Below are 230,686 nucleotides of genomic sequence, written 5' to 3'. Positions count from 1 at the left end.
ACAAACAAGCCATGAGGAAACTTATTGCCAAGCACTACATTGCATCATTGTTGATGCTAAATGCATTTATAGCTGTTAGCACTACAGCCAGCGCACAAGAGAAAAAAACATCGGGCAACCCTATTGCCGAAGGATGGTATGCCGACCCTGAAGCTGTCATTTTTGGTAAAACTTACTGGGTGTACCCTACCTATTCGGCACCTTACAACCAACAAGTGCACTTTGATGCCTTTTCATCAACCGATTTGGTGAACTGGACCAAACACAGCAACATTGTTGACACCGCCGCCCTAAAATGGGTTAAGCGTGCGCTTTGGGCACCGGCCATTACCGAAAAAGACGGCAAATACTACCTTTTCTTCGGGGCTAACGATATACAAAACGATAACGAAAAAGGCGGTATAGGTGTAGCTGTGGCTGATAACCCTGCCGGTCCGTTTAAGGATTATTTGGGCAAACCGCTTATCGATAAGATCATCAACAAAGCGCAGCCTATTGATCAGTTCATCTATAAAGATAAAGGCCAGTACTACATTATATACGGCGGCTGGGGCCATTGCAACATAGCCAAGCTGAATAAAGACTTTACCGGTTTTATTCCGTTTGAAAATGGCGAGATATTTAAATCGATCACTCCGAAGGACTATGTGGAAGGCCCGGTAATGTTTAAACGTAAAGGCAAATACTACTTCATGTGGTCGGAAGGCGGCTGGACAGGCCCTGATTACCGCGTAGCCTATGCCATTGGCGATTCTCCGGTTGGTCCGTTCAAACGCATCAGCACCATACTGAAACAAGATGCTACTATAGCCACCGGGGCAGGCCACCACTCGGTGATACAAGTACCGGGAACTGATGAATGGTATATTATTTACCACCGTCGCCCGCTTACCGAAACAGATGGCAACCACCGTGTTACCTGTATAGATAAACTATACTTCGATAAAGACGGCCTGATTAAAGAAGTTAAAATAACCAACGAAGGCGTTGCGCCACGTGTTATTAAATAATTAACAGAAGTGTTACTAACAGCAAAAAGCATCGTTTTTTAAGCGGTGCTTTTCTGTTAGTAGCAAAACCAATGGCATGATACGCTTAACATTACTCATCATACTTTTCCTTGCTTCGCTGCTTAACCTGTTTGATGCACCGGCCTATTACTTTTGGCTGCTGGCTATTATGGTGAGTGAGTTCCCTGTGATATTTGCCGGGGTTACGGTTGCGATAACCGCATCAGGATATTGGCCGCAAAAGTACCGGACAGCGGGTACGATATTGGGGATAGTTACCTTTCTGTTGTTCATCTCGCCTATCATCCGGTCATTCATTATATCGCGTTCTATCAAAATCGAAATGCAAGCGGCCTTTGGTTCGCGAACGATATTAGCTACCGAAAGTTCAGCCTTTAAACTGGGGAAACTGTTTAAATTTAGCGATAGCGTAATTGCCTATCAAAGTCTCGTGTATAAAACCTATCCCGGCATTAGTTTAACGCTGGATTATTATCCATCGCAACAGCCCGGTACAAGGCCTTGCGTAATCGTTATCCACGGCGGTTCGTGGAGTAGCGGCAATAGTAAACAATTACCCGAACTGAACAGCTACCTGGCAAAACGAGGATATAACGTAGCGTCTGTTAATTACCGCCTTGCCCCTGATTATCAAAATCCGGCACCGGTTGAAGATGTAAAGGCAGCCTTGAATTATCTGCGCCAAAATGCCGGTAATTTCCATATTGATACCAATAAATTTGTATTGCTTGGCCGCTCGGCAGGGGCGCAAATCGTGTTGCTTGCCGCTTACACGTTACACCATAGCAGCCTGAAAGGCGTAATAGATTTTTATGGACCTGCGGATATGGTTTGGGGCTATTCACTACCGGCAAATCCTTGGGTGATGGATTCGCGCGCGGTGATGCACAGGTACCTTGGCGGGCCATACAACAAAGTGCCGCAAAACTATGTAGCCAGCTCACCTATTGAATTTGTGGATAAGCAGTCGCCGCCAACCCTTATTATTCACGGAGCAAATGATGTATTAGTGGCCTATGAACATAGCCGGCGACTAAACGACAAGCTACAGCAAAACGGTATTAAACATTATTGGCTTAAACTGCCGTGGGCTACTCATGGCTTTGATTATAACCTGAACGGGCCAGGCGGCCAGTTATCTACCTACGCTGTGGAAACCTTTTTAAACACGGTTACACAATAGCTCACTAATAACTTAAGCTGTTGGTTTCTGCTCCTTAAACTGACTGAAAAATATCAGTGCCAGTATGCACAAAGCGAAACCGCAAATACCGTTCATACGCAGACCATGATCGTTGCCGGGATCTTTACCATATACGGTAAGGAAAGCGAAGAGCGCTATACCCAACGTTTGCCCTAATTTTACAAACAGGTACTTCACCGCAAAGAACATTCCCTCCCTGTTTTCGCCGGTATCAATGGCATCCTGCTGGGCAATTTCGGCGAGTATGGCATTGGGCAATATCCCCAGAGAAGCCAGCGGGAAAGCGGCCGATAACACCAGCATGTAAATTTGTATAGTTGAGGAAAAAGGAAACTTCCCCAAAAAATATATCGCCACAAAAATTAAGCTCAACAACCCGAACGAGAACAGGATGATCGGTTTCTTCCCTATTTTTTTCGACAGGTAATTAATAAGCGGATAAAACAGCAGTGAGCCCACCACCATAGCCCCCATCAGCACACCACCTATGGATTCGGGCAGTTTTAGCAGTACCGTTACAAAGAACAGTAAGCCACTTGATATGATGCTGAGCGCCATGTAAAAAGAAAAATCAGAAATAAGATAATATTTAAAATTACGGTTGCTGAAGGTTTTGCTAATGGCAGGCAACAACGGCAAGTGCGATGGTTTACTGTTGGAGTATTTGCGCTCATCGATAGCCAGTACGGGTATCAGCATGATCAAACCGGCAACTACTGCTATTCCCCAAATGGTATACTGCACGGCTTGGTTACGGTCGGCAATATCAAAATTGTGTTGTACCAGGTCGGCAAAGTTATTTACGAATGCGGCAATGATGATCCCTACCACAAAGCCCACCTGCTGAAATGATGACAGCTTTACCTTTTCGGCAGCCGTTTCGGTTAGTTCAGGCATCAGCGCGTTGTAGGGGATGATATAGGCTGTGGCTCCCATAAAGAAGAACACCAGTGTAGTAGTCAGCCACGATGCGTTGAGCATACTTTCGCCCTTAACCAATGGATAAAAGGTAAGGCAGCACGAAATTACGGCGGGCAATATGGCCCATTTCATAAATGGGATCCGGCGACCTTTAGGATTGGTACTTTTATCGCTGAGCGAAGCGATATAGGGGTCGAACAAGGCATCCACAAAACGCCCCGAAGCTGCTATCAGCGACATGATATTGAACAAGCCGAACACCAGTAACTGCGGCACCAAAGGGATCAGCCCGGCATTTGATGGCGGTAAATAATAATACGGAAGCATCACAATGATGATATTTGTCATCATGCTCCAACCCGTCATTCCGCAGGCGTATGCAAGCTGTTTGGTGAAAGGTAGTTTAGCGATTGGCATCACTGCAATATGCAAATTAAGTTACTAAAATTTACCGCGGGCTCTTATTTATATACGATCTTAAGCTAAACTCAAATTCAGCGGCATTTGTTCATTATGTTCATTTACAGCATTATTAAACATAATCGCTTCGCGTTCGTAGCTTTATAAAGACGAATATTCAATTCATCTGCCATGAATAATCTGGATGCCCTTTTTTATCAAAACCAGCAACCAATGTGGGTGTACGCCATCAACTCCCTGCTGATACTGGAAGTTAACGAGGCCGCGATAAAGCGCTATGGCTATTCGCGCGAAGAGTTCATTGGAAAAAGCACCCGCGACCTGCGGCCTGTTGAAGACATTCACTTACTTGAAGAAATTTTGAACAGCAAAGAGCCGAAAGATATTTATGAATCGGAGTTCAGGCATGTTACTAAAAGCGGCGCTATTTTCCATGTAGAAATACAGGCTTATGATATTGCTTACAATGATATACCCGCAAAGCTGATTCAGGCGCAGTGCATTGAGGCCAAAAAAGATATACAAGGCAAACTTCAGCTTACCGAATCAAAACTGAACCGTTTGCTGGATAGCACCACCATTGGTTTTTACCAGCTGGACCCTAACGGCAATATTACTTACTGGAATAACGCCGCAGAAAAATTGCTTGGCTACAACCGCGAGTATGTGCTGGGCAAAAATATATGGGATGTTTTCCCCGAAGCAGTGCATTCTGATTTTTACACCTACATTGAAAAAGCCTGCACGCACAAGATCAACGTAGAATTTACCGAATATTTTTGGCCCATACAACGATGGTTCTTTACTAATGCCTACCCCGGCGAAGATGGTATATTGGTACACTTCAGAGATGTAACCCATATTAAACTGGCACAGGAGGTATTACTCGAAAAAATAGAACAACTGAAGGAGATCTCCTTCCTTAACTCACATTATATCCGCAAACCGGTGGCAAGCCTGTTGGGCCTCACCAATTTAATAAAAGATAACGTAATACGCCCCGAGGAGTTTAAGGAGATTGCCGAGCAGGTACAGGCATGCAGTTACGAACTGGATGATGTGATTAAAACGATCAACAAAAAAGTAAACGACGGCGACGGATTAAAAGAACTCGCTTTTGAAATGGCAGAGTTTTGCATTAACGACCTGTTGAAAGATGTGATATGCGATTATAAAAACACCCACCCCACGCACCGTGTTGTTTTTAAAGCATCGGCCAATATCATGTACTACGGTAGCAAGCATGGTATACGTGTAGCGGTGGAGAACCTGCTGGATAATGCCATTAAGTTTTCGCCCTATGCCGATCATGTTGTGTTAACCTTAAGCAAGGTAAATCAAAACGCTGTGGTTTCTGTACAGGATTTTGGCGAAGGCATTGATTCGCGTGTACTTAACAAGATATTTTTAGGCTTTATAAAGAGGGATGTGTCGCGGGAGTTAGGTGAGGGCCTGGCCAAGGTTTCAACTGTAACCAGGCGCCATCACGGCAATGTTTGGGTGGAGAGCAGGCCGGGCAAGGGCACTGTATTCAGTGTGAGGCTGCCGCTATCTACCATGTCGGCCATTAAGGCGGGTATTAAAACAGATTGCAACAGCTACCGCGATCCGGGACTGGAGATCACTTACGACGAGGAAAACAAATATCTCCGGATGGACTGGCGTGGCTTTTTGAGCCTGCATACCATAAAAGCCGGTTGCCTTAAATTATGCGATCTTTTGAAAAAGCACGATTGCAAAATGGTGCTCAACAATAACGCCAACGTAATGGGTAGTTGGGAAGATGCCGCCGAGTGGGTAGGTAAAGAATGTTTCCCGATGCTGGAAGAAGCCGGACTGCAGTTTTTGGCATGGGCATACTCACCAAGTACGTTTAGCCGCCTCTCGGCAGATATGGCTATACGTGCGCTAAAGGGCAATGTTGTGATTAAAACCTTTAATGATAAGGACGAAGCCCGCCAATGGCTGGAGGAAGTAGGCAAAGCCGTATATATCGATCAGGACTAATTATAAACCCGAATAATAATCGTAGCCCCGTTCGGCCCAGTAATCGGGCGGGCGGGTATTGCTGAAGCTGATGGAGCCTATCCGTTTCAAATTCTTAATACCATACTTCACCGGGATGATCAATCGTAAGGGCTGGCCATTGTCCATCGGCAATGGTTTATCGTTTACCTCATAAGCCAGTAATGTTTGCGGGTGCAGGGCGCTGGGCATATCTACCCCCACATAGTACTTTTTATCGGGCGTAGCCAAACCTACATAACTAAGTTTAGCCTGTTCGTGCAGGTTATAATGTTCTACCAGATCTGTAAACTTTACACCTGCCCAATGCGAGATCTGGTCCCAGCCTTCCACGCATTTAAAATCGAAGATGATCTCTGTTTTGGGCAAGGCTTTCAAATCATCCAGCGAAAGCTGCAATATCTCTCCCCTGCCTTTATTGATCTGGAGTTTCCAGTCGGCAGGTTCAAAATCTTCATCCGCTAAGCCTATAAAACTATTTACCCGTACTTGTTTTGCCGCACGTGCTTTAGGGTAGGTTTTTACAAGGTTATTATTGCTGTACAGCCTGCGAAAAAACAGTTCGGTTTGGTTAAGCGCCCTCCGTAAAGGCTCGTGAGCATGCCCGGTTATCGAAGGTTTTTCTAAGGGCGACTTATATAACCATCGCCAGCCACCATAAGCCGCACCCGATAATACAACAAAGCTCCCCATCGAAATAAAGTTTCGCCTGCTTATCTTTTGCTCAATGGTGAGTTCTTTTTTTACCTTTTTCATGGGTTTACTTGTCATCGTCTGCTTTGGGTTTAATTTCAGGCTCGGGCTCAATAACAGGCGCAGGAGGTGCAGTTACCGGCTCATCAACCACTTCAAAACCTGTTATAACCGATCGAAAGTTACTCCACCCGGCCAATATCACCTGCACAATATGCACCACAAAAAACAGCACATAACCAATAGTTAACACAAAATGCCATATCCGCGCCAAGTGGTAACCTCCGCACAGCCAAACCAGCCAGTTGAACTGTACCGGTTTATAAATTGCCAGTCCGGTAATGATAGAGCCGAACCCCATCACGATAATGGCTGAGTAAGCAATGCGCTGGGCCGCGTTATATTTTTTTTGAGGCGGAGCCATCTTTCTAATATGCAGATCGTGCAGCAGCACCAGCCAGGCCTCTTTAAACGAGTGTTTATTAGGCAGCAACTCCCGCCATTCGCCCGAAAGCCAGGTGTATAACACATAAGCGATACCGTTCAGCAAAAAAGCCCACATAAACAAAAAGTGGAAGGCCATTCCTTCGGACAGGCGGCGTGTGATATGGAATGTTTTATAGAACCACTCCGGGAAAAACTTCACAAACGTATGCCCGAACAGCGTGATACTGTAAGCATCGTTAGCCCAATAGATCAGCATACCGCTCCATATCATAATGCTCAGCACCGGGAAATTTATCCAGTGTGCCCAACGTATGGCTAAAGGGTGTTTTTCTTTAATAACCTTCATGGTTGCTGTTCTTGTTCGGTATTTATCTTCAACGTTTTATAACGGCCATTGTTCCGTTGGTTGCGAAGGCCACTTTTGAGGCTGCCTCAATACCGCCGTTCGCGCTGTTCTGCACCAAGCCAATTACTTCGTAACCTCCAGTATTAAACCCTGTTGGCAATGGCAGGGTAATCGAACCTGATGCTTTATCGGCAGTAACCTGTTGTAGCTCACGTACTATTTGCACATGAGGTAATGTACGGCCTTCATTCTCGCCGCTTTTCACCACAGTACGGGCATTTTTCTGTACTAAAGCGAACAATAACACATCTTTAATACCGGCATTTTCAGCTTCATAATTAACGGTTACCCCACTTTTATCAACCTTTAGTCCGTTTAATAATAAGCGTGTGTTGTGTTGCTCCTTTAATGATGCGGTAATTGCATTCCGTAATGTTCCTTCCTGCGAACCTACAAATTCTGTTTTGCCGTTTACCACAACCTGCGGCGTATATACCGATGCACCCTTTATCCAACCGGTGTATTTGTATTGCCTTTCAGAATATGCATGTTTACTAAATGCATCTTTCCAGCCTAAACGGTTCCAGTAATCAACATGGTAGGCTAATATATATACCTGCTGATCTTTCTTTTCCTGTTGTATTTTTGCCAATACCGCATCTGCCGCAGGACAGCTTGAACATCCCTCTGATGTGAAAAGCTCTATAACAGCAAAACCTGTTTGCTTCTTATTCTCTTTGTATTCAGCGTGACCGCCGTTTTTGAAAGCGCTTGCTGTAAGCAATATGGTTACCAGGCATAGCAAGCTGTATAACTTTATATTTTTCATGTTGCTGCTTCTGTTTAATTTACTATGATGATTTACGTAATTAGTCGACGGTAAGGGTAAATCCTTACAATAAATTTTATCTTTTTATTATCTACCTCAAAATAAAGAAGTTAAATTTCAATTTTATTGTAAGGATACATAGCCGAATACGACTAATCATCTGACAAAACACTATAGTAATAATATATGGATGTAAATACGCCCGTACCCGACCCGGGTAAGTGGGTTAATAACTATGCCGATTTCCTGTTTGGATATGCTATTTCACGCTTAAACAATGAAGAACAGGCGAAAGACCTGGTACAGGAAACTTTTTTGGCCGCGTTAGAACGATTAGGAACTTTTGAAAACCGCAGTACAGAACGCACTTGGTTGGTAAGTATTCTTAAAAATAAAATAGTTGATGCCTACCGCAAAAAAGCGGGGAGTCCGGCTTTCAGCGAGATCAAGGCGATTGAAGAACAGCAGGACTTTTTTGATGAAGATACCGGGCACTGGAAATCCGAACACCAACCACTATCGTGGGGTGCCGATGGCAACGCGTTATTAACCAATAAGGAATTTAACAGCATACTGCAAAAGTGTATGCAAAAGCTGCCGCCTATGTGGATGTCGGTTTTCAGCATGAAACACCTGGACGATACGCCTACCGAAACCATTTGCACCGAACTCAAGTTAAGCGCGGCTAACTTTTGGGTTATTATACACAGGGCCAAGCTCAATTTGAGGGCATGCCTTCAAAAACACTGGCTATAAATTAAAGTAACATGAGCAGATTAAAAAACATACAAAACAACTGTAAGCACGCTACTTTTTTAATAGAGAAGAAGCATACCGATGGCCTTACATTCAGGGAAACGGTGGAATTGCGCATCCATCTCACCGGTTGTTCTATGTGCCGGTTGTTTAACAAGCAAAGCAGGCAGATCAACGAAATGGTAAAGCAATTGTTCAGGCGCTCGGCCGAAACCAGGCTGGATGATGCCTACAAACAGCGCCTGCAAAACCTGATTGATGATGAACTGAATAAAAATTAAAAAATGCCGTAAGGTTTGTAAGCAAACTGCGACTAAGCAGGAAACAAACAAATAAAAATGAAAACGAATCAATCAGTAAAAATCAGCAAATCAATTTTATTAACAGTAGTTGCCGCATTTGTAATTACCATCGGCAGCGTGCTTAATGTACAGGCATCAACCATCGTCCCAATTAAAGGCGGACATATTACCGCTGCCAGCGATACCGGCAAAACAAAAAAGAAGGCCGACAAAGTGAAAGCCAAGAAAAAAGGCAAAATGGACAAAATGGGATCGGATAAAATGGGCGACGATAAGATGGGTAAGGATACCGGCAAAATGTAATTCCTTTTTTAGTTGGAAGTTGTGATAAAAGAGAGGGCTTCGGTCCTCTTTTTGTTTTAACTCAACTAATCTACGTTGCGTGATGCATTATTGGTTAACATGTGAAGGCGGCGGGACGCCGCGTAATAGTCGTCACTCGGCCGGAGCCTTATCGACTGCGGTACTCCCCTTTTCTGTTTTCACCCTCTTTTTGCTTGCAAAAAGGGTCGCCCAGCGAAGCGAAGGCAGGGTGAGTCACTCGCCGCTAATGTACAATTCCGTTCCCTCAAAAGCCTCCAATTCCTGCTGGTTGTGGCTAACTATCAACACCGTACAATTCAATTCGGCGAACAGCTTTTTTAAATCACTTATCAGCGAAGCTTTAACTTCCTTATCCAGTGCCGAAAATGGCTCGTCCATCAGCAGTACTTTGGGTTTTATGGCGATGGCCCGCAGTATGGCCAGCCGTTGCTGTTGCCCGCCGGACAGGTAAGCAGGTTTATGCGTGGCGAAAGCCTCCAATCGGCCTATTGTTAATAAGCGTTTAATCCAGTCTGCATCTGTAGTAGCATATTCCAGGTGTTGCTGCACCGTCATGTTGGGGAATAAGGCATAATCCTGAAATACAAAGCCTACCCGCCGTTTTTGCGGAGAAAGGTTAAGCTGTTTAGTTGTATCCAGCCAGGTTTCGCCATTTACAGTAATTGTTCCCGCTTCGGGATTTATCAAACCGGCTATTACTTTCAACAAGGTACTTTTACCCGCACCCGATGGCCCGTAAATTTTGGTAACGCTACCTGCCGCGAATTGGTGATTCAGCTTTAGTGCCTGCTGCCCGTTGTAAGCCTTAAGCTTTTTTTCAAAATCTACTATTATCATTCCAGCGGGCTTTTGGCTTGGTACCGGTTATAAATAAATACGCTGCTCACCATTACAAAGGTAATGCACAGCAATATCAGCGAATAATTGCCTGCCGAAGCATAATCCATCTGCTCAACAGCATCATACACCGCTATGGATGCCACGCGTGTTGTGTTCGGGATGTTGCCACCTATCATCAGCACCACGCCGAACTCGCCCAGCGTATGCGCGAAGGTGAGTACTGTGGCAGTTAATAATGATGGCTTTATGTTGGGCAGCAACACTTTTACAAAAGTTTGCCACTTGCTTTTACCCAGTGTGTAAGATGCCTGCGACAATGAAACAGGCAACTGCTGCAAGGCCGACTTTACAGGGCCTATCATAAACGGCATACTGTAAATAACCGATGCCAATACCAGGCCTTCAAACGAAAATACCAGTTGCACATCAAATGTATTCTGCAGCCACTTACCAAAGCCATTTTGCGGACTAAAAGCCAGCAGCAAATAAAAACCCAGCACCGATGGCGGCAATACCAGCGGCATGGTAATAACAGCCTCAATAATAATTTTAAAGAATGATCGTCCTTTTGATAACCACCAAGCCGCAGGTAAACCTACCAGCAGTAAAATAAACGTGGTTATCCCTGCCAGCTTTAGCGTAAGCCATATAGGCGAAAGATCTATCAAAAAAATATGGGCTATGTTCACAGCGTTTTATAACCGTATTGTTTAAATATACGTTTTGCAACGGGGCTTAATATATACTGATAAAATTTTTGAGCCTGTATATTGTCCTTAGCATGGGTTAGCAGCACTATACCCTGCTGTATGGGCGCGTACATTTTTGTATCGATGGCTTTCCAATATAAAGGCTGCGTTTCTTTCACTAACGATTGCGTAGTGAAACCCACCTCAACCACACCTGTGGTGATATAAGTGTTCACCTGTGATATGCTTTCGCCATAAACAGCTTTGGATTTTATTTTATGGAGGATACCGGCCTTTGTCAGCGCTTCTTCGGCTGCTTTGCCGTAAGGTGCTATTGCCGGGTTGGCTATGGCTATTTTTTTTACCGATTTGCTTTGCAGCAGTTGTTGCCAGTTATTAAAGGCCAGTTGCTTGTTGCTGCAAATAATCAGGCTGCCCAAAGCATATACCTCCGGCTTATCGGTAGCCGAACCGTCTTTATACAGTTTCTCCGGGAAATCCATATCGGCCGACAGGAATACATCGTAAGGCGCACCGTTGCTTATTTGTGCCACCAATTTGCCCGACGAACCCGAAACAGGTTCTATATCGATGCCCGTGCGCATTTTAAAATCTTTTTGCAGGGCTATAATTACCGTTTGCAAGTTGGCCGCCGCCGCTACCTTTACAGTTTGAGCCGATGCGTGCAGCATTGCAAACAGGCAAATAACTGTAATACACAGCTTTATTTTTATTGGGGATATAATATTGATCATATACGCTATTTATACCTACTCAATTATAAACAAAAAAAGCCGTGCCTGGTGAGGCACAGCTTGGTAAATAAATATAAAGGTCAGTTAATATTTATCAAATTCTTATATACTTACAATTCTTCGTCGTGTTGCGAGATGTCCAAACCAACCAGTTCCTCTTCCGGAGTAACACGCAGTTTGCTGATCATGTCAGTTACTTTCAGCAGGATGAAAGAACCAACGAAAGCGAATACCGATACGCCGGCCAATGCAGCCAGGTGGATCAGGAACAGGTGCGTATCACCGTAGAACAAACCATTACCGGTGGTATTGGCACCATTCACATTCTGATGAGCGAAAACACCCGTTAACAGCATACCTACCATACCGCCTACACCATGGCAAGGGAATACATCCAAAGTATCATCGATAGAAGTTTTGCTTCTCCAGATCACTACCAGGTTACTTACCACTGCGGCAACTATACCAATGATGAGTGAGTGAGGAATAGTCACAAAACCCGCAGCCGGGGTAATAGCCACCAAACCAACCACCGCACCTATACAGGCACCAACCACTGAAGGTTTTTTACCGCGCAGCATATCAAAGAAGATCCAGGCGATGGCAGCAGCGGCAGAAGCCGTAGTAGTAGTACCCAAAGCAGTAGCAGCAAGCGCGTTGGCACCTAAGGCAGAACCCGCGTTGAACCCGAACCAGCCGAACCACAGTAAACCTGTACCTAACAGTACATAGCTGATACGTGCAGGTGAATGCGCTTTATCGGTACGTTGTTTCAAATAAATAGCAGAAGCCAAAGCAGCCCAGCCTGCAGACATGTGTACCACGGTACCACCTGCAAAATCAAGCACGCCTAATTTAAAGAAGAAACCATCCGGGTGCCAGGTAGCGTGCGCCAAAGGCGCGTAGATGAATATCATGAATAAGCAAAGGAAGATCACATAAGAGTTAAAGCGGATACGCTCGGCAAATGCACCGGTGATCAAAGCCGGGGTAATTACCGCGAACTTTAACTGGAACATGGCGAACAATACCAATGGGATAGTAGGGGCTAAAGACCAGGTAGCATTACCCAGCATGCCTTTCATCATGAAGAAAGTGCCGGGGTTACCGATAAAGCCACCGCCGATATCATCACCGAAGGCAAGGCTGAAACCGAAGATCACCCAAAGGATGGTGATCACGCCCATACACACAAAGCTTTGCATCATGGTAGAGAGTACGTTCTTTTTGCTCACCATACCACCGTAGAAGAAGGCCAGGCCCGGGGTCATGATGAGTACAAGGGCGGTACTTACCAGTAGCCATGCGGTGTCGCCGCTGTCGATCTGGCTGTCTTTTACAGTAGTTACATCTACCGATGGGTAAACCAGCGCCAGGATCACTACTACGACAAGTAATAAGAAGGGTAGGATTTTTTTCATGTTTTATAGTTTTTAGTTAGGGTTATTTATATTGTTTAATACAAAGCGGTTAAATTCAAAGCTTTCATCTTTATTTAATCGCTCCATTTTTAAAAATTACCATTTTTTAAAGCTATTTGTTAAACATTATTTGGCCGCATCCAAAAAACAATATATAATCTGTTTATCAACCCCTCGTCAAATCTTTAAAATAATTCAATTTAATGATTTATCTCATTGTTTGATTGCCAATTTTCTCAATAGTTCTGCAATATTGATAAAATTTATAATATTTTAAAGAGTTTTTTAAAAAAATTTGAATAAATATCCTTTACTAACTTAAATATTAAAAAACAAAACATCTTTATCATAGTTACAAAGCATATCTTCCTCTCCAATTTGGAATATTTTTATAAAAACTTAATAAATTATAAAAACACAGACATATAACTACTCCATAAACCAAAAAAGCCCGACTGAAAGCAGCCGGGCCGGATATTTTAGTTGAAATTATTAGTTCTGTGTTATAGGTTCGTGGTATTTATGGCAGGCCTGCGCGCAATTATTGCATGCTTCGGCGCATTTTTGGCAATGTACGTGCTCATGTTTGCTGCATTCGGTGGCACATTGGCGACAAATTTCTTCGCAAAGCAATAAATACTGTAATGAAATATCAGCTCCGCGTTGCAGCAACCTCGCGGCCAGGGCGCATATATCGGCACAATCACGATCGAGGCTTACACAGCCTGCCATCATTTTAACATCATCCTCCTGCAAACATGCCGAAGCACAATTTTCGCAAGCCAAAACACAATCCAACAGTGTTCTGATCAGGTCCTGGTATTCACTATTGTTTTTCATGGTGGTTAGTTTATTAATAAGTACCACCACAAACAGTGTATAGTTTTTATAAAAACAAAAAAGGCGGCAAACCTAAGTTCACCGCCTCGTTATTATTAATCACTAAAAATTTATTGTCCGCTATCGGCAGGTACGGGTGCAGCGGGTGCGGTATTTTCATCCTCGTCAGATGGTACGCCTACTACTTTATATACCTTATTATCGTTAGCATCATGGTCTTCTTTGTAATAAACCCCATCCGGAGATACAAACAGTTTTTCACCATTTACTTTAACCTTGCGGGTGTCCTGAGGCAAATCGGTAACGATATCGCCTACCAGTGGCAATTGCTCATCGTAACCGGCCTCATCAGTATTCAGCTGACCATCTTTACCGGCTACCTGGTAAGTGGTAGTGCCATCATCTTTAGTTACCTGCTGATAGTAAACACCATTCATCTCGTAATATTGTTGCCCGTTGATCACTATTGAAGATGCTTTTGAAGGCAGTTCTTTAATTTCGGCACCTACCGGCGGCTCCACTACGGTGTACTGATCGTTCAGTTGCTGATAGTATAAACCATCGCTGTAATAGTATTGTAGGTTATTCCAGTAAAAAGGATAGTAACCATAAGGCAAAACGCCGATACTAAAACCTATATGAGGCATATAATATGAGTTATAATAGCCGCGATAGTAATTATAAAAACCACGGTTGCCATAACCATAATAACCGCCTCCGTAATAACGGCCGCCACGATAATAACCGCGGTTGTTGCCATAATATGGGTTACGGTAAACCCTTTGGTTATATGCGCCACGGTTGTAATAACCGCCACGGCTTATACGTGTATTGTATGAATTATTGTACCTGTTGTTGCCGCTAACGCCATAAGAAGGACGCGTACCCGGCGCAATACCTACACGATTATTATATGAACCACCGTAAGATGGACGAACCGTAGCAGCACTACCCGAAGGGCGCGAAAAGCTACCGCTTGATGGGCGGGAGAAACTGCCGCTCGACGAAGGACGCGAAAAACTGCCGCCACCGCCACCAAATGATGGACGCGAAATACCCACACTACCGCCGCCGCCGCCGCGAGAACCACCGCCACCACGAGAACCACCGCCTCCGCGTTGCGCATCAGCCGAGAGTATAGTAAACGAACATAAAAGTCCGCTCAGGGCGATGTAAAGCAAATTTTTATATGACCTTTTCATTTTGAATATGTTAAGCACTCAGTATTGGTTTGTACTGATATGTAATAGACTATTGTATGTTTAAACGGTTTAACGTGCTTTAAATTATTTTGTTAAGAAAATTGACTGTCATTTAATTAACACATTGCCGGGAGATTAGTTCTCCATCTTGTCATTTCGAACGCAGAGAGAAATCTTCTTCGCCTTTTATGTTTGCTACCTGTAAATAACAGAAGATCTCTCCTCGTTCCTCGTCGAGATGACAAGGGGAATCAGGTAAAATCCGCGACAAAAAAATATTTTTTGAAACCAAATAATAACTTAATAGCTTAGTATATAATTATATACCTAAAATTATGAAAATAACCAACAGTCATTTAAATGAGTGCGACAACCATTTAAATGAAACCGGCGCGCGCTCCCATGCCGCTAATCAGCAACGTTATCTTACATTAGCGCATGATCCTAACGAGCATGACGATGATGACGACAGCTACGGGCTGTGATCAGATCTCTTCGGCGATAAAAATGAACGGTTGATCAAATTGCAGGCTGAAAAAGCCATCGTGCAGGGTTTGTAACCTGTCTTTCGCCAAAACGGACAACCCGCTGTGCTGAACATTATGGGGCTGTAGCAGCAGCTCGATAATTTCACCGGCGGGTTTCCATTTACTAAAGCCTGTGGTTACCGGGTAAATCTTTTTATGATCGTGGTAGATAACGAGGTTGATCTTATCGGCAAAAAACTCAAAACTATGCAGATCGAGCTCATCGGTAACGATATTCACCGAAGGGTATCCCTGCGCTACCAGGCATTTCATAGCCGCCAGCGCAAAGCTGTCATCACCGGCAGGCATCAGTTTTACATCTGATTGCAGGTCGGCATCCGCCTGATTGGCTATCAGCCAGTCGTATTTAATGCCTTGCGCGTTGAGTATTTCGGCCGTATCGGGGGTAACGATCAAGGTAGGGCTCCACTCCAGTAACTGGCCCAACAATTCATCCTCAAAATTATCTAAACCGAGCACCAGTAAAGCAGGTTCCTGTTTTTCGCGCACTACATGATGGGATGACATTGGGTGTTAGTTTTATGTTAATGTGGCAAAAATAGCAATTGTTTATAAAGACGCTATCGTGTGACTGACCGCGATGGTAATTGAACCGTTTTCACACCCGAGCCTTTTTCCAAAATAATTTTAGCGAACAAGATTTGATCAGGATCTGCCTCGTAGTTCGTCAATTTTAATGATTGATAGCCCGCTTTTCTTATCACAACATCAAAGGTGCCTTTTGTAAAACCTATGGAAAAAAAGCCCTCGCTACTTGTAAACGCTCCCTTATGCGATTGTTCCACATTTAATTCAACATTAACTACGGGAACAGTATCTGTTATGTCATCATGATGAGTTATTTCATAAACGTTGCCTTCTATAAGTGCAACAGTAGTATCTCCGTAACCCTTATATTCAAACTTTACTACTCTGCTTCCCTGTTTTTGCTGCCTTGCCGTGCATGCACAAATAAAAAGCATTACTATACAACTGAAGAATAATTTACCGCGCATAACATACCGCTTTAGTAAATAAAGATAAATATTGCCAACAAAACAACCTCCATTATAGTTTATATGTACATCATGAAACGTTACACAACTATTTTATTACTGCTATTAGCCGGTACTACACTTACAGCCAGCGCGCAATCAACCAAAAAAGCAGCTTCAAAATCATTATACAGCAAGATAATCGCTTTAGATAAAGAAGTTTTTGATGCCTATAACAAATGTGACCTTGATAAATTTGAAGATTATTACGACAGCGATGTGGAGTTTTTTAACGACCGCACGGGCTACACCGAATCGCGCCACGATTTGATGAAATCTATGAAATCGGTATGCGAAAATGGTGGAATGATGCGCCAACTGGTAAGTGCCAAGGTATATCAACTCGATTTTTATGGCGCTATGGAAATGGGCGAACACCGCTTTTACAAAATGGTAAACGGTAAAAAGGAACCACAAGGTTCGGCCAGTTTTATCACTATATGGAAACAAAAGGATGATAAATGGAAGATCACGAGGGTGATCAGCTACAATCATAAAGACTAACAACAATATTAACACCTGATTATCGAGAACCGGGCGGGACGTTCATTCCCGCCTTTTTTGTGCTTTTTCTAATTTTCGGATCTTATCCAAAGGTGTTAGGAAGAACACAAAAAAGATGGATCTTTTGAAATATCTGACTGTAATTTAGAATACGAGATTTGACAACTTTTAAAAAGTTGTCAAATCTTAACAAAGCGCAGAGGACACGACGAGATTGCTTCGCACCTCGCAATATATAGAACTATATCCACATTAACCGCTCCGCGATCTCAGCGAAAAACTCCCCTCCTCAGCGGTTAAAAACTAAAATCTCAAAAAATGGGCATGGCGAAAAGAAGATGCTTCACTCCGTTCAGCATGACAGTAAAAGAAAGAGAACTAAATGGTAAAAATTCCTTTACCCAAATAACAATCCAAATACCTCTTCAATGTTACCTACCACTTTTACATCAATGGTGTACCTCGATAGGTCGATGCTTTTTTTATTGCCCGCTTTGGGGAGGTTGTATTTGGAGATGAATATTTGCTCGAAGCCCAGTTTTTGTGCTTCGGCGATGCGTTGTTCTACACGGTTAACGGCACGGATCTCCCCCGATAGCCCGATCTCACCTGCGAAGCATGTTTTTGAGGGAATAGGCATGTCCTCGTGCGATGAGATGATGGCCGCCGCCAGGCCAAGGTCGATAGCAGGGTCTTCTACACGGATTCCGCCGGTGATATTCAGGAACACATCTTTAGTGCCAAGCCTGAAGCCACAGCGTTTTTCGAGTACGGCCAGCAGCATGCTCATACGACGCGTATCGAAGCCTGTAGCGGTACGCTGAGGCGTGCCGTAAGCCGAAGTGCTCACCAGTGCCTGCGTTTCTATCAGCATGGGGCGCATGCCCTCTAAAGTGGCTGATATGGTGATGCCGCTCAAAGGCTCATCACGTTGTGATAACAATATTTCGGACGGATTGGATACCTCGCGCAAACCCTCGCCAAGCATTTCGTAAATACCCAATTCAGATGCCGAACCAAAGCGGTTCTTCACCGCGCGTAATATGCGGTAAACATGGTGCCTGTCGCCCTCAAACTGCAAAACAGTATCAACCATGTGCTCCAATATCTTTGGCCCGGCAATGGTGCCGTCCTTAGTGATATGCCCTATCAGGAAAACCGGTGTAGAAGTTTCCTTGGCAAAACGCAGTAACTCGGCAGTACACTCCCGTACCTGCGATACACTGCCCGGGGTAGATTCGATATGTGATGAGTGCAGCGTTTGGATAGAATCTATCACCACCAGATCAGGTTCCAGTTGCTCTATCTGCTTAAATATATTTTGAGTAGAGGTTTCGGTTAATATGTAACAGGCTCCGTTTGCGATTTCGGATTTCGGATGTTCAATTTCGGATTTACCATATTCCTGTTTCCCGCTTCCCGTTTCTTGGTTATCAAAAGCTCCCCCTTCAGGGGGCTGGGGGGTTAACCTTTCCGCACGCATCTTGATCTGCCTTTCACTTTCCTCGCCCGATACATAGAGCACCTTCATCGTCGGCATATTTAGTGCCAGTTGCAGCATCAGGGTCGACTTTCCTATACCCGGTTCACCACCAATCAGCACCAGCGAGCCGGCTACAATGCCGCCCCCCAATACACGGTTAAACTCTTTATCGGGGGTGAGTATGCGGTCTTCTTCACGAAAAGTAATATCGGCTACCGGTACCGGTTTATTGGAACGCTGTAAACTTGTGGATGGCGCTTTCCAGTCGGGTACGGATGTATTCGCTTTTTCCAGAATTTCTTCGGCAAAAGTATTCCATTGTGAGCATGAGGGGCATTTACCCAGCCACTTAGCCGACTCGTAGCCACAGCTCTGGCAAAAGTATGCGATCTTAGTTTTAGCCACGTTGTTTGATGTACAGATTATTGATGTGCAAATGTGCAGAATAAAATCTAAAAACTAAAATATTTAGCATTTTATACTGCCTCCTCCAAAACAAAAAACGGGCAGATACTTTTAGCATCTGCCCGTTTAATCTCTGCTTTTGTTGCAGAATATTATAATTTGATTTCTTCGTCTTTTGAGGAGAAGAACCTGAACTCGGTGATTTGGTAAGCGGGATTGCTTTTCACCTTTATCCATTGCCCATACTTAAAGTACCACTTCATCTGGCGGTTATAGATGCCTTTTTTAATGTAGGCCTCAATGTATGGGTGCACGCAAAGCGTAATTTTTTTCTCGTTTTGCTCTACCAGTATATAATTGAAATTGTTTTCAATATCATCAAGCAGCAAAACGGTTGGGCGTATAGCTCCTGTACCATGGCATGTAGGACATACCTCATTGGTAACAATGTTCATTTCGGGGCGCACACGTTGCCGCGTTATTTGCACCAGGCCGAATTTACTTGGCGGTAAAATAGTGTGCTTAGCACGGTCGTGCGCCATTTCGGCACGCAGGTAATCAAAAAGCTCCTTACGGTTGGTTGGCTTGTGCATATCGATAAAATCGATCACCACAATACCGCCCATATCGCGCAGGCGTAACTGACGGGCAATTTCGCGCGCAGCCTCTTTGTTTACCTGAAAAGCGTTCTCTTCCTGGTTCTCTTTATTAGCTGTACGGTTACCGCTGTTTACGTCAATAACGTGCAGGGCTTCGGTATGCTCAATAACCAGGTAGGCGCCACCGGCAAGGTTAACTGTTTTGCCAAAGGCAGATTTTATCTGCTTTTCAACACCATAATGTTCAAATATAGGGTCGCGGTGCTTATGCAGGCGCACTATACTTTCCAGGTCGGGTGATATTTCATGTACATAAGAGCGTACTTCCTCATACATTCCGTTATCATTCACATAAATGCTTTGAAAATCAGAATTGAGGATGTCTCTCAAAATGGTAGAAGTGCGATCAATTTCGCCTAATATCTTCTTAGCCGGCTCAACAGACGGTAACTTGGTGATCAGGGTTTCCCACTTGGTAATTAAATCAAGCAGGTCCTTTTGCATTTCGGTTACGCCTTTACCTTCAGACACCGTGCGGATAATTACACCAAAATGCTTCGGCTTAATGCTTTCTACTATTTTACGCAGGCGAACACGCTCTGTATTGCTTTTAATTTTCTTTGAGATAGATATTACCTCAGAGAAAGGAACAAGCACCACATAGCGGCCTGCAATAGATAGATCGGCACTTAAGCGCGGGCCCTTTGTTGAAATAGGTTCCTTCGCTATCTGTACAGGAATAAGCTGGTTCTTCGATAAAACTTCGGATATCTTACCACCCTTGTTTATATCAGCTTCAAGCTTCAGGTTATCTAAAAGCTTTGACTGATATCCCCCACTACGCACTTGCTTGGTTAATTTAAGCAGGCTTTGCACCTGCGGACCAAGATCAAGATAATGCAAAAACGCATCCTTCTCATAACCAACATCAACAAAGGCAGCATTTAAGCTGGGCATTATTTTTTTAATACGGCCCAAATAAATATCACCAACGGTATAAGCGTTAGTAACTGTCTCTTTATGAAGCTCTACGAGTTGTTTATCCTGTAAAAGTGCAATGGTAGCCCCGTTGGGGGATGAATCGATAATTAATTCTTTTATCAACTGCTACTCCATTTCTTAAAGCAGCTACCGTAGCAGCCGCAAATAAATAAGAACGTAAAAACAAGAACACAAAAAATATGCCTGCTAAAAAGCAGGCAATAAGCTGTTAATTAAAACAGCTTATTTCTTTTTATGTCTATTTTTTCTTAAACGTTTTTTACGTTTGTGGGTAGCCATTTTATGTCTCTTACGTTTTTTACCGCTTGGCATAGTACTAATTTTTTAAATATTGTTAAACTTATTTTAATTCCTTTATGTATTCATCAATGCGCTGGCCGAATGCCGGGTCAGGCATCATTTCCTTACATTTGTTGTAAGCCTCAATAGCTTCTTTTTTCTGCCCCAGCTGTTTATAGCTTTCGGCCAGGTAAAAATACGGCTCCACTTCGGCCTTTTGGGCTATAACGGTTTTAAACCGGCCTATAGCCTTGTCATACTGTCCCGATTTCATGGCAAACATACCTAAATTAAGGTTAGCATTGCGATTGTTCGGGTCCTGCTTCACTACTTCAAGCAGCAGGCTAATTCCTTGCATTGGGCTTGGTGCGCCGCCATTTACATAGGCCACACCTAAGCCTGTTTTAACATCCAAATTATCAGGCGCAAGTTTACGTGCTGTTTCAAATGCCTCAACCGCGTTGGCAAGGTACGTTGGCTGTGCCGTGGTATCCTGCGTAAGCTTATAAGCATCATTAAAACGGTTACCTGCTTTTACCCAGCTATCGGCCGTGCCTTCTTTAGATGCAACATCTTTATAATAGAAAGCGGCAGGCCCCGGCTGGTTAACATCATCCCACTGTGTTGCAAGTTCTTTTTGAATAGCCAGCTTACCGGCGTCATCAGCAGTAACTTTTAACTTCGCTTCAAGATCGTTGATCTTTGCGGCAAGTGCCTCACCAATGGCTGCTTTTGATGTTTCAGATACCTGTTCAACACTTACTGTTGCCGCCGGATGATCATGATCGTCCGTTGAAGCAACACCACCAGCCGACCGTGTTTCTTTAGGTTTTATTAAACCCTTAACCGGCTGATAATACAAAACAGCAGAGATAATGGCTATAACCGCTACTACCGCTATTTGTATCTGTGTTTTTTTCATGATAATTGTTTGTAAAATTATTTGGTTGCTTTACCTGGTTTGTTACCTGTTTTTACTTTTTCAACAAAAGTTTTTGCAGGTTTAAAGCTTGGTACAAAATGCTCGGGGATAATGATGGCAGTATTCTTTGAAATATTACGCGCTGTTTTTTTAGCTCTTTTTTTAACAACAAAACTTCCGAAACCTCTCACGTAAACATTTTCGCCGGCAACCATCGAGCCTTTTACTACTTTAAAAAACGCCTCAACAGTCTCCTGTACATCAACTTTCTCAATACCTGTTTTCGATGAGATTTCAGTTATAATTTCTGCCTTAGTCATATCTGATTTTTCTATTTAATTTTATATAATTACTTAACTGTTTTGGGGTTGCAAAAGTATTGCTTTATTCCGAAAGATTGAAATTTTGCGATGTTTTTTTTATTCACCTTACAATCGTGTGTTTAATTCATGTATAAAAAGAACTTTGTAGCCCTTATGCTTGTTACTTTTGCCTGATGGATTTTGCTGCAGAATTATTGAAATGGTACCAACAAAACAAGCGCGATTTACCATGGCGCAACACTACCGATGCTTATATTATATGGCTTTCTGAAGTAATTTTGCAACAAACAAGGGTTGAACAGGGCATGCCCTATTTTTACCGCTTCTTAGAACGGTATCCTGATGTAAATAGTTTCGCAAATGCTGCCGAAGATGATATTTTAAAACTTTGGCAAGGCCTTGGTTATTACTCACGGGGCCGTAATATGCTCAAAACAGCCCGCCTTGTGCAACAGGATTGTGACGGAATTTTCCCGACAGCCTACGATGAGCTGCTTAAATTGAAGGGAATTGGCGAGTACACCGCGGCAGCTATCTCCTCTTTTTCGGCAGGCGAAGTAAGGGCTGTGGTTGACGGAAACGTATACCGCGTACTGGCCCGCTATTTTGGTATTGATGAGCCTATCAATTCAACAGGTGCAAAAAAAACCTTCCAAACCATCGCCACCGATTTAATTAATAAGAAAATGCCGGGATTGCATAACCAGGCCATGATGGAGTTTGGCGCAATGCTTTGTAAACCTAAAAATCCGGGTTGCGGTATTTGTCCTGTACGTATTGGCTGCTATGCCTTTAAGCATAATGCCACCACTTATTTACCGGTAAAACTTAAAAAATTAAAAGTGCGCGAGCGCTTTTTGAACTATTTTTTAATTACCGACGGCGATAAAATATTAATGAATAAAAGGGGCGAAAATGATATATGGGCAAATATGTATGATTTACCGCTTATAGAAACGCAAACATTATTACCTGCAAATGAGTTATTTAACCTGCCTGAAACAAAAGAATATTTTGGCAGTATAATAAATAATACAGAAATATTACCTGTACAAAAACACATTCTTACACATCAAAGGTTATATGTAAGGCTGATAAAGTTAAATACTCAGCCTGTTAAATTAGAACAAAAATGGTTTTACACAGAGGTACAAAACTTAGAAAAACTGGCCCTGCCAAAAATCATTTTTATATTTCTAAAAAATATTTTTAATTTGTAGAATAATTTTGCGTTAATTTACCTCCATGTCTGGAATTAATAAAGTAATACTTATAGGCCACTTAGGCAAAGATCCCGAAGTACGTTATTTAGATGGCGGCGTATCAGTAGCGAGTTTCCCGCTGGCTACGTCTGAAACCTTTAACAAAGATGGCCGCAAGGTTGAACAAACAGAATGGCATAACATAGTAATGTGGCGTAGTTTGGCCGATGTGGCAGCCAAGCACCTGCAAAAAGGCAAGCTTGTTTATATTGAAGGCAAGCTGCGCACGCGCTCGTTTGAAGATAAAGAAGGAATAAAAAAATATACTACCGAAGTGGTAGCCGAAAATTTTACAATGCTCGGTCGCAAAAGCGACTTCGAGAACGACAATCGTCCGGTTACGAAAACCGATGGGGCCAGCGAATATAACAGCGCTGCCGAAACCGACGATTTGCCTTTCTAACCACTCTTTTACATAAACCCAAAAGATAAGAAATAAGCCTTGCCATCCCCGGTAAGGCTTTATTTTTGTTTTATTTTAGAAGATTTTTGTCAATTGCAAAAATTTTAAACCTTTTGAACTTTGAAGGTAAAATGACGATGGTTCACAACCACTCTCCACTGTCATGCTGAGGAACGAAGCATCTATCGCAGATAAGTATAGCGAAGAAGATTCTTCATTACGAATGACAGTTTTTTAATACCTCATGGCCAGGAACGAAGCAATCTCTACTTAGGTTGAGGCTTGTGCTATAATTAACGTTAGTCTGCTCTTGGGCGCAGGGCCCCATTACTTTTGAGGGCAAAAGTAACAAAACCCTTGTCCAGCAAAAGGCTTCTTTGCCGCACAGCCCCCACCCTGCAAAACGTGCAGAACTTAGGGCTGGAACTTTTGCCCCGCCCCGTTATTCCATCCTGCATGCAACAAGCTCCTATGCCCGCCATTGCGCTCATGGCCACAACAATTCTGCCCGTTTTCGCCCGAAGCTGTTTGCTGACGGAGAAGGAAGCCTCACCTAAATCCTCTCCAAAGGAGAGGACTTTAAAAGTAGCCCCACGCTGTCGCGAGTTTAGCAGAGTGTAACTCGTGACTTGTGCATGGCGTAAGCTTTCAGCTTACCGTCCCGAAAAATTTCTTTACAGCACCAAAAAAAAGTCCCTGTTCAAATTGAACAGGGACTTTTTTAAACTCATTATCGGCCTCCCGGAGGGCAATGTTCTTTTAAATATTGGGTGTACAGCGTGCGCAGGTGCAGTGATGTACCTGGTCCTTCTGATATGGAGTGCGTACGGTTAGGGTACGACATCAGCTGGAACTGCTTGTTGTATTTAACCAACTCGTTTATCAGTTGCTCGGCATTGTTGTAGTGCACATTATCGTCGCCGGTACCGTGTATGTACAGCAGGTTGCCTTTTAGGTTTTTAGCGTTGCTAATAGGTGAACCTCTTATAAAGTATGAACGGCCTTCGTCGTCGGTTGGTACGCCCATGTAGCGTTCCTGGTAAATGTTGTCGTAAGTTAACTGGTTGCCTACGGCAGCTATGGCTATACCTGTTTTGTAAATTTCGGGGAATTGGAATAGCAGGTTAAGCGTTGATGAACCGCCACCGCTCCAGCCCCACACGGCTACACGACTGCTATCGATATAAGGCCATTTCAAGATCTCTTTTGCGGCCATTGCCTGGTCGCGAATGTTGATAACGCCAATGTTGCGGTAAATAGCCTTGCGCCATTCACGGCCCCGGGCTAAAGGCGCGCCACGGTTATCCACAGAGATATAAACATAACCGTCATCGGCCATATTGCCGGTGTACATGCGGTTCATGCCTGCGCCATAAGTATCGGCAGCAGTTTGCGAAGCCGGCTCGCCGTATACGTAAAATACAACAGGGTATTTTTTCGATGGGTCGAAATTGTTAGGTTTTTTAACCCAGCCGGTAATATCAATACCGTCAACCGTTTTCACCGTAAAAAACTCGACAGGGTTCTTTACATCTTTAGCTACCGCGATGGTTTGGCCGGTAAGGTGCTTATGATCGGGCAGGCTGATGGTTTCGCTTTGGTAAGCGGTATTGGCATTTGAAAAATTATGAATAGCCATTTTACCGTTCGGCGAAAGCGTATAATCGTGCGAACCCGGCTGATCTGCCGGAGTTATACGCTCGGGTTTACCACCGCTTATTTTAACACGGTACAGGTACTCCTGCGTAGCATTATCCGGCGAAGCCGTGAAATAGATAAAACCTCCCGGCTCATCAATAAGCGATACGCTGATTACATCATAGTTCGCTTTAGTGATCAGGGTTTGCTTGCCTTCGCGGCTGATGCGGTAAAGGTGTCTCCAGCCGTCTTTCTCGCTCGACCAGATGAACTCCTTGCCTTTATTAACCCAATCCCAGCCAATGGCCTCGCCTTTGGCATCAATCCAGGCTTTATCGGTTTCGGTATAAATACCGCGGGTGGTACCGTTTGATACATTGCCGATGAAAATTTTGCACTCATTTTGCGCGCGGTTAAGCTGCTGCAAAATAATCTCGTTAGGGTTGGTAGTAAACTCCATACGAGGGATGTAGTGCTGTATGTTATCGCCGGGTACATTAATCCATTGGGTTGCGCCGCCATCAACACTTACCACGCCAATTTTGCATGAACTTGGATCCTGACCGGCAGTAGGGTATTCAACCGGAACGTTGAACGAATAAGCGCCGCTATCGGTGGTATTCAGCATCAGGTAGTTCTTAATTTTGCGGGCATCAATTTGCCAGTAGGCTATTTTCTTGCTATCCGGCGACCAGCGGAAACCGTCGCGGCAATCAAATTCTTCCTCGTAAGCCCAGTCGAACGTGCCGTTGATCAGTCTTGATGAACCATCAGTAGTCAGCGCTTTTGTTGCGCCGGTTGCCAGATCTTCCACATAAACATTGTGCTCGCTCACGTAGGCCACTTTGGTACCATCCGGAGAGAATTTGGCAAACATTAATGATGATGCCGGTTTATCCTTACCAATTTGCTTAAGCGTTTTGGCAGTTACATCATATACCCAGTAATCGCCCCGGGTATCATAGCGCCACACCTTTTTGGTGTTGGTATTGATCAGCATTTTGGTTGCATCATCAGTAATAGTAAACCTACGGATACTGATAGCGCTTTTACCTTGTGGGGTTAATGCTTCCTTACTTACAATTACGGTTTTCTTATCGGCATCGCGCACATCAAACTCTGCAATGCCTCCCTCAAATGAACGGTAGTAGCGGTAACCGTCTTTTAACCAATTAGTTCCCCTGCCAAATTGCGCCTGCACATTTTGCGATAACAACGAAAGCAAAAACAACAGTGCCACAACCGGCAAACGATAAATTTTAATGTTCATGTACACGTATTTAATATTGAATTGAAATATTTTATAAAGAAGTAATGCCTCTTTAATTTTTGCGTTAAATTAGCATTTTATACCCTGTTTAATAAATCTGTAATGAAAAAAATACTCATCCTGTTCGCCTGTTCTTTTATGCTTTTTGCCACTACACAAGCACAAAACCCGGGTCGCAACAAGTTTATTACAGATAGTTTGCAAACTTATATTACCCGCGCGCTCACCAACTGGCGCATACCCGGTGCCTCTGTTTTTATTGTGAAGGATAACCGCATAGTGCTGATGCGCGGCTACGGCATCAAGGAGATGGGGCTGAATAACAAGGTAGACGAAAATACCCTGTTTATGATTGGCAGCAACACCAAAGCCTTTACCGCTACAGCGGTGGCCATGGCTTTTTTAGATAAAAAGCTATCGCTGGATGATAAAGTGACCCGTTTTTTGCCCGATTTTAAACTGGAAAACAAAGCCGCTACCGAACTGCTTACCGTGCGCGACCTGCTTTGCCACCGCCTCGGTTTTCAAACCTTTCAGGGCGATTTTGCCTTTTACAACAGCAACCTTACCCGCAGCGAAATTATGACCCGCCTGGGGCAGATGAAAGCTGTTTACCCCTTCCGTACCAAATGGGGCTATACCAATTCGGCATTTTTAACGGCCGGGGAGATCATACCCAAAGTGGCCGACCAAAACTGGGATATCTACCTGAAAGAAAAGATATTCGCGCCGCTGGGCATGGGCAATACGCTTGGCCTGAGTGTGGCTATGCCCAAATCAATTAACCGTACCGTACCACATACCATTGCCGATGGCAGGCTGATTGCCATACCCTACGCTAATATCGATAACATGGCACCTGCGGGATCCATCAGTTCAACCGCGAGCGATATGGGCAAGTGGGTAATGGCGTTATTAAATAATGGCAAGGTGGGCGCTAAACAGGTGTTGCCTAACGCGGCTATACAAGCTACCCGCCAACCACAGGATATTGTTGGCGAAAACGAGAACGGCGAATTCCTGCTGTACGGCCTCGGCTGGATAGTACAAAACTACCATGGCCATAAGGTAATTTGGCATACCGGTGGGGTGAGCGGTTTCGTATCGTCGGTAACGCTGGTACCCGATCAAAACCTGGGTATAGTTATTTTAACCAATACCGACCAAAACAACCTGATTGAAACCCTTAACTGGAACGTGATAGATGCTTACCTGAACCTCCCCTACCGTGATTACAGCGGCATATCGCTCAACGAGTTTAAAACTTACAAGGCCGCCGAGCTGGCAGCCGATAAAAAACTCCGCGACAGCGTATTGCTCAACCCGCGCCCGGCATTATCAACCAATAACTACGAAGGCAAATACAACAACCCATTATACGGCAACCTTACTGTAGAAAAAGGCGAGAATAATGACCTCAATATCCGCTTTGAGCATCACCCAAAAATGTTTGCCCGTTTGCAACCACTGGGCGGTAACCGTTTCTACGTCACCTTTAGCGACCCGGTTTTCGGCAAAGCCATATTTCCATTCAACGTGCAAAACGGCAAAGTAACAGGCGTGCGGGTTAAAGTAGCCGACTTTGTGGAAGAAGGCGCTTACGAGTTTAAAAAGATATAGCTTGGGAGAAGCGAGAGTTAAGATTCAGGAGACAAGATAAGCTTCAGAGAACTAAATTACTGAAACGCTAAAATTTACTTGAAAATCAGTGCCTGTACTCTGTTGGTTCTGGCAGATCTGCTATGCACTCATACGCCTGCAGGCATTACACGCATGGCCGGTATACGTTACTATCAGGTTTAATTGGCAAGGGCAGGGATGTGCTTCACAAGCAGCAGACATGCATGGCGAAGAAGATCTTTCATTACGTTCAAGATGACAACGTGAAATAGAAAAATTACCGAGGCAAAAACTGCGAACAATCATATATTGATTTAACAAGCCTCTCCAAACTCTGCGCAACCTCTGCTAACTCCGCGGTAAAATTAAACGCAACGTCTTCCATCCACTGAAACCTCAAACCTGAAAAAACTCACTTACTCGCCATATAATCCAGCGTTAAATTACACAGGGCTTTTACCCCGAGGCCGAAGCCGCTTTCGTCGAGGTAAAAATCGGGGGTATGGTGCGATGGGGCTATTGCCGGGTTCGTGCCTTTGGGCATTCCGCCTAAAAAGAAGAATAAACCGGGTACTTTCTCCTGGAAAAAGCTAAAATCTTCGGCACCGGTTACGGGCGGCCTTAGCATTACGTTCTCTTTTCCGGCGGAGGCTTGCAGGGTAGGCAGCATTTTGGCGGTAAGCGCAATATCGTTAAACGTTACGGGGTAATGGTTGCTGAAAGGGATTTTCACTTCGGCTGTAGCACCCTGCGCTTCGGCGGTTTTGATTGCTATGCGCCTCACGTTTTCGGTCACCAGTTTTTCGTCGCCTGCGGTAAAATAGCGCAGCGTGCCCAGCATTTCTACATTTTCGGGAATGATATTGAAGCGTGTTCCGCCCTTGATTACGCCCACGGTTACCACGGCAGGGTTTTCGGTAACATCTACATTACGGCTTACAACGGTTTGCAGGTTATTGATAATTTGAGCCGATACCACTATCGGATCGATACTTTGCCACGGATATGCCCCATGCGATGATTTACCTTTAACAATGATCCGCATATCGCTCACACCTGCCATTGTACCGCCGGGGCGATAGGTGATCTTACCCACCTCAATAGCCGAGTTAATGTGCAAGCCGAATATCACATCAACCTTGGGGTTCTCTAAAACGCCTTGTTTTACCATCTCTTCCGCTCCGCCTTTCTCTCCTCGCGGCGTGCCTTCTTCGGCCGGTTGAAATATAAATTTTACGGTGCCGTGCAGGTCTTTTTTCATGGCAGATAGTATTTCGGCCACGCCCATCAGTATGGCCATGTGCGAATCGTGCCCGCAGGCATGCATTACGCCAACATCTTGTCCGTTATATTGCGTAGTAACTTTTGAGGCGAAGGGAATATTAACCCGTTCGGTAACCGGCAAGCCATCCATATCGGCACGTAAGGCCACCACTGGCCCCGGTTTTCCGCCCTTTAAAATACCAACCACACCGGTTGTAGCCACGCCAGTTTTTACCTCTATACCCAAACTTTCGAGGTGTTTGGCAATAATGGCGGAAGTACGAGTTTCGCGGTTACCTAATTCGGGATGTTCGTGGAAGTCGCGCCGCCAGGCTACCAGTTTAGGTTGCAGGGCATCTGCTTTTTTAGCTATGGAAGTTCGTATAGCATCGCTTTGCGCTAATGCCGAAAGGGAGAAGAATGAAAAGAGAAGGAAAGGCAGCTTTTTCATGCGGTATGTTTTGCCTAAATATAATTAGTTTAGGCAAAACATATCGCACAAATGCGGGCATATTAATTAATGCTCAGCAGATCGACAGTAAATATCAATACAGAATTGGCAGGAATACCACTCTGGGCTTTTTGCGCATAGCCTAAAGCCGAAGGAACAAACAATTGGATACGGCCACCGGTTTTCACCAACGGAATACCAATTTGCCAGCCCTGAATAACATTAGTCAAAGGGAAAGTGATACCATTGTTTTTATCGAACTGGCTACCGCTTGGCAATATACCCACGTAATTTACGGTAACGGTTGAGCTTGATGTAGCATTTGCACCGGTACCTTCAGTAATAATTTTATAATACAAACCTGACGAATGCCTGGTCGCTGTGATGCCATTATCAGTAAGGTATTTTTTAATGATGTTCTCATCAGTTTCAGCTTGTTTGGCAGCATCGAATTTGTCTTTCTTACAGGCCGATAATGATGTTAAAGCAACAAGAAGTACTAAAAGGTATTTTTTCATTTTTATATGTCAGTTAATTAATTGCAAAAGTATTAATAATAAGTATAACGTTGATGCGGGGTAAAGTGCTACAGCCGGGCATAAAAAAAGGAAGCTTCGCGGCTTCCTTTATATGTATAATGTTAAGTATTAAACAGTAGTGTTAATGCTTAATTCTTTCAATTGCGCGTCAGAAATGGTTGACGGCGAATCGATCATTACATCTCTGCCCGAATTGTTCTTAGGGAAAGCGATCACGTCGCGGATAGAATCGAGCCCGGCGAAGATAGAGCATAACCTGTCGAAACCGAAAGCGATACCACCATGCGGAGGAGCGCCGTACTCAAAGGCATCCAGCAGGAAGCCGAATTGTTTTTGCGCCTCTTCGGGCGAAAAGCCCAGGTGTTTGAACATTAACGATTGCAACCCTTTTTCGTGGATACGGATAGAACCACCGCCAATTTCGGTACCGTTGATCACCAGATCGTAAGCATTGGCACGCACATTACCCGGATCGGTATCCAACATTGCGATATCCTCCGGCTTAGGCGAAGTGAACGGATGGTGCATGGCATGGTAACGGCCGCTTTCCTCATCCCACTCCAGCAGCGGGAAATCAACCACCCACAACGGCGCGAAGGTATCTTTGTTACGTAAACCTAAACGGCCGCCAATTTCCAGGCGTAACTCGTTCAATTGCTTACGTACCTTGTCGGTTTGACCGGCAAGTATCAGTATTAAATCGCCCGGCTCTGCCTCAAAAGCGGCAGCCCAGTTGGTTAGTTCGTCTTCGTTGTAAAATTTATCTACTGATGATTTTAAAGTGCCATCGGTATTGTAGCGGCAATAGATTAAACCGGTTGCGCCAATTTGCGGGCGTTTAAGCCACTCGGTAAGTTCGTCAATTTGCTTGCGGGTGTATTCGGCACAGCCTTTAGCGTTGATACCTACTACCAGTTCGGCATTGTCAAAAATGCTGAAGTTTTTACCTTTAACAACATCGTTCAGTTCAACAAATGGCATACCGAAACGGACATCCGGTTTATCCGACCCATATAAACGCATGGCATCGGCGTATTGCATACGAGGGAAATCACCCAGCTCAATGCCTTTTACGGTGTTGAACAGGTGGCGGGTTAAGCCCTCAAAAATATTCAGGATATCCTCTTGCGTAATGAAAGAAAGCTCACAGTCAATCTGCGTAAACTCCGGCTGACGATCGGCACGCAGATCCTCATCCCTGAAGCATTTCACTATCTGGAAATAACGGTCGAACCCGCTCACCATCAGTAATTGCTTAAAGGTTTGCGGCGATTGCGGCAGGGCGTAAAATTCGCCGGCGTTCATGCGGCTTGGCACCACAAAGTCGCGCGCCCCTTCCGGGGTTGATTTGATCAATACCGGGGTTTCTACCTCGATAAAGTTCAGGGCATCAAGATACTTACGCACTTCCTGACCCATTTTATGGCGCAAAACCAAATTGTTACGGATAGGGTTACGACGAAGATCGAGGTAACGGTATTTAGCGCGAAGCTCTTCGCCACCATCTGTTTCATCTTCAATTAAAAACGGCGGAATTTTGGCCGCGTTCAATATTTCCAATTCATGCACGGCAATTTCAACTTCGCCGGTAGGGATTTTCAGGTTTTTGTTTGAGCGCTCAAGTACCTTGCCGCTCACCTTTATAACAAACTCACGCCCAAGCTCACGGCCCTTTTCGCGCAGTGATGCATCGGTATCGGTATTTAATACCAGTTGGGTTAAACCGTAACGGTCGCGCACATCAATAAAGGTAGTGCCCCCAAGGTCGCGCGATTTTTGTACCCATCCGCATAAAGTAACGGATTGGCCTAAATGGCTGATATTTAATTCGCCGCAGGTATGTGTTCGTAGCATATCAAGTTTTTATAAAAGTTCGCAAAAGTACATTTTTTAAGGTGAAAGGAGAAAGGTTTTAAGGTGAAAGGGTAAGCTTAAAGCGGAAAGACGAGGGTTGAAAGCGACTTAAGATGGTAAAAGTTGACAGGTTAAAGCAGAAAGTCACTTGTTAAAAACCAAGTTTACAACTTGTTGTTATATAAAGCATGAAACTTAGCCGCGTCTCCCTTGTACTATCGCTTTTGCTGTTTTGCTTTGCTTATACCGCTCATGCACAGAACGCTGCCTTGCCGCATGGCATGATATACGGTACACAGCCCGATACCGCTGTGATGATGGATGCCCCAAAACTGCGGGAATTTATGGGTAAGAAAACGCGTATTACCACCGCAATTAAGGGTAAGGTAATTAAGGTAACCAAAGCCAAAGGCGGCTGGTTTGAACTGGATGCAGGGAACGGCGAAATAATTACAGCGCATTTTTCTCGCGGCGGCATTAATTTACCTCTCAACATTAAAGACCGTGTGGTGATCATAGACGGCGTAGCCAAAAAGAACTTCATCGCTGATGATGAACAGCATTTTGCCGGGGATACCACCACTTACAAAACGCATAGTAAAGAGCTTCCGCGGATTAGTTTTGAGGTGAAAGGTTTAATGGTTTATCAATAAAACCGGAATACTCGTCATTGCAAGAATTTTAATTCCTTTTGGACTTTGAAGGTAAAATGACGATGGCTAACACCTACCACTGTCATGCTGAGGAACGAAGCATCTATCGCAGATAAGCATAGCGAAGAAAATTCTTCGCTATGCTTCCAGAATGACAGTTTTTTTCGTCATGAGTAGTAGGTAAGAAGCAATCTCTACTTACGTTGTGCTTATGCTATATCAACATCAGTCTGCTCTTGGGCGCAGTGCCCCATTACTTTTGAGCTCAAAAGTAACAAAAAGCTTGTCCAGCAATAGGCTTCTTTGCCGCACGAGGCCTTCCCCTGCAAAACTGCCAGAACTTTGGGCTGGAACTTTTGCCCTGCCGCTCATTTCCTCCCCACATGCAACAAGTTCCTATGCCCGCCTTTGCGCTCTTGGCCTCCACAGTTCTGCCCGTTTTCGCCCGAAGCTGTTTGCTGACTGAAACGAAGTGTTTTCTAAAAGAATTAAAGCAAAGCGCATAGTCAACTCACCCGGTCTACGCTTCGCTGGACCGCCCTCCGGCTTTGCCGCAAAGAGGGCTTAGAAGAAACCCAAAAAACAAAACCCTTCTTTCCGCTTGCGGAGAGAGGGGTGACGAGCGCAGCGATGTCGGGGTGAGTCGACGTAGCGCGAGTAACTTAATACTTATAAGCCAAACCCTTCTTGATGTCCTGATTACCGCCTAAGGAGTCGTTGTTGGCGTTGGTGGCTTTTTCGCTGGTAACGTATACAAACTGGCAGCCAAGTTCTGCAGCGGCCTGCTTTAGCTTCTTCTCTGCCGATTTATCGCCCGAGTTACCGGTGTGGAAATTAATAAAAGCTGTTTTACCGCGCACATCGCCGCCTTTGGTAAGGCCTGCTATCTCGCTTTTGTCTTCCAGCAGTACCACTTTCTCCCAGTCGGCTTTGCCGGTTACGGTTACTTTGTCGCTTATTTTTTCGATGCGGCCGCTTTTGCCGTAAACTATTTTTTCAACCGCGTATTTGCTAACGGTTTGTTCGGCATCTTCATTTACGTACTTAAACACAATAGTGTATTCGGCCACGCGTACCACGTTGCCGTCAATTGTTTCGCCGTTATGTTTAAATAGCTTGTCGTTTTGCGCGAAGGTGCTTACAAGGGCGCCAATAATTAATGTGAGGGTTAATAAGGTATGTTTCATTTTAATCTACTTTCACATCATGACGCTTTACCGGCACGTTATGCTACAGCAGACTAAAAATAATTTACCCTAAGTTTTCCCGCTGTTAATTAAAAACGGGCATCAGCCGTTAATACCGACGCATCAACATAAAGATCGTCAGCAAATAATTGCTGCATTTTATGGTTGATCTCTTTACGGTTAACGGAAGCGGTTTCGCGTTTGCACTTCAGAAAATGTTCGCGGGCAATTTTTTCGGCCAGCTGGCCAAGGGTATTAATGCGGAGTTCTTTGCCAAACTTACCTGCCATAAACGCGCCTACTGCAAAAACCAGCATTAAACCGGCAGCTATCAGCATATTGAAGAATAATGCCGCTATTGATAGCGCGAATATGCATGCAAGGGCGTAAATAGTAGTTTGTTTGGGTTGCAAAACATTTAACGAAAGCCCCATATCTGCTTCGATAGTACCGATCAGCTGGAGTCTTTCGTTTTCAGGGAAAATATCTTTGAGGGATGTTTGTATAGTAATGTCGCCCCTGTCCAGTCCCGTTGCGGCCATAATGGCGTTACGGAGTTTATAAAAAGCCTGCTGCGTGGTGCAGGTATCGCTATGCTCTTGTTTAATCTTGTTATGGATCACATCGCACAGGTTGCCAAAGGTTCTTACCGAACCCAGATCGTCCTGGCAAAACTTAATGCCAAATGATCTTTCAACCTTTAGTAAAACGCGCCCGAAATCATCCGGGTCAACGTTTTTTAGCAAAAACAGCTGATTATTATTCATTAATTAAAGAACAAATCCTACAATCACTACACCCAACTCTCTCTATACAAACTCATTACTTACTTAAATACATCGACTTTTCTTTATACAGATGCCTGAAGTATGGATCTTGCAGGTTAGGTATAAAGCGGATAGCCTCGCCGGTCGATTTCATTTCCGGGCCAAGCTCCTTGGCTACTTCCGGGAATTTATCATAAGAGAACACAGGTTCTTTTATGGCGTATCCTTTTAGTTTACGTACTATATCAAAATCTTTCAGCTTATTAGCGCCCAGCATAACTTTAGCAGCTATGTTGATGTAAGGCACATCATAAGCCTTGGCAATAAAAGGCACCGTACGTGATGCACGCGGGTTGGCTTCTATTACATATACTTTTTCTTCTTTTATAGCAAACTGTATATTCAGTAAACCCCTAACATTTAACGCCGTAGCAATCTTTTTGGTATAGGTTTCCATTTGCTCAATCACATTGTCCGACAGGTCGAACGGTGGCAACACCGCGTACGAGTCGCCCGAGTGGATACCGGCAGGCTCTATGTGTTCCATCAAACCAACAATGTGCACATCATCACCATCGCTGATAGAATCCGACTCGGCTTCAGATGCCCTGTCAAGGAAGTGATCTATCAGTACACGGTTGCCCGGCAGGTTCTTCAATAAGCTTACTACCGCTTTTTCAAGGTCTTCATCGTTAATTACGATGCTCATGCCCTGCCCGCCTAATACATAGCTTGGGCGAACAAGCACCGGGTAACCTACGTGGTGAGCAACTTCAAGCGCTTCTTCGGCACTTTCGGCAACACCATATTTAGGGTAAGGAATATCCAGTTCTTTCAATAGGTCGGAGAAACGGCCGCGGTCTTCGGCGATATCCATATCGGTAAATGAAGTACCAATAATGCGGATGCCGTGCTCGTGCATTTTCTCGGCCATTTTAAGGGCGGTTTGGCCACCCAGCTGAACAATTACACCATAAGGTTTTTCCAGTTCGATGATCTCGCGTACATGCTCCCAGAAAACGGGCTCAAAGTACAGCTTATCGGCCATGTTAAAGTCGGTTGATACGGTTTCAGGGTTACAGTTAACCATGATGGCCTCAAAGCCCGATTCTTTAGCGGCAAGTAAGCCGTGTACACAGCTATAGTCAAACTCAATACCCTGGCCTATACGGTTAGGGCCCGAGCCTAATACGATGATCTTCTTTTTATCAGATACTATCGATTCGTTCTCACCCTCGTAAGTTGAGTAGTAGTACGGCGTTTTAGCCGGGAACTCAGCAGCGCAGGTATCAACCATTTTGTATACACGTTTTATACCCAGTTCCTTGCGGCGCTGGTAAACGTCTTCTTCGGTAACGTTGGTTAATACGTAAGCGATTTGCGCGTCAGAGAAACCTTTTTGTTTAAGGTTGAAAAGGAAATCGGCCGGGATGTTATTCAGCGAATAACGGCGAAGCTCGGTTTCCATAAACACTACTTCCTGTATTTGATTCAGGAACCAGCGGTCAATTTTGGTAGCCTTACGTACCGATTCAATCGGCACACCCAGACTAAGGGCATCGTATATATGGAACAGCCTGTCCCAGCTTGGGTGTTCAAGGCTGTGCATAATTTCTTCTAAGTTGCGGCTTTGTCTGCCATCGGCACCTAAGCCCGCGCGGCCAATCTCTAAACTCTGACAAGCTTTTTGCAGCGCCTCGATGAACGTACGGCCTATACCCATTACCTCACCTACCGATTTCATTTGCAGGCCAAGCTCTTTGTTAGCGCCTTTAAATTTATCAAAGTTCCAGCGAGGGATCTTTACGATCACATAATCAAGCGTTGGCTCAAAGTAAGCCGAAGTTGTTTTGGTGATCTGGTTTTCTATTTCGTCAAGGTTATAACCTATAGCCAGTTTGGCAGCGATTTTAGCGATTGGGTAACCGGTTGCTTTTGATGCCAGTGCCGATGAACGCGACACGCGTGGGTTGATCTCGATAGCGATGATCTTTTCATCGGCCGGGTTAACCGAGAACTGAACGTTACAACCACCCGCGAAGTTACCAATGGCACGCATCATTTTGATGGCCTGGTTACGCATATCCTGGTAGCAGCGGTCGCTCAGGGTCATGGCCGGGGCCACGGTGATCGAGTCGCCGGTATGGATACCCATCGGGTCGAAGTTTTCGATAGAGCAAATGATGATCACGTTATCGCGGCTATCGCGCAGCAACTCCAGCTCATATTCTTTCCAGCCTAAAACAGCTTGCTCCACCAAAACCTCGTGGGTTGGTGATGCTTGCAAACCGCGACTTAAAGCGGCGTCAAAATCTTCTTTTTTATGTACAAAGCCTGCGCCTTTACCACCCAGGGTATAGCTTGGGCGAATTACCAGCGGAAAACCGATGTCCTGCGCGGCTTCTTTACCTTCTAAAAACGAGTTGGCAATTTTTGAGGTGGCTACCCCTACACCTATATCAACCATTAACTGGCGGAAGGCCTCGCGGTTCTCGGTTTTTTCTATAGCGGCAATATCAACCCCTATAATATCAACTCCGTATTTTTTCCAAATGCCTTGCTCGTCGGCAGCGATACAAAGGTTTAATGCAGTCTGGCCACCCATGGTAGGCAGTACGGCATCAATCTTTTGTTCCTGTAATATCTTTTCTATGCTTTCGCATTCAAGCGGCAGCAGGTATACATTGTCGGCAATAACCTTATCCGTCATGATGGTGGCGGGGTTACTGTTGATAATGGTTACCGATATACCTTCTTCTTTTAAAGAAAGAGCGGCCTGGGAGCCAGCATAATCAAATTCGCAAGCCTGACCGATAATGATGGGGCCTGAACCAATAATTAGTACCGATTTGATGGAAGTATTTTTGGGCATAGTTCTTATTTAAATCAAGAGAGCTGCCTGATGCGGGAATGCCAACTTAAAATGTCCGAAACTGAGCGTTAAGCATTCCGCAATTCGGTATCTTCTTGTCGGGGTGCAAAGATACAGTTTGTGAGAACATTTTGCAGTTTTTTTTTGAATTTGCCATTTTCTTTTTAAACACATGTTTAAAGCTTACAAATTGCAGACTTTACAGGCGCTTTTTGCGACAAATAATGTAATGGATTTGTGTTATTGCAAAGCAAACTTTACCGGCAGCATAAACTTTACATTTACCAGCAGGCCGCACTTGTAACCGGGTATCCACTCATCCGTTTTTGACAATACCCTTATAGCCTCTTTATCAAGCAAATTATGTACTGATTTAAAAACTGCGATATCCTTTAACGTTCCATCCTTTTTAACAACAAACTTTAAAATAACCGTACCTGAAATATCGTCCCTCCGGGCTTCATTGGGATAATGAAGATTATTGGCCAGGTATTTATATAACCCCTGCATGCCGCCTTTAAATTGAGGATGTACAATTCTGTTTTGATAGGTGCGAATAATCCCTAACGAATCTGTCGATTCGCCCTTTTTCATTACGCCGCTTTCATAATGCTCGGTAAACTTTACTTTAATAAGCTTATCCTCGCCTTTCCAAGTGCCGTCGTATTTGCCGTTTTTTATATTGCCTTCTTCTGCAATGTATTTGAAATCATCATCGTAACCAACGTAATATCCGTTGCCATCGGCAGCCAATATTTTGCCGGTCGAATCGCGGCAAGCCATAATATCGTGTTCGGTTACCCGGCCAATGCCAACATTATTTCCCTCACGGTGTTTTTTAATAGTATACACCTTGCCATTAGGGTAATATTCAATACACTCGCCATTAAGCAGGCCATTTGCATAGTTGTTTACCGCTTTGCGGTTGCCATTGTTGTAGTACGAAATAACAATCCCCTCCGGTTTAAAGCTTTCAATTGTGGCCGACTTGCCAACTAATTTTCGTTTTCCGTTTTTATAAAAGTCGGCAACATTATAAAGCACAGTACCCGAATCAGGCTCCGAAACTATGCGGATATAATCGGCGCTGTCTTTACTGCTAACAAACCTGCCATCATTTTTTAAAAAGTAGATATTTTGCCTTTGGGCGAATGAGGAAACGGCTGAAAAAACAAGAAGAAAAGTAGCTATCGATTTTATTAAACCTGATGTGTTGCGGGAGGTTAGGTGCATCATTAATTTTTGTAATAACGCAAAGATATGCTTTCGGGGAAAAACGCCGTGTTAAATTAACATCAAGCTCACCTAACATTAGCCCAAAACAGGATGCAAAAAAGCAAGCACCGCCGGTTAGCGGTGCTTATATAAAAAGTATGAAATTCTTTTTTGAAGAGATAAGGGCAACCCTTATTTGATCAGCTTATTATCCGGATCGGGGAATACCAGTAACGGCTCGTAGGCACGGGCTTCGGCCGTTTCCATATAACCGTACGACATGATGATCACTATATCGCCCACCTGTGCCAGCCTCGCGGTAGCGCCGTTAAGGCAAATGGTGCCTGTACCACGCTCGCCGCGTATTACATAAGTTTCAAACCTTGCACCGTTATTATTATTAACTATCTGCACTTTCTCGTTGGCAATAATATTTGCCGCATCCATCAAATCCTCATCAATAGTGATACTGCCTACGTAATTCAGTTCTGCCTGAGTTACCCGGGCCCTATGAATTTTGGATTTTAATACCTCAATAATCATGGCGCAAAGTTATGAATATTTAATACATGGTTCATAGCACATAATACACCCCATTTGTAGCTATATTGTAAAGAGATTGCCGCGCTTTTTGTTTCAAAATATCGCTCACTAAAAGCACTGATAATTAATGCCATTACATCAAAATCACCTACCGGATGATCATATTATCTATCAGCCTGGTTTTGCCAACCTTGGCGGCAACCAGTGCTACCACACTCGTGGTGGTTTCGTTAGCAGGCAGCAAACTTTCGCCATCAGCCAGCTCAAAATAATCAAGCTCCACACCCGGTTCATTGCTTATCAAATCTTCAGCTTCAGCTTTTAATATGGTGATATTATCGTTGCTGTAATTTTGTTTTACCGCGTTCAACGTTTTTGATAATACCAGCGAATGCGCGCGGTCATCGGCCGTAAGGTGAATATTGCGCGAGCTCATGGCCAGGCCATCCGCTTCGCGCTCAATGGGGCACATAATGAGTTTCACCGGCAGTTTCAGCAGGCTGATCATACGGTTAACCACCATAATTTGCTGATAATCTTTTTGCCCGAAGAATGCCATATCCGGCTGCACTATAGTGAACAGCTTATTTACCACCTGTGTTACACCCTGGTAATGGCCGGGGCGGTACTTACCCTCCAGTAAATGCTCTAAGGGGCCAATATCTAAATGCCATTGCTCATTACCGTCATACATCTCGTTTACCTCCGGATTAAACAAGGCATCACACCCTGCCTGCTCCAGTTTGGCGATATCATCGGCTATTGGCCGCGGGTATTTTTCAAGGTCTTTAGGGTCGTTAAACTGCGTGGGATTAACGAATATGCTGCATACCACAATGTCACAATGTTGTTGCGCCTGCGCTATAAGCGAGAGGTGCCCCTGGTGTAAAGCGCCCATAGTTGGCACAAAGCCAATAGTTTTGCCCTGGTTGCGTAATTGCTGTATGTATTGCCCTATGGCTGTTTTGGTGGTGAAAACTTTCACGGTGGCTTGGGTTAAAAAATGGGGCGAAGTTGAGGAATAATATAAATATATCCAAAAGTTACTTGCACAATTCGTTGATTGTTCATATATAAATGCTTATATTTGCAAACTCAATTTTTTTGACATCTTAACATATTAATTCTGATTTAATGATGGGTAAATCTAAGCTTTTGTTTATTTCTCATGAAATGTCGCCTTTCCTTGAACTCACAAAAATTTCTGAAATAGTACGCCAGCTTCCGCAAGCTATGCAGGATAAGGGTTACGAGATCCGTATCCTGATGCCACGTTTCGGTAATATCAACGAGCGCAGGAACCGCCTTCATGAGGTAATACGTTTGTCGGGTATGAATATCATAATTAATGATAATGACAATCCCCTGATCATAAAGGTAGCTTCGATACCCGCTGCTCGCATGCAAGTGTACTTTTTAGATAATGAAGAGTATTTTCAACGCAAACACGTCTTTAACGACAAAGACGGTAAATTTTACGCCGATAACGATGAGCGCATGATCTTCTTTTGCAAGGGCGCGCTTGAAACGGTTAAAAAATTAGGCTGGGCGCCTGACATGATCCATTGCCACGGCTGGATGAGCGCTTTAGTGCCTGCTTATTTAAAAACCACGTACAAGGACGATCCTACTTTTAAAAACTCTAAAATAGTTTACTCTATTTACGAAAACGAGTTTAAAGAGCAAATGAATGCCGATTTCGCGCAAAAAGCGGTAATGAACGATATGACCGAGGCACACACTGAAGTGTACAAACCGGGCACTAATTCATCGCTATACGCGGGTGCTATTCACTACTCGGATGGTATTGTACTGGGTGCTGAAAACATTGACGCTGAAGTGTTAAATAATGTTAAAAACAGCAATAAACCCGTTTTAGATTACAATTCTACACAGGATGTAGAAAATTATTACAATTTTTACGACGAAATTGCCAGCGAAGAAATGGCACAAGTAGTTTAAATTGTATAAGCTTTAATTGTATATATGAAATCTTTCAGATTAGACTTATTGACCCTGTTAATAAGTCTTTTTATTTTAAATGGTTGCAAAAACCCGGATAATATCGGGTTGGGGGTTGATGAATCAAATCAGCTTAGCGGCACACTGGTAACTGACACTACTGTTACTGTAAATACGCTGCGTGAAGATTCGGTAATTACATCGGGTTTGGTACGTACTCCGTTGTCAAATTTTAACGACCCTATATTAGGTACTACCGAGGCTAATATGATCACTGATCTTAACCTGCCCAGTTTTGTAGCCTATACCCGCCCAACAGGTACTATTGTTATAGATTCGGCCATATTAACCATACGTTACAGTGATGGATTTTACGGCGACTCATTAACCTCTGCCTATAAAGCGAATGTATATAAACTTACTGAAAGGCCGCTTGGTATTACTTACTACAGTGCCAAACACTGGTCTTATAACCCTAATCAATTGTTAGGTACTAAAGCTTTTACATCAAGAACTCACGATTCGTTAAAGGTATTTGACATTGTTAAGGGAGCAACTGACACTATTAAAAAGGTAGCCCCTCAGTTGAGGATACCAATGGATACGCAGTTTTTCAAGGATAATTTCTTTGAATCGCCAGATGCGATATCTTCAAACACAGCTTTCCGTAACCTGGTCAGAGGCTTGTACATCACCCTGGATAAAAGTCAGTCAACGGGTCCGGGCGGAACATTCATGTTCAAGCTTGACGATTCGGCTTCGGTAGACCTATATGTAAAAGTAACAAATGGCTCAACCATTGATACTTCAGTAATATCGTTGCCTATCAGCGGGCATGCCGCCGAAATAAGGCACACTTACAGTACCGAAGTAGAAACAGCCTTAGCTAATACCACAACCAGTAATACGGTTGGTTACATACAAGGTGGCTCCGGTTTAAAAACAAAAGTTACATTCCCCGGTTTGAAAAACCTGCCTGTTAAGGATATTATTATCAACAGGGCCGAACTGGTGGTTACGCCGGTTCCGGGTACGCAAACCACATACAAGCCATTACCGAGGTTAATATTATATAAACACGATATCGCCAATCAACCGGTATTATTAGAAGATGCATCACGCGCCTCAGCAATTTATTATAATTTATTTGGCGGCTTTTACGGCTTACCAACGGCCAATGAATATCATTTTTTGGTAACCACTTACGTGCAAAACCTACTAAGCGGTAAAACGAAAGATTATGGCACTTACCTGATAGCCGGCGCTGACACATATACCACGGTAGAAACTACAACCGCTGATATTTTAGGTACGGCCCAAAGCGGCGCCCGAACTATTATTGCAGGTAAAAACTCGGCTTTCCGGGTTAAGCTCAATATAATTTATACCAAAGTAAAATAACATACAGCCCCTTCAAAAAAGGGGCTTTTTTATTTAATAATTTTATTGATGCACTTAGCGTTTACTTTATTGTAAAAGCTGATACATTTGTTCAAAAAATTATAAATAAAAATTATGTGCGGAATTGTAGGTTACATTGGTTACAGGGAAGCCTACCCTATAATAATTAAAGGCCTTCACAGGTTAGAGTATCGTGGTTATGATAGCGCAGGTATTGCCTTGCTTGATAAAGATCTTAAGGTTTACAAAAAAGCCGGCAAGGTAAGCGTACTCGAAGATTTTGTTAAACAACTTCCGCTGAAAAGCACCGTTGGCATGGGCCATACCCGTTGGGCTACCCATGGCGCGCCAAGCGACCGTAATTCGCACCCTCACTCATCGGGCAACCGCAAACTAACCATTATACATAACGGTATTATTGAAAACTACGGCGTAATTAAAGAAACGCTGATAGCCAAAGGCCACATATTTTTGAGCGATACCGATACCGAAGTATTAATCCATTTAGTTGAGGATATTCAAAAAGAAACCGGGCTCGAATTGCGCGAGGCCGTACGTGTAGCATTGAATACCGTTATCGGCGCGTATGCTATTGTGATTATGAGCCAGGATGAACCCGACCTGCTGATTGCCGCCCGTAAAGGCAGCCCAATGGTGATCGGTGTTGGTAAAGGCGAATATTTTGTAGCATCAGACGCTACGCCCATTGTTGAGTACACCAAAAACGTAATTTATCTTAACGATAACGAGATAGCTTTCATTACCCGTGAAGAATTGCTGGTAAAGAACATCGATAATACTATTCAAACCCCGTACATACAGGAACTGGACCTTAAGCTGGAAATGCTTGAAAAAGGCGGCTACGATCACTTTATGTTAAAGGAGATCTACGAGCAGCCACGTTCCATTCGCGATTGCCTGCGTGGCCGTATTTACCCGCAACAGGGTAAAGTACAGCTGGGCGGTATAAAAGAATATATTGAGAAATTAAAGAATGTAGACCGCATCATTATTGTGGCCTGCGGCACATCGTGGCATGCCGGTTTGGTTGGCGAATATTTAATTGAAGAATACGCCCGCGTACCGGTTGAGGTAGAATACGCTTCGGAGTTCCGCTATCGCAACCCTATTATTACCGAAAAAGATCTGGTGATCGCCATCTCGCAATCCGGTGAAACTGCCGATACCATGGCAGCCATTGAACTGGCTAAAGAAAAAGGCGCTACCATATTCGGTATTTGTAACGTGGTGGGCGCTTCAATTCCGCGCACTACACATGCGGGGGTTTATACTCATGCCGGGCCCGAGATAGGCGTGGCATCAACCAAAGCCTTTACAGCCCAGGTTACGGTGTTAACGCTTATCGCGTTTTACATAGCGCAAAAACGTGGCGCCATTACCCAAAGCAAACTCATCGAATATTTAACCGAGCTGGATGAAATACCGGCACTGGTTGAGCGCGCGTTAAAATCAAACGACCATGTTAAAGAGATAGCCGCCAAATTTAAGGATAGCAACAACTGCCTGTTCTTAGGTCGCGGCAGTTCGTTCCCGGTAGCGCTTGAGGGGGCTTTAAAATTGAAGGAGATCTCCTACATCCATGCCGAGGGCTATCCTGCTGCCGAAATGAAGCACGGCCCTATCGCCCTTATTGACGATGCCATGCCGGTGGTGTTTATCGCTACCAAACATTCATCGTACGAAAAGGTGATCAGCAACATTCAGGAAGTAAAAGCACGGGGCGGTCACGTAATAGCTATCGTTACCGAAGGCGATACCGAGGTACGTGATATGGCCGATTATGTAATTGAGATACCGCAAACCGGCGAAGCTTTCGTACCGCTATTGGCTACTATTCCTTTGCAATTATTAGCTTACCATATTGCCGTTATGCGTGGTTGCAATGTAGATCAGCCACGTAACCTGGCAAAATCGGTAACAGTGGAATAAAATTAGATATGAGAAGTGAGATTTGAGATATGAGACTAAAAAGGCGCTGTAATATGGCGCCTTTTTTATGCGTTATATAATTCCCCTCTCATGTCTCAAATCTCACATCGAACAGAAGATAGAAGAAATGAATATTTTCTTATATTTACATAGAAAATATCTATATGACAATAACGCAGCTTGAATATATAGTAGCCGTTGATACTTACCGCAGCTTTGTAACGGCAGCCGAAAAATGTTTTGTTACCCAGCCCACCTTAAGTATGCAGGTGCAAAAGCTGGAAGATAACTTGGGTGTTAAACTTTTCGACCGCAGTAAGCAGCCGGTAACCCCTACCGAAATTGGCACCGAGGTAATTGCACAGGCCCGTGTGCTGCTTGGCGAAAGTGAAAAGATAAAAGAGATCATCAGCGACAGGCAGAAGGACTTGGCCGGAGAGTTAAAAGTAGGCATCATCCCTACCGTGTCCCCTTACATATTGCCAAAGATAATCGGCAGCTTTATAGAAAAATATCCACAGGTAAAACTGGTGGTATGGGAACAAACTACCGAACAGATCATCCAGCAGTTAAAATTAGGGATGATAGATTGCGGTATTATGTCGACCCCGCTGCACGAACCCAACCTTACGGAGATCCCGGTGTTTTATGAAAACTTTGTGGCCTATGTATCCAAAAACAGTAAGCTCTCAAAAAAGAAAGCCATACAACCCGAAGATATCGACATGGAAGAGATTTGGGTTTTGAATGAAGGGCATTGCATGCGCGAACAGGTATTGAACATTTGCCAGCGAAGAAAATCAACCAAAGGTTTCCTGCATTTTGAATACAATACAGGCAGCGTGGAAACCCTGAAACGTATGGTTGATCAAAACAACGGCGCAACCATACTGCCGGAACTCGCCCTTGCCGACCTGAGCGATAAACAATTGGATAAGGTGCGCTACTTTAAATCGCCCGAACCGGCGCGCGAGGTGAGCATTGTGATACAGCGCAACTTTTTGAAACGCCGCATGATAGAGGCACTGAAGAACGAGATCCTGGAGTTCCTGCCGAAAAGATTGAAAACCAAAAAGAAAAAGGAGATCATCGACATATAATAAAGCGCTTCTTTCCACAGAAATCTTGTTTAGAATTATTTTAAATAATTTGGTGGGTTAGGCATTATGAATTACTTTTGAAAGCTATTGATATTCAGTCTAAATAACTTTCAAAACTGTTCCATTGACAAAGTTTAAGAAAACCATTCTTTTTTTACACCGCTGGCTTGGCTTTATCTCGGGCATTGTGGTATTTATTGTAAGTATTACAGGCTGTATATTTTGCTTTCAGGATGAAATTCAGGATGCCTTTTATTCGCATCGCCATGTGCAGGTTCAGCAAAAGCCTTACCTGGAGCCATCGGTATTAAAAGGTATTGCCGCTAAACATAAACCCACCTTTAAACCCGGTTATCTTGCTTATGCCGGTGTTGACCGCCCTGCTTTGTTATACATGAACAGCAAAACAGGCACCAATGTGCTTTATATCAATCCCTACGACGGCAAGATCTTGCACGACCAGGATATGTTTAAAGACTTTTTCATTATTGTTGAATACATTCACCTATACCTGCTTCTGCCTGCCAATATAGGGCAATTAGTGGTGGGCATATCGGTAATTATTTTCGTGGTGATCATGATAACGGGCGTAGTGTTGTGGTGGCCCAAACGTAAAAGCGATCGCAAACGCAGCTTCACCATTAAATGGGGTGGCCGCTGGCGCAGGGTGAACTACGATCTGCATAACGTGCTGGGCTTTTACTCGCTCAGTATAGCCATTATTTTGGCCATTACAGGGCTGGCGATAGCCTTTGAATGGATGAGCGACGGCATTTACCTTGCCGGTAACATGGGCAAAACCTATGCTATTGAAAAGGACGAGCCAAAATCCGATTCCCTGAAAAAAGACCTGCCCATAGCAGGCAAACCTGTTATTGATCGTGCTTATCATCAGTTGCGTGCACTTTCGCCTAATGCGGAAATGTATACTTTTTATGAGGATGAAGCCGCGTCGGGCCATATTTCAACAGGAGCCTACGCCAAAAGTCTTCACTTTGCTAACAGCGATTCGTACGATTTTGATAAGTATACGGGCAAAATTTTAAAAGGTCTGCCCCAAACTAAAAAGAGCCTGGGCTTAAAGCTCAACGAAATGAACTACGATATACACGTAGGCCAAATATTCGGGTTAACCAGTAAGATCATCGCTTTTTTAGCAAGCTTAATATGTGCCAGCTTACCCATAACAGGCTTTATTATATGGCTGGGGAAACGCAAAAAAACCAAGAAACCCAAAGGCGGCCGCGAGGTTACGCATAAGCGTGCGCATGTAAGGCAGTTGAAAACTAATTAATTAGCGGAGTTTCGACATCATAAATTCGCGTCATTGCGAGGAACGAAGCAATCTCTAAGCTATACAGAGCGGCTCTGTAAATCGGGGATTGCTTCGTGCCTACCCCTTATGTGTTAAAAAACTGTCATTCTTCACTATGCTTATTTGCGATAGATGCTTCGTTCCTCAGCATGACAGTGGAGAGAGGGTGTGAGCCATCGTCATTTTACCTTCAAAGTCAAGAAAGGATTAAAATCCTCACCATGACTTGCGTTTTGAGAACGAAGGCTAAGCGGATAATGGGATATAAAGGCATTACTTCGTGCCTCGTAATTGACACCTTATAATACAATCATTCCCCAAGTATCTTCTTCCACTCATCACCTTCGGCAATTTGCCTGATCACATCATTGCGTTTAACCAGCAAATGCGTCATATAGCGGGCGAGGATGATACGACTGAAGGCATAGCCTGCAATACCATAGGGCACCTCGTAAGCAAAAATATCCATCATCAGCATTTGGTTAGGACCGAAGCTTTTGAAGATGTGTTCGTGCCGGAAGGCTTGAAAAGCGCCTTCTACCATCTCGTCGGTAAAGTGGTTAGGATAATCGAACTCGGTAATTTTGGAGGTAAGCTTTTGCGTAATACCGAAATGTTTGGCCTGCCAAGTAACACTTTCGCCCAATTCAATTAAGCCGCTTTTGCGCCCCGCTATGGCCTTTTCATTGGTGTGGCGGGTTGATATCAGGTGCAGATCAATACTCCGCGACAGGTCAAACACCCGCTCGGCAGGCGCGCTGATATGGGTAACAATATCTAAGGTAGTAACAGAGTTCCCCCCTAACCCCCTGAAGGGGGAGTTGGTTATATTCGGTTCCCCCTTCAGGGGGTTAGGGAGATTCTTTTTCATAGTCTTTATGCACAATCAAAAAGCTCGCCCGCTCTTCGGCATGGAACGGGATATCCCAGTTACCCTGGTAACTTATTTTGGTGGGCAGCAATTCGCCGTTGAAGCGGTTTAGTTCGATGTTCATTTGTACGTTAAAGCCCACAAACAGGTTATTGAACTTCATATCAATGTAACGCCCCAGTATTTGAAAAGTACGGGTATCAAATATGGTGGTCAGCTCGCGGATCATTACATCTCCATCTGCCGAACTCGGCTTTTGGATAATTTTGAACCGGTAAACCGGGATACTATCCAAATATGTACCACGCGCAAACTGGTATAGGTAAAACTGTTTCATATCGGGCGAGAAGATCTCGGTTTTACCGCTGATAAAGGGAATGCCCTTTACCTTTGTCCCCGGCCTGAAGATGAGTGTTTTTAGCTTGTCTTTATACGATTCATTTTTGCCACCCGGTCCCGGAACGCCATCGCCGGCAACAAAGTCGGAGTTATAGGCATTCATGAAAATGTAATCGAACATCTCTACCGTATATAGCTGGTACTTGCCGTTCTTTTTATAGAGGGCACCGCTATCCTGCTTGGCTATGTAATCTATCTTGTGGTTTTTGCCATTGTTGCTGTGGCGCAGCTTGCGATATATTTTGCCGTTAACTTTGTTCTTTTTATCGTAGGTGTAAATGCGATTTTCGGCAGTAAAGGCATAACGCTTCATGTTGCGAAAAGCCTTGTAGAAACTGGTATCGGCCAGCATGGCATCAATAAAATCCTGCGCGTTCAGCTTATGCGATTTAATATTGATCACCGAATCCAGCTGAATTGTTTTGATGGTATCCGGATTAAAACGGTCTATTTGCTGCGCGTTAACATTGCCAAAACCGGTTACCAGTAACAGTATAAGTAAAAGCTTTTTGATCATCATAAATAACTTATAGCTTTTTACGTGCAGCACGGTAATTATGAAACAGCACAGCAGATAAAAACAGTGCTGTGCCTTTGTGAATTACCCGCCTTAGTTACCTAATTGTTTAATAGCAAGGTAAGCCATTAAACCGGTACTGGCTTGCAGCGCGGTTTCGTCAATATCAAAAGTTGGGGTATGTACCGATGAGGTGATGCCACGCGCCTCGTTACGTGTACCCAGGCGGTAGAAACAGCTTTTAGCCACCTGCGAATAGTAAGCGAAATCTTCGGCAGCCATCCATATATCCAGGTCGAGTACATTTTCTTTACCTAAGTAGTCTTCGGCATGGCCGCGTGTGTTGGCGGTCAATACTTCCTCGTTTATCAGGAAAGGATAGCCACGCATGATGTTAAACTCGCAGCTGCCGCCCATGCTTTCGGCTATGCCTTCGGCCATCTTTTTCATACGTTTGTGGGCTTCTTCGCGCCATTTTTCGTCCATGGTACGGAAGGTACCTTCAAGGTAAACCTCGTTAGGGATAACGTTGGTAGCGCCATTGGCAATTACTTTACCGAATGACAATACCGACGGGCTTTTAGGATCGGCAAAGCGGCTTACCACTTGTTGCAGCGCCGTTAATATATGCGCGGTGATGATCACCGGGTCTACATTTTGTTGTGGTTGCGCGCCATGCCCGCCCTTACCTTTTACGGTAACGTACAGCTCATCGGTTGAGGCCATGTATTTACCCGCACGGAAACCAACCTTACCCGCATCAATCAACGGCATTACGTGCTGACCCAAAACGGCATCAGGCGTTGGGTTTTGCAATACACCTTCTTTAATCATGATGCTGGCACCACCCGGAAGTTTCTCTTCTGCCGGTTGAAATATCAGTTTTACGGTACCGCCAAACTGGCTTTTCAAATCGGTTAATATTTTAGCCGTGCCCAGCAATGACGAAGTATGCACATCATGTCCGCAAGCGTGCATTACACCCGGATTGGTTGATTTGTAAGACACATCGTTAGCCTCCAATATAGGCAATGCATCCATATCGGCACGCAGGGCTACTACTTTGTCTGACGGTTTATCGCCTTTTATGAGGGCTACCAAACCAGTATCGGCCATTTTATGGTATTCCAAACCCAACTCTTCTAACTTGCGGGCAACAAATACCGAGGTTTCAACCTCGTGGAATGAAAGTTCAGGATGCGCATGCAGGTGACGGCGATTGGCAACTACATCGTTATAAATATTCTTGGCTAATTCCTGTATTTGTTCCTTAATCATTGTTTGGATTTTGCAGTTTCGGGGGATTGATCTTACCGGCAATAACAAACATCCCGGTAAAATAAGGTTTTAATTCTTCCAGCATTTTTTGCGCTTCCAGCCGGGTACGAAAATCGCCGGCATGCACCTTAAAGTTAGGGTCGCGGTAGCTGATGTAGGTACGCATATCAGGATGCTGTTCCTGAAATTTAGTTTGCGCGTTAAAGGCATCTTTACGGTTACCGCCGCTGAAGATCTGTACGCGATAACCATAGTTTGATGATCGGCCGGAGCCATTGCTCAACGTGTTCCAACGGGCGGCAAGCGAATCTATCCGGGCGTCTTTTATTATCTCAACCTTACCACGGCTTTGCGCCGAGGCCGTTATGGTACATAAAACAAACAAAAAGCAGCATCCGGTTACTTTGCTTAGGGCTTTGTAAATGGGTGCTGCTTTCATTGTTTTTCTTTTTTATACTATGTCGTTGAACCTTTTGTCATCCTGAGCATAGCGAAAGATCTATTCGCAAATAGATGCTTCGTGCCTCAGCATGACAGCGATTGGCGGCTCAGCTTATGTAGAGATTGCTTCGTTCCTCGCAATGACGATCCGGTTAGTTAAATCCGAAATCGAACATCCGATATCCGAAATCGATCTTACGCCAAACCTACGCCGTGGCAGTTCTTGTATTTTTTACCACTACCGCATGGGCAAGGGTCGTTTCTGCCGATTTTAGGCTCAACTTTTACAGGTTGTGCCTTTTGCAGTTCGCGGGTATCGTCAATCGGCACACCATTGCTTTCGTTCACCACTTCGGCTTTTGATGTTTTGATGTTCTTCAGTTCGCTACGCGGCTCTGGTCTGGCTTCACGAATTTCTTCGGGTTGCTGCTGAACCGGTATACCACCTCTGAACAGGAAGCTCACGATCTCTTTATTAACAGTAGCCAGCATTGCGCTGAACAGTTTAAACGCTTCGAACTTGTAAACCAATAACGGGTCCTTTTGTTCGTAAACGGCATTTTGTACCGATTGTTTTAACTCGTCCATTTCGCGCAGGTGCTCTTTCCAGGCATCGTCAATCAGGTACAGGGTAACGTTCTTCTCGAAAGATTTGAACACTTCTAAACCATGATTTTCAACCGCCTTTTTAAGCGGTACTGCAACCTGTATACCGTGGATACCATCGGTAAACGGCACTACAATGTTTTCTACCTGTTGTCCGCGTGTTTCGTAAACATCTTTCAGTACCGGGAAAGCCTGCTCGGCAATAGCCTCCTGTTTGCGTTTGTAGAAATCGCTTATTTCGGCAAATACCTGGTCAACCAGGTTGTTTAATGATGTGCTGCCAAAAGTACCTTCATCCACACCCGGATCAACCGAGAAGATACGGATGATCTCCAGTTGGAAACCTTCGTAGTTGTTAGCTTCTTTATATTCGGTAACGATATCCTCAACCACATCAAAGAAGGTGTTGCTCAAATCAACATCCAAACGATCGCCAAACAGGGCGTTTTTACGTTTAGAGTAGATCACGCTACGTTGAGAGTTCATTACATCGTCATACTCCAGCAAGCGTTTACGTACACCAAAGTTGTTCTCTTCTACTTTCTTTTGCGCGCGCTCAATTGATTTAGAGATCATAGAGTGCTGAATTACTTCGCCCTCTTCAATACCCATACGTACCATCAGGTTTGAGATACGCTCTGAACCGAATAAACGCATCAGGTTATCCTCTAACGATACAAAGAACTGGGACGACCCCGGGTCACCCTGCCTACCGGCACGACCACGTAACTGCCTGTCTACACGGCGAGATTCGTGCCTTTCGGTACCTACAATGGCTAAACCACCGGCCTCCTTAACACCTTCGCCCAGTTTAATATCCGTACCACGACCAGCCATGTTGGTAGCAATGGTAACTGTACCCGCCTTACCTGCTTCGGCCACAATATCAGCTTCTTTCTGGTGTAGTTTAGCATTCAGTACGTTATGTTTTATACCGCGCAGCTTAAGCATGCGGCTCAATAATTCTGAAATTTCTACCGATGTAGTACCCACCAGTACCGGGCGACCGACCTGCGTTAGTTTCACTATCTCATCGGCAACGGCATTATATTTTTCGCGGATGGTACGGTATACCAAATCCTGCATATCGGCACGTTTGGTTGGCGTATTGGTTGGTATCTCTACCACATCCAGCTTATAGATCTGCCAAAGCTCACCTGCTTCTGTCACGGCAGTACCCGTCATACCGCAAAGCTTGTGGTACATTCTGAAGTAGTTTTGCAGCGTAATGGTAGCAAAGGTTTGCGTAGCATCTTCTACCTTAACATTCTCTTTAGCCTCAATAGCCTGGTGTAAACCATCAGAGTAGCGGCGGCCATCCAATACACGGCCGGTTTGCTCATCAACTATCTTTACCTTGCCTTCATCTAAAATGTACTCGGTATCTTTTTCAAACAGCGTATAAGCCTTTAATAACTGGTTAACCGAGTGGATACGTTCAGATTTGATAGAGAAATCGCGCATCAGCGAATCTTTCTTAGCTATCTTTTCTTCAGCAGGCAAATCTGATTTTTCAATTTCAGCTATCTCGCTGCCTACATCAGGCATTACAAAAAAGTGAGGGTCTTCTCCCGATGAAGTGATCAGTTCGATACCTTTTTCGGTAAGTTCAACCTGGTTATTCTTTTCATCGATAACGAAGAACAGCTCGGTATCCACCTTGTGCATTTCCTTGTTTTGGTCTTGCATGTAGTGGTTCTCGGTTTTTTGCAGTACGCCTTTGTTAGCGCCTTCGCTCAAAAACTTGATCAAAGCTTTGCTTTTCGGCAACCCCCTGTGTGCGCGTAATAAAGCTAAACCGCCATCTTCAATACCGGTTTTGCCATCGTTTATTGATTTTTTAGCCTCGTTAAGCGCGCCGGTTACATAGTTTTTTTGCGCGTTAACCAAACGCTCGATGCGTGGTTTCAACTCATAAAACTCATGCTCATCACCACGAGGTATAGGGCCTGATATAATTAAAGGTGTACGGGCATCATCCACCAAAACGGAGTCAACCTCATCCACCATGGCAAAATGCAGCTTGCGTTGTACCAGTTCTTCAGGGCTACGTGTCATATTGTCACGCAGGTAGTCAAAACCGAACTCGTTATTTGTGCCAAAAGTGATATCGGCAAGGTAAGCCTTGCGGCGTTCCTCTGAATTTGGCTCGTGCCTGTCAATACAATCAACCGATAAACCGTGGAATTCATACAGCGGGCCCATCCACTCCGAGTCACGACGTGCCAGGTAGTCATTCACGGTTACAATGTGAACACCTTGTCCTGCCAGCGCGTTTAGGTAAGCAGGCAGCGTTGCTACCAGTGTTTTACCCTCACCCGTTGCCATCTCGGCAATTTTACCCTGGTGCAATACAATACCACCCACCAACTGTACATCGTAATGTACCATGTTCCAGGTAACTTCGGTACCGGCGGCTAACCAGGTATTATGGTGAGTGGCTTTATCGCCTTTTATTAATACGTTATTTTTACGCGCGGCCAAATCACGGTCGAACTGGCTGGCGGTAACTTCAATAGTTTTATTCTCCGAAAAGCGTCGGGCGGTTTCCTTAACCACGGCAAAAGCCTCAGGCAGGATATTTAACAATATCACTTCCAGTTCTTTATCGCGGTCTTTACTCAGTTTATCTAACTGGGTGTACAGGTCAACCTTTTCGCTCACTTCAAGCGCCGGATCTTCGGTTTGCTCTTTGATAGCAGCAATTTGCTCATCAATGGCGGCAAGGCCTTCCTGAATGGTTTGTTTAAACTGCGCGGTTTTATTCCTAAGCTCATCGTTGCTTATATCGCCCAGTTTGGCAAACTCAGCCTTAACTTTATCAACTATAGGATTGATGCCTTTTACGTCGCGTTCTGATTTGCTTCCGAAAAGCTTACTGAAAAAATCTAACATAGTATTTCGAAGTATATATGGGTCATGTTCTCAACAATTGCGCCACAGCGCATTGCAAAGCCATTTTGACAGGCAAAGATAGTATTTTGTGGGGAAAGTAGTTGTAAGTTGTGGGTTGCAAGTTGCAGGTGTTTTGATTGGTTGTAAGTTTTGGGCTGTAAGTTGTAGGTATCTTCACTTTACCCTATATTTTTATCCAAGCTGGAGATATTCTTCATAAAACACACAACTTACAACATGCAACCTACAATAGCCAATCCACTCCTACTCACAACTTACAACCCGCAACTCACAACTCTATTGAAAATACTATCTTTGCGCGCATGAACATCCTGATACTTGGTTCGGGCGGAAGGGAAAGTGCCTTCGCCTGGAAACTGGCGCAAAGCCCCAAATGCGATAAGCTTTTTATAGCCCCCGGCAATGCCGGTACGGGCCAGTATGGCACCAACGTTAATATTAAGGTGACTGATTTTGCTGGCATTAAGGATTTTGTGCTGGGCAACGGCATCGATATGGTATTGGTTGGCCCCGAAGAGCCATTGGTAAAAGGTGTACATGATTACTTTTTGGCCGATGAGCAGCTGAAAAGTATCCCGGTGATCGGTCCGGAAAGTGAGGGCGCGCAGTTGGAGGGCAGTAAAGATTTCTCCAAACAGTTTATGGAGCGCCATAACATCCCGGCGGCGGCATCGCGCACTTTTACCCGCGAAACTTTACAGGAAGGTTTTGAATACCTGCCTACCATTGGCTTACCTATTGTATTAAAAGCCGACGGGTTAGCAGCCGGAAAAGGCGTATTGATATGCCTCACGCTTGAAGAGGCTAAAGCTGAACTGGCCGATATGCTGACCAACGCCAAATTTGGCGCGGCAAGCGAAAAGGTAGTTATCGAGCAATTTTTACAAGGCATTGAGCTATCAGTTTTTGTACTGACCGATGGCAGCAACTATAAAATATTACCAAGCGCTAAAGATTACAAGCGCATTGGCGAAGGCGATACCGGCCTTAACACCGGTGGTATGGGTTCGGTTTCACCGGTGCCGTTTGCCGATGCGGAATTTATCAGCAAGGTAGAGCAGCGTGTTATTATCCCTACCATTGAAGGTTTAAAAGCAGAGAACATCTCTTACAAAGGCTTCATTTTTATCGGGCTGATGAATTGCGGCGGCGACCCGTACATGATAGAATACAATTGCCGCATGGGCGACCCGGAAACCGAAAGCGTTTTACCACGCATTGAAAGCGACCTGGTTGATCTGCTGTTAGGCGTAGCCGAAGGCAATTTGAACGAAAAAGAACTGGTTATATCTAACAAGATAGCGACCACCGTAGTTTGCGTAGCAGGCGGATACCCGGGCGAATATTTAAAAGACAAAGCCATTACCGGCATTGAGAACGTACGCGATTCGCATGTGTTCCACGCCGGCACCACAGCAGTTGGCGACGAGGTACATGCCACCGGCGGCCGTGTATTGGCCATCACCTCGTTACAGGACAACCTGTTTGATGCCCTGCAACAAGCCACCGCAGATGCCAGCCGCATCTATTACGACGGCGTATATTTCAGAAAAGATATCGGATTTGATTTGCTGTAGTTTTTGAGGTTCGGGGATTGAGGTTCAGGGCTTCAGGTTCGGGTGAATATTTTAAACAAAAAGGGTTGGCAATTTGAGATTGCCAACCCTTTTTGTTCGTAGCAATTATTATACGGCGCTATAACTCATTACGTACTTTAATGCTTTTACTTCTTAATGCAGTTTTCAACTCAAGCCAGGTTTTGTGTTTTAATGATGCGGCATAAAACAACTTGGTCTTGAAATCATTAGTGATCAACCTCAATCGATTAGGCCGATTGGATGTAGTTTCAAAAACAACTTCGCGTATACTTGAAATGTGATAAAGTTTTTTGTATCCCGGAAGAAAGTGATTTTTCACCATAAAATAACTTTCTGAAACAGAAAAAAAATATGAAAATCCTATTGTGATCCCTAATAACAGAAAGATAAACAATATAATTAACGTCATATTAATATATGACAAGGATTGTGTAATAGGGATATAAAAAAGCATTATTGCTATTGCAAAACGCGAAACGATATCAAAACTAAAAAGGGGAAGTCCTTTAAATATAGTAAAATATTCAAGAGAAGGATTGCTTTTCAAATCAAAGCCTTCAATTTCACCACGAGGGTGGAAACTCGTCTTTTTTTTGATAAATAATTTCATTTCCGAAGAATTGCTATACAAATCATCTAAAATGTATTTTTTATCCCCGTTCTTAAAAGTCAATTCCATTGCCTCTTCTCTACCTAAAGGAATAGGATATTTTTTGCCGGTAAAAATCACCTTATCTAAGTCTTGCCAAAAGTACTGCTTATTAGAAAATGTAAGGCCTATTTCATCAACGATTATTGATGGGGTTGCCTTGTACATTACGAATACATAGAAAAGAGCAAGAGAAAAAAATACAACTCCTAACGTTGATTGTAGGATACTACCAATGTCAGGAGTTGTATTTTCCTTAAAAGAGTTAATAATAACGAATGACGATAAAAAGCAGCATATAACGACAACGCAAATTATTTTCAAATAAAAGTCAATAAAACTTCTTTTAGATCGTATCATTAAGGCTTAGGTAAAGTATTCGTATTTAAATAATTAATGAAGTGACGGCATAGCTTCCATCCGACGGGATTGTTTCGTTCTCCCGAATGACAAACTCTATCTACACTCCCTTCTTCACCAGCTTTATCTGGAACAGCTTATCCCACTTCTTGCCGGTCACGAAGAGCCTTTTGCCTTTGGCGTCCCAGGCTATGCCGTTGAGTACGTCGGCTTCGAGGTTACGTTTGTTTTGGGGGTAAAGTTCGGTCAGGTCGGCACGTTGCAGTACGGCACCGGTTTTGGGGTCAATCACCAGCAGATCATTGGTGGTGTATACATTGGCGTATAGTTTGCCGTCGATGTATTCCAGTTCGTTTACGTTATCAATCTGGTGCTCGTTATCATAAACGGCTATGCTGCCAATCTGGTGGTAATCGTTCTTATCTAACAATAAAATAACGTTGCCGCTATCGGTGTTATAAATCTTTTCGCCATCAAAACACAAGCCCCAGCCTTCTTTACCGGCTGTATAGCTGAAGGTTTTGAGCAGTTTAAAGGTTTTCAAATCGTACACATAACCAATCTTTTCGCGGTAGGTAAGCTGGATGATCTTATCGCCTATGATGGTGATGCCTTCGGCGAATACCTTCGGATCAACCAATACCTGCTGAACTACCTTACCGGTTGCCAGATCGGTTTTGCGCAGGCTCGATTGCCCGGTTACTTCTTCGTTAGGCGGAGGGGTTAAATAACCGCCATCGCTTTCATACAAAAAGCCATCGTGGTATTCCAATCCCTCGGTGTATGAGCTGGTATCGTGAGGGAATACTTTTTCTATCTTAAAAGTTAGTTCTTCGGGCGCTTTGGCGGCCATCAATACTATATTGGTAGAAGCCTCCAAACTGTTACCACCGGTAAACATACGCGCGGTAATTACCTTGGTACCCAGCGGAATGGTATCGGTTTTAAGTGTTACACCCAGTGTATCGGTACGGGTAGCTATCCGGGCAGAATCTAACAGGTATACTACCGAATCTATTTTGGCATCGGCAGGAAAGGTTACTTTGATATTTACGGGCGTGCCTGCATTATAACTGGTACCCGCATCCGGACTAATACTCAGATCGGTTGTTTTCTTAGTGTCTCTACAGCTGCATGCAAATAACACAGCCGCGGCTAACAGTATATTTAGTTTCTTCATAAGTTTATTGGGCAGATGGCCAAAAGGCATCTTCAATATGCTTTAACGTATAAGTTGTATTTTTATTAAACAAGATAGCAATTATATCAAACCGCACCTCACCCTTGTGGTTCATAATATAAATGTACTCGTCGGCGGCGGTGGCAAGCAATTGCTGCTTGCGCTCGTTCACAAAATCTTCGGGCTCGCCAAAACCAGTGCCCGTGCGTGCTTTTACTTCGGCAAATATAATTGTACCGTTTTTATATGCAATAATATCAACCTCGGCTTTGCCATAGCACCAGTTTTCGTCGAGTATTTCGTAACCGAGGCTTTCGAGGTGCGCTTTTGCCAGTGCTTCGCCACGGCGACCTAAATCGAGGTGAAGCGCCATTATTTAATAATAACTGAACCTAAATAATCGGAAATATGTTTTTCAACTTTTTTCATCCGCACATACTGGTTCAGTAAAATCTCCTGATCGTGCTCGTTTTGGGTAACCTGTAGCTCATTGCGCAGGTTCTCCAGTATTTTACCAACCTTGTGTTTTTTAAGGTGGAAGATAGCGCCCAGTATAGTCGCCTTCATGTTCGATTGCTCATCGTTAACACCTATACGGTGCATCTCGTACCAGTTCTCGCTCAAAATATACTTGGTAGCTAATGAAGTTACGGTAAGGTCAACTACCTCTTTATCCGGATGATGTATATAATGCTGATCTTCGGGCAGTACGCCGTTTTCTACCTGCGCACGGTAATCTTCAACAAATATTTTGCAGGCAGCATTATCAAAGGCCACATCACTCAACTCGGCAATCATGAACGGACCGATATAGGTATCGGCAATGCCATCCCAATTGATCATGCGGCTGCCATATAGTAACAACAGGCGAATAATTTCTTTTTCCTGGTTATAATCTTCCTTAACAGCCTTTTGTTCGGCCTGCTGCGGCTCGTCAAAAAACAGGTCGTCGGGCGGCGCATCCGGCGCAAAGCTGTTGCCGCCACCGTTATTGCGATAATTGCTTTGCTGGTTATTTTGCTGCTGACCATCTTTTTTAGCTTTGGCCAGCTTCATTTTATTCAATTCGGAAAGCAGCGCTCGCTCATCAATATGCATGATGTAGCTACACTCCTTTATAAATACGGATGCCTTGATAGAATCCGGGATCTTGGCGATACTTTCTACCACCTCACGGATCACTTCGGCCCTTTTTATCGGGTCGTTACCGGCATCTTTCAGCAGGATATCGGTTTTATACAGGATGAAATCCTTACGGTTTTCTGCTATATGAGTTTTAAAGGCATTGGTACCCACCTTACGCACGTACGAATCCGGGTCATCCCCGTTAGGGAACGACACCACCTTTACGTTGAGGCCTTCTTCCAATATCAGGTCGAGCCCGCGTAAGGATGCTTTTATACCGGCGGCGTCGCCATCGTACAAAATGGTGATATTTTTAGTTAAGCGACCAATAAGGCGAATCTGCTCCACCGTTAATGAGGTCCCCGATGAAGCCACCACGTTTTCAATCCCGGCCTGATGCACAGATAACACATCGGCATAACCTTCTACCAGGTAACAGTTATCCTCATCGCGAATGGCCTTTTTGGCAAAAAACAAACCATAAAGCACGTTAGATTTATGGTAGATCTCGGATTCGGGAGAGTTAACGTATTTAGGTACGCTTTTATCACTTTTAAGGGTACGGCCGCCAAAGGCGATCACCCTGCCGGTAAAGCTATGTATCGGGAACATTACCCGGCCGCGATACCTGTCATACAAAGTACCGTTATCGCGTTTAACCGAAAGACCGCTTTCTACTAAAAATTCCTGCTGGTAGCCCTCCTGTAAGGCACGCCCGGTGAAGGCTTCCCATTGATCGGGCGAGTAGCCCAGCTCAAACTTGCGCATGGTTTCAGCAGTAAAGCCGCGCTCCTTAAAGTAGCTTAGGCCGATGGCCTTGCCCTCATCGGTATCCCACATGCTTTCCTGGAAGAATTTGGTAGCATAGCCCGACACGATCATCAAACTCTCGCGACGGTTCAGTTCTTCGAGGTTCTCCTTGGTTTCTACCGTTTCTTCTACCTCGATGCCGTATTTTTTGGCCAGCCATTTAAGTGCTTCGGGATAGGTGAACTTTTCGAGCTCCATTAAAAAGGTAACCGCCGAACCGCCCTTGCCCGATGAAAAGCATTTAAAAATGCCCTTGGCCGGTGATACCGTGAACGATGGCGTACGCTCATTACTGAACGGCGACAGGCCTACATAGTTGGCGCCGCGCTTTTTTAATTGCACAAAATCCCCTATCACCTCCGCAATATCAGTGGCTTCCATTATCTTGTCTACGGTGGATTTTGTGATCATAAGCGCTTACAAAGGTAGGGCAATTCATCCATTGCCATTAACATTGCATAAGTCAATTTACAATTTTATTTGATGATGAGGGCTTTAAAAATGTAATTGCTATACCGCCAAGCACAATAACGCTGCCTATTATTTCGGTAAGGCCAAGCTTTTCGTGCAGCAGCCAAACCGCCAGCAAGCCGGTAAAAACCGTTTGGCTAAGCAGCGTGATAGATACGTTGGTTGATGGTAAATGTTTAATAGCGTAATTGATGGTTAACCATCCCAATAACTGGCAAACCACCCCTGTGGCAATAAAATAAAACCAGGTAGCCGCCGAAAAAGTGACGAGGTTATTCCCCTGAAAAAGATTAAAAATAAACAGCACAACTATAGAGCTTAGCATGCTGTAAAACATAAACGTAATTGTATTAACCCTTTGCAGCACGCTTTTGGTGAGCAATATATAACAGGCGTAAAAGAAACTGGCCAGTACTGCCAGCAGTACGCCGATATTAACCTGCAGGTGCATAATATTTTGATAACCTACTAATACTATCATACCCACTATGGCCACAGCCGTACCCAGCCAAAACAACCAGCCCGATCTTTTCTTTAAAATAATGAGGCTCAATAAGCCTACCCAAACCGGGGCCAGGTTGGCCAGCAGGGTTGATACCGTAGCGCTTATTTTGAGTATAGAGATATTCCACACTGATATATCGGCCGCGAAAATGATACCGCTTAATATGGCTACGCCGATGTCTTTCCGGTCTATTTTTAACAGGCCTTTGTACAGGCAATAAGGCATTAAAAGCAGCCAGGCAAAAAACATGCGGTGAAAAGCGGAGGTAAGCGCCGGGGCATGGGCAAGCCTTACAAATATGGGGGAGAATGCGATGAACAATATCCCTAAAAATAAGCTTAGCCTTGGGTTCATTATTTAAAATATTAAAACGGACAACAAACTTATACAATCTGCCGGTATTAACAGGTATAGCTTATGTAAATTAGCGTTGTTAAATAATTGCAATTGGCTGTAGCGTTGGCGCATTGCTATGCGTAATTATTAAAAACACCAACCCCAATGAAAAAACCTGTTACCCTGCTATTGCTTTTGGCTACGTTAGCTATTACGGCCTGTAAAAAGGAAAAAAGAGCCTGCTGCGTTTTACCTCCCGGCGCTGAATTTTATTTGGCCGGCAAGCAAGGCGACTCTACCTGGTTTGGAAAGCCGACAGCTGTTTTTTATAATGATTCACTTAACGTGTACGCAGGCCATGGCGAACAGCACATGAATATCCGCATTAAGTTTACCGGTAAAGGAAAATACAGCCTGAATAATACTAATGCCATTTATTATGTTACCGTTGGACAAGATGTAATTGTTGCCAATTATTGGGCTGACAATACAGCCGATAACTGGATAACCGTTACCAATTACGATAAGGCCAATAACATTATAACAGGCGACTTTAATTTGAGCTTTGTACCGGTACGTACACCCATACAGGCTATGTACTCCTTTTATATAAATATTTCAAAAGGGAAATTCAGGGTAGCATTACCTAAATAATTGTATTTTTGCCGCTCGAATAATATAATTTATATGAGCCAGCGAATTAAAATTAAAGCGTTGTTGGAGAGCGATGAAACCAACATTGATGTAACAGTTAAAGGATGGGTACGCACCTTTCGTAATAATCAGTTTATTGCTTTAAATGATGGTTCAACCAATAATAACGTACAAATTGTTGTTGATTTTGAAAATACCGATGCCGCTTTATTAAAACGCATTACCACAGGTGCGGCTTTAAGCGTAACCGGTACGGTAGTGCCATCATTAGGTAAAGGCCAAAAAATTGATATAAAAGCCAAGGAAATTGAAGTACTGGGCGACAGCGACCCGGAGAAATATCCACTGCAACCTAAAAAGCATAGCCTTGAGTTTTTACGCGAAATAGCGCACCTGCGTTTCCGTACCAATACTTTCGGCGCTATTTTCAGGGTGCGTAACAGCTTGTCGTTCGCTATACACCAGTTTTTTCAGGATCGCGGTTTTGTATACCTGCATACTCCGGTTATTACGGCATCGGATGCAGAGGGTGCGGGCGAAACTTTCCACGTGACCAACTTTGATATTGCCAACCCGCCACGTACCGAAAGCGGCGAGGTTGATTACAAGCAGGATTTCTTTGGTCGTGCTACCAACCTAACCGTATCCGGTCAGCTGGAAGGTGAGCTGGGTGCTATGGCCTTGAGTGATATCTACACCTTCGGGCCAACCTTCCGTGCCGAAAATTCAAACACTACCCGCCACTTAGCGGAGTTTTGGATGATTGAGCCGGAAATGGCTTTTGCCGATATTACCGACAACATGAACGTTGCCGAAGACCTGCTGAAATACGTGATCAGCTACGCGCTGGATAAAAACAAGGAGGATATCGAGTTTTTAAGTCAGCGTTTGCAGGAAGAGGATAAACAAAAGCCGCAGAACGAACGCCAGGAAATGACCTTGCTGGAGAAGCTGCAATTTTGTCTTGATAACAACTTTGAGCGCCTTACTTATACCGAGGCTATCGATATATTAAAGGAATCAACCCCGAACAAAAAGAAGAAGTTCCAATACCCTGTTGAAGGCTGGGGAACCGATCTGCAATCGGAACATGAGCGTTATTTGGTAGAGAAACACTTTAAAAAACCGGTGATCCTTACCGACTACCCGAAAGAGATAAAATCGTTCTACATGCGCCAAAACGACGATGGTAAAACCGTCGCCGCTATGGATATCCTTTTCCCGGGCATAGGCGAAATTGTAGGCGGTTCGCAGCGTGAAGAACGTTTAGATAAACTTGAACAACGTATGGACGAGATAGGCATCCCGAAAGATGAGCTATGGTGGTATCTGGATACCCGCAGGTTTGGCGCTTGTCCGCATGCCGGTTTTGGTTTGGGTTTTGAGCGTTTAGTGCTTTTCGTAACCGGCATGGGCAACATCCGCGATGTGATCCCTTTCCCAAGATTCCCTAAGAACGCTGAATTTTAATTCTTTTTGGATTTCACCGATTAAGATAGGGTGATTCTACCGATTTTATCTACTTGTCATTTCGAAACGCAGTGAGAAATCTTCTTCGCTTTGCAGGTCTTCACCTGTATATCGAAGAAGATTTCTCCTCGTACCTCGTTCGAAATGACAATTTACTACCTCTGTGTCCTCCGCGTAAACCTCTGCTAACTCCGCGGTAAAAAACTTCGTGCTCTTCGTGCCACCCTCTGTGAACTTTGTGGTAAAACACACTAAATCACTTCCACCTAAAACAAAAAACACCTCCCATTTGATTTTATAAGCGGTAAGGCAATATGCTGCTACTGCTTATGGAAAAACACACCTATCAAACCGGTCTTATTGGCAATTGCGCTTTTTTGGCCCACGTACATAAAAACACTAATATCGCTTGGCTTTGCTGGCCGCGCTTCGATAGCACCTTCGTTTTCGGCAGTCTGCTGGATACCGAAAAAGGCGGCGAGTTCTCTATCCTCCCCGAAGGAGAATATACCTCGCATCAGTACTACCTCGAAAACACCAATGTAATTTGCACCGAGATCACCTGCGAATCGGGCACGTACCGTATTACCGACTTTGCGCCCCGCTTTTACCAGTACGAGCGCTACTTTAAGCCCCTGATGCTGATTCGTAAAATTGAAGCTATTGAGGGTTTGCCACGCATACGTGTAAAGTGCGAGCCGGTATGCGATTACGGCAGGCGCAAACAAAAGGCCAGACCGGGCAGCAATCACATTGATTACGCAGGTTGCGACGAAACCATGCGCCTTACCACCAACATCCCGGTGAGTTATGTGATAGATGAACAATACTTTCAAATAAGCGAACCTAAGTATTTGTTGCTTTCCTACGGCGATCCGCTGGAAGCGCCGCTGGTAAGTACCGCCGAACGCTTTTTACGTGCCACTACCGAATACTGGCGCTTATGGATCAAGCATTCGGCCATAGCCGGGTATTTCCAAAAATATGTGATCCGCTCGGCCTTGGTTTTAAAAATTCACCAGTTTGAAGATACCGGGGCTATTATAGCCGCCAGTACCACCAGCCTGCCCGAATATGATAAGAGCGAGCGCAACTGGGATTACCGCTACTGCTGGCTGCGCGATACCTATTACGTGCTTACTTCGCTAAACCATATAGGTCATTTTGAGGAAATGGAACGCTATTTTGGCTATGTGGCCGATATATCTTTCTCAGATGGTGAAGATTTTCGTTATCAGCCGCTGTATGGCATTACCGGTAAAAAAGATCTGGTTGAGGTAATTATGGATCACCTTGATGGTTACCTTGGCAACAAACCCGTACGTGTGGGCAACCAGGCTTACGAGCATATCCAGAATGACATTTACGGGCAGGTGCTGATATCGTTGCTGCCACTATATACCGATCACCGTTTTGTATTTACCGAGCGCAAAGATTCGGTACGGTGGATTGAATCGCTATTGGGTAAAATTGAGCGCACCATTGATGAAAAGGATGCCGGGATATGGGAGTTCCGTAACATGGCTAACGTGCATTGTTATAGCAACCTGTTCCAGTGGGCGGGCTGTAATGCGGCAGCTAAAATGGCTTTAACCATAGGCAACCAGGAACTGGTAGACCGCGCCAATTCATTACGCGACCGCGCCGCAGCGCATATTGAAAGCTGTTACGATCCGGAACGGAAGGTGTATACCAATGCGGCCAATAGTCCGCATTTGGATGCCAGTACCTTGCAGCTCATTATGATGAACTACCTCGACCCGGCATCGCAAAAAGCGAAAGACCATTTGGCGGCGTTAGAAAAGGAATTAAAAACCCCGAATGGCCTGTTTTACCGCTATCTGCACGCCGACGATTTTGGCAAACCGAAAACTACGTTCCTGATATGTGCCTTTTGGTATGTAGAAGCCCTTGCCTGCGTAGGCCGCATGGACGATGCCATGCGCGAGTTTGAAAACCTTATGAAATACTGTAACCACCTGCTACTTTTCAGCGAAGATGTTGACGAAGCAACCGGCAGCCAATGGGGTAATTTCCCACAGGCGTATAGCCACGTAGGGTTAATGAACGCGGCTTATCGTATTGCTATAAAATTGGATAGGCCGGTGTTTTTGTAAAAAAGCTTTGACAACTTTTAAAAAGTTGTCAAAGCTGAATGATGCGTAAAAAAAGACATCCGAAGTTTTTAAAACTTCGGATGTCTAAACAGTCATTCAAACAGTCGCTACGGCTACGGCCGAGTGACAGCTATTCCGGGGCGTCCCGCCGCTATCCGTAAAAGAATGAATAGCCACCCAGATCCCGAACCTGAAGCCTCGAACCTGAAACCCTTAAACCCCATCCTGTACAACTGGTGTGCTAAGGCTTTTCAGCAGGTGGCGCACTTCGTGGTAGTTACGCAGGTAGAAGCGGGCTGCAGATATATTGCTGCCTACTTTTACGGTAAGCGAATTGTCGGGCAGGGCCTTGAAGATGTCCTCATCGGTATGGTCGTCGCCGAGGGCCATAATAAAATCATATTCCTTGTTGTGCAGTAATGCCGAAGTGGCTTTGCCTTTATTGATCTCAATATTCTTGATCTCCACCACCTTATTGCCCGGCAACAATTGCAGGCCGCGATCATTAATGAGGTAGCGCAGGTTGTTCATCAGCTCGTTGGTACGTAGCTCACCCAGACCTTTTTCTGTTTTGCGGTAATGCCAAACCAGCGAATAGTTCTTTTCTTCAATAAAGGCACCCGGTGTACGGTCAACATAGGTTTCCAGTACAGGGTAAATATCCTGTTTCCACTGGTCGTTAAGGCCGGGGATATTTTCCCATTGGCCGTTACGCTTTTGCCATGCGCCATGTTCAGCCACCAAATTAAGGTTGGTATGGCCAAACCATTCTTCGAGATTTACATGGCTGCGGCCGCTTACCAGCACAATGTTATTGGCAGGGTCGTCGCTTAGTTCTTCCAGTAATTCGTACAGTTCCTGGTCTGGCATGGCCGAATTGATGTCGTCTTTAAAGCCCACCAGCGTACCGTCGTAATCTAAAAAGATGATGCGTTTGCTTGTTTTGTTGTAGATCTTTTTGATAGCCTGCTCGGTAACATCCGTAATATGGCGCGACCGCATAGATTGCTGCATTTGCTTCACCTCGCGCATGCGCTCCATAAACAGCTTAACCCAGTGCTTAATATTGAACTTTGAAACCACCTGGCGCATCAGGCGCATCCGCCGTTTCTGTTCGTTGAGCGACATGGTAAGCGCCGTTTGCATAGCTTCGGCCATGGAGGCGATGTTACTCGGGTTAACAATTACGGCATCTATCAGCTCTTTTGATGCACCGGCCATTTCACTCAGTACCAATACACCGGTTTCCTGGGTACGGCTGGCAATGTATTCCTTACTCACGAGGTTCATACCATCGCGCATCGGGGTTACCAGGCAAATATCAGCCACATGGTACAATGCCGACAGCGTATTAATGGGGAACGGACGGTAGAAATAATGTACCGGGCTCCAGTCCAGCGTACGGTAGCGGGCGTTAATATCGCCTACCTTGCGGTCAACATTCTGCTTCAGTTCCATGTATTGCGGCACGGTATCCCGCGAGGGCACTACAATCATGTGCAGCACAATTCTGCCAATATATTCGGGATGGGTATCTAACAATAGCTCAAAAGCTTGCAGGCGTTGCAAGATTCCCTTGCTGTAATCAAGCCTGTCTATACTTAAAAATACGCGTTTGTCCTTAAAGGTTTCGCGCAGGTAATTGATCTCACTTACCACCTCGGGGTCGCGGGTTAACGCGCCGTATTTTTCATCGTCAATCCCCATCGGGAACGATTCAACCACCACCGGTCTGTCATCCACCGTAATAATATTTGATGACGAATTTACCGGCAGCAACCTTGTGGCCGCGCTGATAAAGTGGCTGGCATCGTCAAACGTGTGGAAACCGATGAGGTCGGCACCTAAAATACCTTCTATCAACTCACTCCTCCAGGGTATCAGCCTGAACATCTCGAATGACGGGAACGGGATATGCAGGAAAAAACCTATAGATATATCGGGCCTTGTCGCACGTACCAAACCGGGTAATAATAATAACTGGTAATCATGTATCCAAATGGTATCGCCGGGTTCTGCTATCGCGATAACGGCATCGGCAAATTTGCGGTTTACATGCTGGTAGCATTCCCAATCGGCCAGTTTATAGTTGGCGTAGGTTGACGCGTAGTAATGGAATATTGGCCATAAAATTTCGTTTGAAAAGCCTTCATAGTAGCCGGATATCTCGTCGGCTGTTAAAAAAACAGGCCGTAAACTTACTTCGGCCAGCTTTTGTGTTACTTCATTTTGTTTGTCGTCGCCGGCCACTTCTACACCGGGCCAACCCAACCATACATTATCTCCTGATTGATATACCGAACCTAAACCCGTTGCCAATCCTCCTTCACTGGTGGCAACTTTGTATTGCCCATCCTCTTCTGTAACTTTTACCGGTAAACGGTTTGATACAATTATCGTTTTACTCATAGCTTCTTCATCTATATACAGGTAAAAAGGCCAAAAATTGGCGCATAAAACCTGCATTTTAAAATATCAGTAACAATTAAAAGCCATTAAGGTTATATATAAAAGGAAAAAACTATGCGGGATGTATTAGAAAACTGGTCGGGCAATATGCCATCATCGTTATGGAATTTACTAATTACTGTAAGCGCGGTTATACTCGGCCTTATTATCAAGCTGATTTTGAAAGCCTTACTGGCATTCTATAAAAACCGGAATGATTACTCGCTGTTCCGCAGCATTATCACCAACATTGGCCGCCCCATGAATCATTTTGTGCCTTTGCTGATGCTAAATCTGATGCTTCCGCTGATGGATATGCAAAAAAGGTTCTATGTTCCGTTCAGTAAAGGGGTAGAAATAGCGCTTATTATCTCCTTCGCGGTGCTGCTGGTACGCTCCTTCAATGTGTTTGAAGATTACGTGTACCACACCTACGATTTAAACAAGGCCGATAACCTCAAAGAGCGGAAGATCCGCACGCAATTACAGTTTATCCGCAAGGTGATCGTAACCCTTATTGTGTTTATTACTGTAGCGGTAATTTTATTGAGTTTTGATAATGTGCGCAAAATAGGCGCGGGCTTGCTCACTGGTGTAGGTGTGGGCGGTATCATCATCGGTTTCGCGGCACAGCGGTCGCTGGCTAACTTTTTGGCTGGCTTCCAGATCGCCTTTACGCAACCCATCCGTATCGACGATGTGCTGGTGGTTGAAGGCGAATGGGGACGGGTAGAAGATATTACCCTCACCTACGTGGTGCTTAATATATGGGATCAGCGCCGTTTGATACTGCCGATAAACTACTTTATAGAAAAACCCTTCCAAAACTGGACACGTACCACCTCCGAAATACTGGGCACAGTTTTCCTTTATTTTGATTATAGTGTACCCGTAGATGCCCTCCGTACAGAATTTGACCGCCTGCTGGATACCACCCCGCTATGGGATAAGCGCGTTAAAGTAGTACAGGTAACCGATGCCAAAGAACGCACTGTTGAAATACGCGCCCTCATGAGCGCCCGCAACTCATCCCAGGCGTTCGACCTCCGCTGCTACATCCGCGAAAACATGATAAAATTTGTAAAGGATAACTACCCGAATAGCTTGCCGGTAACGAGATTAATAATTGGGGAGGGAGGTTCGGGGGTTGAGGATTCAGTTTCGAGAGATCAGGCTCCGGGTTCGGGGCTTCAGGTTTGAGTTTTGGGGATCAGGTTCCGGGGGCGAGGTTTCGGGTTCGGGTGGAAAACTCCTGTAAAGTTACTTTCAAATCTCTGTGTAACTCCGTGAAAAACTCCGTGCTCTTTGTGGTTAAATAAAAGCGAATATCAAAAAAGAACACCTATTTATCCCCTCACTGCCTACATTTGCCTTTATGGAAACCATAACCTGGAACGATTTTGAAAAGGTTGAACTAAGGGCAGGCACGATACTTGAAGCCCTTGAATATCCCGAAGCACGCAAACCGGCCTATAAAGTAAGGGTTGATTTTGGCGAGTTCGGCATTAAGTGGTCGAGCGCGCAGATCACTAAACATTATACTATTAACGAGTTAGTGGGCAGGCAAATAGCGGGGGTGATCAACTTCCCCAAAAAGCAGATCGGTAAATTCATGTCGGAGTTTTTGGTTACCGGCTTTACCGACGAAAACGGTGACATTGTGCTTACCGCCATTGAAAGACCTGTGCCCAACGGCAGTAAACTGATATAATTATGGAAGCAGAACACTGGTTCATCGGTCCGCAATTGATAGGTTTGATATTTGTGGTAGTAGGTTTTATACAAAAACGTTTCCCGCCGAAGCATATCAATGCCCTGTATGGCTACCGCATGCCCTCGTCCATGAAAAACCAGCAAACCTGGGACGAAGCCAACCGCTACTCTGCCAAATACATGATCAAATGCGGTTTCATTTTACTGATAGCCGGACTGGTTACAGCCATCGTTCTCAGTCTGATACCTATGCACGAAAACCTGCGTACCGGCATTAATGCCATATTAATGATCACCGGGGCAATTGGTTCGTGCGTGCTGCTTTTGGTGTATACAGAAAAACATCTTTCAAAAACTTTTGACCAGCAACCCTGATGCGATATATCAATTTTGAGGGCGAACCAACCATATCGCCCGACGATTTCTTTATGAACGAAGCCCTCCGCGAAGCCAAACTCGCGCTGGCTGAAGACGAGATTCCTATTGGCGCCATTGTGGTTTGCAAGGGGCAGATCATTGGCCGCGGCCATAACCTTACCGAGCGGCTCAACGATGTATCGGCACATGCCGAAATGCAGGCGCTTACCGCAGCAGCCAATTTCATGGGCGGCAAATACCTTAAAGAGTGTACCTTATATGTGACCCTCGAACCCTGTGTAATGTGCGCCGGGGCATCGTACTGGTTCCAGATAGGGAAGATAGTTTTTGGCGCTTATGATACCCGCATGGGTTTCGGCCGCCTCAACCAAAAAATAACCCACCCCAAAACCATCATCACCGGCGGCATCCGCGAAAACGAATGCTCAGAACTGGTGAGGAATTTTTTTAAGAGTAAGAGATAGGTTTTCGTCCATGGTCGATGGTCCATAGTCCATAGCCATTTTCGTTAAACCATGGACTATGGACCATCGACTATCGACTCCCAACTCAAATCATGACATTTATTTAAAACAACAGAACCATTCAACCCTTATATTTGTTAAAACATTAAACTTTAAACTTAACAGTTATGGCTTTTACACTACCGGCGTTACCTTACGCTACTGACGCGCTTGAACCTCATATTGACAAGGAAACCATGGAAATTCACCATGGCAAGCACCATCAGGCTTATGTTACAAACCTGAATAAAGCCCTGGAAGGCAAACCTGAAGCTGATAGCAGCATCGAGGAGATCATCACTAACATTTCTAAATTTCCGCCTGCTGTACGCAACAATGGCGGCGGTCATTATAACCACTCCCTGTTCTGGACGCTTTTAGCACCAAACGCAGGCGGCGAGCCTACAGGCGCTTTGGCCGATGCTATAACAAGCACTTTCGGTTCATTTGCCGAGTTCAAAACTAAAGTATCTGACGCGGGCGCTACCCGTTTCGGTTCGGGCTGGGCATGGCTTATTGTAACTGCTGATAAAAAATTAGCCGTTACTTCAACCCCTAACCAGGATAACCCTTTAATGGATATCGCCGAAGTAAAAGGTACTCCAATTTTAGGTATTGATGTTTGGGAACATGCTTACTACCTGAAATACCAAAACCGTCGTCCTGATTATTTAGCGGCCATCTGGAGCGTGATCAACTGGACTAAAGTTTCTGAACTGTACGCTAAAGCGACTGCATAAGCATAACAGCAAAGTATAATTAAAGCGGCAGGATGTGTGAACATTCTGCCGCTTTTTTGTTTATTTAGCTTATGCTAGGCTTCACCGTTGGTGTTAGATAATACAATAAACACATCGGCGTCATTGCGAGCGATAGCGAAGCAATCTCTTTAGGACAGGTCGCGGAAATGCATGGCCGGAATTGCTTAAGGAGATTGCTTCGTTCCTCGCAATGACGCTTCATTACCATATAAAATGAAAGCAATAATTTTAGAAGGCCCCGATAAACCGCTGGTATTAAAAGAAGTGCCTACTCCTGCACCCAAAGCGGGCGAAGTACTGGTTCAGCTCAAGGCATCATCATTAAACCGCCGCGACTGGTGGATAACGCAGGGCAAATACGCCAATATTTCGTACCCGGCTATTTTGGGTACCGATGGCGCGGGCATTGTTACCGAAGTTGGCGAGGGTGTTGATCACGACTGGGTGGGTAAAGAGGTAGTACTCTATCCCGGCTATAACTGGGGCAACAGCGAAGAATACCAGGCCAACGAGTTTACGGCCATTGGCTTACCACCTTACAATGGCACCTTTGCCGAATACATTACCGCGCCGGTTGAGCACCTGCAATTTAAACCCCTGCATTTGAGCTTTGAGCAAACTGCTTCGTTGCCTGTTGCCGCGCTGACTGCTTACCGGGCTTTATTTGTAAAGGCCCGCATTAAAAAAGGCGATACCGTATTGGTTACCGGTGTAGGCGGCGGAGCGGGTACTTTCGCGCTGCAATTTGCCGTGGCCATGGGTTGCCGGGTGTTTGTAACCTCGGGTTCGGGCGAAAAAATTGAGAGGGCAAGGCATTTAGGCGCGGCCGCAGGTGTAAATTACAAGGCACAGGACTGGGCCGAGCAGCTAAAGCAGCTTTCGGGCGGGTTTGACATTATAATTGACAGCGCCATGGGCGATGGTTTTGCCAAGTTTTTAGATGTAATAAAACCCGGCGGACGAATCGTTTTCTTCGGCGGCACGGCGGGTGGTAATTTACCAGAACTGAATGGTCGTAAGATATTTTGGAGGCACATCAGTATATTGGGCACCATGATGGGTAGTCCGGCAGATTTTGGGGCGATGCTGGCCTTTGTTAACGAGCATAAGCTGGAGCCGGTAGTAGATGAAGTATTCCCGCTGGCTGATGCCGAAATCGCTATTCGCCGTATGGATCATTCGCCGCAGTTTGGTAAACTCGTACTAAGGCATTCATAATTATATGCACTACATACAATTACGGGTTGAAGCCATAAAACACGAAACGGCTGATACCTCTACTTTTTATTTACGCGAAGCATCGGGCCGACGGATCGATTACCAGGCCGGGCAGTTCATTACGCTGGTATTTAATCACCATGCCGAGGAGATCAGGCGGTCGTATTCGCTCAGCTCATCGCCCGATGAAGAGTTGTTGGCTATTACTGTTAAGCGTATTCCTAACGGTGAGATTTCCCGCTTTTTATATGCCCACATAAAAGTTGGCGATATACTGAATGCAGTAGCCCCCGCAGGCCGTTTTGTAATCAGCGATTATGAAGCGAAAAAGGATATTTTGATATTCGCGGCCGGGAGCGGCATAACACCTGTGTTCGCGCAGCTTAAATATATACTCAATCGCCCAGGCGAAAGCAATATAACCTTAATATACAGCAGCATTACCGGCGATAATGTGATATTTAAAGCCGAGTTAGATGAACTGGCGATAGCGCACCCGCAAAGGTTCAGGCTGTTGCACCTGCTTAGCAGCGATGCCAACAGGCTCAACAATATCCGAGTTGAGCAAATGGTGAAACGCTATACCCTGAATGGTATGCTCAATGCCGATTTTTACCTGTGCGGCCCATTCGCATACATGCGCATGGTAAGGACGACGCTTATTTACATGGGCATTGAACCGCTGCGGATACGTAAGGAGAACTTTGTGATTGATACCGTGGCCGTAGCCAGCCCCGTACTAAACTACGCGCCACGCAAGGTTACCATCAACATAAAAGGCGAGCATTACGATATTATAGCCGGCGAAAACCAGTCGATACTGCAAGCAGCGTTGCAAAACAATATCTTTTTATCTTACAGTTGCAGGGCCGGCGTATGCTCGGCATGTGCTGTACGCTGTACCGGTGGCAAGGTTGAAATGGCCCGTAATGATGTACTTACCGAACAGGATATAGCAGCAGGATGGATACTTACCTGCACCGGCCACCCGGTTACCGATGTGGTGATTGAAGGGTAATATTACAACCTAAAATCACTCGGTAATTTTTCAGACACCAGGAAATACCTCCCGGCCTCTTGAAAAAGCCTGGCACGGTTAGCTTTCCATTTTTTCATTTCGTCTGGCGTACCGGGGAGTTCTTCAAAAAAGATCTGATAATGCCAAGATCCGTGATTAGCGCCATAGTTGCTTTTGGTGAGCAATACTTTAACCATGTACCCCAAAGCGCGGTTCTCCACCTCTATAAGGCCATTCGACCAGGCCGATAATTCTTCCTTTTCTTTGTCATAGCTAAATTTCAGCACTTCACTATTCAGTATTTTGCACTTGCGGCCATATTCAGAGTTTCCTATAAACCGCTTCACAAACATTTTATGATTCCGTGCCCAATCTTTCGGAATCTGAACGCTGACTTCATCCAGGGAAGTGACCTGCGGCTTCAGGCTGATATCTACAGAAACATCACCGGCACCTACTGAAATATTCTGACTAAATTTTTCAAAGCCAACCATGGTCACTATCAGCAGGTATTTGCCCGGCTTTAAACCCCTGAGTGTAAAAGTGCCGTCGTCATTGGCGCTGGTGCCGTAAGATGTTTCCGTTAAAAATATACTGGCTTTGGGCAAGGCAGTCTTGCTTTCTGCATCGATAACTTTGCCGCTGATAGTGCCGCTTTGGGCAAAAGTTAACACCGGCGCTATCAGGAATAGGATGATCAAAGGTAAACGCATACCATTAAGACAAGGAAGATGAGTTATGGTTTAAGTTGATAGTCAATAAATTAAAGCACTGTGAAACCCCGTCAACTCAATTCCCGTGACATATCCGTCAACTTAAGGTTTAAGCAAATCGTATAACTAACTCACCCGGTCTACGCTTCGCTGGACCGCCCTCTCTGCGCAAGCGCAAAGAGGGCAAGAAGAAACAGAAAATATATAAATCCCTCTTTCCGCTTGCGGAGAGAGGGTCGACGAGCGAAGCGATGTCGGGGTGAGTCAATATTGAGTGATTCTTAAATTAACAGCGATGCTCCCCAAGGAGGGATTTTGGAAAAATCTCCCTAAAACCAAATTGCCCAATACCGAACTTTTTTAATTCGATATTGGGCATTGTATCTTCAGTAGTATAATCAAATATTCTATTCGTAAGCAAACTTGTAGCCTATGCCACGCACCGTTTGCAGGTATTGCGGCGAATCGGGGTTGGCTTCTATTTTTTTGCGGAGACGTACAATGTGCATGTCTAATGTGCGGGTATTTACATCGGCATTGTAGCCCCATACTTCCATCATTAGTTCCTCGCGATTAATTACCTTGTTCTTATTTTTCAGGAAGTAGAGCAATATGCGATTCTCCAGTATGGTCAGCTCAACCTTGCGGCCGTCTTTTATCAGCAGGTGGGTATTTGGCTGATGCTCCATATTGGCAAACTTGTACGATTCGGCCTTTTCGCTGTTGAGCGAAAATTTGATCTTGTTATCTATCATGGCCACCAGCACATCCATATTAAACGGCTTGGTAATATAGTCGGATACGCCGAAATTGTAGGCCTCTATCTTATCCACATCCTGCGCCTTGGCGGTCATCATAATAATCAGCTTATCAAAACCCTGGTTACGCACGTTGGTACACACATCCGAGCCTTGTTTACCGGGCAGCATCCAGTCGAGCAGTACAATATCCGGTGTTTCTTCCAGTATCATTTTTTCGGCATCGTCGCCATTACCGGCTTCAAACACCTTGTAACCTTCGGAGTGCAGGCGCTCTGCTACCAAAAAACGCAGGTTTTCATCGTCTTCAACCAGCGCAATTTTAATTTCTTTACTCATTATTATGTTTGATATGGGAGTGTAACAATAAATTCCGACCCTTGGTTTACTTTACTTTTAACTGTTATGTCCCCGTGCATAAAATTAACCAGTTCTTTACAAAAAGCCAAACCCAGCCCAACGCTGCCATTTTGGTTATATTGGTTTTCGAGCCTGTAAAATTTTTTAAATATATTATTTAATTCTGTTTTAGGTATACCTATGCCCTTATCAGCAAACGAAAATAAAATGTTCTTCTTTTCGTGGCTAATGGTGATCAGCAATTCTTTGTTCTGCGGATGCGAATACTTGTAGGCATTCTCAATCAAATTCTGAAAAACGCTACCCAGCAGCACCGGGTCGGTATAAAAGAAATTGGTATCGTTTATAACCAGATCCAGCTTAAAGTTAGGGTATTTAATTTTAAAGGTATCAATATAGCTCCGGGCGAAACTCTCCACATCTACCCCCTCGCGTTTAATCACTATCGACCGGTTCTCTAATTGCGTAAAAGAGAGCAAGCGGTTCATCAGGTCGTTCAACTTATCGGCCTCTTCGTCCAGTATCTTGCCATAATGTTTCAGTTGCCGGTCGCTTAGTTCACTTTCGCCGCGCAAGTTTGAGCCTGCAATTTTTATAACGCTTACCGGCGTTTTAAACTCGTGGGTAAAGTTGTTTATAAAATCGTATTGCAGCTTAAACAGCTTTAAGTTAATGCTCAGGTTACGATAGATCAACCAGCCGGTAAGCACCACAAAAAAGTAAATGAGCAACACCAGGCCGCCAATAGGCATAAAACGGCGGTTCATTTCGGCCTGCAAATGGGTTTTATCTGATATAAAATAAAGCTTAAAGTTAGAGAACGCTCCCGACAGCGCCACGTCTGTAACCAGCTTATCGCCGGCTATATCCAGCGGATCGTACACCACGGGTTGTATGCTTATGTGCTGGTAAAGCTCCGGGTGCGGATTACGTATGTTAAGGTAATTGGGGTCGAGCAGAAAAGTGAGCATGTTCTGCTTAAAAAATACCGACGAGCTACCGCTTTTACGCAGTTCCTGGTACATTTTAATATCCTGCCGGCGCGGTACGTTGAGGTAAGATATTTTGTCGGGCTTTACATCGTAAAATGTTTTAAACACTTCATCCTGCGAGGGTACGCTCAATGTATCGGCGGTTGATATAAAGCGGTTCAGCTTATAGGCCATCTGCATAAAATCGTCTTCATTACCTGCCCTGCTTTTGGCGGCGATGATCTTCCCTCCCGACGGCCTGAACTGTGTTACCGATTTCAAGGAGATACCTAACGGTGCCTGTGCATCACGCTTTGCCCCAATTTGTATATCGTAAAATATCACCCGGCGCACAAAGGCATAATTATTCAGTACCGATGTAGCGTAATGCGCTGCCGAAGATGAATCGAGAAAGCCCTGGTATGAGGTTATTTCGGGTATTTTATTCTGAAAGAAATCAGTATACGGCTTGGTAGTTTGCTCCAGTACATCTATCTTTTTTGAAGCGAACTCATTTTCAACATATTTACCCGTTAAATTATACGCCGTAATAAACGCGATAACCAATATGATAGATATCAATATCAGGAATACGATGATCAGCGAAAAATTTTTCCGGTAAACATTTTTTTGCATTACCACAATTTACGGGTTTTAATGCCTTACACCTAAGTTACTGCTCAGGAATTTCTCTATCTCGGTGTACATTTCCAGCCTGTTAGCTTCGCTTTTGAAATAGCCTCGCTCGTTATCCTTCAAAAAATAACTTACCGGCACATTCTTCTTGCGCAGTTCCAATACAAACTGGTTAAGCTCGGTAATGTTTGCACGAGGATCTTTTGCGCCCTGAAATATCATCAGCGGCACCTTAATTTTATCAGTATGGAAAACCGGCGAAATAGCCCGCAGTTGCTCGGCATCCGTTTCGGGGTTGCCTACCATTTCGTAGGTCATTTTAAGGTACGGCTTAAAAAATGGGGGCGTATCCTTTATAAACGTAAAGAAGTTGATCAACCCGTTTTGTACCACTGCGCATTTATACAGGTCGGGATTGAACGATACGCCATACAAGGCCGAAAAGCCGCCAAAGCCGCTGCCATAAATGGCCACCTTTTGACCATTGGCAATATTTTGAGCGATGAGCCATTTTACACCATCGGTAATATCCTGCTGTATCTTACCCCCTACCTGTTTGTAACCGGCACTCTGAAAAGCCTTGCCATAGCCCGATGACCCACGGAAATTAACCTGCAACACAGCATAGCCCCTGTTGGCTAAAAATTGCACATCGGCATTGTAACCCCAGGTGCTGCGCGCCCATGGCCCGCTGTGCGGCATTACCACCAGCGGCAGGTTAGTTTGTTTTTTCCCTTGCGGCAGGGTGAGATAGCCGTTGATCAATAGACCGTCGCTGGCTTTATAGGCAATGGGTTTCATATCGCAAAGCGAGGCCGCGTTAAGGCTCGAATTGATATCGCCCAATTTTTTCAACTGGCCCGAAAGCTTATCATACAAAAAGTACGATCCCGGGTTATGATCCGAATAAGCCAGTACTATAAATTTATTTTCGGCGGTATCGCGGTCAACCACACGTATTTCGTTACCCTTCAGTTCGCTTGAAAGCCTGTTGTAAACCAGGCGCAAGCTGTCGTTAAAAAATTTCTTCTGCGGCTTGGCTTCATCCCACGATAAATAATCCAGCCGGTGTTTGGTTTTGTAGTACTCCACATTCATCACATCGGCCTTATCGCTTTGGTAAATGGTGCGGGTTTGCTTGCCGGTGAGGGCATCTATCTCTACCAGCGCCATTTTATCGCGGTTTACGTTAGAGAGCGCGTAAAACAATTCGCCTTTGCCGGTAAAGGCCACGGGTTTAACCGCGTCTTTAAAGTTATTTATAATGATGGGCTTAAACTTGCTAAAATCATCTTTACGGTAAAGGATGGTGGCGTTCACCCCGTCGGACGCGCGGGCCAGTTTGATCTTGCCATTTTCATCCGGGAACCATTCGGTAACATCGCCGGGATTTTGAATATACAGCGTTAGCGCGCCGGTATTGATATTTAAACGGTAAATATCAAGCACACCTTCATCGCGCTTATTCATGCTCACGGTAATTACGTCGGGCGTGGCACGGCTGCGGTTAAGCAAGCGGAATTTCACCTTATGCTCGGCTATAATAGTGCGCTTGCGCAGCGTGCGCATATCCATAACAAACATTTTCAGGCTGTCGGTAGCTACTACATCCTGGCTAAAAATGATCTGGTTATTATAGGTCCAAAAGTAATCGTTAACGGAGTTATCGCTAAAGTTGGTCGCCATAAAACCCTTACCATCCGCCAGCGATTGTATAAACAGGTTTTGCTTGCTTTTGTACGCTTTCAGGTACGATACATATTTACCGTCGGGCGATATCTTGTAGAAAGTTTTTTCGGGGGTTTTAAAAAAATCGCGAATAGGTATCTTCTCCGGGCTATTATCCTTGCAGGAAAACACAGCGGTTAGCGTCACAACACAAATCAATATTCTTAAACGAGCCAGCATGTTATAATTGTAGGCGATATTCGGTTAAATTAAAACAAAATATGATGATAAGGGGGCAATGTCACTACAATTTTACCCATGCAGTATTTTATTACTTTATACGTACGTTAATAATGCTTTGATACTAATTAACTATTTTTGGATAGATGAAGCAACTGTTTGTATTATTTATTTTAAGCCTGCTGTTTTGCAGCCCGCTGCTGGCACAAAACGAGGACATGCAGCTTGCCCAGCAGTATGCCGCAAGCGGCGACAACCAAAAAGCGGCCGATATTTATCAAAAGCTGTACAAACAAAATAACGAAGCTTTTTATCCTTATTATATCAACAGTCTGTTTACCCTTAAAAAATTCGACGAAGCGGAGGCCATCACCAAAAAGCTGATGAAGAAGCACCCCGAGCAGGCCGAATACATTATGAAACTGGCCGTTATTTACGAGCAGCAGGGCAATACCGATAAAGCCACCGCCATTTACGATAACATATTAAAGAACCTCCCAGCCGATAATACAGCCATCGTTACCACGGGAATGCAGTTTTACCAGGCGGGTAATAATGATTATGCCATAAAAACTTTTCAGCAAGGGCGTAAGCTGCTGGGTAACGATGCCATGTTCAGCCAGGAATTGCTCACGCTTTACCGCTTTAAGCGCGACAAGGCAAACCTTACCGAAGAATACCTCAACTTTTTGCCCAAAAACCCCGGCTACATTAACCAGGCACAAAACACACTGGCCGGGCTATATGATGGCTCGGCAGATTATGCCATACTGAAATCGGCTTTATTTAAGCGAATACAGAAAGATCCGCAGCAGCCCATTTATGCCGATATGCTTACCTGGGCATTTTTACAGCAAAAAGATTTTGAACAGGCATTGAACCAGGCATTGGCGCTAAACCGCCGCGCCAATAATAACGATAACAGCATTTTTGAACTGTGCGGCACTTTGGTGTCCAACCAGGCTTACGATACTGCCATCCGTGGTTATGAGTATTTGGTTAGCAAGGGCAAGGAGAGCGATCTCTATATTTCATCGAAGGTAGAACTCATCAACGCTAAAAACTTAAAGGTAACATCGGGCAAATACCTGCCTGCCGATCTGTTGAGTTTGGAGCAGGACTATATCAGCCTGCTTACCGAGTTCGGTAAGAACAGGAATACTGCCTTTGCTATGCAAAAACTGGCCAACCTGCAAGCCCTTAAAATGCACAAATATGCCGACGCGCAAAAACTGCTGGAAGAAGCCATTGCCCTGCCCGGCATCAGCGTACAATTAATGGCCCATTGCAAACTCGACCTTGGTGATATTTACCTGCTCAATGGCAAACCCTGGGATGCTACCCTGCTGTATAGCCAGGTTGAAAAAAGCATGAGTAATACCGATGTAGGCCAGGATGCCAAGCTGCGCAACGCCAAACTGGCCTATTATACCGGCGATTTTGTTTGGGCCAAAGGTCAGCTGAATGTACTTAAGGCAGCCACTTCGCAACTCATAGCTAACGATGCCCTTAACCTGCAACTCTTAATATCCGACAATACCGCTGCCGACAGCGCGGGCAATGCCCTCAAGATGTATGCCCATGCCGATCTGCTTATTTTTGCAGGCGAACCTGAAAAGGCCTTGCGGACACTGGACAGTATCGATAAAAAATTCCCGAACAATACGCTGAATGATGATATTCTGATGGCTAAGGCTAAACTATTCATCGGCCAAAAAGAGTATGCAAACGCTGTAACCGCGCTTAAAAAGATAGTTGAAACCCATCCGCAGGATCTTTGGGGCGACGACGCCATTTTTATGTTAGGCGATATTTACGAGAATAACCTGAACGATAAGGAACTGGCCAAAACTTACTATCAAAAAATAATAACCGACTACCCGGGTAGCCTTTGGCTTAACGAAGCCCGCAAACGTTTCCGAGTATTGCGTGGCGATTCGGCCGACGCGTCATAATTTTAATTCCCTATTTTTGCAGCATGATCATATATAACGAAACCATTATTGTTGAAGAAACCACTCACCAGGAATGGCTTACCTGGATACAGCAAACACATATCCCTAAAGTGATGGAAACCGGTTTGTTTACCTCTTTCCGCATTTTAACCGTGCTCGATTCCCCTAACGAGGGCGTTACCTACTGCATACAATACGATGCCGAAAACATGGATAACGTGGGCACCTACTATAACAACCACCATCCCGACATACAGGCCGCTCATCAGCAAAAGTTTGAAAACAAATTTGTAATGTTCAGCACGTTGATGCAGGAGGTTTAGGGTATAACTCACCCGATCTTCGCTGCGCTCGACCACCCTCTCTGCGCAAGCGCAAAGAGGGATTATTAAGCTTTTCAACCTTCTTTCCACAAAGTGGAGAGAGGGTCGCCCAGCGAAGCGTAGGCGGGGTGAGTCCTCATCAATAAAAAATCTTCAAAAAAATATTTTTCCCGGTTAAACCTTCGTCTAAAATTATAGTCGGATGAGGGCATAAGCCCTAATTAATGAAACCAATCACAATTGCACTGCTAACCCTGCTGTTTTTAAGCGGCTGTACGGCATTTAGCCGGCATACATCGTCCTACCAGTTAGGGATGACGGACGCTGAGTTTATTGTCAAAAACCCAACCGCGCGTGTTGTAGAGCGATCTGTTGATTGTACAGTGTACAGACTGGATATTTACCTTAACGAGGGCTTGGTGCACAAGTACCTCTACTTTACCAACAGCAAGCTGATTAAAATACATAACGGCCCTACCGAACCCTACGCCCAGCCATCTAACCGGTAAAACACAATTAAACAGAATTTTAACCTTACCGGGCATTATAGTTAACACAGCAATAACATTTACGCTGCTTATTGTCATATCTCTTTAACAAAACCGTTACCGCTGAACTTTTACATAAAATTATGCGTTAATTTATGTTCAGAAAGGATTATATGCGCGGTTACGGATTTTCAAAGTTTACGCCCAATGAGCTACCCAAGGGCGGCTTTGACGAATTATTAAAATTATTCCTCGAATTGCTCAACTATACATCGGGCGATGCAGATGAGGCTTTGGCCTGGCTCAACGAGCTTGACAAGCAATACAATATCACCAACGACGATTATGGCATGGGCGATTTCATCGACGAGCTGAAGCAAAAAGGCTACCTCGATGAAGACAAGCAGAACGGTAACTTCAACATCACCGCCAAAACAGAGCAAAGCATCAGGCAATCGGCGCTGGAAGAAATTTTCGGCAAGCTGAAAAGATCGGGCAAAGGCAATCACCGCTCGCCGCAATCGGGCCAGGGCGACGAAAAGAACGCCGAGCGCCGTGAATTTGAGTTTGGCGATAGTTTGGATCAGATAGACATGACGCAATCTATCCACAACGCGCAGGTGAACCACGGTATCGGCGATTTTATGATGACCGAGCGCGATCTGGAGGTAGAGGAAATGGACTATAAAACCCTTACTTCTACCGTGTTGATGATCGACATTTCGCACTCCATGATATTATATGGCGAGGATAGGATAACGCCGGCTAAAAAAGTAGCCATGGCGCTTGCAGAGCTCATCCGCACCAAATACCCTAAAGACACACTGGATATTGTGGTGTTTGGTAACGATGCCTGGCCTATTACTTTGCAGGATCTGCCTTATTTACAGGTTGGCCCCTACCATACCAACACCTATGCCGGGCTCGAACTGGCTGCCGATATGCTTCGTCGCCGTAAAACGCACAACAAGCAGATCTTCATGATTACTGATGGTAAGCCTACCTGCCTTAAAGAAGGCACCAAGTACTATAAAAACAGTATTGGGCTTGACAGAAAAGTGGTAAACAAAACGCTGAACATGGCGGCACAATGCAAAAGGCTCAAAATACCTATCACCACCTTTATGATAGCTAAAGACCCCTACCTGCAACAATTTGTACGCAAGTTTACCGAAACCAACGGAGGCAAGGCTTTCTATAGCTCACTAAACGGCTTAGGCGAATACATATTTGAAGATTATATACGCAACAGGCGCAGAACGGTGAGGTAAGTCTGAACCTGAATTTATAGAATTAAAGAATTAACAGAATAGCATCAGTGAAATCACCATCAATCGGTGAAATCCAAAAAAAATATAATGACTAAAAAAATAACAGACATAACAACCCTTGGCCAGCTAAAGCAAACGGATTATAAGAGCCGTTCGGTAAAGGATGAATTGAGGGCAAACCTGATTACGCAGCTGCAAAAAAATGAGGGTGGCTTTGAGGGTATCATCGGCTTTGAAGATACGGTGATTCCCGATCTGCAAACTGCCATTCTTTCGCGCCACAATATTTTGCTGCTGGGTTTACGCGGACAGGCAAAAACCCGTATAGCGCGTTTGCTGGTAAACCTGCTTGATGAATATGTACCTTACATTGAAGGATCGGAATTGTTTGATGATCCTTTGAATCCTATATCATGGTACGGGCACAGCGTGGTTACCGAAAAAGGCGACGATACCCCTATCGCATGGGTAAACCGCTCTGAGCGTTATACCGAAAAACTGGCTACACCCGATGTTACCGTTGCCGACCTGATCGGCGATGTTGACCCGATCAAGGCAGCCACAATGAAACTGACCTATTCGGACGAGCGCGTGATCCACTTCGGATTGATCCCGCGTGCGCACCGCGGTATCTTCGTAATTAACGAACTGCCCGATCTGCAAGCCCGTATCCAGGTATCGCTGTTCAACATTCTGCAAGAAAAGGACATTCAAATTCGTGGTTTTAAACTGCGCTTGCCTTTAGATCTTCAATTCGTATTTACCGCCAATCCCGAAGATTATACCAATCGTGGTTCGATAGTAACGCCGTTGAAAGATAGGATTGAGAGCCAGATCTTAACCCACTACCCTCGCTCGGTTGAAATTTCGCGCAAAATTACCCAGCAGGAAGCATCCCTTACCCCTGAACAACGCAGCACCATTGAATCAGATGGTTTAGTGAAGGATTTGGTAGAGCAGATCGCTTTTGAGGCACGTAATTCGGAATATATCGATAAAAAATCGGGCGTATCGGCTCGTTTAACCATTTCGGCCTACGAAAACCTGATCAGCAATGCCGAGCGCCGCATGATCATTAATAACGAAAAGAGCACCACTGTACGCATTTCCGATTTCCTGGGTGTTATCCCGGCTATTACCGGTAAAATAGAACTGGTATACGAGGGCGAGCTCGAAGGCCCGGCCAAGGTAGCTAACATATTGATAGGCAAAGCGATCAAAAGCCTGCTGCTGCAATTCTTCCCCGATCCTGAAAAGGCAAAAAAATCAAAAGCGGCAAACCCGTACGCCGAAATTATCAACTGGTTTGGCAATGGCAATAACTTGTCGCTGTTAGATGGTTTAGCTGCTGCCGAATACAAAAAAGAGCTGAACTCCGTAACGGGGTTAAAAGCCTTGGTTAAACAATTCCACCCACGCCTGAGCGAAAACCAGCAGCTGTTGCTGATGGAATTTGTACTACACGGCCTGGCCGAATTTTCGCAGCTTAACAAAGGATTTTTAGATAATGGCTTCGCTTTTTCTGATATGTTCAATAGCTTGTTTAACTTGCAGCCCGATGAGGACGACCTCGATCTGGACGACGACAGGTATTAACATTAAAGAATGAACGGAAAAGGGTTAGCAATAACAATTATAAGCGTGCTGCTTTTAGTAGCCGATATTTACATTATAAGCGGCCTCAGGGGCGCGTTCAAAAAATGGCGATTTATCCAAAACAGGTATTTCGCCATTGCTTTTTACACCATATCGGTATTGCTCATTATTGGCTTGTACCTGGCTGTTTACGTTAAGCTTAACGTAGGTATAAGGGCCGCCATAATGCTGCTGTTCTTTATACAGGTGATCATTAAGGTATCGTACCTGCCCTTTGTATTCATTGATGATATCCGCAGGTTGTTCATCAGACTTAAACGCAAAAAACAACAACCGCAAACAAAACCGGCTGATACTGCTGCGCCGCAGTTCCCGCCTATCCCCCGTTCGGAGTTTTTGCTGAAGGCCGGGTTGATTGCCGGGGCTGTACCGCTTGGCGCTATGGCTTATGGTTCTATATCGGGCGCGTACGATTACCGGGTTAAATACCGTAAGTTGTACCTCACCAATTTACCAAAAGCATTTGATGGCTTAAGGCTGGGGCAAATTTCGGATATCCATTCGGGCAGTTTGTTTAAAAAGAAAGCCGTAGTTGGCGGCGTTGAAATGCTGATGCGTGAAAAGGCCGACATGATATTTTTTACCGGCGACCTGGTAAACGACATGACCAGCGAAATGCGCGACTACCAGGACATCTTCAATAAGGTAAAAGCGCCGCTGGGTGTATACTCTACCCTCGGGAATCACGATTATGGCGACTATGCCTGGTGGCCCGATGCGGCTGCCAAGCGCAAAAACCTCGACGATATGATTGCTACCCATAAAAACCTGGGGTGGGATCTGTTAATGAACACCAATCGCCGCTTAAAGGTAGATGGTGAAGAGATTGGCATTTTAGGCATCGAAAACTGGGGAGAATTGAGCCGTTTCCCTAAATATGGTCGCATGGATCTCGCCGTAAAAGACACCGGCGACCTGCCCGTAAAACTATTGCTCTCGCACGATCCATCACATTGGCGGGCACAGGTTTTAAAAGATTATCCGCAGATAGATGCCATGTTTTCGGGCCATACACACGGTATGCAGTTTGGCGTACAAACCGAGCAATTTCAGTGGAGCCCGATAGAATATGTGTACCGTGAATGGGCCGGTTTTTACCGCGAAGGCGCGCAGCAATTGTACGTAAATGTGGGTTATGGCTTTTTAGGCAGCACCGGCAGAATTGGAATATTGCCGGAGATAACGATATTTGAATTAAAAGCCGGGCAAGACCCGAATTTACCTAAAGCGTAAACCTTGCAGGCTGTTAACCAATCATGAAGAAACTGCTACAGCCTATACTCGATTTCCTGCTTTTCAGCAATGTGTTTATGGCTTTATGTGCTGTGGCGCAGGGGCTGGTCACGTTCCACCTCATTGGGGCGAAACCGGTGTTCGCGGTGCTGGCCTTACTGTTTACCTCTACATTGGGTATCTATAATTTTTGCATACTTATTACCCGCCCAAAATATCCCGAAAAGTCCCCCTATGTAAGGGTACGCTGGTTTTTTAGTCATTATAGGCTGATGGTGAGTTTTACCATTATTTGCCTGCTCTCGCTTGCGCCATTGTTTTTCATGGTGGGTACGGCCTCAAAAATATTGCTGGTATTTATGGGGATAGTTTCCGTTTGTTACGGCTTGCCCCTGTTTACCCTTGGCGATCAAAAGTTCGGCCTGCGTAACATCCCCGGTCTGAAGCCCTTTTTAATAACCTCGGTTTGGGTATTAAGCTGCGTGCTGTTACCCATCCTCGAAGCGCAGGTTAGGCATATTGCCGATGTATCCATGCGCGATATGGTTATTCTATCCGCCAAGCGCTTTTTATTTATCGGCGCGCTCACGGTGCCCTTTGATATCCGCGACCTCTTCCAGGACCGTCAATCGGGCCTCAAAACCATTCCCGTAGTTTGGGGCGAAAGGAATGCCTACCTGTTTTGCCAGTTCCTGTTGGCGGGCTATATAGTGCTGCTCTTCCTGTTCAGGCATAACGGCTTTAATACCGATTTTTTCGCCCTTACTTTCACCGTTGTGCTCACCGGCTGGCTCATTTTCCGCTCAACCTGGGAAAAGAATGAGTATTACTATTTCTTTTATTTAGATGGGGTGCTGATACTGCAATACGTGTTTGTAGCCGCTTTCAGCTTGATCAACAACCATGGCCTCTAATTACGATAGCTCCGCCGGTTTTTATGATTGGCTATCGCGATTGGTGTATGGCAATGCCCCCATAAAAGCACAGCAATACCTGCTGCCACTTATCCCCGCAAATGCGCATGTACTTATCATTGGCGGCGGCACCGGGCGAATTATTGAAGATATAGCGGTGGTACACCCATCAGGGCTGCATATCACCTATGTGGAACTTTCCGCTAAAATGACGGTACTATCCCAAAAACGAAATGCGGCAGGCAATACCATTACATTTATTAACAACGCCGTGGAAAACGTAAATATGCCGCAGCATTTTGATGTAGTGATCACCCCTTTCCTATTAGACAACTATACAGACGAAAAACTAAGCCCCACCTTCAAACATATCGACAGCCTCTTAAAACCAGGCGCGCTATGGCTCGATACCGATTTCCAGTTAACCGGCAAATGGTGGCAATGGTTGCTTTTAAACAGCATGATCGTGTTTTTCAAGCTTCTTAAAAGTATTGATTCCACCAAATTACCTGATGCCCGTAAATTATTTACTGATTATGGGTATACCGTTGTTGACGAGAAAGAGTTTTATGGTAGGTTTATGGTAACGAGGGGATATAGGAAAAAAACTCATAAAATAACCTCTAATTAGCAATAGCTATAATCCCCCACTGTCATGCTGAGGTACGAAGCATCTATTGTTATAGCAGTTCTTCGTTAGGAATGGTTGTGCTATTATGAATGTTAGTGGATGTGACTTTCTTTTTTCTCTCAAAAAAGAAAGTCACCAAAGAGAAACTGAGCGTAGCGATCTCATGAACGCCTTAAAAACGAATAACCGTGAATAACATCGCGGCTGCGCAAGGAATTATTAACGTTCGTGCTTAGGCAGGGACAGCGCTACCCATTCCTTGCGATGCCGCATTTTTAGGATATGTCAGCTCTGTGCTTTTGTTTGGCGCAGATCATTTCAAACTCAAAATAAAAACGTCATTGCGAACGCAGTGAAGCTATCTCTAAACTATGCAGAGGCATTGCTTCACCACGTGCAATGACGCGTGAAAGGAGTTTAAAAACTCTTTATTTCGTTATCAAATTATACAGCTCATCCAATTTTGGCGAGAGCACAATTTCTATACGCCTGTTACGTGCACGGGCTTCGTTGGTGCCTGCCAAGTCGATAGGCTGGTACTGGCTTTTGCCGGTCGCGGTGATACGTTGCGGATCTATCTTCTCTACTTCGGTAAGGTAGCGGCTAACAGAGGTTGCACGCAGTACGCTCAAATCCCAGTTATCTTTGATCTGCCCGAGGCTGATCACCTTTTTATCATCGGTATGGCCTTCTACTGATATATTGATATCGGTTTCTTTATTTAATACTACGGCCAGTTGTTGCAGGGCTTGCTTACCCTTATCGTCAATCACAATACTGCCCGACGGGAACAACAGTTTATCGGTAAGCGATACATATACTTTACCATTGCGGATATCAACCGTTAAACCGCTGGCCTGGAAACCAAGCAGCGCTTTTTGCAGCTTATCGCGCAGGGCGTTGGTGGCTTCGTCGCGTTTACGCAAAATATCTTCTACTTCTTTCAGGCGGGCTTCACGTTTTTGCAGGTCGGCAGAGAGTTGGTTTACCTTGCTTGATGTCGCCTTTAAATTACCATTAACGGTGTTGTAGTTACTTTGCAAATCGGCCAGTTCTTTATGGATGCGTGAGCTATCGGCACGCAGGCGGGCGAGCTCTTCTTCCAGCGTACTGGTACGGTTGGTTAACGAATCAATTTGCGCCAGCATGGCTTTGTGCTTTTTGGGCGACATTACCACGCATGCTTGTAATGCCATCAACAGGAACGCGGCTAAAAAAAGGTGTTTTATCTTCATAATATTAAGCAATTGCGTTATTTATAAATACATTAAGCGGATAGATCTTACTGCAAAGGTCGGCCACGTTTTTAACCAGGTCTTTTTGCAATAGTTCCTTATCCTCCAAATTACGGAAAGCGATAAAGCTTTTCAGCTTCAGCAGTTCAATATTTTCGTTATCTGCCGCATAATCGCGCGGTAAGGTCTTCAATTTCTCCTGGTCGCGAAAGTTGCCGAATAGTTTGACAAAGCCGGGTTCGTCAACTATACTTTTAAGCTCATGAGCGTTATAATCAATTTCCTGCCTTATGGCTTTCAGGTGCGCGGCTTCGGGCATCCAGTAGCCACCGGCTACAAAAGCCTTAGCAGGCTCAATGTGGATATAATATTCTGATCCGCGTACGCCTTTGGCTTGTCGCGATAAGCTGATGCCGAAATTGCGTTTATACGGTGTTTTATCCGGACTGAAGCGTACATCGCGGTAAATGCGCATTACGCATTTCTTAGGGTCGAGGTTTTCATCAACCGCCGGATCAATCTTGTGGACCTCTTTTATCAGTTCGCCGGTAAAATCAATAACATTCTCGCGGGCCTTATCGTGCCGCGGTTTATTATCCATAAACCATTCGCGATTGTTATTTACCGTTATATCCTTTAAAAAATCAAGTGTTTCCTTTGTTATCATCGGTATCTAAATAAGGCTGGTAGTGTATCTTGGGCGATAACCAGTACAGCAATATTACACGTGAATATCTGAAATTTATTGGTGCCAGCAAAAAGCATCCGCCTAAAATGGCACATGTGTACAACCATGGCGAATCGGCATTATGCGTGAGCGTGTAGGTGGCTATAACAATACCAACAGCTTCGGCAATGTTAAGGGCGTAACTTACATACATGGCAGCGTAAAAGTAACCGGGTTCAATTTCAAACATCAGTCCGCAATGCGGACAGCGTTCATTGATCTTGTTACTACCGAAAGAGTACATACCACCCACAAACATTTTTCCCCGGCGGCATCGCGGACATTTTGCATGTAGCATTGCCCATGCTTTTGGAGTTTGGGCCATAGCTGCTGTTTTTATAAATTAGTTAAGATGCAGCTTCTCGGTACTGCGCATCTGGATAGTAACGTTTTTACGACGGTATTTTTTATACCATACAAAACCTACAATAGCAACGGCTATATATGGCATAGCCAATAAGTACATGATACCGCTGTTAAGTCCGCTGGTTTTAGTGTCGCCGCTGGCGTTATTTGTTTCAACCGCAGCGGTACACGCCGCGCATTGCGCTACTGCTTTTTGTGTGGTTACTACCGATAACGATAATACCACCAAAATCAATAATATTCTTAATGCCTTCATCACTGTAAAATTAACGAATTAATAACTTAAAAGTTGTACCAGGGCGATATCATTAAATAAACAATTACGCCCGTAACGGTTACATACAGCCATATCGGGAACGTCCAGCGTACCAGTTTGCGGTGTTTCTCTACCTGCATTTGCAAACCGCGGTAAAAACTCATTAGAACCAATGGCAATACACCTGCGGCCAATATAATGTGGGTAACCAATATCACGTAGTAAACATAACGTATACCTCCCGCAGCGGTCTTTTCGGCTTCACTTACTATGCCATTATGATCGGCATCGCCATATTTAGTTTCGGGCGCCAGGTAATGGAACCCTATGTACGATACCAGGAATAATGCCGACAGGCAAAACGTTAAAATATTGATGCGCTTGTGCAGGGTGATGTTGCCTTTTTTAATATAGTATAACGATACCAGCAGCAATACGCTGCACGTACCGTTAAGTATGGCATTCAGCTTGGGTAAAAAGTAGGTGAACGATGGCAATACGGCAGGCGCAGGTATAATTTTGCGGTTAAGTATTACCACTACCAAAAACACAAATATGGATACGGCGGCTACAAACCTGAATATAAACTTATCTGTCATTACTTGTTTTTAATTAGGGGCTTTGATCTTTCTTAATTCTTCGGATATCAGCACTTTTATCTCATCGTTAAGCCGGGCGATCTCCTGTATCTTATTGCCCGGGTAATATCCGCGGATGCGTTTTTCAGCATCGATCAGCACCAGCTTATCGTTAAATACAAATTGTCCGTCGGGCATCTTCGCAGCGTTCAACAGAAAGCCGTTTTGCGCCAGGTTATATACCTGTGTGGTATCGCCTGTTAAAAAGAGCCATTTACTGGCGGGCAACTTAAACTTTTCGGCATAGTGTTTCAGCATTAAAGGCTGATCATGCTCCGGATCAACCGTAATGGATACAAACCTTACCATGTTGTTCTTTTGGTAAGTTACAGCCAGCTTACGCACGTTTTCGTTGATCACATCGCAGGCATTACCACAGCCTGTGTAAAAAAAGCTTGCAATAAATATCTTATTGGCAAATGAACTATCCGTAATTACTTTGCCCTCCTGATCGGTAAGGGTAAAGGCCGGCAGCTTATGAAATATAGTGTCGGGTATTACCGTGCCGTGAAACTTGTGGCTTGTTTTGGCAAGTACCTTAGGGCCAAAGAAAGGGAGACTTTTGTAGCGGTTTTTACCGCCTACAGTTAGTAAATAATATAAAAATCCCGGTACTGCTAATATGAGCACCAGGATTATTATTTTTTTTCCAATACCGGAATTGCGCATTATCTTGCGAAAAGAGCTACCCAGTGATGGCTTTCGTTAGTAAGTACAAGTATTAAACCGATGATGAACAATATTGGTACTACAAGCGAATATATTAAGCCTGCTTTTTCAAATTTAAGGTGCATAAAGAATGCTACAATGTAGTATGCTTTAAACAGCGTCAGCAAAATATAAACCGGGTTAGCGGTTTCTATTTTCATATGGCCTTTTGGCACCAGGTAAAGCGCTATAATGAATTCAACTACGGTTACCGCTAATAATATGGCAAATACAACCCATATTTTCTTACGGGTCATGCCTTCGTGCGCTTCGCCGTGTTCGTGATTTTCTGTATGTTCTAATGACATGATTGTATGCTTTATATTATTATACTAAATAGAAGAAGGTAAATACGAATACCCAAACAAGATCTACAAAGTGCCAGTAAAGGCCTACTTTTTCAACCATTAAGTAGCTGCCGCGTTTTTGGTAAGTACCGGCAATGGTATTTATCAAAATTACTATATTGATGATAACACCACTAAATACGTGGAAACCATGGAAACCGGTTATAGTAAAGAACAGGTTAGCAAACTGCTGTGTATAAGATGCCGATATTGTCGCATCTTTAGTAAAATACTCATTCAAATGCTCAGGGATACTGCCCCACCAAAAACCTTCGTGGTGTAAGTGGCTCCACTCAAGCGCCTGGCAACCCAGGAACATGAAACCGCCTATTACGGTAGCTACCATCCATCCTATAACTTCCTTACGGGAGTTACGATGACCGGCTTCAACTGCCAATACCATGGTAACCGAGCTCATGATGAGAATGAAGGTCATGATACCTACAAACACCAGTGGCGCGCCATGTTCAACAGAAGTTAACGGAACGGATTGGAATACGTGATCTGCCGCCGGCCAGCTAACCGCGCTAAAACGCAATGCTCCGTAAGCGATAAGTAACGATGAAAATGTGAATGCATCCGATAGCAGGAAGAACCACATCATCATTTTACCATATTCAACAGCGAAGGGAGATCTACCACCTGCCCAAGGCGTTGTTTTTACTTCATCAATTTGTGATACTGTTGTACTCATTTGTACTTGTTTGTAGATTAATTAATTCTGGTTCAAAAGTAAAAAAACATAGAGATAAATCCATATAATATCGACAAAATGCCAAAATATAGCGGACATTTCCATGTTATACAAGTTCTTAACCTGTGCTGTGTTGCGATAGCTTTTAACAAGCGTATTAACTAACAACAACAAACCGGCCAAAATGTGTATTAAATGCATTGCCGTAAACACATAAACAAATGATACGGACGCGTTGGGGTTTATAAAATAGATCTGTTTATCTATTAAAATACCCCAGCCATAAATTTGTATGGCAAAAAAGGCTATCCCTAATAATATGGTAAGCCATAAAAACATTCGTTGTTGCCCAAACTGCAATGTTTTTGCAGCTCGCGACGACAGGAACATGGTAATACTACTTACCGCAATGGTAATAGTACTGTATAAAAACACCGACGGCAGGGTTAAATTTAAAGCGTGCCCCTTACCCCCGCTGTATACAATAAACCCGCTGGTAAGCGCCGCGAAGAACATAAACGATGTGAATATGAAGATCCACATGTTAAATTTCTTGGGCGTTAGGTCGAGCTTATCTTTTTCTTGTTGTATCTGAGCCATCATCATTACACCTTTCCTATAAAATCAAATAAAAATGCCAGTTGTACTATAGGCAAATATAAAAATGAGCCGTACATTAATTTTTGTGCCGATTTAATATCGCGGTTACGCATCAAACCAAAGCCAAAGTACAAAAATATAAGGCTTACTATTAACGATATACCGCCTACCCAATAACCACCGCAACCGTAATATGTTGGCAATAAACTTACCGGCAACATAATAAGGGTGGATATAAAGGCGAAAACTGCGCTGGTGGTATCGCGCTTACCCGAAGGCAGCAGCCTGAAACCGGCCAGTTTATAATCATCATCAAGCACCCAGGCAATAGCCCAAAAATGCGGAAACTGCCATACAAACTGTATCCCGAACAAGATCAACGCTATGTAATCAATCTTAGGGTGAGCGGCCACATAACCAATAAGCGGTGGCAACGCGCCCGGTATAGCCCCTACAAATACCGCAATCGGCGATTTACGCTTAAGCGGCGTGTATAAAAACGCGTATAACACAATAGAGAATACCGATAAAAAGCCTGCCGTAGGGTTAAGCTTACCTAACAGGTAAGTACCAAATATCCCCATAAATAAGCCCATCACCAGTGCCTGGCCTGTGTTCATCCGTCCGGCAGGTATTGGCCTGTCGGCAGTACGGCGCATCAGCTTATCAAGGTCTTTCTCTATGATCTCGTTAAAGCAATTGGCTGCCGAGGTAACCAAAAAGCCACCGATGATCAGTATCACCCAATTTCCCCATACGATCTCGCCGTTCACCTTGCTGCCTATCAAAAATGATATCGACGCCGAAAACGTTACCAAAAAGGTAAGTCGTAATTTAATCAGCTTCGAAAAGTCACTCCAGCTCATCTGCGCGCCCCCTGTATATCAACCGTACGGTATAAATTTAAAACCAAATAAAATTGTGCCCCAAATATAAGGCTCGCCAACACAATATGCGCTGCCTGCGCATAAGGCGGCAGCGAAAAGTATGAAAGCAGTATGCCGGTAACTATTTGCAGCATGATCATCAAAAAGGTGAAGCTCATTAACTGCTGTTGTACCGAGTGGCGTATAAAGCCGCGACGGATCAACGCGTATAGCATCAAATTAGCCAGCAGCACCATCAGGGCAAGGTTACGGTGATTAAGAAATATCTCACCGGCGTTCTTCACCCACGATTCTCGGTAACCACCTTGAAAGTGATCGGCCACGGCATCAATTTGCTCACGCACTTCTGTCCCCATTGCTATTTGTACTACGCTTAAAGCCAAAGCGATAAAGGTAAATACATATACAATACCCTTTATTTGCAAGGGTGGTTTACCATGTGTTTTAGCCAAATGATAAGTTAAAATACAAATACCCAATATTGCCAAGGCAATAAGCATGTGTACGGTAACTATCCACGCTATCAAATTTGTTGATACCACTATTGAGCCTAACCATGCCTGAAAAACTACCAGTATCAGGTTAAAAACGCTTAATACGGGTATCCAAACATTCACCTTGCCATACTTAAATGAAAAGATGGCCAGCAGCAGTAAAAACACTCCGCTAATGGCTCCTACCAAACGGTTAACGTACTCCGTCCAGGTTTTGGCGGCGTTAAACTCTTCGGGCACCAGTATAGATTTATCGTCGCGTATGCGCTGTGCAAGGTCGCTGTAACCAAATACATCAAGCGTATGTGCAAAACGCTGATTTTTGGCCAAACGTTTATCAGCATATTGCTGCTTATAATCTTTAGGCAGCTCTGATAATTGTGTTGGGGGTATAAACTGTCCGAAACATTTAGGCCAGTCGGGGCAACCCATTCCTGAACCAGTGCTTCTAACTACACCTCCCGCCAATATCAATACAAAAAGCAGAACGATCGTGATAAGGTTGATCTTTAAAAATCTGTTTTTTGATGCGGGACTACTCATTGAATATCTTCTAAAAATTTAGGGTATCTGTTGAGGGAAAAATTTCCGGTACAGATACCCTAAAAGATCAGATCAGTAATTTAAATTATTTTACTTGTTCGTTAGCTTTTTGTGCATTTGTCCATTTGGTAAGTTCTTCCAAACCGGCAGCATTGTCTTCAAAATCATGCGGAACGTTTGAACTCATGGTTTCAGAGTAAGGTACAGTTTGCGGAATAAAATCTGCATCGTGACCCGGCTTGCTGTAATCATAAGGCCAACGGTAAACGGTTGGGATCTCGCCAGGCCAGTTACCATGTATGTGCTCAACCGGAGCAGTCCACTCTAAAGTGTTAGACTCCCATGGGTTTTGCGGCGCCTTTTTACCAAAGAATATTGAGTAAAAGAAGTTGAAAAGGAATGCAACCTGTGCCAGTGCCGACATGATAGCCGCCCAGGTAATGAATGTGTTCACTGATAACCAGCGCGACATTGATTCAAACTCGGTGAAGGCATAGTAACGGCGAGGTACACCATCCAAGCCCATAAAGTGCATTGGGAAGAATACCAGGTAAGCACCGATAAATGTTAACCAGAAGTGCAGGTAACCCAGCTTCTCGTCCATCATTTTACCGAACATTTTAGGGAACCAGTGGTAAACACCGGCAAGCATACCAAATATAGCCGCCGAACCCATTACCAGGTGGAAGTGAGCTACCACGAAGTAAGTATCGTGCAGGTTAATATCTAAGGCAGCGTTACCCAGGAATATACCTGTTAAACCACCCGATATAAAGAATGATACTAAACCGATAGCGAAAAGCATAGCAGGCGTGAACCTGATATTACCGCGCCACAGCGTAGCTAAATAGTTGAATGTTTTTACTGCCGATGGTACCGCGATGATCAGTGTAGTGATCATGAACACACCGCCAAGGAACGGGTTCATACCCGTTACAAACATGTGGTGACCCCATACGATGAACGATAGTACGGTAATACCGATCAGTGAATAAACCATCGCGTGGTAACCGAAGATCGGTTTTCGTGAGTTGGTAGTGATGATCTCTGAAGATATACCCAATGCAGGCATAATTACGATGTATACCTCCGGGTGACCCAGGAACCAGAATAAGTGCTGGAACAATATAGGGCTACCACCTTCAAAAGGCATCGCCTGACCTTGTACTACAATTTCTGATAAATAGAAGCTGGTACCAAAGCTACGGTCGAATATAAGCAATACAACACCTGCAACCAGTACAGGGAATGCCAATACACCTAATATAGCGGTAAGGAAGAAAGCCCAGATAGTTAAAGGCATTTTCCAAAGATCCATACCTTTAGTACGCATGTTCAACACAGTACTTACATAGTTGATACCACCCATTAATGATGATGCTACGAAAAGAACCATACTGATGAGCCACAAAGTCATACCTGTACCTGAACCCGGCATTGCTTTTGGTAAAGCAGATAGCGGCGGATAGATAGTCCATCCCGGACCGGCAGGGCCTTTTTCAACAAAGAAAGAGCTAAGCATGATAACGCTGGCCAAAAAGAACAACCAGTATGAAAGCATGTTCATGAATGGCGAAGCCATATCACGCGCGCCAACCTGCAATGGTATCAACAGGTTACTGAAAGTACCGCTTAAGCCGGCTGTTAGTACAAAGAATACCATGATGGTACCGTGTATAGTTACTAACGACAGGTAGAAGTTAGAATCTAAACGGCCTTCAGGTGCAAAACGACCTAACAAGGTTTCCATTAAAGGGAACGCTTTATCAGGGTAGGCTAACTGTATCCTGAATAAGATAGATAATATCATCGCGATAACAGCCATAGTAATACCTGTGATCAGGAATTGCTTGGCGATCATCTTATGATCCTGGCTGAATATATATTTGGTCAGGAAGGTATCATGATGGTGTTCGTGACCGTGTTCGTCATGATGTACTCCGTGATCCTGAACTGATAATGTTGACATATTCGCTATTATTTCTTTTTATTAATTATTAAGTGCTAACCTGCTGTTTTCTGATTCCTTTTTTGGCTCGTTTGTTTCGGCAAACTTTAAGTCTTTCTTCAACTGATCGCTCAAATAAGGTTTTTGTTGTGATATCCATTGCTGATATTCAGCTTCGGTAACCACGCGCACAATTTTTTGCATGTTGTAGTGACCACCACCGCAAATTTTGTTGCAATATAACAGGTATTGAAATTTCGGATCGTCAAGCTTGGTTTGCATCTCTTTAGTAGTGATGGTAGGCGTAAACTTGAAGAAAGTAGGTAAACCCGGTACCGCGTTCAATTGTACACGGAAGTGAGGCATGTAAACACTATGGATAACATCCTGTGCGTGTATGTTCAATCTGATCGTTTTACGTACAGGTATTACAATAGTATCGGCAGTAATATCATCAAAGCTGTTTTTATCTTTAAAGTTAACGCCTACTTTATTGGCACCGCTAACTAATTTAAAGTTGCTTTTACCCAAAACCTGATCTTTACCGGGGTAACGGATCTCCCAGGCAAACTGGTGACCGGTAACCTCAATATTTAAATCGCCTTTGGTATTAACCGAATTGGTGATTGATTGCCATGTAAAGAAACCGAATACCACTAATACGGTAAGTACTATAGCCGGTGCAATAGTCCAGATCTTTTCGATGGTATTGTTATGCGGATAGTAGTAAGCTTTACGAGCAGCATTGTGTTTGTACTTGAATACGAAACCGAACAATAGTATTTGTGTAACTACAAACACTACTACCGTTATACCAAACGTAATGAAGAACATCTCATCGGTTTTAACACCGTGGATAGATGCCGCTTCAGGCAGTATCATGGCACCTTGTACTGTAAATTCCCAGTAAGCACCTATCAATCCAAGTATCAGGAACAACAGGAAGCCAATGCCCATAATGTTATTCCAGTTAAGGGCTTTTTTACCTTGTATCTGTTGTGTCAGATCATATATCCTGAATATTTTACCAACAACGGCAACAACCAGGCACAGTACAAAAAATAACAGCACATAGTATAATGGGCCTAAGCCAACACCCGGTTTTTCATCGGTAGCGGCGGCAGTTGCAGCTTCGGCAGCCATTAGCACGTTAGTGCCAAACAGCGTCAGCATCGCAAAAAGCGAAAGTAGTTTTTTAGAATTTAGTAGTTTTCTGAATGCCATTTTACTATTTTGTTTGGTATTCTGTATTTGAGTGCAAAAATAACAATTTATTATATGTGATGATGAAGGCTCTCCTCAATAAACGGATGCTTTTTAGGGATAAGTGACTTAAACCCGGCTAAAGCTCTGAATGTCAGGAACACAAATAAGCCAACAAAACCTATCGTAATAGTAATTTCCTGTACACCTAACGCTCTGTGCTCACCCACTGTACCCGGCATAATCATAAGGTAATAATCAAGCCAGTGACCAATTAATATCACTACGCAAGTGAAAGCTAAGCGGCTGGTTAAACGTTTCGCATCGCGAGACATTAACAATAACAGCGGCGACAAGAAGTTAAGTACCAGGTTAATCCAGAACCAGAATTTATATTCAGGCTCCCATCTTTTGTAGAAATAAATGGTTTCTTCGGGCATGTTGGCATACCAGATCAGGAAGAACTGAGAGAACCAAACATAAGTCCAGAAGATAGAGAAACCAAAGATCAGCTGACCTAAGTTATGCAGGTGATCTTCTCTAACCCACTGCATGTAACCTTGCTTGCGTAATACGATAACAATTAAAGCGATTACAGCTAAACCGCTAACGTGCATGGCAGCAAGATTGTACCAACCAAACATGGTTGAAAACCAGTGCGCGTCTAATGACATCACTGCGTCGAAAGCGAATATCGGGAAGGTGAAACCGAAGATCACCAAAAATATAGCCGACATTTTAAAGCTCTTATTGTAGTTGAACATACCGCCCAACTCGTCTTCATTGTTTGAATATTTAACCAAAAGGCTACCGAACCATGAGTACAAGCCCAATACCACTACCATAAATACAAAGAAGGTAGGGATGTTAAGGAAACCTGATTTACCTGCAATGATAGGGTCGTAGTTTTCGCTGCCCGGGGTTGTTAAACCATGTGCAGCCCAGTGCGCGTATAAATAAGGAGCAGTTTCTGTTTTTCCGCCTTCAACAATTTCATGGTTGGTAAGCAAACCTGCTGTAGCAACCACTATTAATATTAAACCTGCAATAGGTAATACTTTAGCCAAAGCATGCGGCACCCTCAATATGGAAGCCGACCAACCGGCCTGCGCCATGTATTGATAAGCGCAAAAGAAAACACCCGCCATAGTTACACAGGCAAAGTAATATGACATGAGCAGCAAGCTCGAAAAAGTACGTTGTATACCGGCTTCGCTTTTATCAATCAAAAAGCCGTATACTATACCTAATATACCTATAACAATAGCTATTAAACTCCAGGTTTTTACTTTGCCTGAAAATTCAAAACGTTCGTCAATACTATTATGAGTACCCATTTAATTTATATTATAAAGTTTGTAAATGGTGAATATATAAAACCACTTTCCAGCGCTCTTGCGGAGATAACTGGGAAGCATAAGACCCCATCGCGTTTACACCATAAGTAATGGTGTGATATATTTTACCATCGGTAAGGTCTTTCATTTCGCCGCCGCGTGATGACTGACCTTTTGAGTATGACGGAGGTGGCGGATAACCATGCGCTACAACTTCACCATCACCCTGCCCGGTTTTACCATGGCACGGCGAGCAAAAGCTGATGAACAGCACTTTACCATCTTTTAAGTTAGCTGCTGTAGCAGGCAACAGGTTTTTAACGGCAACACTTGCACTATCATAACCACCGCGGGTGTTCGGAAAATCGAACCGCTGAAAACCTACCGGTATTGTACCTGCGGGTGGCACCTGCGCGGTTTTACCATCAGCGAAATTTGGATTAGCCTGATCAGGCTCATACGCTTTATGCTCATACATATTGGGGGCGTATTCCCAACCGGTGCTTCTTTTATCTTTGCATGAGGTAATGAATACCGATGCAGCGATAGCGATAACCGTTGTCCCCAATACTTTAAACTTATTCATAGCTAACATATTTTCTGTCGTTATGCTTAACTTCTACAGCTCCTGCTTCTTTTAACAAATTAGTGATATCATCGTGCGGCACATTCCCTTTGGCGTCAATAGCGATCACAAAACGATCGTCAGTTGCCCTTAGGTCCATTACCCTTGGCGCGCGGCCCGGGAAAAGGTGTGTGGCTGCAAAGAAGGTAAACGTCATACCAAACGCGGTGAATAATATAGTCCACTCAAATGTGAATGGTATAAACACCGGGGTTAATGGCGCCCACCAGTCAGATGTGGTTGGTTTACCACCAATGTTCATCGGCCAATCGTGTACCAGGGTATAATATATAATACTGAATATTACTGTTGCACCCAGGCAGCCAAAGCAAAACGCGGCATAACCTAAACGTGATTCTTTGATACCTAATTTAGCCTCAATACCGTGTATTGGCATTGGTGAGTAAACATCGTAAATAGGTACGCTATTTTTTTGTAACTTCTCGATCCCGTGTAACAGATCATCCGGATCATCAAAAAGACCTAATATAAATTTTGTGCTGCTCATTTATTTTTGAATTTCGTAATCGGCCAAATCAACACTATCGTATTTCTTTAATGATTCAAGGTATTCCTCTACGTGCTCTTTATCAAGCGTACCTGAATCTATCAGTTTCTTTTTGGCTTGCTCGCTCGCTGTTTTCACCAATAGTTTCACCTCGGCCATGGCCACTGATGGTAATACGCGGATAAACAACAGGAACAAGGTAAAGAATACACCGATAGAACCTATGAACACACCTAAGTCAACCCAGGTTGGGTAAAACATAGCCCAGCTCGATGGAACGTAATCGCGGTGTAACGAGGTTACGATAATTACGAAACGCTCAAACCACATACCGATGTTCACTACTACCGACAGGAACCATGAGAAAGGAATGCTGCGACGCAGTTTCTTGAACCAGAACAGCTGCGGAGATATCACGTTACATGACATCATGCTCCAGTATGCCCACCAGTACGGACCGGTTGCACGGTTGATGAAAGCGTATTGCTCATACTCAACCCCAGAATACCATGCGATGAAGAACTCGGTGATATAAGCCACACCCACAATTGAACCCGTTAAGATGATGATCTTATTCATTGATTCGATGTGGAACATGGTAATGTAGTTCTCTAAACCTAATACCTTACGGGTGATCAGCAATAGTGTTTGCACCATGGCGAAACCCGAGAAGATAGCACCCGCAACGAAGTATGGAGGGAAGATGGTGGTATGCCATCCCGGCTCTAACGACGTAGCAAAGTCAAATGATACGATGGTGTGTACCGAAAGTACCAGTGGTGTTGATATACCGGCCAAAATAAGCGACACGGTTTCGAAACGCTGCCAGGTTTTAACTGAACCTGTCCAGCCGAATGATAATACAGAATAGATGCGGCGGCGAAGACCTCTTGGTGCACGGTCGCGGATTGACGCGATATCAGGCAATAAACCTGTATACCAGAATACCAGCGATACCGAGAAGTAAGTAGAGATCGCGAACACGTCCATCATCAGCGCCGAGTTCCAGTTTACCCAAAGTACGTACTGGTTGGGTAATGGCAAACAGAAGTATGCTAACCAAGGGCGGCCCATGTGCGCTACAATGTATGTAGCGGCGCAAACTACCGCGAAAATGGTCATCGCCTCTGCCGAGCGGTTGATGGAGTTACGCCAGTTTTGACGGAACAGTAACAATACGGCCGAGATAAGCGTTCCGGCGTGGCCAATACCTACCCACCATACGAAACCTGTAATATCCCAGGCCCATCCTACAGTTTTGTTTAAGCCCCATTCGCCCAAACCGTACCAAAAGGTAAGGCTTATAGCTACCACCCAAAGCATCGCACCTAAAAAGGCGGTGATAAAGCCTATCCACCAGGCTTTGTTTGGTTTATTTTCTACAGGGAAAAGTACCTCGTTAGTAATGCGGGCATAGGTAATATCCTTGCCGGTAATTAACGGTTCCCTGATTATTGATTCACTGTGAGATGCCATATTTTATATCTCTGTTGTATTAATTAAGCTTCTAATTCAGTTTCAAATGAGTTTCTAACCTTAACCTGGTATCCGATACCCGGTTGTACGTTAAGCTCTTCAAGCACATAATAAGTTCTTTCGCTCTTTAATGCTTTTGAAAGCTCAGAGTTAGGATCATTAGCATTACCGAATATGATGGCGTTTGCTGAACATGTTTGCTGACAAGCCATTTTGATCTCGCCGTCAACCAACGGGCGTTTTTCAATTTTAGCTTTCAGTTTGCTTGATTGTATACGTTGTACGCACATTGAGCATTTCTCCATTACACCACGGAAACGGGTAGTAACATCAGGGTTAAGCACCAATTGCGTATGCTCGTTGTTCAGGTAGTTATCAAAACGTGAATCGTTCCAGTAGTTGAACCAGTTGAAGCGACGTACTTTGAACGGACAGTTGTTAGCGCAATAACGGGTACCTACGCAACGGTTGTAAGCCATTTGGTTCAAACCTTCAGATGAGTGAACGGTTGCCAGTACAGGACATACAGTTTCGCAAGGAGCGTGATCGCAATGCTGACAAAGCATCGGTTGGTGAACAACGGTTACATGATCAAGATCTTCTAATTTCTCAATCTCTTTCTCTTTAGTAACCGCGCCATTTTTAGTTTCGTAGCTGTAGTAACGGTCAATACGTATCCAGTGCATTTCGCGGCGGCGGCGTACTTCGTCTTTACCTACAACAGGTATGTTATTTTCGGCGCTACAAGCCACAATACAAGCACCGCAACCGGTACAGGCATTAAGGTCGATAGCCATTTTCCAGTCGTAAGCAGGTCTTTCGTGCACGCTGCTCGAAGATTTTTCCCACAAATCATAAGTTTTGTGTTTTTCTTCGTGACCGCTTTTTGAAGCCGGATCTTTTACAAATTCTTTAAAAGTAGTTTCGCGGATAACAGCCTCACGACCTTCAAAAGAATGGTGAGTTTGTGTTAGCGCAAGCGGCGATACATCGCCGGTTTTTGAAATGGTAGCAACCAGTGAAGTTTGCAGTGTACCATTGCTGTAAGTATAGAACGGATAAGCGTTTTTACCTACATTGTTACCAACAGGTCCGGCCGCTGTACGTCCGTAACCTACGGCTATTGATACAGTGCCTTGTGCCTGGCCCGGTTGTATTAACACCGGTACTTCAACAGCATAACCGTTAGCTTCAACTTTTACTACATCGCCTTCTGCATAGCCTAATTTCTCGGCTGTTTTAGGGGCAATGGCAGCGTAGTTATCCCAGGTAACTTTTGATACCGAATCCGGAAGCTCCTGCAACCATGGGTTGTTTGAGTAACGGCCATCACCTACTGATGTGTTTTGGTAAATTTGAAGTTCAACTTGCTCGCCGCTGGCAGTAATTTTTGCCGATTGGCTAACAATAGCTTGTGCTGCCGCGTTAACGTTAGCTGCTGCTGTATAAGTACCTGCCGGTTTTGGCGCGGTAGTAATTAAACCTGTTTGCAGTAAAGTTTCCCAACCGCTTTGGCCTGATAAACCGCCTAATGCAAGCAGGCTATTGCTCCAGTTATTTCTAACGTAAGTGTAATAGTCGGCCACTGGTGCTTCAGCCCAAATTAATAAGCTTTGCTCTGCCTGGCGTGTATTGTAAACCGGATTGATGGTTGGCTGTACCACGGTATAGAAACCTGATATAGCGTTTGAATCACCCCATGACTCTAAGTAATGGTGGTTTGGCGCTACTACTGTAGATGCAGTAGCTGTTTCATCATTATGATCAGAGAAAGATACCTTTAAGCGTACTTTAGCTAAAGCAGCAGTAATATCCTTGTTGTTAAAGTAATCGTAAACCGGGTTGGCATTCAGGAAGAATACCGCGCCAACTTCACCGCGTTTCGCTTCGTTAACAAACTCAACAAATTCGGCATCGTTACCTTTAAACTGGTTTGATTGATTTTCGATATCGATAGTAGTACCGTAGCTGCCCAACAATGCGTTGATAGCGTTTACTACTGTTTGCGTAGCTACATCATTTGCACCGGCAACTACCAATGCTTTACCTTTTGCAGCAATAAGTTCTTTTGCAACAAGGGTGATAGCGGTATTTGCAGATTTTGTGCTTAGTTCTTTTGAACCCGGCAATGTAGTACCTGAAAGGGCATTATATAAGTTGACAACCGCTAAACCAAGTTCAGATGGCTTAACCGGGATACGCGCATCGGCATTGGTACCGGTTACGCTCATGCCGCTTTCAAACTGGATGTGGCGAGACATTTTTTTCTCTTCCAGTGATTTCATGTTCCTGTTTGAAACATATTGCCTTGTAAACTCTTCGCCAGAGATCCAGCTTCCTAAGAAGTCGGCCGCGAAGCTTACAATAACATCGGCTTTATCAAAGTTATAGTGAGGTACTACCGCTTTACCGAAGCTGGCTTCGTTAGCTTTTATAATACCTGTATATGATACCGCATCGTAATTGATGTGTTTTGCAGCAGGGTATTTGGCAACAAAATCAGCAATAACAGCCAGCGTTGAAGAGCTGTTAACTGTTGATGATACGATGCGTATTTTTTTACCGCCGGCTTGTACCGCAGCTAATTCTTTCTTTACAAAATCATCAACCTCGTTCCAGCTGCTTGTGCTGCCTTTTAATAAAGGATCCTGCACGCGGTTTACATCGTATAATTCTAAAACTGATGCCTGTGATTGCGCACTTAAACCACCACCTGATAAAAGATCCTTAGGGTTACCCTCAACTTTAATAGGGCGACCTTCGCGGGTTTTTACCAATATAGCGTGGCCATCATGCGTTGATGTATAGTAGTTAGGAACGCCCGGAGTTACCTCCTCAGGCCTAATCAGGTACGGGATTGATTTGTGAACAGGTACACGCTGGCAGGCTGCCAAAGTAACCGCACCCACACCAAAACCAAGCGCTTTAAGGAAATCACGACGCGGAGTTCTTGATTGCAAACCCGCACCGCTCAATAATTCCTCAATAGGCAACGGCTCGGCAAACTCGTGCTTATTTTTCTCAACAAATTCCGGCGTTTTGTTCAGTTCCTCTAAACCTTTCCAGTATTTTTTATTGCTATCCATTTAAGCTATATAAACTGTAATTGCTAAGTTCTTTTTAATTCTTTCGTTATTATTAATAGTGGCATTTAGCACACTCAGTACCACCCATCATAGCTGCAGTAACTTTTTCACCTTTTTTAAATTTGTAGTGAGCAGCAAGCAGGTTATCATAGTACGCATTGCCTTTACCGTTAACTTCGGTACGTTTGTGGCACTGTATACACCATTTCATGGTAAGCGGTGAGTATTGGTAAACCTCTTTCATTGTCTCGATAGGACCGTGGCAGTTTTGGCATTTGATGCCGCCAACTGTTACGTGCTGAGAGTGGTTAAAGTAAGCGAAATCTGGCAGGTTGTGTATACGTACCCACTGGATAGGCTTAGCTTTAGATGCATCATAAGTTGAAGTTTCAGGATTGTAACCCAATGCATCATAAATTTTGTGAATCTCCGGCGACTCGGTTTTAACAACCTTGTGGCAGTTCATACACACGTTTAATGATGGGATTGACGCGTTTTTAGATTTGAACGCGCCTGAGTGACAGTACTGACATTCAATTTTCATAACACCTGCGTGCAACTCGTGCGAGTATTTGATTGGCTGTACCGGTTGGTAGCCCTGGTGCATGTTGGTATTCCACATGGTTACCCAGCTCCAGCTGCCCGACGCAACTACAAAACAAAGCACAAGGAAGAAAACAAGTTTTTTGTTCTTAGCAACTTTCTTCAGGAAAGCGAAACGGTCAACAGGTGCCTTTTCTTCCTCTTCTTCAATTACAATGTTTTTGTTTTTAAGCAACAAACGCTCTAAAGTACCGATAACCTTGTTTAATACAAGTATTACGATGAACGCGATTACAACAACACCTAACAAACCCCAGATAAGTAGTTCGCTTGGACCGTTATCTTCAGGAGTAACCGGTTTTGATGGATCACCACCCGGAGTAGATGCTTTCTTATGCTCTTCACGAACATAAGTGATAATGTTCATTACATCAGCATCAGATAACTCGGTAAAAACCGACATACCTGCCTGTTGATACTCGTTGTATATCTTTAAAGCTTTTGGGTCTTTAGCTGCGATAAGGGCCTGATTGTTTTGAATCCATTTGATCAGGTACTTATCATCAGTTTCTGATGTAAGCTGCGGACCCAGTGCCGGGCCAATTAGTTTTTGCTCGATTTTATGACAGGCAGTACACTTTGCCTTGAAAATTGCCTCGCCTTTCGCAACATCAGCCTGCGCATTGGCAGTTACGCTGTATGCAGCTAAGCCTGCAACCAATAAAATCGACCTCGTGAATTGTTTAAAAATTAATGAGATATTTCTCATAAAGCGTATTTATGCTGAATAATATTAATATTAAAGTTACTGGACCTACCCCGCCGTTTAGCGCGGCTTTTAACTTTTCAGCCACAAAAGTAAAATTAATTACAGTATGGCTGACAAAGAAATGACAGTTATCCACAATTTATAATCGTTCTAAACAAAGCCAAAAATAGCCTGAATGTGCTTTAAACGCACTTTTTGCTAAAAGCTGTTGTAACAGATATTATTTGTGTTATAAAAATTATTTGGATGTTAATTATTGATTTAATAACCATGCAAATATCAGAGGGGCCACAATGGTAGCGTCAGATTCTACGATAAACTTCGGTGTGTTAATATCCAGTTTACCCCAGGTAATCTTTTCGTTAGGTACTGCGCCCGAGTATGATCCGTAAGATGTAGTTGAATCCGAGATCTGGCAGAAATAGCTCCAGAACGGAATGTTTTCCATCTCCATATCCTGGTAAAGCATCGGTACTACGCAAATAGGGAAATCGCCCGCTATACCACCACCAATCTGGAAGAAACCTACACCCTTACCTTCCGAGTTTTTAACATACCAGTCGGCCAGCCAAGCCATATACTCAATACCACTCTTCATCGTAGTCGGTTTTATCTGTCCTTTTATTACATAAGAGGCGAATATGTTACCCATGGTTGAGTCTTCCCATCCCGGTACTACAATTGGCAGGTTCTTTTCGGCAGCAGCCAGCATCCACGAGTTTTTAGGATCTATCTCATAATATTGCTCCAGCTCGCCGCTTAACAATATCTTGTACATAAACTCATGCGGAAAATAGCGTTCGCCGCTGTCGTCAGCATCTTTCCATATTTTGTGGATATGTTTTTGTAAACGACGGAAAGCTTCTTCCTCCGGGATACAGGTATCGGTTACACGGTTGTAGTGGTTCTCTAACAAATCCCACTCATCCTGCGGACTCAAATCGCGGTAGTTAGGTACACGTTTGTAGTGCGAATGCGCTACCAGGTTCATAATATCCTCTTCGAGGTTGGCACCTGTACACGATATAATAGCTATCTTATCCTGACGGATCATCTCAGCAAGCGAGATACCCAGTTCGGCAGTACTCATGGCACCGGCAAGGGTAACCATCATTTTACCGCCTTCGGCCAGGTGGGTTTCATAGCCTTTAGCTGCATCCATTAATGCTGCCGCGTTAAAGTGCAGGTAGTTCTTTTCGATAAATTGAGAGATCGGACCTCTTGCTGTTGTAGTGCTCATATTGAATACTGTTAATTTTTTGCAAAAGTAGGTATTTTGTTGAAATGCTTATTTGTATTTAAAAAGTTAACATTGGCTAACTCATCCCCGGCCCTTCTCTGCTTCGCAAAGAAGGGAGTTCTTACCTTCAATTTGGTAGCCTATATTACAGTCGCTTCGGCTCCTGCCGGGTGAAGGATATTTTGCGGCGTCTCACCGCAGATGTTAATATTTTGTAAGCTGAAAGCTTACGCCATGCTCAGTCACGAGTTACGCTATGCTAAACTCGCGACAGCGGAGATGCATTAACCAGATCAAGCTTTGACAACTTTTAAAAAGTTGTCAAAGCTAAACGTTAATGAATAGGTAACAGAGGCGGCTCTTTTCGTCAGCAAACAGCTTCGGGCGAAAACGGGCAGAACTGTGGTGGCCACGAGCGCAAAGGCGGGCATAGGAACTTGTTGCATGTAGGGAGGAATAGCGCGGCGGGGCAAAAGTTCCAGCCCTAAGTTCTGTACGTTTTGCAGCGCTGAGGCCTTGTGCGGCAAAGAAGCCTTTTGCTGGACTTGCGCTTTTGCTACTTTTGGGGCACAGCCAAAAGTAGTAGCCGCTGCGGCAATGAGCAGACTGACGTAAATTTCAGCACGACTCTAACATAAAAGAAGCACAAAATGCTACGAGATTGCTTCGTACCTCGCAATGACACAAACGCACTAACTCCACTTTAAAAGTATCTGAATTTTGAAACTCAGGAGAACCGGAAAACAAATAATAATTTGAAAATCAAAGCCAGTAATTCTATTGTTCTGCCAGTCCCGCTTTCTGCTCATACCCACAAGCCTTAACCACAAGGCCGGTATCCGCGCCAATCGGGTTTATACATCAAAACCATGGCAATAACAGTAGAATATCCTTTAATTCCCCCTCCCTTCCTCCTCTGTAAATATTAATTCGCATCTTAGCGGCGCTTTATCCTGCCAGATGAAAAGAACATTATTCCTATTCCTAATATTGCTGGGTTGCCAGCCTATATACGCTCAAAAGCACCTTGTACCCAAGTTTATACGCAAAATGCTTTGGGAAAAAGACACCAGTAAACACAGCAGCTTTTTTATATTACCGGTATTCAGTTCAGCTCCCGAAACGGGAGTTGAAGCAGGTGGATCAGCCTTGTATTCCTTTTATACCGATACGCTGAACGAGGGCACAAGAGTATCTAACATATTCGGTTACGCCACGGCTACCACCAAAGGCCAAAGCCGTTTTAGCCTTAGCACCAACTACTGGACACCGCAAAACAAATATCACTTTACGGCCAATGTGAGCTTTATCAATTTCCCGTTCGATTATTTTGGCGTGGGCAATGATACCCGCAAAACCGATAAAGACCCGCTTGGCCAAAAAAGGTTTCGGGTGAATCTTACTGCCGAAAAGAGACTGGGCAAACATTTTTACGCGGGCATTGTGGCAGGCGGTTACGATTATAAACTGAACGACAAAGCACCAGGCGGTATTTGGGAAACATTGCCTGCCAGTAGTCAGCCTAATGGCGGCACCACCATTTTTGCCGGCCCAACCCTGGTGTTTGATAGCCGAAACAACAATACTTACACTACTAAAGGCGCGGTTATCACCACCTATTTTAATGTGCTGAAAGGCGTATTCGCTAATAACAATTATAAGGGCGGCTTTTTCAACATTGAGTACGCGCAGTTCTTTTCTATCAGTAAAAAACTGGTATTTGGTATCAATATCCAAGAACAAAGCCTGGTTGGCGAAAGCTCGCCTTACTACCTGTTACCGGCGCTGGGTAATGATGAAATTATGCGCGGCTATTACAACGGCCGTTTCCGCGACCGCAACCTCATTGCAGGGCAGGGTGAGTTACGTTATCGCTTTAACGAGCGATTGGGTATTGTGGGATTTGCCGGTGTGGGCGAAGTATTCAACAACTCTTTCAAGGTATCGGCTCTTAAACCCAACATTGGCGGCGGCCTTCGCTACTTCTTCGATATTGAAAAAGGCCTCAGCATGCGTATAGACTACGGCATAGGCGAAAAACGCACCGGCGAAACCCGGCAAAGCGGCCTGTATTTGAGTTTGGCAGAAGCGTTTTGATTTTTTTGATGTGCAGATTTCTTGATGTGCAAATGTGCGGATATGTAGATGTGCAGATGACTCGATGTGCAAATCTCAGATATTCAGATTAGCGGAAATACAAATGTGCAGCTGCTTTGATTACTTAACGCATATCAAAACATCCGCACATCAATCATTTGCACATCTGCACATCAAGAAATCTGCACATCCGCTAAATCTTCACCTTAAAATCTTCCTTCTCTCTCCCCGATTTAAAGTAGACCAATCCTATCCAAAACAAATCGACAGTCACGGTTACTTTGGGGTGCGCTTTTATGTACGCCCAGGCTTCCTTCATGCCTTCGCTCCAGTAAATATCATCGAAGATCAGCAGAGTATCTTCGTGCACTTTTGGCAGGCACCATTCAAAATATCTGATGGTGGCTTCTTTCTGGTGGTTACCGTCAACAAAAACAAAGTCAAGCCGGGGTAAATTTTCAATTACGTTGTGCAGGGTATCGTCGAAATTACCCACTACCAAATCAACGTTTTTAAGTGAGGCATTGGCAAATTGTTTTGCCGCCACGCCTGCCGTTTGCGGGCAGCCTTCCAGTGTGTAAACTTTTGCTTCGGGGGCGGCTTGTTGCAGGTAAAGTGTAGTTACTCCGAGGCAAGTGCCTAATTCTATTATAGTTTGAGGTTTTACATCTGCCGCGAGGCGATAAAGCAGCTGTGCCAGTTTTGGCGGTTTCAGCGCGTTTTTGGCAATTTCGCTTATCTTTTTCTGTTTGTTATTGTTTACGTGCGAGCCCGCGCCAAGATCGGTAATGGTGATCAGCGTATCATTTGCCAGCAGTTGTTTGCGGGTAGCTTCGGCATCGTCATATACTTTTTTGGCATGCAAATCGTATATAATTTTATCAACCAGCCTGTAAACAAATGGCGAATGGATACCATGCCTGTTATTTGCTTTTACGCGGTGTAAGAGGTAATCTTTAGCGAACCGTAAATTGAACATGGCTGTAAAATTATATAAACATTTATTATATTAGCTTATAGCATGATAAATACAAGCGAAGTAAATTCATTGATAAAATTGCTGGACGATCCCGATCCGGAGATCTTTGATCATGTACACGGCAAACTACTCTCCTACGGCGAAGCAGCCATCCAACACCTCGAAGCGGCATTTGAGCAGGCTTTTGACGCCCTGCTGCAAGAACGCATAGCCAACCTGGTACACGAAATACAATTCGGCATTGTTAAAAACGATTTGAAACTATGGCTACAGGGCGGCGCATTCGATCTGTTACAGGGTGTGCTCATCATTAACCGTTACCAATACCCCGATCTGGATGAACAAAAGGTAATAAACCAGATAGAGGACATCAAACGCGATATATGGTTGCAGATGATGAACGAGGGCAGCCCGGCGGAACAGGTAAAGCTGATTAACCACGTATTTTATAACATACATGGCTTTAGCGGCAATACCACCAATCATCAAGACCCACAGAACAGCTATATTAACCAAGTACTCGAAACCAAAAAGGGTAATCAAATTTCGCTGGCTATCATCTATTCCATCATCGCCCAAAAGTTGGACATACCTGTTTATGGTGTAAACCTGCCGCAGCATTTTATATTGGCTTACCTTGATGAAAGCCAGCAAAGCGAATTTGAAAGCGGCATTCTCTTTTACATTAACGCCTTCAACAAGGGTTTTATATTTGGCCGGAGAGATGTAGATATGTTTTTAAAGCAGCTGAAATTAAATGCCGATAAACAATTTTATGAGCCCTGCTCAAATACCGATATTATAAAACGAGTGATCCGCAACTTGATCAGCGCCTACGAGCAAGCCGGCTCAACCGAGAAGGTGGATGAATTGAATGAGTTGCTGGAGATAATGGAGTGAGCGTAGCATTGTTTATTGAAAAAAGCGATGTTATCTTTCCTAAAACTGCCTTGATTTAACCCCATTTACACTGTCATTCTGAACGCAGTGAAGAATCTTCTTCGCTATGTTTATCTGCGATAGATGCTTCGTTCCTCAGAATGACAGTGGAGAGGGATTGTAGCCACCGTCATTTTACCTTCAAAGTCCAAAAAGAATTAAAATTCATGCGATGACAGTCGCATAATATATTCCTCTTACTTCAACCACCCACTTTGTCCCATCCAGTTGGCAAGGCTTTGAAACCAACGTTTCTGTGTTTGTGGTAGGTTGAGGCCGAAGCCGTGGCCGCCTTGCTGATAGATATGCATTTCGGCCTTTACTTTGTTCTTTAATAGCGCATCATAAAACAACAGGCTGTTTTGTACCGGCACAACGGTATCATCGGTAGCGTGTACTAAAAACGTAGGCGGGGTATTGGTGGTTACCTGCTTTTCGTTGCTGTATAAATCGACAGTTTGTGCCGATGGAGTTTTTCCACTAAGGTTCTCTTTTGAACCCGAATGCGTAAACTCACCGAAGCTGATCACAGGGTAAATCAGCACCAGGAAATCCGGGCGAACGCTGATGTTCTTTTTATTTTCGATAACTACCTTGTCGAAATGCGTCCCGGCGGTGGATGCCAAATGGCCTCCGGCCGAAAAGCCGATGATGCCTACCTTGCTGGGATTGATCCCCCATTCGGCAGCACGTTCGCGAATCAGCTGAATAGCCCGCTGTGCATCCTGCAAGGGCCCAATGGTTTTATCTACCATGATAGCATCGCTGGGTAAACGGTATTTTAGAACAAACGCGGCAACGCCTATCTTGTTAAATTCGGCGGCTACCTGCCAGCCCTCGTGCGCCGATGCCAGGCCGCTGTAGCTACCACCGGGGCATATAACTACGGCCGCGCCATTCGCTTTGTCTTTCTCCGGGAAATATGGTGTAATAGTCGGGTCGGTTACTTTATATATCCAGTCTTTATCACGGGTTTCGGCATAATCGGCGGGGGCAGGCTTGGAATTTGGTACTCCCTTAGCGTATAAAGGAATAGGTTTTTGCGACTGGCCAAAGCTAAAAAGCCCCATAAATAGTAAGGTTAAAAGTATACCCGCTGTTCTCATAAATCAATAAAAGGTTTCTGCAATTTATAAACTTTTATTTAAACAAAAAGCGGCGCTGTGTTATGCAGCGCCGCTTTTTAAATTATAGCATTATTGTTACCCTTTAGGGCCGCCAAATTCCATTAAGTAAGCTTTCAGAAATTCATCCAGATCACCATCAAGCACCGCCTGGGCATTTGAAGTTTCATGATCGGTACGCAAGTCTTTCACCAGCTTGTACGGGTGGAGTACGTAGTTGCGGATCTGCGATCCCCATTCTATCTTCTTTTTGTTCCCCTCAATAGCGTTGGTGATCTCTAACCTTTTACGCATCTCTATCTCGTACAATTGCGATTTTAACAAGCGGATAGCATTATCCTTATTCTGCAATTGTGAGCGCGACTCCTGGTTTTTAATGATAATACCAGATGGCTTGTGGTATAAACGTACCGCGGTTTCTACCTTGTTTACGTTTTGTCCGCCTGCACCGCCCGAGCGGAAGGTTTCAAACTCAATATCGGCCGGGTTAATATCAATCTCAATGGTATCATCAACCAGCGGGTACACATATACCGAAGCGAACGAGGTATGGCGCTTGGCATTGGCATCAAACGGCGATACACGCACTAAACGGTGCACCCCATTTTCGCCTTTCAGGTAACCGTAGGCAAACTCACCCTCCAGCTGTAGCGTAACGGTTTTAACACCGGCTACGTCGCCTTCCTGGTAATCTTGCTCGCTTACCTTGTAGCCGTTCTTTTCGCCCCACATAATGTACATGCGCATCAGCATACCGGCCCAGTCGCAGCTTTCGGTACCACCGGCTCCGGCGGTTATTTGCAGTACGGCATTCAGCTGATCTTCCTCCGCCGAAAGCATGTTTTTAAATTCCAGTTCTTCAACCACCTTCAGGGCAGCGTTGTACTGTTCTTTCAGCTCAGCCTCGGTAGCATCGCCGCTTTGAAAAAATTCAAATAATACGTTGGCATCATCTACGGCCGAAACTACCTTTTGAAAGGCGTCCGTCCATACTTTTTTTAGTTTCATTGATGCCAATACTTTTTCGGCTTCTTTTGGCGCATCCCAAAAGTGTGGACCAACAGTTATTTCCTGTTCTTCCTGTAGTTTTTCAAGTTTGGTATCGATGTCAAAGATGCCTCCTCAGGGAAGCTGTTCTATCCCTCAAATCCTGGATCTGTTCTTTTGTCATGTAGCAAATATATAAAATTGCGGTAAGGCTTAACTAAAAAAGGCCCGCAAGTATAACCTGCAAAGCCTTTGTAACATAAACTATATTCTTTTTAAGCGGCAACCATTTTATTTACCAGCATGCTCATGCCGGTACGGTTACCTGTTAATTTCGATAAAAATGTAGCCAGCGCAAAATCGGTATCCTGCACTTTTGATGCTTTTACCAACTCCTGCATTACCTGCGGCATCAACATTTTCGATGTAGCCAGGGCATCAGCCGGACTAAGATTGTAAAACGTATTCAGCTTGTTGGCAAACTTGTTTACCACGCTGTTGGTTAGCGGGTCATTATAAATATCCGGATGTTGAAAATGCTTTATTACCTCTTTCAGCTTACCACCCTCTACCTGGTTCTTCAATACATCGATGATCGAACTCGAAGCTTCGTTAATAACGGCTTCATGATATTTTTCAGGAATTGAAGGATTGTCTATAACAGCCATCCCGGCGTTATTTTTCACAAGCAAAAAAAGTTTTTCAAACATGGTTGTTTTTCTTTAACGTAATTAACAAAATGATAGTAGACTGTGTGATTATTTATAATTAAAGCAAATATATTAAATATTTATTCAGAAAATATAAAGTAAAATCACAGAAATGTTAAAATTTTAATAATTGAATTGGTGTATTGCGCACACTATGTATGTTTGTATTGAACAAACAACTGTATTTTTACAAACAAAAACCTTCAATTATGCTGCCAAAGATTGATTTCACTGCCACCAGTTCGTACAAATATTTAACCGATCATTACATCGATATTGTATCGAAACACCTAAAAGGATTTTTTGATACCGATAGCGAACGTTTCGAAAAATTCTCTGTCCGTTTTGAGGATATACTGGTTGATTATTCGAAGAACCGTATTGACGAGCAAACTGTTGCATTATTAATACAACTGGCTAAAGAGTGTTCGGTAAAAGATGCAATTGAGGCCATGTTTAATGGCGAAAAAATTAACGTTACCGAAGGCCGCGAGGTACTGCATACCGCTTTACGCAACCGCAGCAACACCCCGGTTTACGCGGGCGGAAAAGATGTAATGCCCGAAGTGAACGCGGTATTACAGCAAATGAAAACCTTTAGCGATGCCGTTATCAGCGGCGAATGGAAAGGTTATACCGGCAAAGCCATTACCGATGTGGTTAACATCGGCATCGGCGGCTCTGATTTGGGCCCGGTGATGGTTACCGAAGCGCTTAAGGCTTACAAAACCCACCTTAACCTGCATTTTGTTTCAAATGTTGACGGTACGCACATTGCCGAAGCATTAAAAAATATCGATCCTGAAACCACATTGTTCCTGATAGCGTCAAAAACCTTTACCACGCAAGAAACTATGGCGAACGCGCACAGCGCCCGCGACTGGTTCCTGGCGGGTGGCGCGGTTGATGCCGATGTGGCTAAACACTTCGTAGCGCTTTCAACCAATGCCGACGCGGTAAGCAAATTCGGTATTGATACCAAAAACATGTTTGAGTTTTGGGATTGGGTTGGCGGTCGTTACTCGCTTTGCAGCGCCATTGGCCTGTCAATCGCTTTAGGTATCGGTTTTGATAAATTTGAAGAATTGCTGGATGGCGCCCATGCTATGGATCTGCACTTTCGCACTGCCGAATTTGAAGAGAACATCCCGGTGATACTGGCCTTATTAGGTATATGGTACAATAACTTCTTTGAATCAGAAACTCACTGTATATTACCTTACGACCAATACCTGCACCGTTTTGCCGCTTATTTTCAGCAAGGCGATATGGAAAGCAACGGTAAACATGTTGACCGCAATGGCAACATTGTTGACTACTCTACCGGCCCTATCATTTGGGGCGAACCGGGCACTAACGGTCAGCACGCGTTTTACCAGCTGATACACCAGGGCACCAAGCTGATCCCTTGCGATTTTATTGCCCCGGCACAATCACACAATCCGCTTGGCGAACACCATACTCTGCTGTTATCGAACTTCTTCGCGCAAACAGAGGCTTTAATGAACGGTAAAACTAAAGAGGAAGTGGTTGCCGAATTGAAAGCGCAAGGCAAATCAGAAGAAGAAATTGAAACTATTGCGCCGTTCAAGGTATTTGATGGTAACCGCCCTACCAACTCTATACTGGCTAAAAAGATAACACCGCGTGTGTTAGGTTCTTTACTGGCCATGTACGAGCACAAAATATTTGTACAGGGTATTATCTGGAATATTTACAGCTTTGACCAATGGGGTGTTGAACTGGGCAAGCAATTGGCAGGTAAAATATTGCCTGAGCTGCGTACGGCTGATGAGGTGAAAACTCACGACTCATCAACCAACGGCTTAATTAACCAGTACAAAAACTGGAGATAATATTATTATAAAGCTACAGCACGGGGCTGATTCAGAATGTAACAGGAATTGGAAACTCTTCTTTAACATATACCGGATTAGCCCCGCGCTTACTGGCTACAAAAGCCCCAACGGCGCAAGCTTTCTCCAATACATTTTGTATTGGATCTTCGGCCAGTAACCCGGCTATCAGGGTGGCCAAAAACGAATCGCCGGCACCCACGGTATCCGCTACCTTTACCTTAAACCCCGGGTGCTCATAAAACTTTTCATCGTGCCAAATAATGGCGCCATTACCGCCACGGGTTACGCATACCGTTTTTACATGGTATTTCTTTTGAAACTCCATTATTTTATCTTCTAATGAAGCATTACTACCGTTGATCAGCAAGTCGGCTTCTTCTTCGTTCATTTTTATAATGTCGGCCTTGGCGGCAAGCGTTTCTATGGTCGACAACTCGTAATGAGGCGCGCGCAGGTTCACATCGAATATTTTGAGCGCCGGGGTTTCTTCGAGCAGGGAGCGTAGTGTATTGCGGGTTATTTCGCCACGGCAGGCTAAACTACCGAATACAATGGCGGCTACTTTTTTGGCTTTCTTCCGCAAATCACTTTCTAACCTGATGTTATCCCACGATACCGGTTCGGGGATGATGTACGTGGCCGAATTATCGGCATCCAGTTGTACAGTTACTTCGCAGGTGGGCAGTTCCTGATCTACCTGTACCAAATCGCTGTACAGGCCATTATCCTGCAAAAAGCCCAATAGCTTATCGCCCGATACATCGGCACCAACGCTGCTGGCAAATACCACATCCAACCCCTGCTGTATCAGGTGACGGGCAACATTCATCGGCGCACCGCCGGCTTTCTTTCCATCTTCGAAGGTATCCCATAACACTTCGCCAAAACTTAAAACCTGTTTACTCATAAATATGTGGGGGTTTGATTACCAAAGCTAATAAGGATAAAGTGATAATATTGTTTAATTTTATCAATATGAAAAGATTGTTACTTGCCTCCTTATTGTTCCTGTTCGCCTGCACAGCTTTCGCGCAGGATAAAAAAACCATAGCAAACGTTTTAGAAACCCAGCGCCAGGCCTGGAACCGCGGCGACCTTGATGAGTTTATGCAGCAATACTGGAAATCGGATTCTCTGCTATTTGTAGGCAAAAGCGGCCCCACCTATGGCTGGCAGCAAACGCTCGATAACTATAAGAAAGGCTATCCCGACAAAGCCGCCATGGGCACACTAACCTTTAAGATCATCAAAATTAACCTGATAGATAAAACCAACGCTTTTGTATTGGGCGGCTGGAACCTGAAACGCGAAAAAGATTCACCGGGCGGCTATTTCACCCTATGGTTTCGCAAAATAAACGGCGAGTGGAAAATAGTGGCGGATCACTCAAGTTGATGATTGAGAGTCAGGAAACAAGAGTGTAGATCCAAGACTTAGCATACCTCTTTGCCATAAGTATGCCTTTATAACCGAAAAATGCCTTTGAAAATTTTTGTGCTGATACTTATGCTACTGGTTGCCGGGTTTGGCCTAAAAGCTCAAATACCCAAGGCCAGTGAATTGCCGGAAGATGTAGGTGATATTGTTTTCGATCCCAAGACTGACAAAGCTGATTTTTTTTTCTGCCATAAAGATTACATTATACAATACTATAATTACGGTACCAAATACAAAGGCGGCGGCAAAGCCATCAGGGATTTCATCAACAGCAAATTCCAATACAAGCCTGCCTATGCCCCGGCTACCGGGTTTATCACTGTTCGGTTTGTAATAAACTGCAAGGGTGAAACAGACCGTTTCCGGGTATTGCAATTAAACAAGGATTACCAAAAGACGTTATTTGATACCGGCCTTACCAACCAGATGCTTAAGCTATGCAAAGCACTTAACCAATGGTTGCCGGGTAAAGATGATAAGGGCAATTTTTACGACAGTTATTACTATCTAAATTTCAAACTGGTGAACGGACGCATTAAAGCCATTACACCATGAAGAGAACACTCTTTATAGCGTTACTTTGCCTGCCTGTATGGCTGTATGCGCAAACCAATTGCGAGATTTATAAAGATGGCCCCCATAATCTTGCCTGCCAACTATATGACAATGCGATAGAATATCCGCAGGGCAGCAAGACCTCGCAGCAGATATTTTTAGAATCGATAAAGGCCTGCCCTACTTATGCGCCATCGCTCCACGAAATGTCGGTACCGTATTTAAAGCGGGGCGATTTTTATACGTGGAAACTCCTGATAGACCGCGCGGTTAAAGCTGATCCTCAATATTTAAGTCAGCGTGGTTGGTGCTTGTTCAAGTTTTTGCGTGATTTTGAGAATGCTTATGCCGATCTGAAACGTTTATACACCATCAACAAAGGCCAGCCCGGTTACACAGGCGATGGCGACTATGATCTGCGTATAATAATGGCGCTTTCGCAACGCGAAATGGGAAATAACAAGTTGGCCATGCAGTATTTTAACGAGTGTATCCGCGACCATGAAAAGCAAGGTATAGTTGGCCTTTTTGATTACCTGCATCGGGGTGTAACCAATTTCAAGCTCAAAAATTACAATGCTGCGTTAACGGATCTATTGCTTGAAACTAAAAAATACGAGAAACTGGCCGATACTTATTATTACCTCGCACTTACCTATATAAAGCTAAAGCAGCCGGAAACGGGCATTAAAAACTTACTGAAGGCAAAAGAGCTATACACCAAAACCGGCTACCATCGTAACGATCCTTATTGCGAATCGCCTGATCAGGTTTATTTGGCAGATATTGAGCTTGCTTTAAGGAAGTATAAAGGCCGGTAATATATTCGTCTGTCGCTTGGCTCCGGCCAAGTGACCATTATTACACGGCCTTTGGCCGCACACAACCTGTCATCTCGACCGTAGGGAGAGATCTTCTTAGCCATACATGTCTGCGACTTGTCCGAAGCAGAAGATTTCTCCTCGTACCTCGTTCGAAATGACAAAAATTGGTCTTCCCAATACCACTCGGCTGGAGCCGAGCGGTTGCTTTTTTATGTTGATTCTAATTAGTTAGAATGGTCGCCCGGCTTTAAGCGCTTTGTTAGCACGTTTAATGGCCACTCGCTCACGGAATTTGGCGTAATCGCTTTTGAAGGCCATTTTCAATACGCTGTCTACACCGCCTTTTACAGCGAGGTTATATAAACTTGCTGCCTTGCGGCTAATCGATGCATCCCAGGCACGCAGACTTAGCGAGTATGAGCCATCAATATATTTCATCCAGTGCCAGTAACCGGTTGGCATGAACAGGGTATCGCCATGCTCTAAAAACACCTCGATGCCTTTTACACCATCCAACGCCGGGAATTTTTCAATATCCGGATTGGCCACGTCGTAATCTTCAAGCGCGTAGGTAGCGTTTGGCAGGCAGTACAGGCGTTCTTTCCATTTATTTTCGAAAAGGATCACATGTTTGCGGCCACCAAAATGGGTATGAAATATATGCGGAAGATCAATATCGTAATGCAGGAAAGTAACCGAGTTTGAACCACCAAAGAACATGGCCGGCATGCTTTCAATAAAGCCGCCCATCAGGTCTTTTGGTAACACGATATCGTTCAGCAACTCGGGGGCTTGCTTAAATATGTTGAAGAAGAATATGCGAAGCTCGGTGGGCTGCGATTTAATCAGATCGATATACTGATTGAACGGCATTTCGGCAGCCGATGAGTTGATTGGTTTTGAAGGATCGGCCTTAGAGTTATCATACAGCGGAACTACTTTATCGCCTACCACGCTTTTCAGGTATTCGGCCGTCCATTTTTCGCGGGCGGGCCAGCTTTTGGTAAGGCCTTTTATTACCAACGGCCTGCGCGGGTCAAGGTAGTTCTTTTTAAAGTCAGCCGGAGAAATGCTCTCAACTGTATCAATAGGGGATAGTATGAAGCTCATTTATTTACGCGCTTCGAGTACATTTCTCCAAGCGCATAAAGGTAATAATTAATTATTATCAAATTGTAAACTACTTATGGCCTGCCTTGTGCCAATGCTTTTTCTGCCCGTTTTATGGCAAGGTTCTCTTTCCAGCTCATATACTTCTGCTTAAAATTGCCCTTCATTATATCATCAAACTTACGCTGCACGGTTAAGTTATACAGGCTTTTCGCTTTAATAGCCCACGATTTATCCCAGGCGCGCAACGATATGGAGAACGAACCATCCAGGTATTTCATCCAGTGCCAATAGCCGGTAGGCATAAACAGGGTATCGCCATGCTCTAATATGGATTGCTGTCCCTCAATACCATCTAACGCCGGGAACTTATTGAAATCGGGATTTTCAATATCATAATCCTCCAGCGCGTAGGTAGCGAAAGGGATACAATACAGGCGCTCGCTCCACTTATTATCAAACAGCATAATATGCTTGCGACCGTTAAAATGAGTATGGAAAATATGCGCCAGATCGATATCGTAATGCAAAAAGGTGACTGAACCCGCGCCGCCGAAAAACATATTAGGGTATTTATCCAGAAAGCCACCCATCAGGTCAGTTGGTGAGCGGTAATCGTCCAGTAGCTTAGGCGCAAATTTTATAGGGTCGAATAAAAAGATACGCAGGTCGGTAGGCTGTTTTTGTATAAGGTCGATGTAATCGCCAAACTTCATTTCGGCAGCCGAGGCATTAATGGGTTTCGAGGGATCGGCCTTTGAACTATCGTACAGGGGCACTACCTTATCCCCTACAGTTTCCTTTAAATAATCAAAGGTCCATTTTTGTAACGCCGGCCATTTTTCTGTCGCTTTGCCGATTACCAGCGGTTTGCGTTTGTTTAAGTAATTGTTAATAAAATCATCCTTTGTGATGTTATCAACCGTATCTATAGGGGTTAGTATTATGCCCATCTTCACAATTAATTAACATGCAAAATTATATATTTTAAAAAAAACCGCTAACCGCCAACTTGCTTTTTTAAAATATGCTGACAAAAAAGCCCGGCGGTACAAACCGCCGGGCCCTGTTAATATATGATGGAAATTATAATTGGGCTTAGTTAGGCATCAACACCGTATTTACTACGTGGATAACACCGTTGCTTTGGTTAACATCAGCAATGGTTACCCATGATTTTCCGCCTTTTTCATCAACCAAGTATAGCTTTTTGCCATCGGCCTTTACGGTTAATGTACCGCCGCTAACGGTTTTCAGTGTAGCGTCAGATGATTTTGCTTTTGCCCACAGATCTTTAGCGCTCAATTTACCTGCTACTACGTGGTAGGTTAAAATTTTGGTCAGCGTTTCTTTGTTTTCAGGTTTTACCAGGTTATCAACAGTACCTGCCGGCAGCTTGTTAAAAGCCTCGTTAGTTGGCGCGAATACGGTGAATGGGCCTGCGCTTTTTAAAGTTTCAACCAAACCGGCAGCTTTAACAGCGGCAACAAGCGTGGTATGATCTTTTGAGTTTACGGCATTGTCAACAATATCTTTGGTAGGGTACATTGCTGCGCCGCCTACCATTTTGGTTTGTGCATTTGCTTTAGGCGAAATTGCGATAGCTGCTACTGCAAATGCCATTAAAATTAATTTTTTCATGATAAATGATAATTTCTTTTGTTGTGTATGGGCAGATACGGCAGCATTTCGCAGGCAGATTGCAGGGCAAGGCAGACCACGTGCAATTACTTGATTTACAGACATATAATACAACTCCCTGAAAGAGTAGCACTTAAAAGAATAATTCGGAAGCGATGTGATCTGCATACAGTTTACCTTGTTGGGTAAGGTAAAGCGTGTGTTCTTTTTGCAGCAGCCATTCTTTTTCGAGGTATTGCTGGGCGGGTATCAACAGCTGACTTTCGGCACCTGCGGCAATGGTGTTCAGCTTGTCGAGTTCGAGGCCCCAAACGGTGCGCAACGAGGTCATGATGTATTCATTGAGACGGTCGGCTTCTGATAACACTTCTGTTTCGGCAGGAATGGTGCCCTTAACAAGCGACTGTGTGTATTTAGCGTTATTGGCGATGTTCCACTGCCGGGTTTCGCCATTAAAGGAGTGCGCCGATGGGCCTATACCTAAATACTTTACGCCCTTCCAATAATTAGAATTATGGCGCGAGTAATGGCCGGGCTTACAAAAGTTAGATATTTCGTACTGCTCAAAACCCTGCTGCTGCATGGCATCGGTAAGGTAAATGAACTGCTCGGCGCTTTGCTGCTCGTTCATGGGCGGGTACACCTTCTTTTTAATGTAGGCAGCGAGGGCGGTTTGCGGTTCAACCGTCATGGAATAGGCCGATACGTGGGGCACCTGCAATTCAAACACCTTGGCTACGTTTTGCTTCCACTTTGCATCGGTAAGCAGGGGATAACCATAAATAAGATCGACCGTAATATTTTCAAAACCGGCATCCTGCGCACGCTTTACAGCACCTTCGGCCTCTTTGCCACGGTGTACACGGTTCATCCACATTAAATCCTCATCAAAAAAAGATTGTATACCGATACTGAAACGGTTGATATCCGTTTGTCGCAAAGCATCCAGCTTCACTTTATCCAAATCGTCGGGATTGGCTTCGAGGGTAATTTCGGCGGTTGACAATACGGTGTGTATTTCGGTGATGGTGCCTATCAGCTTATTGATCTCATCTGCCGTTAAAAGCGATGGCGTGCCGCCGCCAAAGTAAATGGTTTCTACGGTTTCGCCGTTCAGGTAAGCCTTTTGCAGGTTGATCTCCTTAATGAGCGCCTCAAACAACTCGTCTTTATATTTCAGCGAAGTACTGAAATGAAAATCGCAATAATAACAGGCCTGTTTGCAAAAAGGAATATGAAGATAAATGCCGGCCATGTTGTGTAGTAACTGTAAATATTAATAAATGCAAAGGTAAGCATTTACAATCCTCTGCGAGGCCATTGCCATAATCACTCTTGCAATCTCGGATACACATCTTTTACTAAATTAGTTAAAACACTGAACACCTGATTATAGTATTTAAACACCTCTACACCGGGATGATCTTTTAACAATTGTTCCGGATCAGAAAAGGTATATTCATTTATAGTATTATTCAGCTTATATGATATCCTGTAAACCAAAGAAGAGGGTATTTCTTTTATCGTTTTCTGATCGGGCAAATTAAATACCCGATGATTCACCAGTTCAAAAAACACCGAATCAATTTTCACATTATTGATGCTTACTTTTTTGAACGGCTTAATAACGGCATCTTTATTTAAGGGGCTCACAAGATTCCTAACCAAATCTTTTTTACGCGAATAAAAAGCAGCATTGAACTTTTTCCCGGTATAAGTAATAATGAGCATACTGGTATAATGCTCGCCGCCGCAATAAAAACGAAGTTCAGCAGCATTGGTTGATTTTATAATATCCACAGGTGCGTAATACCCTTCGGTGTTCATTTCAAAGCCGGGTTCGGCCAGCTTTGCATCAACATATTGCCATGTGGTCTGCGCTTTGGCAACGTTAAGTAATGTAGTAACTATTAGAAAGGTAAAAATTACTTTTGGCATAATAGCACTGGTTAGGTTTTGGATGATTAAAAGTAAAATAAAAAAGCAATACCGTTCGATTCTTTTTTCAATAAATATTTATTGATATTCAATAAATATTATTACGTTTACATAAAATCAAATCACACACATAGAAGATGAAAATTTTAGGTAAAAACTCGCTATCTGCAATAATCGCAGTGATCATTAATTTTGTTTGGTGGTTGGAATGGGTTGCCGCGGGCATATTCCTTATTCTGTTTTCTATATCTGGCCACATCAGGGGTGGTTATGTATTAAAAATACCTATAACTTTTTCTGAAATCACCACAAAACAATTGCATCCTTTTAATACACATTTTCCTGTAGGAATATTAAATGCTACAAATGCGGTTTTGGGCTTAAGTGTAAAAGCAAACTGGCAAAATATAGCAATGCTATTAATTGGCTTCGGTATCATATTCGCCACTGTTGTAATTATCACTTACCAATTAAAAAAGATCTTTCTTAATTTCAAACAAAACCTTCCGTTTAATCACCTTAACATTATCCGCATTAAAAATATCGCTTATGCACTTTTGGGTTACTCTTTTCTGCAATGGCTATTTGTAGTTGCATCATACCAAATATTGAACATAACCTACAACACCGGCCATGTAGACTTTCAATATGATTTTACTATAAGTTATGCAATTATGGGTATCGTGTTAATTATTGTTGCAGAAATATTCAGGCTTGGCCTCGAATTGGAAGAAGAAAAACAGCTAACTATTTAAGGATGGGCATAATTATCAATCTTGATGTAATGATGGCTAAACGAAAAATGTCGTTAAACAGCTTGTCGGATGAAGTTGGCATCACCTTATCTAATCTCTCTATATTAAAACAGGGGAAAGCGAAAGCGATACGCTTTAGTACGTTAGAAGCTATTTGCAATGCTTTAAAATGCCAACCCGGAGATATTTTAGAATATCAGGCAGATGAACCGTCAGCGATATAATAAATGACGTAATTACCCCTTCAATATTAAATACAAACCCCAAGGCTAACATATATTTGATTAAATTTGCACCGTAAAACACAAGGGCTTAAATGCGGTTAAGGGTTATTCTATTTTTACTGGGCATATTATTCTGCGGCGGCGCTTTGGCGCAGGATTCTGTGATAACCGAAGAGCCGGTATATACCGATACCGTTTATCGCCCCAAACAATTACCCTTTCTTGATTCGGTAGCTCAGGCAAACCGGTTGCAGGAAAAGCGCATCTCTGATTCACTGGCCCTGGTGTTTATTCAAACGCCTGATCCGGCACGCAAAAACCAGTATGTTGATAGCCTTTTGCACAGTACCAACCGCAATATCTGGGGCATTGAAGAAACATCCGAAAAAGCGAAGAGATACCTGGGCATCGGGCACCCCCGCAAGCATCGCGATAGCTGGGTAATTGCGGTTATTACGGGCCTTTTGCTCTACACCGCGTTTTTGAAACTTTCGCTCCCTAAAGACGTCAGCAAGGTTTTTCAGTCATTTTATAACAAACAAATTTTATCGCAGGTTGATAAAGAAAACGGGCTGCTAAGCTTTTGGGCTTTCACCGGCCTTTTCCTGCTTTTTAGCACCACAGTGGGCTTTTTACTGTACGAACTTTCGGTTTACAACGAGGTATATTACAGCGTGAGCGGTTTCCGGCTTTTTACGTCTATTACTGTTGCAGTGCTGGCGCTGTTCGCGGTTAAATTCATGATACTCAAATTCTTAGGATTTATTTTCGATATTGGCAATTTGGTAGATCAGTATGTAACTTTATTGTATTTCACATATTTTAACGTGGCTTTTGTGCTGCTGCCGGTGGTAGTTTGCCTTGTACTGGTGAGCATTCATTTAGTGCCGGTTATATTATTAATTGCATTATTGGCATCGGGCGCAATATTAGTTTGGCTTTACTTGCGTAACAGTGTAAATATTATTTCGAATTTTCGATTTCCGAAATTTTATTTAATTCTCTATCTTTGTGCCCTCGAAATTTGCCCCATTTTAGTTTTATTAAAGGCACTCGATATATAGTAATAGTAGTTAACAGGTAGTTATTAGGAACCGATTTTGGAAGATAGAAAGAAAAGGGTTAAAAGCATTTTGGTTACATTGCCAAAACCCGAAAATGATAAGAATCCATACGCAGAACTGGCTAAAAAGTTAAATCTTAAGATTGATTTCAGGTCGTTCATCCACGTTGAAGGTGTTCCTGCAAAGGATTTCCGTAAGGACAAGATCAACCTGGGCGATTTTACCGCTGTAATTTTCACCAGCCGCAACTCGGCCGATCACTTTTTCCGCATTTGCGAAGAAATGAGGTTTGAGGTACCTGTTGAAATGAAATACTTCTGCCTGTCAGAAACTATCGCACTTTACCTTCAAAAATATATCCAGTACCGCAAAAGAAAGATCTTTTTTGGTAAGCAAACCGCTACCGATTTGGCCGAGGTTTTAAAGAAACATTCGGGCGAAAAGTTCCTTTACCCATGCTCTGACGTGGCTGCTGAAGAAACCCAGAAATTCCTTTTGGAAAACGGTTATAACTTTACCCCTGCCGTACTTTTCCGTACCGTATGCAGCGACCTATCTGACCTTGCCGAGGTATTTTACGACGTTATCGCGTTCTTTAGCCCGTCGAGTATCCAGTCGCTTTACAAAAACTTTCCGGATTTTAAACAGAACAATACCCGCATAGCCGCTTTTGGTGCAACAACGCACAAAGCAGTGCTCGAAGCTGGTCTTATTCTGGATGTTCCGGCTCCTACACCCGGCGCTCCATCCATGACAATGGCCATTGAACAGTACTGCAAGCTGGTAAATAAATAAATTGCCCCTCAATTTATTTAACTTTTTTGCAACCTTTCAACTTGTTTATGCGTTAATAGTACTCCTTGAAAAGCTACATGATAAGTATTTAGCTGCAAGGGGGTTATTATTAACTGCAATTAACTTTTAAATTACTTTAATAGTTTATATTGCAGCCTGTAACATACGTTCATAAAATGTTTTTTTTGTTTGATTAGCCAAAGTTTTATCTTAGGCCAATCTATTTATGTTATAGCATCTAACTGAACTTGATTTGAAGATGAAGCAGATATACTTTTTAATTGCGGTTTTGGCCGGAGGCATTTTAAGTGGTTGCCACAACGGAGGTGGCGGCGAAGTAACCGGGGTACCGCAAAGGTCATTCAGATCTGAAGTCCCGCTGAACATGGTTTATATACCCGGCGGTTCCTTTTTAATGGGGCAAACCGATCAGGATGTTACCTTTTCGCAGATAGCGCAAACCAAACAGGTAACCGTATCGCCGTTTTTTATGGATCAAACGGAGATATCTAACACCCAATACAAACAATACGTAAACTGGGTGCGCGATTCGATAGCCATTGTAAACTACCTGGCCGATCAAAAATATTTCATTCAGCCCAAAGCAGGCAGCGGCGCTACAGGTCAAAAATTCATTAACTGGGATTATGTACGCAAAAACCCGGTTTGGAATTTCAGAAAAGGCAATAACAATGCCGCCAAACTGCAAACCATGTATTACCAGGGGCAGGATCGTATTTTCGACCGTAACGAGGTTGATGTACGCTTGTTGAAATACAACTATGCCGTAATGGGCTTACGTGGCGCGGCCAACAACAAAAATAATAAAGACATGAAGCGTTCGGATTTCATTTTACGTGATACCGTTAACGTTTACCCCGATACACTGGTTTGGTTAAGCGATTTCGCTTATGCCGCCAATGAGCCTATGGTTGAAGGCTACTTTTCGCACCCGGCCTTCCGTAACTACCCTGTAGTGGGTGTTACCTGGCGCCAGGCCCGTGCCTTTAACGTATGGCGCACCCGCTTTAATGATTCGTATAAAGATTCTCGTGGTTTACCGCACCGTTCGCCGTACAGCCTGCCTACCGAGGCGGAGTTTGAATACGCGGCACGCGGTGGCAGGATAGGTACCAATTACCCTTGGGGCGGCCCTTACATTAAAAACGCCAAAGGGTGCCTGATGGCCAACTTTAAACCCGGTCGTGGTAATTATACGGATGACGGCGGCGCTTACACCGTGAATGTACGCTCTTACTTCCCTAACGATTACGGCTTGTATAACATGGCCGGTAACGTAGCCGAGTGGACTGCGTCATCTTACGACCCATCATCATCATCATTTGTGAGCGATATGTCGCCAACGTTTAACTACGAAGCTAAACCAAGCGACCCTGAAATATTAAAACGTAAAGTAGTTAGAGGTGGCTCATGGAAAGATGTGGGCTATTTTCTGCAAAACTCAACCCGTACTTACGAATACCAGGACACTGCTAAATCTTACATTGGTTTCCGTTGCGTAACTCACTATGTGGGCCGCGATATCAGGGACAAACGCTAAAAGAAATTAAGAAACACCACATTTTTAATTAAATACAAAACACTACTACTTATGGCTGGAAAGAAAAAACCTTTCGGAATTGATAATATCATCTCAATAGGTGCAACCGTTGTAATTATCGGTCTGCTATTTAAAATAAATCACTATAAAGGCGCTGAATACCTTATCGCTATCGGACTTGGTGCTGAAGCTGTACTATTTTTAATTTTAGGTTTACAAAGAGATACAGAAGAAGTTGACTGGACACGTGCCTATCCTGAACTTGCTGATGACTATAATGGCGAACTGCCTAAAGTAGCAACCCCACGCCAGGTAAGCACAGGGACTAATTTTTCAAACACTGCCGCTTTAGATAAAATGTTGACCGATGCCAAAATTGGGCCTGAACTGATCAGCAGCCTGGGCGATGGCTTAAGAACATTTGGTGATAAAGTGAGCAGCATATCAAAGGTTGCCGATGCCGGCGCCGCCACTACTGAATTTGCTACCAAAGTTAAAAGCGCAAGCGCAAGCTATGATAACCTGAGCGTTGCTTTTGAAAAAGCATCAGTAAACTTAACCGAAATGGCTAACTCAAATACCGATTCAAAAGCCTATCACGAGCAAGTGAACAATCTGGCTAAAAACCTATCGGCTTTGAACGCTGTTTATGAACTTGAGTTGCAAGATTCAAGCGCGCACCTGAAATCAATGAATACGTTCTATCATAACCTGTCGCTTACCATGCAAAACTTCAACGAGTCGCTTGATGATTCTAAGCACTTTAAAGAAGAAGTTGGCCGCTTAGCTAAAAACCTGGCGTCGTTAAATTCAATTTACGGCAACATGTTAACGGCTATGAACCAGCCCCGCGTTTAATTTTTGCCGGTAATTAACAGGATTTTTTGATAACTATACATAACAAATAGAGCACATGGCCGGAGGCAAACAAACCCCCAGACAGCGGATGATAGGTATACTGTACCTGGTACTATTAGGCCTTATTGCGCTAAACGTACCCGACAGTTTACTTGACGCGTTTAAAAATATAACCGACAGCTTAGATAAATCAACAAGTAACGTTACTACCAGCATACAAAACACTTACACCGCTTTTGAGCAAACCAAACTTAAGGAACAACCTGAAAGGGCAAAACCGGTTTATGATAAAGCAAAAGAAGCAAGCCGTATAGCTGATGACCTTAACAAGTTTGTTGAACAACTAAAAGCTAAATTAATTGAAGAAGGTGGCGGCATTAATGAAACCACCGGTGATGTTGATAAACGCGATAACCTTGATATTTCTCCGCGCGTAATGATCACTGATAAAAATGCAGATCTATTACGTACAAAAATAAATGAAACCCGCGAAAAATTAATAGGGTTGCTTGATGATAAAGATAAATCAGGCATCAACTTCTCATTAAATGCAGCCGACCTGCCTAAACGTGGCGGCGGTACAAAAAAATGGGATCAGGCAAACTTTGGTGATGGTATCCCATTGGGTGCAACCTTAACTACATTGGCCAAAATACAAGCCGATACAAAAAATGCCGAAAATGAAGTTGTAAAGAAAATATTAGGCAAGGTAGATCAGGCAGTAGTGAATTTGGATAAATTTTCGGCTGTAGCAGTTGCACCGTCAAGCTATGTAATAGCAGGGCAGCCCTATACTGCCGAGGTATTCCTTACCGCGTCTGATTCAAAATCGAGCCCGGCTATTTCAGTTAACGGCAGCAGCCTATCGGTAACCGATGGTAAGGGTAAATACTCAGTAGGTACCGGTAAAGAAGGCGTGTTTACATGGGTGGGTAAAATAACCGTTAAACAAAACGACGGTACCATGAAAACCTACGAAACACAACCTCAAAAATACACCGTGGCCCGTCCGTCGGCAGTGGTATCGCCTGATAAAATGAATGTTTTATACATTGGCGTACCTAACCCTGTTTCGGTATCGGCACCGGGTATTGCAACTAACAGCATTAAAGTAAGCATCAGCGGCGGCTCAATCAGCGGCTCAGGTGGTCACTATACAGCTAATGTTAGTTCAATAGGCAATGCTACTATAACCGTTTCGGCAGAAACCTCGCCGGGCAAATCGCAGGTATTGGGTAGCACATTATTCCGTGTAAAACGTATCCCTGATCCGAAAGCGCAGTTTGCTGGTAAAAGCAGTGGTAGCACCAGCGCGGCCAACATACGCGGACAAGACAGAATTTTTGCTAAATTGGAGAACTTTGAGTTCGATGCCAAGTTTAATGTAACCCGCTTTAGCCTGTTATTGGCAAAACCAAGGCAGGATGTAATTATCCTGAGCACATCGGGTAACGAATTATCAGGCCAAATGAAAGCGGCATTGGGTACGGTAACACCGGGTACTAAAGTTATTTTCAGTAACATAGTAGCTGTTGGTCCCGATGGTACGCAACGCGGCCTCGATGATATAATTATTTCGGCTAATTAAGAGTAGAGATATGAAGAAGAGTATTTTAGTTATTGTGTTATGCCTGGCCTGCGTGGCCTCGTCGTTCGCACAAAAACGCAGCACCAAACGTAACAAAACAACCAAGTTTAAAACAACTACTACAAGGAGGCCAAAAACCACCAGCCCAGTAGTTGATAACGCGGCGCTTAGCCAAAAACAAACGTTAGCACCGGTTGATACCACGCCGGTAAAACAGTTTGACAGGCCGATGGATGGTTATTACACCAAAACCAGCATTACCTCGGTGAGCAAAAAAGCTACGCCATACCCTGCTTTAAGGGAGGCTGATGTGGTTTTCGCTAAACGTGTTTGGCGCGAAATTGATGTGCGCGAAAAGATGAACCAGTATCTGGCTTCGCCAAAATCGCGCCTGATAGATGCTTTGCTTACTGCTATTGATAACGGCGAATTACAGGCATACGATCCAAGCCCGAACCCTAAACAGAATGATCCTAATGGAGATGCTTTCTCTACCCCGTTGAAACCGGGCCAGGCACGTTCAAGGATGGCCGATAGCAGCATGGTTGATCAGTTTGATAAGGATGGCAACAAAATTGGCTCAACCTTTAAAGCCGGCGAATTTAACCCGGATAGTGTGGTTAAGTTCAGGATTAAAGAAGATTGGATATTTGACAAACAACGCTCAGTATTTGAGCCGCGCATTGTGGGTATAGCACCATTAGTGAAACCAAAAGCCGGTGGTTTAGACTTGGGTTATCAGCCTGCGTTCTGGGTATACTTCCCGGAGGCTCGTAACATACTGGCCACTAAGGAAGCAGTTAGCCGCAACAGCGATGCCACGGGTTTAACCTTTGATGATTGCTTTAACAAAAGGATCTTCTCCAGCTACATCGTTAAAGTATCTAACGATAAGGACGAACGTATAAAAGATTATGCACAAGGCATAGATCAGCTATACGAAGCCGAAAGAATAAAGAAGAACCTAATGGACTGGGAACTTACTTTGTGGGAATACTAACCAAACTCTATATATGCCCCGTTTCCTAAAAGGGCTAAAGAAACCCGATCAGTTAAACTGATCGGGTTTCTTGTTGTAGAGGGAGGATGGTTTTTTTATAAATAAAACCTTTTTGTCCTGTCATCCTGAGGAACGAAGGATCTAATAAATGATTGACAAGAATAATGTATAATAGATTCTTCGTTCCTCAGAATGACAGGGTGTGTAATGGAAGAGGTCACTAAATAGTGACCTCTTCCATTGGTTTTCTAAATCTTGATTCTTGAATCTAAACTCTTGATTCTAAATAGCAGCTATTCCTGCTCTTCAAAAGCTCCGCCCTCGATTGGTTCGGGATTAAAATAACCCAATATGGCTTTTGCCTGTTTCAGGTTAACTACTTCCATCAGTTCGTCCTCTTTGGCTTCGCGGATTTTTTTGACTGATTTAAAGTATTTCAGGAGCTTCTCGCTGGTAGTTTTGCCTATGCCCTCTATCAGTTCCAGTTCGGTGACCAAAGTGCCCTTATCGCGCTTTTTGCGGTGGAAGGTGATACCAAAACGGTGGGCCTCATCGCGCAGGTGCTGGATCACTTTCAACGTTTCCGATTTTTTATCAAGGTACAGCGGATACTGATCGCCGGGATAATACAACTCTTCCAGGCGTTTGGCTATACCGATCACCGTTACCTGCTTATCTATGCCCAGTAAACGCAGGCTTTTTAAGGCCGATGACAGTTGCCCTTTGCCACCATCAATAATGATGAGTTGCGGCAGTTCTGTCCCCTCATCAAGCATACGTCGGTAGCGGCGGTGTACGGCTTCTTCCATAGTGGCAAAGTCGTTAGGTCCTTCTACCGTTTTCACGTTAAAGTGGCGGTAATCCTTTTTGGATGGCTTGCCATCCCTGAAAACTACAATGGCAGACACCGGGTACTTGCCCTGAAAGTTGGAGTTATCAAAACACTCGATATGGCGCGGCAGCTGGTTCATCCGCAAATCTTTCATCATTTGCGTTAGCAGGCGCTCTGTACGTACCTCCGGGTTCAGTTTTTCATACTGGTCTATCTTTTCCTTTTTAAAGAACTGTACATTCTTTTGCGACAGGTCGAGCAGTTTGCGCTTCTCGCCCAGCTTGGGTACGGTAAACTTTATCGAGGCATCGTCAAGGTCTATATCAAAAGGCACAATGATCTCGCGCGACTGGCTGTTGTACCTGCTCCTGAACTCGGAGATAGCCAATGTAAGCAGCTCCTCGTCGCTTTCGTCAAGGCGTTTTTTAAGCTCTATGGTTTGCGTTTGAATGATAGTACCATTCATCACCTTCAGGAAGTTCACAAAGGCGTATTTCTCTTCAGATGCGATGCTGAAAACGTCCACATCGGTAATAGATGAATTTACTACGGTCGATTTACTTTGGTATTTCTCCAGCAGGTCGTACTTGCGTTTCAGTTTATGGGCCAGTTCAAAGTTCATCTCTGTGGCAGCCTTATCCATTTCGGCTTTCATAGAGCGCACTACAGCCCCTATTTTACCATTTAGGATATTGGTGATCTCCTCAATGCTATTATCGTAATCATCCTCCGTTTGGTAGTTTTGACAGGGACCTTTGCAGTTACCCAACTGGTACTCCAAACAAACTTTGAACTTGCCTTTGTCAATATTTTCTCGCGTTAGCGCAAGGTTGCAGGTACGCAGCGGATAGGTTTCTTTAATGAGCCCCAATATGGTATGCATCATACTCACCGATGCATACGGCCCCAGGTATTTTGAACCATCGCGAACGATGCGGCGTGTCCAGTATATGCGCGGGAAGTTTTCGTTCTTGATGATGATCCACGGGTAGGTCTTATCATCCTTCAGCATTACGTTGTAGCGTGGCTGATGCTTTTTGATCATGCTGTTTTCCAGCAGCCAGGCATCTACCTCGGTATCAACAATGGTAAAAGTAATGTTGCGTATTTTAGATACCAATACCCGTGTTTTGGCATTTACGTTGGTATCCTTATTAAAATATGATGTTACACGGTTGCGCAGGTCTTTAGCCTTGCCTATGTATATCAGTTCCTTCTCATCGTTCCAGAATTGATATACACCGGGCTTGTGCGGCACATTCTTTAAAGCTGCCCTGTAATCAAATCTCTCCATACCCCCTAACCCCCTGAAGGGGGAATAAGTTTAATAATATTTTATAATTAATCAGCGTCTATTCCGCAGCATATAAGCTTACGGAAGCGCTTAAAATTCCAGTTTTTCGTCTACCTCGTTAGTGCCTTGCTGCTGCTCGCTGTAAGCACCGCAATTGATCTGGATATTCACACCCGACTTAGGCGGATCAAAATCAACGTTTTGCTTAATGCCGAGCGCCTTGTTGGCATATACCTTTTGCATATATAAGGCAAACACAGGCAATGCCGAGTTAGCGCCTCCCCCAACTTTAGTACTGTTAAAGTGGATGGCGCGGTCTTCGCAGCCTGTCCACACGCCGGTAACCAGTTGCGGGGTAACGCCTATAAACCAGCCATCGGAGTTATTTTGGGTAGTACCCGTTTTACCGCCGATAGGGTTATTTAATTTATACTTATAACGCACCCTCGAACCTGTACCATCTTCTACCACGCCTTTCAGCATATAGGTCATTACGTAAGCGGTTTGCTCGTTAAGCGCCTGCCTTATGTTGGTATGGTGTTCGTATAATACGTTTCCGTTCTTGTCTTCAATACGCAGCAGGTAAGTTGGCTCCGTCCATAAACCGTGATTGGCAAAGGCCGAGTAAGCGCCCGTCATATCGTAAACCGATGCGTTGAACGTACCCAAACAGATAGCCGGATAAGGGCCAATATCGGGACTGGTGATCCCCATCTTTTTGATCAGCTCCATTACCGGCAGCGGCTTCACCTCGTTCATTACATAAGCGGTTACGTAGTTTTGCGAGTAGGCCATAGCCTTGCGCAGGGTGATTGTGCCCGGCAAAGTACCTTCAGGTGATGAACCGGGAGTCCATGGCTCGCCGTAACCTGTAATGGTTACCGGCTCGTTCGGGATCTCCATACATGGCGAATATCCGTTTTCAATAGCTACCGCGTAAGTGAACGGTTTTGCCGTCGACCCCACCTGCCTGGTACCCATTTTTACCTGGTCGTATTTAAAATGCTCAAAATTGGTACCGCCCACCCAAGCCTTTACATAGCCGGTGGTTGGATCCATACTCATCAGCGCGTTGCGCAGTAAAAGCTTGCAATACACTATCGAGTCGATAGGTTTCATTACCGTATCTATATCGCCTTTCCAGGTGAACAGGTTCATTTTTACAGGCGTATTAAAGTCCTGCTGAATTTCCTCGTCGGTTTTACCTTGCAGCTTTAATGATTTGTAACGATCTGTACGGTACATACCCTGATCTAACAGTTGCTTAAAGCTCGGGATCTTTTTCCAAAGGCTTTTACCTTTCCATTGCGCATTAAATTGCGCTTGCAGGCCACGCATGTATTCCTTTTGCGCCTCCTCGGCGTAGCGCTGCATGGTGGCATCCAGCGTGGTGTATATTTTCAATCCGTCGCGGTCAAGGTCATACGGCGTGCCATCGGCCTTGGTAATGTTCTTATCGACAAACAATTTTTGGATCTCTTTTTTAAGCACCGCCCTGAAATATGGCGCCGAGCCTTCGTTATGATTGATCTTTTTAAACTGCAAACCAAGCGGCTTTTGCTTAAACTCATCCACCTGCCCGTCGCTTAAATAACCCATTTCCTGCATGCGGCGCAATACCAGATTACGGCGGTTAAGGGCGTTTTCGGGGTGATTAATGGGCGAATAAATACCCGGCCCATTCACCATACCTACCAACAAGGCAGCCTGATCGGGCGTTAATTGCTCGGGCGTGGTATTGAAATAGGTAATAGCGGCCGATTTAATACCGTATACATTGTAAGCGCCAAAATCAACCGTGTTGAGGTACATGGTGATGATCTCTTCTTTAGTATAATGGCGTTCAATTTTAACAGCGGTTATCCACTCCTGCATTTTTTGAACAATACGTTTCAGCGGGTTATGCGCTCTTTCGGAGAATAAGTTTAGTGCTAATTGCTGGGTAATGGTACTCCCCCCTTGCTTTTTACCTATCAGGTTATAAAATATAATACTGAACGTACGGTTAAAATCGATACCCGAGTGCTCGTAAAAGCGGCTATCTTCGGTTGCTACCAATGCGTTAATTACGTTGGGAGAAATCTCTTTATAAGTTACGTTCGACCGGTTTTGGATAAAGTAAGTACCCAGCAATTGCTTGTCAGACGATATTACCTCTGATGCCAGGTTACTTTTAGGATTTTCCAGATCGCGGAAGGATGGCAGTTCGCCAAAAATACCGAACGCGGTAAGCAGGAACATGATAACAACAAATGAAAAGCCGGCAATTACAAAACGCCATATATACCAGTTGTATCTTCTTGTATCCTGTGGTGAAAGTTTAACGATCATTTTTTAAAAATTGTCCTGATAATACTCAACGTAATTATCCAATGTTTTCTTGTCTGTTAGTTTATCCAGATTTTGCTGCGTGATGATAAAGAAACTGTATTTTTCCTTCGGCACCTTCATAATATCCGGCATCAAAGGTACAATAGAACGGGCATAAATTTTAACGGCCTCCAAACTATAAAAACGCCCTACAAAAATCAACTGGTTATTGGCCCCAACATCCTTTAACTGGTGCTTAATATCTACCCCCTGGTAGCGCGAGCGGTTAAACTGCCCCACCCCAAAACGCGACGATGATAAACTTGTTCTGTTATCGGCCACATTGATCACAAAATAGTAATTGGTTTTATCGGCCTCGGTAAACGGATAAGCCTTTTTAGGCTTCGCCGGAGCATTTGCAGCGCTATCAACCACCGGCTTATTCCCGGCAATTACAGGCACATCAGCAGGTTTACTATTTACCGAATCAGTTGCCGATCTTTCTATCACCGGCCTGTCCAATGCTTTCACCTCGCCTAATGTAAGTGGCTTAGCCTTGTTTACCGCGGCAGCACTGGGCTGTTTTTGTTTAGCGCCTTCTATCGGTTTTTCTATCCGCCGCTCGGCCACTTGTGCAAATTGGGGTTGCAAAGGTTCAATTGGTGCCTGCAAGAATGGAATATAATCATCATCGAGCAGGGCGAAACGGCGCGCAGCAATTTCGGCGGTATGGCTTTCAATAAAGGCAAGATGTTGCTTAACCAGCGGCGTTACCAATTGATCATCGGGATATTTATTAACCTCGGCTATCAGGTCGGCCTTAAATGGCGGCAGTTTTACCTGGTGCCCGTTGGCAATGATCTTCAGGTATTCTAACTGTGATGATAGTTTATTGAGCGGATATTGCTGCAGCAACATCTCCGCCTGCTGTATCACATCAGTATATTTTCTTTTCGCGTAAAGGTCGTATACCTGGTTGTACAGGGCATTAAACTCGGCATCGGCATCGCTGACGTGTTTGGCATATTCCGGGTCGAGTATTACCTTGGCGTATGGGGTATCGCCATACTCTTTCAGCAGACGGTTCTTGTAATCTTCGGCCTTGGCTACATCAATATCGCTGTACAAACGGTACAGGTTATAATATATAGATGATTTATTAGGATGATCGGGGAATCGCGCCAGCAACAGTTCGTAATTAGCGATAGCTTCCTTTTTATCCTCCAGTATATCCCGGTAAAAATTACCGATATCGAGATAGGCATTATATATCTTCAGGTTCGATTCCAGCATCTGATCTTCCGTATACGGAATGCTTTGCACCAGTTCCTGCCGGTAGTTGCTGTTAGATACCGTTTGCACATCCTTTTGCGCGCTGGTGTTCACCACCGCGTCGGGGTCGTTAGTAGTATTGTTCACCGTGAGGTTGCTGTTACTGCGCTGACTTCTTCTCCAGTTATCTTCGAGCCTGCGGTTGCCCCACTTACGCTTGAATACCGAAAAACCCTGACTAACGGCCTTGTTATTATAAAAGTAAAAGCTGTTGCCATCGGGCGTACTGGCTTGCGGATTTTGGGTATAGTCGGCAAGGTTGCCCGGCGTTACGTTATTATTTAACGGTGCCGATACCCTTTGCTGCTGCTGCATGGTGTTGCGGTTCACCATCTCATCAATTTTTGCCTTGCGGGCATCTTCGCTAAGCCCGGCCAGCATTTGCAGGGTATCTTCGTGGGCTATTATCTTCAGGTTATCGGTTAATAGTTGCAGGTTATCGCTCTTCTTTTTAATGGTGATATAACCCGGGTAATTGGGCGACAGGTTAGCCAGCGTGCTATCATAGTACATTTTGGCATTCACGTAATCGGCCTTGTTCTTAAAATAAACATCGGCCAGGCGCAGGTACGACAGGCCTTTTTGATTTTGGTTTTGCAAACTGTATTTGGTTGATAGCTTATAGTTATCTATCGCTTTATCTACATCGCCCTCGGTATAATAGATCTGCGCTATCTGGTAATAGATCTGGTCGGTAAATTCTTTATTGTTTTGATTTTTGAGCAGCGACCGCAGCCTGTCAACCCGGCTGATCTTAATGCCGTCGCGCTTGTCTTCAATACGTATCCGGTTCAAATCGGCATTAAAAGCCATCCCAAACGACGCGTTACTGCGCACAATTCGGGTATAGTTGGCAATAGCATCGGCAGGTTTTTGGTTCAGTTCCTGTAGTTGAGCTAGTATGAACGTCCACCGTAAGCGCTGCATGGTGCTGTTGCTGTACTTAATAGCGTTAACGGCCATTTGCTCGGCATCGGCATACTCCTGTGCCACAATATCGTATTGCAGTTTGGAGGCATACACATCGGCAGTAATATTTTTTTTAGGGTTGATGTTTTGAATGGCAGTATCTAATACCAGTTTGGCCTGTTCCTGCTGTTTAAGGTATAGTAATGCCCGGGCTTTCCAAACCAAAGCCTCCTGTACCAGTTCGGGCTTTTCGGTATATGACCTTATCACATAATCAAAATACTCTACCGCGTTAAAGTAGTTACTGCCTAAATAATTGGCTTTGCCCAACACCAAGTAGGCATCGCCGAGGTAATTGCTTTGCTCCTTAAAGTTAATTATGGTTTGCGCTTTTGAAATGGCCGCGGCTAAATCTTTATCTTCGCCGGTAACGGCCGCGGTATCCTGGTAAACGCTTAGTATTTCGGTGTAGTTGTCAACAAAGCTGGCCGCGTAGGCATCCTGCTTTTGTTTGAGGATCTCACGGGCGTTAAACAGGATATTATAATGAGCGGTAAGATTTTGTAAGCGACGATTTAATCCGCTTTTTTTTTCGAGAGAACAGGCCGCCAGTAGCAAAATGACGATCAAAAGGCTAAAACGGCGTAGGGTAGAATAGATGCTCACGTTCCTCAAAATAATTCCGGTTTTTTAAAAGCTTTGCTAAATTAACAAATACTATACAATAGGTTTAATAAATTTGCGCATGGCCCAAAATGAACAAAAAGGAGGCGACAACCTTAATAAAGCCGCCGGCGGCTACGCCAAATACACCGGTTTGGCAGTGCAAATGATGGTTATTATTGGCGGTTTTGCCTACGCAGGCTACAAAATTGACCAGGCAAATAACCATAAGGTGCAATGGGTTACCGCTGTGCTTGCCCTTGCCGGGGTTTTCATCTCGCTGTTTTTGGTTATAAAAGCTGTTAAAAATTAATATGTACCGCACCCTTATATCCTTCCTTTTTTTTAGCGTACTACTGGCCCTGCCACCACTGGCACTTACTTATACGGGTAATGCAAAATGGGTGTTGCCGCAATTTTGGGGCATATTTATTTTATTGACAGCATTAACGCTCATCCTGATAGTTTCGGTAGCGGTAATACAAAAAAGGCATCCCGAAATGTATGCACAAACCTTTTTAATATTCACTATCATAAAAATGATAATGGGCATGGCGCTGGCCTTATTACTGGTATTAAAAACCAGTCTTGACCGCAGCGTATTTATGGTCAATTTCTTTTATGTATATTTTCTAAATACCGGCTTTGAAGTTTATGTTTTGTTACGTAACTTGCGCAACCAAAATTAAAAGTAAAAAACACTCATTTAATGGATTTTAGCCACATTTTGAACTCAAAAAAAATAGCTTTAAGCCTCGTTTTAGGCGTTTTTTTGTCTTTTTGCACTTGTAAAACTTTTGCGATACAGGAAGAACATACCGCCGAACATGCTACCGAGACCAGCCACGAAGAAAAATTTAACCCGAGCAAAACCATACTTGAGCACATAGCCGATTCGCATTCTTTCCACATTTGGGGACATCTATCTGTACCATTGCCGGTGATACTTTATACCGACAAAGGCGTTGAGTTCTTCATGTCGGATGTTTTTGGCCATGAGGGTGAAGAAAAGCATCAGGGTAAGTACTATACTTACGCTTTGGTACACGACAAAATTAAGGCGGTTGATGAAGCCGGCGCAATCAATGAATCAGCCAAGGTTTATGATTTTTCATTCACCAAGAACGTTGCTTCTATGTGGCTGTCAATCATCCTGCTGTTCATCATTTTCTTTAGCGTAGCATCTACCTACAAAAAACGCGTAGGTAAAGCGCCTAAAGGCCTTCAATCATTTTTAGAGCCTATTATTGTGTTTGTACGCGATGATATTGCCCGCCCTAACATCGGTTACAAATACCAGCGCTTTATGCCGTTGCTGTTAACAATGTTCTTCTTTATCTGGATCAACAATCTTATCGGTTTAATTCCTTTCTTCCCGGGAGGTTCAAACTTAACAGGCAATATATCATTAACGCTGGTAATGTCGGCCATTACATTAATTGTGGTAAACGTTAACGGTAATAAATACTACTGGAAACACATCTTTTTACCTGATGTACCATTTTGGTTATACCCAATTATGTGGCCGGTAGAGTTGATCGGTATCATATCAAAGCCATTCGCATTGATGATTCGTTTGTTTGCTAACATTACAGCAGGCCACATCATCGTATTGAGCTTAATATCGCTGATCTTCGTATTCAAAAGTGTTGCTATAGCACCGGTTTCAGTTGCATTCGTTGTGTTTATGGATGTACTGGAGTTACTGGTTGCCTTGTTGCAGGCTTTCATATTTACACTGCTTACCGCGCTGTTTATAGGTACTGCCGTTGAAGAGCATCATCACTAAAATTTGTAAATAACTATATATTATATATTAACTTTAAATTTAAAACAATGATTGGAAGTATCGCTGCAATTGGTGCAGGTTTAGCAGTTATCGGTGCCGGTATCGGTATTGGTCAGGTTGGTGGTAAAGCAATGGAAGGTATTGCACGTCAGCCGGAAGCTGCTTCAAAAATCCAAACTGCAATGATCATCGCTGCCGCTCTTATCGAGGGTGCTGCTTTGTTCGGTGTGGTTGTATCATTCCTGGGTTTAGGTAACTAATCCTTCCCGGAAAAACTTATAACCGTACCCGGAGCGATTGGCAACAGGTACGGTTATTTTAACATTTAACTTTAAAAAACTATATATACAAGGAATGAATCCATTAGTTACCCCTGAGCTTGGTTTAGTAGTTTGGACGACCGTATCATTCGCGATATTGTTCTTCTTACTGGCAAAATTTGCCTGGAAACCAATCATGAGCGCTATTGATGACAGGGAGCGTTCAATTGAAGATGCTTTGTTAAAAGCAGAAGCCGCTAAAGATGAGATGGCCCGCCTAACCAGCGAAAACGACTCGTTAATTAAACAAGCACGTATTGAGCGTGACCATATATTACAGGATGCCCGCAAGCTGAAAGATCAGATTGTGGCTGATGCCAAAGAGGCTGCACAAAAAGAAGGTGCACGCATGATTGAGCTTGCCCGTGTTGAAATTAACAACCAGAAAGCTATCGCGATGGCTGACGTTAAAAACCAGGTATCTGCTTTATCACTGCAAATTGCCGAAAAGGTATTACGCAAGCAGTTTGAAGATCAAAGCAAACAGGATGCCCTGGTTGCCGACCTGTTGAAAGAAATCAATTTAAAATAATACAATTTCGGAACTTCGAACATCTGAAAACCGAATAAAAAGCAAAGCATGTCAGAATTAACAGTAGCATCCAGGTACGCCAAATCACTCATCGACCTTGCCACCGAGCAAAACGTTGTTGAGGAGACAAAAGCCGATATGGTTTTCTTTCTGAAAGTATTAAAGGAAAATACGCAGTTAAATGCTGTTTTAGGTAACCCTATTGTTTCGCAAAGCAAAAAAGTAAGCATTGTTGATGCCATATTTGGCGGCAAGGTGAGCAAGCTGTCTATCAGCTTTTTCAACATCATGATCAACAAAGGCCGCGGCGAAGTTTTATTAACCACCGCTAACGAGTACATCAACCTTTATAATCTTAAAAAGAACATTATAAAGGCTACTGTAACCTCGGCAAGCCCGCTTACCGAAGCTAACAAACAAAAAATGATAGCTGATGTACAGGCGGCTACAGGCAGCAACAGCGTAATTTTAGATGCTAAGGTTGACCCGGCTTTAATTGGTGGCTTTGTACTAACCGTTGGCGACAGGCAAATTGATACCAGCATAGCCAGCGACCTTAAGAAACTGAAAACCGAATTTGCCCAAGCGGCAATTCAATAATTAAAATCTCAAAAAACTCTAAAATAAGTTAAAAAATGGTAGAGGTAAGACCAGACGAAGTATCAGCAATTTTGCGTCAGCAATTGGCAGGCTTCAAGTCAGAATCCGAATTAGAAGAAGTAGGTACCGTACTGCAAGTAGGTGACGGTATCGCACGCGTTTACGGATTAACAAAAGTACAATCAGGTGAGCTGGTTGAGTTTAATAATGACCTGCAAGGCATTGTACTTAACCTTGAAGAAGACAACGTGGGTGTGGTATTGTTAGGTTCATCTGAAAACATTAAAGAAGGCGATACTGTTAAACGTACCAACAAAATTGCTTCGGTAAATGTTGGTGAAGGCATGCTTGGCCGCGTAGTGAATACCCTGGGTATTCCTATCGATGGTAAAGGCCCTATCGCCGGTACTACTTACGAGATGCCTCTGGAGCGTAAAGCACCGGGTGTTATCTACCGTCAGCCGGTTACCGAGCCCCTGCAAACAGGTATCAAAGCTATCGACGCCATGATCCCTATCGGCCGTGGCCAACGTGAGCTGGTTATTGGTGACCGTCAAACAGGTAAAACCGCTGTTTGTATCGATACCATTATCAATCAAAAAGAATTTTATGATGCCGGTCAACCGGTTATCTGTATATATGTTGCCTGCGGACAAAAAGCATCAACAGTAGCTAACATTGTACGTACGCTTGAAGAAAAAGGTGCTATGCCTTACTCTATAATCGTTGCGGCAAACGCTTCTGACTCTGCTACCATGCAGTTCTTTGCTCCTTTCGCGGGTGCTGCTATCGGCGAGTACTTCCGTGATACAGGTCGCCCTGCTTTGATCATCTATGATGATCTGTCAAAACAAGCGGTGGCTTATCGTGAGGTATCATTGTTACTACGTCGTCCACCGGGCCGTGAGGCTTACCCTGGTGACGTATTTTACCTGCACAGCCGTTTATTAGAGCGTGCCGCTAAGATCAACGCCAATGATTCAATTGCCCAGGCGATGAATGATTTGCCGGAGTCTATCAGGAGCATCGTTAAAGGTGGTGGTTCATTAACCGCTCTTCCTATCATCGAAACTCAGGCAGGTGACGTATCAGCATACATTCCAACCAACGTAATTTCAATTACCGATGGTCAGATCTTCTTGGAATCAAACCTGTTTAACGCGGGTGTTCGTCCGGCTATTAACGTAGGTATTTCGGTATCACGTGTGGGTGGTAACGCGCAAATCAAATCAATGAAGAAAGTTGCCGGTACCTTAAAGCTTGACCAGGCTCAATACCGCGAATTAGAGGCCTTCTCTAAATTCGGTTCTGATCTTGATGCTTCTACCAAAACCGTACTTGACAAAGGCGCGCGTAACGTAGAAATGCTTAAACAAGGCCAGTACTCACCGGTATCAGTTGAAAAACAAGTTGCCATCATTTACTTAGGTACTAAAAACCTGATGCGTAACGTACCGGTGAACAAGGTAAGAGAATTTGAAACAGAGTTCACCAACCAGTTAGAAGCTCGTCACCCGGAAGTATTAGCCGGCCTTAAAGCAGGTAAATTTGACGACTCACTTACCAGCGTACTGGAAACAGTAGCTAAAGAACTGTCAGGGAAATATTAATTAGTTATGTGTGGCCAGGTTCGAGGTTCGGGGATTCAGTAATTCACCCACCACTCGAACCAGGCCCCACACCACCCAACAATAAGAATGGCTAATTTAAAAGAAGTAAGAAACAGGATAGTATCAGTAGGCTCAACGCAGCAGATCACCAAGGCTATGAAAATGGTTTCGGCTGCTAAGCTTAAACGTGCTACCAACGCTATTATACAATTACGTCCGTATGCTAATAAGCTGAAGGATCTGTTGGCTAACCTATCGGCCGGTTTAGAGGATGGTTCATCGCCATATCTGCAAGAGCGCGAGCCGGTACGTGTACTGGTGGTTGTAATATCGTCAAACCGTGGTTTGGCCGGTGCTTTCAATACCAATGCTATTAAAACCGCCAACAACCTTATTGCAGAAAAATACAGCGAACAACTGAAAGCCGGTAACGTATCAATCATTGCTATCGGTAAAAAAAGCCAGGAGTATTACCAACGCCGTAAATACAACGTTATTGGTAACAATAATGACCTGTACCTTGATCTTAACTTTCAAAATGCTTCAAAAATAACCGAAAGCATTATGAAAGGCTTTTCTGACGGGCAGTACGATCGTGTTGAATTGGTGTATAACCATTTCAGGAACGCGGCAGTACAATTTCAGATAGCCGAGCAGTTATTGCCTGTGCCAAAAGCTGAGGTTGCTAAAACCGAGATCAAAGAAAAAGGTATACAACAGCAGGTTGATTACATTCTTGAGCCATCGAAAGAAGAAATTGTAGAGCAATTGATCCCTAAGAATATCAAGATCCAGCTTTACCGCGCGATATTGGATTCGCACGCGTCTGAGCACGGCGCCCGTATGACGGCTATGGATAAGGCTACTGAAAACGCAGGCGACCTGTTGAAAGCCCTTAAGCTTTCGTACAACCAGGCACGCCAGGCAGCCATCACTACCGAGCTTACCGAGATTGTGAGCGGCGCGGCAGCCCTTTCAAACGGCTAATAAAAAAAGACCAGTTTTAAATTTAATATATAAGGCCTCCTGAATTCAGGAGGCCTTTTTTGTGCTTATTATTTTACGCTGTAAATGAGCCTGTTATTTGTAACATTTATGCTGACGTGGCGGTGCTAAGGTTACCTTTTTCAATACGCCGGTATTAATAACAAAACCAACTAACATTATGAAAACCAGTATTTTATTTATACTGCTCTCCGGAGCGGTGCTGCTATTCTCATGCAAAAATTCTGCTGAATACAAGGCGCTGAACAGCAACAGCAGCGACACCGCATTGGTAGCCGCCGACAGCGCCACATCTACCCAAAACAAACTGATAAAAACGGCCGACATCTCTTTTAAAGTAAAGGATGTAACGCAAACGGGCGAGCGTATATCAGCCCTGGCGGCACATTACAACGGCATGGTAACGCATCATCAAATGCAGTCGGAAGTAATCCGTAACCGGGATATTGAATTGGGTAACGACTCTATGCGGCATGTATCGGCCTTTAATACAACTGCCGACATGACGGTACGTATTCCATCGCCCAAGCTGGAGGAGTTTATGAATACCGTAAGCCACATGGGTATATATGTAAACTTTCGTAAAATGGATATTGAGGACAAGACCTTAGATTACCTCTCCTCGCAAATGAAGCTCGATAGCCGTGCCGAGCTTGTAAAGCAGCAAAAGAATGGGAAACTGGTGGTAAAGCATCCCGAAGATATCCCGTACTTTAAAGACGAACTGGTTGACGAGCAGATCAACAACCGACGTATTGACGACGCCGTAAAGTACAGCGTGGTTACTATCGGTTTTTATCAAAGCAACACCATTGTGCAGGAGGTGGTAGCTAATGATGATGTTGACAGTTACCATATCCCCTTCCTGAGCCAGATGAAACTTTCGCTGCTAAACGGGCTGGATATTTTTATAACCATTGTAGTAGCACTTACCAATTTGTGGGTGTTTATTTTGCTTGGAGTAGCTGTATGGCTGGCAATAAGGGCTTACCGCAAGAAAAATCCGCTATTGCTGCCTAATAAAACTTTAACAGATGTGTAGCTTTTTCGCTAAACATTTTTATTTTTGCAGCAACAAAATTTCAATATCATGAGTTCATTAGAAAACGCTAACGCGGAAGGACACTATAAATTATTAATTGTTGCTATCGTTATCGGTTTATTCGGAGTATTTTTCCGTTTCGTCGGCGAAACCTCAATCTACTCATGGGTAGCAAACATTGCCTTGGTTATAGGCAGTTTAATAGCATTCAAAGCAGTATTCGCTATACTTAAATAAGCATAGTTGCATTAAAATATCAAAAAGCGCCTTTGTTATACAGAGGCGCTTTTTTTGTGATTGCTGTTTTTGTACCTACGGCCGGAGGTCGGGTAATATTTGCCACTCGCCAGGAGGCGAGCGGCTGTTGGGTCGCTGTCATCTCGACCGTAGGGAGAGATCTTCTTCGGCCTAAAAGTCTGCTATTTAACATAGTGCAGAAGATTTCTCCTCGTTCCTCGTTCGAAATGACAAATTTAGTCATCCCAAAGATGAGCCATCAAGCGGGCGGCGAGGAACAACACCCTCTTTTTTGACTTTTGAATTTTCACTTTTGAATTAATAAAAAACACCTTTGCCCATCACTTGTTGCAGCTACATGAAAGTGTTGCTTGCAGGTGCTAACGGATACATAGGAACCCGCCTCATTCCGGTTTTACTGGAGAAAGGCCATGAAGTGGTATGCCTTGTGCGCGACAAACGGCGCTTTCATGAGCAAAGCGACTTTAGTGATAAGGTAACCCTTATTACCGGCGACCTGCTGCGTGAAAAAAACATAGAAGCTTTCCCTAATGATATTGACGCGGCCTATTACCTGGTGCACTCCATGTCGCAATCGCCCGACTTTGCAGAGCTCGAAGCATTGTCGGCACATAACTTCACCCAACAGCTAAATAAGACCCGCTGCCGGCAAATCATCTTTTTGAGCGGCATTGTTAACGACAGTAACTTATCGAAGCACCTGCTATCGCGCAAGCATGTAGAGGAGGTACTTAAAGAAGGCAATGCTGCGTTGACCGTATTACGGGCGGCCATCATCATCGGTTCGGGAAGTGCCTCGTTCGAGATCATCCGCGACCTTACCGAAAAGTTGCCCATAATGACGGTGCCCAAATGGGTGAACAATCGCTGTCAGCCTATAGGCATCCGTGATGTGCTGGGTTACCTCGAAGGCGTATTGCTCAATGAAAAGGCGTTTAATGGCACATTCGATATTGGCGGCCCGGATGTGTTAACCTTTCGGCAGATGATGCTTACTTATGCCAAAGTACGCGGGTTAAAGCGCTATATTATTACTATCCCGTTCCTGTCTCCCAAAATATCATCTTACTGGTTGTACTTTGTTACCTCTACCAGCTTTTCGCTGGCCAATAGTTTGGTAGAAAGTATGAAGAATGAAACCGTATGTAAGGATAAGGCCATTGATGAAGTGGTACCGCGCAAATGCCTTACTTACGAAGAGTGTTTAAAGCTGGCATTTGAAAAGATAGAGCAAAATTCAATAGTTTCAAGCTGGAAGGACGCGCTGAACGGGGGCTATTTGCATTCCGGCTTTATGGACCAGATAAAGGTGCCGCAAAACGGCACTATGGAGTACAAGGTAAAACTACCTTTCGAGAGTGATACCAGCAAGGTGATGGGCAATGTATGGTCGATAGGTGGTAACCGCGGCTGGTATTACTGGGACTGGATCTGGAACATCCGTGGCTTTTTGGATAAGGTATTCGGCGGGGTTGGCTCACGCAGGGGGCGCACCAGCAATATCAATATTTCGCCCGGCGATGTGATAGATTTTTGGCGCGTTTTACTGGCCGACAAGGTAAATAAACGCCTGCTGCTTTACGCAGAAATGAAACTGCCCGGCGAAGCCTGGCTGGAATTTAAAATAGTTGAACGCCATAATAAGAAATTTTTGAGCCAGGTAGCTACCTTTAGGCCAAACGGATTGTGGGGACGCCTGTACTGGTATTTGATGTGGCCCTTCCACCTGTTTATATTTAACGGGATGGCCAAGCAACTGATCAATTACGAAGAGGTGAAGAAAATTTAGTCAATAGACGATGGTCAATAGTCCATGGACAAAATTACAACTATGGACTATCGACCATGGACAATGGACTAAAAAAACTAAAAAACACTATGGACCATCGACTATGGACCATCGACCAAAAAACCATGAGCAAAAGCATACTACTCACCGGCGGATCGGGATTGTTGGGGACACACCTCACCAAATTATTACTGGCTAAGGGATATACCGTGAGTCACCTTGGCCGCAAGCCGGGTAAAAATCCGCAGGTAAAAACCTATATATGGGATATTGACAAGGGCACTATCGATGCGCAGTGTATTGATGGCATTGATACCATTATTCACCTGGCGGGTGCCGGTATAGCTGATAAACGCTGGACAGCTGCCCGCAAACAGGAAGTAATAGACAGCAGGATCAAATCGGCCGGACTTATTTACGAACTACTGCGAAATAAAGAGAATACGGTAAAAACGTTCATCTCGGCATCGGGCGTGGGGTATTACAGCGACCGTGGCAATGAAGCGATGAGCGAAGACGATGCGCCTGCCAACGACTTTTTAGGCCATTGCTGCGTGGTATGGGAACAGGCGGCCGACGCAGGCAAAAGTTTAGGCTTAAGGATAGTGAAATTTCGTACCGGGGTGGTGCTTGATATTGGCGGAGGCGCGTTGCCTCAATTGGCAGCACCCATAAAATTTGGTTTCGGCGCGCCATTGGGCAGCGGTAAACAATGGATCTCGTGGATACACTGGCACGATGTTGCCGAAATGTATCTCTACGCTGTTGAAAATGAAATAGAAGGGGTATACAATATGGCTGCTCCCAACCCGGTTACCAACAAGCAGCTTACACAGGCGGTAGCTAAACAAATCAAGCGGCCGCTTTGGCTGCCCAATGTACCGGCTTTCGCGCTTAAACTATTTTTGGGCGAAATGGCTACGCTGGTTTTGGGCAGCACCAAAACATCGGCACAAAAAATTGAGGATGCCGGCTTTAGTTTTAAATACAATTTTGTTGAAGAAGCATTGAAGGATATTTATGGCAAATAAAACACCCGTAACCGTTTTTTGGTTCAGGCGCGATCTGAGGTTAGATGATAATGCCGGTTTATACCATGCCCTTAAAAGCGACAACCCGGTATTGCCGTTGTTTATTTTCGATAAAGAGATTTTAGGCAAGCTGAAGGACAAACACGACCCACGTGTTACTTTCATCTATCAAGCCATAGAAGAACTCAACAGCGAGCTTAAAAAGCACGACAGCGCCCTGTTGGTAGCCTACGATAGGCCCGAAGATGCCTGGAAAGCCGTGCTGAAAGAATACGAAGTTGCCGCAGTGTATACCAATCACGATTATGAGCCCTACGCCAAAACACGCGACGAAGCCATTACCGATCTGCTTAAAAAGCACGATGTAGAATTTAAAACCTATAAAGACCAGGTAATCTTTGAGAAAGCCGAGGTGGTGAAAGATGACGGCAATCCCTACACCGTGTTTACGCCTTATAAGCGTAAATGGCTGGCTGCAATAAAGCCTTTCTACCTAAAATCATATCCTACAAAAAAGTATCTTAAAAACCTGTTCGGCTTTAAGCCGCAGGCTATACCTACGCTTAAAGAGATGGGGTTTGAAAAAAGCGAGCTCGAACTACCCGATAAAAGGTACAGCGATGTAATTGACGACTATGCCGAAAAGCGGGATTACCCGGCCGTACGCGGCACATCGCACATTGGCATACACCTGCGTTTTGGCACGTTGAGCATCCGCAAAGTAGCCGCAGAAGCATCCGAAGCCGAAGAGAAAACCTGGCTGAACGAACTGATATGGCGCGAGTTTTACAGCATGATCTTATACCATTTTCCGCATACGATGGATCATGCCTTCCGGCCCGAGTACGACCGTATTAAATGGGAGAACAACGAAGAGCAATTTGAGGCCTGGTGCGAAGGGCGTACCGGCTACCCATTGGTAGACGCGGGCATGCGCGAACTGAATGCCACCGGCTTTATGCATAACCGGATACGTATGCTTACCGCCAGTTTTTTAAGTAAAGATTTGCTGATAGACTGGCGCTGGGGCGAACATTACTTTGCCGAAAAATTGCTGGATTACGAAATGGCCAGTAACGTAGGCGGCTGGCAATGGGCAGCTGGCTCAGGTACCGATGCCGCGCCATACTTCAGGATATTTAGCCCCGACGCGCAAACCAAACGTTTTGATAAGGACCTGAAGTACATAAAAAAATGGGTTCCGGAATATGCCGACTTCAGCAAATATCCAAAACCCATTGTTGATCACGCCTTTGCCCGCGAACGCTGTTTAACAGCGTTTAAAGCAGCGCTGAGTAAATAGCTTAATAATACGTTACTCCCGATATAGAAAACTCATTTCGTATACATGAAAACGCAGGTATAGAAAGCGAGCCGATAAGTGCACTGCTACGGCCAAATGCCAAACGCGATGGCATAAGCAGAGATATACTTTGACCGTTTTTTGCTAATTTTAAACCCTGTTGAACCCCTAAAAGCTCACCATCAATACTAACAGTAGCAGAAGCGGTTGCCTGGTCAAATATGGTGCCGTTGAATAGTGTACGTGTATAAGTAGCCGTTACAGATGATGTTTGAGTGATTATCTTACCTGTATCAAGCCCTGATATTTTATAATATAAACCCGATGTAGCCTTGGTATAACCCGCCAGGCCATTATCTGACATGTAACGTTGTATGGCACGATCATCATAATCTTTTAAATTATCAACAACATGTACATAATAGTCCAGGCATTGATTACCGGCTATACGTCCGTTTACTACGCTGCTACTGCCGGACCCTATTCCGTTAACGCCATATGCCATGCGCGAAGGTATCAGCAAACGCATGCTTCCGCCCTGCCGTTTAAGTATATTGTATATACCAACTTCCAATCCTTTTGGCAAACCATTTTTTGTAATATAACCTACAAAAGTGGTAACGTGGTTACCCACAACAGTATCGGCTGATGTATATTTACCATCAAAGGTCTTTATTGTAAATACTAATGATACCGTGTCCGAATATTTAAGATCGGCATCACCTGTACCTGGCTGTATTATTTTGTAATACATGCCGCTGGTATCGCCATTGGTAGTATCGCGTTTAAAGTCGGTAAGATTGTTAGCCGCTATATAATTCTTAATCTGCTCATTATCATACGCCCGTATATCAGGATAATTACTGTCCCGTTTGCATGATGCTGCCAGTATAACCGTGCTTAATAGTAAAAATGTAAATAGTTTTTGTTTCATTTAGTTATTCGTTACATCGTATAATGTGATATCAAAATCAAGTATGGCATCAGCGGGTAAATTAGCCTCGGGGTGCGCGTACGGCCCATAAGCATACCGCGATGCCGCGATGATCCTGATTTCCCCTCCCTGCTGAATAAATGGTATACCCAGCTGCCATGCTTTTATAATGTTTCCGCCCAATATGTATGATGGGTGAAAATCTGTTGTTTGTGCTACTACTTCGCCGGTGGTTAACAGGCGGGTGGTTTGCCCCACCGTAACCAGTGTTGAGTTGGTAAAAATATCGCTGCCTACACCCGGCTTTCTGATAATGTACCAAACCCCTATGGTATCGCCTACCCTTTTAGCGCTATCGGCAAGGTTATTATCCTCAATATATTTTTGGATAATACCGTCGTCAATAACCGCCTGCGCCCTTGCCCGTTCAACACCTATCAGTGTTTTTTTACAGGCCGTTAGCGAAACGGCAAATAATAAGGTTATTATCAACAGTAATCTGTTCATGTTTACTTTCAACCCGCAAATTTATCTTTTTATAATTCAAAAACAGCAGCTTAACATTTTTTAACGTTTGCACATGCTGTTTATGGTGTACACGCTTAAATAATTCGGCTACACTTTTTGGTTATCGGGGTTATAGTTAATGGTGAGTTGATTGATCTTTTTTAATAATTGCGTAAGGTAGTCCCTGTCTTTTTCGCCGATGTGCTCGTTAAGGTAGTTGTTAAACTGCTTAACCAGTGCACGCGCGAACTGCCGTTTTTCAAGCCCGAGCTTGGTAAGATAGATCTTAACCGACCGCTTATCACCAGCGTTCAACTCGCGGTATATCAACCCGTCGGCCTCAATATTATTGAGCATGCGCGATAAACTGGTTGATTTTAAACCCAGCAACTGCGCCGCCTGCGATACCGTTGTGCCCTCCACCTCATCAATATTAATGAGCAGGTAACCTGTTGATTGGGTAATGCCATGTTCAATAACCAGCTGGTTATATTTATTAGCCATGGTTTGCCACGCTATTTTTAACAGGTAATCAATGGTTTCCTGGTGCTTTAAGGTATTACGCATACTTCACAAACATAAATATTTTACGGGCAACTACCATCCTTGTTTTGTATCGTCGCCCCGCGGATCGGCTCCACCTTCATAATAACCATCAGCGGTTACCACAATGGCATCAACGCGACCTATAGGGCCGCTGTCTTTTATCATATACCCTTTTTGTTGCAATTTATTGTGCACCTCGTTATTTATAGCATCTTTTTCTACCTCAACCACATCGGGCAGCCACTGGTGATGGAAGCGTTTGCTGCTTACTGCCTGCTGAGCATCCTGCCCAAACTCAACCACATCCAATATGGTTTGAAAAACAGAAGTGATGATAGTAGAGCCTCCGGGGGTACCTACTACCATGAATAATTTGCCGTTTTTTTCCAGGATGGTGGGCGTCATGGATGATAGCATACGTTTGCCGGGCTGTATACTATTGGCCTTGCCGCCCACCAGACCGTACATATTAGGCACGCCGGGTTTCGAACTAAAATCGTCCATTTCGTTATTCAGCAAAAAGCCCGCGCCGCCAACAAATATTTTGGAGCCGAAAGAATCATTCAGTGTAGTGGTGATAGATACCGCGTTGCCCTGCTTGTCAACAATAGAAAAATGGGTGGTTTGATCGCTCTCATAACCCACAAACGCGCCGGGCTGAATGGCTGAACTTGATGTAGCGGCATCCCAACTGAAGTTTTTTAACCTGCCGGTGATGTAGGCCGGTTTTAGCAGGCTATCAACAGGCACCTTGTAAAAATCGGGATCGCCGAGGTATTTAGATCGATCGGCATACACCCGGCGCTCTGCCTCAACCATCAGTTGCACGGTTGAGTCGCGGTTGTAGCCCCAGCGGCTTAGCGGATAATCCTCCACCGAACGCAGTAATTGCAGCAGGGCAAGGCCTCCGCTTGATGGCGGCGGCATGGTGATCACCTTATACTGTTTGTATTTGCCAATGAGCGGCGTGCGCCATACAGCACGATAGTTTTGCAGATCGGTCAATGTAATTAGTCCTTTGCCGTCTTTCATTTCGGCTACTATTTGCCCGGCTACTTTGCCGCCGTAAAAACCTTCACGGCCTTTATCGCGAATTTGTTCGAGAGTTTTAGCCAGATCTTCCTGTATCAGAATATCCCCTTCCTGCCATTCCGTATCTTTAACCAAATAGCTTTTACCGGGATTGAGTTTCCTGAACATGGCCTGCTGGCGATTAAGATCGTGCGCCAAACGGGCCGTTATTTTAAATCCTTTTCGGGCGAGGTCAATAGCTGGTTGTACCAGCGAAGCCCAACTTAAGCTCCCGTATTTTTTGTGCGCCTGCTCCATGCCGTCCACCGAGCCGGGTACCCCCGAAGCCTGGTGGGTATATAAGCTTTTATTGGAGATGATATTGCCTGCGCTATCCAAATACATATTTACATTGGCTGCCGACGGAGCCTTCTCCCGAAAATCGAGCGCAGCCGTTTTACCACTTGCCGACCGATATACCATAAAGCCGCCGCCCCCAACATTACCGGCCTCGGGCAATGTAACCGCCAGCGCGAACTGTACGGCCACCGCGGCATCAACAGCATTGCCGCCCTTCTTTAATACATCGGCACCAACACGGGCAGCATCGGGGTATGCGCATACTACCATCCCGTTACGGTATTTGGCAGCATTGCTTGTGCTTTGCGCATCGGCAGGGGCAGGGTTAAAACATACCGGCAATGCCAGCAGCAATGCCAATTTTATATAGTTATTCATCATTTATTAAATGCAGTTGGCCTAATTTAAGCTAAACTGCCATTTTATAATGGCTTCAGGTGTCAATATTTAGCATTGATTATCAGCACCATACAACACAACAAGCTTTGTTTTTTGTTATGGGTTGACATAAACGCCGGTTTCTGCCGTTTATTTGCAAAAACTTTACAATGAAAAAACTACTATTTACATTATTTATTGCCGCTGCTGCTCTCCTTGTTTCTACCCGCTCGCAGGCGCAGGATTACCCTATTGCTGCCGGCTTAAAATTTGGCGGATATGAGAATGGCTTATCGGTAAAATATTTTATGCAACCTAATACAGCTCTTGAAGGTATACTTGGTTTACGTAGTCATGGCGCTGTACTTACCGGCTTATACGAAATACATCAGGAGGCCTTTAATACAACCGGGTTAAAGTTTTACTATGGTTTTGGTGCCCACGCGGGTTCAATAGGCCGCGGTAAATACAAAAAACTTGGCGGCGATGAATATTACGAAGACAGCAAGATATTATTAGGTGCCGATGGTGTTTTAGGTTTAGAGTACAAATTACCCGAAGCTCCTATAGCCATCAGTCTTGACCTTAACCCACGTGTTGAACTGGCTACCGGTCCGTTTTTTGACCTTGCCCCGGGTTTGGGTATAAAGTATACGTTCTAACAAAAAATATCAATAAAATACCGAGCACAATCAACGTTTTGATTGTGCTTTTTATGCACGGCAGTCATGTTCTTGGGCGCTTTCGCCCGAAGCTGTTTGCTGACGAGAAAAGAAACATCATTTTTTAAGCCCTCTCCCATGGAGAGGGTTGGGTGAGGCATAACACGCGACGGTTAGCTACGACGAGTACCTTTAAAGCCTTATCGTGCTACAATAAACTTTTTAGTGTAAACCTGCTGCCCCGTGGCAATTTTTAGTATGTATATCCCGGTTGACAGGCTGCCTACATTTAATGGCTTGCTGTACACGCCTGCGGCCACATTCGCCTTTTCGGTATGCATGTTTTGGCCCATCATATCATATACATTTAGCGTTAGCTGCCCTGCGGTTTTAACATTAAGCAGCACGTTAAGCGTATTATTAGCCGGAATGGGGTAAGCGGATAGGCTTTCGGTTACCACAGCGGCATCAATACCGGTAAGGTTACCGCCTGTAAGTATTACAGAGTATTTTTGTGAGCCGCCTTTAAGCGTACCTTTATTGGTAATGGTTATGGTATAATCTTTACCCGCAACAGGGTTGGCTATGTACACCTGTTCAATATTATCGCGAATGTTATTACCGGTTGTGGCCAAAGCGTCAGGGTTTGCCGGGTCGAGCATCCAAGGGTTAAAGATACCAGCGCCATCGGTTACGCTTATGTCCAGATCATTGATCAGCTTAGGCGTTCTGTCGTTCAAAGTACCTGCCGCGGCTACCGTACCTTCGGGGTCTGTCCATGAAATGGTCGCTATTAGTGGTTCGTCACCTATTGCCTTAGTTACAAAGTTTTGTACCTGGCCCTGCTGTATCGTATTTTCGTTTATAGCGCTTTTAATGCCCATATCGGTAATGGCCTGCGCCGCTTTACGCATATCCAGCAGCCCCCAGCCAAATTTATAATCGGGACCAACATTACCCGCGTCAAAAGCGGTATGGCAGGCCAATCCTTTTAAGGTAGCGGCGCGCATCAGGCTGTCGTGGTGCAACTGTCCATAGTACTCCTGCAACAAAATAAGAGAGCCGCTCACGTTAGGCGATGACATTGAAGTGCCCGATTCAATACCGTATTGATTAATACCCGAGTTTAATGTTGAATATACGTTCACCCCCATGCCCACAATATCAGGCTTAACACGGCCGTCATCTGTTGGCCCCCAGCTGCTAAAGCTAGCAATTCTTACATCTGAGCTATTAGTTGGTCCGTTCGGTAATTGGTTTACCGCGCCCACTGTTAAAATATTTTTGGCATTACCAGTGGTTGATATTACATCGAAGCCGTTATTGCTGCTGATATTTGCCGGTCGTGGGCCTTTATTAACAAATGTTTGATCAGTACGACTTTGGTAGCCCCAGTAAGTAGCGCCAACAGCAGGCCCGGTGTAAGCATGGCTGTTACCCGCCGATTCTACAATGAGGTAATATGGCGCATTGTAAGCAATACGGTCAAAATCCTGTGCACGGTTATCATAATAACCAAATATATAATCTTCCGTATCGCCGGGCAGGCCATACCAGTCCCAGCGGTTTTCACCGACATTGCGATCCCAACCGGCAATATCACCATAAGAATGATTGGAGATGAGCAGGTTTGGCGATGCAGCCGTCATTTCAGATACATCATCATCAAAATCATAAGATAACAGCGTATTCGCGTCAAAGGCCATTCCTTTAGCCAACGGTACTACGCCCTTAGCTATCATGGTACCTGCAACGTGTGTGCTATGTTCAACAGAACCGCCCTGCCCTGCACCTAAGGTGATGGTTTTACCGGCAAATTCCTGGTGGGTACGAAAAACCGTACCGCCATCCCATATAGCCAGTTTACCGTTCAAGAAGTTGCTTGATCCTGATAAATTAAGGTTTAATTCGCCGCCCGGTTGCACCGCGTTAGTGCGGGTAGCAGCGGCAGCTTCGGTATTATGCGTGGTAAGATACACCGGGAAACCCAAGGTATTAATCCCCTGCAAACTAATAATACGGCCATTGGTGGTTTGCCTGCGCACTGCCCAACCTTTGCTTTTGGCTAATGCCAGCGCTTTCTGAAAATTAATTTTATGGGCTGCGTTAAGCTGAACCGCAAGCGCGGTTATTTCCTTTTTTTTAGCATCAGTAACCAACACCCGCTGGGCAAAAGCACCCGTACCAAACAATACCAAAAAGCAACCCGAAAGCGCTGATAAAATCCTTTTCATATTATGGTTGAAAGATAAGGGTTTATATTGCAAAACAGAAAATCAAGTTTGCAGTACAGCAGCGTTTTGTTCAACCTGTTCATTTACGCCCAAACCCACAGCAAACGGCAAAAAGCCCTTTTATAAGCTGTAAGTTTGTATACAAGCTCCATTTTTATGAAAACCGGTAAGATCAAAGCTTTACTGATATTATTTATGCTGGCAGCCCTTAACCTTAAGGCGGCCGATGATGTACCCCTGCCCTGCGATAACAGCGACCCCGACCTGGAATGCCCTATTGATACCTGGGTATTGCTACTCGCCGTAATAGTATTGATGTTCACTTTTATACGCTTAGCGCGCAGGCATAATCAAGCCAGCCCGTAATAAAAAAAGCCCCACCGGCATTACACCAAAAGGGCCTTCTTTCAGGTCAATAGTTTATTTCTTTATTATGATTTGTTATCGGCACTAAGCTTTAACTGTGCAATAATACCGCTTACTACCTTTGGCAAATCGTTAATAGCTTTTTGCGGATTACGCAGTTCACCTACGCCATAACCGCGCCATACCATTTTACCGGTTTTGCGGTCAATAAGGTCGATAATGATGGTACCCTCACGGAAAGGAACACGATCGGCATAACCGCCGCCGTAACCACCCCAGCCCCAGCCGCCGCCATAGAACGGACGATAGCCCCAGCCACCCCAGCCGCCCCAACCCCAGCCACCGCCGTAAAAGCCGCCGTAGTAAGGTGAGTAGTATTGTGTTTTATAACCACGCCCTGTCATTGCTGTATAGTTTACGTACAAATCGGGCTGGTCATCCTGTAATGTTAAGCCTTTGGCCTTTAATGCATCGTTAGCCGCGTCCTTAATATTTTCAAAGGCAATATCGTTGGAATATATTTTCTGCGGATTGTTGTCCGGCTGTTTCATTCGTACCCAGCCGAAAGTACGGTAACTCCCAAAATTGGTTTTATTTTTTGCAGCGGTATAGTACCTGTAATTTGAACAGGCGGATAAAACTGATATGCACAATATCAGTAACCCTAAATAGATCGATCTTTTCATGGTCTTCTTATTCCCTCTTTTTTATTTAGACGAACGCAAACGCAAAAGGTTTAGTTTAATATTCAAATATTTACGATAAATATTTACCTACAATTGGCATACGCCGCCCCATACCGAATGCTTTTGGCGATACCCTTAAAATAGGCGGCGTTTGGTAGCGTTTATGTTCGGCAGTGTTTACCAGTTTTATTACCCGTTTTACGGTGTTTTCTTCGTAGCCCATTTGTATAATTTCCGACGATGAGCAGCGGTTTTCCACATACTCGCGCAGTATCTTATCCAGCACATCGTACTCCGGTAATGAGTCGGTATCCTTTTGATCGGGTCTTAGCTCTGCCGACGGCGGTTTAACAATGGTATTTTCGGGGATGATCTCGCGCTCGCGGTTAATGTATCGCGCCAGCTCGAACACCTGCGTTTTATAAACATCGCCAATTACAGAAATACCGCCGCACATATCGCCATACAACGTACCGTAACCTACTGCCGCCTCGCTTTTGTTGGAGGTATTAAGCAATATATAGCCAAACTTATTACACATGGCCATTAAAATGATCGCCCTGCTGCGCGATTGTATATTCTCCTCGGCAATATTGAACGGCAAATTATTAAACTGCGGTTGCAGCACCCCCTCAATAGCATCGGTAACGTTGCGTATGGCAATGGTTTCGCTTTTACAGCCCAGGTTATTGACCAGGTCTTCGGCATCTTTCAGCGAATGGTCTGTAGAGAATTTAGATGGCAACAGCACAGCCATTACATTTTCGGCACCCAGGGCCTCCGCGGCCAACGCGCACACCACGGCCGAATCTATCCCGCCGGATAAACCCAATGTAGCGCGGCTAAAGCCGGATTTGTAAAAATAATCCCTGATGCCCAGCAATAACCCTTGATGGATCTGTTCGATATCCGAAGGACGCTCTGTTTTTAAGGTAGATTGATGGTCGAAACTGATGGAAGCGTCATCATTAAGGGTATAATACGTAAGCGCTTCTGTAAAATAAGGCAGCTCATCGGCCAGTTTACCAGTGTTATCAATCACCAGTGAGCCACCGTCAAATATGAGCTCGGTTTGCGCGCCTATCTGATTTACGTAGAACAGCGGCAATTTATACCTGCTCGCGTTATCGGTAAGTATGGCGATACGCTCTTCATCGTGGTTATACGCGAAAGGCGAAGCCGCGATATTGATCATTACATCGGGCTGCTGTTTTATCAGCGAATCCATTGGCCGGGTAATGTACAGCGGGTTTTCTATCGTATTCCACAAATCCTCACAAATAGTGAGCGCAATACGCTTGCCCTTAAAATCGATACAGTTAAACTCGGTTGATGGCTCAAAGTAGCGATACTCGTCAAACACATCGTAGTTAGGCAGCAGCGCTTTATCAACCCGGGCCTCTATCTTACCATCGTTTATAAAATAGGCGGAGTTGTTAAGATCTTTACCCTCGGGTTTATGATTAACCGTTGGCAGCCCGATGATACAGGCAATACCGCTGCTGGCGGCCGCTATTTTATTGGCGGCATCATCGCAAAGCGATATAAATTCTTTAAATTCCAAAAAATCGCGGGCAGGGTAACCGCTCACACATAGTTCGGCAAATACTACCAAATCGGCACCGTTTTGCTTCGCTTTGCCAATAGTGTCAATTATTTTACCGGTATTGGCTTCAAAATTACCTATGTGATAGTTTAGCTGAGCTAAGGCGATTTTCATTATAATGAGTTATTTATACTTTTGTGTAGGATGAATATAGTTGCTATCGTTAACAAAACACGTCAAATTTATTTAATTTTTTTGATCGGCCTGCTCATTACCTCGTGCAGTAATGATAAGCGTGTTGATGTGAGCAACATTAAACTCGATGTTAAGATAGATCGTTTCGACCATGATTTTAACCTGATGCACGTAAAACCGATGCCGCAACAGGCCGCTTATCTGCAAAAAAACTACGGTACATTCTACACTGATTTTATTGAACGTATTTTACAGGCCGGCAGTATACAGGATACCGCTTATTATACCACCTTACGCACTGTTTTTGCAGGCAAAGCGTATAATGATCTTAAACACGAGATTGATTCGATATACCCCAACCTTGATAAACAGGAAGCCGAACTGACCGACGCTTTTAAACACATCAAATATTATTACCCTAACAGTCGCTTGCCAAAAGTATACGCTTACTTCTCGGGCTTCCAGGCGCAAACATCTATAGGCGATGATTATTTCGGCATAGGGCTTGACCTTTTTTTGGGTGCCGACTCAAAATTCTACCCGGCATTGGTGCAAACTTTTCCGCATTACATTTCGCGCCGTTTTACGCCCGATAATATTTCCCCGCGGGTAATTGAAGGCATTGCCCGCGAAAACATGTTCCCAGAGGATGATAAGGATAAATCACTGTTAGCCAAGATGGTTTACAACGGCAAGATCATGTATTTTATGGATAAGATACTGCCCGACCTACCCGACTCTACCAAAATTGGTTATACCACCCAGCAACTGCAATGGTGCAACGATTTTAAGCAAAACATTTGGGCTTTCTTCCTGGAAGAAAACCTGCTCTACAATTCCGATTATCTGCAAATACAAAAATACCTTACCGAAGCCCCCTTTACCCCCGGCCTCGGCGAAAAGAACGAATCGGCCCCAAAACTTGCCGTATGGACGGGCTGGCAAATTGTAAAGGAATACATGGATAGAAACCCCGGCGTAACGCTGCAGCAGCTAATGAAAGAAACCAACGCGCAAAAGGTATTGAACCAGTCGAAGTATAGGGCTAAATAAGTTGCAGGTTGTGTGTTGTAAGTTGCAAGGCGCTCTTCGTTTATTGTCATTGCGAACGTAGTGAAGCAATCTCGCCGCGTTTTATGCGTCCTTTTTGTGTTAGCTTGCGTTCAAGGCTGTTTATTAGCGGAAATAAAAACAACACTTAAAGATAGATCTAAAGCCCTCTCCCTTGGAGAGGGTTGGGTGAGGCTTTCATGGCGGCATAGCATAACCATTCAACCTGTCTGCTTGAATATTTACAATACAGCGGCGGGACGCCGCGTAATAGTCGTCACTCGGCTGAAGCCGTAGCGACTGCATGTGAGTTTAGTATTATAGGATTGACAACTTTAAAAAGTTGTCAATCCTCACAAATACTTACTTCTTCGGTATCAATTTCACCAACGTTCCCGGCCCTTCGGTGATGGCATAAATATATCCATCCGGACTTTCAGCGGCATATCTGAAACGGCCTTGTCCCTGGAACATCCTGTCTTCTGATTTAAATTCGGTTCCGTTAAGCGAGATACGGTTAAGGTGCATGGCTGCCAATGCGCCCAGCAGCAGGTTGCCTTTCCAACCCGGATATTTGTCGGAAGTAACTATGCTTAAACCGCAGGTGGCTATCGATGGCACCCAGTAATGTTTAGGATTTTCAATGCCGGGCAGCTCCTTGTTAGGTGTTAGTATAGTACCATCGTAGTTAATACCGTACGATGTTTTTGGCCAGCCATAATTTTTACCTTTTTCAATCAGGTTCAGCTCGTCGCCACCTTTGGGGCCATGCTCGTCTTCCCAAATACGGTCGTTAACGGCATCATAAACCATACCCTGCGGGTTACGGTGGCCATACGTCCAGATAGAGCCATGCGCGCCTGCCTGGCTAACAAAAGGATTATCTTCAGGAACTTTTCCATCGTCAAATACACGGTGAATTTTACCGTGATCGTTATCCAGTTCCTGCACCTTAGGTTGCGTGCCCCTCTCGCCTACGCTGATAAACAGGTATTTATCCTTATCAAACACCACACGGCTGCCAAAGTGAAAATCGGCCTTTAGTGCCGGTTTAGCTTCAAAAATATCTTCCTTGTCAACAATCTCGTTACCCTTCAGTTTAAAACGGATCACAGCGGTTGATGCCAATCCGTCGCCTACCGGTTTTGAAAAGGTGATGTAGATCCAGCCGTTCTTTTTATAGTCGGGATGCAGTTTAATATCCATTAAACCGCCTTGTCCGTGGTTAAAAACGGCAGGCACGCCGCTTAGTTTTTGGCCGGTAAATTTATCGTCCTTAAAAACCAGTATTTCACCGGCGCGCTCGGTAACAAGCAATCGTCCGTCGGGCAGCCATACCATTCCCCAGGGATTGTTAAGGTCGCCGTAAATTTTTTGAAGGGTTACTTTAGCGGTGTCGGCACTGCCGCCGCCCACATTGTTTACACCGGCATCGGGCGATTGGCACGACAGGAATATAAAACCGGACACGAGTACCGATAATAGGCAATATTTTTTCATGATGATTATAACAAGTTAGCTATCAGTTGGTACTATAAAACTACAATTTATACATTAAGTTTTGCTACCAACACGCTTTTTCAGCTAACTTGTTACACTTAAAGTGCCGTATAAAAAGCAATGTGGCAAACATTTTACCTTGTAAAGCTTTTATAACTCAGATATTTTTTCATATTTGTTTAATATTTCTACTTATAAATAACGCATGAGCGAACAACTGATCGACTTAACAAACTGTGACAGGGAACCCATTCATATACCGGGTCAAATACAATCACACGGATTTTTTATTGTTGTCGACGACGCTTGTTTCATCCGTTTTTACAGTGAAAACGTTTTCAACTTCTTGCCCAGCATCCCAACCGACTTGTTAGGCAGGCATATACAGGATATTGAGCCGCTTATAGGCAAAAACGAACCACCCGATTTTATTAACCAGCTGCTTAATTTCGGTCGCGGTAATAAAAGTTTTGATCAAACCAATCCTTTTCAAACTGATATACAGGGTAAGCCTTTTTACCTCATTATTTCAAAAGCAGACAATTACTTTGTACTGGAGTTTGAAACGGCTACATCTGACATGAACCTCGACCTTCAAAAAATGATAGGCCGTTCCATATCAGAGATGCTGGCCGATAAGAACCTGCAACACCTGCTCAACAATTCGGCAAGGCAGGTAAAACAGGTAATTGGGTATGATAGGGTGATGATATACCGTTTTGCCGAAGACGGGCATGGCGAAGTACTTGCCGAAGCAAAGAATGACGACCTGGAACCATGGCTCGGCCTGCATTACCCGGCATCTGACATACCTAAGCAAGCCCGTGAGCTTTATAAAGTTAACCTCACAAGGCTGATCGCTAACGTGCATACCACGCCATCAAAAGTAGTTACGTCGGCTAATTTCGGCACAACACCGCTCAATCTTACCCATTCGCAATTACGGGCTGTATCGCCTATCCATATCCAGTACCTGAAAAATATGGGTGTGGATTCAAGCTTTAGCATTTCGCTGCTTTATAAGGGCGAATTATGGGGTTTGATCGCCTGCCATAACTACACACCGCGTTTTATTGATTTTAAAACAAGGGAATCGTCCAAGCTGATCGGGCAGATCCTTTCGTCGGCATTGGAGTTCAGGCAGGATGAGGAGAACCAACAGTTACACGAGCGTTTCGTTGGCACGGTAGATAAGCTGTCGAAATACATGCTTAAAACCAACAGCATTGAAGACGCGCTTACCAGGCAGGATAGCACCATATTGGAGGCTGTTAATGCCGAGGGCGTAGTTTTACTATACGAGAACAATATTATAAAACAGGGCAAGGTACCTGCCGATGAGCAGATTCGCGAACTGACGGCATGGCTTACAACGCACGTAAACGAGCCGGTATATTATACCGACCACCTTTCGGCCGCTTACCCGGCCGCGGAGGCTTATAAGCACGTTGCAAGCGGTGTAATGGTGACTACCCTGTCGCGCGAGCTGGGCGAGTACGTAATATGGTTTAAGCCCGAGCAATTGCAAACCATTACCTGGGCAGGCAACCCCGACAAACCGGCCGAACTGCAAAACGACGGCACCTTTAAAATATCGCCGAGGCATTCGTTCGAGGCATGGTCGCAAACGGTGGTAAACAAATCAACACCCTGGCTTAATGAAGAGGTAAAATCGGTTATCAGGCTAAAGGAAGAGATCATGTACGCCATTAACCAAAAGGCCGGTGCCATACGCTTGCTTAACGAGCGGTTAAAGCAGGCGTATGAAGAGTTGGATACCTTTAGCTTCACCATATCGCACGATCTTAAAAACCCGCTTTCGGCCATAAAAAGCTACTCGCAGTTATTAACCCGCGATACCACGCTGAAACCCGAGGCCCAAAAGGTGCTCGACCGCATTGTGAACCGTGCCGACCGCATGAACTACATGATAAATGAGGTGCTCGATTATTCGCGTATCGGTCGGTCAGACATTGAATTTACCAAAATTGAAGTTGCCCCCATCATAAACGATATTGCCAAAGAGCTGGGCATAGTTTACGATACCGAAAAGCTACAGTTAAACATCGGCGCAACACCTGATATACAAGGCGACCCGCTGATGATTTCGCAGGTGTTTGCCAACCTGTTGAGTAACGCGGTAAAATATTCGGGGCAGTCTGACCCGCAAATTGTGAGCATTGAAGGCCGGGAAACCGAAGGCGGTATTATTTACAGCATCAGCGATAATGGCCTCGGTATAGATATTAAACAACTACCACAAATATTTGAACTGTTTAAACGTATGGATAACGTGCAAGACATTGAAGGCTCGGGCGTGGGCCTGGCCATTGTTAAGCGCATTATTGAAAAGCATAAAGGCAAAATTTGGGTAGATAGCGAACTGGGCAGGGGTACTACCTTCCACGTAGAGTTCAGTAATTAAGCTTACAGTAATTTCAAGTACACAATCACCTGCAGCACAATATTGGCGTAAATACCGGCCAGTACATCGTCCATCATTACGCCGGTGCCGCCGGGCAGGTTTTCCAGCTTACGGATAAACAGCGGCTTTACCATATCAAAAAAGCGGAACAGTATCAAGCCCGCCAACAGTAGTTTCCAGTTATTAATGGGGATAAACAGCATGGTGATCCACATACCGGCAACCTCATCAATTACCACGCGGTAACTGTCTTTACCCCATTCTGGCTCCACCTTATTACCTACGTATATGCCAACCAGTATTATTACCAGGGCAATTACCACATTGGGCAAAGGCGCTAATACTGCCGGTACCTGCCATAAAAAATACAAGATGATACAGGTAACGATACTCGCGTAAGTACCGCCACCTTTAAAATAACCGATGCCGAACCACGAGGCTATTAATTTATTCATGCGGCAAATATCAGCTTTTATCCAATACTTTTTCGGCGTTTTCGGCTACTTCGGGTTCAATGGTATGCCTTTTCGGGAAATTGAACAGCAACGAGGTTACTACCGGGATAATGAATATAGCCACCGTAAAGATAGACACGAACAGGTCGGTCTTTTCACCTTCAATGGCATGCGATATAGGGCTTTCAGGATAGAAATGGGTAAACAGCGATGATGACAGCTTAACACCCAATACACCGATCACGATGAAAGCGATAGTTTCTAAAAAGGTAAATTTCTCCATCAGTTTAACAAAGGCCTGCGCCACAAAACGCATAGCCAGTATACCGATGAAGACCCCTGTATAGATCAAAAACACGTGGTCGGTAAAGGCTACCGCCGCGAATACGTTATCTATAGAAAAGGCAAGGTCCATTACCTCAACCAGCGCTACCGTAGCCCAAAAGCTGCCGATGACACCAACGGTTGATTTATAGATCCAGCTTTCTTCTTTCTTAACAGCTTCTTCTTCGCCGCTTTCTTCTTCTTTTTTCTTGGCTGCTTTTTCCCTGAAATAATTGATAGCGAGGTATAGCAGATAAAATCCGCCAAGAGGTTTTAACCACCAAACAGTAACCAGCCACGCGGCCAAAAACAGGCATATACCACGAAACACGTACGCGCCGATGATGCCGTAGCGCAAAGCTTTGTTACGTTGTTCTTTAGGCAGATCGAGCACCATGGTGGCCAGCACCGCGGCGTTATCTACCGATAAAAGACTTTCAATTACGATCAGGTTAAGAATGATGAGCAAGCCTGCTTTAATATCGTCGCCTAAAAGGGTGTGTAAAAGATCCATTTTTTTGTATTATTCTTTTTTGTTGTTTAGACAGGGGATTGTTTTGAGTGTTACAATTTGCTAAATATTATCGATATTAGGGTGGTATTATATTTATTTGGCTGATTATCAACCCGGCAATAATTACAGTACGGCATTCGTTTTAATACAACACGCACTATAACTATGGGATTACTGTACGCGCTGCTATCTATTGTGCTTATTGCACTGCCCCTGGTACATTGTTACCTCATAGCCCGGTTTATCGCGTTAAGCTATAAATATCATGATACCAAGCCGCTGTTAAGGCATTTGGGGTGGTTGGCTTTGGTTACCTTTCTGCCGGTGATAGGTTACTTTTTATACTATAACCAGCTGAACAAAGCGGCGATTGAAGAATATACTGAAGACGCAGCCTGTTAAAGTATGTACTATGTACGTTTTACCCCTTTGCTAATGCGTAGCCACTTAACGGGGCAAAAAGACATATAATATGATGCTACAAATCGGCAGCTCCTACGGAGCATCATAAAAGGGGCAATTTGTGTACACCAGCCTGTTAAAGCATATCCGTATTCAGCATCGTTTTCAGGATATTAGCCTGAGTATCAAAGCTGGCAATATTTTGCAGAAAGTTAATATCCGAGATCTTCTTATAGTTATCGGCCAGTAAGGAACGTACCTCCTGCGGTATGTTTATTTTGGTGATGTTGGCACGGCTTTGCAACTGGTCGTTCTTGTCTTGCAGTTCCTGTATAATGCGTTCGTTACGGGTGAGGTCGGTGGTCAGGTCGATACCCTTTAGCTTGCTCACATCTGCAAACAAAAACATATTGCGCGATGGGTAGAACAGGAAGTGCTCGTCATCGTCAATAAACTTATATACCTCAATGATGAGGTTCCCGGTTTTTAAGCCGCAATAAAACTCGGTACGAAAATCAAACTTACACAACCTCCCCATCAGCTTACGTTGTATGGTAGCGTTGGCGTTGCTGTACATGGTAGCCGGATCGTAATCGGTTAGCCCGGCCAGTAAGTCGGGCGATATGGTGTAAAAGAAATCTTCGGAGTAGCGTGCGCTAAAGGCGTTGATGTTTTTGGCAAAGGGATAGTCCTGCTTATTATCCGACAGTAGCTGGTATAGTTTGCGCAGGGAATTGTTGATGCGCAGTGCCTGCCGTTGTTTATCAATATTGAAATCGTTCTCGGTAAAGTCCGACTCCTTAATGCTTTTGATAAGCTCACTGTTCAACTGAATTTCGTTGAACAGCAAGCTTACATTATTTTCGTTGATCTTTTTGATCTTCCTTAACAGATCGATAGCGGGCTGCGTAAACTGAACATGGAAAAGTTCCAGTTTATTTACATCAAGCTCAGGGTTGGTGTCGTAAAGTTTGTGGATAACCTGTGTACGTAAATATATCTTATAAACTATCTCATCCTCAAAAAAGGTAGAGAGTAATTGCAGTTTACTTAATATTTTGTTTGATTCACGTATTATTGGGTTATCATCCATTCTTTATCCATCAGCTAACGTTTGTTACGTTCTTCCTCAGTTCAGTTTCAAGGGTTTGCAGTTCGGTATTCAGCACTTTGCGGTTTTGCGTGCCTTGTTCGTGTATCTGCTTCACCTCGTTCAGTGTTTCAATGAGGGATTGCGTTGTGCGCTTAAGCGTATCCAAAGATACTACCGTTTTTTCATTTTCCCTTGCTACATCAATACTGTTTTGTTTCAGCATATCCGCGTTTTTCTGCAAAATGGTGTTGGTAGTGTCTGATATTTTCTTCTGCATTTCCACATTGGCCTTTTGCCTTTGCAGAGCTACAGCTATGGTAAGCTGGTTTTTCCAAACCGGTATAGTGGTTGATACTATCGACTGCGCTTTTTCGGCAATGGAAGTATTGTTGTTTTGCACCACGCGTATTTGCGCCAGCGATTGCATCATAATAAAACGGACGATCTTCATATCGGCCAAACGCTTATCTAAACGGCCGCAGAACTCGCGCAAATCGGCAATTTCATAATCGTTATAGGCCGATGGGTTGGCTTCCATTTCTGCCAGCTTTTCCATCAGTTCCTTGTACTTGATCTGGCCCGATATAATGAGGTCTTCCATCTGCTTGATGTATTCCACATTACTGTCAAACATGGTTTGCAGCGAGCTGTTATCTTTAATAGCATTCAAACGGCCGGCCTTTACCTTGTTGGTGATCTTATCCACATTGGTAATTACCAGGTCGTATTTTTGAAACAGCTTTTTGGCATCGAACACCAGTTTTTTAAGGAACGGTATTTTAGACAGGAACGATGTTACGCCGCTTTTTTCAAGCTCGTCAACATCAATATAGTTGAGTTCGGTAAGCAGATCGTTAATTAAAGTACCTACCTCGCCCGAGTTATAGGTACGTACCGATGCCAGGAACTGGTTACTGTACTTCTCCATTGATGCCTGCACCTCGGTGCCGTAGTTCAATATAGAGTTGGCATCAGCCGGACTAAGATCTTTACTTAATTGCGAATATTTGCTGATATCGGCCGGGCTTGCCAGCGTTAAATCAACATTACCTTCTTTATCAATCAATTTAACAGGAGCCGATGATGGCGCGGGTACGCTTTGCTCAGGGCTGTTCAGGTTTGGTTCCATATTGTAGTGTTTAATATTTTAAGCCTTTATCAATTTATGGTTTAGATTGATAAAGGCTTAAATAGTTACTATAAATACTTTTGGGTTACGGTTTGTACCGTTTCCTGTAGCTTTCTGTCTTTGGTTGGTTCGCCAATGGCATTAAATTTCCACTCGCCGTTGCGTTTGTAAAATACGCCCAGTACCATTGATACGTGGCCCGCAAAACCGCCGCCGCTAATGTTGTATTTAGCAAATTCTTCGGTCACCCTTTTTGGCGTGCCTTCATACACACGGATGGAAGCGAACGGAATGCTGCCGAAATCCTGCCCGCGGAAGCTGTTCAGTACAAATGCCACGTAGGTAACATTTGCGCCCAGGCCACCCAAGTCAACCGAGATAACTTCATTATCCAGTCCGTCATCGCCGCCCATATCACCTGTTAAATCATCGCCGCTATGTTTTACAGCGCCGTTCTTTGATTTAAGGTTGCCGAAGTATACAACCTCTATCAGTTGCTTTTGATCGTCGTAAATGGCGCAGCTGGCATCAAGGTCAACCGCTTCTTTGCTGCTGCCAAAACCGAAAAGGCCTTTCTTTTCTATAGCGCCCCAGTTAATACCTACGCATATATTTTGCAGTTTGCTGCCGTTGCTTTTTTCGAGGCTGATGCGTTGCCCTTTTTCAAGATTGATTGCCATGTGTTAATTATATTTATTTAAATAATCTTGCAGGCCGCCTTTCATACCCGCGCCAACCGCCTCAAACTTCCACTCGTTATTACGTTTGTAAATACGGCCAAACTCAACCGCTGTTTCAATAGAAAAATCTTCTTCCAGCTCGTATTTTAAAATATCAACATTGGTTACGCTATCAAAAATACGGATGAACGAGTTACGCACCTGGCCAAAGTTTTGGCGGCGGTTATCGGCATCGTGTATGGTTACTACAATGCAAATCTCTGATGCCTGTGCCGAAATTTTCGACAGGTCGACCTTGATCTGCTCGTCATCGCCATCGCCATCGCCGGTAAGGTTATCGCCCGTATGTTCAACCGCCTCATCCGGCGATTTAAGGTTGTTATAAAAAACGAAGTGCTCGTCGCTCAATAGTTTTTTGTTTTCGCCTAAAATAAAGATGGATGCATCCAAATCAAAGCTGGTACCTGTTGATGAACTGTTGGTATCCCAACCTAAGCCTACTGTAAATTTGGGCGCGTTAATAGCTTCGCGCTGCCCTTTTTGCAAATTAATTGCCATTTTATACTAAGTTTTTGTTGTATGTAAATAATAGGTTGCGTATATGGTTTAGGTTTGGCTGGTAACACTCCATGGTATGGTAGCCGTTGCCCAGGGCCATATCATATAAATTGTTAATAAACTCATCGGTTTGGCCTTGTAAAAATATGCAAAAGCTATCGTGCTTATAGTTAAGTATAAACTTTACTATGCGCGTATTAATGCAAAACCTGCCGCTTTTAATTATGGTATCCAAATCAAAAATAGTTTCAACACTGTAATAGTTCAAAAAGTTTTCAATTTTGGGATGAATGCTGCCACTCACCAGCTCGGCAAAGTAGAGCATATATATTTCATTTTGCAAATTATATTCGCCCACCATCTTCATGATCATGCGCTCGTGGCTGCCGGTTATTTTAATATCATCTAAAAAAACCAGTGTTTTGTTAGTCAAAAAGGCCTTGTCGATATGGAACGAATCGTTACCTATCAGGCGCAAGCGCTCTTCGGCATTCAGTTCGCCATAATCCTCTTTATAGGTAATGGTACGGTGCACTTTGGTTTCCTGCACCACGGGTTGGCCATGCGCGGCCAGCCAGCGGTTGAGCCGGGCTACAAAATGGTTCTTTAAGGTAAAGGTAGCCGTAGGGATGAACGAGTACGGACTTGATATTACTACTATTTGCTGGCTGATATCGCCACGGACTAAATGCTGCGCGATAAAGCCATCGGCCAGCGCTGTACCATAGTTATAGGCCACGGCATCATCACCATATTTAAAACGGCTGTAATCTCCCGGACTAAAGCCGAAGTTATCGGCATTGCTTATTTTATGTAGTGAGTATGTTGCTGGCATGTTTGATAAGGTTTTTGATAGATACATTGTTTGAATTTACCAGCATACTTTTAATGCCGGCCGCGGTTGCCCCCTGTACGTCGGCCACCGGGTTATCGCCTATGTGGATGATGTTTTCGTGATTTACCGCGCCATGTAATTGCTGCACGTGTTCCAGCATTAGTCCGAAGAATGCCGCCGAAGGTTTGGACATGCGGGTTTCGTCAGAGTACAACTGAAAATCGAAATATTGCGCAAGGCCAATCTCCGCAAGTACTTTACGCAGGCTCTTTCCGCTGATAAAACCGGTATTGCTTAGTATATTGATGGTTGCCGGGGTATTGTTTTTAAGGTGCGCTAAAACTTCAATAGTTTCGGCTGAATATACTAATGGCAGATTGGCAAACAGCATGCGTTCTATTTCGGTCATGAGCGCGGGCATATCAATGTCGCCTACGGCAATGTCGCCATCATTCATCAGGCTGATCACCATCAGGTACATTTCATCGGCATCGATGTTCTTTCCGGTTTTTTCGTTAATGGCGTTCACCATCAGGTCGACCTGCCTGAAAATACGGGCGACTTCCTCCATCGGCTTATCCTTATAATTAAAGTTATGATGAAAGAAAGCTGTTCGTGCAGGCTTAAACGCCGGGTTAGAACGAATAAGCGTGAGCCAAAGGTCGAAGGAATAGTGTTGATATTCAGGCATGGGTCAATGTTATTAAATGCGCTTTTTAGTAAAAACTATATGCTTATCACCTTCAAAAACCCGAAAATTAAAGCATTAAAGAACTATTTAATTTTGTTAATGTAAAGGATATTTTTCACTACCCGAAATTTAGACTTCAAAATATCAAATTGGTTACAATAATTTTAAACAGGGGTAATTTGACTCACCCTGTCTACGCTGCGCTGGACTTCCCTCTCTGCTGCGCAAAGAGGGCTAAAAGAAAAAACATCTCGTAAATCAAATCTTAACCCTCTTTCCACAAAGTGGAGAGAGGGTCGCCCAGCGAAGCGTAGGCGGGGTGAGTTATCCTGAACAGATCAATTTACCGTATACAATACGTTAACCACAGGTAAAAAATGCCTTACAGTTAAACTTCTTTGTTATAATTACCGTTGGAGTAAGGCAAGGCATGGGCAAATGCCGATATTTATTATTTAATTTGCAGCGTTAACCAATCTATGAGATCTATTCCTCTCCTGCTTCTGCTGTTATTATTCGGCACTGTTCGGGCTTCTTCAAAAAGCGACGAACTGCTGGACAAACTCAACACCGAATTAAGTCGAAAGAGTGAATACGACGCGCAAAAAGAGGCCCGTATAGCCAGTTTAAAAATGGCATTGCACCGTTCGCCGGGCAGCCTCACCCACCAGTTTGATTTGTGTAGTAAACTGTACGACGAATACAAAGCCTATCAGTACGATTCGGCCTACGTATATGCCAATAAGCTCTCCAAATTAAGTCTGGGCTTAAAGGATATCAGCAAGGAGTATTACAGCAGGGTAAAGGTTGGTTTTATACTGCTGTCGTCGGGAATGTTCAAGGAAACTTTCGACAGTTTGAAAGGCATAAATACCGCCTTGCTTGATGATAGCATTAAGCTGGAATACTACGCCCTGATGATGCGTGCCAACTTCGACCTGGCCAATTATGATAACGACAACCAATACTCGCCAATTTACATAGCGCAGGCTAATAAATATATCGATTCGGCCATTGCCATCAGCGCGCCAGGCTCGTACAATAATCTGTACCTCAACGGCTACAAAAAAATAAAGAACAACAACCCCAAAGGTGCCACGGCCGATTTTCAGAAACTGCTGAATAACTACAAGCTTACTACCCACCAAAACGCTATAGTAAGCTCAACTTTAGGCAATATTTACCTGAAGGATAAGCAGCTGCGCGATAAGGGCATTGAGTTGCTGATACAGGCGGTTATCAGCGATATACAATCGTCAACTAAAGAAACCCTGGCTATATTTTGGCTGGCCGAGATCTATTACAAAAACGGCGATATCAAAAACGCATACAACTACATACAGCAGGCCATGGCCGATGCCGACTTTTACGGTGCCCGCCAGCGCCGCGTGCAAATCAGTTCGATACTGCCTATGGTTGCTGCAGAAAAGCTGAACTATATTGAGAAGGAGAAAACCCGTTTCCTTATTTTCCTGGTGTCGCTGATTGTATTGGTGTTGCTGGTTATCGTAATATCGGTAATGCTGTTTAAGCAATTGAAAAACCTGAAGGCTAAGGAGAAGATCATTGAGGAAACCAATGCCGAACTGGAGATCATCAACAACAAACTGGTTGAGGATACCCACATTAAGGAAGAGTACATAGGCTATTTCTTTAACGTAATATCTGGCTATATACTTAAACTCGAAAAGCTAAAGCGATCGGTAGATACCAAGCTGGCTCAAAAGCGTTACGATCATATCCAGCTGATAGTTGACAACATTCAGATCAAAAAAGAACGCGACGCGCTGTTCCATACCTTCGATCATATCTTTATTAAAATATTCCCCAACTTTTTGGTATCCTTTAACAATCTGTTTAAAAAGGAAGACCAGATATGGCCTAAGAACGACGAGGTACTCACTACCGATCTGCGCATCTTCGCGCTTATCCGTTTGGGTGTTACCGATACCGAAACCATCTCCAAGATCCTTGAATATTCTGAGAAAACCATTTACGTTTACAAGATGCGCCTCAAGGCAAAATCCCTCTTCCCTGCCGAAGAATTTGACCAGCGCATAATGGATATCAAAGCCGTTGATATTGTAAGCAAGCGCAAAGCCGCCGTTAACCAATAATTGCCCTACCCATTCACCTGCTTTTTAAGCCTTTAAAGCAGATAAAAATCAATATTAAGCTTAAAAAAAGCCTTAATTCTTTTAAATTTTTCCGCAGCACTCATTTTGTATTAATCTAAAAATCAATTACTTGATTTTTACAAACGCAATATTTCTTTAAATTTTAACTAAACAAATAGCAAATGGCTTGCAGCCTTGCGAGATTTGTGTTAGTCAATTAAATGAATGAAATGCATATAACTTTTACAGCCCGTGTTTCGTTAAAATTTTTGACGAATAGTTAAAACCAATTAGCCAAGTTTTTCAAAACCTTCTTTTTATAAACTATATGTATAAAAATATTTATACTAAAAAATTCGTATTCTTTGTACTTACGGCTTTGCTGAGCTTTGATGTTTTTTACGCCAAAGCCCTCGCTGTAACAGAGGTTGCCCCCGCTTACTGGTGGGTAGGCATGAAGAACCACGAGCTTCAGTTAATGGTGCATGGTAACAACATCGGCAAATCAAAACCAACCATCGCTTATCCCGGTGTTACCGTAAAGGAGGTTGCCCGTACCGATAACCCCAACTATCTTTTTATTTACATCAACATTGCCGCTAATACCAGGCCAGGCAAATTCAACATAAAATTCGCAGAGGGTGCCGATGTTAAAAATTTCAGCTATGAGCTAAAGGCCCGTACCGATAAAAGCGGCGCTTTAGGCTTTAACACTTCAGATGTATTGTACCTGCTAACCCCTGATCGTTTCGCTAACGGTAACGCGGCCAACGATAACTGGGATGGGGTGAACATTGACCGCAACAACCCCGATCTGCGCCATGGCGGTGATTTGGAAGGTGTGGCTAAACACCTCGATTACATCAAAGACCTGGGCGTTACTACTGTATGGTTTAACCCTGTACAGGAAAACAAAATGCCCAATGGCTCGTACCACGGTTACGCCATTACCGATTTTTATAAGATAGATCAACGCTATGGCAGCAACGAGGCCTTTCGCGACCTTACCAAAACTATGCACAATAAGGGCATGAAAGTGGTGATGGACATGATATTTAACCATTGCGGTTTGGCCCACCCATGGATGACCGACAAACCGGCCGCCGACTGGATCAATAACCCAACAAAATATGTGCAAACTAACCACGCTAAGTTAACCGCGATGGATCCGCATGCGGCCAAGAAAGAGGCCGATGTATTGCTGAACGGCTGGTTTGTGCCCGATATGCCCGATTTGAACCAACGCAACAGGCATTTGGCTACTTACCTCATTCAAAACAGTATCTGGTGGATAGAATATGCCCGCATTGACGGCATCCGTCAGGATACTTACCCTTACCCTGATTACGCTTTTATGGCCCGCTGGTGCAAAGAAGTACAGGCCGAGTATCCTAACTTCAACATCGTAGGCGAATCGTGGTATGGCAAAAGCAGCGAAACAGCCTGGTGGCAGCGCAATTCGGTATTGAACAAAACCAATACCCAGCTGAAAACCGTGATGGATTTCCCGCTGACTTTTACTGCCGACAAGGGCTTTAACAAAGAGAATAACGAGAACGGAGGCGAGTCATCAGGCCTGTACCAGATCTTTGAAGTGCTGGCGCAGGATTACCTGTATGCCGATCCTAAAAACATACTGACCTTTTTAGATAACCACGACCTGGGCCGCTTTAACCGTGTGGAGGATAAAGACCTTGACCGCTACAAACAAGCTTTCGCCTTTTTACTGACAACACGCGGTATCCCGCAAATTTATTACGGTACCGAAATTTTAATGACCGGCACCAAGAACGAAGGTGACGGACAGATCCGCAAGGATTTTCCGGGTGGATGGGAAGGCGATAAGAAAGATGCCTTTACTGCCACAGGCCGTACCGATATGCAGAACGAGGCATTCAATTACCTGCAAGAACTGCTGCAATGGCGTAAAACCAGTGCCCCGGTTATTGATGGTAAGCTGATACACTATGCGCCCGATAATTCGAACGTGTATGTATACGCCCGCATAAAAGATGGCAAAACCGTACTGGTAATGCTCAACGGATCAAGCAAGGACCAAACATTAGACATGGACCGCTTTACTGATGTTACCGGCAAGCATACCGGCGGTAAGGATGTAATTACCGGCAAGCAAATAAGCATTGCCAAAACGGCAACCGTACCGGCCCGCAACCAATACATATTAGAACTTAATTAACTCATTAATATGGATAAATATCTACTCATTATTCGCTACCCAAGCTAAATAACAAGTAAGGCCACGTAACGTGTTACCCGGCCGAACACACACACCAAAGTTTATTAACCAATACCAATTAAAGAAAAGGCTTCTCCCCCCAGAAGCGACAAATTTTAAATTATATGAGAAAACATTATTTAAAAAATTATGTGCTCTTGTTTGCCATGCTGCTTGTATCGGGCTTCGCATTCGCGCAAACAGGCAGTATTAGCGGTACCGTGCTTGATACTAAAAGAGAAACCCTGCCGGGCGTAACCGTAAGTGTTGACGGCACTACCCTGGGCACCGCTACCGATGTGAACGGCGCGTTTAAAATAAACGGCGTTACTGCCGGTGCGCACACGCTTACCGTTAAGTACATCGGTTATGTTACCATGCAAAAAGCAGTAACAGTAGCATCGGGCCAAAACGCGGTAGTTGAAATTCAAATGTCGGCCCAAACCCAGTCACTTAACGAGGTGGTGGTTATAGGTTACGGTACCGCTACCCGTAAAGACGTTACCGGTTCGGTAGCTACGGTAAGCAGTAAAGATTTTCAAAAAGGATCAGTTACTACTCCCGAGCAATTAATTGCCGGTAAAGTAGCCGGTGTGGCCATTACCTCAAACGGCGGGCAGCCGGGCGTGGGCAGCCAGATCAGGATTCGCGGTGGTGCTTCACTTAACGCTACTAACGATCCGTTGATTATTGTTGACGGGGTATCTTTAAGCAACAACGGTATTTCAGGTTCGCCAAACCCGTTGAGCCTGATCAACCCTAACGATATCGAAACCTTTACCGTACTTAAGGATGCATCTGCAACCGCCATTTACGGTTCAAGGGCATCAAACGGTGTAATTTTGATCACCACTAAAAAAGGACAGAGCGGCGCGCCGAAGATCAACTTCAGCAGCAACGTATCTGCCGCTAAGGTTGTTAAAACTATCGATGTGTTTTCGGCAAGCGAATACCGCGATTATGTTACAGCTAACGGTACAGCCGCACAGGTAGCCAAACTTGGAGATGCAAGCACCGACTGGCAAAAACAAATTTATCAAACAGCCATAGCTACTGATAATAACTTAAGCGTATCGGGCACTTACAAAAATTTGCCGTACCGTGTTTCAGTTGGTTATTTAAACCAGGATGGTATCCTGAAAACGGATAACCTTGAGCGTACATCAGGATCGATCAACCTGAATCCTAAGTTTTTTGATAACCATTTAAAGGTTAACTTTAATGTAAAGGGCGCTATCAGCAAAAGCCGCTTTGCAAACCAGGGCGCAATTGGCGCAGCGGTTAGTATGAACCCAACTTACCCTATCATGTCGGGTAATGATGCTTTCGGTGGTTACTATGAAGTAACAAGCAATGGTAAATTAGAAGCATTAGCCCCACGTAATCCCGTTGCTTTACTTAATCAAAAATTTGATAACAGTACTGTAAAAAGAAGTATAGGTAACGCGCAGTTTGATTATTCGTTCCACTTTTTACCTGAGTTACATGCTAACCTTAATTTAGGTTACGATTATTCATCAGGTGAAGGTACAATCGTAGTGCCTGATTACGCGGCGCAAAGCTTTGAGCGATTTAAAGATGGAAATAACGTGTTGCATAGCGGTATTAATAATCAATACAGCCAAAAACAACAAAACCGTTTAGGTGAGTTTTACCTGAGCTATAATAAAGATGTAAAATCAATAGAAAGCCGCTTTGATGTGGTTGCGGGTTACGCTTACCAGATCTTCAGGAATGAAGACGCGCCTAACGGCAGCCAAAGCTATGGTTTCCCCGATCAAACATCTGATGGAAGCACTGTAGTAACCAGGCTGTATCCTGATAACGTATTTCAAAACGTGCTGATATCATATTACGGCCGTTTAAATTACACCTATAAAGGCCGCTACATACTTACAGGAACTTTACGTACAGATGGTTCATCAAGATTTAAGCCGGAGAACAGGTGGTCGGTATTCCCGTCAGCAGCATTGGCCTGGAACGTGAAAGAAGAATCATTTATTAAAGATGCCGATGTAGTATCATCATTAAAGTTCAGAGGTGGTTATGGTGTAACCGGTCAGCAGGAAGGTATTAATCTTTACGATTACAGATCGTTCTATAACCTGAGCACCAACACCGCGCAATACCAAATGGGCGATATGTATTACAATATGTACCGCCCGGGTGGTTACTATGATAACCGTAAATGGGAATCAACCGCTACTACCAACATCGCTATCGATTATGGTTTCCTGAACGAGAGATTAACAGGTACCATTGAGTTTTACTACAAGAAAACAAAAGACCTGCTGAGCCTGGTGAACCAGCCTGCCGGTACCAACTTTGCCAACCAGATAGTTGCCAACATTGGTAACATGGAAAACAAAGGTATTGAGTTTTCGGTAAATGCTATCCCGGTAAAAACAAAAGACCTTACCTGGAATGTTTCTGCCAACGTTACTTACAACACCAATAAAATTACCAATCTTACAATTGCTCCCGATCCTAATTTTCAGGGAAACCGTACAAACAATATATCAGGCGGTACAGGTAATACCATCCTCATTAATTCAACAGGTTACAGAAGAGGTTCATTTTACGTGTATGAGCAAGTATATGACGCTCAAGGGAAACCACTTGACAATGTATTTGTAGACCGTAACGGCGATGGTACCATTAACGAAAAGGACCTGTACCGTTACAAAGGTATCGACCCTAAAGCTTTCTTCGGTTTCAGCACCTCTGTTAGCTACAAAAACTGGAGCGCCGGTACTGTGTTAAGAGGCAGTTTGGGTAATTACGTATATAACAACGTGTTTTCAAGCACAGGCACCCGTCAGAACATATTTAACCCTATCGGTTACCTTAATAATGGTTCAACCAATGTGCTTGAAACAGGTTTCAGCGGTAGCGGCAACAACTATTTCCTGTCTGATTATTATGTTCAAAACGCTTCGTTCCTGCGTATGGATAACGTTAACCTGGGTTACAACTTTGGTAAACTGTTTAAATCAAGAGGCAACCTGCGTGTTAGCGCTAATGTGCAAAACGTATTTACTATTACTAAATACAAAGGCTTAGACCCGGAAGTGAGCAGCGGTGTTGATAATAACTTCTATCCTCGCCCAAGAACGTTTGTATTAGGTTTAAATCTTGATTTGTAAACCAATTAAAGAGATCAACAATGAAAAAGAATATAATAAAACTATTGATAATAGCTGGTTTAACAGGTACGCTGGCATCATGTACCAAAGACCTTAACCAGTCGCCAAAAAATGATATCACTGCCGACCAGGTATACAGCACCCCACTGGGTTATACACAGGCCATGGCAAAAGTATATGGTAGTTTAGCACTATCAGGTAACGAAGGCCCGGCAGGTAATAATGATTTACAGGGTGTACCCGATGAGGGTAACTACGCCGGTTACCTGCGTACTGCATGGTACCTGCAAGAGTTACCTACCGACGAAGCCATGATTGCCTGGGGCGACCCCGGTTTACAGGATTTCAAGAACATGAACTGGTCGAGCGATAACCCGGCCATTGTGGGTCAGTATTACAGGCTGATGTACGAGGTAACGTTGGTAAACGATTTCCTGAGACAATCAACCGATGATAAACTGAGCTCAAGGGGAATTACCGGTACCGATGCCGACAGGATCCGTCAGTATCGTTCTGAGGCCCGTTTTTTACGCGCCTTTGCTTACTGGGGTTTAATGGACCTTTACGGCAACCCGCCATTTGTTACCGAAGCTGATGCTTTGGGTTCGGTATTGCCGAAACAAATTAAACGTGCCGATCTGTTCAAATACATCGAAACAGAACTTACAGAAATTCAAGGCACACTGGTTGACGCGCGCCAAAACGAATATGGCCGTGCCGATAAAGCTGCTGCCTGGGCGCTGCTGGCACGTATGTACCTGAACGCGAAAGTTTACACCGGTACTGATAGAAGCGCCGATGCGATGACCAATGCTTCAAAAGTAATTGCTGCAGGTTATGCCTTGAACAGTAACTACAGGGAGCTGTTACTTGCCGATAACGACCAGAATAATAATGAAGCTATTTTCACCATTAATTACGATGGTTTATTAACCAAAGGCTTTGGTGGCATGACCTTCATGACCCATGCTTCATTAGGCGACCCTATGCCGGGAGCACAAACTTTGGGTGTTGATGGTAAATGGGGTGGTATCCGTACATCTAAAGATCTTACCGACCTTTTTGCTGATGACGGTAAAACTGATTATGCCAGCTATCCTAAAAACTTTACCAATAATACAAGCGCTGTTGACAAACGTGCTCAATTTTGGTTCAATGGTTTTAACCCTACAGTGCCTTCATTAACCACCTTTACCGATGGTATAGGCGTACTTAAATTCAGAAACCTTAAAAAGAACGATGCCGTAGGTAAAGATTTCGGTCATTCTGATGCCGATTTTCCGGTATTCCGTTTAGCTGAAATGTATTTGATATATGCTGAAGCCGCAATAAGAACAGGCAGTAATACAGGCACAGCAGTAGAATATATTAACAAATTACAAGAAAGAGCCAGGGGCAATACATCAGGTAATAAAACTGCCGCCGATCTTACGCTTAACTTTATTTTGCAGGAAAGGGCGAGAGAACTATATTGGGAGTGCCAGCGTCGTACAGATTTGATCAGGTTCGAAAGCTTTACATCAGCCAATTATTTATGGACCTGGAAAGGCGGTTCAAAGGCAGGGCGTGCTGTTAACGCGACAAGGGCGCTTTACCCTATCCCATCTGCCGATATTACGGTTAACCCTAATTTAGTTCAAAACCCTGGTTATTAATCAAGCATAATATATCACTCATATATGAAAAGGATATTTAACAAAACATTAGCATTCACCTGTGTGGTATTGCTGATATTATCATCATGCAAAAAGGATGGCACACCGGTAGTGGCCAGTGCCGGTACTGCATCTAAATTAACTGTTAGCAAAACAGAATTTACTTTAACCGAGGCTACCGCCAATGAAAACGCGACCGCCTTCACCTGGACATCATCAAGCTTTGGCTTTAGCGCTGTGGTAACTTACGAATTGCAGTTTGCAGCCAAGGGTACCAACTTTGCCGGTGCCGCAAGTGAAACCATAGCGCCCGACTCATCAAAAACTTTTACAGTGGGTAACGTTAACGCCCTGGCTATACAGGCCGGCCTTGCACCGGACAAAACTACCGAAGTTGAGGTAAGGGTTAAAGCATCGTTAAACTCAACATCAGCGCCTGCCTACTCAAATGTGGTTGTGCTGAAGTTTGCACCATACCGTGCTTTTGTTACCTACCCTTCGCTTTATGTACCGGGTGCTTACCAGGGCTGGAATCCCGGCGCCCCTGCGCCAACACTGGCATCCGTTAAAAACGATAAAACCTATGAAGGCTATATTGATTTTGGCGCAAGCGGTTCTGAATTTAAAATCAACAGTGACCCGGATTGGAACCATACCAACTACGGTGGTACTTCAAACACCCTGAGCACAAGCGGTGGTAACCTATCAGTAGCAACCGGCGGTGTTTATATGTTAAAGGCCGATATTAACGGACTTACCTGGTCGGCAACAAAAATTGATGCTTTCAGCGTTAACGGAACCGCATCAGGCAATGCCGATAAAGACCTTAGTTATGATAGCGCTACCAAAACGTGGCGCGCTGTTATGACGCTGGCTGTAGGAACATTCAAATTCCGTGCTAACCATGCGGCTACTATTACATTAGGTGATAAAACACCGGTTACTACTTTCTTAACCGCGGGCGGTACTGATATTGCCATTGACGCGGCCGGCAGCTACGAAATTGTGCTGAGCACAAGCATTGCCGGTAACTACTATTACGAAATTAACAAACAATAACTGACCTGTAAGCCCCGGCCTTGTGCCGGGGTTTTACTATTGTATTTGTTTAAATAAGCAATAACATGATGAGGATAAAATTTAGGGCATTTGGTGCCTTGTGGCTATGCTTTGCCTTTTCTGCAACGGTTTTTGGCCAGGGCAGCCCGGTAAAAAGCATGGGCAATGTTACCAACGCGGTGGTTGATGGCGGGCAGGTAAAGATCACTACGCAAAACGCGCGGGCCGAGGTTACGGTATACACACCATCGGTAATACGGGTGCGGATTGATAAGCATGAGTTGGCAGCAGATTTTTCGTACGCGGTTATTGCAAAACCACAGCAAACAAAGGCAAACATCACCCAAAACGATAACGAGATCAGCATAGTTACCGATTCGCTGAAGCTTACCATTACCAAAAAGCCCTTTGCGGTTACTTTTTATACCCCTGCCGGCGAGGTGATTAACCAGGATGAAACAGGCCTGGCCACCTCTTGGGTTAACGATGCCGTTACCACTTATAAAAAGATGCAGCCCGATGAGCACTTTGTGGGTTTGGGCGAAAAAACCGGTCCGCTGGACAGGAAAGGCGCGGGCTTTACCAACTGGAATAGCGATACCTTTGGCTACCGCGACGGACAGGACCCTATCTATTCAACCATACCATTCTACATAGGGATACACCACAATGTAAGCTATGGTATATTTATGGATAACACCTACCAAAGCGACTTTAACTTTGGCGCCAGCAATAACCGTTTCTCATCGTTCGGCGCGCATGGCGGCGAAATGAACTATTACTTTATTTACCACAAACACCTTGCGGATATCATTACCTCATACACCGCCCTTACCGGCCGTATGCATCTGCCGCCGCTATGGAGCTTAGGCTATCAGCAAAACCGCTACAGCTATTATCCCGATACCGAAGTTTACCGCATAGCGCAAACCCTGCGCGAAAAAAAGATCCCTGCCGATGGTATTACGCTCGACATCCATTACATGGATAAGTACAAGGTATTTACCTGGGATAAACAACGTTTTCCTGATCCGGCTAAAATGACCGGCCGGTTGAAGGAGATGGGTTTTAAAACCACGCTCATAGTTGATCCGGGTGTGAAGGCCGAGCCAGGATACGGCGTTTACGACCGTGGTTTAAAAGATGATATTTTTATAAAATACCAGGACAATACCAACTACACCGGCGAGGTGTGGCCGGGCTGGTGCCACTTCCCCGATTTTACTGGCGCTAAAGGCCGTAACTGGTGGGAAACCGAATTGAAGCAGTACGCTGCCGAAGGTGTAAGCGGCATTTGGAACGACATGAACGAGATTGCTACCTGGGGGCAGAAAATGCCGGATAACGTCATTTTTGATTTCGAGGGCCGCAAAGCATCACACCTGGAAGCACGTAATGTGTATGGCCTCAACATGATCAGGGCCAGTTACGAGGGCTATCGCAAAGCATTGAACAACAAACGCCCGTTTATCCTTACCCGTTCGGGCTATGCAGGTTTGCAGCGCTACTCGGCTATATGGACAGGCGATAACCGCGCCGAAGATGACCACATGTTACTTGGCGTACGCCTGCTAAGCAGTCTTGGTTTAAGTGGTGTAGCTTTCAGTGGTATGGATATCGGCGGCTTTACCGGCAATGCCAGTGTAGGTTTGTATACCCGTTGGGTCCAGATCGGCGCCTTTAACCCTTACTTCCGTAACCATACGGGCGTAAATACCAAATCGGCCGAGCCATGGGCTTTTGGCGAGGAAGCGCTGGAAATAGCGCGTAACTACATCAACCTGCGTTATAAACTGCTGCCCTATTTGTATTCTACCTTTTACGAGGCTACACAAAACGGGCAGCCGGTGGTACGCTCGCTGGCTATCAATTACACGCACGACCCTAAGATATTCACTTACCAGAACGAGTACCAGTTTGGTAACGCATTTTTAATAGCGCCATTCGCTTCTACTGATGTATATGGTACGGTGTATTTGCCAAAAGGTAAATGGTACGATCTGTATTCGGATGAGTTGAGCATGGGAAATAAAGAAACCATTATTAAACTGGCGAAGCATAAATTACCGGTATATGTTAAAGAGAGCAGCATTATCCCGATGCAATCGCTTATACAAAACACTACCGAAAAGCCAACTGATACGCTTGATGTACACATTTACAAAGGCGATGTAAACAACAGCTTTGTGTATTATGAAGACGACGGCGAAAGCTACGATTACGAAAACGGCTCATTTTATAAACGCACTATCAGCTATAAGGCAATCAGCAAGACCATCACTTTTGGTAAAGCCGAAGGTTCGGTAACTTCCAAATTTAAATATGTGCGCGTACTGTTGCACGGTTTTGAAACCAATGCCGCGGTTAAAGCCGATGGCAAACAAGCAGCGGCAAAGGCAAGCTTTGTATCGTTCATCGCACCTATCTCCAGGTTCGACCCGGAAGGCACTGCAAACCCGGTTGAGGGCAGTAATGTAAAGACTTTGGTATTGCCTAATGGCAGCGGCCAGTTCACTATAACCTATTAAGCATCTTAAAACATGAAAAACACATATAAATTATTATTATTACTGGTGCTGGCGGGCAATGTTGTTGCCTGTAAAAAAGCAAGCAGCGATGTTAAAACACCCGATCCGCCGGTAACTTCCGTAGACCTGCCCGCAGGCGCTAAAGACGGGGTTACTTTCATAAATGATGGTAAATCGGCTATATTTAACTTGTACGCCCCCGGTAAAGCCAAGGTATCGGTAATTGGTGATTTTAATAACTGGAGCGCCACGGCTACACCGATGAAGAAAACCACCGATGGCAACCGTTGGTGGGTACAGGTTGATAACCTTGATGCCAACACCGAATATGCTTATCAGTACCTTGTTGATGGCGACATTCGCGTTGCCGACCCATACACAGAAAAGATACTCGATCCGGATAATGATAAATACATCCCCGGCACGGTATACCCTAATCTGAAGGCTTATCCAACCGGAAAGACCAACAGTATTGTAGGTGTAATGCAGGCCAATCAGCCTGCATATACCTGGAAGGCGAACAACTTTACCCGCCCTGCAAAAAATAACCTCGTAATATACGAGCTCTTGGTACGCGATTTTGTGGCCACCCACAGCTATCAAACCGTTATCGACTCGTTAGACTACTTTACTCGTTTGGGTATTAACGCTATTGAGCTGATGCCGGTTAACGAGTTTGAAGGCAACGAATCGTGGGGATATAACCCGTCGTTCTATTTCGCGCCCGATAAATATTATGGCACCAAGAATGATTTGAAAGCCTTTGTTGATGCCTGCCACCAAAAAGGCATAGCCGTTATTTTAGATATGGTACTTAACCATTCCTTCGGTTCATCGCCAATGGTGAGGATGTATTTCGATCAATCTGCAAGTAAGCCAACGGCAAGCAGTCCGTGGTTTAACGTTAACCCGACACATCCTTTTAACGTGGGCTACGATTTTAACCACGAAAGCGCGGCAACCAAATACTTCTCGAAAAACGTAATGGGCTTTTGGCTGAAAGAGTATAAGATTGATGGTTACCGTTTTGATCTTTCAAAAGGTTTCACGCAAAAGAACAACCCGGATAACGTGGATGCATGGTCGGCTTATGATGCCAGCCGTGTAGCGATATGGAAGGACTATAACGCCTACATTAAATCCGTAGACCCTAACGCATATGTGATACTCGAACATTTGGGCAGCAATGAAGAAGAGAAAGAACTTGCGGCCGATGGCATGATGCTTTGGAACAATGTTAACTACGCCTTTAACGAAGCTAATATGGGTTGGATAGGCACATCTGACCTGTCACGACTGGCATTTGGCAACCACACCTTCACCCAGCCCGATGGCCTGGTGAGCTATATGGAAAGCCACGATGAAGAGCGCATCATATTTAAAAGCATTACCTACGGTAACACCGGCGGTTATAATGCAAGGCCATTAGCCACCGCACTTAAACGTGCCGAAATGAGTACCGCATTTTTAATGACAGCCCCCGGGCCAAAAATGCTATGGCAATTTGGCGAACTGGGTTACGACATCAGCATTGACCAAAACGGCCGCACCGGCAATAAACCCATTTTGTGGAATTATTACAGCGTACCGGAGCGTAAAGCTTTATATAAAGCTTATGCCAAATACATTAAAATGAAACTGAACAACCCCGTTTTCACTACCGCTAACATGAGCTATACACTTACCGGCGCGGTAAAAGATGTAACGCTTAACGGCAGCGGCATTGATGTGGAGATAGTAGGAAATTATGATGTAACCGCGCAAAGCGCCAGCATAAAATTTGCGAAAGCAGGCACATGGTACGATTACGTAACGGGCGCAACCCTTACCGTACCCGCCACACCGTACACAGTAACCCTCAACCCCGGCGAATACCATATATGGAGTTCGACGAAGTTGCAGTAGGTGATTGTTGGTTTTGGTTAAAGCCTCCGGTATTTGCCGGAGGCTTTTTTGTGGTTATTTTTAACTACTCTGCACGTATATTTTTAACCACAAAGGACACAAAGAAAGAAACACGGAGTTACACAGAGCCCTTTTGATGATAGATGTTATTTCCTCAAAACCTCTGTGTAACTCCGTGCAAACCTCTGTGAACTTTGTGGTTAAAAAACTCAGCCAGATGACGATTATACTTACTCAAAATTCCACACAAAAAACGCGACCACTATTGCTAATGGCCGCGTAGTTAACTAACTAAACTAAAAACTTTTATATTATCTCGCTTTGTTGAGCTGTTGCAGCTCGCTTCGCAGCTGATCTATCTGGGCTTGCTGCTCTTTGATGGCACTTACCAATAGCGGTACCAGTTTTTCAAGCTCTACCTGGCTTACGGTAAGCGCGCGCTGGTTGCCTTTGCCTGCGGTATACCACTTATTGCTGTTGCTTACCATGCCGGGTAATACCTTTTTAAAGGCATCGGCATTAAAGCCAAATTGCTTACCTGCGGGCAGTCCGAGTTGTTTTGATCGGCTTTGGTCGAACTCAAAAGTGAGTGGTTCCAACTGGGTAATATAGCTCAACGAATTGCTGATGGGCTGCTGATTTTTCTTCAGTACATCATCGCTAAGCTGCTGGGCTTTGGCAGTGCCTGTGATAAATGCGGTTATTAAAAGAACTAAAGCGGTATATTTTATTTTTTGGCTGATTTTCATGACTTGTAATTTTAGTTAAACACATGGCATCCGGCATTTTAATGACGGGCGCACAATTAAAAAGTAAACAGATTAACTAAATACAACGTCGGGCGGCGGGGTTGGTACCGCCGGGAAGTAGGCTAAATGATTGTGATTTTCTTCGCCTGCATATTTAAGCAATTCGCAATCAATTAAAACCAGGGTTTGGCCGGTATAACTATAAACGGGCAGAAACTCCTTCGCGGGGCTTTCCTTGGCCTCGTTACGATTGGCGGCCTCGCTTTCTTCATCGTCGGCCGGGCAATCGGTAACACAGGTATCATGGGCGGCAAGCATCATGGCAACACTTGTTATTGGCTTCTCCATTACCGAAAAAGCAAACAACATAACCAACAGATATCTTAGCAAACCAAGCCTCATTTACAAATGAAATTACTATGCAAACATAGCAATTTTTATATCAAAAAACATGATTATTGTAATAATATTTGGCTTTTATTTTTAATAAATGCCAGTTTTTAATAACATGAAATAATTAAAAGTAATCATTAATGAGATGATTGTAGCTATATAAAGCTATAGTTTAACAAAACAAAAATGTCATCTCGAAACGCAGTGAGAGATCTCCTTCGCTATATCAGTTTGTTACCTGCATCGTGAAGAAGATTTCTCCTCGTACCTCGTCGAAATGACAAATTTTTAAAATAATGTTAAACACTAATTCCCATTGCGCTCGTTTGCAACGAGTGCTTAACCTGGGCCGGCGATTGCATCGCCACACGGGCATTACAAATGCCTGCCCATATTAAGCACTGATCATAGATCAGCGCAAGAGTAAAAAGTCATTTATTAAACAGCTTTTACGCCGGTGTTGGCCCAGGAGTGGCAACTGCGTCATCATCGGCATGCAGTACAACCGCTTTGTAGCCTCCTCTTGTTTTAAAGTACAGCATTAGCAGTAAGTAACTAACCAGCATAATTATCGGGAATAGCGCTACTGTTTTAAGCGCGCCTTTTTTGGCGGTTTCCTGTACGGTTGTCACTGTTTCACGGTCGGAAGGGGCGGCTTGTGCCAGTTTGGTTACGTCAATTGCCTGGTATTTACCGAACATACTGGTACGCTGATCGGTAGCGTAAGTGCTGTGCAGCGCGGTGTTGTTCTTTTGATCGTAAGTACGGAGGCTGGTATCAATGCTTTTATCCTGCACAAAACCTAAAATTACCGCGCCTATAACACCTGCGCCAATCATACCCACACCACCGGCAATGTTAAGCGTAAGCGCCCCGCCTTTAGGGAAACGCTCGGCAACCACTCCAAGCATGGTCGGCCAAAAGAAGCTTTTGCCTAAACCAAATACCGTGGCGGCAACCAATATGGTAACGCCGCTTGCCGACGACAACAGGAACAAGCCCAATGCCGCAACAGCCGAACATACAGCCAGCAAACCTAAAGGAGAAATACGATGGATGATGCTCCCGGCACTAAAGCGCAGTATTACCATAATGGTTGACGTGTAAATGAGCAGCCAACCACCCTGTAAGCCAATTTTGGCCATTTCAGGCCCCATCAGGTCGGAGATCCAGCTATCGGTACCCAGTTCGGTAATGGCCAGCGGCAGCATGATCAGCAACATCAGCACAAATAACGGCTGCCCGAAACTGCGCACATACAAACCGAACAAACCCACAATGGCTAAAGTAACGATGATGTTAACGGTACTCGTCCAACCAAAAACAGAACCTATTTGGAAAACGATTAAACCTACGATGATCAGCGCGCCGCCTACACCTACTTCTTTCAGCATATCCAAGTAAGATACCCCCGCCTTAACCCGCTCATTAAGCGGAAATTTACGCCCGAACATCAGTATACCATACAATATAGCCGGGGTAAGTACCAGCATTATCTTTAATTTCCAGTTAGTTTCGGGACCCATCAGCAAAGCAATCACACCACCTAAAATTAAACCGGTTGGCCAGCCCGCGTGTAAAAAATTGAGCCATTTGGTTTTCTCTTTCGGGAACATACTGGCAACCGCCGGGTTGGTAACTGCTTCAACCGTGCCATTACCCAAAGCCATAATGAAAGTACCTACGTACAGCATGGTATAACCATCGGCAAACCAGGTGATCACCGCCGATGAGATGTGGCAAACAAATGCAAATATCATGGAGTTTTTGTAACCCACCTTATCAATGATGAGGCTGAACAGTACAATACTGATAGCGAACGGCCAAAGCCCAACGCCTGCAATTTCGCCGATTTGCGTTTTACTCAAGTTAAAAGCCGCGCCCCATTGCGGCAGGGTAAGCGCGCGCAAAATAAAGCCGAATGAGGTGGTTACAATAGCTACAAAGCAGGCCAAAAACAGCATCTTGTTTTGCCCCTGCTCCGCGGGGATTGTTTGGGTAGTTGGTTTCATAGTTTTAGGTTCCTTTTGGATTTAGTTTTTGGTTTTCAGGTTTATTCAAGCAAGCTTATAACGCCCGCATTGGTATTCTTTATAGTAATGCACAAACACAGCTATCGCCTGTTTAACAACCTGTATAAGTGCCTGTATTATTGTATAATTGGTATAAACGACTGCCCGGCTAAACAAATACGCGCCAACAATGCAATCGATTGCATATTTACTACAATTAATTGTCAATTACAAATTGGCAGTGAAAAAAGAAGGAGATGGTAGCAGATTACAAATCGGCCAAAACTTCGGTTATGGCTACAAAGCTTTTAAATTTATCGCTTTCAATGGTATGGTCAATCACCTCATGTGCCCAAGTAATATGGTAAGGTATATGAATAGCATGCCCACCAATGCGCAGTACAGGCAATACATCTGATTTTAACGAATTACCTATCATCAGCAGTTCTTCGGGTTGTATATCGAGGTGTTTGATCAGCTTCAGGTAATTGGCATCATCTTTTTCCGACATGATCTCGATATGGTGAAAGTAATGCCCCAGGCCCGATTTTCGGAGCTTCCGTTCCTGATCTAACAAGTCACCCTTGGTGGCCACCACCAGTTGGTATTTACCTTTCAGCGAGGTAAGCACTTCTTCCACGCCATCCAGTATCTCAATAGGCTCATCAAGCAATAGTTTACCCAGCTCAATGATGCGCTCAATAACATCAATACTGATAGTTTTATCAGATACGCGCATGGCCGTTTCAATCATACTCAGTATAAAACCTTTTACACCGTAACCGTATAGCGGCAGGTTGTCCAGCTCTATCTTCAACAATTCGCGCTCAAGCGAATGCTGCTGAAGGTAGTCGCTCATTATTTCATAAAAAGCTTCTTCGGTACGCCTAAAATAAGGTTCGTTCACCCAAAGGGTATCATCGGCATCAAAGGCTATTACTTTTATACTCATAACGTTGCTAAACGGCTTGTTTCAGGCTGCAATTATACTAAACATTTTATACACAAGCTATTTATAAAAGGCGCTTGACAAAGCCATGTTTAATACCCTTATATTTACCGCACTATTTATCGCGCACAAATGCCACTGCAAACTACCGTACTTATTGTTGATGATGAAAAGAAGCTTAACGGCCTGCTCAGCCGCATTATAGGGCTTGAGGGATACAACGTATTGCAGGCCTATACCGGCAAAGAGGCATTGAAAATACTATCACAAGAAGATGCCGACGTAGTGATCAGCGATGTAAAGCTGCCCGACATTAGCGGGGTTGACCTTGTTAAGCTCATTAAAGAAAAGAAACCTTATGCCGAGGTGATCAACCTAACCGCTTTCGGCAATATACCTGATGGGGTTACGGCCATTAAGAACGGTGCCTTTGATTATATTATTAAGGGCGATGATAACGATAAGATCATCCCCCTGCTAAGCAAGGCTGCCGACAAGGCCAAGCTGCAACGCCGGGTATACGAACTGGAGAATAAGATAAACCGCCAATACAATTTTGATTCGATACTGGGCACATCCAAAGCGATTAAGGAAGCCATTGACCTTGCCCGTAAGGTGGCCGTAACCGATACCACCGTTTTGTTGCTGGGCGAAACCGGTACCGGGAAAGAGGTGTTCGCGCAGGCCATACATTACGAAAGTCCGCGTAAGCTGAACCCTTTTGTGGCTTTGAATTGCAGCGGTTTTAGTCCGGAATTGTTGGAGAGCGAATTGTTCGGTTATAAATCGGGAGCGTTCACAGGCGCGGTAAAGGATAAAAAGGGCTTACTGGAAGAAGCCAGCGGCGGCACGCTATTTTTAGATGAAATTGGCGAAATGAACCTCGACCTGCAAGCCAAGCTTTTACGAGTACTGGAAAACCAAACCTTTATAAAAGTAGGCGATACCCATACCAGCAAGGTGAATGTACGCATTATAGCGGCCACCAACCGCGATCTGCAAAAGGAAGCCGACGAGGGCAAGTTCCGGCTCGATCTTTTTTACCGCCTGTCGGTATTTTCTATCAGCCTGCCATCGCTATCGCAACGCAAAACGGATATTGAACTACTGGCCGGGCATTACCTTAACGAGTTTGCCAAAAAGGTGAACAAACCCCGCTTTAAAACCGACGATCACTTTATCGATCTGCTTAAAAAACATAACTGGAAGGGCAATATCCGTGAGCTAAAGAACGTGATAGAACGTGTAGTGATCATGGCCGATAATAACCTCATCACGGCATCACTGCTCCCCTACGAGTTTCATACCGAACCAACAAACAGCAATGCCTTCGACCTGCAATCGGTAGAAAAACACCACATACAAAAAGTGCTGCACCACACCCGCGGCAACAAAACCGAAACCGCCCGGTTACTGGGTATAGGGTTAACTACCTTATACAGGAAGTTAGAGGAGTATGGGATTGAAGGGTAGTTAATTTTTATCATTTCACCTGTCATTCTGAGTGTAGCGAAGAATCTATTATGCGATTAATTCTTCGTTAGGAATGGTTGTGCTTTAATTGAACGTTAGTGGATTCCTTTTTTCTTTTCTCCCGCAGCCGCTTGGCTCCGGCCAAGTGGCAACTATTACGCGGCGTCCCGCCGCACTACTGCAAGTAATTTATTTAAACCGTAAGCTGAAAGCTTACGCCATGCCAGTCACGAGTTACACTCCGTTAAACTCGCGACAGCGGAAAGAGACAGCGGTAAGTTTTTAAAGTCCTCTCCTTTGGAGAGGATTTAGGTGAGGCCTCACATAGCAATAAGGTTTGACAACTTTTAAAAAGTTGTCAAATCTAAAAACACACCCAAGTTGCAGATCTAAACGCGAAGAGATTGCTTCGTTCCTCGCAATGATAAAAAAGGCGAAATCCTCTAACTGAAACCCCGAACCTCGACCCAGAAACCTAAATCCCCACACACAACTTACAACACACAACCTACAACTTCCTCCCCAACCATATTGAACAATACCCTACCAAAATGAAAGGGTTTTATTTTTCCTTATCGATCAAAAACCACCAAACACACACATAAATCACTATAAAACAATAAGATACATCAAAGCACAAATTATTGGCCTGTGTATTGGCATTGGCCTTATAAAAATTGATAAAGCTATGTTGACCTTTCTCTTATTTATCGCCATGCTGATTTGCATGTGGTTGTTTTACAAATCCATCAACTGGTTCGAAAAAATCTAAAAGCTATGATCGCACTATTCATTATTTCTATCGCGGCTTTCATATACATGGTGTATGTGCTGCTTAAACCCGAAAAATTTTAACTAATACCCGATGAACACTGAACTACTTGGCATTGTTGCCACATACGTGCTCACGCTGATCATTGCGATCCCACTGGGCAAATACCTGGCAAAGGTTTTTGCCGGCGAAAAAACATGGACAGATTTTTTAAAACCTATTGAAAACGGCATTTACAAACTGGCGGGCATAAACCCCAACCAGCAAATGAACTGGAAACAGCACATGCTAGCCCTGCTTACCATTAACTCGGTTTGGCTGGTTTACGGTTTCTTTGTACTGTTGTACCAGGATAAACTCCCGCTTAACCCCGATGCTAACCCGGGCATGACACCCGACCTGTCATTCAATACCATCATTAGCTTTGTGGTGAACTGTAACCTGCAACACTACTCAGGCGAAACCGGTGTAAGTTACCTTACCCAGCAATTCGTGCTAATGTTTTTACACTTTACCAGTGCTGCTACAGGTATTGCCGCCGCGGTTGTTTTCTTTAAAGCGTTCCGCGATAAAACGACCACCAATTTGGGTAACTACTGGGAGTTCTTCGTTAAGGCTATCACCCGTTTATTGCTGCCATTATCGGTAGTAGTGGCGCTGGTGCTTACTTTTAACGGCACCCCATCAAGCTATGCCGGTAAAGATCAGTTTATTTCTATGCAGGGCGATACCGTTAACGTATCCCGCGGACCGGCCGCGCAAATGATAGCCATTAAGCACCTGGGCACTAACGGTGGCGGCTGGTTTGGCGCGAACTCGGCACATCCGCTGGAGAACCCTAATTATATCACCAACATGACCGAGGCCATTTCGCAAATGATCATCCCGATGGCGATGATACTGGCATTTGGTTACTTCATCCGCAAGCGCAAATTGGCCAACACCATTTTCGCTGTAATGACGATCGGTATGTTCATGCTGCTTATCCCTACCATCAGCAGCGAATTGGGCGGCAACCCGCTGATCGCTAAAATGGGCATTTCGCAAACTACCGGCGCAATGGAAGGTAAAGAAGTACGCTTCGGCCCTATGGCGACTGCTTACTGGAGTACCATTACCACCATTGTATCTACAGGCTCGGTTAATGGCATGCACGATAGCACGATGCCGCTTACCGGCTTATGGCAGCTATTGGCCATGATGATCAACTCCTTTTTTGGCGGTTGCGGCGTGGGCTTGCTCAATTACTTCGTATACCTTATTGTAGCTGTATTTATATCCGGGTTGATGGTTGGCCGTACGCCCGAGTTTTTAGGCCATAAGGTGGAAGCACGCGAAGTAAAAATTGCCGCTATCATCACGCTGTTAAGTCCTTTCCTTGTTATGGCGGGTACAGCTGTTGCCAGCTTTGTATTTATGCACTATGGCAATGCCGACTGGGCTGTAAAACCGGGCAACTGGCTTAATAACCCCGGCTTCCACGGTTTTTCGGAGATGCTGTACGAGATGACCTCGTCCAATGCCAATAACGGTTCAGGCTTTGAAGGTTTGGGCGATAACAACATTTTCTGGAACGTATCAACAGGTTTTGTGCTGATACTGGGCAGGTTCCTGCCGATCATCGGTCCGGTAGCTATTGCTGGTTTACTGGCACAAAAGAAATACATACCTGAATCTGCCGGAACGCTGAAAACAGATACCAAAACCTTCGCCCTCATGACCTTCGCGGTGATACTGGTGCTTAACGCCCTGTCATACTTCCCTGCGCTGGCCTTAGGCCCGATTGCCGAATACTTTACCATGATCAAGTAAGCATAATATTAAAATGAAAAATCAATCTAATAAATTATTTGAAGGCGCTTTAGTGCAAACCGCGCTTAAACAGTCCTTCATCAAGCTCGATCCGCGTATTATGGTGCGTAACCCTGTTATGTTCACCGTTGAAATAGGTACGCTGATCATGGCTTATGTTACCTTCTATTCTATCAGCCACAGCGGTCAGGGTTCTGTCGCCTACAACTTCGTTATATTCCTCATCCTGCTGCTTACTGTATTGTTTGCCAACTTTGCCGAAGCGATAGCCGAAGCAAGGGGCAAGGCACAAGCCGACAGCCTACGTAAAACCCGCGAAGAAACACCAGCCAAAGTAGTTTTACCGAATGGTAACCTCGAAATGCGCTCATCAAGCCAGCTTAAAAAAGGCGATGTGTTTATTTGTGAAACCGGCGATACCATAGCTACCGACGGCGAGATCATTGAAGGTATCGCCACTATTGATGAATCGGCCATTACGGGTGAATCAGCCCCGGTGATTCGCGAAGCGGGTGGCGATAAATCATCCGTAACCGGTGGTACCAAAGTATTGTCAGATCAGATTAAGGTGCAAGTAACCACTCAACCCGGCGAAAGCTTTTTAGATAAGATGATCGCCCTGGTGGAAGGTGCATCGCGCCAAAAAACACCGAATGAGATAGCGTTGACCATCTTACTGGCCAGCTTTACGCTGATCTTCATTATCGTATGTGTTACCTTAAAACCCTTTGCTGATTATGCCAATACGCCTATCACCATAGCAGCCTTAATATCCCTGTTCGTTTGTTTGATACCTACTACCATCGGCGGTTTATTATCGGCCATAGGTATTGCCGGTATGGACAGGGCACTGCGTGCCAACGTGATCACCAAATCGGGTAAGGCGGTTGAAACCGCGGGAGATATCGACGTATTGCTGTTGGATAAAACAGGTACCATCACCATTGGTAACCGTAAGGCTACCCAGTTTTGGCCTGCCGCACATGTATCGCCCGAGCAATTGCTTAAGGCCTGCGTGTTATCATCATTAGCTGATGAAACCCCCGAGGGTAAATCGATCATCGAGCTGGCTAAATCGCACGATGCTAAAACATCGGTGACTACGCCTGAAGGTGCCGAGTTCATCAAGTTTACTGCCGAAACCCGTTCAAGCGGTATCAATACACCTGATGGCCTGCGCATCCGCAAGGGCGCTTATGATTCTATCCGTAATATTGCCCAAAAGGCAGGCAACCCATTCCCGGCCGAAGTGCAGGAACGTGTGGAAGCGGTATCCTCTAACGGCGGCACACCGCTGGTGGTAGCCCAAAACGAGGTGGTTTTAGGGGTGATAGAATTACAGGATATTATTAAACCCGGCATTAGCGAGCGTTTTGAACGCCTGCGTAAAATGGGGGTTAAAACAGTAATGGTAACCGGTGACAACCCGCTTACCGCCAAATACATTGCCGAAAAGGCCGGTGTTGACGATTTTATTGCCGAGGCTAAGCCCGAAGATAAAATGAACTATATTAAACAGGAGCAGGCATTGGGTAAACTGGTAGCCATGATGGGCGACGGTACCAACGATGCCCCTGCCCTCGCACAAGCCGATGTTGGTGTGGCCATGAACAGCGGTACACAAGCCGCCAAAGAAGCCGGTAATATGGTCGACCTGGATAATGACCCAACCAAACTGATCGAGATTGTGGAGATTGGCAAGCAATTGCTCATTACCCGTGGTACGCTTACTACCTTCTCTATCGCTAATGACGTGGCCAAGTATTTCGCTATTGTTCCGGCGCTGTTCATTGCCTCTATACCTGCCTTACAGGGTTTAAATATCATGGGCCTGCATAGTCCGGAAAGCGCGATACTGTCGGCGGTAATTTTCAACGCTATCATTATCCCTATGCTTATTCCGCTGGCCTTAAAGGGTGTTGCTTATAAACCCATCGGCGCAAGCGCGCTGTTGAGGCGTAACCTGTTCATCTACGGTATTGGCGGCGTTGTAGCCCCCTTTATCGGTATCAAATTAATTGACCTTGTTGTTGGTCTGTTCGCTTAAAATATTTAGAAATCATGAAAAATTACATTATTCCCGCCATACGTTTAACAGTAGTATTAATGGTATTACTGTGCGTAATATATCCATTGGCTATCACTTACGCCGGTAAAATGGCAAAGGGCAAAGGCGATGGTGAAACCATCAGCAAAAATGGCAAAGTGGTTGGCTACGCTTTATTAGGCCAATCGTTCACCAAACCCGAATACTTTTGGGGCCGTCCATCAGCCGTTGGCTATAATGCGGCAGGTTCAGCAGGTTCAAACAAAGGCCCAACTAATCCGGATTATTTAAAGGATGTGGCCAACCGTGTGGATACCCTGTTAAAATATCACCCATACCTGAAACGTACCGATATCCCGGCCGATATGGTAACGGCATCGGGCAGTGGTCTTGATCCCGATATTTCAGTAAAGGCAGCGCAGATACAGGTGAAACGTGTGGCACAGATCCGCCATATTGATGAAAACAAGGTAGCCCAACTGGTAGCCCAAAACATTGACAAACCAGTGCTTGGCCTTTTCGGCCCTGAGCATGTGAACGTGCTTAAATTGAATATCGCTTTAGATAATCTTAAATAATCCGTTTCGTAACCCCTTATCCCACTGTCATGCTGAGGTACGAAGCATCTATCGGCGAAATTTAACGTGAAATGATGCTTAGTATGGCTTGTCGAAGGGTGCGTGGGTGAAGGCCTCTGCGCACGATCCTTCGACAAGCTCAGGATGACCCATGACAGTGTTATGCAGATCCGCTCTGTACACGACGAGATTGCTTCGTACCTCGCAATGACAAATACTTACGGCAATGACAATAATCTGCTCTACTTCCATATAACTAACATGAAAAAAACAGTACTACTTGTTGCCGGTACATTGGCAACCTTATTTGCTACCGCCCAGGATAAACCTGCTATTAACGTATCGGGTTACCTGGAAACTTACTACAGTTACGATTTTAACAAACCGGCCAATAATACACGTCCGGGGTTCATTTACTCGCACAACAGGCATAACGAGTTTAACCTCAATTTAGGCTTTATCAAGGCCAATTATGATAATGGCAGCGTAAGGGCCAACATCGCCGTAATGGCGGGTACTTATGCCAATGCCAACTATACCGCCGAGCCGGGCGTATTAAAGAATATTTTTGAAGCCAACGCGGGTATCAAGCTCTCTAAAACCGCTAATTTATGGTTAGATGCGGGAATTTTTTCGTCGCACATTGGTTTTGAGAGCGCCATATCTAAAGATTGCTGGGTGCTTACCCGCAATATCTCGTCGGAAAATACGCCTTACTACGAATCGGGCGCTAAGCTAACCTACGTTACCACCGATGGCAAGTTTACTATTACGGGTTTATACCTCAACGGCTGGCAGCGCATTAACCGGCAGGACGGCAACAGCACACCGGCAGGCGGCTTGCAGCTCACCTTAAAACCAACGGATAAGATCACCCTTAACTACAGCAATTACTTAGGTACCGAGGGTGCCGACAGCGTACGCGCCCGCCGTTTTTACAACAATTTTTATGGTATATTTCAATTAACAAAAAAGCTGGGTTTAACCCTTGGTTTTGACTATGGAATCCAACAAAAAGAAAAAGGCAGTGACAGTTATAACAAGGTGATATCGCCGGTAGCCATAGCGCAATACAAGTTTGCCGATAAATGGGCGGTAGCGGGTAGATTTGAATACTATCGTGATAACAACGGCGTATTTATAGCCACAGGCACCCCGGCAGGGTTTGATACCAAGGGTTATTCCCTCAATATCGATTACTCACCGGTAAGCAACGCGGTGATACGCCTTGAAGGTAAATTATATGACAGCAAGGATAAAGTATTTACAAGAAACACCGGCATGGTTAATTATAACGCGGCTATAACGGCAAGTATGGCGGTGTCGTTTTAATCCTTCTGTCATTGCGAGGAGGTACGACGAAGCAATCACGTAGAATACAGAGCAGAGATGCATACGACGAGATTGCTTCGTACCTCGCAATGACAGAAGTAGTTTATGCCAGGAATGAACAATGGAAGAAAATAAGGAAAATTCGGTAAAGATGTTCCTCGATCTGGTTAAGAAATCAAGGCGGGGAAAGTTTAAGGTGTACATTGGGATGAGTGCCGGGGTGGGTAAAACTTACCGGATGCTGCAGGAGGCCCATGCCCTTTTGCGTAACGGCATCGATATACAGATAGGCTACATCGAAACCCATTTTCGCGCCGAAACCCATGCCCTGCTTGCCGGGCTGCCGGTGATACCGCGCCGAAAGATCTTTTATAAAGGCAAAGAGCTGGAAGAAATGGATGTACAATCCGTCATCAACCGGCACCCCGAAGTAGTTATTGTGGATGAACTGGCACACACCAATGTGGAGGGTAGCCAAAACAGCAAACGCTGGCAGGATGTAATGGATATATTAGAGGCCGGTATCAGTGTAATATCTGCCGTAAACATACAGCACCTCGAAAGCCTTAACAGCGAAATTGAACAAATAACCGGCATCCCTATTACCGAACGTATTCCGGATAAAATACTGGATATTGCCGATGAAATTGTGAACATCGACCTTACTGCCGATGAGCTCATCACCCGTTTGCAGGAAGGCAAAATTTACGACAGCAGCAAGATCCAGCGGGCGTTGCAAAACTTCTTCCAGTCCGATAAAATTTTGCAGCTTCGCGAACTGGCTTTGAAGGAGGTGGCCCACCATGTGGAACGGAAGATAGATATTGAGATACCCAAGCAGATCAAGCTGCGGCCCGAGCGGTTTTTGGCCTGCATATCATCTAATGCCGATACTGCCAAAGTGGTGATACGCAAAACTGCCCGGCTGGCATCGTACTACCGGTCGCAGTGGATAGTTTTGTATGTGCAAAGCAGCAGCGAAAGTTTAGACAGGATAAAGCTGGACAAACAACGTCACCTCATCAATAACTTTAAACTGGCTACCGAGCTGGGCGGCGAGGTAGTAAAAATAAAAAGCGACCGTATAACCCAGGCCATTATGCAGGTAGCCGAAGAACGCGAGATAACCACAATTTGCATTGGCAAACCGCATTTAAGCCTGTTCCAGGTTATTTTGCGGACCGCTATATTTAACCAGCTATTACGTAAAATAGCCGAAACAGAAACTGATTTAGTAATACTATCATGAAGATAAAAACCAAAATACGCCTCGGCTTCGGATTCCTGTTCGTGGTGGTACTCTTTTTTGGGGGCTTGTCGCTTTTTTATATCAACGAGATCTCCAAAAGCGCCAAAGTAATATTGAAAGATAATTATGAATCGTTACGCTATGCCCGCGATATGCGCGAGGTGCTTGATGAAAATACCTTGCCCCTGCCCGCAACCGCCATAAAACGCTTTGATGCCGACCTTAAAAAAGAGCAGCGCAATATTACGGAACGCGGCGAAAAAGAAGAGGTTGATTACCTTGTACAGGCCTATAACCAACTGATACAAAGCGGACAAACAACTGCCAATGCAGCCTTATACGAACGTACCATCCGCCAGCACCTCCGTAAAATTGAGGATATCAACATGCAGGCCATCGTGCGCAAGCATAACAACGCGCAGGCATCGGTTAAAAACGCGATCATGCTGCTGGGGTTGGTAGGCTCTATTACTTTTCTCATCCTGTTTTCGTTCATTATTAACTTTCCGGGCTTTGTGGCTAATCCGTTACGGCAAGTGCTGGATGGCATCCGCGAGATTGGTAAACGCAATTACAAACAGCGACTGGAGTTTAAAACCAACGACGAGTTTGCCGAACTTGCCCGTGCTTTTAACCAAATGGCATCGCGCCTTAACGATTGGGAGAACAGCAACCTGGCCAATGTAATGTCGGAAAAGTTGCGAATTGAAACCATCATAGCCCAAATGCAGGATGCAATCATAGGGGTGAACGAGAAGGAAGAGATCCTGTTTATTAACGAGGTGGCCGAAAACATCCTCAATGTAAGATCGGACCAGGTAACGGGCAAAAACGCCGGTGAACTGATTGGCAAGAACGACCTCTTTAAACACATCCTGAAGAACGAAGCGAAAGAGAAAACCCTGAAAATCTATGCAAACGGCAAGGAATCATACTTTCAGTTAGAGAAAAGGGAGATCATCACGCCTAATTACGATCAGCAAAAGGAAGAGGCTATCCTTACTACCGGCAAATCGGCAGGTATGGTGTATATACTTAAAAATATTACCCAGTTTAAGGAGCTGGACGAGGCCAAAACCAACTTCATAGCCACCGTATCGCATGAACTGAAAACACCGATTTCATCCATAAAAATGAGTTTGAAGCTTTTGGCCGATGAACGCGTGGGCGCTTTAAATTCCGAACAAAAAGGGTTAATACAGCACATCAGCGATGACAGCGGCCGCCTGTTGAAGATCACCGGCGAACTGCTCGACCTGTCGCAGGTTGAAACAGGCAATATACAGCTCAACTTTGTACCCGCCGACCCGAACGACATTATTAACTATGCCGTTAACGCGGTAAAGTTTCAGGCCGAACAAAAAGAGATCCAGCTGGATGTGATCAGCGGCAACTCGCTGCCCAAAGTAAATGCCGATATTGAAAAAACGGCCTGGGTATTGATCAACTTCCTGTCGAACGCGTTACGTTACAGTCCGGAGAAAACGAGGATAGTGATACAGGCTGTACAAAGCAATGGCAGTATCGAGTTTTCGGTAAAAGATTTTGGTAAGGGGATAGATGAGCAATACAAATTAAAACTGTTCGATCGCTACTTCCGTGTACCGACTGATGGCAAGAACAAATCGGGCTCAGGCCTGGGTTTAGCTATTTCTAAAGATTTTATAGAAGCGCAAAGCGGAAATATTGGTGTGGAAAGCGCTATTGGCGAAGGAAGTCGCTTTTATTTCATGTTGCCGGTGATGTAAATCAGCATTTATTTCACCAAAAAGCATAAAAAAAGGGCAGAACTTTCGTTCCGCCCTTTTTATGTTATAAAAATCACAATATTTATTCTTTCAAACAGATCAAATCTACTTTTTTAAACGCATCAATTTGCAATTGTGGAAAAATATAAATGATTATCCACCGATATTTTCATCACACTTTCATATCTGCCAAAAACACGAGCCTCATCCTACCATCAAACTTCTTATTTTTAATAAACAAGTGGCTTTAGCTTGTTCAAATAATTAATTTATATCACTAATAATATAAATTATTCAAATTTTTTAAGCTAAAAATGGATTTTTTATAATTTATTTTACAAAAAGCTTGAATTATTAAAATTTAATTTTGAAATTAGTTAAAAATAACCGCTAAATAATTGCAAAAACATCTTTTTAGCGACGAAAATAAAACCTCATAACATTTATTGTAAAATTTGCCGGCTTTTGGCAATAGCATAAGGCTATTGTTGTAAAAAACCGCACTAAATTGTTATGTTCTTTAAATTTTAATGTATTAAACCGATCAATCAATATTAAATAACGCAATTAACCCTAACTAAAAACTATAAACAATGAAAAAAATCCTACCCTTCTTATTACTTGTCGTAGTAGTGATCCTGGCGCTGGTTTACCCATCGGTAGATGTAACTACTGTAAAAGACAGCCAGATCGACAGCGGCGACACCGCATGGCTGCTGGTAAGTACCGCTCTTGTACTCATCATGACACCGGGCCTGGCCTTCTTCTACGGTGGTATGGTGAGCAAAAAAAACGTACTCTCTACCATGATGCAAAGCTTTGTATGTATGGGTGTGATCACCATCCTGTGGGTGATCTTCGGTTTCAGCCTTGCCTTCGGTGATGATATCGGTGGCGGCTTTATCGGTAACCCGGGCACCTTCTTCATGATGAAAGGCATGCTGGGTAATGCTACCTGGTCTTTAGCCCCTACTATTCCATTGGTATTGTTCGCTATGTTCCAGTTAAAGTTCGCGGTAATTACCCCGGCTTTGATCACCGGTGCATTTGCCGAGCGTATCCGCTTTAACTCTTATGTGATCTTCCTTTGCTTATTCATGATATTCATCTACGCGCCTTTGGCTCACGCTACCTGGCACCCGGATGGTTTCTTCTTTAAATTAGGCGTGCTTGACTTTGCAGGTGGGACCGTGGTACACATGTCTGCAGGCTGGGCTGCTTTGGCTTCTGCTATTTATTTGAAACAACGTACTGATAAAGCGCATTCACCTGCACGTATCAGCTATGTACTGTTAGGTACAGGCTTACTATGGTTCGGCTGGTTTGGTTTCAACGCGGGGTCTGCTTTGGGTGCCAACGCGCTTGCTGCTACTGCCTTGGGTACTACTACTACGGCTTCTGCCGCTGCTGCCATCGCCTGGATCTTCTTTGATATGCTGCGCGGTAAAAAACCGTCAGTGGTTGGTGCCTGCATAGGTGCTGTGGTTGGTTTAGTGGCTATTACCCCGGCTGCGGGTTTTGTTACTATCCCTCACTCACTCATCATTGGTATCGTTGCCGCTGTGGTAAGTAACCTGGTAGTGATCTGGAGAAGCAAAACTTCTATCGATGATACTTTGGATGTATTCCCTTGCCATGGTGTAGGCGGTATGGTAGGTATGCTATTAACCGGTGTTTTCGCTCATCAGAATGTGAATGGCGCCAATACTACCGGTAATGGTTTGTTCTACGGTGATACGCACCTGTTCCTGATCCACCTGGCTGCTTTGGCAGGCGTATCGGTATTCGCTTTCGTTGGTTCTTTCATCTTGCTGAAAGTAACCGACATGATCAGCAAACTGCGTGTTACCCCGGAAGAGGAACTGGTTGGTTTGGATATTTCACAACACGACGAAGAATTGTAGTTATTTGTCATTGCGAGGCACGAAGCAATCGCGAACTATACAGAGCGGCTCTGATTACGACGGGATTGCTTCGTGCCTCGCAATGACAAGTTTTTCAGGCCTGCTCCAAACAGCAGCTTTTAACAAGCTCCATAAGTACTTAACTAACTGACTTTATAAAACAAGAAGCCCCGCGATTAATAACCGCGGGGCTTTCTTGTAATCAAATCAACTCTTTTCCAATATAATTAAAACTTAAATCGGACAAATGCTTCCATCGCTTCGTATTCGGCTAAGCCAAGCAGATCGTACAGGCGGGCTGTATCCCGGTTGCGGTCTTCGGCACGTACCCAAAACTCACGTGCGTCATCCCCCGGAAACACCGGCGTGTCTTTTTGCGACTGGTGTTTAAATATGGCGTTACGTTTGCGGATCACCTCCTGCGGCGATAGCGGCACGGCCATTTCAATTTCGTGCGTAGCAAACTCGTGCCATGCACCGCGGTACATCCATAACCAGCAATCTTTAACCCATTCTTCGGTTTCTTTAAGCCTGTTTAGCGCGGCAACAATAATGTTAAAGCAAACAATGTGCGTACCATGCGGATCGGCAAAGTCACCGGCGGCAAATATTTGCTGCGGTTTTACCTTCTGTAACAAATCAATGGTCAGCTGAATATCAGCCTCACCTACGGTATTCTTTTTGGTTTTACCTGTTTCGTAGAACGGCAAGGCCATAAAGTGGATATGATCATCCTGCAAACCGGCATAACGTGCGCCCGATATCGCTTCGGTTTTGCGGATAAAGCCTTTTACATTACGAATCTCCTGGGTATCTATCTGGTTTGGTAATTTACTGTCGATAAACTTGCGCATCTCCTCGTACAAGCCTTGCAGTTTGGCAGTGTCTTCACCTATACTGTGGTTGAAATCGATAGCGAACTCAACATAACGCAGCACATCATCGTCCCAAACCGCCGTGTTACCCGATGTTTGGTAGGCCACATGCACATCATGCCCCTGGTCAACCAAGCGTATAAAGGTACCGCCCATTGAGATCACATCATCATCAGGATGTGGAGAGAACACGATAGAGCGTTTACGTGCCGGGTTAGCACGCTCGGGGCGCTGCGAATCATCGGCATTTGGCTTACCACCCGGCCAGCCGGTGATGGTATGCTGTATCTGGTTAAAAATATCAATGTTGATATTGTACGCCGGGCCTTGCTCAACAGCAAGCTGCGCCATACCATGCGTATTATAATCTTCTTCGGTAAGTTTTAAAATTGGTTTTCCCAGCTCTAAAGCGAGCCATATAACCGCTTTCTTTTTCAGCTGATTGTCCCACACACAATCTTTAACCAGCCATGGGGTATCAAAGCGGGTAAGTTCTGATGCCGCGTCTTCATCTAAAATAAACTCAACATGGTCAGACAGTTGCAGGTAGGTAGCAGGCACCTCGCCTGATATTTCGCCCTCAACAGCCTTTTTAATAATAGGAGCCTTTTTTTGGTTCCAGGCCATCAATATAATTTCGCGGGCCTTGAAAATGGTACCTATACCCATGGTGATGGCTTTGGTAGGCACATTCTCTTTACCACCAAAATCGCGCGAAGCATCGCTGCGTGTAAGGTCATCCAGGGTAACCAAACGCGTACCCGAGTTTGGCGCCGAACCCGGCTCGTTAAAACCGATGTGACCGGTACGGCCTATCCCTAAAATTTGCAGGTCGAGCCCGCCCAATTCTTCAATTTGCTTTTCATAATTCAAACAAAACGCGGCCACCGCGTCAACATCAAGCGTACCATCCGGAATATGCACATTGGCCTTATCAATATCGATATGGTCAAAAAGATTTTCGTTCATGAAGGTAACGTAGCTTTGAACCGCGTCGGGCTTCATTGGATAGTATTCATCCAGGTTAAAGGTGATCACATTTTTAAAGCTAAGGCCTTCATCGCGGTGCAGGCGCACCAGTTCGGCATAAACTTTAATGGGCGTAACGCCGGTGGCGAGGCCTAAAACAGCGTTCTCGTTTTGTTGCTGTTTGCTTTTGATAAGTGTCGCTATGCGCCGTGCAACCTCAACTGAGGCAATTTGCTGATCGGGATAAACGGTAACCGGCAGTTTTTCGTACCGGGTTTCTTCCAAAAGATTTAAACGTGGCATAATTATTAAATTAATTGACAGATATATACATAGGTATAAAAAATCCCCGAAACAGGCGGATCTTTTAATGTTAACAAATTATTTACTCCTTATATACTACAGCCCAACCATTATCAATCAACACTTTAACCACCCACCCCGGCCGAACCGCTCTTTATTTTCAGTACCGCTGCTTCAATTATTTTAAAGCAGTATTTCATCAATGCGTTACCGCCTCCTGTATAATTTTCGATTCATCGTTCAAATTTTCCATGGCCACTACCGCGGCACCTATCAGTTCGCCATCAAAGCCTAAATCTGATATAAGCACCTCGGTATTAGCGGCCAAGCGGGGTATACAATATTTTATCAATGCCTGCTGTATAGGGGCCAGCAAAATTTTGCCAACCAGGGCGCCCCTGCCGCTCAATATTATACATTCGGGGTTCATGATATGGATCAGTATAGACAACGCCTTGCCAATTTTATAACCTGCTTCGGTAAGCAGCTCAATAGCATATTGGTCGCCTTTGTTGGCGGCTGCCATCAGCGCGTCGCCTATCAGTTTTGATTCATTTTTGCTGTTCAGCGTTTGCTGCAATATAGATACCCGACCGTTACGGATGCCCTCTACCGCCTTTTGCGCTACTACCAGCATAGAGGCTTCGGCTTCTAAACAGCCCTGCTTGCCGCAGCTGCACAAGGCGCCATCTTCTGATAATGGGATATGGCTTAGTTCGCCCGCGAAACCGTTATGGCCGCGAAACAGCTCGCCGCCGATGATCATGCCCAGGCCAATTCCCCAGCCAAGGTTAATCACCATGGCATCTCTTTTTGATCTGGCAATGCCAAAGCGTAGTTCAGACAAGGCAACCAAACTGGAATCGTTATCAAGATGTACGGTTAATTCGGTGGCTCTTTCGAGGTATTGCACCAGGCTTTCACCTTCGGTTTGCAGGTAGGAGTAGTTAACACCCTCGTTAACGTTGATAAAGCCGGGCATACCAATGCCTACAGCTAATATTTTTGATTTGGGGATGCCGCTATCGGCAATATAAGCATTGATCAGGCCGACCAGCTTATCCAGCGCTTCGCTGTTATCGGGCAGGTAAAGCTCAACCATGCGGGTTTCGGCCACGTGGTTATTTTGCATATCAACCATACCAATACGGGTAGAGAGCTGATCCATAGCCACGGTAAGCAGGTACATTTCGTTTGCCTTAAGGCTATACATTACCGGCCTGCGGCCACCGCTCGATGGCGCAAGTCCCTGCTCAACCACCACACCGTCAGCTATTAACTCATTTACAGCCTTTGAAATAACCGGAACACTTTTTTTAAAATACAAGCTCATTTCGTTACAAGATTGCTCCTTATCGAAATAAAGCTTTTTGATAATGTTGGTTTTTAACGAGACTTTCAAGTAGTTATAAATTTATCTACATGCTATCTTAGTACCCATGTTAAAACAAACTTAACCAATAAAAAATTAAAAAACCAATACTTTCTTAATTTTTTTAAGAAGTATTGCATACATTTATAATTACTAATTTATCCAAATTATATATGCCCTTATGAAAAATGCCACCACAATGTTTTTAAAATGTTTTAGCAAAGCGATAATTGTTTTGCTCCTTTTCCAAAATCCATTGTCAGCCCAAACCGTTCCGGCCGGTGTAACGGCCAATTCGCTGAATTTTACCTGGCAAATTGGTCAAAACCTGTACGAAAAAAAGTCGCAGTCAATTTCTTACCTAACCCTAAAAACAGGGCCTGATTTTGCCTTGCCCGCCAAAGGCTGGAAACTTTATTTCAACATGTCGCGCCGTATGAGCGGTACCATAACACCGGGATTGGCCATTAAAATTGTAAAAGGACATTTTTATAGCATTGAGCCGCAGCCCGGTTTTAAAGGGGTGGCTAAAAACGATTCGTTAAGGATACAGATCATTACTTTAGATTGGGTGGTAAATATTACCGACGCGCCGGGCGGCTTATTTTTGGCCTGGGATAATGCACCGCAACAAACCTATCCGTTCAGCATTACCTCCATCGCATCTACCCAGCCGCAGCAATACATGCGCACCTCTGCCGATAAGGTGGCTTTTACCACACCGGCGGATATTTATAAACAGAACCAGTTTATCAAAAGTATCCCTGCGGATAGCCTTGTTAAAATATTCCCTACCCCATATAGCTACAAAACCACGGCCGAGCAGTTCAAACTCAACAAAGATGTTATTGTAAATACCGACCCTGCTTTCAGCAAACAGGCAACATTTTTAAAGCTCACGCTTAACAAAGTACTGAAGCAAAACCTGAGCAGAACCATCTCTATTGTTAAAAACAACATTAACCTGGTAAAAAAAGAAGGTTTGGCTCCTGAAGAATACGAACTTACCGTTAATACGCACAACATCACTATAGCGGCAGCTACCGAGGCGGGGATTTTTTACGGCTTACAATCGTTTAAGATGTTGTTACCGGTAACTCCGCCTGCGCAAAATATAAGCCCGATAAGTATACAAGGTGTGGAAGTGAAAGATAAGCCCCGTTTTGAACACCGCGCGGTGATGCTTGATGTGGCTCGTAATTTTCAAACCAAGCAGCAGGTATTGAAGCTGATAGACCTGATGGCTTTATATAAAATGAATAAGCTGCGCATGCACGTAACCGATGATGAAGGCTGGCGACTGGAAATACCTGCCCTGCCGGAGCTTACTACTTATGGTGCCCGCCGTGGCTTTACTACTACCGATCAGTTTTTGCCGCCTGCTTATGGTTCGGGCGCTGATGTTAATAACCCTTCGGGCAGCGGCTATTATACCCGTGCCGAATATATCACCATATTGAAATATGCGGCCGACAGAAATATCGAAGTAATTACCGAGATAGAAAGCCCCGGCCATGCGCGCGCCGCTGTTAAGGCGATGGACTTCAGGTACGACAGGTTGATGAAAGCCGGACAAAAAGCCGAAGCCGAAAAGTATTTACTGCACGACCGTAACGATCAATCAACCTATAACTCTGTGCAAGGCTTTAACGATAACGTGATCGACGCGTCGATGCCATCGGCTTATACTTTTCTTAGTGCTGTTACCGATGAGATAGTAAGCATGTACCGCGAAGCTAACGCGCCGCTTAAAACCATTCACATGGGTGGCGATGAAGTGCCCGCGGGCGCATGGGAAAAATCACCTTCGGTATTGGCATTATTGAAAAAAGATCCGTCGTTGCCCAACGTTGATGCCCTTTGGACTTATTACTACGCCAAAGTGAACGATATTTTAAAACAGCGCAACCTGTACTTAACTGCCTGGGAAGAAGTAGGCACACAAAAGAAACTACAAAATGGCGCCATGGTAAGCGGCCTTAACGATGCCATGCTGAACAAAGATGTTCACCTTGAAGTATGGAATAATGTTACCGGCTGGGGTGCCGAGGATTTGGCTTATAAACTGGCCAACAGCGGTTATAAAGTGATACTATCATGCGTTACCAATATGTATTTTGATATGGCCTACCATAAAGATTTTTACGAGCCGGGTTATTACTGGGGTGGCTATATCGATGTTGATCAGCCTTACAGCTTTATCCCCTTAGATTATCTGAAGAACATGTACATCGACCGTCTTGGCTTACCGGTTAACCAGGCGGCCATGCGCACCAAAGAAAAACCTACCGAAGCAGGCAAAGCCAATATTGTGGGGATACAAGGCGCTTTATGGGCCGAAACCATTAAAGGCCCCAAAATGATGGAATACCTGTTGCTGCCCAAAATGATGGGACTGGCAGAACGCGCCTGGGCACAAGACCCTGCATGGGCACTTGAAGCGGATAGCGCCAGAAGCGCCGCCTTATACAACACCGCGTTCAACACCTTTCTTAACCAGCTGGGCAAACGCGAACTGCCCCGTTTAGATACTTATGCAGGCGGCTTCGGCTACCGCATACCGCAACCCGGTGCCGTTATTGTTGATGGCAAAGTGGTGGCCAACAGCAAATACCCCGGCTTCACTATCAGGTATACTACCGATGGCAGTGTGCCGACCTCAAAAAGCGCTATTTACAGCGGTCCGATAGCTGCAAAGGGCGCTATAACGTTGTGTTTGTTTAATGTTGCTGGAAGAGCGGGGAGAAGTGTTAGTATTGTTAATTGATTGGCAATAACAAATACGCCTTGGCGAGTTGTGAAATAAAATAAAAATGGCATTTGATTGTGCGCACAATCAAATGCCATTTTGCAAGTCCAAAGACAATATCCGTTTAGGTTGTGCTTGTACTGTAATTAACACCAGTCTGCTCTTGGGCGCAGTACCCCATTACTTTTGAGGGCAAAAGTAACAAAACCCTTGTCCAGCAAAAGGCTTATTGCCGCACATGGCCTTCGCTGCAAACCGTGCAGAACTTAGGGCTGGAACTTTTGCCCCGACGCGCTATTCCATCACACATGCAACAAGTTCGCTATGCCCGCCTTTGCGCTCATGCCCTCCACAGTTCTGCCCGTTTTCGCCCGAAGCTGTTTGCTGACGAGAAGAGTGTCTAAAGCCCTCTACCCTGGAGAGGGTTGGGTGAGGCTATAACGCCTTTTCCTTAAGCAACTTGTGGTGCAAATAATATGAGCCGAACAGAAAGGCATAAACGATCACCAGCATGGTGATCCAAAGCTGTAAAGGATCGCCAACGGAAATGCCGGAGTAGGCTGCGCCTGTCATATCAAAAAACAAACCCGCATAAGCCCATTCTTTTAAACGTGGCGGCATGGCTGGTATGAGTATGGTAATTGAGCCGAGCGTTTTGGCAACCCCTAAAAACGGCAGCAGGTAAACCGGGTAACCAAGGTGTTTGAATACTTCTATGGCTTCGGGTGCACTTACAATGTTTGAGTACGAACTGAAGATGAAAAACCCACACAGTATGGCGGTAACAACCCAGTAAGTAATTTTAGTTTTTTTCATGATCGGGAGGGGTTAAAATAATACAGCAATTCCCTTTCAGGCATTGCTGTATTATTAGGTTTATTATTGAGTGTATTTCTCGTCGTAATTTACCATCCAGTTGATGCCAAATTTATCAATCAGCATACCGAAGTAGGCGCCCCAAAACATGGTTTGCATTGGCAGGGTAACCTGGCCACCCTCTGAAAGGCCGGTAAATATGCGGTCGCCTTCTTCTTTGCTATCAACACTTATGGAGATAGAGAAATTAGTACCGGTAGTTGAAGCGGGCATAGACGGCGGCACGTCAGATGCCATTAATATAGTGGTTGGGCCAATTGGCAATGCCACATGCATAATCAGGTTTTGCTCGGCTTCGGCCATGCCGCTGCAATCCTGCGTATCCTTAAAGCGCATCAGCATAGCAAATTCGCCGCCGAATACTGATTTGTAAAAATTGAAAACCTCTTCGGTATTACCGTTAAAGTTTAAATACGGATTAATAGTTGCCATTTGGTTGGTGGTTTTATTGGGTGAAATTATTTTGTTTCGAGTACGGTTTTTAAATTATTGAGGCCGGTTTGCAGGTCGTCGCCAATCATCTTATCCATATCCATGCATAGCAGGAAAATGTTCATGGGATAAGGCATTTTGCTTTTCAATCCCCAGGTTACCTTGGTTTCGGTTGGCGTTACTATTTCCGTTGCCAAATAAGCATCGGCCTTGCCTTCAAAAGGCTTTATAAAATGGATCTTCAGGTCAAGCTTTTCGCCTTCGGTTATTTTGGCAATGGTTTGTTCGCCCTGCCCTACGCTGTCTACCTTGCTATCCCAGGCCGAGGTAAAGCCCACAGTGCCATCGGTACCGGTGTAGGTTTTTTTCATGGCCGGGTCCATCTTTTCCCATTTGCTGTATTGCTCCTGATTTTTAACATATTTAATGTAATCGAACACTTCGGCCTTGGGCTTATTGATCACAACATTGCGCTTAACCGAGTATTCGCTTTTGGTGAACGCGGCCACAATTAGTACTACCGCTATGATGATTACGATAACCAGCAATACCTTTTTTAAAATTTTCATGATTGGGTGAGGTTTTTAGTTTGAGTGTATATGGTTGTTTTAGTTTGAGATCAGGCTTCGGCCAGCCGTTTGAATTTCTCCAGCGCTTTATCCCACATTTGGGTCATCATCTCAAGATATTCATCCGGACTATTGGTACTTACATCTAACCGGGTAACGCCGTCACTTACCGGAACAATGCGATACCTTTCGCCGCTGCCGTCGGTAAACTTTTTGGCATCGTCGCTGTCATAATCGGCCACGCCATCTTTTATTACGCCGGTAAATTCTACCGCAAAATAAGTGTAAGGCTCAATAGCGGTAATTTTTGCCGCCATGCCCATGCCGTTGCCGTCCTGGTAAATAACTTCGCTGCCTAATTTCCAGTCGCTGATGGCATAGGTACCCGGTGAAAACTCGGCAAACCATTGCCTTGTATACTCGTCGTTCAGCAAAACCTGCCATACCTTTTCGGGAGTGGCGTTAACGGTGATCGTTTTTTCAACTTTTGTGCTTTCCATAACTGTATTGTTTTTTGACAAGCAGCGCTTTAGGCTACCTATACCCGTTTATAACTTTTATTTGTTAGTGGTTTACATTACAAATGTAAGCGGAGTTTTACAATATTGTGGGGTGCAAATACGGCAATTACAGGGGTTGATTACGACAAGTATTTCACCTCGCCGGCACAATTCCCTTAAAAGCAAAAAGCCCCGCGTACACAGGGCAATTTACTACTGAATTATAACAAAAGAAGAGCCTTAGCCTGTTTTTAATACCCCATATTGGGTTGACAGGCGATATTGTTCGGGCGATATGCCCATGTATTTTTTGAATATGCGCGAGAAATAGAAAGGATCATCATACCCTACATCAAGCGCGATGGTTTTAATTTTAGTTTCACCTTCATACAGCAGCTGGCAGGCCTTCTGCATTTTCAGGTGGATAAAGTAATCAACCGGCGGCATACCTGTTGCCTTGCGGAATATGTTGGAAAAATAAGAGCGCGAAAAATTGTGTTTTTTGGCCATATCCTCTACGGTAAACCTTTTATCGAGGTTGGCGCGCATGTGGTTGATGGTTTCGGTCACTATATCGGTACTTTCGGGCTTAGGCTGGGCAACATGCCTCGTTGGAAACAGGAACGTAGCGATAAAGCTGTACAGGCAAAAGTTGGCATCGCACAGGTTCTCTATCGTGTAGCCTTCTTCCAAACTTTGAAACATGCTGTGCCATATATCAATCGCCTTGGCGTTGAACGATATTTGCACCGGGCCCTGTGTTTCATCGATATTTAAAAAGATGTTGAAGCCGTTGATATTGCTGCCGGTAAAATGCACCCAGTAAATAGTCCATGGGTCGTCAATATCGGCCCAGTAGCGCATGGGCTTATCGGTTGCAGGCAGTATAATAAACTGGTTGGCTACCACAGTATGGTATTGTCCATCTAATACATAATGCCCCTTGCCCTGCACGCAGTAAATTAAAATGTTATCCTCGCAGCCCTTGCGGCGTTCGCGGTAATGGAAACGCGCTTTAGGGAAATAACCTATCTGGGTAATGTACAACTGAAAAAAAGAAGCATCTTTCTTAAACACATCATCCCATACCTTTTCCGGAACATTGATCAGTTTCTGTCCCTCAAAGCCATCTCTTCTTTTAAATAAAACGTTGGTCATTTAATGGTTACAATTGGTTTCCTGTCTGCACAACAGTTATAACAATGCGATTATAAGTATTAAAAACTGCAACTGAAAAGCGCGCCAACGTATTGGATAAAATTAGATAATAAAATGCAAATATTGTTTACAATCCTGCAATGCCACAGTATAATAATCCATCAAGCACCTGCCCAACAAGCTGTTTAATAGCTTATTAACAACAAAGCCTGTTCGCTTTGCAACGAACAGGCTTTGAGGGTATTAGTGCATAGTCAACTCACCCGGTCTACGCTTCGCTGGACCACCCTCTCTGCTTCGCAAAGAGGGTTGGAAAAAGAAACAGTAAAAAACAAACCCCTCTTTCCGTTTACGGAGAGAGGGGTTGATAAGCGGAGCAATGTCGGGGTGAGCCGATGTGCTTACTTTTCAAAGTTGATCCAATCGATACTGATCAGGTCATTGTTTGGTTTATCGGGTTTAACAAACACGAAGAACAGGTTATGTATACCTCCCGGATCTTTTACCGGCGCGCTCAGTGTTTTGTAAGTATCCCAGTTGCCGGTTGGTGTAAAGCCGATAGTGCTTACTACCTCACCCTTCGGCGAATCAAGGTGAACCTCTATTGTTCCGCTGCGGTTAGCCGAGGCGTACAAATAGGTTAACTTGGTAATATCCTTCAGATCAACATTTTTCAATACCGCGAACGATTTGTTGTGGATACTGCCGATGATCTTCTCCTGTATCTTGATATTGAAAAGCACATCCAGATCTTCGGCCTGTACTTTTGCAGGGCGAAGTATAATGCTTTCCTTTTTAGTAAGCGGAGTGATAGCGCCGCCTTTATCGGTATACGAAGCAGAGAAGATATACCTGGCCTGATCTTGCTGCGCGGTATGCTCTTTTAAAGCTACCGAACCTTGCTGCGGCAGGGCTACCACCGCTTTTTGCGAGTTAAGCGACAGGATGTATTTCACAATTTCAGATCCATCGTCATTTGATAGTTGCGGGTGCGCGCTCATGGCATGCTCGCCCCAAACACCGCCACCGCCAACAATGATCTTCTTGGCCAAACGGGCTACCGCGCCTTTATCGCCTGCGTAACGTTTTGCTACCAGCATAAATGCCGGACCAACAGATTTATCGTTTATCTGGTGACAAGCCTTACAATCGCTCTTCGCTATCAAATCTTTACCGTAGCTGTAAGTAGGTGTAATTTCCTGGTGACCTATCAGGGCTTTGTTGCTTTCTACCTTGGCGATGAAATCAAGCGCAACCTTCACCTTTTTAGGGTCGATGGTTTTATCTTCATTATCCTTCACATCTACCTTATAAGTAAAGGTTGACGCGGTTGGGAAAAAGAAAGTACGGTTATTCGGCGTATTGATGGCTACCTGCGGCAAGGTGTTACCCACTTTAATTTCCACGGTATCAATTGCAACTTTACCACCGGCATCGGTTACTTTAAGGGTAGTTTTATAAATGCCGTTCTTTTCAAAAGTATAAGTAGGGTTTACCTCGTTTGATCTTTTGGTGCCGTCAAAGTTCCACTCGTAGGTTAACTTATCGTCGTCATCATTATCAAAGCTTTTTGAATTGAAGGCCACTTTGTACGGCGCAAGGCCAATAGTATCCTGTGTTTCAATTTTGGCTATAGGTGCACGGTTACCGCCATTATAATCTATACGTACCAGGCGGGCATCAACGTTATCGATACCGTAAACAGAACCATACTCCAGCATATAGAATGAACCTTCCGGACCAACCTCAATATCTATCGGTCTTCTGAAATCGCCATTGGTTTCCATAAATGGCTCCATACGTTTGTAGTTGTGATTTTCATCGAAACGGATAGCGAATACCCAGTTACGCATCCAATCGTACATAAACAGGGCCTTGTCGTAATATTCAGGGAATTTCGTGTCTGATTTTAGCGCCGCATCATAATGATATACCGGGCCGCCCATAGCGCAACGACCACCCTGCCCTAATTGCGGGAACTCGGCAGAACGACCATAAGGATACCATACCATAGGCTTTTGCGGCGGCGGCAATTTTTTAGCTCCGGTGCTGTATGGCGATTTATTTTCGGGCCCATTCACATCAAAATATTTGCCGATGGCCTTGGTAGCAAAATCGTACTCTTTGTATGGTTTGTTATCGCCCACAAAATACGGCCAGCCAAAGTTACCGGCTTGTTTTGCCTGGTTAAACTCATCGTAACCACGCGGGCCTTGTGCGCCATCGGTACCCGAATCCGGACCAACCTCACCCCAATATACAAAAGAGGTTTCAGGGTCAACCGACATACGGTAAGGGTTGCGGCAGCCCATTACATAGATTTCCGGGCGGGTATCAGGTGTTCCTTTCGGGAACAGGTTACCTTCGGGCACGGTGTATGAACCATCGGCCTCGGGGTGGATCCTTAAGATCTTACCACGCAAATCATTGGTGTTACCGGCAGAACGCTCGGCATCAAAAGTTAAGCGGTTAGGGCGCTGATCGATAGGTGCAAAACCATCAGATTCAAACGGAACTGTGTTATCACCAGTAGAGATGAACAGGTTCTTGTTTTTATCCCAGGCCAGTGAGCCGCCTGTGTGGGCGCTTACTTCCAGGTCGATAGGGATTTCGATGATCACCTTCTCTGATGCCAGGTTAAGCACATTATCTTTACCAATGGTAAAGCGCGAAATGTGCTGCTTGGTTTTGCCACCGGCTTCGGCAGTATTAAAGAAGTAAATAAAGTTGTTGGTTTCAAAATCAGGGTCAATCGTCATACCCAGCAATCCGTTCAGGTATTTATCAACCGCCTTAACCGGGAAGGTGTACACCAGTTTGGTTTTACCATCGGTTGGGGTGTATACGTAGAAATTACCGGTACGCTCAATAAAGAACACGCGGCCATCCGGCGTTACCGAAAGCTCCATCGGCTCATTCAAATCGTTCGACAGGATGTTTTTTGTGAAACGGTTATCCTCCGGTTTTCTAACCGCGTACGATTTTGAAAAATCAAGCTGGATATTGTTGCCTATAGCGTATTTGATACCGCCCAGCAAGTGTTTTAAAAACAATGGTTCGGCATAGCTTTCGTCGGTATGGCCACCGCCCGTGTAAAACGCGCGACCGCCATCAAACTCATGGTACCAGGCAATTGGGTGGTTATCGCCGTTCTCGCCGCCTTCGTAAGTGTTTTCGTCGAGCTTGGCCACTACCTTAATATCCTCCTGAATGCTTTTGTAGTTGTACCATTCGTCGGTACGCTCCCAGCGGGCGGGTAGCCCTTTGGTAGCTATAAAGGTAGTATCAATTACATCAACAGTAGCTTTACGTACATTAGGGTTACCCGGATGGCTTTTAAAGTAAGCGCCAACCAGTTTGTTATACCATGGCCAATCGTACTCGGTATCGGCTGCGGCATGTACGCCCATGTAACCGCCGCCTGCTTCAATGTAGCGCTCAAAGGCTACCTGTTCATCGGCGTTAAGCACATTCATGGTGGTGCTTAAAAATATTACAGCGCTGTAGTGTTTCAGGCTATCCTCAACAAAATAGGCCGAGTTTTTAGTAGTATCAACAATAAAGTTATTCTCTTTACCCAGCTTTTGTATGGCAGCCATACCCGCGGGTATTGAGCCATGGTAATAGCCTTTGGTTTTAGAGAACACCAGTACACGTGCCGGTTTTGCCGGGACGGCGGATGTGGCTTTGGTAGCTACCGTTTTACAGGCGTAAAACAGCGCCGACACACAAACGGCCGACAATACAGCAGCATAAATTTTAAAGTGTTTAGCTTTAATCATAATCAGGGGGTTATGCAGCCGCGGCTGCTCAATAGAATAATATTTTAATGCAATAAATTATACGTCGCAAATTTGAACGCCTTGTTTAAGCGAGGCTATTTTATCGGGGCGGCGCGGAATAAACTCCTGTGCAACGTGGCCTTTGTAACCTGTAGCAATAATGGCTTTCATAATGGCCGGGTAATATAGTTCCTGCGTTTCGTCAATTTCGGCACGGCCGGGTACACCACCGGTGTGGTAATGCGATATGTATTTGTTGTATTTATTAATGGTAGCAATAACGTCGCCCTCCATAATTTGCATGTGGTAAATGTCGTACAGCAGTTTAAACCTGTCAGACCCTACAGCATCGCATAAAGCGGCGCCCCATTTGGTGTGGTCGCACTGGTAATCGTGGTGGTCAACCTTGCTGTTCAGCAATTCCATCACCATGGTCACTTTATATTTTTCGGCAACCGGCATTAACCTTTTAAGGCCGATGGCGCAGTTTTTTATTCCCTGCTCATCATCCAGTCCGTTACGGTTACCCGAGAAACAGATGATCTGGCTGAAACCGGCTTCGGCTACCTTTGGTATTACTTCGGTATAGCTTTTTACCAGTTCATCATGAAAGGCCGGGTTGTTAAAACCTTCGCCAATGCCCTTACCGGCACCCTGGGTTAAGGCCGACATAAGGCCGTATTTTTTAAGCGTTGGCCACTCATCCGGACCAACCAGGTCGATCGAGGTCATGCCCATATCTTTAGCGGCCTTGCAAAGGTCATCTAATGATACCGAACCATAACACCAACGGCATACGGAATGGTTAATGCGGCCTTTAAGGCTGCTATCCAGCAGGGCTTCGGCTGCTGATACGCGGTTAAATAAACTTTCGCCAATTACTGCTGCTGCGGTACCGGCGGCAACTTTTTTGATCATACTGCGACGTGACGTGTTTTTACTGTTCTCTGCCATAAAATATTTAAGTACAAAAAGGTGGTATTCTTGATTAATTGGTTCAATATCCCTGCAAAGTTTTGGGCACAACACGTCGCTAAATCTCTCACACTTACCCGCAACAGGCCGCAATAAACTATCGGTTATTTTTTAGTAAACATAGTAATTATAATGAATCAGCATCAACAAAATGCACGATTGGTAAAAAAATATGTACAATTTACATATTAATACCATTGTGCCATCATGCTTGTCATCAGTTTGTTACACACAGGCTCTCCTTAAGTGTAAAAACAACAATAATTGAATTTTCAGGAATACCTGTTTACCCCCCTTTTATGGATTAACCACCACCGTATGCGTACCGTCGGGATTAACGATAATGGAAGTTGAACCGGTTTTTATGGCGGTGGAATGAGTGCCGTCGGGATTGACGATGGTAGCCGTAGCGCCGTTATCTATTACAGTTGAATGGGTGCCGTTGGAATTAACGAGGGTTGATACCGTTCCATTGTTGATCAGTACCGAATGTGTACCGTCGGGGTTTACGATGGTGGAAGTCGCGCCGTTATCTATTACAGTGGAATGGCTTCCGTTTGCATTAACAACAGTAGATACATTGCCGTTCTTTACCGCTACCGCGTGTGTGCCATCGGGATTAACAATCGTGCTTACGTTGCCATTTTTGGTTACTACCGTATGCCTGCCTCGCGGCGATACAATAATGCTTGTTTTATTAGCAGCACTATCCGTAAGGCCCAATGCCTGTATTACAGCGTTTTTATTATGGCGCGATACAATACCTTTATTTTGCGCCTGTACAGCAATGGCAAACAAAGACAGCAATAGGATGAATGCAGGTATTTTCATGGTTTGATGCGCTAATGTACAACATGCCACAAGCGGGCATATCTGTTTGTTTTGATTGTTTTTACAGCAAGTGGTTTAACGCGCATGATATATATTTTGCATATAATGCCCCGCTGCTATATTTGCCGCTGTAAACGTATACTTATGCAAAACCGGATTGAAACCATTGCCGCTAAAAAGCTGGTTGGCCATAAAGTGACCATGTCTTTCAATAACGATAAAACCCTGCAGCTTTGGCAAGGCTTTATGCCACGCCGCAGACAGATCACTAGTACGTTGAGTAATGATGTGTTCTGTATGCAGATTTACGAAGACAACGTGATTTTTACTCCCGATACCACATTTGAAAAATGGGCCGTGGCAGAAGTTTCCGATTTCGAAAACATCCCCGAAGACATGGAAACCTATACCTTACCGGGCGGACTTTACGCGGTGTTTATTTACCATGGTGCAGCAAGCGATTTTGCACCATCCTTCAGTTATATCTTCAACGAGTGGCTCCCGGTTTCCGGTTATGTGCCGGATAACCGCCCGCATTTTGAAATACTCGGCGAAAAGTATAAGAACAACCACCCCGACTCGGAAGAAGAAGTTTGGATCCCGATAAAAGCCAGGAGTTAAAAATATATCCGCCATTTAACTCATCCGGTCTTAGCTTTGCCCGACCACCTTCTCTGCTTCGCAAAGAAGGGTTTTCAAGGCGCTTTTTGCTTTCAGCTTTTATCTTTCTTTAGCCTTTCCCAATTTAAAGCCAAGCTTAAATTGCACGCTGCCGTTCTTGCTTGTATAAGTACCCAGCGGAGAGCTTACCTGTTGCCCTCTTAAAAAATGCACGTAGTTAACATCAAAAGTAAAGCGCTTTACATTAAAGCTTACCCCGCCCGAAATACCGTAATCTATCCGCTTTTGAAAGGTGATGTTCTTCAAGGTGTCCGTCATGCGTACATAGTATAGTGAGTCTTTGCGATTGCCGCTGGCTACGAAAGTGGTTTTACCTGCCGTACTTTTGAGCGGAATACTAATTATTGGTCCCGCCTTCAGGCTTACGTAGTTGTTTAATTTATATACTATATGCAAAGGAAGGTTTAGGTTGTATAATTTCCTTGAATCGCTGATGGTTAAAAACTGCCCCGAATCTATCAGGCTAATAACTTTTGCAGAATAGGTGCCACTTATTTTTTGCGGGTTAAGGCCGCTTGGCTCAAAATTAATACCTAATTTGTTATTAAAATGATACGTTACAAAAGCTCCAGCAAAGGCATCAACCGGTGAGCTGCCATAAAAATTACTGTTCTCACTTTTAGGGGTAAAACTACCCGGGGCATTTACGCCAATCAAAATACCGTAATCAATATTTAAGGGTGATGATGGCTTCTGCCTTTTATCTTTCTTCTTACTATCCTGCTTGCTCTTATCCTGCTTGGCCTTCCCGGCATTGGGTTGTTGCGGAGCAGCCCCCGATTTAACAGATATGGAATTAATATTGTATCCGCTTGCGGCAAAATTTGGTGTAGCAGGACTATTATTGTAGAACACAAAGGTTTGCTGTGCAGGCGGCAATACCGAAAGATAGCTTTGTATCCGATCACCGGCACCGGCTATCAGCTTATCGTTATCACTATTATTATGGTTTGGGTCAGGTGCATTTTGCGGAACAAACCGCGCCCCGTTTTTACCATGTTTAGTGGACGCGCCTGGCGATGGTTTTTTATTAGGACTGATCGTAGTATTATTATCTACCGCAGAACCTCCCCGTTTAGCCCTATCCGTATTTATACCTGTTCTGTTTTCCGCATCTTTTGTGTTTTCGGGAACTGGTCCATTCCTCTTGCTTTCTGTATCAGCATGAGCTTTACTTACCGAATCCGGGTCATTAAATATTCCTGTTTTTTGCGAAACGCTATCAACTAAGGTTGAGCTATCTTTTGCTGCTTCGTTGCTATTATCGTCGGCATCAATTACAGCATCATGGCTAATAGTTGAGTCTGTATTCTTTTTCGCTACAATGTTTTTTAGCGGATGCTTTTTATAGTCTTTATCATCCGCCTGTTTTTTGTGGAGCGCGAAGTAAAGTACGGTTGTAACCGATACAGCCACTACAATATACGATAGCAGCTTATACTTAAACGCCTGCATATATTGTGTAATGCTACCTCCGCCGGTGCTGCCTCCCGGTAATTGCACGTCGAGCATGGCCTGCATATCCAGCCAGTCGGCATTAGCGTCGTCATTTATTGGCAGCCCGGCTCTTTTTTGTTGCCAAAGCTCAAGATATTTTAACGCTTGTTTCATTTTCCTGCTGCCCTCCTTTCCTTTAGCTGTTCATTGCTTTCGGTATCCGGTTGCAGCAATGTTCTTAATTTCCGTTTGGCCTCGGCCAGGTGCCAGCGCGATGTACCCTCGCTTATGTTTAACTGCTCGCCAATCTCTTTATGGCTAAAGCCATCCAGTACCGATAGATTAAAAACCGTTTGTGTGGCATAAGGCAGTGTGCGTATGTTACGCAGTATATCCTCAAAATACAGTTTCTCCAATATTTCCGGCGAAATAAACCGGTCGTCGGCAATTTGCTCATCGCCGATGTCGGCAGTGTTAAATTTCAGCTCTTTGCGGCAAAGGTCGATAGCGGTATAGATCATGATCTTCCTGATCCAGCCGCCAAGCTCGCCCTTATCGGCATCAAAGTTCTTTATCGACTGGAAAACCTTCAGGAACCCGGCGTTGAAAGCTTCCTTCGCTTTGTCTTTATCCTGTATATAACTATAGCAAACGCGCAGCATATCGGCATGAAATAACTTGTACAGGGCCTCCTGTGCCGTGCGTTCATTATTTATACACCCTTTTACCAGCTTACCTGCCTGCTTTTTAGAAAGATCCATTCAAGAAATTAAATTTTCGAAGCTTCTCTTCAACACACTTCGAACAAAACCCACGAAACGTTGGGTGCAATCTGCATTTTTTTAAGTTTTTTAATTTACTGCTCTTTGTCTGCTTTATCCGTTCGGCCAACTGATGTTCTTAAGTTAAGGCATCCGCTATAATTTAACTCATCCGGTCTTCGCTTCGCCCGACCACTTTCTCTGCTGCGCAAAGAAGGATCAGAGTTTTCTAACCCTCTCTACTTTGTAGAGAGGGTCGACCAGCGCAGCGTAGTCGGGGTGAGTTAAATCAACATCCCTCTCACCGAACGGATCATTCAAAATAATTATCTATTTATATGCAAAGGCGTTATCGTTACCCCTGCGGTATACGGCCAGCTAAAATTAATACTTGTTGCGGTAACTGTGATACTTCCTGTATAAGTAGTGCCATTTAAAGTGACGGTAAGCGGATAGGTACCGTCGGTTAAATATGGAGTACCGGTGTGCTGCCTGAAATCAATAATATCTGATGAGATAGCGCCGCCGCCGGGTAAGCAGGCAGGATCGGCAGGTTTGGTTACGTCTATGAATGTTAGCCCGAAATGGTTTGCCGCATCGAGCGATTTGGTGTAATTGATTATGCTATTGCCGCAGGTATAGTGCTTGGTAGTTATAGCGGTAAAGTACAGGTAAGCAGAATCAGTTTCGGCATGCTCATAAAAATTTGCGTGTAACACAATTTGGTCGCCGGTTAAGGGTATATGTGTTGGCTGTGGTTCAGCGGGTTGATAAACAGAATCGGTAACGGTAATGGTTGTACTTACCGGGCTGCTACCATTTACAGTTGCCGTAACCGTATAATTACCCGCCTTTCGGAATATTGCCAAGGCCGCGTTACCGCGTTTAATAATATTGCTGAAACCCGATGGCGCTACCGTCCAGTTAATGGAATCGTTAGCGGAAGCGCCCAGCACCAGCAGGGAATCGGGTTCCTGAATTTTAAGAATGGTTTTACTGGCCACCAGCTCATACCCAACAGTACTTTGGTCTAACTTTTTGCAGCTTTGCGTAATTAGTAAGGCAATAATTGCCACAATGAGGTTGTAGGTTAACTTTTTCATTTTGTTATAATTTAAATGATGTGTTTTTAATGCATCATCGTATAAAAAATGATAAACGTTGGGTTGCCCTCACTTTTTTTCAGCAGATAAATAGTTGCTGTACAGCAACTACCCGTTTAAAATAACAAAGCCCCCGGATAACAATCCGAAGGCTTTAATATGTTCTTTACCGGTACTGCTTACTTAGCGAAGGCGATCTTTAATGAAGTCACCTGTTTAACGCAACGGGCGGGTTTCTTTTCGTCCTGCACAATAATGCGGAAAGGGCCATCAGCGGCAGGTAATGGGTTACCGTCAACCTTATCTGCCAGTATGATCAGCCTGTCGGTAAAGCTCTTATCCAGTTCGGCCAAAGCGAAGCTCACCTGGTAGCCGTCGCTGGCTTCTACCAATAAATATTTGGTAAGGTTTTCGCCTTTTAGTTCGGCTCCCATGGTTACACCTGCCTTTTGCAAAATATCAGCCAGTACCACACCCGAATAGGCATGGTCTTTACCATCCCTGTCCTTACGGGTAACAGTAATCTGCTTAAATTTTTGGAGTTCTGCCGCGCTGATATTTAAAGGGGTGGCGACTTCGCCACTTACTTTAACAATGGCCTGTTTTTCGGCCTGCGCGATGCTTAGCAGCGGTGCCAAGCTTAAACAAGCGAACGCAATAAGTAATGCTATTTTTTTCATGGGATTAATGTTTTTATTTCCTGTTAACTGTTAAATGCGGGTTTGAAAATCGCGGGTCGGTTACAAAGGCGGTATCGGTAAGCATATTCAAAAACGCTATGAGCGATTTCTTTTCCTGCGGCAGCAGTTTTAATGATGTGCCGCTGGTTATGTTTGATTCGCCTTGTAAAAAAGCACTTAGCGAGGCCGATTGTTTAATGTGTTCGCTATAATGATCTATCACCTCCTCCAGCGTTTTAAAGCGACCGTCGTGCATATAAGGTGCCGTTAACGCGATGTTACGCAGGGTTGGCACTTTAAACCGGCCCCTGTCGGCAGCTAAGCCGGTAAGTTCTTCTATCCCGGCATCTTTATAAATACTATCGAGCCCATTGTTATGAAAAAGCTCCATATAATTTTTAGCGCCTCCGTGGCAATGGGTACAATTAGCGCCACGGATGCCTTTTTCGGGTTGGGGCACCTGATTAAACAGCGTCATGCCCTGTAATTCTAAGGGAGTGGGTTGATAAGCTTTCCGCAAATAATCATCATACCGCGAATGGGCTGAAATAAGCGTACGCTCAAACTGCGCTATGACCTTTACAATACGGTCGCTGGTTATAGCGGTATCGCCATAAACAATTTTAAAAATACCGGGGTAGTTTTTGGTTTTGCTTAGTTTTTGTGCCGATAACGTTAACGACTGCCCCATCTCGTGCGGGTTAGTCATGGGTACAATAGCCTGGTCTTCTAAACTTGCAGCCCGGCCATCCCAAAAGAATTTACGTGCCCAAAGCAGGTTAACCAACGACATGGAATTACGGGTAGATAGTACATTATCCACCCCCGCGCTCAAAGCTTTGCCATCGGTAAATGCCCGGGCTTGTTCGTGGCAGCTGCCGCAGGATAATTTGTTATTGGCCGATAAACGGGTTTCGTAAAACAACATGCGCCCCAGATACACGGCCTGCCGGGTAACAGGCTCATTGGCCGGGGTATTAACGCGGTTACCAAAGTTAGCAGGGTAATTAAGCGGGTAAGGGCCAACAGGCACTTCTTCCCGGTAATAAGCCCCGGCCGAAAGGGCAACGCTTACTACTAAAAGGAACAGTACAATACCCGCCTTGCGCATATATGCCACATGCGACTTGATGGTTGGTTTGCGCTGTTCCTTTTTCAATTTAATATTCAAATACCGGTCAACTAAATTTAATAATTATAGATGATGTTGGCAAAGTAGTTTCTGCCCTGCTCAGGGTAACCTTCGGTAAGGGTATAATTACGATCGAACAGGTTATTAACACCGCCCTCCACCGCGAAACCTTTAAGCAAGGTTACATGCGCCTTTACATTGGTTAAGTAAAACGCTCCCGACGGTGTACCGTAGCTGGTGCTGTATCTTTTTGAATTGTACTCTTCAGATGCCAGTAAATACAATTTGGCAACAGGCGAATATTGTACCGAAGCGAACACCTTATGTTTAGGTACATCGGTAAAGTATACCTGCGGCGCCGATAAGTTATTACGCACAATTAGGGTGTAATTGGCATTAACACTTAAATTGTTCAGTATTGGGTAGCCTGCTGCAAATTCAGCACCGTAATACTCGGCCTTGCCTACATTTTGCACCTGTGCCAGGTTATTGTTAGTTACCGGGTCAACCGCTACATTGTTTACGGTTTGTATGCTGTTGTTGATCTTGCTGTAAAACCCTGAAGCCAGCAAGGTCAGTTTGCCGCCAATTAAGGAGCGATAGCTCAAATCATAATTAAGCGCGTCTTCCGCCTTCAGGTCAGGGTTTGGAATGGCAGTGCCCATGCGGTACGAATACCTGTCTTTAATGGTAGCGAAACGTGTTTTGCGCGCAACCGAAAAACTTAGCGCGTTACTACTGTTCAAATCGTACTGTATTAAACCCTGCACATTCCAGGCGCTGTTACTATTGGCAGGCAGTTCGGCAATGGCGTTGCTTACAAACTGCTGGGCTGCGGTGCTGCGTCTGTCGTTATAGTTTACACCTACGTTTACCTTCAAGGCCTGTGTTAATTGATAGGTATCTTCGGCACCAATGTAAAAGTTGTTATCGGCATTGCGGCGGGTTGGTTCGCCTACATTATGCTCGCGGTGTACATCCTGCTTGTACTGGCCCACAATACTGAAACTGTTGTTCCTGATATCGGTGTTTTCAAATATTACGCTGCTACCTAAAGTATAGTCGTCATAAATGCTTTTAAAAGCATAGGGCTTGCTAATGGTGGTGTAGGTAACATCATCATAACTATCAATTTCATTTTTAAACTGACTGTAATACCAGCGGGTTTTAATAGTGTTGGTTGCGTTAAGCTTATTGTTGCTTAACAGGTATAAACCTTGCGTATCCCAGTTTGGCCATTTCCAGTAACGCGGATTTTTAAATAAAGAGTGTTGGGTATTATCGCCGGCATAAACCGGTGTACCTTTCTTGCCACGGTGGTAACTGTAACCAATAGCGTACTCCTGCGAGGCCGTCGGTGTAAAACCTACCTTTCCGCTCAGGTCGATATCGTTGCTGTAAGAATTATCGCGATGACCGCCGTCCTCATTTTTAACCGGCACAAACGACGATGATAGCGGGAAATAATTACGTTTTAACTGCGAGGCCGAAACCTGGTAATAAAACTTGCCCTGGCTACCGCCGATATTGGTATTTAACCGGTAGCCACCGTTAAGGTAACCTGCAACAGCATTCAGTTCAAAAGGCTTCACCGGCTTACGGCTCACCAGGTTGATAGCACCGCCCTCGGCATTGGGGCCAAATAGTACCGATGAGTAACCCTTGGCCACGCTGATCTCGGATAGATTAAAAGTATTGTACCTTGCCAAATCTACATAGCCATCGTAAGGCACATACAACGGCACACCATCAACGTATACCGGCACCTGGCGGATATCAAACCCGCGCACATTAATGGCCGATTCGTTACGAGCGCCGACAGCCATCAGCGTAATGCCGGGCAACAGGTTGAGCGCGTGCGATACATCATACCTGTTGTACTGATTAAGGGTACCCGCGCTTAGTTTGTTTGATTGCAGGCTATCCTTAGCACCAATAATGTTTACCTGCCCTAATTGAAATACGTGCTTGCCTGTATCTGCCAGCTGTGCATAAGTTTTTAAGCTGGTTAAAAACAATGCAAACAATAAAATAAGTGATTTTAAGAGTAGATTTTTATTCATGTAGATGATATTTTAGCGTTATATTTTTAAAAACATAACGCTAAAATATATAAAACCCATAAACGCTGTGCTTCACAGCGCCAAAAAACACATAAAAAAGACAATCGTGTTTTAAAAACAGCCAAAAAGGAAGTTAAAAAGAAAAGCTGCCGCTGTTTTCCCGGAGAAATAAGTTGAATTTTTGTTGCAGATGATGAAATTGCTGGATCAGCTTTTGACCTTCAGCAGTGATTACGGCACTGCCGCCACCCTTTCCACCTCGTTGCGATATAATAACAGGCGATTCGAAATGCGAGTTGATATGGTTTACCAGGTCCCAGGCTTGTTTGTACGACATTTTCATTTGCAAGGCAGCCTGCCTTATCGAACCCGAAGCCTGTATACGCTCCATCAGCTCAACACGGCCATGGCCAAGCATCTTTTCGCCATCCACATCTATCCATATCCGGCCGTTTAGTGTAAACGCTGCCTGTTTCATACAGTTATTTTTGCTGCCAGTGATCTTTACGCCATGCGGCCTGTTCTTCGGGGGACAAAAACGTCCATGCTACTACACGGCTTACCTTTTGGCCCTGTGCCATGTTAATGGTTTTTACCTCCGCTACCTTTTGCCATTCCAGCGTTTTGTAAATATGCGGCAGGTTATCCTTTTTTGATACCAGCGTGGTAAACCAAAAACATCTTTTGGCAACCTGCGCGCTTTGCTCAATCATTTTGGTGATAAAGCCTGCTTCGCCGCCGGTGTACCAAAGCTCGTTCTTTTTACCGCCAAAGTTAAGCGCAGTTTTTTGTTCGCGGTTAAGGTTTTCCCATTTTTTAATGGTACCGGCTTGCGCCTCTTTTAGCGAAGCGTGGAATGGCGGGTTGCAAATAGTAAGGTCGAACGTTTCGCCGGGTAATATTATGCCGGGAAATATATTGTTCTTATTGGCTTGCACGCGCAGCTCTATCAGCGGTTTAATCCGCGGATTTTGCGACACGATATTCTTGGCCGAATTAACCGCCAGCTGATCAACATCTGATCCTGTGAACTGCCAGCCATAAGCGCTGTTGCCAATAAGCGGGTAAATGCAGTTAGCGCCCGAGCCAATATCAAGCACCTTTACCTTGCTGCCTTTAGGTATCAGCCCTTCATTGCTATCGGCAAGCAGGTCGGCCATGTAATGCAGGTAATCTGCCCGGCCCGGTATTGGCGGACATAAGTAACCGGCAGGCAACGACCAAAAGTCGATAGCGTAATGTGCTTTAAGCAAGGCCTTGTTCAGCATCACCACCGCTTCCGCATCGCCAAAATCTATCGATTCTATACCATCAGGATTCGGCTTTACAAACTCCCGCAGTTCGGGCAAGGCTTTAATAAGCTTTGCAAAGTTGTACTGCCCGCGGTGCAGGTTACGTGGGTGCAGATTCTCTTTTTGCGGAGGTGGCGGCGTGGCGCTTTTAGACATTTAAATGAGCGTTAAATAAAAAGCGAAGTTACGGATAGTGGCATGATATAAAAAGCGCTATATTTTGCTGCCATCCGCATAAGCAGTAATAACCAGCGTTTTGCTAATCATTTAGCGGTAAATTAAATGATTATGTATATTTATCCATTATAAATCACCTTTTATGAAAAACCTGCGCACCTTACTCTTATTGGTATTATTCAGCGGCCTTTTACCTGCCGCTTATGCTCAAACACCGGCCAAAGGCTCATTTGCCGACATCGCATTTATACAAGGCCACTGGAAAGCCACCACCGCCGAAGGGCAACAAATAGAAGGTTGCTGGATGCCGCCCGAAACCGACAATATTGTAGGCTTTATGCGCATGATGCGTGGCGGCAAGCTGGATATTTATGAAATACTGGCTTACGAGCAAACCGAACAAGGCCTGGTATCCATGGTGAAACATTTTAAACCGGGGCTGAACGGACTGGAGGATAAGGACAAGCAAGACCGTTACATTTTTGTAGAAGCCAGCAAGGACAAGGCTATCTTTCAAAAAGAGGGCGGCGACCTGCGCATCCTCTACGAAAAACGCTCAGCCAACCAATTCGTAATAGCCCGCGGCAACCCGCAAGATGGTAAGTATGTATTTGTTGATCTGTTTGTGTTTAACAGGGTGAAGTAAAGCATTACGGCTTCCATAATCCGCCCGGCAAAAAACAGCACGCACTACATTTCTGTAAATCAACCGATTATTGTTTATATTTAAAACATAAACCTTAAGCCATGCAGAAACCAACAGCAACCCTGAGTTTTGAAATTATCCGTTTTTTGAGCGAACAAACCGAGGTGGTCGATCTGCTAAACGCGAGAGACAACGACCCAAACGTGATAAGCGTGGAGTTGAGGAGCGCGTTCTACAAAAAGCATCCTACCACTCCCGGCTTATCCTCCTACCGCATCGATCTCGTCTACACCACAAAGTATCCCGCCGAAAACAACAAAGGCGACCTGTACATTATAGTAGAAGTTGCACAAGGTGAACCGGCAAAGTTTGAGGTGCTTAGTATTAATCCGTATTAGAGGGGTATATATACGCCCACACGCCACAGGCGTGGGGCCGGGGCGTGTGGGCGTATGGAGATTAAGAAGTTAAACTATCTATATATTAATCTTCAAAAATCAAGCTTTTTCCACTGCCTTTTTTTGTTAACTTAAAAATCCCTTCACCTTTTTTCTTGAAAATTGTGTCGCCAACTTCGATACTATACTTAAAGTCAATTGGACCCGACAAGAAATAAGATACATTATTTACGGTTATAGTTGGAGTTCCTTTATTTTGAGAGTATTCGACTTTTTGTATTATTCCTTGGAAACTTAAGTCCAAATTTTGTCGATGATATATCTTACCTAAAATCAAAAAGATAAGCACAACTACTGCAATCGCAAAAATCAAATAAACTGATTTCATAATTAAAATTTTAAATAAGCATGTGTAAGTTCACTATTGCCATATCCCGCGGAAGCCTCCGCCCCTGCTGGCGCACGCCTATGGCGTGTGTTTAAACATCTTTTCAGCCCACTTGAGCATTGATAAAATCAATTCAATATAGCACACGCCACAGGCGTGTGCCAGCCAATAGATTTAATTATATTTATAAAGCCTAAATGTCGCCCCATCTATAACAAGATAAAGATATCGACCATCGTAAAATAAGTTATATTCAACTTTTGATCTCTTTTTATTTTTTGAATTAAGGACGCCGTTTATTGTTATAGAAATTAAAGTATCCGACAAGACTTGGAAATATTTTTTATCTGCATTAAACATATCAGATAAATAAAAAGTTGAAGGAACACTTTTTAACGAATAACTTGGCGAACTAATTTTATCAAAAAAAAATTGAATATCTTTCTCACTAAAAAAAATTGTCTTTTTTGAATATTGGTTCAATTTTATTTTTGAATATGCAGCCTCTTCATCATGCAAATGATCTTTAACTTTCCAATAGCCATATAACTTGTCTTTTTCAAAATGTGATACTGACTGTTGGGCAAATAATTGGTTCGAAATAATTAAAAATAACGCTGTATATACCAATTTAACTTTCATAAAATTATTTTTTCCATTAATGATCTATAGTTTAATTAGCCAATTCCTCAATACTGCACTCCCAAAGCTCAGGAGGCTAAATTACTAAAAAGCAAACACCTGCAAATTTTCATCTACAGGCGTTTGGATTATTTTTTCACCGGGTTAACATCATCCCAACCCTATCAAAACTTCTTCAGCACCTTTATGCCATAGGTTACCACCGATGGCCGGTCGTCCATTTTTACATCACCAATCAGGCGTTCGGGTTTTAAGGTTGTTGATGATGTACCCAGGCTAAACACCCTTACTTCCGGAGTTATGCTGAACTTTGAGGTTTCGAACCCCAACGTGCCTACGGCGAAATATAGCGTGGCTATCTTTTCGTTCCACCCTTTGCTGTAATTAAAATCGGGCACAAGTGGTTGCGATACCACGCCTTTGCCATTGTTACTGATATATAGGTATTGAGCGCCTACGGCTGTTGAGAGTACGGTCATCCGCAATTTGGGTGAAAGAAAAAACACCCATTGAGCCCTGATATACGCGGAGGCCCCAACCGTAATCCCTCCCGAAGAGATCTGGTTGTTATCGTCGCTCAACCAGTCGGCAGTTGTTTTTGCGGAGGGGTTAAAGAGCACATCGGCGCCAAAATCAAAATCTACAAAATTGTATATAGGTGAGTAAGTACTGCCCAAATAATTGCCGT

Annotated in this window: 204 protein-coding genes (2 of these 204 only partly in view); 89 read left to right on the top strand and 115 right to left on the bottom strand. The window is 44.4% G+C overall.

The features are described from left to right. From ABD894_RS14235 to ABD894_RS14225, 3 genes are all read left to right on the top strand, one after another. Positions 1–15, top strand: the 3' portion of a protein-coding gene (locus ABD894_RS14235; protein WP_345211766.1) for a DEAD/DEAH box helicase. The gene continues 1,203 nt to the left of window position 1, outside the view; only the last 15 of its 1,218 coding nucleotides appear in the window; the start codon falls outside the window, past its left edge; the stop codon is at positions 13–15. Next, a complete protein-coding gene (locus ABD894_RS14230) occupies positions 12–1,010 on the top strand; it encodes a glycoside hydrolase family 43 protein (RefSeq protein ID WP_345211715.1) in 999 nt (332 codons plus the stop codon). Before ABD894_RS14235 ends, ABD894_RS14230 begins: the two co-directional genes overlap by 4 nt. A 76-nt stretch (positions 1,011–1,086) precedes the next feature. Next, the gene (locus tag ABD894_RS14225) at positions 1,087–2,214 is read left to right on the top strand and encodes an alpha/beta hydrolase fold domain-containing protein (RefSeq protein WP_345211714.1); all 1,128 of its coding nucleotides are present in this window, start codon (positions 1,087–1,089) and stop codon (positions 2,212–2,214) included. Positions 2,215–2,226: 12 nt separating this feature from the next. Here ABD894_RS14225 and ABD894_RS14220 read toward each other — a convergent pair whose 3' ends face one another. Next, positions 2,227–3,573, bottom strand: coding sequence for an MFS transporter (locus tag ABD894_RS14220; protein ID WP_345211713.1), 1,347 nt, complete (start codon positions 3,571–3,573; stop codon positions 2,227–2,229). A gap of 174 nt (positions 3,574–3,747) precedes the next feature. On the opposite strand from ABD894_RS14220, the gene ABD894_RS14215 reads away from it, so the two are divergent. Continuing rightward, positions 3,748–5,583 (top strand): PAS domain S-box protein, encoded by a 1,836-nt coding sequence (locus tag ABD894_RS14215; RefSeq protein WP_345211712.1) that lies wholly within the window; start codon positions 3,748–3,750, stop codon positions 5,581–5,583. Here ABD894_RS14215 and ABD894_RS14210 read toward each other — a convergent pair whose 3' ends face one another. The 3 genes from ABD894_RS14210 to ABD894_RS14200 are packed head-to-tail and all read right to left on the bottom strand — an operon-like array spanning position 5,584 to position 7,916. Continuing rightward, entirely contained in the window at positions 5,584–6,357 is a 774-nt protein-coding gene (locus ABD894_RS14210) for a molybdopterin-dependent oxidoreductase (RefSeq protein WP_345211711.1), read from the bottom strand. It lies immediately after the preceding gene. Positions 6,358–6,361: 4 nt separating this feature from the next. Further along, positions 6,362–7,087: a cytochrome b/b6 domain-containing protein gene (locus ABD894_RS14205; protein WP_345211710.1), complete on the bottom strand. Its 726-nt coding sequence runs from the start codon at positions 7,085–7,087 to the stop codon at positions 6,362–6,364. A gap of 28 nt (positions 7,088–7,115) precedes the next feature. Further along, positions 7,116–7,916 (bottom strand): DUF1223 domain-containing protein, encoded by an 801-nt coding sequence (locus ABD894_RS14200; protein ID WP_345211709.1) that lies wholly within the window; start codon positions 7,914–7,916, stop codon positions 7,116–7,118. Positions 7,917–8,102: 186 nt separating this feature from the next. Between ABD894_RS14200 and ABD894_RS14195 the strand changes: the two genes are divergently transcribed. Genes ABD894_RS14195 through ABD894_RS14185 form a run of 3 tightly spaced genes read left to right on the top strand, consistent with a single transcriptional unit; the run spans position 8,103 to position 9,277 of the window. Beyond that, positions 8,103–8,672, top strand: coding sequence for a sigma-70 family RNA polymerase sigma factor (locus ABD894_RS14195; RefSeq protein WP_345211708.1), 570 nt, complete (start codon positions 8,103–8,105; stop codon positions 8,670–8,672). Between the two features lie 11 nt (positions 8,673–8,683). Then, positions 8,684–8,953: a hypothetical protein gene (locus ABD894_RS14190; RefSeq protein ID WP_345211707.1), complete on the top strand. Its 270-nt coding sequence runs from the start codon at positions 8,684–8,686 to the stop codon at positions 8,951–8,953. A gap of 57 nt (positions 8,954–9,010) precedes the next feature. Next, positions 9,011–9,277 carry a hypothetical protein gene (locus ABD894_RS14185; RefSeq protein WP_345211706.1) on the top strand — a complete coding sequence of 89 codons (267 nt, stop codon included), beginning with the start codon at positions 9,011–9,013 and terminating at the stop codon, positions 9,275–9,277. A 234-nt stretch (positions 9,278–9,511) separates the two neighbouring features. Here ABD894_RS14185 and ABD894_RS14180 read toward each other — a convergent pair whose 3' ends face one another. The 6 genes from ABD894_RS14180 to ABD894_RS14155 all read right to left on the bottom strand — a co-directional run bounded on the left by ABD894_RS14180 (position 9,512) and on the right by ABD894_RS14155 (position 15,045). Then, positions 9,512–10,135: an ATP-binding cassette domain-containing protein gene (locus ABD894_RS14180; RefSeq protein WP_345211705.1), complete on the bottom strand. Its 624-nt coding sequence runs from the start codon at positions 10,133–10,135 to the stop codon at positions 9,512–9,514. Further along, a complete protein-coding gene (gene modB / locus ABD894_RS14175; RefSeq protein WP_345211704.1) occupies positions 10,132–10,827 on the bottom strand; it encodes a molybdate ABC transporter permease subunit in 696 nt (231 codons plus the stop codon). The genes ABD894_RS14180 and modB overlap by 4 nt, the downstream gene beginning before the upstream one ends. Further along, positions 10,824–11,519, bottom strand: a complete 696-nt coding sequence (gene modA / locus ABD894_RS14170; protein ID WP_345211703.1) for a molybdate ABC transporter substrate-binding protein — start codon at positions 11,517–11,519, stop codon at positions 10,824–10,826. The genes modB and modA overlap by 4 nt, the downstream gene beginning before the upstream one ends. Positions 11,520–11,692: 173 nt before the next feature. Next, positions 11,693–13,003, bottom strand: a complete 1,311-nt coding sequence (locus ABD894_RS14165; protein WP_345211543.1) for an ammonium transporter — start codon at positions 13,001–13,003, stop codon at positions 11,693–11,695. A 492-nt stretch (positions 13,004–13,495) separates the two neighbouring features. After that, complete coding sequence (locus ABD894_RS14160) at positions 13,496–13,843, bottom strand: four-helix bundle copper-binding protein (protein ID WP_345211702.1); 348 nt, start codon at positions 13,841–13,843, stop codon at positions 13,496–13,498. A 110-nt stretch (positions 13,844–13,953) separates the two neighbouring features. Continuing rightward, positions 13,954–15,045, bottom strand: coding sequence for a DUF6515 family protein (locus ABD894_RS14155; protein ID WP_345211701.1), 1,092 nt, complete (start codon positions 15,043–15,045; stop codon positions 13,954–13,956). Positions 15,046–15,380: 335 nt separating this feature from the next. Between ABD894_RS14155 and ABD894_RS14150 the strand changes: the two genes are divergently transcribed. Further along, on the top strand, positions 15,381–15,530 hold the full coding sequence (locus ABD894_RS14150) for a hypothetical protein (RefSeq protein WP_345211700.1): 150 nt from the start codon (positions 15,381–15,383) through the stop codon (positions 15,528–15,530). Here ABD894_RS14150 and ABD894_RS14145 read toward each other — a convergent pair whose 3' ends face one another. Both ABD894_RS14145 and ABD894_RS14140 read right to left on the bottom strand, forming a co-directional pair. Next, entirely contained in the window at positions 15,531–16,100 is a 570-nt protein-coding gene (locus ABD894_RS14145; protein ID WP_345211699.1) for a polysaccharide deacetylase family protein, read from the bottom strand. A gap of 53 nt (positions 16,101–16,153) precedes the next feature. Further along, positions 16,154–16,588, bottom strand: a complete 435-nt coding sequence (locus ABD894_RS14140) for a hypothetical protein (protein ID WP_345211698.1) — start codon at positions 16,586–16,588, stop codon at positions 16,154–16,156. 72 nt (positions 16,589–16,660) lie between these two features. On the opposite strand from ABD894_RS14140, the gene ABD894_RS14135 reads away from it, so the two are divergent. Further along, positions 16,661–17,131 carry a nuclear transport factor 2 family protein gene (locus ABD894_RS14135; protein ID WP_345211697.1) on the top strand — a complete coding sequence of 157 codons (471 nt, stop codon included), beginning with the start codon at positions 16,661–16,663 and terminating at the stop codon, positions 17,129–17,131. A gap of 397 nt (positions 17,132–17,528) precedes the next feature. Here the strand turns inward: ABD894_RS14135 and radA are convergent, their stop codons facing one another. From radA to ABD894_RS14110, 4 genes are all read right to left on the bottom strand, one after another. Then, the gene (radA, locus tag ABD894_RS14130) at positions 17,529–19,019 is read right to left on the bottom strand and encodes a DNA repair protein RadA (RefSeq protein WP_345211696.1); all 1,491 of its coding nucleotides are present in this window, start codon (positions 19,017–19,019) and stop codon (positions 17,529–17,531) included. 152 nt (positions 19,020–19,171) lie between these two features. Beyond that, positions 19,172–20,722: an Rne/Rng family ribonuclease gene (locus ABD894_RS14125; RefSeq protein WP_345211695.1), complete on the bottom strand. Its 1,551-nt coding sequence runs from the start codon at positions 20,720–20,722 to the stop codon at positions 19,172–19,174. 238 nt (positions 20,723–20,960) lie between these two features. After that, complete coding sequence (locus ABD894_RS14115) at positions 20,961–21,821, bottom strand: tetratricopeptide repeat protein (protein ID WP_345211694.1); 861 nt, start codon at positions 21,819–21,821, stop codon at positions 20,961–20,963. Positions 21,822–21,838: 17 nt separating this feature from the next. Further along, positions 21,839–22,141 (bottom strand): HU family DNA-binding protein, encoded by a 303-nt coding sequence (locus ABD894_RS14110; RefSeq protein WP_345211693.1) that lies wholly within the window; start codon positions 22,139–22,141, stop codon positions 21,839–21,841. Positions 22,142–22,317: 176 nt separating this feature from the next. On the opposite strand from ABD894_RS14110, the gene mutY reads away from it, so the two are divergent. Then, positions 22,318–23,364 carry an A/G-specific adenine glycosylase gene (gene mutY / locus ABD894_RS14105; RefSeq protein WP_345211692.1) on the top strand — a complete coding sequence of 349 codons (1,047 nt, stop codon included), beginning with the start codon at positions 22,318–22,320 and terminating at the stop codon, positions 23,362–23,364. A 25-nt stretch (positions 23,365–23,389) separates the two neighbouring features. Next, on the top strand, positions 23,390–23,809 hold the full coding sequence (locus tag ABD894_RS14100; protein ID WP_345211691.1) for a single-stranded DNA-binding protein: 420 nt from the start codon (positions 23,390–23,392) through the stop codon (positions 23,807–23,809). Positions 23,810–24,539: 730 nt separating this feature from the next. Here the strand turns inward: ABD894_RS14100 and ABD894_RS14095 are convergent. Next, positions 24,540–26,717 carry a S9 family peptidase gene (locus tag ABD894_RS14095; protein WP_345211690.1) on the bottom strand — a complete coding sequence of 726 codons (2,178 nt, stop codon included), beginning with the start codon at positions 26,715–26,717 and terminating at the stop codon, positions 24,540–24,542. 102 nt (positions 26,718–26,819) lie between these two features. On the opposite strand from ABD894_RS14095, the gene ABD894_RS14090 reads away from it, so the two are divergent. Next, on the top strand, positions 26,820–28,337 hold the full coding sequence (locus ABD894_RS14090; RefSeq protein WP_345211689.1) for a serine hydrolase: 1,518 nt from the start codon (positions 26,820–26,822) through the stop codon (positions 28,335–28,337). A gap of 412 nt (positions 28,338–28,749) precedes the next feature. Here ABD894_RS14090 and ABD894_RS14085 read toward each other — a convergent pair whose 3' ends face one another. From ABD894_RS14085 to aspS, 3 genes are all read right to left on the bottom strand, one after another. Continuing rightward, positions 28,750–30,051 (bottom strand): amidohydrolase, encoded by a 1,302-nt coding sequence (locus tag ABD894_RS14085; protein ID WP_345211688.1) that lies wholly within the window; start codon positions 30,049–30,051, stop codon positions 28,750–28,752. 62 nt (positions 30,052–30,113) lie between these two features. Continuing rightward, the gene (locus tag ABD894_RS14080; RefSeq protein ID WP_345211687.1) at positions 30,114–30,569 is read right to left on the bottom strand and encodes an FKBP-type peptidyl-prolyl cis-trans isomerase; all 456 of its coding nucleotides are present in this window, start codon (positions 30,567–30,569) and stop codon (positions 30,114–30,116) included. Positions 30,570–30,698: 129 nt separating this feature from the next. Further along, complete coding sequence (gene aspS, locus ABD894_RS14075; RefSeq protein ID WP_345211686.1) at positions 30,699–32,444, bottom strand: aspartate--tRNA ligase; 1,746 nt, start codon at positions 32,442–32,444, stop codon at positions 30,699–30,701. 188 nt (positions 32,445–32,632) lie between these two features. Here aspS and ABD894_RS14070 point away from each other — a divergent pair, with 188 nt between their 5' ends. Next, positions 32,633–33,097: a DUF4920 domain-containing protein gene (locus tag ABD894_RS14070; protein WP_345211685.1), complete on the top strand. Its 465-nt coding sequence runs from the start codon at positions 32,633–32,635 to the stop codon at positions 33,095–33,097. A gap of 662 nt (positions 33,098–33,759) precedes the next feature. On the opposite strand, the gene ABD894_RS14065 is transcribed toward ABD894_RS14070, so the two are convergent. The 6 genes from ABD894_RS14065 to panC all read right to left on the bottom strand — a co-directional run bounded on the left by ABD894_RS14065 (position 33,760) and on the right by panC (position 40,666). Then, positions 33,760–34,284 carry a hypothetical protein gene (locus ABD894_RS14065; RefSeq protein ID WP_345211684.1) on the bottom strand — a complete coding sequence of 175 codons (525 nt, stop codon included), beginning with the start codon at positions 34,282–34,284 and terminating at the stop codon, positions 33,760–33,762. Positions 34,285–34,373: 89 nt separating this feature from the next. Next, the gene (locus ABD894_RS14060) at positions 34,374–35,051 is read right to left on the bottom strand and encodes a hypothetical protein (protein ID WP_345211683.1); all 678 of its coding nucleotides are present in this window, start codon (positions 35,049–35,051) and stop codon (positions 34,374–34,376) included. Between the two features lie 55 nt (positions 35,052–35,106). Then, complete coding sequence (carB, locus tag ABD894_RS14055; RefSeq protein ID WP_345211682.1) at positions 35,107–37,923, bottom strand: carbamoyl-phosphate synthase large subunit; 2,817 nt, start codon at positions 37,921–37,923, stop codon at positions 35,107–35,109. A 240-nt stretch (positions 37,924–38,163) separates the two neighbouring features. Then, positions 38,164–39,159 (bottom strand): TonB family protein, encoded by a 996-nt coding sequence (locus ABD894_RS14050; protein ID WP_345211681.1) that lies wholly within the window; start codon positions 39,157–39,159, stop codon positions 38,164–38,166. 171 nt (positions 39,160–39,330) lie between these two features. Further along, positions 39,331–39,681, bottom strand: coding sequence for an aspartate 1-decarboxylase (gene panD, locus ABD894_RS14045; protein WP_345211680.1), 351 nt, complete (start codon positions 39,679–39,681; stop codon positions 39,331–39,333). Between the two features lie 148 nt (positions 39,682–39,829). Further along, the gene (gene panC / locus ABD894_RS14040; RefSeq protein WP_345211679.1) at positions 39,830–40,666 is read right to left on the bottom strand and encodes a pantoate--beta-alanine ligase; all 837 of its coding nucleotides are present in this window, start codon (positions 40,664–40,666) and stop codon (positions 39,830–39,832) included. A 152-nt stretch (positions 40,667–40,818) separates the two neighbouring features. On the opposite strand from panC, the gene ABD894_RS14035 reads away from it, so the two are divergent. The 5 genes from ABD894_RS14035 (at position 40,819) to ABD894_RS14015 (ending at position 47,388) form a co-directional block, all read left to right on the top strand. Continuing rightward, a complete protein-coding gene (locus ABD894_RS14035; RefSeq protein ID WP_345211765.1) occupies positions 40,819–41,643 on the top strand; it encodes a glycogen/starch synthase in 825 nt (274 codons plus the stop codon). Between the two features lie 24 nt (positions 41,644–41,667). Next, entirely contained in the window at positions 41,668–43,044 is a 1,377-nt protein-coding gene (locus tag ABD894_RS14030) for a DUF4270 family protein (RefSeq protein ID WP_345211678.1), read from the top strand. Between the two features lie 114 nt (positions 43,045–43,158). Then, complete coding sequence (gene glmS, locus ABD894_RS14025) at positions 43,159–44,994, top strand: glutamine--fructose-6-phosphate transaminase (isomerizing) (RefSeq protein WP_345211677.1); 1,836 nt, start codon at positions 43,159–43,161, stop codon at positions 44,992–44,994. 164 nt (positions 44,995–45,158) lie between these two features. Then, the gene (locus tag ABD894_RS14020) at positions 45,159–46,094 is read left to right on the top strand and encodes a hydrogen peroxide-inducible genes activator (protein ID WP_345211676.1); all 936 of its coding nucleotides are present in this window, start codon (positions 45,159–45,161) and stop codon (positions 46,092–46,094) included. A 124-nt stretch (positions 46,095–46,218) separates the two neighbouring features. Further along, complete coding sequence (locus tag ABD894_RS14015) at positions 46,219–47,388, top strand: PepSY-associated TM helix domain-containing protein (protein ID WP_345211675.1); 1,170 nt, start codon at positions 46,219–46,221, stop codon at positions 47,386–47,388. 331 nt (positions 47,389–47,719) lie between these two features. Here ABD894_RS14015 and ABD894_RS14010 read toward each other — a convergent pair whose 3' ends face one another. From ABD894_RS14010 to secA, 5 genes are all read right to left on the bottom strand, one after another. Continuing rightward, the gene (locus ABD894_RS14010) at positions 47,720–48,280 is read right to left on the bottom strand and encodes an SRPBCC family protein (RefSeq protein ID WP_345211674.1); all 561 of its coding nucleotides are present in this window, start codon (positions 48,278–48,280) and stop codon (positions 47,720–47,722) included. After that, positions 48,261–49,199, bottom strand: a complete 939-nt coding sequence (locus tag ABD894_RS14005) for a hypothetical protein (protein ID WP_345211673.1) — start codon at positions 49,197–49,199, stop codon at positions 48,261–48,263. The genes ABD894_RS14010 and ABD894_RS14005 overlap by 20 nt, the downstream gene beginning before the upstream one ends. A 90-nt stretch (positions 49,200–49,289) precedes the next feature. After that, positions 49,290–50,474, bottom strand: coding sequence for a M20 metallopeptidase family protein (locus ABD894_RS14000; protein ID WP_345211672.1), 1,185 nt, complete (start codon positions 50,472–50,474; stop codon positions 49,290–49,292). After that, the gene (locus ABD894_RS13995) at positions 50,467–50,913 is read right to left on the bottom strand and encodes an SPOR domain-containing protein (protein ID WP_345211671.1); all 447 of its coding nucleotides are present in this window, start codon (positions 50,911–50,913) and stop codon (positions 50,467–50,469) included. The genes ABD894_RS14000 and ABD894_RS13995 overlap by 8 nt, the downstream gene beginning before the upstream one ends. 197 nt (positions 50,914–51,110) lie before the next feature. Then, on the bottom strand, positions 51,111–54,416 hold the full coding sequence (gene secA, locus ABD894_RS13990) for a preprotein translocase subunit SecA (RefSeq protein ID WP_345211670.1): 3,306 nt from the start codon (positions 54,414–54,416) through the stop codon (positions 51,111–51,113). 323 nt (positions 54,417–54,739) lie between these two features. Here secA and purD point away from each other — a divergent pair, with 323 nt between their 5' ends. Further along, a complete protein-coding gene (purD, locus tag ABD894_RS13985) occupies positions 54,740–56,014 on the top strand; it encodes a phosphoribosylamine--glycine ligase (RefSeq protein WP_345211669.1) in 1,275 nt (424 codons plus the stop codon). A gap of 118 nt (positions 56,015–56,132) precedes the next feature. Here the strand turns inward: purD and ABD894_RS13980 are convergent, their stop codons facing one another. The 5 genes from ABD894_RS13980 to ABD894_RS13960 all read right to left on the bottom strand — a co-directional run bounded on the left by ABD894_RS13980 (position 56,133) and on the right by ABD894_RS13960 (position 61,489). Continuing rightward, positions 56,133–56,852 carry a hypothetical protein gene (locus tag ABD894_RS13980; RefSeq protein WP_345211668.1) on the bottom strand — a complete coding sequence of 240 codons (720 nt, stop codon included), beginning with the start codon at positions 56,850–56,852 and terminating at the stop codon, positions 56,133–56,135. Positions 56,853–57,144: 292 nt separating this feature from the next. Continuing rightward, entirely contained in the window at positions 57,145–58,224 is a 1,080-nt protein-coding gene (locus tag ABD894_RS13975) for a glutaminyl-peptide cyclotransferase (RefSeq protein WP_345211667.1), read from the bottom strand. A gap of 4 nt (positions 58,225–58,228) precedes the next feature. After that, positions 58,229–58,597, bottom strand: a complete 369-nt coding sequence (locus ABD894_RS13970) for a YraN family protein (protein WP_345211666.1) — start codon at positions 58,595–58,597, stop codon at positions 58,229–58,231. After that, positions 58,597–60,570, bottom strand: a complete 1,974-nt coding sequence (gene dnaG / locus ABD894_RS13965; RefSeq protein ID WP_345211665.1) for a DNA primase — start codon at positions 60,568–60,570, stop codon at positions 58,597–58,599. Before dnaG ends, ABD894_RS13970 begins: the two co-directional genes overlap by 1 nt. Before the next feature lie 52 nt (positions 60,571–60,622). Continuing rightward, complete coding sequence (locus tag ABD894_RS13960) at positions 60,623–61,489, bottom strand: DMT family transporter (protein WP_345211664.1); 867 nt, start codon at positions 61,487–61,489, stop codon at positions 60,623–60,625. 147 nt (positions 61,490–61,636) lie between these two features. On the opposite strand from ABD894_RS13960, the gene ABD894_RS13955 reads away from it, so the two are divergent. From ABD894_RS13955 to ABD894_RS13945, 3 genes are all read left to right on the top strand, one after another. Continuing rightward, positions 61,637–62,125 (top strand): DUF6252 domain-containing protein, encoded by a 489-nt coding sequence (locus tag ABD894_RS13955; protein WP_345211663.1) that lies wholly within the window; start codon positions 61,637–61,639, stop codon positions 62,123–62,125. 33 nt (positions 62,126–62,158) lie between these two features. Next, positions 62,159–63,595, top strand: coding sequence for an asparagine--tRNA ligase (gene asnS / locus ABD894_RS13950; RefSeq protein WP_345211662.1), 1,437 nt, complete (start codon positions 62,159–62,161; stop codon positions 63,593–63,595). A gap of 329 nt (positions 63,596–63,924) precedes the next feature. Then, positions 63,925–65,712 (top strand): glycoside hydrolase family 15 protein, encoded by a 1,788-nt coding sequence (locus tag ABD894_RS13945; RefSeq protein WP_345211661.1) that lies wholly within the window; start codon positions 63,925–63,927, stop codon positions 65,710–65,712. A 213-nt stretch (positions 65,713–65,925) separates the two neighbouring features. On the opposite strand, the gene ABD894_RS13940 is transcribed toward ABD894_RS13945, so the two are convergent. Next, positions 65,926–68,121 carry a bifunctional alpha,alpha-trehalose-phosphate synthase (UDP-forming)/trehalose-phosphatase gene (locus ABD894_RS13940; protein WP_345211660.1) on the bottom strand — a complete coding sequence of 732 codons (2,196 nt, stop codon included), beginning with the start codon at positions 68,119–68,121 and terminating at the stop codon, positions 65,926–65,928. A 114-nt stretch (positions 68,122–68,235) separates the two neighbouring features. Between ABD894_RS13940 and ABD894_RS13935 the strand changes: the two genes are divergently transcribed. The 7 genes from ABD894_RS13935 to ABD894_RS13905 all read left to right on the top strand — a co-directional run bounded on the left by ABD894_RS13935 (position 68,236) and on the right by ABD894_RS13905 (position 73,751). Then, positions 68,236–69,360 (top strand): mechanosensitive ion channel family protein, encoded by a 1,125-nt coding sequence (locus ABD894_RS13935; protein WP_345211659.1) that lies wholly within the window; start codon positions 68,236–68,238, stop codon positions 69,358–69,360. Positions 69,361–69,535: 175 nt separating this feature from the next. Next, positions 69,536–69,871: a tRNA-binding protein gene (locus ABD894_RS13930; RefSeq protein ID WP_345211658.1), complete on the top strand. Its 336-nt coding sequence runs from the start codon at positions 69,536–69,538 to the stop codon at positions 69,869–69,871. Between the two features lie 2 nt (positions 69,872–69,873). Beyond that, positions 69,874–70,248, top strand: a complete 375-nt coding sequence (locus ABD894_RS13925; RefSeq protein ID WP_345211657.1) for an SdpI family protein — start codon at positions 69,874–69,876, stop codon at positions 70,246–70,248. Further along, on the top strand, positions 70,248–70,715 hold the full coding sequence (locus tag ABD894_RS13920) for a nucleoside deaminase (protein WP_345211656.1): 468 nt from the start codon (positions 70,248–70,250) through the stop codon (positions 70,713–70,715). The genes ABD894_RS13925 and ABD894_RS13920 overlap by 1 nt, the downstream gene beginning before the upstream one ends. 167 nt (positions 70,716–70,882) lie before the next feature. Beyond that, a complete protein-coding gene (locus tag ABD894_RS13915; RefSeq protein ID WP_345211655.1) occupies positions 70,883–71,494 on the top strand; it encodes a superoxide dismutase in 612 nt (203 codons plus the stop codon). Positions 71,495–71,728: 234 nt separating this feature from the next. After that, a complete protein-coding gene (locus ABD894_RS13910) occupies positions 71,729–72,733 on the top strand; it encodes a quinone oxidoreductase family protein (protein ID WP_345211654.1) in 1,005 nt (334 codons plus the stop codon). A gap of 4 nt (positions 72,734–72,737) precedes the next feature. After that, positions 72,738–73,751: a 2Fe-2S iron-sulfur cluster-binding protein gene (locus tag ABD894_RS13905; RefSeq protein ID WP_345211653.1), complete on the top strand. Its 1,014-nt coding sequence runs from the start codon at positions 72,738–72,740 to the stop codon at positions 73,749–73,751. Positions 73,752–73,753: 2 nt separating this feature from the next. Here ABD894_RS13905 and ABD894_RS13900 read toward each other — a convergent pair whose 3' ends face one another. The 4 genes from ABD894_RS13900 to ABD894_RS13885 all read right to left on the bottom strand — a co-directional run bounded on the left by ABD894_RS13900 (position 73,754) and on the right by ABD894_RS13885 (position 79,064). Further along, positions 73,754–74,464: a carboxypeptidase-like regulatory domain-containing protein gene (locus tag ABD894_RS13900; protein ID WP_345211652.1), complete on the bottom strand. Its 711-nt coding sequence runs from the start codon at positions 74,462–74,464 to the stop codon at positions 73,754–73,756. A gap of 407 nt (positions 74,465–74,871) precedes the next feature. After that, a complete protein-coding gene (locus tag ABD894_RS13895) occupies positions 74,872–75,561 on the bottom strand; it encodes a response regulator transcription factor (protein ID WP_345211651.1) in 690 nt (229 codons plus the stop codon). 2 nt (positions 75,562–75,563) lie between these two features. Beyond that, the gene (locus ABD894_RS13890) at positions 75,564–77,189 is read right to left on the bottom strand and encodes a sensor histidine kinase (protein ID WP_345211650.1); all 1,626 of its coding nucleotides are present in this window, start codon (positions 77,187–77,189) and stop codon (positions 75,564–75,566) included. An 18-nt stretch (positions 77,190–77,207) separates the two neighbouring features. Continuing rightward, positions 77,208–79,064 (bottom strand): alpha/beta hydrolase family protein, encoded by a 1,857-nt coding sequence (locus tag ABD894_RS13885; RefSeq protein ID WP_345211649.1) that lies wholly within the window; start codon positions 79,062–79,064, stop codon positions 77,208–77,210. A 179-nt stretch (positions 79,065–79,243) separates the two neighbouring features. Between ABD894_RS13885 and ABD894_RS13880 the strand changes: the two genes are divergently transcribed. The 8 genes from ABD894_RS13880 to ABD894_RS13845 all read left to right on the top strand — a co-directional run bounded on the left by ABD894_RS13880 (position 79,244) and on the right by ABD894_RS13845 (position 87,568). Next, the gene (locus tag ABD894_RS13880; RefSeq protein WP_345211648.1) at positions 79,244–81,052 is read left to right on the top strand and encodes a tetratricopeptide repeat protein; all 1,809 of its coding nucleotides are present in this window, start codon (positions 79,244–79,246) and stop codon (positions 81,050–81,052) included. A 23-nt stretch (positions 81,053–81,075) separates the two neighbouring features. Then, positions 81,076–81,375, top strand: a complete 300-nt coding sequence (locus tag ABD894_RS13875; RefSeq protein WP_345211647.1) for a DUF4286 family protein — start codon at positions 81,076–81,078, stop codon at positions 81,373–81,375. Between the two features lie 224 nt (positions 81,376–81,599). Continuing rightward, positions 81,600–81,884, top strand: a complete 285-nt coding sequence (locus ABD894_RS13870) for a hypothetical protein (protein ID WP_345211646.1) — start codon at positions 81,600–81,602, stop codon at positions 81,882–81,884. A 152-nt stretch (positions 81,885–82,036) separates the two neighbouring features. After that, positions 82,037–83,134 (top strand): vWA domain-containing protein, encoded by a 1,098-nt coding sequence (locus ABD894_RS13865; protein WP_345211764.1) that lies wholly within the window; start codon positions 82,037–82,039, stop codon positions 83,132–83,134. Positions 83,135–83,221: 87 nt separating this feature from the next. Beyond that, positions 83,222–84,730, top strand: coding sequence for a sigma 54-interacting transcriptional regulator (locus ABD894_RS13860; protein WP_345211645.1), 1,509 nt, complete (start codon positions 83,222–83,224; stop codon positions 84,728–84,730). A gap of 9 nt (positions 84,731–84,739) precedes the next feature. After that, positions 84,740–86,023, top strand: coding sequence for a metallophosphoesterase (locus tag ABD894_RS13855; RefSeq protein WP_345211644.1), 1,284 nt, complete (start codon positions 84,740–84,742; stop codon positions 86,021–86,023). A gap of 23 nt (positions 86,024–86,046) precedes the next feature. Continuing rightward, positions 86,047–86,937, top strand: a complete 891-nt coding sequence (locus ABD894_RS13850; protein WP_345211643.1) for a UbiA prenyltransferase family protein — start codon at positions 86,047–86,049, stop codon at positions 86,935–86,937. Then, positions 86,927–87,568: a class I SAM-dependent methyltransferase gene (locus tag ABD894_RS13845; RefSeq protein ID WP_345211642.1), complete on the top strand. Its 642-nt coding sequence runs from the start codon at positions 86,927–86,929 to the stop codon at positions 87,566–87,568. Before ABD894_RS13850 ends, ABD894_RS13845 begins: the two co-directional genes overlap by 11 nt. A 428-nt stretch (positions 87,569–87,996) precedes the next feature. Here ABD894_RS13845 and ABD894_RS13840 read toward each other — a convergent pair whose 3' ends face one another. From ABD894_RS13840 to ABD894_RS13745, 20 genes are all read right to left on the bottom strand, one after another. Next, entirely contained in the window at positions 87,997–88,803 is an 807-nt protein-coding gene (locus ABD894_RS13840; protein WP_345211641.1) for an OmpA/MotB family protein, read from the bottom strand. A gap of 4 nt (positions 88,804–88,807) precedes the next feature. Then, a complete protein-coding gene (locus ABD894_RS13835; protein ID WP_345211640.1) occupies positions 88,808–89,470 on the bottom strand; it encodes a DUF2461 domain-containing protein in 663 nt (220 codons plus the stop codon). Further along, positions 89,448–89,855, bottom strand: a complete 408-nt coding sequence (locus ABD894_RS13830) for a DUF983 domain-containing protein (protein WP_345211639.1) — start codon at positions 89,853–89,855, stop codon at positions 89,448–89,450. Before ABD894_RS13830 ends, ABD894_RS13835 begins: the two co-directional genes overlap by 23 nt. Positions 89,856–89,873: 18 nt before the next feature. Then, entirely contained in the window at positions 89,874–90,152 is a 279-nt protein-coding gene (locus ABD894_RS13825; RefSeq protein ID WP_345211638.1) for a hypothetical protein, read from the bottom strand. 26 nt (positions 90,153–90,178) lie between these two features. Then, complete coding sequence (locus ABD894_RS13820) at positions 90,179–90,751, bottom strand: DUF420 domain-containing protein (RefSeq protein ID WP_345211637.1); 573 nt, start codon at positions 90,749–90,751, stop codon at positions 90,179–90,181. Between the two features lie 9 nt (positions 90,752–90,760). After that, complete coding sequence (locus ABD894_RS13815) at positions 90,761–91,420, bottom strand: SCO family protein (RefSeq protein ID WP_345211636.1); 660 nt, start codon at positions 91,418–91,420, stop codon at positions 90,761–90,763. 38 nt (positions 91,421–91,458) lie between these two features. After that, positions 91,459–91,806, bottom strand: coding sequence for a cytochrome C oxidase subunit IV family protein (locus tag ABD894_RS13810; RefSeq protein WP_345211635.1), 348 nt, complete (start codon positions 91,804–91,806; stop codon positions 91,459–91,461). Between the two features lie 19 nt (positions 91,807–91,825). After that, positions 91,826–92,539 carry a cytochrome c oxidase subunit 3 gene (locus tag ABD894_RS13805; RefSeq protein ID WP_345211634.1) on the bottom strand — a complete coding sequence of 238 codons (714 nt, stop codon included), beginning with the start codon at positions 92,537–92,539 and terminating at the stop codon, positions 91,826–91,828. A 21-nt stretch (positions 92,540–92,560) separates the two neighbouring features. Continuing rightward, on the bottom strand, positions 92,561–93,145 hold the full coding sequence (locus ABD894_RS13800) for a cytochrome c oxidase subunit 3 (protein WP_345211633.1): 585 nt from the start codon (positions 93,143–93,145) through the stop codon (positions 92,561–92,563). After that, positions 93,145–94,005 (bottom strand): heme o synthase, encoded by an 861-nt coding sequence (gene cyoE, locus ABD894_RS13795; protein WP_345211632.1) that lies wholly within the window; start codon positions 94,003–94,005, stop codon positions 93,145–93,147. Before cyoE ends, ABD894_RS13800 begins: the two co-directional genes overlap by 1 nt. Continuing rightward, complete coding sequence (locus ABD894_RS13790; protein ID WP_345211631.1) at positions 94,002–95,063, bottom strand: COX15/CtaA family protein; 1,062 nt, start codon at positions 95,061–95,063, stop codon at positions 94,002–94,004. Before ABD894_RS13790 ends, cyoE begins: the two co-directional genes overlap by 4 nt. An 85-nt stretch (positions 95,064–95,148) precedes the next feature. Then, complete coding sequence (locus tag ABD894_RS13785) at positions 95,149–97,032, bottom strand: cytochrome c oxidase subunit I (protein WP_345211630.1); 1,884 nt, start codon at positions 97,030–97,032, stop codon at positions 95,149–95,151. A 21-nt stretch (positions 97,033–97,053) separates the two neighbouring features. Then, entirely contained in the window at positions 97,054–98,235 is a 1,182-nt protein-coding gene (locus ABD894_RS13780) for a cytochrome c oxidase subunit II (RefSeq protein WP_345211629.1), read from the bottom strand. Positions 98,236–98,285: 50 nt separating this feature from the next. After that, positions 98,286–99,551 (bottom strand): quinol:cytochrome C oxidoreductase, encoded by a 1,266-nt coding sequence (locus ABD894_RS13775; protein ID WP_345211628.1) that lies wholly within the window; start codon positions 99,549–99,551, stop codon positions 98,286–98,288. 10 nt (positions 99,552–99,561) lie between these two features. Then, positions 99,562–100,137, bottom strand: coding sequence for a c-type cytochrome (locus ABD894_RS13770; protein ID WP_345211627.1), 576 nt, complete (start codon positions 100,135–100,137; stop codon positions 99,562–99,564). Beyond that, the gene (locus ABD894_RS13765) at positions 100,130–100,684 is read right to left on the bottom strand and encodes a DUF3341 domain-containing protein (RefSeq protein ID WP_345211626.1); all 555 of its coding nucleotides are present in this window, start codon (positions 100,682–100,684) and stop codon (positions 100,130–100,132) included. The genes ABD894_RS13770 and ABD894_RS13765 overlap by 8 nt, the downstream gene beginning before the upstream one ends. Next, entirely contained in the window at positions 100,685–102,160 is a 1,476-nt protein-coding gene (gene nrfD, locus ABD894_RS13760) for an NrfD/PsrC family molybdoenzyme membrane anchor subunit (protein ID WP_345211625.1), read from the bottom strand. It abuts the gene before it with no gap. A gap of 23 nt (positions 102,161–102,183) precedes the next feature. After that, a complete protein-coding gene (locus ABD894_RS13755; protein WP_345211624.1) occupies positions 102,184–105,246 on the bottom strand; it encodes a TAT-variant-translocated molybdopterin oxidoreductase in 3,063 nt (1,020 codons plus the stop codon). Positions 105,247–105,298: 52 nt separating this feature from the next. Next, a complete protein-coding gene (locus ABD894_RS13750; protein ID WP_345211623.1) occupies positions 105,299–106,558 on the bottom strand; it encodes a c-type cytochrome in 1,260 nt (419 codons plus the stop codon). 253 nt (positions 106,559–106,811) lie between these two features. Further along, positions 106,812–107,798 (bottom strand): deoxyhypusine synthase family protein, encoded by a 987-nt coding sequence (locus ABD894_RS13745; protein ID WP_345211622.1) that lies wholly within the window; start codon positions 107,796–107,798, stop codon positions 106,812–106,814. A gap of 960 nt (positions 107,799–108,758) precedes the next feature. On the opposite strand from ABD894_RS13745, the gene ABD894_RS13740 reads away from it, so the two are divergent. Continuing rightward, positions 108,759–109,895 (top strand): BamA/TamA family outer membrane protein, encoded by a 1,137-nt coding sequence (locus tag ABD894_RS13740; RefSeq protein ID WP_345211621.1) that lies wholly within the window; start codon positions 108,759–108,761, stop codon positions 109,893–109,895. Positions 109,896–110,088: 193 nt separating this feature from the next. Here the strand turns inward: ABD894_RS13740 and ABD894_RS13735 are convergent, their stop codons facing one another. After that, on the bottom strand, positions 110,089–110,874 hold the full coding sequence (locus ABD894_RS13735) for an O-methyltransferase (RefSeq protein WP_345211620.1): 786 nt from the start codon (positions 110,872–110,874) through the stop codon (positions 110,089–110,091). Positions 110,875–110,916: 42 nt separating this feature from the next. Between ABD894_RS13735 and ABD894_RS13730 the strand changes: the two genes are divergently transcribed. Next, on the top strand, positions 110,917–111,774 hold the full coding sequence (locus tag ABD894_RS13730; protein WP_345211619.1) for a transglutaminase-like domain-containing protein: 858 nt from the start codon (positions 110,917–110,919) through the stop codon (positions 111,772–111,774). Between the two features lie 236 nt (positions 111,775–112,010). On the opposite strand, the gene ABD894_RS13725 is transcribed toward ABD894_RS13730, so the two are convergent. From ABD894_RS13725 to ABD894_RS13715, 3 genes are all read right to left on the bottom strand, one after another. Next, positions 112,011–112,919, bottom strand: coding sequence for an alpha/beta hydrolase (locus ABD894_RS13725; RefSeq protein ID WP_345211618.1), 909 nt, complete (start codon positions 112,917–112,919; stop codon positions 112,011–112,013). A 96-nt stretch (positions 112,920–113,015) separates the two neighbouring features. Then, positions 113,016–114,108, bottom strand: a protein-coding gene (gene prfB / locus ABD894_RS13720) for a peptide chain release factor 2 (RefSeq protein WP_345211617.1) whose coding sequence is annotated in 2 segments (ribosomal slippage) — positions 113,016–114,047 and positions 114,049–114,108 — 1,092 coding nt in all. Because the reading frame shifts where the segments join, the coding sequence is not laid out codon by codon here. 91 nt (positions 114,109–114,199) lie between these two features. Continuing rightward, the gene (locus ABD894_RS13715; protein WP_345211616.1) at positions 114,200–114,634 is read right to left on the bottom strand and encodes an EAF7 family protein; all 435 of its coding nucleotides are present in this window, start codon (positions 114,632–114,634) and stop codon (positions 114,200–114,202) included. A gap of 209 nt (positions 114,635–114,843) precedes the next feature. Between ABD894_RS13715 and pgi the strand changes: the two genes are divergently transcribed. Further along, a complete protein-coding gene (gene pgi, locus ABD894_RS13710; RefSeq protein WP_345211615.1) occupies positions 114,844–116,490 on the top strand; it encodes a glucose-6-phosphate isomerase in 1,647 nt (548 codons plus the stop codon). 31 nt (positions 116,491–116,521) lie between these two features. Here the strand turns inward: pgi and ABD894_RS13705 are convergent, their stop codons facing one another. Beyond that, positions 116,522–117,400: a carbohydrate kinase family protein gene (locus ABD894_RS13705; protein WP_345211614.1), complete on the bottom strand. Its 879-nt coding sequence runs from the start codon at positions 117,398–117,400 to the stop codon at positions 116,522–116,524. A 68-nt stretch (positions 117,401–117,468) separates the two neighbouring features. Here ABD894_RS13705 and ABD894_RS13700 point away from each other — a divergent pair, with 68 nt between their 5' ends. From ABD894_RS13700 to ABD894_RS13690, 3 genes are all read left to right on the top strand, one after another. Further along, complete coding sequence (locus ABD894_RS13700) at positions 117,469–117,888, top strand: YybH family protein (protein ID WP_345211613.1); 420 nt, start codon at positions 117,469–117,471, stop codon at positions 117,886–117,888. Between the two features lie 81 nt (positions 117,889–117,969). Next, positions 117,970–118,485 (top strand): hypothetical protein, encoded by a 516-nt coding sequence (locus ABD894_RS13695; protein ID WP_345211612.1) that lies wholly within the window; start codon positions 117,970–117,972, stop codon positions 118,483–118,485. Then, positions 118,482–119,306 carry a tetratricopeptide repeat protein gene (locus ABD894_RS13690; protein ID WP_345211611.1) on the top strand — a complete coding sequence of 275 codons (825 nt, stop codon included), beginning with the start codon at positions 118,482–118,484 and terminating at the stop codon, positions 119,304–119,306. The genes ABD894_RS13695 and ABD894_RS13690 overlap by 4 nt, the downstream gene beginning before the upstream one ends. Before the next feature lie 231 nt (positions 119,307–119,537). On the opposite strand, the gene ABD894_RS13685 is transcribed toward ABD894_RS13690, so the two are convergent. The 5 genes from ABD894_RS13685 to ABD894_RS13665 form a co-directional block, all read right to left on the bottom strand. Beyond that, positions 119,538–120,419, bottom strand: a complete 882-nt coding sequence (locus ABD894_RS13685) for a cupin-like domain-containing protein (protein ID WP_345211610.1) — start codon at positions 120,417–120,419, stop codon at positions 119,538–119,540. A gap of 74 nt (positions 120,420–120,493) precedes the next feature. Then, on the bottom strand, positions 120,494–121,372 hold the full coding sequence (locus ABD894_RS13680; protein ID WP_345211609.1) for a cupin-like domain-containing protein: 879 nt from the start codon (positions 121,370–121,372) through the stop codon (positions 120,494–120,496). A 145-nt stretch (positions 121,373–121,517) separates the two neighbouring features. After that, positions 121,518–122,060: a fasciclin domain-containing protein gene (locus ABD894_RS13675; RefSeq protein ID WP_345211608.1), complete on the bottom strand. Its 543-nt coding sequence runs from the start codon at positions 122,058–122,060 to the stop codon at positions 121,518–121,520. A gap of 133 nt (positions 122,061–122,193) precedes the next feature. Beyond that, positions 122,194–123,315, bottom strand: a complete 1,122-nt coding sequence (gene hemW / locus ABD894_RS13670; RefSeq protein ID WP_345211607.1) for a radical SAM family heme chaperone HemW — start codon at positions 123,313–123,315, stop codon at positions 122,194–122,196. A 74-nt stretch (positions 123,316–123,389) separates the two neighbouring features. Continuing rightward, a complete protein-coding gene (locus ABD894_RS13665) occupies positions 123,390–123,998 on the bottom strand; it encodes a hypothetical protein (protein ID WP_345211606.1) in 609 nt (202 codons plus the stop codon). 137 nt (positions 123,999–124,135) lie between these two features. Here ABD894_RS13665 and ABD894_RS13660 point away from each other — a divergent pair, with 137 nt between their 5' ends. The 8 genes from ABD894_RS13660 to porN all read left to right on the top strand — a co-directional run bounded on the left by ABD894_RS13660 (position 124,136) and on the right by porN (position 131,843). Continuing rightward, on the top strand, positions 124,136–124,753 hold the full coding sequence (locus ABD894_RS13660; protein WP_345211605.1) for a DUF2975 domain-containing protein: 618 nt from the start codon (positions 124,136–124,138) through the stop codon (positions 124,751–124,753). A gap of 2 nt (positions 124,754–124,755) precedes the next feature. Next, a complete protein-coding gene (locus ABD894_RS13655; protein WP_345211604.1) occupies positions 124,756–124,977 on the top strand; it encodes a helix-turn-helix domain-containing protein in 222 nt (73 codons plus the stop codon). Between the two features lie 92 nt (positions 124,978–125,069). After that, positions 125,070–126,041, top strand: coding sequence for a DUF4271 domain-containing protein (locus tag ABD894_RS13650; protein ID WP_345211603.1), 972 nt, complete (start codon positions 125,070–125,072; stop codon positions 126,039–126,041). 36 nt (positions 126,042–126,077) lie between these two features. Continuing rightward, positions 126,078–126,836, top strand: a complete 759-nt coding sequence (locus ABD894_RS13645; protein WP_345211602.1) for a uroporphyrinogen-III synthase — start codon at positions 126,078–126,080, stop codon at positions 126,834–126,836. A gap of 259 nt (positions 126,837–127,095) precedes the next feature. Beyond that, complete coding sequence (gene porK / locus ABD894_RS13640) at positions 127,096–128,397, top strand: T9SS ring complex lipoprotein PorK/GldK (RefSeq protein WP_345211601.1); 1,302 nt, start codon at positions 127,096–127,098, stop codon at positions 128,395–128,397. A 51-nt stretch (positions 128,398–128,448) separates the two neighbouring features. Further along, positions 128,449–129,255 carry a type IX secretion system motor protein PorL/GldL gene (gene porL, locus ABD894_RS13635; RefSeq protein ID WP_345211600.1) on the top strand — a complete coding sequence of 269 codons (807 nt, stop codon included), beginning with the start codon at positions 128,449–128,451 and terminating at the stop codon, positions 129,253–129,255. Between the two features lie 55 nt (positions 129,256–129,310). Further along, complete coding sequence (gene porM / locus ABD894_RS13630; protein WP_345211599.1) at positions 129,311–130,843, top strand: type IX secretion system motor protein PorM/GldM; 1,533 nt, start codon at positions 129,311–129,313, stop codon at positions 130,841–130,843. Positions 130,844–130,853: 10 nt separating this feature from the next. Continuing rightward, positions 130,854–131,843 (top strand): type IX secretion system ring subunit PorN/GldN, encoded by a 990-nt coding sequence (gene porN, locus ABD894_RS13625; RefSeq protein WP_345211598.1) that lies wholly within the window; start codon positions 130,854–130,856, stop codon positions 131,841–131,843. 293 nt (positions 131,844–132,136) lie between these two features. On the opposite strand, the gene uvrC is transcribed toward porN, so the two are convergent. The 3 genes from uvrC to porW form a co-directional block, all read right to left on the bottom strand. Next, a complete protein-coding gene (gene uvrC / locus ABD894_RS13620) occupies positions 132,137–133,969 on the bottom strand; it encodes an excinuclease ABC subunit UvrC (RefSeq protein WP_345211597.1) in 1,833 nt (610 codons plus the stop codon). A gap of 90 nt (positions 133,970–134,059) precedes the next feature. Next, positions 134,060–136,300 (bottom strand): transglycosylase domain-containing protein, encoded by a 2,241-nt coding sequence (locus ABD894_RS13615; RefSeq protein ID WP_345211596.1) that lies wholly within the window; start codon positions 136,298–136,300, stop codon positions 134,060–134,062. Positions 136,301–136,303: 3 nt separating this feature from the next. Beyond that, the gene (gene porW, locus ABD894_RS13610) at positions 136,304–139,186 is read right to left on the bottom strand and encodes a type IX secretion system periplasmic lipoprotein PorW/SprE (RefSeq protein WP_345211595.1); all 2,883 of its coding nucleotides are present in this window, start codon (positions 139,184–139,186) and stop codon (positions 136,304–136,306) included. A 79-nt stretch (positions 139,187–139,265) separates the two neighbouring features. Here porW and ABD894_RS13605 point away from each other — a divergent pair, with 79 nt between their 5' ends. From ABD894_RS13605 to ABD894_RS13545, 13 genes are all read left to right on the top strand, one after another. Beyond that, the gene (locus tag ABD894_RS13605) at positions 139,266–139,496 is read left to right on the top strand and encodes an AtpZ/AtpI family protein (RefSeq protein ID WP_345211594.1); all 231 of its coding nucleotides are present in this window, start codon (positions 139,266–139,268) and stop codon (positions 139,494–139,496) included. A gap of 1 nt (position 139,497) precedes the next feature. After that, a complete protein-coding gene (locus ABD894_RS13600) occupies positions 139,498–139,872 on the top strand; it encodes a hypothetical protein (protein ID WP_345211593.1) in 375 nt (124 codons plus the stop codon). Between the two features lie 20 nt (positions 139,873–139,892). Continuing rightward, positions 139,893–140,972: a F0F1 ATP synthase subunit A gene (atpB, locus tag ABD894_RS13595; RefSeq protein WP_345211592.1), complete on the top strand. Its 1,080-nt coding sequence runs from the start codon at positions 139,893–139,895 to the stop codon at positions 140,970–140,972. A 47-nt stretch (positions 140,973–141,019) separates the two neighbouring features. Further along, on the top strand, positions 141,020–141,232 hold the full coding sequence (atpE, locus tag ABD894_RS13590; protein WP_345211591.1) for an ATP synthase F0 subunit C: 213 nt from the start codon (positions 141,020–141,022) through the stop codon (positions 141,230–141,232). A gap of 94 nt (positions 141,233–141,326) precedes the next feature. Further along, complete coding sequence (atpF, locus tag ABD894_RS13585) at positions 141,327–141,824, top strand: F0F1 ATP synthase subunit B (protein WP_345211590.1); 498 nt, start codon at positions 141,327–141,329, stop codon at positions 141,822–141,824. Positions 141,825–141,872: 48 nt separating this feature from the next. Further along, on the top strand, positions 141,873–142,424 hold the full coding sequence (gene atpH / locus ABD894_RS13580; RefSeq protein ID WP_345211589.1) for an ATP synthase F1 subunit delta: 552 nt from the start codon (positions 141,873–141,875) through the stop codon (positions 142,422–142,424). A 35-nt stretch (positions 142,425–142,459) separates the two neighbouring features. Then, the gene (atpA, locus tag ABD894_RS13575; RefSeq protein WP_345211588.1) at positions 142,460–144,034 is read left to right on the top strand and encodes a F0F1 ATP synthase subunit alpha; all 1,575 of its coding nucleotides are present in this window, start codon (positions 142,460–142,462) and stop codon (positions 144,032–144,034) included. 87 nt (positions 144,035–144,121) lie between these two features. After that, positions 144,122–145,021 (top strand): ATP synthase F1 subunit gamma, encoded by a 900-nt coding sequence (gene atpG / locus ABD894_RS13570; RefSeq protein WP_345211587.1) that lies wholly within the window; start codon positions 144,122–144,124, stop codon positions 145,019–145,021. Between the two features lie 178 nt (positions 145,022–145,199). Then, complete coding sequence (locus ABD894_RS13565; RefSeq protein ID WP_345211586.1) at positions 145,200–146,081, top strand: DUF4349 domain-containing protein; 882 nt, start codon at positions 145,200–145,202, stop codon at positions 146,079–146,081. A gap of 48 nt (positions 146,082–146,129) precedes the next feature. Beyond that, positions 146,130–146,318, top strand: coding sequence for a hypothetical protein (locus tag ABD894_RS13560; protein WP_345211585.1), 189 nt, complete (start codon positions 146,130–146,132; stop codon positions 146,316–146,318). Between the two features lie 358 nt (positions 146,319–146,676). Further along, entirely contained in the window at positions 146,677–148,128 is a 1,452-nt protein-coding gene (locus ABD894_RS13555) for an SDR family oxidoreductase (protein ID WP_345211584.1), read from the top strand. A gap of 89 nt (positions 148,129–148,217) precedes the next feature. Then, on the top strand, positions 148,218–149,159 hold the full coding sequence (locus ABD894_RS13550) for a TIGR01777 family oxidoreductase (protein WP_345211583.1): 942 nt from the start codon (positions 148,218–148,220) through the stop codon (positions 149,157–149,159). Beyond that, positions 149,149–150,462: a cryptochrome/photolyase family protein gene (locus ABD894_RS13545; RefSeq protein ID WP_345211582.1), complete on the top strand. Its 1,314-nt coding sequence runs from the start codon at positions 149,149–149,151 to the stop codon at positions 150,460–150,462. Before ABD894_RS13550 ends, ABD894_RS13545 begins: the two co-directional genes overlap by 11 nt. 1 nt (position 150,463) lies before the next feature. Here ABD894_RS13545 and ABD894_RS13540 read toward each other — a convergent pair whose 3' ends face one another. The 4 genes from ABD894_RS13540 to ggt form a co-directional block, all read right to left on the bottom strand. After that, complete coding sequence (locus ABD894_RS13540; RefSeq protein WP_345211581.1) at positions 150,464–151,396, bottom strand: FKBP-type peptidyl-prolyl cis-trans isomerase; 933 nt, start codon at positions 151,394–151,396, stop codon at positions 150,464–150,466. Then, a complete protein-coding gene (locus ABD894_RS13535) occupies positions 151,397–151,903 on the bottom strand; it encodes an FKBP-type peptidyl-prolyl cis-trans isomerase (RefSeq protein ID WP_345211580.1) in 507 nt (168 codons plus the stop codon). 108 nt (positions 151,904–152,011) lie between these two features. Continuing rightward, positions 152,012–152,470, bottom strand: coding sequence for a MarR family winged helix-turn-helix transcriptional regulator (locus ABD894_RS13530; RefSeq protein WP_345211579.1), 459 nt, complete (start codon positions 152,468–152,470; stop codon positions 152,012–152,014). A 30-nt stretch (positions 152,471–152,500) separates the two neighbouring features. Next, the gene (gene ggt, locus ABD894_RS13525; protein ID WP_425562958.1) at positions 152,501–154,198 is read right to left on the bottom strand and encodes a gamma-glutamyltransferase; all 1,698 of its coding nucleotides are present in this window, start codon (positions 154,196–154,198) and stop codon (positions 152,501–152,503) included. A 170-nt stretch (positions 154,199–154,368) separates the two neighbouring features. On the opposite strand from ggt, the gene ABD894_RS13520 reads away from it, so the two are divergent. Further along, entirely contained in the window at positions 154,369–154,860 is a 492-nt protein-coding gene (locus ABD894_RS13520) for a hypothetical protein (protein ID WP_345211577.1), read from the top strand. A gap of 200 nt (positions 154,861–155,060) precedes the next feature. On the opposite strand, the gene ABD894_RS13515 is transcribed toward ABD894_RS13520, so the two are convergent. Continuing rightward, positions 155,061–157,094: a S8 family serine peptidase gene (locus ABD894_RS13515; RefSeq protein ID WP_345211576.1), complete on the bottom strand. Its 2,034-nt coding sequence runs from the start codon at positions 157,092–157,094 to the stop codon at positions 155,061–155,063. A 156-nt stretch (positions 157,095–157,250) separates the two neighbouring features. Here ABD894_RS13515 and ABD894_RS13510 point away from each other — a divergent pair, with 156 nt between their 5' ends. Beyond that, entirely contained in the window at positions 157,251–157,460 is a 210-nt protein-coding gene (locus ABD894_RS13510; RefSeq protein WP_345211575.1) for a hypothetical protein, read from the top strand. 65 nt (positions 157,461–157,525) lie between these two features. On the opposite strand, the gene ABD894_RS13505 is transcribed toward ABD894_RS13510, so the two are convergent. Together ABD894_RS13505 and ABD894_RS13500 are read right to left on the bottom strand one after the other, a co-directional pair. Then, positions 157,526–158,146, bottom strand: coding sequence for a DUF4136 domain-containing protein (locus ABD894_RS13505; protein WP_345211574.1), 621 nt, complete (start codon positions 158,144–158,146; stop codon positions 157,526–157,528). 70 nt (positions 158,147–158,216) lie between these two features. Then, a complete protein-coding gene (locus ABD894_RS13500) occupies positions 158,217–159,866 on the bottom strand; it encodes an NAD+ synthase (RefSeq protein ID WP_345211573.1) in 1,650 nt (549 codons plus the stop codon). Between the two features lie 30 nt (positions 159,867–159,896). Here ABD894_RS13500 and gldB point away from each other — a divergent pair, with 30 nt between their 5' ends. Continuing rightward, positions 159,897–160,940, top strand: a complete 1,044-nt coding sequence (gene gldB / locus ABD894_RS13495) for a gliding motility lipoprotein GldB (RefSeq protein WP_345211572.1) — start codon at positions 159,897–159,899, stop codon at positions 160,938–160,940. Positions 160,941–161,300: 360 nt separating this feature from the next. Here the strand turns inward: gldB and ABD894_RS13490 are convergent, their stop codons facing one another. Beyond that, the gene (locus ABD894_RS13490; protein WP_345211571.1) at positions 161,301–162,437 is read right to left on the bottom strand and encodes a PQQ-dependent sugar dehydrogenase; all 1,137 of its coding nucleotides are present in this window, start codon (positions 162,435–162,437) and stop codon (positions 161,301–161,303) included. Between the two features lie 205 nt (positions 162,438–162,642). Here ABD894_RS13490 and ABD894_RS13485 point away from each other — a divergent pair, with 205 nt between their 5' ends. Then, on the top strand, positions 162,643–164,862 hold the full coding sequence (locus ABD894_RS13485) for an ATP-binding protein (RefSeq protein ID WP_345211570.1): 2,220 nt from the start codon (positions 162,643–162,645) through the stop codon (positions 164,860–164,862). 2 nt (positions 164,863–164,864) lie between these two features. On the opposite strand, the gene ABD894_RS13480 is transcribed toward ABD894_RS13485, so the two are convergent. Together ABD894_RS13480 and ABD894_RS13475 are read right to left on the bottom strand one after the other, a co-directional pair. After that, entirely contained in the window at positions 164,865–165,317 is a 453-nt protein-coding gene (locus tag ABD894_RS13480; protein ID WP_345211569.1) for a phosphatidylglycerophosphatase A family protein, read from the bottom strand. 10 nt (positions 165,318–165,327) lie between these two features. Then, positions 165,328–166,155, bottom strand: a complete 828-nt coding sequence (locus ABD894_RS13475) for a TerC family protein (protein ID WP_345211568.1) — start codon at positions 166,153–166,155, stop codon at positions 165,328–165,330. 165 nt (positions 166,156–166,320) lie between these two features. Between ABD894_RS13475 and ABD894_RS13470 the strand changes: the two genes are divergently transcribed. Then, positions 166,321–166,557: a hypothetical protein gene (locus tag ABD894_RS13470; RefSeq protein WP_345211567.1), complete on the top strand. Its 237-nt coding sequence runs from the start codon at positions 166,321–166,323 to the stop codon at positions 166,555–166,557. A 136-nt stretch (positions 166,558–166,693) separates the two neighbouring features. Here ABD894_RS13470 and ABD894_RS13465 read toward each other — a convergent pair whose 3' ends face one another. The 6 genes from ABD894_RS13465 to ABD894_RS13440 form a co-directional block, all read right to left on the bottom strand. Continuing rightward, positions 166,694–167,650, bottom strand: a complete 957-nt coding sequence (locus ABD894_RS13465; protein WP_345211566.1) for a hypothetical protein — start codon at positions 167,648–167,650, stop codon at positions 166,694–166,696. 10 nt (positions 167,651–167,660) lie between these two features. Next, the gene (locus ABD894_RS13460) at positions 167,661–168,779 is read right to left on the bottom strand and encodes a toxic anion resistance protein (RefSeq protein WP_345211565.1); all 1,119 of its coding nucleotides are present in this window, start codon (positions 168,777–168,779) and stop codon (positions 167,661–167,663) included. Positions 168,780–168,847: 68 nt separating this feature from the next. Continuing rightward, the gene (locus ABD894_RS13455; RefSeq protein WP_345211564.1) at positions 168,848–169,459 is read right to left on the bottom strand and encodes a TerD family protein; all 612 of its coding nucleotides are present in this window, start codon (positions 169,457–169,459) and stop codon (positions 168,848–168,850) included. Between the two features lie 3 nt (positions 169,460–169,462). Beyond that, positions 169,463–170,017 carry a TerD family protein gene (locus ABD894_RS13450; RefSeq protein ID WP_345211563.1) on the bottom strand — a complete coding sequence of 185 codons (555 nt, stop codon included), beginning with the start codon at positions 170,015–170,017 and terminating at the stop codon, positions 169,463–169,465. A gap of 1 nt (position 170,018) precedes the next feature. After that, positions 170,019–170,852, bottom strand: coding sequence for a phosphoribosyltransferase family protein (locus ABD894_RS13445; protein ID WP_345211562.1), 834 nt, complete (start codon positions 170,850–170,852; stop codon positions 170,019–170,021). Next, positions 170,827–171,543: an HAD family hydrolase gene (locus ABD894_RS13440; RefSeq protein ID WP_345211561.1), complete on the bottom strand. Its 717-nt coding sequence runs from the start codon at positions 171,541–171,543 to the stop codon at positions 170,827–170,829. The genes ABD894_RS13445 and ABD894_RS13440 overlap by 26 nt, the downstream gene beginning before the upstream one ends. 479 nt (positions 171,544–172,022) lie before the next feature. Between ABD894_RS13440 and ABD894_RS13435 the strand changes: the two genes are divergently transcribed. The 7 genes from ABD894_RS13435 (at position 172,023) to ABD894_RS13405 (ending at position 186,189) form a co-directional block, all read left to right on the top strand. After that, entirely contained in the window at positions 172,023–173,660 is a 1,638-nt protein-coding gene (locus ABD894_RS13435) for a DUF6377 domain-containing protein (protein WP_345211560.1), read from the top strand. Between the two features lie 328 nt (positions 173,661–173,988). Continuing rightward, complete coding sequence (locus ABD894_RS13430; protein ID WP_345211559.1) at positions 173,989–175,857, top strand: glycoside hydrolase family 13 protein; 1,869 nt, start codon at positions 173,989–173,991, stop codon at positions 175,855–175,857. A gap of 164 nt (positions 175,858–176,021) precedes the next feature. Beyond that, positions 176,022–179,042 (top strand): SusC/RagA family TonB-linked outer membrane protein, encoded by a 3,021-nt coding sequence (locus ABD894_RS13425; protein WP_345211558.1) that lies wholly within the window; start codon positions 176,022–176,024, stop codon positions 179,040–179,042. 20 nt (positions 179,043–179,062) lie between these two features. Continuing rightward, the gene (locus ABD894_RS13420) at positions 179,063–180,697 is read left to right on the top strand and encodes a RagB/SusD family nutrient uptake outer membrane protein (protein WP_345211557.1); all 1,635 of its coding nucleotides are present in this window, start codon (positions 179,063–179,065) and stop codon (positions 180,695–180,697) included. A 24-nt stretch (positions 180,698–180,721) separates the two neighbouring features. Beyond that, positions 180,722–181,756 (top strand): SusE domain-containing protein, encoded by a 1,035-nt coding sequence (locus tag ABD894_RS13415; RefSeq protein ID WP_345211556.1) that lies wholly within the window; start codon positions 180,722–180,724, stop codon positions 181,754–181,756. A 65-nt stretch (positions 181,757–181,821) separates the two neighbouring features. Continuing rightward, positions 181,822–184,284 (top strand): glycoside hydrolase family 31 protein, encoded by a 2,463-nt coding sequence (locus tag ABD894_RS13410; protein ID WP_345211555.1) that lies wholly within the window; start codon positions 181,822–181,824, stop codon positions 184,282–184,284. A gap of 12 nt (positions 184,285–184,296) precedes the next feature. Next, positions 184,297–186,189, top strand: coding sequence for an alpha-amylase family glycosyl hydrolase (locus ABD894_RS13405; protein WP_345211554.1), 1,893 nt, complete (start codon positions 184,297–184,299; stop codon positions 186,187–186,189). 311 nt (positions 186,190–186,500) lie between these two features. Here ABD894_RS13405 and ABD894_RS13400 read toward each other — a convergent pair whose 3' ends face one another. From ABD894_RS13400 to ABD894_RS13385, 4 genes are all read right to left on the bottom strand, one after another. Further along, positions 186,501–186,938 (bottom strand): tail fiber domain-containing protein, encoded by a 438-nt coding sequence (locus ABD894_RS13400; protein WP_345211553.1) that lies wholly within the window; start codon positions 186,936–186,938, stop codon positions 186,501–186,503. Between the two features lie 72 nt (positions 186,939–187,010). Then, positions 187,011–187,307: a hypothetical protein gene (locus ABD894_RS13395; protein WP_345211552.1), complete on the bottom strand. Its 297-nt coding sequence runs from the start codon at positions 187,305–187,307 to the stop codon at positions 187,011–187,013. A 473-nt stretch (positions 187,308–187,780) separates the two neighbouring features. Beyond that, positions 187,781–189,343, bottom strand: coding sequence for an MFS transporter (locus ABD894_RS13390; RefSeq protein WP_345211551.1), 1,563 nt, complete (start codon positions 189,341–189,343; stop codon positions 187,781–187,783). 268 nt (positions 189,344–189,611) lie between these two features. After that, complete coding sequence (locus ABD894_RS13385) at positions 189,612–190,295, bottom strand: HAD family hydrolase (RefSeq protein WP_345211550.1); 684 nt, start codon at positions 190,293–190,295, stop codon at positions 189,612–189,614. A gap of 135 nt (positions 190,296–190,430) precedes the next feature. Here ABD894_RS13385 and ABD894_RS13380 point away from each other — a divergent pair, with 135 nt between their 5' ends. The 9 genes from ABD894_RS13380 (at position 190,431) to ABD894_RS13345 (ending at position 203,207) form a co-directional block, all read left to right on the top strand. Continuing rightward, positions 190,431–191,765, top strand: coding sequence for a sigma-54-dependent transcriptional regulator (locus ABD894_RS13380; RefSeq protein ID WP_345211763.1), 1,335 nt, complete (start codon positions 190,431–190,433; stop codon positions 191,763–191,765). Positions 191,766–192,542: 777 nt separating this feature from the next. Next, positions 192,543–192,620: a K(+)-transporting ATPase subunit F gene (gene kdpF / locus ABD894_RS28150; RefSeq protein WP_127705248.1), complete on the top strand. Its 78-nt coding sequence runs from the start codon at positions 192,543–192,545 to the stop codon at positions 192,618–192,620. A 10-nt stretch (positions 192,621–192,630) separates the two neighbouring features. Then, on the top strand, positions 192,631–194,349 hold the full coding sequence (gene kdpA, locus ABD894_RS13375) for a potassium-transporting ATPase subunit KdpA (RefSeq protein WP_345211549.1): 1,719 nt from the start codon (positions 192,631–192,633) through the stop codon (positions 194,347–194,349). A 13-nt stretch (positions 194,350–194,362) separates the two neighbouring features. Continuing rightward, complete coding sequence (kdpB, locus tag ABD894_RS13370) at positions 194,363–196,396, top strand: potassium-transporting ATPase subunit KdpB (RefSeq protein WP_345211548.1); 2,034 nt, start codon at positions 194,363–194,365, stop codon at positions 196,394–196,396. Between the two features lie 14 nt (positions 196,397–196,410). Then, positions 196,411–196,974, top strand: coding sequence for a K(+)-transporting ATPase subunit C (locus ABD894_RS13365; RefSeq protein WP_345211547.1), 564 nt, complete (start codon positions 196,411–196,413; stop codon positions 196,972–196,974). 261 nt (positions 196,975–197,235) lie between these two features. Then, positions 197,236–198,306, top strand: coding sequence for a porin (locus ABD894_RS13360; protein ID WP_345211546.1), 1,071 nt, complete (start codon positions 197,236–197,238; stop codon positions 198,304–198,306). Between the two features lie 121 nt (positions 198,307–198,427). Further along, positions 198,428–199,555, top strand: a complete 1,128-nt coding sequence (locus tag ABD894_RS13355; protein ID WP_345211545.1) for a sensor protein KdpD — start codon at positions 198,428–198,430, stop codon at positions 199,553–199,555. Continuing rightward, on the top strand, positions 199,552–201,303 hold the full coding sequence (locus ABD894_RS13350; protein ID WP_345211544.1) for an ATP-binding protein: 1,752 nt from the start codon (positions 199,552–199,554) through the stop codon (positions 201,301–201,303). The genes ABD894_RS13355 and ABD894_RS13350 overlap by 4 nt, the downstream gene beginning before the upstream one ends. 593 nt (positions 201,304–201,896) lie before the next feature. Continuing rightward, on the top strand, positions 201,897–203,207 hold the full coding sequence (locus ABD894_RS13345) for an ammonium transporter (RefSeq protein ID WP_345211543.1): 1,311 nt from the start codon (positions 201,897–201,899) through the stop codon (positions 203,205–203,207). Positions 203,208–203,434: 227 nt separating this feature from the next. On the opposite strand, the gene nagB is transcribed toward ABD894_RS13345, so the two are convergent. Both nagB and ABD894_RS13335 read right to left on the bottom strand, forming a co-directional pair. Further along, positions 203,435–205,354 carry a glucosamine-6-phosphate deaminase gene (gene nagB, locus ABD894_RS13340; RefSeq protein WP_345211542.1) on the bottom strand — a complete coding sequence of 640 codons (1,920 nt, stop codon included), beginning with the start codon at positions 205,352–205,354 and terminating at the stop codon, positions 203,435–203,437. Between the two features lie 199 nt (positions 205,355–205,553). Next, positions 205,554–206,756, bottom strand: a complete 1,203-nt coding sequence (locus ABD894_RS13335; RefSeq protein WP_345211541.1) for an ROK family protein — start codon at positions 206,754–206,756, stop codon at positions 205,554–205,556. A gap of 226 nt (positions 206,757–206,982) precedes the next feature. Between ABD894_RS13335 and ABD894_RS13330 the strand changes: the two genes are divergently transcribed. Beyond that, positions 206,983–209,493, top strand: a complete 2,511-nt coding sequence (locus tag ABD894_RS13330; RefSeq protein ID WP_345211540.1) for a family 20 glycosylhydrolase — start codon at positions 206,983–206,985, stop codon at positions 209,491–209,493. A 417-nt stretch (positions 209,494–209,910) separates the two neighbouring features. Here ABD894_RS13330 and ABD894_RS13325 read toward each other — a convergent pair whose 3' ends face one another. The 8 genes from ABD894_RS13325 to ABD894_RS13290 form a co-directional block, all read right to left on the bottom strand. Continuing rightward, positions 209,911–210,291, bottom strand: a complete 381-nt coding sequence (locus ABD894_RS13325) for a DoxX family protein (RefSeq protein WP_345211539.1) — start codon at positions 210,289–210,291, stop codon at positions 209,911–209,913. A 63-nt stretch (positions 210,292–210,354) separates the two neighbouring features. Beyond that, a complete protein-coding gene (locus ABD894_RS13320) occupies positions 210,355–210,783 on the bottom strand; it encodes a VOC family protein (protein WP_345211538.1) in 429 nt (142 codons plus the stop codon). A gap of 26 nt (positions 210,784–210,809) precedes the next feature. Beyond that, positions 210,810–211,352 carry an SRPBCC family protein gene (locus tag ABD894_RS13315; RefSeq protein WP_345211537.1) on the bottom strand — a complete coding sequence of 181 codons (543 nt, stop codon included), beginning with the start codon at positions 211,350–211,352 and terminating at the stop codon, positions 210,810–210,812. Positions 211,353–211,402: 50 nt separating this feature from the next. Beyond that, positions 211,403–211,852, bottom strand: coding sequence for an SRPBCC family protein (locus ABD894_RS13310; protein WP_345211536.1), 450 nt, complete (start codon positions 211,850–211,852; stop codon positions 211,403–211,405). Between the two features lie 240 nt (positions 211,853–212,092). Then, complete coding sequence (locus ABD894_RS13305; protein WP_345211535.1) at positions 212,093–213,010, bottom strand: AraC family transcriptional regulator; 918 nt, start codon at positions 213,008–213,010, stop codon at positions 212,093–212,095. A 401-nt stretch (positions 213,011–213,411) separates the two neighbouring features. Continuing rightward, positions 213,412–216,792 (bottom strand): ThuA domain-containing protein, encoded by a 3,381-nt coding sequence (locus ABD894_RS13300; RefSeq protein WP_345211534.1) that lies wholly within the window; start codon positions 216,790–216,792, stop codon positions 213,412–213,414. Positions 216,793–216,849: 57 nt separating this feature from the next. Further along, complete coding sequence (locus tag ABD894_RS13295) at positions 216,850–217,746, bottom strand: TIM barrel protein (protein WP_345211533.1); 897 nt, start codon at positions 217,744–217,746, stop codon at positions 216,850–216,852. Between the two features lie 318 nt (positions 217,747–218,064). Then, entirely contained in the window at positions 218,065–218,598 is a 534-nt protein-coding gene (locus ABD894_RS13290) for a hypothetical protein (protein WP_345211532.1), read from the bottom strand. Positions 218,599–218,742: 144 nt separating this feature from the next. Between ABD894_RS13290 and ABD894_RS13285 the strand changes: the two genes are divergently transcribed. Then, on the top strand, positions 218,743–219,219 hold the full coding sequence (locus ABD894_RS13285; RefSeq protein WP_345211531.1) for a GyrI-like domain-containing protein: 477 nt from the start codon (positions 218,743–218,745) through the stop codon (positions 219,217–219,219). A gap of 99 nt (positions 219,220–219,318) precedes the next feature. Here the strand turns inward: ABD894_RS13285 and ABD894_RS13280 are convergent, their stop codons facing one another. From ABD894_RS13280 to rlmF, 8 genes are all read right to left on the bottom strand, one after another. Beyond that, positions 219,319–220,890, bottom strand: coding sequence for a porin family protein (locus ABD894_RS13280; protein ID WP_345211530.1), 1,572 nt, complete (start codon positions 220,888–220,890; stop codon positions 219,319–219,321). After that, positions 220,887–221,477 (bottom strand): RNA polymerase sigma factor, encoded by a 591-nt coding sequence (locus ABD894_RS13275; protein ID WP_345211529.1) that lies wholly within the window; start codon positions 221,475–221,477, stop codon positions 220,887–220,889. Before ABD894_RS13275 ends, ABD894_RS13280 begins: the two co-directional genes overlap by 4 nt. A 326-nt stretch (positions 221,478–221,803) precedes the next feature. Further along, positions 221,804–222,580, bottom strand: a complete 777-nt coding sequence (locus tag ABD894_RS13270) for a hypothetical protein (protein WP_345211528.1) — start codon at positions 222,578–222,580, stop codon at positions 221,804–221,806. A 179-nt stretch (positions 222,581–222,759) separates the two neighbouring features. After that, positions 222,760–223,260 (bottom strand): molybdopterin-dependent oxidoreductase, encoded by a 501-nt coding sequence (locus ABD894_RS13265; RefSeq protein WP_345211527.1) that lies wholly within the window; start codon positions 223,258–223,260, stop codon positions 222,760–222,762. Between the two features lie 13 nt (positions 223,261–223,273). Continuing rightward, a complete protein-coding gene (locus tag ABD894_RS13260) occupies positions 223,274–224,419 on the bottom strand; it encodes a cytochrome-c peroxidase (RefSeq protein WP_345211526.1) in 1,146 nt (381 codons plus the stop codon). Positions 224,420–224,448: 29 nt separating this feature from the next. After that, a complete protein-coding gene (locus ABD894_RS13255) occupies positions 224,449–226,455 on the bottom strand; it encodes a TonB-dependent receptor plug domain-containing protein (protein ID WP_345211525.1) in 2,007 nt (668 codons plus the stop codon). 133 nt (positions 226,456–226,588) lie between these two features. Beyond that, the gene (locus tag ABD894_RS13250; RefSeq protein ID WP_345211524.1) at positions 226,589–226,933 is read right to left on the bottom strand and encodes a winged helix-turn-helix domain-containing protein; all 345 of its coding nucleotides are present in this window, start codon (positions 226,931–226,933) and stop codon (positions 226,589–226,591) included. A gap of 4 nt (positions 226,934–226,937) precedes the next feature. Beyond that, entirely contained in the window at positions 226,938–227,903 is a 966-nt protein-coding gene (gene rlmF, locus ABD894_RS13245) for a 23S rRNA (adenine(1618)-N(6))-methyltransferase RlmF (RefSeq protein WP_345211523.1), read from the bottom strand. Between the two features lie 163 nt (positions 227,904–228,066). Between rlmF and ABD894_RS13240 the strand changes: the two genes are divergently transcribed. Together ABD894_RS13240 and ABD894_RS13235 are read left to right on the top strand one after the other, a co-directional pair. Further along, the gene (locus ABD894_RS13240) at positions 228,067–228,570 is read left to right on the top strand and encodes a DUF6265 family protein (RefSeq protein WP_345211522.1); all 504 of its coding nucleotides are present in this window, start codon (positions 228,067–228,069) and stop codon (positions 228,568–228,570) included. Positions 228,571–228,671: 101 nt separating this feature from the next. Then, positions 228,672–228,968: a vWA domain-containing protein gene (locus ABD894_RS13235; protein WP_345211521.1), complete on the top strand. Its 297-nt coding sequence runs from the start codon at positions 228,672–228,674 to the stop codon at positions 228,966–228,968. A gap of 85 nt (positions 228,969–229,053) precedes the next feature. Here ABD894_RS13235 and ABD894_RS13230 read toward each other — a convergent pair whose 3' ends face one another. The 3 genes from ABD894_RS13230 to ABD894_RS13220 form a co-directional block, all read right to left on the bottom strand. Next, positions 229,054–229,356, bottom strand: coding sequence for a hypothetical protein (locus ABD894_RS13230; RefSeq protein WP_345211520.1), 303 nt, complete (start codon positions 229,354–229,356; stop codon positions 229,054–229,056). A 174-nt stretch (positions 229,357–229,530) separates the two neighbouring features. Next, a complete protein-coding gene (locus ABD894_RS13225; protein WP_345211519.1) occupies positions 229,531–229,998 on the bottom strand; it encodes a hypothetical protein in 468 nt (155 codons plus the stop codon). Positions 229,999–230,162: 164 nt separating this feature from the next. Then, a protein-coding gene (locus ABD894_RS13220; RefSeq protein ID WP_345211518.1) for a hypothetical protein crosses the window boundary here: on the bottom strand, positions 230,163–230,686 show its 3' portion. 316 nt of this gene lie beyond the right edge of the window; the window shows 524 of its 840 coding nt (coding positions 317–840); the start codon falls outside the window, past its right edge; the stop codon is at positions 230,163–230,165.

It is taken from the genome of Mucilaginibacter gynuensis, from assembly GCF_039541195.1.
GTDB lineage: Bacteria > Bacteroidota > Bacteroidia > Sphingobacteriales > Sphingobacteriaceae > Mucilaginibacter > Mucilaginibacter gynuensis.
The sequence above is the reverse complement of the archived record's forward strand: the minus strand, read 5'-3'. Positions and strand labels throughout refer to the sequence as shown.

Bases quoted from the DNA above. Each gene is read 5' to 3' on its own strand.
- ABD894_RS13485 (WP_345211570.1), top strand. From the start codon at position 162,643: ATGAGCGAACAACTGATCGACTTAACAAACTGTGACAGGGAACCCATT.
- ABD894_RS13920 (WP_345211656.1), top strand. From the start codon at position 70,248: ATGCGATATATCAATTTTGAGGGCGAACCAACCATATCGCCCGACGAT.
- ABD894_RS13285 (WP_345211531.1), top strand. From the start codon at position 218,743: ATGCAAAACCGGATTGAAACCATTGCCGCTAAAAAGCTGGTTGGCCAT.
- ABD894_RS13650 (WP_345211603.1), top strand. From the start codon at position 125,070: ATGCGGTTAAGGGTTATTCTATTTTTACTGGGCATATTATTCTGCGGC.
- ABD894_RS13715 (WP_345211616.1), bottom strand. From the start codon at position 114,634: ATGTTTGAAAAACTTTTTTTGCTTGTGAAAAATAACGCCGGGATGGCT.
- ABD894_RS13845 (WP_345211642.1), top strand. From the start codon at position 86,927: ATGGCCTCTAATTACGATAGCTCCGCCGGTTTTTATGATTGGCTATCG.
- ABD894_RS13545 (WP_345211582.1), top strand. From the start codon at position 149,149: ATGGCAAATAAAACACCCGTAACCGTTTTTTGGTTCAGGCGCGATCTG.
- ABD894_RS13750 (WP_345211623.1), bottom strand. From the start codon at position 106,558: ATGAGAAATATCTCATTAATTTTTAAACAATTCACGAGGTCGATTTTA.
- ABD894_RS13930 (WP_345211658.1), top strand. From the start codon at position 69,536: ATGGAAACCATAACCTGGAACGATTTTGAAAAGGTTGAACTAAGGGCA.
- ABD894_RS14230 (WP_345211715.1), top strand. From the start codon at position 12: ATGAGGAAACTTATTGCCAAGCACTACATTGCATCATTGTTGATGCTA.
- ABD894_RS14080 (WP_345211687.1), bottom strand. From the start codon at position 30,569: ATGAAAAAATACCTTTTAGTACTTCTTGTTGCTTTAACATCATTATCG.
- ABD894_RS13265 (WP_345211527.1), bottom strand. From the start codon at position 223,260: ATGAAAAAAATAGCATTACTTATTGCGTTCGCTTGTTTAAGCTTGGCA.
- ABD894_RS14220 (WP_345211713.1), bottom strand. From the start codon at position 3,573: ATGCCAATCGCTAAACTACCTTTCACCAAACAGCTTGCATACGCCTGC.
- ABD894_RS13600 (WP_345211593.1), top strand. From the start codon at position 139,498: ATGTACCGCACCCTTATATCCTTCCTTTTTTTTAGCGTACTACTGGCC.
- ABD894_RS14000 (WP_345211672.1), bottom strand. From the start codon at position 50,474: ATGATTAAGGAACAAATACAGGAATTAGCCAAGAATATTTATAACGAT.
- ABD894_RS14010 (WP_345211674.1), bottom strand. From the start codon at position 48,280: ATGAAAAAGAATCTCCCTAACCCCCTGAAGGGGGAACCGAATATAACC.
- atpH (WP_345211589.1), top strand. From the start codon at position 141,873: ATGTCAGAATTAACAGTAGCATCCAGGTACGCCAAATCACTCATCGAC.
- ABD894_RS13385 (WP_345211550.1), bottom strand. From the start codon at position 190,295: ATGAGTATAAAAGTAATAGCCTTTGATGCCGATGATACCCTTTGGGTG.
- ABD894_RS13835 (WP_345211640.1), bottom strand. From the start codon at position 89,470: ATGATAACAAAGGAAACACTTGATTTTTTAAAGGATATAACGGTAAAT.
- ABD894_RS13275 (WP_345211529.1), bottom strand. From the start codon at position 221,477: ATGGATCTTTCTAAAAAGCAGGCAGGTAAGCTGGTAAAAGGGTGTATA.
- ABD894_RS14115 (WP_345211694.1), bottom strand. From the start codon at position 21,821: ATGAAAAAAACACAGATACAAATAGCGGTAGTAGCGGTTATAGCCATT.
- porM (WP_345211599.1), top strand. From the start codon at position 129,311: ATGGCCGGAGGCAAACAAACCCCCAGACAGCGGATGATAGGTATACTG.
- ABD894_RS13830 (WP_345211639.1), bottom strand. From the start codon at position 89,855: ATGGCCCAAACTCCAAAAGCATGGGCAATGCTACATGCAAAATGTCCG.
- ABD894_RS13490 (WP_345211571.1), bottom strand. From the start codon at position 162,437: ATGAAAAAATATTGCCTATTATCGGTACTCGTGTCCGGTTTTATATTC.
- ABD894_RS13970 (WP_345211666.1), bottom strand. From the start codon at position 58,597: ATGGCGCTTCACCTCGATTTAGGTCGCCGTGGCGAAGCACTGGCAAAA.
- ABD894_RS14020 (WP_345211676.1), top strand. From the start codon at position 45,159: ATGACAATAACGCAGCTTGAATATATAGTAGCCGTTGATACTTACCGC.
- ABD894_RS13700 (WP_345211613.1), top strand. From the start codon at position 117,469: ATGAAAAGATTGTTACTTGCCTCCTTATTGTTCCTGTTCGCCTGCACA.
- ABD894_RS13730 (WP_345211619.1), top strand. From the start codon at position 110,917: ATGATAAATACAAGCGAAGTAAATTCATTGATAAAATTGCTGGACGAT.
- ABD894_RS13535 (WP_345211580.1), bottom strand. From the start codon at position 151,903: ATGAACAGATTACTGTTGATAATAACCTTATTATTTGCCGTTTCGCTA.
- ABD894_RS13695 (WP_345211612.1), top strand. From the start codon at position 117,970: ATGCCTTTGAAAATTTTTGTGCTGATACTTATGCTACTGGTTGCCGGG.
- ABD894_RS13230 (WP_345211520.1), bottom strand. From the start codon at position 229,356: ATGAAATCAGTTTATTTGATTTTTGCGATTGCAGTAGTTGTGCTTATC.
- ABD894_RS13455 (WP_345211564.1), bottom strand. From the start codon at position 169,459: ATGGCAATCAATCTTGAAAAAGGGCAACGCATCAGCCTCGAAAAAAGC.
- ABD894_RS14150 (WP_345211700.1), top strand. From the start codon at position 15,381: ATGAAAATAACCAACAGTCATTTAAATGAGTGCGACAACCATTTAAAT.
- ABD894_RS13470 (WP_345211567.1), top strand. From the start codon at position 166,321: ATGGGATTACTGTACGCGCTGCTATCTATTGTGCTTATTGCACTGCCC.
- ABD894_RS13345 (WP_345211543.1), top strand. From the start codon at position 201,897: ATGAAAAAAATCCTACCCTTCTTATTACTTGTCGTAGTAGTGATCCTG.
- ABD894_RS13870 (WP_345211646.1), top strand. From the start codon at position 81,600: ATGAAACCAATCACAATTGCACTGCTAACCCTGCTGTTTTTAAGCGGC.
- ABD894_RS13875 (WP_345211647.1), top strand. From the start codon at position 81,076: ATGATCATATATAACGAAACCATTATTGTTGAAGAAACCACTCACCAG.
- porN (WP_345211598.1), top strand. From the start codon at position 130,854: ATGAAGAAGAGTATTTTAGTTATTGTGTTATGCCTGGCCTGCGTGGCC.
- gldB (WP_345211572.1), top strand. From the start codon at position 159,897: ATGAATATAGTTGCTATCGTTAACAAAACACGTCAAATTTATTTAATT.
- ABD894_RS13805 (WP_345211634.1), bottom strand. From the start codon at position 92,539: ATGAGTACAACAGTATCACAAATTGATGAAGTAAAAACAACGCCTTGG.
- kdpA (WP_345211549.1), top strand. From the start codon at position 192,631: ATGAACACTGAACTACTTGGCATTGTTGCCACATACGTGCTCACGCTG.
- ABD894_RS13705 (WP_345211614.1), bottom strand. From the start codon at position 117,400: ATGAGTAAACAGGTTTTAAGTTTTGGCGAAGTGTTATGGGATACCTTC.
- ABD894_RS14180 (WP_345211705.1), bottom strand. From the start codon at position 10,135: ATGATAATAGTAGATTTTGAAAAAAAGCTTAAGGCTTACAACGGGCAG.
- ABD894_RS13785 (WP_345211630.1), bottom strand. From the start codon at position 97,032: ATGTCAACATTATCAGTTCAGGATCACGGAGTACATCATGACGAACAC.
- ABD894_RS13250 (WP_345211524.1), bottom strand. From the start codon at position 226,933: ATGAAACAGGCAGCGTTTACACTAAACGGCCGGATATGGATAGATGTG.
- ABD894_RS13225 (WP_345211519.1), bottom strand. From the start codon at position 229,998: ATGAAAGTTAAATTGGTATATACAGCGTTATTTTTAATTATTTCGAAC.
- uvrC (WP_345211597.1), bottom strand. From the start codon at position 133,969: ATGGAGAGATTTGATTACAGGGCAGCTTTAAAGAATGTGCCGCACAAG.
- ABD894_RS13605 (WP_345211594.1), top strand. From the start codon at position 139,266: ATGGCCCAAAATGAACAAAAAGGAGGCGACAACCTTAATAAAGCCGCC.
- ABD894_RS13940 (WP_345211660.1), bottom strand. From the start codon at position 68,121: ATGAGTAAAACGATAATTGTATCAAACCGTTTACCGGTAAAAGTTACA.
- ggt (WP_425562958.1), bottom strand. From the start codon at position 154,198: ATGAATAACTATATAAAATTGGCATTGCTGCTGGCATTGCCGGTATGT.
- ABD894_RS13915 (WP_345211655.1), top strand. From the start codon at position 70,883: ATGGCTTTTACACTACCGGCGTTACCTTACGCTACTGACGCGCTTGAA.
- ABD894_RS14160 (WP_345211702.1), bottom strand. From the start codon at position 13,843: ATGAAAAACAATAGTGAATACCAGGACCTGATCAGAACACTGTTGGAT.
- ABD894_RS13865 (WP_345211764.1), top strand. From the start codon at position 82,037: ATGCGCGGTTACGGATTTTCAAAGTTTACGCCCAATGAGCTACCCAAG.
- ABD894_RS14185 (WP_345211706.1), top strand. From the start codon at position 9,011: ATGAAAACGAATCAATCAGTAAAAATCAGCAAATCAATTTTATTAACA.
- ABD894_RS13770 (WP_345211627.1), bottom strand. From the start codon at position 100,137: ATGAATAAGTTTAAAGTATTGGGGACAACGGTTATCGCTATCGCTGCA.
- ABD894_RS13560 (WP_345211585.1), top strand. From the start codon at position 146,130: ATGAGTTCATTAGAAAACGCTAACGCGGAAGGACACTATAAATTATTA.
- ABD894_RS14145 (WP_345211699.1), bottom strand. From the start codon at position 16,100: ATGTCATCCCATCATGTAGTGCGCGAAAAACAGGAACCTGCTTTACTG.
- ABD894_RS13975 (WP_345211667.1), bottom strand. From the start codon at position 58,224: ATGAAGAAACTAAATATACTGTTAGCCGCGGCTGTGTTATTTGCATGC.
- ABD894_RS14200 (WP_345211709.1), bottom strand. From the start codon at position 7,916: ATGAAAAATATAAAGTTATACAGCTTGCTATGCCTGGTAACCATATTG.
- ABD894_RS13775 (WP_345211628.1), bottom strand. From the start codon at position 99,551: ATGGGTACTCATAATAGTATTGACGAACGTTTTGAATTTTCAGGCAAA.
- ABD894_RS13310 (WP_345211536.1), bottom strand. From the start codon at position 211,852: ATGGAAAGCACAAAAGTTGAAAAAACGATCACCGTTAACGCCACTCCC.
- ABD894_RS13960 (WP_345211664.1), bottom strand. From the start codon at position 61,489: ATGAACCCAAGGCTAAGCTTATTTTTAGGGATATTGTTCATCGCATTC.
- ABD894_RS14140 (WP_345211698.1), bottom strand. From the start codon at position 16,588: ATGCGCGGTAAATTATTCTTCAGTTGTATAGTAATGCTTTTTATTTGT.
- ABD894_RS14215 (WP_345211712.1), top strand. From the start codon at position 3,748: ATGAATAATCTGGATGCCCTTTTTTATCAAAACCAGCAACCAATGTGG.
- ABD894_RS13530 (WP_345211579.1), bottom strand. From the start codon at position 152,470: ATGCGTAATACCTTAAAGCACCAGGAAACCATTGATTACCTGTTAAAA.
- ABD894_RS13780 (WP_345211629.1), bottom strand. From the start codon at position 98,235: ATGGCATTCAGAAAACTACTAAATTCTAAAAAACTACTTTCGCTTTTT.
- nrfD (WP_345211625.1), bottom strand. From the start codon at position 102,160: ATGGCATCTCACAGTGAATCAATAATCAGGGAACCGTTAATTACCGGC.
- ABD894_RS14165 (WP_345211543.1), bottom strand. From the start codon at position 13,003: ATGAAAAAAATCCTACCCTTCTTATTACTTGTCGTAGTAGTGATCCTG.
- ABD894_RS13255 (WP_345211525.1), bottom strand. From the start codon at position 226,455: ATGAATAAAAATCTACTCTTAAAATCACTTATTTTATTGTTTGCATTG.
- ABD894_RS13460 (WP_345211565.1), bottom strand. From the start codon at position 168,779: ATGGAACCAAACCTGAACAGCCCTGAGCAAAGCGTACCCGCGCCATCA.
- ABD894_RS14030 (WP_345211678.1), top strand. From the start codon at position 41,668: ATGAAATCTTTCAGATTAGACTTATTGACCCTGTTAATAAGTCTTTTT.
- ABD894_RS13800 (WP_345211633.1), bottom strand. From the start codon at position 93,145: ATGATGATGGCTCAGATACAACAAGAAAAAGATAAGCTCGACCTAACG.
- ABD894_RS13690 (WP_345211611.1), top strand. From the start codon at position 118,482: ATGAAGAGAACACTCTTTATAGCGTTACTTTGCCTGCCTGTATGGCTG.
- ABD894_RS13475 (WP_345211568.1), bottom strand. From the start codon at position 166,155: ATGGATCTTTTACACACCCTTTTAGGCGACGATATTAAAGCAGGCTTG.
- ABD894_RS13500 (WP_345211573.1), bottom strand. From the start codon at position 159,866: ATGAAAATCGCCTTAGCTCAGCTAAACTATCACATAGGTAATTTTGAA.
- ABD894_RS14050 (WP_345211681.1), bottom strand. From the start codon at position 39,159: ATGATGCACCTAACCTCCCGCAACACATCAGGTTTAATAAAATCGATA.
- ABD894_RS14135 (WP_345211697.1), top strand. From the start codon at position 16,661: ATGAAACGTTACACAACTATTTTATTACTGCTATTAGCCGGTACTACA.
- ABD894_RS14005 (WP_345211673.1), bottom strand. From the start codon at position 49,199: ATGATGATCAAAAAGCTTTTACTTATACTGTTACTGGTAACCGGTTTT.
- ABD894_RS14110 (WP_345211693.1), bottom strand. From the start codon at position 22,141: ATGACTAAGGCAGAAATTATAACTGAAATCTCATCGAAAACAGGTATT.
- mutY (WP_345211692.1), top strand. From the start codon at position 22,318: ATGGATTTTGCTGCAGAATTATTGAAATGGTACCAACAAAACAAGCGC.
- ABD894_RS13540 (WP_345211581.1), bottom strand. From the start codon at position 151,396: ATGAAACAAAAACTATTTACATTTTTACTATTAAGCACGGTTATACTG.
- ABD894_RS13840 (WP_345211641.1), bottom strand. From the start codon at position 88,803: ATGAAGATAAAACACCTTTTTTTAGCCGCGTTCCTGTTGATGGCATTA.
- atpF (WP_345211590.1), top strand. From the start codon at position 141,327: ATGAATCCATTAGTTACCCCTGAGCTTGGTTTAGTAGTTTGGACGACC.
- ABD894_RS13825 (WP_345211638.1), bottom strand. From the start codon at position 90,152: ATGAAGGCATTAAGAATATTATTGATTTTGGTGGTATTATCGTTATCG.
- ABD894_RS13365 (WP_345211547.1), top strand. From the start codon at position 196,411: ATGAAAAATTACATTATTCCCGCCATACGTTTAACAGTAGTATTAATG.
- ABD894_RS13445 (WP_345211562.1), bottom strand. From the start codon at position 170,852: ATGCCAGCAACATACTCACTACATAAAATAAGCAATGCCGATAACTTC.
- ABD894_RS14155 (WP_345211701.1), bottom strand. From the start codon at position 15,045: ATGAAAAGGTCATATAAAAATTTGCTTTACATCGCCCTGAGCGGACTT.
- kdpF (WP_127705248.1), top strand. From the start codon at position 192,543: ATGATCGCACTATTCATTATTTCTATCGCGGCTTTCATATACATGGTG.
- ABD894_RS13355 (WP_345211545.1), top strand. From the start codon at position 198,428: ATGGAAGAAAATAAGGAAAATTCGGTAAAGATGTTCCTCGATCTGGTT.
- ABD894_RS14100 (WP_345211691.1), top strand. From the start codon at position 23,390: ATGTCTGGAATTAATAAAGTAATACTTATAGGCCACTTAGGCAAAGAT.
- ABD894_RS13400 (WP_345211553.1), bottom strand. From the start codon at position 186,938: ATGAAAATCAGCCAAAAAATAAAATATACCGCTTTAGTTCTTTTAATA.
- panD (WP_345211680.1), bottom strand. From the start codon at position 39,681: ATGATTATTGAGGTATTAAAATCCAAAATTCATAGGGCCCGGGTAACT.
- carB (WP_345211682.1), bottom strand. From the start codon at position 37,923: ATGCCCAAAAATACTTCCATCAAATCGGTACTAATTATTGGTTCAGGC.
- purD (WP_345211669.1), top strand. From the start codon at position 54,740: ATGAACATCCTGATACTTGGTTCGGGCGGAAGGGAAAGTGCCTTCGCC.
- ABD894_RS13440 (WP_345211561.1), bottom strand. From the start codon at position 171,543: ATGCCTGAATATCAACACTATTCCTTCGACCTTTGGCTCACGCTTATT.
- ABD894_RS14065 (WP_345211684.1), bottom strand. From the start codon at position 34,284: ATGAAACATACCTTATTAACCCTCACATTAATTATTGGCGCCCTTGTA.
- ABD894_RS13425 (WP_345211558.1), top strand. From the start codon at position 176,022: ATGAGAAAACATTATTTAAAAAATTATGTGCTCTTGTTTGCCATGCTG.
- ABD894_RS13240 (WP_345211522.1), top strand. From the start codon at position 228,067: ATGAAAAACCTGCGCACCTTACTCTTATTGGTATTATTCAGCGGCCTT.
- kdpB (WP_345211548.1), top strand. From the start codon at position 194,363: ATGAAAAATCAATCTAATAAATTATTTGAAGGCGCTTTAGTGCAAACC.
- ABD894_RS13235 (WP_345211521.1), top strand. From the start codon at position 228,672: ATGCAGAAACCAACAGCAACCCTGAGTTTTGAAATTATCCGTTTTTTG.
- ABD894_RS13300 (WP_345211534.1), bottom strand. From the start codon at position 216,792: ATGATTAAAGCTAAACACTTTAAAATTTATGCTGCTGTATTGTCGGCC.
- ABD894_RS13450 (WP_345211563.1), bottom strand. From the start codon at position 170,017: ATGGCAATTAATTTGCAAAAAGGGCAGCGCGAAGCTATTAACGCGCCC.
- ABD894_RS13925 (WP_345211657.1), top strand. From the start codon at position 69,874: ATGGAAGCAGAACACTGGTTCATCGGTCCGCAATTGATAGGTTTGATA.
- pgi (WP_345211615.1), top strand. From the start codon at position 114,844: ATGCTGCCAAAGATTGATTTCACTGCCACCAGTTCGTACAAATATTTA.
- cyoE (WP_345211632.1), bottom strand. From the start codon at position 94,005: ATGAGCTGGAGTGACTTTTCGAAGCTGATTAAATTACGACTTACCTTT.
- atpE (WP_345211591.1), top strand. From the start codon at position 141,020: ATGATTGGAAGTATCGCTGCAATTGGTGCAGGTTTAGCAGTTATCGGT.
- porK (WP_345211601.1), top strand. From the start codon at position 127,096: ATGAAGCAGATATACTTTTTAATTGCGGTTTTGGCCGGAGGCATTTTA.
- ABD894_RS13505 (WP_345211574.1), bottom strand. From the start codon at position 158,146: ATGAAAAGATCGATCTATTTAGGGTTACTGATATTGTGCATATCAGTT.
- ABD894_RS13325 (WP_345211539.1), bottom strand. From the start codon at position 210,291: ATGAAAAAAACTAAAATTACTTACTGGGTTGTTACCGCCATACTGTGT.
- ABD894_RS14095 (WP_345211690.1), bottom strand. From the start codon at position 26,717: ATGAACATTAAAATTTATCGTTTGCCGGTTGTGGCACTGTTGTTTTTG.
- ABD894_RS13320 (WP_345211538.1), bottom strand. From the start codon at position 210,783: ATGGCAACTATTAATCCGTATTTAAACTTTAACGGTAATACCGAAGAG.
- atpB (WP_345211592.1), top strand. From the start codon at position 139,893: ATGGATTTTAGCCACATTTTGAACTCAAAAAAAATAGCTTTAAGCCTC.
- ABD894_RS13980 (WP_345211668.1), bottom strand. From the start codon at position 56,852: ATGTACAAGGCAACCCCATCAATAATCGTTGATGAAATAGGCCTTACA.
- ABD894_RS13850 (WP_345211643.1), top strand. From the start codon at position 86,047: ATGAAGAAACTGCTACAGCCTATACTCGATTTCCTGCTTTTCAGCAAT.
- ABD894_RS13995 (WP_345211671.1), bottom strand. From the start codon at position 50,913: ATGAAAGCAGCACCCATTTACAAAGCCCTAAGCAAAGTAACCGGATGC.
- ABD894_RS13350 (WP_345211544.1), top strand. From the start codon at position 199,552: ATGAAGATAAAAACCAAAATACGCCTCGGCTTCGGATTCCTGTTCGTG.
- ABD894_RS14225 (WP_345211714.1), top strand. From the start codon at position 1,087: ATGATACGCTTAACATTACTCATCATACTTTTCCTTGCTTCGCTGCTT.
- ABD894_RS14035 (WP_345211765.1), top strand. From the start codon at position 40,819: ATGGGTAAATCTAAGCTTTTGTTTATTTCTCATGAAATGTCGCCTTTC.
- ABD894_RS14070 (WP_345211685.1), top strand. From the start codon at position 32,633: ATGAAACTTAGCCGCGTCTCCCTTGTACTATCGCTTTTGCTGTTTTGC.
- ABD894_RS13435 (WP_345211560.1), top strand. From the start codon at position 172,023: ATGAGATCTATTCCTCTCCTGCTTCTGCTGTTATTATTCGGCACTGTT.
- ABD894_RS13550 (WP_345211583.1), top strand. From the start codon at position 148,218: ATGGACCATCGACTATGGACCATCGACCAAAAAACCATGAGCAAAAGC.
- ABD894_RS13390 (WP_345211551.1), bottom strand. From the start codon at position 189,343: ATGAAACCAACTACCCAAACAATCCCCGCGGAGCAGGGGCAAAACAAG.
- ABD894_RS13515 (WP_345211576.1), bottom strand. From the start codon at position 157,094: ATGAAAAGGATTTTATCAGCGCTTTCGGGTTGCTTTTTGGTATTGTTT.
- nagB (WP_345211542.1), bottom strand. From the start codon at position 205,354: ATGCCACGTTTAAATCTTTTGGAAGAAACCCGGTACGAAAAACTGCCG.
- ABD894_RS13855 (WP_345211644.1), top strand. From the start codon at position 84,740: ATGAACGGAAAAGGGTTAGCAATAACAATTATAAGCGTGCTGCTTTTA.
- ABD894_RS13755 (WP_345211624.1), bottom strand. From the start codon at position 105,246: ATGGATAGCAATAAAAAATACTGGAAAGGTTTAGAGGAACTGAACAAA.
- ABD894_RS13415 (WP_345211556.1), top strand. From the start codon at position 180,722: ATGAAAAGGATATTTAACAAAACATTAGCATTCACCTGTGTGGTATTG.
- ABD894_RS14210 (WP_345211711.1), bottom strand. From the start codon at position 6,357: ATGAAAAAGGTAAAAAAAGAACTCACCATTGAGCAAAAGATAAGCAGG.
- ABD894_RS13510 (WP_345211575.1), top strand. From the start codon at position 157,251: ATGAAAACCGGTAAGATCAAAGCTTTACTGATATTATTTATGCTGGCA.
- ABD894_RS14190 (WP_345211707.1), top strand. From the start codon at position 8,684: ATGAGCAGATTAAAAAACATACAAAACAACTGTAAGCACGCTACTTTT.
- ABD894_RS13685 (WP_345211610.1), bottom strand. From the start codon at position 120,419: ATGAGCTTCATACTATCCCCTATTGATACAGTTGAGAGCATTTCTCCG.
- aspS (WP_345211686.1), bottom strand. From the start codon at position 32,444: ATGCTACGAACACATACCTGCGGCGAATTAAATATCAGCCATTTAGGC.
- ABD894_RS13765 (WP_345211626.1), bottom strand. From the start codon at position 100,684: ATGAGCAGCACAAAATTTATATTAGGTCTTTTTGATGATCCGGATGAT.
- ABD894_RS13895 (WP_345211651.1), bottom strand. From the start codon at position 75,561: ATGAGTAAAGAAATTAAAATTGCGCTGGTTGAAGACGATGAAAACCTG.
- ABD894_RS13410 (WP_345211555.1), top strand. From the start codon at position 181,822: ATGATGAGGATAAAATTTAGGGCATTTGGTGCCTTGTGGCTATGCTTT.
- ABD894_RS13880 (WP_345211648.1), top strand. From the start codon at position 79,244: ATGAAGCAACTGTTTGTATTATTTATTTTAAGCCTGCTGTTTTGCAGC.
- ABD894_RS13680 (WP_345211609.1), bottom strand. From the start codon at position 121,372: ATGGGCATAATACTAACCCCTATAGATACGGTTGATAACATCACAAAG.
- ABD894_RS14060 (WP_345211683.1), bottom strand. From the start codon at position 35,051: ATGAATAATAATCAGCTGTTTTTGCTAAAAAACGTTGACCCGGATGAT.
- ABD894_RS13555 (WP_345211584.1), top strand. From the start codon at position 146,677: ATGAAAGTGTTGCTTGCAGGTGCTAACGGATACATAGGAACCCGCCTC.
- ABD894_RS14205 (WP_345211710.1), bottom strand. From the start codon at position 7,087: ATGAAGGTTATTAAAGAAAAACACCCTTTAGCCATACGTTGGGCACAC.
- ABD894_RS13675 (WP_345211608.1), bottom strand. From the start codon at position 122,060: ATGAAAAAATTAATTTTAATGGCATTTGCAGTAGCAGCTATCGCAATT.
- rlmF (WP_345211523.1), bottom strand. From the start codon at position 227,903: ATGTCTAAAAGCGCCACGCCGCCACCTCCGCAAAAAGAGAATCTGCAC.
- ABD894_RS13725 (WP_345211618.1), bottom strand. From the start codon at position 112,919: ATGAGAACAGCGGGTATACTTTTAACCTTACTATTTATGGGGCTTTTT.
- ABD894_RS13890 (WP_345211650.1), bottom strand. From the start codon at position 77,189: ATGCAAAAAAATGTTTACCGGAAAAATTTTTCGCTGATCATCGTATTC.
- ABD894_RS14195 (WP_345211708.1), top strand. From the start codon at position 8,103: ATGGATGTAAATACGCCCGTACCCGACCCGGGTAAGTGGGTTAATAAC.
- ABD894_RS13745 (WP_345211622.1), bottom strand. From the start codon at position 107,798: ATGAGCACTACAACAGCAAGAGGTCCGATCTCTCAATTTATCGAAAAG.
- ABD894_RS13360 (WP_345211546.1), top strand. From the start codon at position 197,236: ATGAAAAAAACAGTACTACTTGTTGCCGGTACATTGGCAACCTTATTT.
- ABD894_RS13935 (WP_345211659.1), top strand. From the start codon at position 68,236: ATGCGGGATGTATTAGAAAACTGGTCGGGCAATATGCCATCATCGTTA.
- ABD894_RS13900 (WP_345211652.1), bottom strand. From the start codon at position 74,464: ATGCGTTTACCTTTGATCATCCTATTCCTGATAGCGCCGGTGTTAACT.
- ABD894_RS13820 (WP_345211637.1), bottom strand. From the start codon at position 90,751: ATGACAGATAAGTTTATATTCAGGTTTGTAGCCGCCGTATCCATATTT.
- ABD894_RS13280 (WP_345211530.1), bottom strand. From the start codon at position 220,890: ATGAAACAAGCGTTAAAATATCTTGAGCTTTGGCAACAAAAAAGAGCC.
- hemW (WP_345211607.1), bottom strand. From the start codon at position 123,315: ATGGCCGGCATTTATCTTCATATTCCTTTTTGCAAACAGGCCTGTTAT.
- ABD894_RS13405 (WP_345211554.1), top strand. From the start codon at position 184,297: ATGAAAAACACATATAAATTATTATTATTACTGGTGCTGGCGGGCAAT.
- ABD894_RS13520 (WP_345211577.1), top strand. From the start codon at position 154,369: ATGAAAAAACTACTATTTACATTATTTATTGCCGCTGCTGCTCTCCTT.
- ABD894_RS13305 (WP_345211535.1), bottom strand. From the start codon at position 213,010: ATGACCAACGTTTTATTTAAAAGAAGAGATGGCTTTGAGGGACAGAAA.
- ABD894_RS13955 (WP_345211663.1), top strand. From the start codon at position 61,637: ATGAAAAAACCTGTTACCCTGCTATTGCTTTTGGCTACGTTAGCTATT.
- ABD894_RS14090 (WP_345211689.1), top strand. From the start codon at position 26,820: ATGAAAAAAATACTCATCCTGTTCGCCTGTTCTTTTATGCTTTTTGCC.
- ABD894_RS13315 (WP_345211537.1), bottom strand. From the start codon at position 211,352: ATGAAAATTTTAAAAAAGGTATTGCTGGTTATCGTAATCATCATAGCG.
- asnS (WP_345211662.1), top strand. From the start codon at position 62,159: ATGAGCCAGCGAATTAAAATTAAAGCGTTGTTGGAGAGCGATGAAACC.
- ABD894_RS13905 (WP_345211653.1), top strand. From the start codon at position 72,738: ATGCACTACATACAATTACGGGTTGAAGCCATAAAACACGAAACGGCT.
- porL (WP_345211600.1), top strand. From the start codon at position 128,449: ATGGCTGGAAAGAAAAAACCTTTCGGAATTGATAATATCATCTCAATA.
- ABD894_RS13395 (WP_345211552.1), bottom strand. From the start codon at position 187,307: ATGTTGTTTGCTTTTTCGGTAATGGAGAAGCCAATAACAAGTGTTGCC.
- secA (WP_345211670.1), bottom strand. From the start codon at position 54,416: ATGTTAGATTTTTTCAGTAAGCTTTTCGGAAGCAAATCAGAACGCGAC.
- ABD894_RS13790 (WP_345211631.1), bottom strand. From the start codon at position 95,063: ATGAGTAGTCCCGCATCAAAAAACAGATTTTTAAAGATCAACCTTATC.
- modA (WP_345211703.1), bottom strand. From the start codon at position 11,519: ATGCTGCACGCATCGGCTCAAACTGTAAAGGTAGCGGCGGCGGCCAAC.
- atpG (WP_345211587.1), top strand. From the start codon at position 144,122: ATGGCTAATTTAAAAGAAGTAAGAAACAGGATAGTATCAGTAGGCTCA.
- ABD894_RS13565 (WP_345211586.1), top strand. From the start codon at position 145,200: ATGAAAACCAGTATTTTATTTATACTGCTCTCCGGAGCGGTGCTGCTA.
- ABD894_RS14085 (WP_345211688.1), bottom strand. From the start codon at position 30,051: ATGAAAAAGCTGCCTTTCCTTCTCTTTTCATTCTTCTCCCTTTCGGCA.
- ABD894_RS13615 (WP_345211596.1), bottom strand. From the start codon at position 136,300: ATGATCGTTAAACTTTCACCACAGGATACAAGAAGATACAACTGGTAT.
- ABD894_RS13480 (WP_345211569.1), bottom strand. From the start codon at position 165,317: ATGAATAAATTAATAGCCTCGTGGTTCGGCATCGGTTATTTTAAAGGT.
- ABD894_RS13945 (WP_345211661.1), top strand. From the start codon at position 63,925: ATGGAAAAACACACCTATCAAACCGGTCTTATTGGCAATTGCGCTTTT.
- ABD894_RS13735 (WP_345211620.1), bottom strand. From the start codon at position 110,874: ATGTTCAATTTACGGTTCGCTAAAGATTACCTCTTACACCGCGTAAAA.
- ABD894_RS13465 (WP_345211566.1), bottom strand. From the start codon at position 167,650: ATGGATGATAACCCAATAATACGTGAATCAAACAAAATATTAAGTAAA.
- ABD894_RS13430 (WP_345211559.1), top strand. From the start codon at position 173,989: ATGTATAAAAATATTTATACTAAAAAATTCGTATTCTTTGTACTTACG.
- ABD894_RS13270 (WP_345211528.1), bottom strand. From the start codon at position 222,580: ATGAAAAAGTTAACCTACAACCTCATTGTGGCAATTATTGCCTTACTA.
- ABD894_RS13910 (WP_345211654.1), top strand. From the start codon at position 71,729: ATGAAAGCAATAATTTTAGAAGGCCCCGATAAACCGCTGGTATTAAAA.
- ABD894_RS13740 (WP_345211621.1), top strand. From the start codon at position 108,759: ATGAAAAGAACATTATTCCTATTCCTAATATTGCTGGGTTGCCAGCCT.
- ABD894_RS13420 (WP_345211557.1), top strand. From the start codon at position 179,063: ATGAAAAAGAATATAATAAAACTATTGATAATAGCTGGTTTAACAGGT.
- atpA (WP_345211588.1), top strand. From the start codon at position 142,460: ATGGTAGAGGTAAGACCAGACGAAGTATCAGCAATTTTGCGTCAGCAA.
- ABD894_RS13660 (WP_345211605.1), top strand. From the start codon at position 124,136: ATGAAAATTTTAGGTAAAAACTCGCTATCTGCAATAATCGCAGTGATC.
- ABD894_RS13290 (WP_345211532.1), bottom strand. From the start codon at position 218,598: ATGAAAATACCTGCATTCATCCTATTGCTGTCTTTGTTTGCCATTGCT.
- ABD894_RS13810 (WP_345211635.1), bottom strand. From the start codon at position 91,806: ATGTCATTAGAACATACAGAAAATCACGAACACGGCGAAGCGCACGAA.
- ABD894_RS13665 (WP_345211606.1), bottom strand. From the start codon at position 123,998: ATGCCAAAAGTAATTTTTACCTTTCTAATAGTTACTACATTACTTAAC.
- glmS (WP_345211677.1), top strand. From the start codon at position 43,159: ATGTGCGGAATTGTAGGTTACATTGGTTACAGGGAAGCCTACCCTATA.
- ABD894_RS13655 (WP_345211604.1), top strand. From the start codon at position 124,756: ATGGGCATAATTATCAATCTTGATGTAATGATGGCTAAACGAAAAATG.
- dnaG (WP_345211665.1), bottom strand. From the start codon at position 60,570: ATGATCACAAAATCCACCGTAGACAAGATAATGGAAGCCACTGATATT.
- ABD894_RS13860 (WP_345211645.1), top strand. From the start codon at position 83,222: ATGACTAAAAAAATAACAGACATAACAACCCTTGGCCAGCTAAAGCAA.
- ABD894_RS13295 (WP_345211533.1), bottom strand. From the start codon at position 217,746: ATGGCAGAGAACAGTAAAAACACGTCACGTCGCAGTATGATCAAAAAA.